The sequence below is a fragment of the Citrobacter sp. wls717 genome (assembly GCF_005280955.1).
Classification (GTDB): domain Bacteria; phylum Pseudomonadota; class Gammaproteobacteria; order Enterobacterales; family Enterobacteriaceae; genus Citrobacter; species Citrobacter werkmanii.
Map to the genome: position 1 here is coordinate 1 of NZ_SZWW01000006.1, position 230686 is coordinate 230686.

The following is a 230686-nucleotide window of genomic DNA, read 5'->3' on the forward strand; positions in this document are numbered from 1 at the left end:
GGGTGGCGGCTGCGCCTTACCCGGCCTACGAAAATCGTTCCTGCGAGCTTGCACTAAGTCGGGATTGTCGCTAAATTAAACGACTTGCCGATAAATTCAGCACTTAAACGAAAAAACAAGAAAATCGCTTTTAGGGGGGTTGCAGCTAAACGGATTTCTCGTATAATGCGCCTCCCGTAACGACAGAGAATTACGCGTTACGGCAGCAACAAAAGCAGTACAGATTTGCGGGAATAGCTCAGTTGGTAGAGCACGACCTTGCCAAGGTCGGGGTCGCGAGTTCGAGTCTCGTTTCCCGCTCCAAAATTTGAAAGTGCTTGTTAAGCACAGACGCACCCAAGCGGGAATAGCTCAGTTGGTAGAGCACGACCTTGCCAAGGTCGGGGTCGCGAGTTCGAGTCTCGTTTCCCGCTCCAAAATTTGAAAGTGCTTATTAAGCACAGACCACCAATCGCAGGATTTCGAATTGCGACAAGGCGGCAACTGAATGAGTCCTCAGGAGCTTACTGAAGTAAGTGACTAAGGCGAGTGAAGGCAGCCAACGCAGTAGCGGTTCGAAAGACGAAGATTATGCGGGAATAGCTCAGTTGGTAGAGCACGACCTTGCCAAGGTCGGGGTCGCGAGTTCGAGTCTCGTTTCCCGCTCCAAATTCTTACCTCAAAAAAAATATCCACAACGAAGAATCGCGTTGGGGACGTTTTGTTTCGTCGTTGACATACTCTTGTAAACAGACTTATCCACAGGTCCGGGTATTATTCCTGGAATGCAAAAAACTTCGCTTGGTTAATAGTATCATTTTAACACATTGAAATTACTGGATTAATTATCATTTCAAATTGTTAATGCGATCACTTGACGATTTTTTCCCTCTTGAATATCAATGTGTTTTTATTTTTATACACAAGCTGTGGATGACTTAAGCATCGCGCGGTAGACCCTTTTCGATGACCCTGACTAAACGTTGTTTCTTCGGCAACTGCACCTCAACTACGCAGGCGTTTCGCTTCTCAATTTGCTGAGCAACCGCCCACTCTATGTGTTCGTCGAGAAGTGGGTGCTCACCTCTACGGTTTTCCAGAGCGTTAATTACGGCTTCATCCCAGGGGGCATTGCCCAACGCAACAGCGATATTTCGCAGCCAGCGCAGATGACCGATACGACGAATGGCAGACCCCTCAGTGACTTTTAAAAACCACGCTTCGCTCCAGCTAAACAGCTCTATTAACTCCGGAGCATGAAGCTGCTTGCGTGGGCTAAAGTCATCCTCGACCGTCAACTGCGAATAGCGGTTCCAGGGACAAATGAGCTGACAATCATCGCAGCCGTAAATGCGATTCCCCAACAAGGGACGAAACGCTTCAGGGATAGCGCCTTCCAGTTCGATAGTGAGATAAGAGATACAACGGCGCGCATCTACGGTGTAGGGTTCAACGATGGCCCCGGTGGGACAGATGGTCATACAGGCGACACATTTCCCGCATCCTTCTTCTACTGGCTTATCGACCGGCAAGGGCAAGTCGATCAGTAATTCACCAAGGAAGAAAAATGAACCGGCTTCGCGATTAAGGATAAGTGAGTGCTTACCTGTCCAGCCAAGCCCGGCTTTTTCCGCCAGCGGACGCTCAAGAATGGGCGCGGAATCGACAAAAGGTCTAAAATTCAGCGAAACGCAGTGTTGTTGAATCATCTCGCCCAGCTTTTTTAAGCGGTTACGCAGCAGCTTATGGTAGTCGCGCCCAAGCGCGTAGCGACTGACGTAACCCAGAGAGGGGTTTTTCAACGTGCTGGCAAAGGCCGCCTTGGCAGGGAGATAGTTCATACGTACGCTGATGACACGTAGCGTACCGGGCAATAATTCGTGAGGTCGGGCGCGCATCATGCCGTGACGGGCCATCCAGTCCATCTCGCCGTGATAGTGTTGATCCAGCCAGGCCTGCAGTTTGGGCTCCGCTTCGCTGAGGTCGGTAACGGCAATACCGACCTGCTGAAAGCCAAGCTCCAGCCCCCACTGCTTAATATTTTGCGCTAACTGATTGAGATCGAGGGGCTCTGACATGACGGACCATACAATGAAGAAAAACCCCGCAAGTATACCACACTCCATCTGGTACGCCGATGACATCAGGCGGATGGAGCGAGAGGCGGCAGACAGCTTAGGGCTGACGTTGTACGAACTGATGCAACGGGCGGGAGAGGCCGCGTTTCAGGTCGCCCGCGAAGCCTATCCGCACGCTCAACACTGGCTGGTGCTGTGCGGTCATGGCAACAACGGCGGCGATGGCTACGTAGTGGCAAGGCTTGCTAAAGCGCAGGGGCTTGAGGTCACGCTGCTGGCGCAAGAGAGTGACAAACCACTTCCGGAGGAAGCACAGCAGGCGCGCGATGCCTGGCTTAACGCCGGTGGCGTCATTCATGCTGCGGATATCACCTGGCCTGGTAGCGTGGACGTCATCATCGACGCGCTGTCAGGGACTGGCTTAAAACACGCGCCGCGTGAGGCTCTCTCGGTATTGATTGAACGTGCCAATACTTACCCAGCCCCCATCGTGGCGATAGATATTCCTTCCGGCCTGCTGGCGCAAACAGGGGCGACACCGGGTGCGGTCATCAGTGCGGCGCATACCGTCACCTTTATTGCGCTCAAACCAGGCCTGTTAACCGGTAAAGCGCGCGATGTCACCGGACGCCTGCATGTTAACGCGCTTGGGCTGGACGACTGGCTGGCTGGGCAGAGTGCGCCAATTCAACGTTTTGATGCTCTACAGCTTACGCACTGGCTGACGCCACGCCGACCTACCTCGCACAAAGGTTCCCACGGTCGGCTGGTGATTATCGGCGGGGACCACGGGACGGCAGGCGCAATACGTATGGCCGGTGAAGCGGCGCTGCGTGCAGGAGCCGGGCTGGTCAAAGTGCTGACCCGCAGTGAAAACATCGCTCCGATTCTGACCGCCAGGCCGGAACTGATGGTTGATACGCTAACGCCGCAGACTCTGGATGAAAGCCTGGCGTGGGCGGATGTTGTCGTCATTGGTCCTGGGCTTGGTCAGCAGGAGTGGGGCAAAAAAGCGCTGCAAAAGGTCGAGAATTTTCGCAAACCGATGCTCTGGGATGCCGATGCGCTGAACCTGCTGGCAATCAACCCCGATAAACGTCACAATCGCGTGATCACGCCGCATCCGGGAGAAGCCGCGCGACTGCTGGGCTGTTCCATTGCAGAAATTGAAGACGATCGCTTACTTTGTGCACAACGTCTGGTAAAACGGTACGGAGGCGTGGTAGTGCTGAAAGGCGCGGGTACGGTTGTTGCTGCTGAACCGGCTGAGTTGGGTATTATTGATACCGGCAATGCAGGCATGGCCAGCGGCGGAATGGGTGATGTGCTTTCCGGTATTATTGGCGCATTGCTCGGACAGAAGCTTACCCCGTATGATGCAGCATGTGCGGGATGTGTTGCGCACGGTGCGGCGGCGGATGTGCTGGCGGCGCGTTTTGGTACGCGCGGCATGCTGGCGACCGATCTCTTTACTACGCTACAGCGTATTGTTAACCCTGATGTGATTGACGTTTATCATGATGAATCGAGTAATTCCACTACCTGATGAACAGGCGACTTTAGACCTGGGACTGCGGGTAGCCAAAGCCTGTGACGGCGCGACGGTAATTTATTTGTACGGCGACCTGGGAGCGGGCAAAACCACTTTTAGCCGTGGATTCCTGCAGGCGTTAGGTCATAAAGGTAATGTCAAAAGCCCGACTTACACGCTGGTTGAACCCTATTCGCTCGATAATTTGATGGTTTATCACTTCGATCTGTATCGACTTGCGGACCCGGAGGAGCTGGAATTTATGGGGATCCGCGATTATTTTGCCAATGATGCCATCTGCCTGGTGGAATGGCCGCAACAAGGTAAAGGTGTTCTGCCAGACCCGGACGTCGAAATACACATCGAATACCAGGCACAAGGTCGAGAGGCGCGCGTAAGCGCAGTCTCCTCATCGGGTGATTTATTGCTGGCGCGTTTAGCCGATTAACCTTAAGGGTGGCGGGATGATTTATCGCATCAGAAACTGGCTGATGGCAACCCTGGTCCTGCTGTGCGCGCAGGCAGGGGCCGCCAGCCTCTCCGATCTTCAGGTTTCCAACGGCGATCAACAGGCGCGGATTACGCTGAGTTTTATCGGCGATCCTGAATACGCCGTTTCGCAGGATGGGAAACGAACCGTCGCGCTGGATATTAAACAAACCGGTGTGATTCAGGGATTACCGTTGCTGTTTAGCGGTAATAATCTGGTCAAATCTATCCGTTCCGGTACGCCAAAAGACGCGCAGTCTCTGCGCCTGCTGGTGGATTTAACCGAGAACGGCAAAGCCGATGCCGTAAAACGCCAGAACGGCGGTAATTATACCGTCGTGTTTACCATCAAGGCCGATGCGCCACCGCCGCCTCCACCGCCTCCGGTGGTTGCGAAACGTGTCGAAGCGCCGGTTGTCGCCCCGCGCCCTGCCGAGCCTGCACGTAATCCGTTTAAAGCGGAAAACGATCGCACTACGGCGGTTACCAGCAGTAATACGTCCACGCGACCTGCGGCGCGCGCCAGCACCAATAGCGGCGACAAAGTGGTTATCGCCATTGATGCCGGGCATGGCGGACAGGATCCCGGCGCAATTGGTCCCGGTGGTACGCGTGAGAAAAATGTCACGATTGCCGTGGCGCGTAAACTACGCAGTTTGCTGAATGATGACCCGATGTTTAAAGGCGTCCTCACCCGCGATGGCGATTACTTCATCTCGGTCATGGGACGTTCCGACGTTGCGCGTAAACAAAACGCCAACTTCCTGGTTTCGATTCATGCTGACGCCGCGCCAAACCGGGATGCCACTGGCGCTTCCGTCTGGGTACTGTCAAACCGCCGGGCGAACAGTGAAATGGCTGGCTGGCTGGAACAGCATGAGAAGCAATCAGAATTGTTAGGTGGTGCGGGCGATGTGCTGGCCAACAGCCAGGCCGATCCTTACCTCAGCCAAGCCGTGCTGGATCTGCAGTTCGGTCATTCGCAACGCGTCGGGTATGATGTGGCGACCAGCATGATCGGTCAGTTAGAACGTATTGGCTCAATGCATAAACGTCGGCCGGAACATGCCAGCCTGGGCGTATTGCGTTCGCCGGATATCCCGTCAGTGCTGGTTGAAACTGGCTTTATCAGTAACAACAGCGAAGAGCGTCTGTTGGCGAGCGATGATTACCAGCAGCAACTGGCCGAGGCGATTTACAAAGGATTACGTAACTATTTCCAGGCGCACCCGATGCAAACCGGGCCACAGGGCGCACCGGCGCAAACCGCCAGCGCCGTGTCGCCTGGCAACACGTTAACAAATTAAGGATTAGCCATGCCGATTCAGGTTCTACCGCCACAGTTGGCGAACCAGATTGCCGCGGGCGAGGTGGTAGAACGGCCTGCGTCAGTGGTGAAAGAACTGGTGGAAAACAGTATCGATGCCGGCGCGACGCGTATTGATATTGATATCGAACGCGGCGGCGCGAAGCTTATTCGTATTCGTGACAACGGCTGCGGGATTAAAAAAGACGAGCTGGCGCTGGCGCTGGCGCGTCATGCCACCAGTAAAATTGCCTCGCTTGACGATCTTGAAGCCATCGTGAGCCTTGGGTTTCGCGGCGAAGCGTTAGCCAGTATTAGCTCGGTCTCTCGTTTAACCCTGACGTCGCGCACGCAAGAGCAGCCTGAAGCCTGGCAAGCCTATGCTGAAGGACGCGACATGGATGTCACGGTTAAACCCGCCGCGCATCCGGTGGGTACCACGCTGGAGGTGTTGGATCTGTTCTACAACACCCCGGCACGGCGCAAGTTTATGCGCACCGAGAAAACCGAATTTAATCATATCGATGAGATTATCCGCCGCATTGCGCTGGCGCGTTTTGATGTGACGATTAATTTGTCGCACAACGGCAAAGTGGTGCGTCAGTACCGTGCAGTGGCTGCGGATGGACAAAAAGAGCGCCGTCTGGGCGCGATTTGCGGTATGCCGTTTCTGGAACATGCGCTGGCGATTGAATGGCAGCATGGCGATTTGACGCTACGGGGCTGGGTAGCCGATCCTCACCACACAACGACGGCGCTGGCGGAAATCCAGTACTGTTACGTGAATGGCAGGATGATGCGTGACCGCCTGATCAACCACGCTATCCGCCAGGCCTGTGAAGATAAGCTGGGCGCCGATCAGCAGCCGGCATTTGTTTTATATCTGGAAATCGATCCGCATCAGGTGGATGTTAATGTGCATCCCGCCAAGCATGAAGTCCGTTTCCATCAGTCGCGTCTGGTGCATGATTTTATCTACCAGGGCGTATTGAGCGTTCTGCAACAGCAGCTTGAAACGCCGCTGCCGTTGGCTGATGACGACGAACCTGCCCCACGGCACATCCCGGAAAACCGCGTTGCAGCCGGACGTAACCATTTTGCCGAGCCCGCTCCGGCGCGTGAAGCTGCTGCACCTCGCTACTCTGCCCCCGCTGGCGGTGGTGGTCGTCAGGCGGGCGCCAGCTGGCCTCATGCCCAGCCTGGATATCAAAAGCAGCAGGGTGAGATTTATCAGCAACTGCTGCAGACGCCAGTTCCAACGCGTAAAGCGCCGGTATCTGAAGCGCCATCGGCTCCTCTGACCGGCAACAGTCAGGGGTTTGGTCGGGTGCTAACGATTGTCGGTGCGGACTGTGCATTACTCGAATGCGATGGTCATATTCGGTTACTGGCATTACCTGTGGCGGAACGTTGGCTGCGTCAGGCGCAATTAACGCCTGGACAGGGGGCTGTTTGCGCCCAACCATTACTGATTCCTTTACGTCTAAAAGTGACCGCCGATGAAAAAGCGGCGCTGCAGAAAGGGCAGAGCCAACTGGCCGATCTGGGCATTGAATTTCAACTGGATGCGCAGCATGTGACCATCCGGGCAGTGCCTTTACCCTTACGCCAACAAAATTTACAAATCTTGATTCCTGAACTGATAGGCTACCTGGCGCAGCAGTCCGTATTCGAGCCGGGCAATATTGCACAGTGGATTGCACGTAACCTGATTAGCGAGCATCCGCAGTGGAGCATGGCCCAGGCGATTACGCTGTTAGCGGATGTTGAGCGGCTTTGCCCACAACTCGTGAAGGCGCCGCCGGGTGGTCTGTTACAACCTGTTGATTTACATTCGGTAATGAATGCCCTGAAACATGAGTGATACCCGTAAGGCGAGCCTGCCAAAGGCGATTTTTTTAATGGGGCCAACGGCCTCCGGTAAAACAGCGCTCGCAATTGAATTGCGTAAAGTTTTGCCTGTAGAGTTGATAAGCGTTGATTCCGCCCTTATTTACAAAGGGATGGATATCGGTACAGCCAAGCCTGATGCAGATGAATTACAGGCCGCGCCGCACCGATTACTGGATATTCGCGATCCGTCGCAAGCGTACTCTGCTGCGGATTTTCGCCGCGATGCGTTAGCCGAGATGGCCGATATCACCGCCGCGGGGCGTATCCCGCTGCTGGTGGGCGGCACAATGTTATATTTCAAAGCCTTGCTTGAAGGGCTGTCGCCGTTACCGTCGGCGGACCCGGACGTCAGGGCCAGAATTGAGCAGCAGGCGGCAGAGCATGGGTGGGATGCGTTACACCGACAGCTTCAGGAGATCGATCCCGTAGCTGCCGCGCGTATTCATCCAAATGATCCGCAAAGACTTTCCCGGGCACTGGAAGTTTTTTTCATTTCGGGTAAAACTTTAACGGAGCTGACGCAAACGTCAGGAGATGCTTTGCCGTATGAGGTGCATCAGTTTGCAATCGCCCCGGCGAGCCGTGAACTGCTCCATCAGCGAATTGAGCAGCGTTTTCATCAGATGTTAGCTTCAGGTTTTGAAGCAGAAGTCCGGGCGCTTTTTGCCCGTGGAGATTTGCATACGGATTTGCCTTCCATTCGTTGTGTCGGATATCGCCAGATGTGGTCATACATTGAAGGCGAAATTTCATACGATGAAATGGTTTATAGAGGTGTTTGCGCCACGAGGCAGTTGGCGAAGCGGCAGGTGACCTGGTTGCGTGGTTGGGAAGGGGTGCACTGGCTTGACAGTGAAAAGCCTGACCAGGCGCGAAACGAAGTATTACAGGTTGTTGGTGCTATCGCGAACTGAATGTGTACAATTGAAACGTATCGTGCGCAATTTTTCAGAATCGAAAGGTTCAAAGTACAAATAAGCATATAAGGAAAAGAGAGAATGGCTAAGGGGCAATCTTTACAAGATCCGTTCCTGAACGCACTGCGTCGGGAACGTGTTCCAGTTTCTATTTATTTGGTGAATGGTATTAAGCTGCAAGGTCAAATCGAGTCTTTTGATCAGTTCGTGATCCTGTTGAAAAACACGGTCAGCCAGATGGTTTATAAGCACGCGATTTCTACTGTTGTCCCGTCTCGCCCGGTTTCCCATCACAGCAATAATGCCACCGGCGGCACTGGCAGCAACTACCATCACGGTAGCAACGCGCAAGGTTCATCTGCGCAACAGGACAGCGAAGAAACCGAATAAGGTTGATTGCTGTTTTACATACGGGGAGCCAGCGAACCTGCGTTCCCCGTTGATACATATTAAGGGGTTGACGCTTGTTTGACCGTTATGATGCCGGTGAGCAGGCGGTACTGGTACACATCTATTTTTCGCAAGACAAAGATATGGAAGACCTCCAGGAGTTTGAATCTCTGGTCTCTTCCGCCGGTGTCGAAGCAATGCAGGTGATTACCGGGAGCCGTAAAGCACCGCACCCGAAGTATTTTGTTGGTGAAGGCAAGGCAATCGAAATTGCCGAAGCCGTAAAAGCGACTGGCGCTGCGGTGGTGATTTTTGATCATGCTCTAAGCCCTGCCCAGGAACGTAACCTGGAACAATTGTGCCAGTGTCTGGTTATCGACAGGACTGGTCTTATTCTGGATATTTTTGCCCAGCGTGCGCGAACCCATGAGGGTAAGTTGCAGGTTGAGCTGGCGCAACTGCGCCATATGGCTACGCGTTTGGTCCGTGGCTGGACCCACCTTGAAAGGCAAAAGGGCGGGATTGGTTTGCGCGGTCCGGGTGAAACCCAGCTCGAAACCGACCGTCGTTTGCTGCGTAATCGCATTTTGCAGATACAGTCGCGCCTGGAAAAAGTTGAAAAGCAACGTGAGCAGGGGCGACAGTCGCGTAAGAAAGCGGATGTCCCGACCGTATCACTGGTGGGATATACCAACGCCGGAAAATCCACCCTGTTCAACCAGATAACTGAAGCCCGGGTCTACGCAGCGGATCAACTGTTTGCGACCCTGGACCCGACCCTGCGGCGGATCGACGTCGCGGATGTCGGTGAAACCGTGCTGGCGGATACCGTAGGGTTTATCCGTCACTTACCGCACGACCTGGTGGCGGCATTTAAAGCCACCTTGCAGGAAACACGTCAGGCGACATTGCTGCTGCACGTTATTGATGCAGCAGATTTTCGTGTGCAAGAAAACATCGAGGCCGTCGATACGGTGCTTGAGGAGATCGATGCGCATGAGATCCCGACCCTGCTGGTGATGAATAAAATCGATATGCTGGATGACTTTGAACCGCGTATCGACAGAGATGAAGAGAATAAACCCATTCGCGTTTGGGTTTCAGCGCAAACGGGAATAGGTATACCACAGCTTTTTCAGGCTTTGACTGAGCGGCTTTCCGGTGAGGTGGCGCAGCATACGTTGCGTTTGCCGCCGCAGGAAGGGCGTCTGAGAAGCCGGTTTTATCAACTTCAGGCAATAGAAAAAGAGTGGATGGAGGAGGACGGCAGCGTAGGTCTGCAGGTTCGTATGCCGATCGTAGACTGGCGTCGCCTCTGTAAACAAGAACCGGCACTGGAAGACTATGTTGTCTGATCTGACGGATATGGCCTGAAGATTTTTTCGCCTCTATACCTTGTGGATTTTGCGTAGCCAACGCATCGGCAGCACAAAAGACGCAGGTATAGCATCGCATAACAAATATGGAGCACAAAAATGGCGTGGAATCAGCCCGGTAATAACGGACAAGACCGCGACCCGTGGGGAAGCAGCAAACCTGGCGGCAACCCTGAGGGAAATGGAAACAAAGGTGGGCGCGATCAGGGACCTCCCGATCTGGATGATATCTTCCGCAAACTGAGCAAAAAGCTCGGTGGTCTGGGCGGCGGTAAAGGTACTGGTTCTGGCGGCGGTAGTTCATCGCAAGGTCCGCGTCCGCAACTGGGCGGTCGGGTCTTTACTATCGCTGCGGCCGCTATCGTCATAATCTGGGCGGCCAGCGGTTTCTACACCATTAAAGAAGCGGAACGCGGCGTGGTGACACGCTTCGGTAAATTCAGCCATTTGGTTGAGCCGGGTCTGAACTGGAAACCGACCTTTATCGACGAAGTGACCCCGGTCAACGTTGAAGCCGTGCGTGAACTTGCCGCATCTGGCGTCATGCTGACATCTGACGAAAACGTTGTGCGCGTTGAAATGAACGTGCAGTACCGTGTGACCGATCCGCAGCGTTACCTGTTTAGCGTAACCAGCGCGGATGACAGCCTGCGTCAGGCAACCGACAGCGCACTGCGTGGCGTTATCGGGAAGTACACTATGGACCGTATCCTGACCGAAGGGCGTACCGTTATTCGTAGCGATACCCAGCGTGAACTGGAAGAAACGATCCGTCCGTACAACATGGGTATCACCCTGCTGGACGTCAACTTCCAGGCCGCACGTCCGCCGGAAGAGGTAAAAGCCGCGTTTGACGATGCGATTGCCGCGCGCGAAAACGAACAGCAGTACATCCGTGAAGCGGAAGCGTACACCAACGAAGTTCAGCCGCGAGCGAACGGTCAGGCGCAGCGTATTCTGGAAGAAGCGCGTGCTTACAAAACGCAAACCATCCTGGAAGCTCAGGGTGAAGTGGCGCGCTTCGCGAAAATTCTGCCGGAATATAAAGCCGCGCCGCAAATTACTCGCGAGCGTCTGTATATCGAGACCATGGAAAAAGTGCTGAGCAATACCCGCAAAGTCCTGGTTAACGATAAAGGCAGCAATCTGATGGTTCTGCCGCTGGATCAAATGCTGAAAGGCGGTAGTGCGCCAGCAGCAAAGAGTGACAGCAGTTCAAACCTGCTGCGTCTGCCGCCAGCGACGACCTCCAGCACTGGAGCAAGTAACACCTCGTCCACCAGTCAGGGCGATATTATGGACCAACGCCGCGCGAACGCGCAGCGTAACGACTACCAGCGTCAGGGGGAATAACGATGCGTAAGTCAGTTATTGCGATTATCATCATCGTTCTGGTAGTTCTGTTCATGTCTGTCTTTGTGGTCAAAGAAGGCGAGCGCGGTATTACGCTGCGCTTTGGTAAAGTTCTGCGTGACGATGAAAACAAGCCGCTGGTCGTTGCACCTGGCCTGCACTTCAAGATTCCGTTTATTGAATCAGTGAAGATGCTGGATGCGCGTATTCAGACCATGGACAACCAGGCCGATCGCTTTGTCACCAAAGAGAAGAAAGACCTGATCGTTGACTCCTACATCAAGTGGCGCATCAGTGACTTTAGCCGTTACTACCTGGCAACGGGCGGTGGCGATGTTTCTCAGGCAGAAGTCCTGCTGAAACGTAAGTTCTCTGACCGTCTGCGTTCTGAAATCGGTCGTCTCGACGTGAAAGACATCGTTACCGATTCCCGTGGTCGTCTGACTCTGGAAGTCCGTGACGCGCTGAACTCCGGTTCTGCTGGTACGGAAGATGAAGTCGCGACGCCGGCGGCGGATAGTGCGATTGCCGAAGCGGCTGAGCGTGTTCAGGCTGAAACGAACGGTAAAGTACCGGTCATCAACCCGAACAGTATGGCAGCGTTGGGGATCGAAGTGGTTGACGTGCGTATTAAGCAAATCAACCTGCCTGCGGAAGTGTCTGAGGCTATCTATAACCGTATGCGCGCTGAGCGTGAAGCGGTAGCCCGTCGCCATCGTTCACAAGGTCAGGAAGAAGCGGAAAAACTGCGTGCAACGGCGGATTACGAAGTAACGAAAACGCTGGCAGAATCTGAGCGTCAGGGCCGCATTATGCGCGGTGAAGGCGATGCAGAAGCCGCTAAACTGTTTGCCGACGCGTTCAGCCAGGATCCTGACTTCTACGCCTTCATCCGTAGCCTGCGTGCTTATGAGAAGAGCTTCGAAGGTAACCAGGACGTGATGGTCATGAGCCCGGACAGCGATTTCTTCCGCTACATGAAGACACCGAATACCGCGACACGCTAAAATAGTTTCAGCGGTTTTAAACCAGCAAAACCACCGGCGTCCCCAGGGATGCGGTGGTTTTCTTTTTATATAAGGACGATGGATGAATTCCACAATTTTGTTGGCGCTCGCGCTGGTTTTGGTACTGGAAGGCCTGGGTCCGATGCTTTATCCCGGCGCATGGAAGAAAATGATCTCCGCGATGGCGCAACTCCCCGAAAATACTTTGCGTCGTTTTGGTGGAGGTCTTGTGGTTGCGGGCGTTGTGGTCTACTACATGTTGAGGAAAACGATTGGCTGATCAATAAGTAGCCTAATTTGCGGATTTTAGCATGCAAAAAGTGCTGTATATCTGAAAAAGCGGTGGTAGAATCCATTTTTAAGCAAACGGTGATTTTGAAAAATGGGTAACAACGTCGTCGTACTGGGCACCCAATGGGGTGACGAAGGTAAAGGGAAGATCGTCGATCTTCTGACTGAACGGGCTAAATATGTTGTGCGCTACCAGGGTGGACACAACGCAGGCCATACTCTCGTAATCAACGGTGAAAAAACCGTCCTCCATCTTATTCCATCAGGTATTCTTCGCGAGAATGTCATCAGCATCATCGGTAACGGTGTTGTACTGTCTCCGTCCGCGCTGATGAAAGAAATGAAAGGGCTGGAAGATCGTGGTATCCCGGTTCGCGAGCGCCTGCTGCTGTCTGAAGCTTGTCCGCTGATCCTTGATTATCACGTTGCGTTGGATAACGCTCGTGAGAAAGCGCGTGGCGAGAAAGCAATCGGTACTACCGGTCGCGGTATCGGCCCGGCTTATGAAGATAAAGTGGCTCGTCGCGGTCTGCGCGTTGGCGATCTGTTTGATAAAGCAACCTTCGCTGAAAAACTGAAAGAAGTGATGGAATATCACAACTTCCAGTTGGTGAATTTCTATAAAGTCGAAGCGGTTGACTACCAGAAAGTGCTGGATGATGTGATGGCGATTGCCGACATCCTGACTTCTATGGTTGTTGATGTTTCCGATCTGCTGGACCAGGCGCGTAAGCGTGGCGATTTCGTCATGTTCGAAGGCGCGCAGGGTACGCTGCTGGATATCGACCACGGTACTTATCCGTACGTAACCTCCTCCAACACCACCGCGGGTGGCGTGGCGACTGGCTCCGGCCTGGGCCCACGTTATGTGGATTACGTGCTGGGTATCATCAAAGCTTACTCTACTCGTGTTGGCGCGGGTCCGTTCCCGACAGAGCTGTTTGATGACGTTGGCGAGTTCCTGTGCAAACAAGGTAACGAGTATGGCGCAACCACTGGTCGTCGTCGTCGTACCGGTTGGCTGGACTCCGTTGCCGTGCGTCGTGCAGTACAGATTAACTCCCTGTCTGGCTTCTGCCTGACCAAACTGGACGTACTGGACGGTTTGAAAGAGGTGAAAATCTGTGTCGCTTACCGTATGCCGGATGGCCGTGAAGTTACGACTACCCCGCTGGCTGCTGACGACTGGAAAGGTATCGAGCCGATTTACGAAACCATGCCAGGCTGGTCTGAATCCACCTTTGGCGTGAAGGAACGTAGTGGTCTGCCGCAGGCGGCGCTGAACTACATCAAGCGTATTGAAGAACTGACCGGTGTGCCGATTGATATTATCTCAACTGGCCCAGACCGTACTGAAACCATGATCCTGCGCGACCCGTTCGACGCATAATTCTGGTTATGGCGTAGCGTCGAATGGCGCTGCGCTTGCACTATCTTAGGCCGGATGATGCGTTTTGCATTAGAATCCGGCTTAAAATCACGTAAGTTCCTCGCTTTTTTCCTTCCCGAACTGAAATAAATTAGCGACCTGGCTGGTGGCTGGTTTATCATCAATATAATTAATACCACCAGGTTTATCCGTTTTATCCCTTTTCCTGAGGTTGATGTGCAGTTAACAAGTTTCACCGATTACGGATTACGTGCGCTAATCTACATGGCGTCACTTCCCGAAGGACGTATGACCAGTATTTCTGAGGTGACAGAAGTCTACGGCGTGTCCCGTAATCATATGGTCAAAATAATCAATCAACTTAGCCGGGCGGGCTTTGTTACTGCTATTCGAGGAAAAAATGGCGGTATCCGCCTGGGTAAACCCGCTAAGGATATTTGTATTGGTGATGTGGTTCGCGAGCTGGAACCCTTATCGCTGGTCAACTGTAGCAGCGAGTTTTGCCACATAACCCCTGCCTGCCGACTCAAACAGGCGCTTTCTAAAGCAGTGCAAAGTTTTCTCACGGAACTGGACAACTACACACTTGCTGATTTGGTTGAAGAAAATCAACCGCTTTATAAATTATTGCTGGTGGAGTGACGAAAATCTTCATCAGAGATGACAACGGAGGAACCGAGATGTCACAAGATCCTTTCCAGGAACGCGAAGCTGAAAAATACGCGAACCCTATCCCGAGCCGGGAATTTATCCTCGAACATTTAACTAAACGTGAAAAACCGGCCAACCGCGATGAGTTGGCCGCTGAACTCAACATTGAAGGTGAAGAACAGCAAGAAGCGCTGCGTCGTCGCCTGCGCGCGATGGAGCGTGACGGGCAACTGGTCTTCACTCGTCGTCAGTGCTACGCGCTGCCGGAACGTCTCGACCTGCTGAAAGGTACCGTTATTGGCCACCGTGATGGCTACGGCTTTCTGCGCGTTGAAGGCCGCAAAGATGACCTGTACCTGTCCAGCGAGCAGATGAAAACCTGCATTCATGGCGATCAGGTGCTGGCGCAGCCGCTGGGCGCGGACCGTAAAGGTCGTCGCGAAGCGCGTATTGTGCGCGTACTGGTGCCGAAAACCAGCCAGATTGTCGGCCGCTACTTCACCGACGCTGGGGTCGGGTTTGTCGTCCCGGACGATAGCCGCCTGAGCTTCGATATCCTTATTCCGCCGGAAGAGGTGATGGGGGCGCGTATGGGCTTTGTGGTCGTGGTTGAGCTGACCCAGCGTCCAACCCGTCGCACCAAAGCTGTGGGTAAAATCGTTGAAGTATTGGGCGACAACATGGGCACCAGCATGGCTGTTGATATGGCCCTGCGTACCCATGAAATCCCGTATATCTGGCCGCAGGCAGTCGAAAAACAGGTTGCCGGGCTGAAAGAAGAAGTGCCGGAAGAGGCGAAAGTTGGACGTGTTGATCTACGCGATCTCCCGCTGGTCACTATTGATGGCGAAGATGCGCGTGACTTCGATGATGCGGTTTACTGCGAGAAGAAACGCGGCGGCGGCTGGCGTTTATGGGTGGCGATTGCTGACGTAAGCTATTACGTCCGCCCGCCGACTCCGTTGGATCAGGAAGCGCGCAGCCGTGGCACGTCTGTCTACTTCCCGTCGCAGGTTGTCCCGATGCTGCCGGAAGTGCTGTCTAACGGATTGTGTTCGCTGAACCCGCAGGTAGACCGTCTGTGTATGGTGTGCGAAATGACCATTTCGTCGAAAGGACGGTTAACCGGCTTTAAATTCTACGAAGCGGTAATGAGTTCCCATGCGCGTCTGACCTACACCAAAGTCTGGCACATGCTGCAGGGCGATCAGGAACTGCGCGAGCAGTATGCGCCGTTAGTGAAACATATTGAAGAGCTGCATAATCTCTACAAAGTGCTGGATAAAGCCCGGGAAGAACGCGGCGGTATCTCGTTTGAAAGTGAAGAAGCGAAGTTTATTTTCAACGCTGAACGTCGTATTGAACGTATCGAACAGACGCAACGTAACGACGCGCACAAGCTGATTGAAGAGTGCATGATCATGGCGAACATCTCAGCGGCGCGATTCGTTGAGAAAGCCAAAGAGCCAGCCTTATTCCGTATTCACGATAAGCCGACGACCGAAGCGATTACCTCCTTCCGTTCCGTACTGGCCGAACTGGGTCTGGAACTGCCTGGCGGCAATAAACCCGAGCCGCGCGATTACGCTGAATTGCTGGAGTCGATTGCCGACCGTCCTGACGCGGAAATGCTGCAAACTATGCTGCTGCGCTCGATGAAGCAGGCGATTTACGATCCAGAAAACCGGGGTCACTTTGGTCTGGCGCTGCAATCTTATGCGCACTTTACCTCGCCGATTCGTCGTTACCCGGATCTCTCTTTGCACCGTGCAATTAAATATTTGCTGGCGCAGGAGCAGGGCCATAAAGGCAACACCACGGAAACCGGTGGCTATCATTATTCAATGGAAGAGATGCTGCAACTGGGCCAGCACTGTTCGATGGCCGAACGCCGTGCTGACGAAGCTACGCGCGACGTCTCTGACTGGCTGAAGTGTGACTTCATGCTGGATCAGGTGGGTAACGTCTTTAAAGGCGTAATTGCCAGCGTGACCGGGTTTGGCTTCTTTGTCCGTCTTGACGAACTGTTTATCGACGGTCTGGTGCATGTCTCCTCCCTGGATAACGACTACTATCGCTTTGACCAGGTTGGGCAGCGCCTGACGGGGGAGTCAAGCGGTCAGATGTATCGCCTGGGCGATCGTGTGGAAGTTCGCGTGGAAGCGGTCAACATGGACGAGCGTAAAATCGATTTCAGTTTGATCTCCAGCGAACGTGCGCCGCGCAATGAGGGCAAAACCGCACGCGAAAAAGCTAAAAAAGGCGATGCAGGTAAAACTACCGGTAAACGTCGTCAAATGGGCAAAAAGGTGAATTTCGAGCCGGACAGCGCATTCCGCGGCGAGAAGAAAGGCAGAGCCAAACCTCTGGCGGATAAAAAAACGGCTGAGAAGAAAAGCGATAAAAAAGCGAAAAAGCCATCGGCAAAAACGCGTAAAATCGCTGCCGCCACCAAAGCTAAACGTGCGGCGAAAAAGAACGTCGCACAATAACAGCCATAAACTGTAAGTCGGGCAACTATTATGTTGCCCGGCGTTACGCACAAACTATTAACGAGTACATTCATGAGTGAAATGATTTACGGCATCCACGCGGTGCAGGCTCTGCTGGAACGTGCGCCTGAGCGCTTCCAGGACGTCTTTATTCTCAAAGGCCGTGAAGATAAACGCCTGCTGCCGTTGATCCATGCACTGGAAGCGCAGGGCGTTGTCATTCAGTTGGCTAACCGTCAGTTCCTGGATGAGAAAAGCGAGGGTGCGGTACATCAGGGGATTATTGCGCGCGTGAAGCCGGGTCGTCAGTATCAGGAGAACGATCTACCGGATCTGATTGCTGCGCTCGATCAGCCGTTCTTTTTGATCCTCGATGGCGTCACCGATCCGCATAACCTGGGCGCATGCCTGCGTAGCGCGGATGCTGCTGGTGTACATGCGGTTATCGTACCGAAGGATCGTTCCGCACAGTTGAATGCGACGGCGAAAAAAGTGGCCTGTGGCGCGGCTGAAAGCGTACCGCTGATCCGCGTAACTAACCTGGCGCGCACGATGCGTATGCTGCAGGAAGAGAATATCTGGATTGTGGGCACCGCTGGCGAAGCCGACCATACTCTCTATCAGAGCAAAATGACCGGACGTATGGCGCTGGTCATGGGGGCTGAAGGCGAAGGAATGCGTCGTCTGACCCGCGAACATTGTGACGAACTGATCAGTATCCCGATGGCAGGGAGCGTTTCGTCGCTAAACGTTTCAGTCGCGACCGGCATCTGCCTGTTTGAGGCCGTTCGTCAGCGCGGCTAATTCATTCTCAATTTCTCTCAAGCCATCCCCTGGGATGGCTTTTTTGTGACCTTCATCCCAGGCACTCTCTTGTCTGGCTGGCCATACTTAAGGCCACGGCCATTGACGGAGGGAAACACAATGCACTGGCAAACGCATACCGTTTTTAACCAACCTGTACCGCTCAATAACAGCAACTTATACCTGTCCGATGGCGCCCTGTGCGAAGCGGTTATCCGCGAAGGGGCGGGCTGGGACAGCGATCTGTTGGCGAGTATTGGCCAGCAGCTAGGTACCGCGGAGTCGCTCGAACTGGGTCGCCTGGCTAATGCTTTTCCACCCGAGCTTTTGCGCTACGATCCGCAGGGGCAGCGACTGGACGATGTGCGTTTTCATCCTGCCTGGCATTTGCTGATGCAGGGGCTGTGCGCCAACCGCGTGCATAACCTTGCCTGGGAAGACGAAGCGCGGCAGGGAACATTTGTTGCCCGCGCGGCGCGTTTCATGCTGCATGCGCAGGTGGAAGCAGGCACGTTGTGTCCGGTAACCATGACTTTTGCCGCCACGCCGCTGTTACTGCAGATGCTACCTTCACAATTTCACGACTGGTTTACGCCGCTGCTAAGTGACCGTTATGACTCGCATTTATTGCCGGGTGGGCAAAAGCGTGGGCTGCTGATCGGTATGGGAATGACCGAGAAACAGGGGGGCTCAGATGTGTTGAGCAATACCACCCAGGCGGAACGCCTCGCAGACGGCTCGTATCGGTTGGTGGGACATAAGTGGTTTTTCTCTGTGCCACAAAGCGATGCCCATTTGGTGCTGGCGCAGGCAAAGGGGGGATTATCCTGCTTTTTTGTACCGCGATTTTTACCCGATGGTCAACGTAATGCTATCCGTCTCGAGAGGCTGAAAGATAAGTTAGGCAACCGCTCCAATGCCAGCTGCGAAGTCGAATTCCACGATGCTATTGGCTGGCTGCTGGGCGAAGAAGGAGAAGGTATACGCCATATCCTGAAAATGGGTGGTATGACGCGTTTTGACTGTGCGCTCGGTAGCCATAGCATGATGCGACGTGCCTTTTCCGTGGCGATTTATCATGCGCACCAACGACAGGTATTTGGCAAGCCATTGATTGAACAGCCGATGATGCGTCAGGTCTTAAGCCGAATGGCGCTCCAGTTGGAAGGCCAGACCGCGTTACTGTTTAGGCTGGCACGGGCCTGGGACCGCCGCGCTGATGCCAAAGAAGCGCTGTGGGCTCGGTTGTTTACGCCAGCGGCGAAATATTCTGTCTGCAAAAGCGGGATGCCGTTTGTCGCTGAGGCGATGGAAGTATTGGGTGGGGTTGGCTACTGCGAGGAGAGTGAGCTGCCACGTCTGTACCGTGAGATGCCGGTAAACAGTATCTGGGAAGGCTCCGGCAATATTATGTGTCTTGATGTATTGCGGGTGCTGGCAAAACAACCCGGTATCTACGATATGCTCAGCGAAGCCTTTGCCGAGGTCAAAGGGCAGGATCGTCATTACGATCGGATGGTTCGTCAGTTGCAGCAACACCTGCGTAAACCCATTGAAGAATTGGGACGGGAGATTACGCAGCAGCTTTTCCTGCTCGGTTGCGGGGCGCAAATGTTGCGCTATGCCTCTCCGCCAGTGGCGCAGGCCTGGTGTCAGATGATGTTGGATACGCGTGGTGGACGACGGTTGTCTGAACAGGTACAGAATGATCTGCTGCTACGGGCAACGGGAGGATTACGGTAATAATATGCCTGATGGCGACGCTGGCGCGTCTTATCATAATGCCTACGTTAAAGCAGGCCGGATAAGTTTACCCCATCCGGCAATCTGTTACGCATAGAGTATGGCCTGGACGCGCCAGTTATCGGGGTGCTGATCTTCATACATTTGAATGATCCGATACCATGAAGCACCTTGTTCATCCGCTTTTAACGCAACGACACGTTCTACATCCTGCGGATTTCCTGCAATGTTACTGACGGATATCAGCCCTATTTCGTTCAGGCCGGTAACACAGTCAGCACTGGCGAACTCGGCAGACTGCGCCGTAGTACCTACCAGTCCGGTAGAAAGCAGCAGTGAGGATAAGGCAAGTGATTGTTTCATCGTCAGCTCCATTATTCGTACCCCTACACACGGCAGGGCATTCCATCGCGATAATAAACCTCAAGCTTCCTGCTGTTGGTTTATTGTGCACAGGTAAACGCATAGGGGCGCAAAGCAATGTAAAGCTGACTAAATTTCAAACCAATGTTATTTACGATACAAAATCGCTTGTGAATACCATTGGCCTGTCACAATGGTCTCATCGACTAATAAGACCACATAATAATCAGCTTTTGCCGCGACGGCTTTGTCGCGGATTTCAGCCAGCGCATCATCCGGTGAGCCTCTTACCAGCGCGCTAACCGTCCCTATTCGCTGTAACCCATTACTCTGGTTACGGCGGATCTCCTGCGGGTGGTCGGCAACGGGCGGTGCGGGTTGCGGCGTTCCCTGTAGCACGCTACAGGCGCTTAAAAATAAAACCAGCAACAAAGAGGCAAACCGACGCATAACTCTATCTCGTTTCCTGATAGCCATAGTGTAGTGCCTTATTAATTTCCCTTTAGGGGAATGTTCCCGAATTGTTATCTCTCACGCGATTTTCGAATGAAAATGTTGCGAAAGCGTAACCCAGTTCTCAACATTATGAATCATTGTCGAACACATTCGCTTGCGTTAAGTATTGCTGCGTGGCATACCAGAAAGAAAGAGGCGACAAATGATCGAAATTGAAACACGACAGTTGGCGGGTATCCCTGTCCTGCACGCCGTTCCGGCTGGCAAACGCGCATGTTCACTCCCCTGTATTATTTTCTATCACGGATTTACATCTTCCAGTCTGGTCTACAGCTATTTTGCCGTTGCTCTGGCTCAGGCTGGATTCCGGGTAGTGATGCCAGATGCGCCAGACCATGGTGCCCGCTTCAAGGGTGACGCACAGGGGCGGATATACCGCTTTTGGCACATATTGCAGCAAAACATGCAGGAATTTTCGACGTTACGTGCGGCGCTGGTGGCAGAAAATTGGCTGTCAGATGAACGGCTTGCCGTAGGCGGAGCGTCAATGGGGGGAATGACGGCCCTGGGCATTATGGCTCGTCACCCCGAGGTGAAATGTGTAGCCAGCCTGATGGGTTCGGGCTACTTTACCCGGCTTGCGCAGACGCTTTTTCCGCCTTTATTGGTCCAGACGCCAGAACAGCAGGCTGCGTTTGATGCCCTCATCGCGCCGCTGGCCGAATGGGAAGTGACGCACCAGTTGCCACGCCTGGCCGACAGACCGTTGCTACTATGGCATGGGCAGGAAGATGATGTGGTACCGGCTATTGAAACTTTTCGCTTACAGCAGGCGCTGATTCAGGCTGGTCTGGACAATAACCTGACCTGTCTGTGGGAAGCAGGCGTACGCCACCGCATTACGCCAGAAGCGCTGGCTGCGACGGTGACGTTTTTCCGCCAGCACCTTTAAACGCGCATAATGCTTACACCCTGAGCTTCGAGCTGTTGCAGGATCTCAGGGTCCGCATTTTTGCCGGTGATCAGCATATCGATTTGATCGGCGCGGCTGAACAGCATCCCCGCGCGTTCACCGACCTTACTGCTATCGACCAACACCACCAGTTTGCCCACCACGTTAAGCATCTTCTGCTCCGCCATCGCGGTCAGCATATCGGTTTTATACAGTCCATCTGCGGTCAACCCTTTGCCGCTGGTGAACATCCAGTGCCCGGCATACAGGCTATTTTCACTACCTTGTGGGCTAAGCGTGATAGATTGGCTTTTGTTGTATTGTCCTCCCATGATGATCACGCTCTCATGCTCCTGGTCGATCAAATAGTTCGCCAGCGGCAGATAATTAGTGATGATCTGCACTGGCTTGCCGCACATTTCACGTCCGAGCAGGAAGGCGGTCGATCCGCAGTTGATCACCACGCTTTCACCGGCATTCACCAGTTGAGAGGCCGCTTTGGCAATGCGAACCTTTTCATCGTGGTTCTGCGCCTGATGCAGATTCATTGGCGTCCAGCGCGGGCGCTGCTGCGTGATGGCTTCTGCGCCGTTACGAACTTTCTTGAGTTTGCCGCTTTCGTCGAGTTTGTTGATATCCCGGCGGGCTGTGGCGGGGGAAATTCCCAGGCGCTCAATTACGTTCTCAACGGTAACAAAGCCCAACTGCGCCAGCATATCCAGCAATATTTGATGTCTTTGTGCTTCAGTCATGAGCTATTCCGATACAAATTGATTTGAAAAGATGATATTTGAAATAGCCTGGAAATACTAAAGTAAATGGGGAAAAAATGCCGGGTTATGCCCGGCATTTGGTGTGAATCACAAGAAGGATTTAAACGGTAGATCCGGTTCAATCGTGAAACAGTCATCAAAGCCGCGTGGATAGTGATATTCAAAGTTATCTTTATCCAGCGGCCAGGTGAATTTGCCACCTACCTGCCAGATGAATGGCTTAAAGCCATACTTCAGCCGATCTTTTTTCATCTCCCACAGCACACGAATCTCCTGAGGATCGGCCTGGAAATTAGACCAGATGTCATGATGGAAGGGGATGACGACTTTTGTATTCAACGCTTCGGCCATACGCAGCATGTCGGAGCTGGTCATCTTGTCGGTAATGCCACGCGGGTTTTCGCCATAGGATCCGAGCGCGACGTCAATCTGATGCTCATTGCCGTGTTTGGCATAATAGTTGGAGTAGTGTGAGTCGCCGCTGTGATACAGCGTGCCGCCCGGTGTTTTGAACAGATAGTTAACGGCGCGCGCGTCCATACCGTCCGGCAGCACGCCCGCCGCTTTCTGATCGGCGGGAAGAGTAATCAACGCGGTACGATCAAAAGCATCAAGCGCATGAATTTCAATATCTTTCACTTTAACCACATCGCCGGGTTTTACCACGATGCAGCGATCTTTCGGCACGCCCCAGCCGACCCACAGATCCACACAGGTTTGTGGCCCAATAAACGGCACGTCGTCCGCGCAGTTCTGCATGACCGCAGCCGCGACATTGACGTCGATGTGATCGTTATGATCGTGCGTAGCCAGCACTGCATCGATCTGGCGAATCGCAAACGGATCAAGTACAAACGGCGTAGTACGCAGGTTTGGCTGCAGTTTCTTCACGCCCGCCATGCGTTGCATCTGGTGACCGGTTTTCATCAGCGGATTACCGTGACTTTGCTTACCTGTTCCGCACCAGAAATCGACGCAGACGTTAGTCCCGCCTTCCGACTTTAGCCAAATTCCGGTACAGCCAAGCCACCACATAGCAAAGGTGCCAGGTGCGACCTGTTCCTGTTCGATCTCTTCATTCAGCCAGCTTCCCCACTCCGGGAATGTGCTCAGAATCCATGATTCGCGCGTGATGCTTTTTACTTTACTCATCGCATTTACCTTCATGTTGGTTCAAGTTGAATCAAATTATGATTTATTTTGATTGATACTGACATCAATTTATCAAGAAGGCAATGCGTGGATTTTTCTGATTCCGTCGTAAAGCGTCTATTACTCACAACGTAACGGGATGCTTTGTAGCAATCTATTTTTGTATTTTATTGTTTTTATGAGTTTTATTTTTTGCTCTATGAATGTTCCATAAAACCCTGGCTCGGGTAAGAGATTTATTTGCGTACTCCATCACATTTAATCAAATTCAATCTTGTTGTGATTACTTTTGAAAATTAGAGTGGGGGCACAACATCCTGAACATCTGTAATGAATGTTCAGCAACTTTGTCTACTGGAGATCGTTATGGAGATCCTCTACAACATCTTTACCGTCTTTTTTAATCAGGTCATGACCAACGCGCCGTTGCTGTTGGGTATTGTGACCTGCCTCGGCTACATCCTGTTGCGCAAAAGCGTCAGCGTCATTATCAAAGGCACGATCAAAACGATTATCGGTTTTATGCTGCTGCAGGCGGGATCGGGCATTCTGACCAGCACGTTTAAACCGGTGGTGGCGAAGATGTCCGAGGTTTACGGTATCAATGGTGCGATTTCCGATACGTATGCCTCCATGATGGCAACCATTGAACGTATGGGAGACGCTTATAGCTGGGTAGGTTATGCCGTGCTGTTGGCGCTGGCGCTGAACATTTGTTACGTCTTGCTGCGACGTATTACCGGCATTCGCACCATCATGCTCACCGGGCACATCATGTTCCAGCAGGCGGGCTTAATTGCGGTCTCTTTCTATATCTTCGGCTATTCCATGTGGACCACCATTATCTGCACGGCGGTGCTGGTGTCGCTCTACTGGGGGATTACCTCCAATATGATGTACAAGCCGACGCAGGAAGTGACCGACGGCTGCGGTTTTTCCATCGGCCACCAGCAGCAGTTCGCTTCATGGATTGCCTACAAGGTCGCGCCTTATCTGGGTAAAAAAGAGGAGAGCGTAGAAGATCTGAAACTGCCTGGCTGGCTGAATATCTTCCATGACAACATCGTTTCGACCGCGATTGTCATGACCATTTTCTTCGGGGCGATCCTGCTTTCTTTCGGCATTGATGTGGTTCAGGCGATGGCGGGGAAAACGCACTGGACGGTGTACATCCTGCAGACTGGTTTTTCGTTTGCCGTGGCGATCTTCATCATCACCCAGGGCGTACGTATGTTCGTCGCCGAACTTTCAGAAGCGTTCAACGGTATCTCGCAGCGTCTGATTCCCGGTGCGGTATTGGCGATTGACTGTGCGGCGATATACAGCTTTGCTCCCAATGCGGTGGTGTGGGGCTTTATGTGGGGCACCATCGGCCAACTGATTGCGGTCGGCATCCTCGTGGGTTGCGGCTCTTCCATCCTGATTATTCCTGGTTTTATCCCAATGTTTTTCTCCAACGCCACCATTGGCGTGTTCGCGAACCACTTTGGCGGCTGGCGCGCGGCGCTCAAGATTTGTCTGGTGATGGGGATGATTGAAATCTTTGGCTGCGTCTGGGCGGTGAAACTCACCGGTATGAGCGCGTGGATGGGGATGGCGGACTGGTCAATTCTGGCGCCGCCGATGATGCAGGGCTTTGCCTCCATCGGCATCGCGTTTATGGCCGTCATTATTCTGATTGCACTGGCTTATATGTTTTTCGCAGGACGCACGTTGCGCGCTGAGGAAGACGCAGAAAAACAACTGGCAGAACACTCTGCTTAATAAGGAGTTCCGATTATGACCGTACGTATTCTGGCTGTGTGTGGCAATGGGCAGGGCAGTTCCATGATCATGAAGATGAAAGTGGACCAGTTTTTAACCCAGTCAAATATTGACCATACAGTGAACAGCTGCGCAGTGGGTGAGTACAAAAGTGAACTGAACGGCGCGGATATCATCATCGCCTCTACCCATATTGCCGGTGAAATTACCGTAACTGGCAATAAATATGTTGTTGGCGTACGCAACATGCTATCGCCCGCCGATTTTGGACCAAAACTGCTGGAAGTGATCAAAGCGCATTTCCCACAGGACGTGAAGTAAGGATACGGCATATGAAATTACGTGATTCGCTGGCAGACAATAACGCCATCCTGCTACAGGCCGAGGCCAACACCTGGCAGGAAGCGGTAAAGTTGGGCGTGGATCTGCTGGTTAAGGCCGACGTGGTTGAACCGCGCTACTACCAGGCCATTCTTGATGGGGTTGAACAGTTTGGTCCGTACTTTGTGATTGCGCCAGGACTGGCGATGCCGCACGGGCGCCCGGAAGAAGGCGTTAAGAAGACCGGCTTTGCGCTGGTGACGCTGAAAACACCGTTGGTGTTTAACCACGAAGATAACGACCCGGTGGATATTCTGATCACGATGGCGGCGGTCGACGCCAACACGCATCAGGAAGTGGGCATTATGCAGATCGTGAATCTGTTTGATGATGAAGCCAATTTCGACCGTCTACGTGCCTGCCGCACCGCGCAGGAAGTGCTGGATTTAATTGATAACGCCACTGCGGCGGCTGTTTAAAAGGATACCGAAATGTCATTACCTATGTTGCAGGTTGCGCTGGATAACCAATCAATGTCTTCTGCGTATGAAACGACGCGTCTGATCGCCGAAGAGGTCGATATCATTGAGGTGGGCACCATTCTTTGTGTTGCTGAGGGCGTACGTGCCGTACGTGACCTGAAGGCGCTCTACCCACATAAAATTGTGCTGGCGGACGCCAAAATCGCCGATGCGGGTAAAATTCTCTCTCGCATGTGTTTCGAGGCCAACGCTGATTGGGTCACTGTTATCTGCTGTGCGGATATCAATACCACCAAAGGTGCGCTCGAGGTGGCGAAAGAATTTAACGGCGACGTACAGATTGAACTGACCGGTTACTGGACCTGGGAACAGGCTCAGGAGTGGCGTGACGCGGGTATCGGGCAGGTTGTCTATCATCGCAGTCGTGATGCGCAGGCCGCAGGTGTGGCGTGGGGAGAGGCGGATATCAGTGCCATCAAACGCCTGTCTGATATGGGCTTTAAAGTCACCGTCACCGGCGGTCTGGCGCTGGAGGATCTGCCGCTGTTCCAGGGGATTCCTATTCACGTCTTTATCGCTGGCCGCAGCATTCGTGATGCCGCGTCTCCGGTTGAGGCGGCGCGTCAGTTTAAACGTTCCATCGCCCAGTTGTGGGGCTAAGGAGCGACTATGTTGTCGAAACAGGTCCCGCTCGGTATTTATGAAAAAGCGCTCCCCGGAGGGGAGTGCTGGCTGGAGCGCTTGCGGCTGGCGAAAGAGTTAGGTTTTGACTTTGTCGAAATGTCGGTTGATGAAACCGATGCCCGCCTCGCGCGCCTTGACTGGAGCCGCGAGCAGCGTCTGGCGCTGGTGGCCGCCATCGCCGAAACGGGAGTACGTGTACCTTCTATGTGCCTGAGCGCTCACCGCCGTTTCCCGCTGGGGAGCGAAGATGATGCGGTGCGCGATCAGGGACTGGCGATCATGCGGAAAGCCATTCAGTTTGCGCAGGATATTGGTATTCGCGTGATTCAACTGGCGGGTTACGACGTCTATTACCAGCAGGCTAATAACGAAACGCGTCGTCGATTTCGCGAGGGGCTAAAAGAGAGCGTTGAGATGGCAAGTCGCGCGCAGGTGACGCTGGCGATGGAGATCATGGATTATCCGCTGATGAATTCGATCAGTAAGGCGCTGGGTTATGCCCACTATCTCAATAATCCGTGGTTCCAGCTGTATCCCGATATCGGCAATTTGTCGGCGTGGGATAACGACGTGCAGATGGAGTTGCAGGCAGGAATAGGCCATATCGTGGCCGTTCACGTGAAGGACACCAGACCCGGCGTGTTCAAAAATGTGCCGTTTGGTGAAGGTGTTGTCGATTTCGAACGTTGTTTTGCAACGCTCAAGCAGAGTGGGTATTGCGGGCCATACCTGATTGAGATGTGGAGTGAAACAACGGACGATCCGGCGCGTGAAGTGGCGAAGGCGCGCGATTGGGTGAAAGCGCGGATGGCCAGCGCAGGTCTGGTGGAGACGGTGTAATGCAAAAACTTAAACAGCAGGTTTTTGAGGCCAACATGGATCTGCCGCGTTATGGGCTGGTGACGTTTACCTGGGGTAACGTCAGCGCCATCGACCGCGAACGGGGGCTGGTGGTGATTAAGCCCAGCGGCGTCGACTACCAAACAATGACAGTGGATGACATGGTGGTTGTGGATCTGTATGGCAACGTGGTGGAAGGACGCTATCGTCCTTCTTCCGATACCGCCACCCATCTGGCGCTGTATCGCCGCTATTTATCTCTTGGCGGCGTGGTGCACACCCACTCAACCCACGCGACGGCATGGGCGCAGGCGGGTCTGGCAATACCTGCACTCGGCACGACGCATGCGGATTACTTCTTTGGTGATATCCCCTGCACGCGGGCATTAACTGAAGCAGAGGTTCAGGAGGAGTATGAGCTGAATACCGGCAAGGTGATTATCGAAACGCTGGGGAACGTGGAGCCTCTGCATACGCCCGGCGTAGTCGTGTATCAGCATGGTCCGTTTGCCTGGGGTAAAGATGCGCACGACGCGGTACACAACGCTGTGGTGATGGAAGAGGTCGCAAAAATGGCATGGATTGCGCGTGACATTAATCCGGCCCTCAGCCCCATCGACAGTTATCTGATGAATAAACACTTCATGCGTAAGCACGGCCCAAACGCCTACTACGGGCAGAAGTAACGTCTTTGCCCCGGACAACGTGCATCTACGGATGTGCGTCACCGATCTGTTCGGGGCAATCTTCAGCGTTGCTGGTAAGCCGCTGGCGTAAATCGCATTCCTGCTAAAACTATCGCACAAATGACAGCACCAGCGTAAAACGTCGAGGCTGCGCCCATCGTTTCCCACAGAATGCCCGCGCCGGTACTGGCTAACAGCAGGGCGATGCCACTGATCAGATTAAACATACCGAAGGCCGTACCGCGTAGTTCTGCTGGCGCGGTATGCGCAATCATGGCAGCCAGCAACCCTTGCGTCATGCCCATATGAATCCCCCACAGTCCCACGCCTATCAGTAACGTGCTCCAGTGGTGACTCAGCGCCAGAGTGATATCCGCCGCGATCAGGACCAGCAGGCCCGCCTGTAACATGCGGGAGTGGTTCATACTGTCAGACATTTTTCCAAAAGGATAAGCCGACAGACTGTAGACCAGATTCATGGCGACCATCACCAGCGGAATGGCAAACAGCGGGATATCCATTTGATATGCGCGCAACACGAGAAACGCTTCGCTAAAGCGGGCGAGCGTGAAGAGCGCGCCCAGTCCCACGACCCACCAGTAGGCTGCACTCAACTTTTTCAGGTTTTCCCGTCGTAACGGATTGGTGCGTTTATCAGTGACGGGGGTTTTCGGTTCACTCAGGCCAAACCATAGCAGGGCGATAGAGAGCACCCCAGGGAAGACGGCAACCCAGAAGATAGTGTGAAAATCGTTGTTCCATAGCAGCATTAGCCCGACGGCGAGCAGGGGGCCCAGAAATGCGCCAATGGTATCCAAAGACTGGCGCAGACCATAAGCGGCGCCGCGGATTTCGGACGGGGTGACATCCGCGACTAACGCATCCCTGGGAGCGCCGCGAATACCTTTACCCACACGATCAATCATGCGAGCGCTGAGTACCATGCCTGATGAGCCCGCCATCGCGAACAGGGGCTTACTCAGCGCCCCCAAACCATAACCGAGCATCGCCAGCCCTTTGCGCTTTCCCAGATAATCACTGAGAACGCCGGAAAAAACCTTAATGATCAGCGCGGTGGCTTCAGCTAATCCTTCAATCAGGCCAATGATAATGACGCTGGCTCCCAGCGTGGTTGCCATAAACAACGGCAGCAGGCTATGGATCATTTCGGAGGAGACATCCATAAGCAGACTCACGCCGCCCAGCACCCAAACGCCTTTTGGTATGCGATTCAGCGTCGCATAGCGTGCAAACATGGTTTCGCCCCAGAGTATCAGTTCGGTAATGCTTTATTTAATCAGTAAATGATGACCAGGATAAGATACAAAGAAAAATAATTCTCATTTACCTGATGTGCAAAAAAAAGCCCCCGGTGAGGGGGGCAAGTCAAACGGTGGCAATGTTCTCGTTGGTTGTTTCTGGTGCTAGCGATAAATATCCGCACTGGCGTGCATATTTCCGTTACTGCCGGGTTCCCTGGTGAGGATCACGTGGTAGTAGTTTGCGCCTTGCGCATCGGTCTCTTCATTCAGGGCCTGAGTGGCTTCACTTTCAGTGGCGAAGTTATGATTTATGTAAATGACGCCTAAGCTCTGCACATCATCCATATTCCTGGCCTGATGATTGTCAATTTGGATGGCTGCCGTTGCATTTGCACTGAGCAAAAGCACAGCCAGAAGGGTTAAAACACGGGCTCGCATATGTACCTCCTCGACTGCGGTCTCTGGTTGCTTCTCTCCTGTGAGTGATGAGCTTCTGATGTAATTTTAACCGCTACCGGCGCAGGCGTTAGCGACCATTTCTGATGCAGTTGTTCAAAAAATTACCGCATACCCGCCTTTTCTTTTATTTACAGGTAACTGATAGATACCGCTGCGTTAAAAAATACCTGTCTTTCGCGCACAAGCTCATACCAAATAGTCAATTTAAACGGATGGATACCCTGTTTATAGTGAGCCGTATAATTAATATAACTTTATGATAATAAGGCAAAAACTTATGGATACTTCATTCATGGATTTCAGCTACTTCGTGATTATGTTTATGGTCGCGCTGGTGGCTGGCTTTATTAACGTGGTGTCGGGCGGAGGTGGGTTTCTCTCTATTGGCGCACTGTTAATTTCTGGTTTACCTCCGGCGAACGCGCTGGCAACCAACAAAATTCAGGCGCTGGGCAGTTCGCTAACCTCCGGGATTTACTTTTTACGCCGGGGACATATCAACGTGCAGGAGCACAAGTATGTATTCCTGTCTGCTTTTATCGGCTCAGCGTTAGGCACGACGCTCATTCAGTTCATTGAACCGGAGGTGTTGAAAAAACTGCTTCCGGTACTGATTATCGCCGTCGCCATCTACTTTATTTCCGCTCCCAACCTCAGCGAACCGAAAAGAAAGCCGCAGGTATCCCTGTTTTTCTTTTCTCTGATCTGCGGCGGCTGTATTGGCTTTTATGATGGATTTCTTGGCGCTGGTGCGGGTTCCTTTTATACGCTCTGCTATATCCTGTTGTGGGGATACAGCATCGATAAGGCACAAATTCACTCGAATTTTATTAACCTTGCATCGAACATCGCCTCGATTTTGTTCTTCATTTTCGGCGGCAAAATGATCTGGTCGCTGGGGCTGGTGATGTTTGCCGGACAATCGCTCGGCGCGCGCCTGGGCGCAACGGTGGTACTGACGCGCGGAAAGAAAGTTATCCGGCCGATGATTGTCATTGTCTCCATTTGCATTAGCGTCAAAATGCTGCTGGATATGTATTAATGGCGACATGGTAAATAATCGTACAAGCACCTTGAGTTTACCGGCTGACCCCAGTATTATGACGCGTCATTTTTCAGCCGACCTTTAACACGTTCCTTGCCTCCATGGGCCTCGGCTGACCCAGACAGGAGGCTGAATAATCCGTAAGGAGCAATTCGATGCGTCATTACGAAATCGTTTTTATGGTCCATCCTGACCAGAGCGAACAGGTTCCGGGTATGATCGAACGCTACACTGCTGCCATCACTGGCGCAGAAGGCACGATCCACCGTCTGGAAGACTGGGGCCGCCGTCAGCTGGCTTACCCGATCAACAAACTGCACAAAGCTCACTACGTTCTGATGAACGTTGAAGCGCCGCAGGAAGTGATCGATGAGCTGGAAACTACCTTCCGCTTCAACGATGCCGTTATCCGCAGCATGGTTATGCGTACTAAACACGCTGTTACCGAAGCATCTCCGATGGTTAAAGCGAAAGACGAGCGCCGTGAGCGTCGCGATGATTTCGCAAACGAAACCGCAGATGATGCTGAAGCTGGGGATTCTGAAGAGTAATTTCTGATGACCAACCGTCTGGCGTTGTCCGGCACCGTGTGCAGGGCCCCCCTTCGAAAGGTCAGTCCATCAGGAATTCCTCATTGCCAGTTCGTGCTTGAGCATCGTTCTGTGCAGGAGGAAGCCGGGTTTCACCGGCAGGCGTGGTGCCAAATGCCCGTTATTGTTAGCGGACACGAAAACCAGGCCATTACTCACAGTATAACGGTCGGTAGCGCAGTAACCGTTCAGGGGTTCATCTCTTGCCATAAGGCAAAGAACGGCCTGAGCAAAATGGTTCTGCATGCCGAGCAGATTGAATTGATAGATTCTGGAGACTAGCCATATGGCACGTTATTTCCGTCGTCGCAAGTTCTGCCGTTTCACCGCGGAAGGCGTTCAAGAGATCGACTATAAAGATATCGCTACGCTGAAAAACTACATCACCGAAAGCGGTAAGATTGTCCCAAGCCGTATCACCGGTACCCGTGCAAAATACCAGCGTCAGCTGGCTCGCGCTATCAAACGCGCTCGCTACCTGTCCCTGCTGCCGTACACTGATCGTCATCAGTAATCGGTCACGGTCCATTAATACGACTTTGAGAGGATAAGGTAATGCAAGTTATTCTGCTTGATAAAGTAGCAAACCTGGGTAGCCTGGGTGATCAGGTTAACGTTAAAGCGGGCTATGCTCGTAACTTCCTGGTACCACAGGGTAAAGCTGTTCCTGCTACCAAGAAAAACGTTGAATTTTTCGAAGCGCGTCGCGCTGAGCTGGAAGCTAAACTGGCTGACGTTCTGTCCGCTGCTGAAGCTCGTGCTGAGAAAATCAACGCACTGGAAACCGTAACCATCGCGTCTAAAGCAGGCGACGAAGGTAAACTGTTCGGTTCCATCGGTACTCGCGACATCGCTGACGCTGTAACTGCAGCTGGCGTTGAAGTAGCTAAGAGCGAAGTTCGTCTGCCGAACGGCGTTCTGCGTACCACTGGCGAGCACGAAGTGAGCTTCCAGGTTCACAGCGAAGTGTTTGCTAAGCTGACTGTAAACGTAGTTGCGGAATAAGTTTTTATTCTGCTAACCGCGTAAAAGCGCCGGCCCTGTGCCGGCGTTTTGCTTTTCTGTTCCCCGTCTTTCTCTCTGGCTATTCTTTGTCCTTTTCGGGATAATCACAAAAATAAAACATTATTTCAAAGTGGTGATGGAATGGAACCAACGCACCAACCTCTGTTTGCGCGTAAAAATGTTGTCTATCTGAGCGCGGCATTCTGCTGCTTGCTGTGGGGGAGCGCCTACCCGGCGATCAAAAGTGGATACGAGATCTTCCAGATTGCCACGGATGACATTCCCTCGAAAATTGTCTTTGCCGGCTATCGCTTCCTGTTTGCGGGATTATTGCTGCTCCTGCTGGCGGTGGCGCAGCGTAAACCGATTGGCCGGTTAAGCCCGCGTCAATATGGTCAGCTCACGCTGTTGGGGCTGACGCAGACTTCGCTGCAATATATTTTCTTTTATATTGGCCTGGCGTTCACCACGGGGGTGAAAGGGTCCATCATGAACGCGACTGGCACGTTCTTCAGCGTGCTGCTGGCGCATTTTATCTATCAGAACGATAAACTCAGCTACAACAAGGCGCTGGGTTGTATCCTGGGCTTTCTCGGCGTGATGGTGGTGAACTTTAACAGCGGACTGGATTTTAGCTTCAGCCTGTTAGGGGACGGCTCGGTAGTGATGGCAGCCTTTATTCTCTCCGCCGCTACGTTATACGGCAAACGCATTTCTCAGACGGTCGACCCGACGGTAATGACGGGGTATCAACTGGGCGGTGGCGGTCTGGCGCTGGTGATCGGCGGTTACGCTTTTGGTGGCACGCTGACCGTACACGGCGCGTCTTCGTTGGCGATTCTGGGCTACCTGACGTTGCTCTCTTCGGTGGCATTTGCCTTGTGGAGTATTTTGCTTAAACACAACCGCGTGGGGATGATTGCACCGTTTAACTTCCTGATCCCGGTTTCAGGCGCGGTACTGTCGGCCATTTTCCTCGGCGAAAATATTCTCGAATGGAAATATGCAGTAGCGTTGGTGCTGGTCTGTTCGGGGATCTGGTGGGTGAACAAGGTGAAACGCTAACGCTTCACCTTGCTGCCTGATGGCACTGCGCTTATCAGGTGTGCTGGCTATCGGGCGCGAATAAAACTGCCGTTAGGCTGGCGGGTAAACAGGACCTGCTGGCCATTACCCGTATCGATGGTTAACCCTGTCACTACGCCACTGGCATTCTGCCTGATCTGCACCATCTGTCCGTCTTTCAAATTGCTCAGCGGTTTTCCGGCCCCTTCTACCTGCGCCATGGCGTACACATCGGTTGGCGGGAGATTGTGGTCACGGAATACCTGGGCCAGCGTTTTACCCGAATCTACGCGGTAGGAACGCCACTGCTGGTCAATTCCACTATCCGGCTGGAAAGGTTGCGTCTGTGGCTGAGATTGCTGGGCCTGCGGTTGTGCGTCTGGTTCCCCTTCCTGGATGGGTTCCGGCGCAACCGGCGCGACCTGGCCAGGGTCGTTTTGCGGGGCGACCAGTTGTGCCTGAAGCTGGGCCTCCGTCGGCGGCTGTGACTGCGACTGCAAATCCAACTGGGCAGTACGCGCGACCACTGGTGCATCGCTGTTGTCGCTGGAAGGGAGCAGGAAACCGATCACCAGCACGATAGCAGCAGCAATAATGCCGCGGCGGTGCATCGGCGGCAGCGGGTCCATAATGCGAAAATTGTCCGGTGCATGCCAGATTTTCGCCAGGGTTGGTTTTAATTCAAAGCGCCCGGGCATGGCTTTCCTCCTGCTCCGCGTCTCGTTCCTCAGTCATAGAGTATAGATCGCTAACTCTATGATACTTGTTCGGGTACCCGCTTTCGTGACATTCATGCGGACAATAGTCATTGTTTCTTTTTCCTCGCGATTTGTCATCAGTTCCCGAGACAAAGTTTTACCGGATGCGGCATGGCTGATATGCTGCCCGCTACTTTACATCCGATGAAAGGAAATATGATGGCTACCCCGACTTTTGACACTATCGAAGCGCAAGCAAGCTACGGCATTGGTTTGCAGGTAGGACAGCAGCTGAGCGAATCCGGTCTGGAAGGGCTGTTGCCTGAAGCGCTGGTAGCGGGTATCGCTGACGCGCTGGAAGGCAAGCATCCGGCAGTGCCGGTTGATGTTGTGCATCGCGCACTGCGTGAAATCCACGAGCGTGCTGATGCAGTTCGTCGCGAGCGTTTCCAGGCTATGGCCGCTGATGGCGTTAAATATCTGGAAGAAAACCGTGAGAAAGAGGGTGTGAACAGCACTGAATCCGGTTTGCAGTTCCGTGTTCTGACCCAGGGCGAAGGTGCTATCCCGGCACGCACCGACCGCGTTCGCGTGCATTACACCGGTAAACTGATCGACGGTACCGTGTTCGACAGTTCTGTCGCACGTGGCGAACCGGCTGAATTCCCAGTTAACGGCGTCATCCCTGGCTGGATTGAAGCGCTGACTCTGATGCCGGTGGGTTCCAAATGGGAACTGACTATTCCTCAGGAACTGGCTTACGGCGAGCGTGGCGCTGGCGCGTCCATTCCTCCGTTCAGCACGCTGGTATTCGACGTTGAACTGCTTGAGATTCTGTAAGCAGTGACTTCTGTTCCCCCCGAGGCCGGGGGGAGCAAAGAAATAGCGTGAAAAGCTATAGTTACGCCGTTGTCGATATTTTATCTTGCAAATGCCTCACCAGCGTGTATTTTTGTGAGCTGATTCGCGCTATCAGAGTGATATGACACTCACTTTAAACATTAAATTAACATTATATCTAAATCTTAGTATTCATCCCGCCAATTCTTACCTAATATCGATGAGTCCTGCTAACAGGATCGTCGTATCATAGACACACTAAAGGCCGTAGAGCCTGAACAACACAGACAGGTACAGGAAGAAAAAACATGGTAGATCAGGTCAAAGTCGAAGCCGCAGAAGAGGCTTCGTCTGAACAGTCGCTACGGCGCAATCTCACAAACCGTCATATTCAACTTATTGCCATTGGCGGCGCAATCGGTACCGGCCTGTTTATGGGCTCCGGTAAAACTATTAGTCTTGCCGGACCGTCGATCATCTTTGTGTATATGATCATCGGTTTCATGCTGTTTTTCGTGATGCGGGCAATGGGAGAGTTGCTGCTCTCGAATCTGGAGTACAAATCATTTAGTGATTTTGCCTCCGACCTGCTTGGGCCATGGGCCGGGTATTTTACCGGTTGGACTTACTGGTTCTGCTGGGTTGTTACCGGGATGGCCGACGTTGTCGCCATTACGGCGTATGCGCAATTCTGGTTCCCTGAACTCTCAGACTGGGTCGCCTCGCTGGCGGTGATCGTGCTGCTGCTGAGCCTTAACCTCGCCACGGTAAAAATGTTCGGTGAGATGGAGTTCTGGTTTGCGATGATCAAAATCGTTGCCATTATCGGTCTGATTGTCGTCGGCCTGGTGATGGTGCTGACGCACTTCCAGTCGCCAACTGGCGTTCAGGCATCGTTCACGCATCTGTGGAATGACGGTGGCTGGTTCCCGAAAGGGCTGAGCGGCTTCTTTGCCGGCTTCCAGATTGCGGTGTTCGCGTTTGTGGGCATTGAGCTGGTGGGGACAACCGCTGCGGAAACCAAAGACCCGGAGAAATCTCTGCCGCGCGCCATTAACTCGATCCCGATCCGTATCATCATGTTCTACGTTTTCGCGCTGATTGTGATTATGTCCGTCACGCCGTGGAGCTCGGTGGTGCCATCCAAGAGCCCATTCGTTGAACTGTTTGTCCTGGTCGGTCTGCCCGCGGCGGCGAGCCTGATCAACTTTGTGGTGCTAACTTCTGCGGCCTCTTCCGCAAACAGCGGCGTGTTCTCTACCAGCCGTATGCTGTTTGGTCTGGCGCAGGAAGGCGTGGCACCTAAAGCGTTTGCCAAGCTGTCTAAACGCGCGGTTCCGGCGAAAGGTTTAACCTTCTCCTGTATCTGCCTGTTGGGCGGCGTGGTGATGCTGTATGTGAATCCGAGCGTGATTGGCGCGTTCACCATGATCACCACCGTGTCGGCGATTCTGTTCATGTTCGTATGGACCATCATTCTTTGCTCGTACCTGGTGTACCGCAAGCAGCGTCCGCACCTGCATGAAAAATCAATCTACAAGATGCCGCTCGGTAAGCTGATGTGCTGGGTGTGTATGGCGTTCTTTGTTTTCGTACTGGTACTGCTGACGCTGGAAGAGGATACTCGCCAGGCGCTGATCGTGACGCCGCTGTGGTTCATCGCGCTGGGTCTGGGCTGGTTGTTTATCGGTAAGAAACGTATGGCAGGCGTGCGTTAGGCGTAGCCATATCGGACACAAAAAAGGCCACATAAGCAGTGGCCGAATTCGGACTTCAGGAAGGCGCTCTCGGGCGCCTTTTTTTATTCACCTGCGAGGGCACGCGGGAACAACACATTATTTTCCAGACTGATGTGTTCCATCAGGTCGTCGATCATCTCGTTAATGCCGTTATACATGGCTTTCCAGGTGGTGCAGGCTTCTGGCGGCGGCGTCACATTATGGGTGATGTGTTTGATCACTTCGACCAGTTCACCGGCATCGTCATGCTCGCTTTCCATCACGCTGATTGGTCCCATTGCCTGGCTACCCATGCCCTGTTTAATCATCGGGAACAGGATCTGCTCTTCCTTCATCATGTGGCTGGACAGCTCTTCATGCAGCATGCTCAGGTTTTTCGCCAGACCGCGCGGTACGTTCGGTTTGTCTGCGTGAACGCGTTCAACTTTCGTGGCCTGCAGGATCAGTTCCGGCAACTGTTCGCGATGTCTGTCGTGATAACGCACAATGATATGGTCGATGATTTCAGCCAGCGCCACGGTACGCCAGTCTTTCTCCAACGGCTGTTCAGCCAGCTGCGCGAGCTGCGCCTCAATAACGTCTAAATCCAGCTCTTTACGCGCGGCAGCGCGTGCCAGCGTTTGCTTACCGCCGCAGCAGTAATCCATATCGTATTTACGAAACAGGGCCGAAGCGCGAGGAATAGAGAGCGCCAGTTCACCTAAAGGTTGATCGCGATAAGACATTGCCGTTACCTCATTCTCAATAATATAAGGTGTATTTTAAATGCAACTTATAAAGAAGGCTATAACCCTTTCGGGGTGGGGTGTTTTGTGATGAGCGTCACGAAAATTTCTTATCTTGTTAAGGTGCTGAATCTTATTGAAAAGGGGAAAAATGGCGAAAAAAGCTGCGCCAGAGAATTAAATAAGCGCACGCCGCTGCCGATAGTTAGACCTCAGACAATACCTGCATAATAAAAGGCAACAGATGTTCAAACGAATCAAAGTGATAACCTTACTTATCACCGTGTTACTCGCGCTGGGCGCAATGCAGCTCATCTCCGCAGGCGTCTTTATTGGCGCACTCAATAACGATAAACAGAACTTTAATGTCTCTCAGCTTTCCAGCCAGAACGTGGCTGAATTTACCGATGCGTGGATTAGCCTGAACCAGGCTCGCGTCACGCTCAACCGGGGGATGCTGCGTTTACAGGGAACGATGGCCAGCGAGATCAACGGTGGTCAGTTGAAAGAACTGGTGAACACGGCAAATCGTCTGCTGGCCGAGTCGAAAGAGCATTACGATAAATACTACGCCCTGCCAGAAACGCCGGGGCTGGATGAGCGTCTGGCCGATCGACTGGAAGAACAGTACGGCATCTATTCTGCGACGCTGGCTAAAATGAACGCGCTGCTGGCTGAAGGTAAGCTGGAAGAGATGTTCAAGCAGAATGCTGAGCAGAAGCAGACGGCCATGCAGGAAGTATATCGGGAATGGCGTGCCGCGCAAACGGCACTGGCCACTGCCGGCGTGCAGGACAATGAGAGTGATTACCGCAAGATAATCTGGCTGTTGTCTGCCGTGATGCTGGCTGTTGTCACTGTGATTGTCGCCAGTTGGCTGGCGATGCAGCGCGTGTTGCTCAAGCCGCTCCACGAGGTGATGGGACATATTCGCCACATCGCTGCGGGTGACCTGACGCATAGCATCAACGCCGATGGCAGCAATGAAATGGCGCTGCTGGCAAGTAATGTGCGTGACATGCAGCAGGCGCTGGCGAATACGGTCAGCGTGGTGCGTGACGGGGCTGACACTATCTACACCGGCGCGGGTGAAATTGCCGCAGGCAGTAACGATCTCTCTTCACGTACCGAGCAGCAAGCTGCCTCTCTGGAAGAGACCGCTGCCAGCATGGAACAACTCACCGCCACCGTGAAGCAGAACGCGGATAACGCGCGTCAGGCGACCAGTCTGGCAAAAAACGCCTCACAGACGGCGCTGAAAGGTGGAACCGTGGTTGATGGTGTAGTGCGTACGATGGACGAAATTGCCACCAGTTCCAGCAAAATCGCGCAAATTACCTCTGTTATCGACGGTATTGCCTTCCAGACCAATATTCTGGCGCTGAACGCGGCGGTAGAAGCGGCGCGTGCGGGCGAACAGGGCCGTGGTTTTGCCGTGGTCGCTGGCGAAGTTCGTACTCTGGCGCAGCGTAGCGCTCAGGCGGCAAAAGAGATTAAGGCGCTGATTGATGACTCGGGCAATCGGGTCAATGCCGGTACGGCGCTGGTGCATGAAGCAGGCGAAACGATGGCGGAGATTGTCAGCGCCGTGACCCGCGTGACCGACATTATGGGCGAAATTGCCTCGGCTTCTGATGAACAGAGCCGGGGTATCGATCAGGTAGGCCAGGCCGTTGCCGAGATGGATCGCGTGACGCAGCAAAATGCTTCGCTGGTGGAGGAGTCCGCTTCCGCTGCCGCCGCGCTTGAAGAGCAGGCAGCACGACTGAACCAGACCGTGGCGGTATTTAAAGTGTCGCGCCGGATGGCGGCGTAAACGCCTTATCCGGCCTACATGAGATCGTACAGTCCTTGTAGGTCTGATAAGCGCAGCGCCATCAGGCATCCCCTGAAACCGGCACTACCGCCGGTTTCTGCGGTTTTGACCGCACCGCAATTACCACGCCTATTACCAGCAGCGCAATACCGCTTAGCGTCAGCAGCGGCGGAAAAGCCTGGCGCAGCATAAAGGTATACAGCAGGCCAGCCAGCGTTTCGAAGACAATCAGCGGGCCGAGGATCACCGTCGGCAGCTTCTGGCTGGCGACGTTCCAGCACAGCGCGCCAACCCACGAACACAATACCGCAATGGCTATCATCAGGCCGATAAACACATCCGGACGCGGGCCGAAGGGCAGGGCGAAACCTGGCGTTTGCCCATGCAGCCACAGACATGCTGCAATGTACCCCAGCAGAGAAACGGGCAGCGTCACCAGCGCCTGAGCCGTCGCCCACATCATCGGATGCTTATCTGGATTCTCGCGCAGCCAGCGGGCATTACGCAGTGCATACCACGCCCAGCACACCACTGAGACAAGCGCCAGCACGATACCAGAGCCATAACGCCAGCCGCTGAAATCGGGTAATCCCTGGTTCAGCTCCGAGATATTCACGCACAGCAGGCCAATAGCAATCAATATCAGCGCAGGTGACAGACGCCACCAGGATAATTTACCGTCACGCTGACTATAGAGCAGGTTGGCGAAGACCGGGATCACCACCGGTAATGTACCAATAATCATCGTTGATACTGGCGCGCCGGTACGCTGGATGGCGCTGGCCAGGCAAACGTAATAAATCAGGTTACCCATCATCGTTAGCGCCAGCGCCGTTATCCAGTCTTTACCCGTCAGTTGGCGCAGACGCGCGCGTCCCAGCCAGGCGATCGGCACAGCGATCAGCCCCAGCGCCAGATAGCGTCCCATCGACTGTAATACTGCCGGGTATTCCGGCACGATCAGCGGCCCGACAAAAATTAATCCCCACATCAGCCCTGCCAGCAGGGCGTACAGCACGCCGCTAATCATTGTTAACATCCACATCATTAAACATTGCGTTGAGTGTAGGCAGGGAGAGTGCAGCCGTATTGTATGAGATTGCGCATTAGCGCGAATAAACCTGCTTCTGATAACGTACCGGCGTAATGCCGTAACGATGAGTAAATGCGCGGGTGAGATGCGACTGGTCGGTCAAACCGGTTGCGGCGGCGACCTCTGCGGCGGGCATTCCGTGAGTGAGAAAACCTTTGGCTCGCCACAGGCGAATGGCCATCAGCATTTGGTGCGGCGTAACGTGGAAATGAGATTTAAACTGGCGTTGAAAATGCCAGGGACTCAGTGAGGCAACCCGCGCCAGTTCGTCGAGCGTTATCGGGTGCATGTAATTATCATGCAGATACTCGCGTACCCGCTCAAAGCGATGCGCCCCCTCTGCAGATGTTGGCGCATGGCGGGCCAGCGGCTGGAAGGTGTCGATCAGATCGAGCAATAACCCTTTTTGCGCCAGCGCATCCTCCGTGTTCCACAGGCCGTGGATCAGTGAGCAGATCTGGCGCGAGCGCAGCGGATCGTGACGCGTTACGTCATGAAACCACCAGTGGCGGATCCCGGTGACCTCTTCCAGAAGATCGGGCTCAAGATAGATCATCCGATAGCGCCAGCCGTCGGCGGTTTCGGCTTCGCCGGTATGCAGCTCATCGGGATTCATGGTGACGACAGAATGGGCGGGCGCGACGTACTGCGTACCGCGATAGCGAAAACGTTCGGCTCCGGCTTCTATCGCGCCAATGCCAAACGCTTCATGGGTATGTGGTTCAAAGGCGTAACGTGAGATGTGTGCATGATACAGCTCAACGCCCGGCACCTGCGCCAGATGGCGAAAGCGGGCGCTGTCTTTTTCATCAATAAACTGCTCAGGTACACCTTGCACGTTTTCTCTCCCCACGCATCATCCTGTCATTATCAGAGAGGATGCGCGGGGATGCCACCACAATTAACTAATTTTTAACACTTATACGATGCCTTTGACGCTGTCAGCCAATGATGTGGTTGGGCGGCCAATCAGTTTGCTCAACGTATGGCTGTCATCGAACAGACCGCCTTTAGAGGCGCCAACGTCAGAATCAGCCAGCATCTCCGCCAGCCCGGCAGGCAGACCAAAGCCTTTCAGCGCTGCGGCAAAATCAGCTTCGCTCAGGTTCTGATACACCACTTTTTTACCGCTCTGCTTTGCCAGTTCGGCAGCCAACTGGCTCAGGGTCCAGCCTGCATCGCCCGCCAGTTCGTAGGTTTTACCGGCGTGCCCCTCTTCACTGATGACGCGCGCGGCGGCAGCGGCATAGTCGGCGCGGGTTGCCGAGGCGATTTTGCCTTCTCCCGCCGCCCCGATAAAGACGCCGTGTTCCAGTGCAGCTGGCGCGCTGGCGAGATAGTTTTCGGTGTACCAGCCGTTGCGCAGTAGCGCATAAGCGATACCGGATTCAGCCAGCATCTTCTCGGTGGCGACGTGTTCATCGGCCAGCCCCAGCGGGGAGGTGTCGGCGTGCAGCAGGCTGGTGTAGGCGATAAATTTCACGTGGGCAGCCTTTGCTGCATTAATCACGTTGCGATGCTGTGGGGCACGTTGTCCCACTTCGCTGGAGGAGATCAGCAGTAGCTTGTCGATACCCTGTAAGGCAGTCGTAAAGGCGGCTTCGTCGCTGTAATCCGCCTGGCGAACGGTAATGCCCTGCTGGCTAAGCGCCGTCGCTTTAGCGGGGTTACGCACGATAGCCACAATCTGGCTGGCAGGAACGGTTTTCAGTAGCGATTCAATAACTTGTTGGCCCAGTTGGCCGGTGGCACCGGTAATTGCGATCATGGGGTAACTCCTTGGTATTGGTCTTGTGTTTAATCACGCTAACACTTAAACTAACTTTTAGTAAGTACGCACAAAAAGGTTAGTATGAAAATGACAGCGTCGACCCTCTCCCAGCAATTACGCGATGGCAATTTGTTTGCCGAACAGTGCCCTTCACGCGAGGTGTTAAAACACGTCACCAGCCGCTGGGGCGTGTTAATTCTGGTGGCGCTGCGCGACGGTACGCACCGCTTTAGCGATTTGCGCCGGAAGATGGGCGGCGTCAGCGAAAAGATGTTGGCGCAATCCCTGCAGGCACTGGAGCAGGACGGGTTTATCAATCGGGTGTCCTATCCGGTGGTGCCGCCGCACGTGGAATATAGTCTGACGCCGTTGGGTGAGCAGGTGAGCGATAAAGTCGCCGCGCTGGCGGACTGGATAGAACTGAATTTGCCGCAGGTTTTGGCGCAACGGGAAGAGCGGGTTGCGTGATAGGTTGGCAGTGTGTTTTTAGGCCGGATAAGACGCTGTTGCGTCGCATCCGGCACGAGAGTTACTTACTCAAATCCAGATGATAAATCGCAAAGCCGATATCATCGGTAGCGACTTTTTTCAGCGGATATTGCCCTTTCTCTTTGATAAACGCTGCGGCTTTCTCAGACGGTGACGTTTCAAAACGAATATCCAGTGGCGTATCACTGTGAATCGGCGCCAGACGCCAGTTGTTATCTGCCGCCGGATGAATTTCACCGGCACGCTTCGTCTCAGCACCAATCCATGCGGCCAGCACCGAGCGGTTTTCATCTGGTGACGCAAACGCGATGTGGTTGTCTCCTGTTCCGGCAAACTTACCGCCATAGGCGCGATAGTTGTTGGTCGCGACGAGGAAGGTGGCGTTAGGGTCGACAGGCTTACCGTTAAAGGTCAGATTCTTAATCCGCTCTGCTTTTGGGTTGATGGTCTGGCACTCGCCGTCGTAGCGGGCGGGCTGTGACACATCGATCTGATAATTCACGCCGTCGATCACGTCAAAGTTATAAGTACGGAACCCATCCCAGTTGATCAGCGACTGCGGCTTGCTGCTGTGAATATCAATTTGATTAAACTGCCCGGCGGAACATTCCAGCCACTCTTTCACCTCTTTGCCGCTGGCTTTCACGACCACCAGGGTATTGGGATAGAGATACAAATCAGCGGCATTACGGAAGGTTAACTGGCCTTTTTCGACTTCGACAAAGCTGGCCGGATCGTTCTTGCGTCCACCGACCTTAAACGGCGCGGCCGCGGAAAGTACCGGCAATTTTGCCAGGTCCGGATCGCCCTGAATAAAATGTTCCACATAGGCTTTCTGGGCGTTATTCACCACCTGCACGGTCGGGTCATCCTGAACCAACGCCAGGTAGCTGTACATGTTGTCGGCGGATTTACCAATTGGTTTGCTGACGAATTCACGAGTGGCGTCGTGATCGGCTTTCAGGATCTCAACGATTTTTTTGTCTTCTGCTGCCAGTGATTTTTTCGCCGCGGCGTCATAAATGGGGCGTGCCTCTGCTTTCGCCTGGCTGACCTGCCATTTACCGCTGTCGTTATTCAGTACCAAATCCACGACGCCCAGATGATCGCCCCACATGCCCGGCATCACCGCCGGTACGCCATTGAGCGTGCCTTTCGCGGTATCCGCGCCTTTAATATTGGCAAAATCTTTACCCGGGAAAACGGCGTGAGCATGACCAAACATAATGGCATCCACTCCCGGTACTTCACTGAGATAATAAACGGAGTTTTCCGCCATCGTCTGATACGGGTCGGCAGAAAGGCCGGAGTGAGCAATCACCACCACGACATCAGCGCCTTTTTTCCGCATTTCCGGCACATACTTACGCGCGGTTTCGGTGATGTCATTTACCGTCACTTTGCCGCTAAGGTTAGCTTTATCCCAGGTCATGATTTGTGGTGGCACAAAGCCGATATAGCCAATCTTCAGCGTCTGCTTGTTACCTTGCTGGTCGACCACTTCAGTTTCTTTGATCAAATAAGGCGTAAATAGCGGCTTTTTGGTCTTAACATCGATGATATTGGCGTTAACGTAGGGGAACTTCGCTCCGGCCAGCGCGTTATGCAAATACGCCAGACCATAGTTGAATTCATGATTGCCGAGGTTGCCCACCGCGTAATCCAGCGTATTGAGCGCCTTATATACCGGGTGAGTTTCGCCCGCTTTCAGCCCTTTGGCCGCCATGTAATCCCCGAGCGGGCTGCCCTGAATCAGATCGCCGTTATCAACCAGCACGCTGTTTTTGACTTCACTACGCGCGGCGTTGATCAGACTTGCCGTGCGCACCAGGCCAAATTTTTCAGTCGGCGTGTCTTTGTAATAATCGAAATCCATCATATTGCTATGTAAATCAGTGGTTTCCATTATTCGCAGATCGACGGTCGCGGCATTCACGCTGGCTGCAATCAGCGTTGCCAGAAGCGTTGCACTAAACTTAATCATCAGGGGCATCCTTTTAAGATCTAAGCCACAAAAGAAAATGTATATAAATCTTCTTGCTTACAGAACTGTGAATCATGACATGAATATAGCGTTTAAAACCGCAGACGCTATCACAGTTGGCGGATCCCCTGACGATCGGGTATAAGTAAAACAACGAGTTAACACCACTGACAAACGAGGTGGAGAATGTTAGAACATGTATGCCAGCTTGCACGGAACGCGGGCGATGCCATTATGCAGGTCTACGATGGAATCAAACCGATGGAGATTACCAGCAAGCAGGATGATTCTCCGGTCACGGCGGCGGATATCGCTGCGCACACGGTGATCCTCGAAGGATTACAGGCGTTGACGCCGGATATTCCGGTTCTGTCTGAAGAAGCTCCTCCTGGCTGGGATGTTCGCCAGCACTGGCAGCGCTACTGGCTGGTGGACCCGCTGGACGGTACCAAAGAGTTTATTAAACGTAACGGTGAATTTACCGTCAATATTGCGCTGATTGAACAGGGAAAGCCGGTGCTTGGCGTGGTTTACGCGCCAGTAATGAAGGTCATGTACAGCGCGGCAGAAGGTAAAGCGTGGAAAGAAGAGTGCGGTGTGCGCAAACAGATCCTGGTACGTGACGCGCGTCCACCGCTGGTGGTAATTAGCCGCTCGCATGCCGACAATGAGTTAAAAGAGTATCTGCAACAACTGGGCGAACACCAGACCACGTCGATTGGCTCGTCGCTGAAATTCTGCCTGGTGGCGGAAGGGCACGCGCAGCTGTATCCGCGTTTTGGACCAACTAACGTCTGGGACACCGCCGCTGGCCACGCCGTTGCCGCCGCAGCCGGAGCGCACGTTCACGACTGGCAGGGGAAACCGCTGGACTACACCCCACGTGAATCGTTCCTCAACCCCGGCTTCCGGGTCTCTATTTACTGAGCAATTTATGCAGCAGGGCAATCACCTGCTGCACCTCTTCCTGCGTTAATGCACCATCTTTTGCCCACTGTACGCGTCCGTCCTTATCGAGTACCGCAATAGCGGAGCTTTCTTCATCCAGTTGCCAGGCTTTACGCGCAATGCCGTTGCTGTCGACAATAAATTGTGACCATGGATAGAGCTTCTTGTTGCTCTCCAGACTGCTGCGCACAAACATACCGGAGCCGGGAATGGCGTCATCCGTGTTGACGATAGTGGTGGTCTGGTATTTGTCGTGCGGCAGGTTCGCTGCTTTGATGGCTTCAATCAGGTTCGCGTTTTTCTCTTTAGCGGAGGTGCGCCCGGCGATGTGTTGCACAATCCGTACTTTGCCGGGCAGTTGCGCGCTATTCCAGCTTTTGTAGCTAAACTTATCGTTATCAAGAATTAGTTCGCCGCGATCGGCGATCCCTACCGGTGGTACGCGCTGGTTAGTCTCAAACTTATGGGCGGAGGCAATCATCGGCAGCAGCAGGCACGACAGCGCCAGCAGTTTTCGTAAGGTCATAGGTTTTCCTTCTTTCTTTATTTTGCAGGTGATCCGACCACTTGGGTCTGGAATTTAATCATATGTGCGATTGATGCTTTTTCCCGCAAGCGCGATGCCAGTTTGCGGACGGGCGCACAAATCCTGCGAAAATCGAAGGCTTATACTGAAGACAGCGAAGCGTTGAAAAGATAATTCTGAATAATTGTAACTTGAAGGTAAATAAACTTATACACGCTGGAAACATCAACGAGATAGTCTATAGTCATAGGGCATTAAAATTTGCGCCTGAGGATTGTCGGACCGATTGTGGTACCGCAAAGGCGTAATGCTCAGCAGGAGACAACAATGAAAATTTTCCAACGATACAACCCGCTGCAGGTGGCGAAGTACGTGAAGATCCTGTTTCGTGGACGGTTATATATCAAGGACGTAGGCGCTTTTGAATTTGATAAGGGTAAGATTCTTATCCCAAAAGTGAAGGACAAGCTGCATTTTTCCGTGATGTCCGAAGTTAACCGTCAGGTCTTGCGTCTGCAAACTGAGATGGCTTGATCAAAGTGCTATGCGGTAGTTAAAAAAACGGCTCCAGGACTGGAGCCGTTGATGTTTCTGCAAGGCGCTATGACGCCTTCGCCTCTTCCTTCGCATCCGGCAGTTTTGGGACCAGAACGGTAGGTTTACTGTCCAGACGCGTCACCAGCAGCTGATCGATCTTGTAATTATCGATATCCACCACTTCAAATTTGTAGCCTGAATATTTCACCGAGTCGGTGCGTTTCGGGATTTTACGCAACATGAACATCATAAAGCCGCCGATGGTCTCATAGTTGCCGGACTGCGGGAATTCGTCGATATCCAGGACGCGCATGACGTCATCAATCGGCGTACCGCCGTCGACTAACCATGAGTTTTCATCACGCGCCACGATCTGCTCTTCCAGGCCCTGACCAACTAAATCGCCCATCAGCGTCGTCATCACATCGTTGAGCGTGATAATCCCCACCACCAATGCATACTCGTTCATGATGACGGCAAAATCTTCGCCTGCGGTTTTGAAGCTTTCCAGCGCTTCAGAGAGCGTCAGCGTATCCGGGACAATCAGCGTATTGCGGATCTGCACGCCGCTGTTCAGCGCCATGCTCTGGTTGGCCAGCACGCGGTTGAGGAGATCCTTTGAATCGACATAGCCAATGATGTGGTCGATATCTTCGTTACACACCAGGAATTTGGAGTGCGGGTGTTCCGCCACTTTGTTCTTCAGGCTCTGCTCGTCTTCGTGAAGATCGAACCAGATAATGTTCTCACGCGAGGTCATTGAAGACGGTACGGTACGGGATTCCAGTTCGAACACATTTTCAATCAGCTCATGTTCCTGCTTGCGCAGAACACCCGCCAGCGCACCGGCTTCGACCACGGCGTAAATGTCGTCTGACGTGATGTCATCTTTACGCACCATCGGGATTTTAAACAGGCGGAAAATGTTATTTGCCAGACCGTTAAAGAACCACACCAGCGGGCGGAAGACCAGCAGACAGAAGCGCATCGGGTTGATGATACGCAAAGCCACAGCTTCTGGCGCAATCATACCGATGCGTTTCGGGGTTAAATCCGCGAACAGGATGAACAGGCCAGTAACCAGTGAGAAGGACAGAATAAAACTTAACTGTTCGGACAGCTCTGGAGCGAAGTACTTTGAGAACAGACTGTAAAACGCCGGGGAAAAGGCCGCATCACCAACGATACCGCCGAGAATGGCGACCGCGTTAAGGCCAATCTGCACCACGGTAAAAAACATGCCGGGGTTTTCCTGCATCTTCAAAACACGCTGTGCGTTTACATTGCCTTCATCGGCAAGCAGTTTAAGTTTGATTTTGCGTGATGCGGCAAGCGAGATCTCGGATATCGAGAAAAACGCACTCACGGCGATCAGGCAGAGAATGACTAAAATACTGTTTAACATATCTTATCCGACCGTTCGGGTCAGATCCTCGGAAGGGAGAAGTTGATAAATCCGTGTGAAATACACATTGAAAACCGGCTCGTGGAAGTGAGCCGGTAAATTCAGAAGCTAGTATAGCGTAAGGTACTGTAACGTCGCCAGAGGGGGAAATTTAACCTTGTGGTGGCAAACACACGCCAATCCCGCCAATTCCACAGTATCCATAAGGGTTTTTGTGCAGATATTGTTGGTGATCGTCTTCGGCATAATAGAACGGGGTTGCCGTACTGATTTCCGTTGTAATGGTCCGCTCGTCGCCAGCGGCGGTCATCGCCGCCTGAAAACGCTCAAGGCTGGCCTGTGCTGCGGCGGTTTGCTCTGGCGTTAAGGGATAAATAGCGGAACGATACTGCGTACCCTGGTCGTTCCCCTGGCGCATACCTTGCGCCGGGTCGTGATTTTCCCAGAACACCTGCAGCAATTGCTCGTAGCTGATAACATGCGGGTCATAGACGACGCGTACCGCCTCGGCATGCCCGGTATCGCCAGAGCAAACTTCCCGATAGGTCGGGTTAGGGGTATAGCCGCCGGTGTATCCGGCTGCGGTGCTGTACACGCCGGGTAATGACCAGAATAAACGCTCCACGCCCCAGAAACATCCCATGGCGAAAAGGGCGATTTCCATACCGTCGGGCACGTTGGTCATCGAATGTTGGTTAACCGCATGCAGCGTTGCCACTGGCATCGGGGTGTTGCGTCCAGGTAGCGCATCTGCTTGAGTAACGAGATGCTTTCTATCAAATAAACTCATGGCCGTTCTCCCGAAATCAGTCATTTGGGTTAAGGTTGTAACGAGACGCGTCTTTGCCCACAATAAACGGCATGAATACGTCTAGAGTTAAACATAAGAAATATTTGGGTTGCCGTCTGTTTTTCAACTCTTATTGTTGATTTTTTGTTAAGCCGAGGAACGGCATAGTATTTTTTTCCAGGGGTGGGAAAAAAGGATATTCAGGAGAAAATGTGCCACATATCCGTCAGTTATGTTGGGTGGGATTACTGTGCTTAAGTGGCTCCGCCGCCGCCGCGAATGTTCGCTTACAGGTCGAAGGATTATCAGGAGCGCTGGAGAAAAACGTCCGTGCGCAGCTGTCCACGATTCAAAGTGATGAAGTCACGCCAGACCGACGCTTTCGTGCGCGCGTTGATGATGCCATCCGCGAAGGGCTAAAAGCGCTGGGCTACTTTGAGCCGACCATCGATTTTGAGCTGCGCCCGCCACCGGCGAAAGGACGCCAGGTGCTGATTGCCAAAGTAACCCCCGGCGAGCCGGTGCTGATTGGCGGCACCGAAGTGATTCTGCGCGGTGGCGCGCGTACGGATAAAGATTACCTGGATCTGCTGAAAACGCGCCCGGCAATCGGCACCGTGTTGAATCAGGGAGACTATGACAACTTCAAAAAATCCCTCACCAGCGTGGCGCTGCGCAAAGGTTATTTCGACAGTGAATTTAATAAAAGTCAGCTTGGAATAGCGCTTGAGCGCCGTCAGGCGTTCTGGGATATCGATTACAACAGCGGCGAACGCTATCGCTTTGGGCATGTCACCTTTGAAGGCTCGCAAATTCGTGATGAGTACCTGCAAAACCTGGTGCCATTTAAAGAAGGTGAAGAGTACGAGTCGAAAGATCTGGGGGAACTGAACCGTCGTCTGTCGGCGACCGGATGGTTTAATTCTGTGGTTGTCGCGCCGGAATTTGATAAAGCCCGCAAAACCAAAGTGCTGCCGCTAAAAGGCGTGGTCTCGCCGCGTACCGAAAACACCATCGAAACCGGGGTTGGTTATTCAACTGACGTCGGGCCACGGGTAAAGACCTCGTGGAAAAAGCCGTGGATGAACTCCTATGGCCACAGCCTGACCACCAGCGCCAGTATTTCTGCGCCAGAGCAGGTCCTTGATTTTAGTTATAAAATGCCGCTGTTAAAGAACCCGCTGGAGCAGTATTACCTGGTGCAGGGCGGCTTTAAGCGTACCGATTTAAACGACACCGAGCAGGACTCCACGACGCTTGCGGTTTCCCGCTACTGGGATCTCTCCAGTGGCTGGCAGCGCGCGATTAGCCTGCGCTGGAGCCTCGACCACTTTACGCAGGGTAACGTCACCAATACCACCATGCTGCTCTATCCGGGCGTGATGATTAGCCGGACACGTTCGCGCGGCGGTCTGATGCCCGTCTGGGGCGATTCACAGCGTTATTCCATTGATTACTCCAATACGGCCTGGGGCTCAGACGTTGATTTCTCCGTCTTCCAGGCGCAAAACGTCTGGATCCGCACGCTGTACGACAGGCATCGCTTTGTGATGCGCGGTAACCTCGGCTGGATTGAAACCGGGGACTTCGACAAAGTGCCGCCGGATCTGCGTTTCTTCGCCGGGGGCGATCGCAGTATTCGCGGCTATAAATACAAATCTATTTCGCCTGAAGGCAGCGACGGTAAGCTGAAAGGGGCCTCGAAGCTGGCAACTGGCTCGCTGGAATATCAGTACAACGTGACCGGGAAATGGTGGGGTGCGATGTTTGTCGATAGCGGCGAAGCGGTCAGCGATATCCGCAAAAGCGATTTCAAAACCGGCGCCGGGGTCGGCGTACGCTGGCAATCGCCGGTCGGTCCCATCAAGCTCGACTTTGCCGTTCCTGTCGGCGACAAAGATGAACATGGTTTACAGTTTTACATCGGTCTGGGGCCTGAATTATGAGTTTATGGAAGAAGATAAGCCTCGGCGTGCTGATTTTTATCCTGCTGTTGTTAGGCACGGTGGCGTTTCTTGTCGGCACCACCTCGGGCCTGCACCTGATCTTCAAAGCAGCTAATCGCTGGGTTCCGGGGCTGGAAATTGGTCAGGTCACCGGCGGCTGGCGGGATTTATCGCTCAAAAATATTCGTTATGACCAGCCTGGCGTGGCGGTGAATGCCGGCGAAGTGCATCTGGCCGTCGGGCTGGAGTGTCTTTGGGATAGCAGCCTGTGCGTCAACGATCTGTCGCTGAAAAATATCAACGTGGCGATCGACAGCAAGAAGATGCCGCCTTCAGCTCCGGTTGAGGAAGAGGATAGCGGCCCGCTTAACCTTTCCACACCTTATCCGATTACGCTTTCACGCGTGGCGCTCAACAACATCAATATCAAAATCGATGACACCACGGTTTCAGTGCTCGATTTTACCTCCGGCCTGAACTGGCAGGAAAAAACGCTGACCCTGAAGCCAACGTCATTACAGGGCCTGCTGATTGCCCTGCCTAAAGTGGCGGAAGTGGCGCAGGAAGAGGTCGTTGAACCGAAGATTCAAAACCCGCAGCCGGATGAAAAACCGCTCGGCGAAACGCTAAAAGATCTGTTCTCAAAGCCGGTGCTACCGGAAATGACCGATGTCCATCTGCCGCTCAACCTCAATATTGAAGAGTTTCGCGGCGAGCAACTGCGCGTGACCGGGGATACGGATTTAACGGTGCATAACATGCTGCTCAAAGTGAGCAGTATTGACGGCAACATGAAGCTCGACGCGCTGGATATCGACTCTAATCAGGGCACGGTAAACGCCAGCGGTACGGCGCAGCTCACCGACGCATGGCCGGTAGATATTACCCTCAATAGCACGCTGAACGTCGATCCACTAAAAGGCGAAAAGGTGAAGCTGAAGGTCGGCGGCGCGCTGCGTGACCAGCTGGAAGTCGGCGTCAATCTGTCTGGCCCGGTTGATATGGACCTGCGTGCGCAAACGCGTCTGGCAGAAGCCGGATTACCGCTCAATCTGGAAGTGGTGAGTAAGCAGGTTTACTGGCCGTTTACCGGCGACAAGCAATTCCAGGCCGATGACATTAAGCTCAAGCTGACCGGCAAAATGACCGACTATACGTTGTCGATGCGTACCGCGGTGAAAGGGCAGGATATTCCTCCGGCTACCATTACGCTGGACGCCAAAGGCAACGAACAGCAGATTAATCTCGACAAACTGAGCATTGCGGCGCTGGAAGGGAAAACCGAACTGAAAGCGCTGGTGGACTGGCAGCAGGCGATCAGTTGGCGCGGGGAGTTAACGCTGGATGGTATCAACACCGCGAAAACAATCCCGGACTGGCCGTCAAAGCTGAATGGTCTGGTGAAAACGCGCGGCAGTCTGTACGGCGGAAGCTGGCAGATGGAGATTCCTGAGCTGAAGCTGACCGGTAACGTGAAGCAGAACAAGGTTAATGTAAACGGCTCGCTGAAGGGGAACAGCTACCTGCAGTGGACGATCCCGGGTCTGCATCTGGAACTGGGGCGCAACAGTGCGGACGTGAAAGGGGAACTGGGGGTTAAGGACCTCAATCTCGACGCGACGATTGATGCCCCGAGCCTGGATAACGCGCTGCCGGGATTAGGCGGCACGGCGAAAGGGCTGGTAAAAGTTCGCGGTACGGTAGAAGCGCCACAACTACTGGCGGACATCACCGCCCGCGGCCTGCGCTGGCAGGAACTTTCCGTTGCTCAGGTTCGCGTCGAAGGCGACGTAAAATCGGCGGAGCAAATCGCCGGTAATCTCAACGTTCGCGTAGAACGGATTGTACAACCGGACGTGAATATCGGCCTGGTGACGCTCGATGCCAAAGGCAGTGAGAAGCAGCATGAGCTACAACTGCGCATCCAGGGCGAGCCGGTCTCCGGGCAGCTCTCCCTGGCAGGCAGCTTTGATCGCAAAGAGCAGCGCTGGAAAGGGGAATTAAGCAATACCCGTTTCCAGACGCCGGTTGGTCCGTGGGCGCTCAATCGTGCGATCGCGTTGGATTATCGCAATCAGGAACAAAAAATCAGCATTGGACCGCATTGCTGGAACAACCCGAATGCGGAGCTGTGCGTACCACAAACCATTGATGCTGGTGCAGAAGGACGCGCGGTGGTGAATCTCAACCGTTTCGACCTGGCGATGCTGAAACCGTTTATGCCGGATACGACTCAGGCCAGCGGGGTGTTCACCGGCAAAGCCGATGTCAGTTGGGACACGACCAAAGAGGGGCTGCCGCAGGGGCAGGTCACGCTTTCCGGGCGTAACGTGAAGGTCACGCAAAGCGTGAACGATGCGCCGCTGCCTGTGGCATTTGAAACGTTGAATCTGACCGCCGACCTGCACGACAACCGTGCCGAGCTGGGCTGGCTGATTCGCCTGACTAATAACGGGCAGTTTGACGGAAAGGTGCAGGTGACGGATCCACAAGGGCGCCGTAACCTGGGCGGCAACGTCAATATCCGCAACTTCAATCTGGCGATGGTGAACCCTATCTTCTCACGTGGTGAAAAGGCCGCGGGGACGATCAACGCCAACCTGCGTCTGGGCGGCGATGTGCAAAGCCCGCAACTGCTTGGACAACTGCAACTGAGCGGACTGGATATCGACGGTAACTTTATGCCGTTTGACATGCAGCCAAGCCAGTTAGCCGTTAACTTCACCGGAACACGCTCAACGTTGGCGGGTGTGGTGCGTACGCAGCAGGGGGAAATCAACCTGAGCGGCGACGCAGACTGGAGTCAAATAGACAATTGGCGGGCGCGCGTTGCGGCGAAAGGCAGCCGGGTGCGGATCACCGTGCCGCCGATGGTGCGTCTGGATGTCTCGCCGGATGTGGAATTTGAAGCGACACCGAGCCTGTTTACCCTGAACGGCAATGTCGATGTGCCGTGGGCGCGTATCGTGGTCCACGATCTGCCGGAAAGCGCGGTAGGGGTGTCCAGCGATATGGTGATGCTTAATAACGATCTGCAGCCCGAGAAACCACAGACCGCCGGGATCCCGATCAACAGCAACCTGAATATCCACGTCGGTAATAACGTGCGTCTTGATGCCTTTGGTCTGAAAGCGCGTCTGACGGGCGATCTGAAGGTGGTGCAGGATAAACAGGGGCTGGGGCTTAACGGGCAGATTAATATCCCGAGCGGTCGCTTCCATGCCTATGGTCAGGATCTGATTGTGCGTAAGGGCGAGCTGTTATTCTCCGGTCCGCCGGATCAGCCGTTGCTCAATATTGAAGCGATTCGTAACCCGGATGCTACAGAAGATGACGTGATCGCCGGCGTTCGCGTCACGGGCACGGCTGATGAACCGAAAGCGGAGATCTTCTCCGACCCGGCGATGTCGCAGCAAATGGCGCTGTCCTACCTGCTTCGTGGGCAAGGACTGGATAGTGAACAGAGCGACAGCGCGGCGATGACTTCAATGCTTATTGGCCTGGGGGTTGCACAAAGTGGTCAGGTTGTGGGTAAAATCGGGGAGACATTTGGCGTAAGTAATCTGGCACTGGACACGCAAGGGGTGGGTGACTCATCTCAGGTCGTTGTCAGCGGATACGTACTGCCAGGTCTGCAGGTGAAATATGGTGTGGGTATATTTGACTCCTTAGCGACACTCACGCTACGTTATCGTCTGATGCCTAAGCTATATCTGGAAGCAGTGTCTGGCGTAGATCAGGCACTTGATTTGCTCTATCAGTTCGAGTTTTAGCAATGCGAATATTTGTCTATGGCAGTTTACGAACCAAACAAGGCAACAGCCACTGGATGACCAATGCCCTGTTGCTGGGAAATTTCAGTATCGACAACTACCAGTTGTACAGCCTGGGCCACTATCCAGGCGCCGTTCCGGGAAATGGAACAGTACACGGGGAAGTTTATCGTATTGATAACGCCACGCTGGCAGAGCTTGACGCTCTGCGTACCCGTGGTGGTGAATACGCACGCCAGCTAATTCAAACGCCGTACGGAAGTGCATGGATGTACGTGTACCAACGTCCGGTTGATGGCTTAACGCTGATTGAAAGCGGTAACTGGTTAGACAGAGACCAGTACTGATATATACCCGATGGATTTCGAGTTGCATCAAGGCGACGACGCAGAGAATCCCCAGGAGCGTACATCAGTACGTGACTGGGGTGAGCGAGTAAAGCCAACGCAGAGGCAGTTTGAAAGCCGACAGGTAAAACGCGCCACCTTCGGGTGGCGTTGTTTTATGCGCCTGCCGCACTCGCATCAGGACACAAAAAAGCCCCGACATGCGGGGCTTAGCATCAAAAGTAAGAATTACTTCTTCGCGCGCTCGAAGGAAGCAACGATTTCAGCTTTAGCAGCTTCAGCGTTGTCCCAACCGTCAACTTTCACCCATTTGCCCGCTTCGAGGTCTTTATAATGCTCGAAGAAGTGGGTGATCTGCGCTTTCAGCAGTTCCGGCAGGTCGGACACATCTTTGATGTGATCGTATTCTTTGCTCAGCTTGGTGTGCGGTACCGCAACCAGTTTCGCATCTTCACCGGATTCGTCGGTCATTTTCAGAACGCCAACCGGACGGCAGCGGATCACTGAACCAGGCTCCAGCGGGTACGGAGTCGGGACCAGAACGTCAACCGGATCGCCATCCAGAGACAGAGTGTGGTTGATGTAACCGTAGTTGCACGGATAGAACATCGCGGTGGACATGAAGCGGTCAACGAACAGGGCGCCGCTCTCTTTGTCAACTTCGTATTTGATCGGATCTGCGTTGGCAGGGATCTCGATAACAACGTAGATATCTTCCGGCAGGTCTTTACCGGCAGGGACGTTGAGTAAGCTCATGTCTGTTTCCTTTAAATAAGCTATGGCAAACAAGTGGCGGGTATTATAGCCAACTCGCGCGGAATGTCTCCGCTTGTTTTCGCTTTCTCTACTCCCATTTTCTTCTTTTTGCTTCTCTCTGGTGACAGAAAAATCCATATCTTCAGCCGCATTTTTCATAGTGATATGAAAGCGATTACAAACTTGTGATTAACGTTTTATTTACTTTTTTGAAGTGTGATGTAACGCAATCCGTTACATGCTCAATTGTCTATAGTTTTTTCGCGACGGTTTATTAACCAACAATAATCACCCTACGAGGACGCACTTATGTGGAAGCGCTTACTTTTAGTCACAGCAGTTTCGGCAGCCATGTCGTCTATGGCAATGGCAGCCCCATTAACCGTAGGATTTTCGCAGGTTGGCTCTGAATCCGGCTGGCGCGCCGCAGAAACCAACGTGGCGAAAAGCGAGGCCGAAAAGCGCGGAATTACGCTGAAAATCGCTGACGGCCAGCAAAAGCAGGAAAACCAGATTAAAGCAGTCCGTTCATTTGTTGCCCAGGGCGTCGATGCCATCTTTATTGCACCGGTCGTGGCAACAGGTTGGGAGCCGGTGTTAAAAGAGGCCAAAGATGCCGACATTCCGGTCTTTTTGCTCGATCGTTCCATCGATGTAAAAGACAAATCTCTCTATATGACTACCGTCACCGCCGATAACGTGCTGGAAGGCAAATTAATCGGCGACTGGCTGATTAAAGAAGTGAACGGCAAGCCGTGTAACGTCGTTGAGCTACAAGGAACCGTTGGCGCCAGCGTGGCGATCGATCGTAAGAAAGGGTTCGCTGAAGCCATCGCTAACGCGCCAAACATCAAAATTATCCGCTCTCAGTCCGGCGACTTCACCCGCAGTAAAGGGAAAGAAGTGATGGAGAGCTTTATTAAAGCGGAAAACAACGGCAAGAACATCTGCATGGTTTACGCCCACAACGATGACATGGCGATCGGCGCTATTCAGGCGATCAAAGAGGCGGGCCTGAAACCAGGCAAAGACATTCTGACGGGGTCAATCGACGGCGTACCGGATATCTACAAAGCGATGATTGATGGTGAAGCCAACGCCAGCGTCGAGCTGACGCCGAACATGGCAGGCCCGGCATTTGACGCGCTGGAGAAATTCAAAAAAGACGGCACGATGCCTGAGAAGCTGACCATTACCAAATCGATCCTCTATCTGCCAGATACCGCGAAAGAAGAGTTAGAGAAGAAGAAAAACATGGGCTACTAGTTTTCCCAGAGTATACCCGTAGGCCTGATAAGCGCAGCACCATCAGGCGTTGAGATGCCGGATGTCGACGCAAATGCGTCTTATCCGGCCTATATCCAGGCCGGTTAAAACGATGCCGGAGGAATGCCATGACCACCGACCAACACCAGGAAATCCTCCGTACAGAGGGCTTAAGTAAATTCTTTCCCGGCGTCAAAGCGCTGGATAACGTGGATTTCAGCCTGCGACGCGGCGAGATCATGGCATTGCTCGGCGAAAACGGGGCGGGGAAATCGACGCTGATCAAAGCGTTGACCGGTGTATATCATGCCGATCGCGGCACGATCTGGCTCGAAGGCCAGCCTGTCTCCCCCAAAAATACCGCCCATGCCCAGCAACTGGGGATTGGCACCGTGTACCAGGAAGTGAACCTGCTGCCCAATATGTCGGTAGCGGATAACTTGTTTATTGGCCGAGAACCGCGGCGCTTTGGCCTGTTGCAGCGCAAACAGATGGAAAAGCGCGCGACGGAACTGATGGCGTCGTACGGTTTTTCCCTTGATGTGCGCGAGCCGCTGAACCGCTTTTCCGTGGCAATGCAGCAGATCGTCGCCATTTGTCGGGCGATCGATCTCTCTGCGAAGGTGCTGATCCTCGATGAACCTACCGCCAGCCTCGATACCCAGGAAGTTGAAATGCTGTTCGGCCTGATGCGGCATCTGCGCGATCGCGGCGTCAGTCTGATCTTCGTCACCCACTTCCTCGATCAGGTTTATCAGGTCAGCGATCGCATCACCGTCCTGCGTAACGGCGGCTTTGTGGGCTGCCGTGAAACCCATGCGCTGCCGCAGATCGAACTGGTCAAAATGATGCTGGGCCGCGAACTGGATACCCACGCGTTACAGCGTGCGGGCCGCACGTTGCTGAGCGATAAACCGGTGGCGGCGTTTAGTGATTTTGGTAAGAAAGGCACTATCGCCCCGTTCGATCTGCAAGTGCGTCCCGGTGAGATCGTCGGTCTTGCCGGACTGCTGGGATCCGGGCGAACGGAAACGGCGGAGGTGATCTTCGGCATCAAACCCGCCGACAGCGGCAGCGCACTGATCAAAGGTAAACCGCAGACCTTGCGATCGCCGCATCAGGCTTCGTGCCTGGGGATCGGTTTTTGCCCGGAGGATCGGAAAACGGATGGCATTATTGCCGCCGCCTCGGTGCGGGAAAATATCATTCTGGCGTTGCAGGCGCAGCGCGGTTGGTTGCGCCCCATTCCCCGCAAAGAACAAAACGAGATTGCCGAGCGCTTTATTCGCCAGCTTGGTATTCGCACCCCTAACGCTGAACAACCGATCGAATTTCTCTCCGGCGGCAATCAGCAAAAAGTCTTGCTGTCGCGCTGGTTACTGACCAAACCGCAATTCCTGATCCTCGATGAACCCACGCGCGGGATCGACGTCGGCGCGCATGCCGAGATCATCCGCCTGATCGAAACGCTGTGCGCCGATGGTTTGGCCCTGCTGGTTATCTCATCGGAACTGGAAGAACTGGTGGGTTATGCCGATCGGGTCATTATTATGCGCGATCGCAAACAGGTGGCCGAGATCCCACTGGCTGAATTGTCCGTCCCGGCGATCATGAACGCCATTGCGGCCTAAGGAGACTATGGTGATGCCTCAATCTCTCCCTCAATCCAATCCGCCTGAACGACGGTTTCATTGGCCCAAGGGAATGCCACAGCTGGTGGCGCTACTGCTGGTGCTGCTGGTGGACAGTCTGGTCGCGCCGCACTTCTATCAGGTGATTTTGCAGGATGGTCGTCTGTTCGGTAGCCCGATTGATATTCTCAACCGCGCCGCACCCGTGGCGCTGTTGGCGATTGGTATGACGCTGGTGATTGCCACTGGCGGCATTGATCTTTCCGTTGGCGCTGTGATGGCCATTGCCGGGGCGACGACCGCGGCGATGACGGTGGCCGGGCACAGCCTGCCGGTAGTGCTGCTTGCCGCCTTAGGCTCCGGCATTCTGGCGGGATTGTGGAACGGAGTTCTGGTGGCCATCCTCAAGATCCAACCGTTCGTCGCCACGCTGATCCTGATGGTTGCCGGGCGCGGCGTCGCGCAGTTGATCACCTCCGGGCAGATCGTCACCTTCAACTCGCCTGAGCTTTCCTGGCTTGGCAGCGGCTCACTGTTACTGTTCCCCACGCCGGTGATTATTGCGCTACTGACGCTGGTGGTGTTCTGGCTGCTGACGCGGAAAACGGCGCTGGGCATGTTTATTGAAGCGGTGGGTATCAACATTCGCGCGGCGAAAAACGCCGGGGTCAACACCCGCATTATTGTGATGCTTACCTATGTCTTGAGCGGCCTGTGTGCCGCTATCGCCGGGATCATTGTTACCGCGGATATTCGCGGCGCGGATGCGAATAACGCCGGATTATGGCTGGAGCTGGACGCTATTCTGGCGGTGGTCATTGGCGGCGGTTCGCTGATGGGCGGGCGCTTTAACCTGCTGCTGTCGGTGATAGGCGCGTTAATTATTCAGGGGATGAACACCGGGATTTTACTGTCGGGCTTCCAGCCGGAACTGAATCAGGTGGTCAAAGCCGTCGTGGTGTTGTGTGTGCTGGTTGTGCAGTCACAACGCTTTATCAGCCTGATAAAAGGAGTGCGTGGTCATGATAAAACGTAATTTACCGCTGATGATCACCCTCGGCGTGTTTGTGCTGGGCTACCTCTACTGCTTGACGCAATTTCCGGCTTTTGCTTCCACCCGGGTGATTTGCAATATCCTGACCGATAACGCTTTTTTAGGGATTATCGCCGTCGGCATGACCTTCGTGATTCTCTCTGGCGGGATCGACCTTTCCGTTGGCTCGGTGATTGCCTTTACCGGCGTATTTCTGGCAAAGGCGATTGGCTACTGGGGGATTTCTCCGTTACTGGCCTTCCCCCTGATTCTGCTGATGGGCTGTGCGTTTGGCGCGTTTATGGGATTACTGATTGATGCGCTGAAGATCCCGGCGTTTATCATTACCCTGGCGGGAATGTTCTTTTTGCGCGGCGTTAGCTATCTGGTTTCTGAAGAGTCGATCCCGATTAACCATCCGGTTTATGACACGCTCTCCAGTCTGGCATGGAAAATTCCCGGAGGCGGTCGTCTGAGTGCGATGGGTTTGCTGATGCTGGCGGTGGTGGTGATTGGCATCTTCCTCGCGCACCGTACACGGTTTGGCAATCAGGTATATGCGATTGGCGGCAACGCCACCTCTGCTAACCTGATGGGGATCTCCACCCGCAGCACCACCATCCGTATTTATATGTTGTCTACCGGCCTGGCCACGCTTGCCGGCATTGTTTTTTCAATTTACACCCAGGCCGGTTATGCGCTGGCGGGCGTCGGTGTCGAGCTGGATGCGATTGCCTCAGTCGTGATTGGCGGTACGCTGTTGAGCGGCGGAGTGGGTACGGTTTTAGGCACCTTGTTTGGCGTGGCTATTCAGGGCCTGATCCAGACCTACATTAATTTTGACGGCACATTAAGTTCCTGGTGGACCAAGATCGCGATTGGTATTTTATTGTTTATTTTTATTGCCTTACAACGCGGTCTCACGGTGCTTTGGGAAAATCGTCAAAGCTCGCCGGTCAGCCGCGTAAGCACGGCGGCGACACCAAAGTAACGTCCTGATTTTTCAAGAGACATTTAAATACCTAAACTTTTTCCGGTTGTAGTCGATAGGTTCTGTACAGGTTTGTTTTCACCCTACAACCGGAAATATAACAATGCCAAAATCCCTTTCAATTCGATCAAGTTTGTTGGTGTTATTGTCTCTGCTGGCGTTTCTGCTGTTGCTGACCGGCGGGATGGGGCTATACGCCTCTACCCGCATTATTACTTCATTGATTTATCACGGTATTATGAGTGCAGCAATGCTGGCGGCCATCGCCTTGCTGGCGGTTATTTGGTTTATGCTGCGAAATAAGTTTCTCAAACCGCTGGATAACATTGTTGAACAGCTGGAACGTCTGGCGACAGGCGATTTGTCGCCAGTTAGCGCGCCGTCGGCCAGCGCTGAATTCAACCGTCTCAATGCGGCAATGGATGAAATGCGCCATGCGCTTGGCGACTCGGTGCAACGCGTGCGTGACGCCAGCTCGCAAATTGATATCGGTAGCCGTGAACTGACGGCCGGAAACCAGCATCTGGCGCAGCGTACTGAATCGACAGCCACGTCGCTGGAACAGACCGCCGCCAGCATGGAAGAGTTAACGGCGACCGTGAAACAGAATGCGGACAACGCCGAACAGGCGCACCAGTTGGCAAAATCGGTATCGGATACCGCCGATCGCGGCAGCGAGATGGTGTGCTATGTGATCGAGAAAATGCGCGATATTGCCGGCAGTTCCAGTCGTATTGCCGACATCCTTAGTGTGATAGACGGCATCGCATTCCAGACCAATATTCTGGCGCTCAATGCCTCCGTTGAAGCGGCGCGGGCCGGTGAGCAAGGACGGGGTTTTGCGGTTGTCGCAGGTGAAGTACGTAATCTGGCCAGCCGCAGCGCCGAAGCGGCAAAAGAGATCCGCGCGTTAATCAGCGATTCGCACACTCACGTCGGTGAAGGTAGCGAGCTGGCGCAACAGGCGGGCGAAACCATGGATGAGATTGCCACTGAGGTGATGCGCATGACTAAGCTGATGCGTGAAATCGCCAGCGCGTCCCAGGAGCAGAGTCGCGGCATAGAGCAGGTGAATATCGCGGTGATTCAGATGGATGAAACGGCGCAGCAAAATGCGGCACTGGTACAGCAGTCTTCAGCGGCTACCCGCTCGTTGGAAGAGCAGTCACATGCGCTGCTGGAGGCGATGGCGGCGTTTAAGCTACAGACAACGTAACCGAACGTAGGCCTGATAATGCGCAGTCGCCATCAGGCAATGTCACTGCATCATGCCGGATGGCGACTGCGCATTATCCGGCCTACTGTTCGTTGTAGGCCGGGATAGGGCGTTTACGCGTCCGGAAACTCGCGGATAAAGCGTTCTACATCTTCAACCATATGGTCATTGCCCACGAAGAAGGAACGGCGCTGGTGCAGGCTTTCCGGAATGATATCCAGAATACGTTCTTTACCATCGCTGGCTTTGCCGCCCGCCTGCTCGGCCAGGAAGGCCATCGGGTTGCATTCGTACAGCAGACGCAGTTTCCCTTGCGGGTGGCTGGCGGTGCTTGGGTACAGGTAGATCCCGCCCTTCAGCAGATTGCGATGGAAATCCGCAACCAGAGAGCCAATGTAGCGCGAGGTGTACGGGCGCTGGGTTGACTTATCTTCTTCCTGACAGAATTTAATGTACTTCTTCACGCCATTCGGGAATTTGATGTAGTTGCCTTCGTTAATGGAGTACGTGCTGCCTTTTACCGGGAAGCGCATACGTTCCTGGCTGAGGCAGAATACGCCCAGAGAAGGATCGTAGGTAAAGGCGTGTACGCCACAGCCGGTGGTATATACCAGCATGGTGGAAGAACCATAAACCACGTAGCCCGCAGCAACCTGCTTGTTGCCCGGCTGCAGGAAATCCTCTTCCGTAACCGGTGTGCCGACTGGGGTTACGCGGCGGTAAATAGAGAAAATCGTACCGACAGAGACGTTAACATCGATGTTGGATGAGCCATCCAGCGGATCCATTAGCACAACATATTTTGCGTGTTCGCAGCCTTCGAAGACGACGATTTCATCTTCTTCTTCCGAGGCAATGCCCGCCACAATGTCGCGCGCCTTAAGTGCAGCTTTCAGTTTTTCGTTCGCGAACAGATCGAGTTTCTGCTGAACCTCTCCCTGCACGTTCTCAGCACCGCTGGCACCCAGGATATCGACCAGACCGGCCTTGTTGATATCGCGGTGGATGATCTTGGCGCCCAGCTTTATTGCCGACAACAAAGCAGTGAGTTCACCGGTAGCATGAGAAAACTCGTGCTGCTTTTCGACAATAAATTCACCTAACGTTTTCATAACACTTTCCCTGCAATTTATGTGGAGTAAAGCGACCGCAACAATATTAACAAATATTTCCATTGTTGCGCTTAGGTGAATCGCGCCAGCAAACTACGGAATATCCTGAAATGCGTTTCTCACTTGCCGGACATGTGCGTAAAATGGCCCCCAGATTAAAAAAGGATAGTGACGTATGCGCATTCATATTTTGGGAATTTGTGGCACTTTCATGGGCGGTCTGGCGATGCTGGCGCGCTCGCTTGGTCATGAAGTAACCGGTTCGGACGCCAATGTGTATCCGCCGATGAGTACCTTACTTGAGAAGCAAGGCATTGATTTAATTCAGGGTTACGATGCCAGCCAGCTCGACCCGCAGCCGGACCTGGTGATCATCGGCAACGCCATGACCCGTGGTAATCCCTGCGTGGAAGCGGTGCTTGAGAAGAACATTCCATACATGTCCGGCCCGCAATGGCTACATGACTTTGTGCTGCGCGATCGCTGGGTACTGGCGGTTGCGGGGACGCACGGTAAAACCACTACTGCCGGAATGGCGACCTGGATCCTTGAAGCCTGCGGCTATAAGCCTGGCTTTGTGATCGGCGGCGTACCGGGCAACTTTGAGGTTTCTGCGCGTCTGGGCGAAAGCGACTTCTTCGTGATTGAGGCGGATGAGTACGACTGCGCCTTCTTCGATAAGCGTTCTAAATTTGTGCATTACTGCCCGCGTACGCTGATCCTCAATAACCTTGAGTTCGATCACGCGGACATCTTTGACGATCTGAAAGCTATTCAGAAACAGTTCCATCACCTGGTACGTATCGTGCCGGGCCAGGGACGCATCATCTACCCGGAAAACGACATCAATCTGAAACAGACGATGGCGATGGGCTGCTGGAGCGAACAAGAGCTGGTGGGTGAACAGGGTCACTGGCAGGCGAAAAAGCTGACCACCGATGCATCCGTTTGGGAAGTGTGGCTGGACGGTGAAAAAGTGGGCGAGGTGAAGTGGGGCCTGGTCGGCGAACATAACATGCACAACGGTCTGATGGCGATTGCGGCTGCCCGTCATGTTGGCGTAGCGCCTGCCGACGCGGCGAATGCGCTGGGCTCGTTCATCAACGCCCGTCGTCGTCTTGAACTGCGCGGCGAAGCAAACGGCGTGACGGTGTATGACGATTTTGCTCACCACCCGACGGCGATTCTGGCAACGCTTGCCGCACTGCGCGGTAAAGTGGGCGGCACCGCGCGCATTATCGCGGTACTGGAACCTCGGTCGAACACCATGAAAATGGGCCTGAGCAAAGACGATCTGGCGCCGTCGTTAGGACGCGCGGATGAAGTGTTCCTGCTGCAACCGCCGCATATTCCGTGGCAAGTGGCGGAAGTCGCTGAGGCCTGCGTACAGCCTGCGCACTGGAGCGGCGATGTCGATGCGCTGGCAGATATGGTGGTGAAAACCGCACAGCCTGGCGATCACATCCTGGTGATGAGCAACGGCGGGTTTGGCGGCATCCATCAGAAACTGCTGGATAGCCTGGCGAAGAAAGCTCAGGCAGAAGAAGAGTAAAAAATGCCCGGTGGCGCTACGCTTACCGGGCCTACGATGCGTTGTAGGCCGGATAAGGTATTTGCACCGCCATCCGGCACTTTCGGCAGACGAAGAGGTTACGCCTCGTTTTCTGCCAGTTCACGCAGGTACTGGAAAATCTGACGCGCTGATTTCGGCGGCTTGTTGCCCGCTTTTTCTTTCCTGGCATTACGCACCAGAGAACGCAGTTGCTGACGGTCGGCGTCAGGCCACAGGTTCATCACTTCTTCGATGGCTTCATCGCTGCCATCAACCATACGGTCACGCAGTTGCTCCAGCTTATGGAAGACAACAACCTGCTGGTTGTGACGGTTTTTCAGCTTGTCCAGCGCCTGACGGATAGGATCAACATCGCGCTGGCGCAACATTTTGCCAATCAGCTGCAGCTGGCGGCGGCGACCTTCCATCTTAATGCGCTGGGCCAGCTCAATGGCGGCACGTAAATCCGCGTCGAGCGGGATTTTATCCAGCGCGTTTTTCCCCAGTTCTACCAGTTCCACACCCAGGCGTTTTAACTCCTCGGCGTCACGTTTTATTTCACTTTTACTGACCCAGATAATTTCATCGTCTTCGTCTTCGATGTCATCACCGGGAACGTCGTCGAGCCAGTCTTCGGGCTGCTTAGTCATGTCAGGCTCCTTAAAAAAAGAGGCTAATGTTACCAGTTAAGATGCGCACTGAAAAACGGTTCTCTGTTAGACTTCAGAGAAACTCTCTCTACATTATGGCATTTGCGATGAAAGTAATCTCACAAGTTGAAGCGCAGCGTAAGATTCTGGAAGAAGCGGTCTCGACGGCTCTGGAATTAGCGTCAGGTAAGTCGGATGGCGCGGAAGTCGCTGTTAGCAAGACCACGGGTATTAGCGTCAGCACCCGTTATGGTGAAGTGGAGAACGTAGAATTCAATAGCGATGGCGCGCTGGGGATTACGGTTTATCACCAGAACCGTAAGGGCAGCGCATCCTCCACCGATTTAAGCCCGCAGGCGATTGCCCGTACCGTGCAGGCCGCGCTGGACATTGCACGTTACACCTCGCCGGACCCATGCGCGGGCGTGGCAGATAAAGAACTGCTGGCCTTTGATGCGCCCGATTTGGACCTGTTCCACCCCGCGGACGTTTCCCCTGACGAAGCCATCGAACTGGCTGCTCGTGCTGAACAGGCAGCGCTGCAGGCTGATAAGCGTATCACCAATACCGAAGGCGGCAGCTTTAACAGCCACTATGGCATCAAAGTGTTTGGTAACAGCCACGGCATGCTGCAGGGCTACTGCTCCACGCGTCATTCCCTTTCCAACTGCGTGATCGCGGAAGAAAATGGCGATATGGAGCGTGATTACGCTTACACCATTGGCCGGGCGATGGGCGATCTGCAAACGCCGGAATGGGTAGGGGCAGACTGTGCGCGCCGTACCTTATCGCGCCTGTCTCCGCGTAAGCTTTCCACCATGAAAGCGCCGGTTATTTTCGCCAATGAAGTGGCGACCGGACTGTTCGGACACCTGGTCGGCGCGATTGCTGGTGGCTCTGTATATCGCAAATCCACCTTCCTGCTGGACTCGCTGGGCAAACAAATTCTGCCGGAATGGTTGACCATTGAAGAGCATCCCCATCTGCTGAAAGGGCTGGCCTCCTCGCCATTTGACAGCGAAGGCGTACGCACAGAGCGTCGTGACATTATTAAAGAGGGCATTTTGACCCAGTGGCTGCTGACCAACTACTCTGCCCGTAAGCTGGGGCTGAAGAGCACCGGTCATGCGGGCGGTATTCACAACTGGCGTATTCCCGGACAAGGTCTAAGCTTCGAGCAGATGCTCAAAGAGATGGGCACGGGCCTGGTGGTGACTGAGCTGATGGGGCAGGGCGTAAGCGGCATTACCGGCGATTACTCGCGCGGTGCGGCGGGCTTCTGGGTCGAAAACGGCGAAATTCAGTATCCGGTGAGTGAAATTACCATCGCCGGTAACTTAAAAGAGATGTGGCGTAATATCGTCACCGTCGGCAACGATATTGAAACGCGCAGTAATATTCAGTGTGGTTCAGTCCTGTTGCCGGAGATGAAGATCGCCGGGCAATAATACCCGTCATACTTCAAGCTGTGGCGTGAATTATTGAGGGCATCTGGCGTTTGTTTATTTTTGAATAATAAAAAAGGAAGTGAGCAATGCGTAAACACCTGTTAGCGATCGTCGCAGCTTCAACGCTGATTCTTGGTTCTTCTGCGTTTGCAGCCGATCTTGAAGACGATATGGGGATCCTCAACGACAACCTGAAAATCGTCGAAAAAACGGATAATGCGACTGAGCTGAAAGACGCGTTAACCAAAATGCGTGCAGCCGCGCTGGACGCGCAAAAGGGAACGCCGCCGAAGCTGGAAAACAAATCCCCGGACAGCCCGGAGATGAAGGATTTCCGCCACGGCTTTGACACGCTGATCGGTCAGATCGACGGCGCATTGAAGCTGGCGAACGAAGGTAAAGTCAAAGAGGCGAAAGCCGTTGCGGAAGACCTGAAAAAAACACGCAACGAAAACCACAAGAAGTTCCGTTAATTTGCTCTATCCGGCCTGCAAATCGTAGGCCGGATAAGACGCCAAAGGCTATCCCCGTCACATTTTTTCAACTTTAGAGTTAGAGAAATCATTCGCCGAACTGGTTTTTTCTGCTCATCTCTTGCGATGCCCGTCACAGTTTCCCGCCACTAAAGCGCAAATATCGCCTTTTCTGCGGCATAGATCACTATCGCTGCGCCTCTTTCCACTTCGAAGTGGAAAACAACTCGCTACAAACTTTTAACCCCCACCGCTAATTTACCCTCAGAGCCATTAGTGGGGTAAGACGAGTGAATAACGGAGCTGTAATGAATGACATGGGGGAATCGGTTGAACTGGCCGACCGCATGCTGGCGCAGGTGTATGCCTTGCTGCGTGAACGCCACATTATTCCCAACGCCGTACAGGAACAGATGCTGACATCGCATGTTCGCGCCATGGCGCACCGCTCGGTAACGGGTGAACCCTTACCAGAAGTCGATGCCAGCTTGTTTGATGAAATATCTGCCGAATCAATGGCGCTTGCCCGCGACGTGGTCGCTGAGTTTGGCAATCTTCCTGAGGAAGAGGCCTGGCTGCTGTCGGTGCACTTCGAAGTCGCGAAAGACAACCTTTAAGGAGCAAAAGATGGATCAAATTACCGTAGTGATTGGCGATCGCCTGGGTAAAGGCCAGAAAGTGGCGGCAGGCGTTGAGAAAGCGGGTGGCCGCGCGGTCGTGGTGCCGGGTGTCGCGGCAGATATGAAGCTGGGCGATGTGATGAAAGCGGAAAACGCCACCTTTGGGATCTCGTTTTGCGGCAGCGGCGGGGCGGGCGCGATTACCGCGCAAACCAAATATGGCTACAAGGCGAAATATGGCATGCGCTCGGTCGATGAAGGGGTAACCGCCATCAACGAAGGCTGCAACGTGTTGGGGTTCGGTTTTATGGACAAAGAAGAACTCGGCGAGCGCCTGGTACAGGCGTGGCAAAAGAAATACGGCGCTTAAGCATGAAAGAGCAATTCACCACCACGGTGAGAGTCACGGGTAAGGGGGAGGCTAAAGCGCGCGCCTTTGCCGACGCCCTGAACCACGTTCAGGCTGCGGTGATGAAAGCGTCCCCGCATATCTTACTGCGTATTGAGCCACAGGATGTGCAGGTTGTTCAAGCGCGTGAAACGGTGCGCAAAGAGGCGTTTTTGTTCCTCTTCCTGCGCCGGGAAAGACGCACCTTCAGCGTGGAGCTGGACGTGACCGTCAACGTGACTGCCATCAATCTCGACAAGGTGGATTTCGTTACGCAACGCTGATCTTTTATTAAAAGGCATAATTATGTTCCTGATAATATTAATAAAATCGCTCATCATCGGCGGCCTGGTTGGCGTCGGTGTCGGCGCTGGGGCTGCACGCATGTTTCATGCGCCGACCACTCAAGGGATGGGCGCGTTTCGTACTCTGGGAGAACTGAATTCCTGTGAAGGGGATCCGGCTTCTCACTTCTCATTCGGTCTGGGCTTTTTCTTTAACGCCTGGGCTTCTTCCGTTGCCGCAGGGGCGTTCACGCAGGACGTCGACCATCGCATCATCCCCAACTGGGGTGCCGCCGCGCTGATGATCAAAAATCGCAACGTTGGTGAAACGCTGCACGATCCTAAGCGCATGGCGATCGCCTGCGGTGTTATCGGCATGATTGTCGTGACCTTCCTGAACCTCACCGCGTCATCCGTACCGGAAGCGCTACAGGTTACTGCCGTTAAGGTGCTGGTGCCCGCGGCAAACCTGCTGGTCAACACCGTGATGCCAGTGATCTTCTGGCTGGCGGCGATTGATGCCGGCAAGAAATCCGGCTTCTGGGCTACCGTTTTTGGCGGCGCGGCGCAGTTAATTATGGGTAACGCCGTCCCGGGTCTGGTTCTGGGCATTTTGATCGGCAAAGGTGTTGAAGAGAGCGGCTGGAACCACGTGACGAAAGTGATGATGGTGGCTATCGTCGCGCTGTTCGTCCTGAGCGGCTTCTTCCGCGGCTTCGACATGAAGATGATCGAATCCTTCCATCTGACCGTGCCTGACTGGTTGGAACTTATCCATAACTCGCTCAGCGGTAAATAACGGAGGCCATCATGGAACAGAATAAAGGTTTTTGGTTCGCTGACTGGTCATTCCCGATCTTTGTTGGCCTGCTCTCATCCGGCGTGTTTGCCGGAACGCACATGTACTACCTGTACGGTATCGGCGCATTCAACGAAGTGGCGTTCGTGGCGATGTTGAAAGCGGGAATGGACACTGGCTCCTACGGGGCGGTAGCGGCATTTGGCGCCAGCTTCCTGTTTGCCCGCATCATTGAAGGTTCGCTGGTGGGGATTCTGGATATCGGCGGGGCGATCCAGACCGGGGTCGGGTTAGGCGTTCCGGCGCTGCTGTTGGGCGCGGGAATTATCTTCCCGGTCGCCAACTTCGCTGCCTCGCTGGTCACCGGTCTGGTGATTGGTCTGGCGATTGGCTACATCATCATTCTGGCGCGTAAGTTCACCATCAATCAGAGCGACTCAACCTACGGAGCGGACGTGATGATGGGGGCCGGTAACGCTTCTGGCCGCTTCCTCGGTCCCTTGATTATCCTCAGTGCGATGACGGCCTCTATTCCGATTGGCGTGGGTTCGCTGCTGGGTGCGCTGCTGTTTTATATCTGGCAAAAACCGATCACCGGCGGGGCGATTCTCGGCGCGATGATCCTCGGTTCCATCTTCCCGATTGCGATTAGCTAACTGTTGATTTGTAGGCCGGATAAGGCGGTTACGCCACCATCCGGCAAAGGAGAGAACGATGTTTGATTTACTCCTGCGCCATGCGCGTCTGGTCGATGACACGCTGACTAATATTGCCCTTCAGGATGGCAAAATCGCGGCGTTGGGTGACGTTGATGGTCCGGCGCTGAAAACCATTGACCTGCGCGGCGAATGTTACGTTAGCGCGGGTTGGATTGATTCTCACGTTCACTGCTACCCGAAATCGCCGATTTACCACGACGAACCGGACAGCGTGGGTATTGCCACTGGCGTAACCACCGTAGTGGATGCCGGGAGCACTGGCGCTGATGATATTGACGATTTTTACACGCTGACCCGTGACGCGGCCACTGAGGTTTATGCGCTGCTGAATGTTTCACGCGTTGGGCTTATTGCCCAAAACGAGCTGGCTGACATGGCCAATATTGACGCCGATGCGGTGCGGCTGGCGGTGAAACGTCACCCGGACTTTATCGTCGGCCTGAAGGCGCGCATGAGCAGCAGCGTGGTAGGGGTTAACGGCATCACGCCGCTGGATCGCGCCAAAGCGATGCAGGCGCAAAACGGCGACCTGCCGCTGATGGTACACATCGGCAACAACCCGCCAGATCTGGATGAGATCGCCGAACGCCTCACCGCGGGCGACATTATTACCCACTGCTATAACGGTAAGCCGAACCGCATTCTGACGCCGCAAGGTGAGTTGCGGGCGTCAGTGACGCGGGCGATTTCACGCGGCGTGCGTCTGGATGTTGGGCATGGCACCGCCAGCCTGAGCTTTGCGGTGGCAAAACGCGCTATCGGCCTGGGTATTTTGCCGCACACCATCAGCTCCGATATTTACTGTCGCAACCGTATCAGCGGCCCGGTGCATTCCCTGGCGAATGTAATGTCGAAATTCCTCGCCATTGGCATGTCGCTTCCGCAGGTCATTGAATGCGTTACCGCCCATGCTGCCGATGGTCTGCGCCTGAAACAGAAGGGGCGACTGCAGGTCGGTCTGGATGCCGATTTAACCCTCTTTACGCTTAAGCGCCAGCCAACCGTGCTGGTAGATGCAGAAAACGACAGCCTGCAGGCTGAACAACTGCTGGTGCCGCTTGCCGCAATACGTGCGGGTAAGGGCTATATGACCGAACAAGGGAGCGCGGAACATGCCTTCGATTTTTGAGAAATACAAATTAAAACAGGTGATTAACACATCAGGCCGCATGACGGCGCTCGGTGTCTCTACGCCGCGACCCGAAGTGGTTGAGGCCGCGATGGCGGGGATGAACCAATACTTTGAGATGAAAGACCTGGTGAATAAAACCGGTGACTACATCGCGAAATTGCTGGAAGTGGAAGGGGCAACCGTTGTCTCCTGCGCTTCGGCCGGGATCGCCCAGTCGGTCGCGGCTGTGCTGGTTAAAGACAGCGACTGGTTGCTGGAGAACCTGCACGTCATGCCCATCGACAACAACGAAATCGTGTTGCCCAGAGGCCACAACGTCAACTTTGGCGCGCCGGTGGGCACCATGGTAGCGCTTGGCGGCGGCAAGGTCGTAGAAGCCGGTTATGCCAACGAATGTTCCGCGGCGCAACTGGCTGCGGCCATCACACCGCGCACCGCGGCCATTCTGTATATCAAATCTCACCACTGCGTACAGAAAAGTATGCTCAGCGTGGAGCAGGCTGCGGTGGTGGCGCGCACGCATAATCTACCGCTGATTGTGGACGCGGCGGCGGAAGAAGATTTGCAGTGCTACTACCGCGTGGGCGCAGATCTCGTTATCTACAGCGGCGCGAAGGCGATTGAGGGGCCAACCAGCGGTCTGGTGATCGGTAAAACTCAATACGTTGAGTGGGTAAAACGTCAAACGGCGGGTATTGGCCGGGCAATGAAGGTGGGTAAAGAGGGAATACTTGGCCTGACCTGCGCTATTGAACTGTACCTCAACGCGCAGAAAGAGAGCGGTGCGGAAATGGTCGAGAAAATGACGCCGTTTATTAATAACTTGAATCAGCTTCACGGCGTGAGCGCCCGCGTGGTGTGGGACAGCGCAGGGCGCGATATCGCACGCACGGAAATTAAATTTGACGAAGCGGTAACCGGGATCGCCACTGGCGAACTGGTCGACGCGCTGAAGCAAGGGGAGTACGCGATTTACTTCCGCGGTTACAAAGCCAACGAAGGCATTATCGAAGCCGATGTACGCAGCGTTGATCGCGCGCAACTGGAGATTGTGGCCCGTCGAATTGGTGAAGTGATTTCGCAGGAGAAAAAAGCATGAAACTGATCCCTAATTTTTATCGCGACCGCGTCTGCCTGAACGTACTGGCAGGCTCCAAAGAAAACGCCCGGGAGATTTACGCGGCGGCGGAAGGGCATGTGCTGGTTGGCGTACTGTCAAAAAATTACCCGGATGTCGCAAGCGCGGTAACGGATATGCGTGAATACGCGGCGCTGATCGACAATGCGCTCTCCGTGGGGCTGGGGGCGGGCGATCCTAACCAGTCGGCGATGGTCAGTGAAATTTCCCGTCAGGTGCAGCCACAGCATGTTAATCAGGTCTTTACCGGCGTAGCGACCAGTCGTGCGCTGCTGGGCCAGCAGGACACGGTGGTCAACGGTCTGGTTTCACCAACCGGTACGCCGGGACTGGTAAAGATATCCACCGGTCCGCTAAGCAGCAAAGCGCCGGACGGCATTGTGCCGGTAGAAACCGCCATTGCGCTGCTCAAAGATATGGGCGGTAGCTCAATTAAATACTTTCCAATGGGCGGCCTGCAATGCCGTGACGAGTACATCGCGGTCGCCCAGGCCTGCGCGCGTCATGACTTCTGGCTGGAGCCAACGGGCGGGATCGATCTGGATAATTTCAGTGAAATCCTGCAGATCGCCCTCGATGCCGGCGTGAGCAAAATCATTCCTCACATCTATAGTTCGATTATTGATAAGGTGAGTGGTAACACCCGTCCGGACGACGTACGCCAACTGATGGCGATGACCCGGGCCTGCGTAGGCTAATTGACAGATGAGGAAACTGACGTGCGATTCCCCAACCAACGTTTAGCGCAGCTATTTGGCATGTTGCAAAACGAAGCGCTTCCACAGGACGAGCTGGCGCAGCGGTTGTCGGTTTCCACACGCACCGTACGGGCGGACATCACCGCGCTAAACGCGCTGCTCTCCCAGTATGGCGCGCAGTTTGTCCTCAGCCGGGGTAACGGTTATCAGCTCAAAATTGACGATCCGGCAAGTTTTCATACCCTGCAGACGCAGCAGCCCGACTCGTTGCTGCGTATCCCACGCACCAGCCTGGAACGGGTTCACTGGCTGGTGGTTCGCTTTCTGACTTCGGCCTTTTCGCTGAAGCTGGAAGATTTGGCTGATGAATGGTTTATCAGTCGCGCGACGCTGCAAAACGATATGGCAGAGGTGCGCGAGCATCTGCAACGTTATCATCTGACGCTGGAAACGCGCCCGCGACACGGCATGAAGCTGTTCGGCAGCGAGATGGCGATCCGCGCCTGTTTGACCGATCTGCTGTGGATGCTGGCACAGCAGGATCCGCAGCACCCATTGGTGACGGAAGAAGCATTGAATGCCGGGCTTCCTGAGCGGCTGCAACCCGTTTTGCAGGACATTTTCGCCCGTTTTCATATCCGCCTGACCGATGAGGGCGAGCTGTTTTTGCGCTTGTACTGCGCGGTGGCGGTACGGCGGATTAGCGAAGGGTATCCGCTACCGGAATTTGCCGCAGAAGAAGCCGAGCAATCTGTATGCCTGGCCACGCGGGAAATCGCGGCGGTATTGCATCGGTTGGCGGATAAACCGCTCTCCATTTCTGAAGAGAACTGGCTGCAGGTGCATATTGCTGCTCGCCAGGTTCAGGAGATCGCTCCCAGTGCCATCAATGCGGATGATGATGAAGCGCTGGTCAATTACATCCTGCGGTTTATCAACAGCCAGTACAACTACAACCTGTTGAATGACAAGCAGTTACATGCCGACCTGCTGACGCATATTAAAACGATGATCACCCGGGTGCGTTACCAGATAATGATCCCCAATCCGCTACTGGAAAATATTAAACAACACTATCCGATGGCATGGGATATGACGCTGGCCGCCGTCTCGGGATGGGGCAAATATACGCCGTACACCATCAGTGAAAATGAGATTGGTTTCCTTGTCCTGCATATCGGCGTTGGGCTGGAACGTAGTTACAACATTGGTTATCAAAGGCAACCGAAAGTTCTGCTGGTATGCGATGCCGGAAATGCGATGGCACGGATGATTGAAGCGGTGTTGGCGCGTAAGTATCCGCAGATAGAAATCGTCGATACCGTGACGCTACGCGACTACGAACAGCGGGAAAGCATCAGCGAAGACTTCGTGATTTCGACCGCGCGGCTCGGAGAAAAAGATAAGCCTGTGGTGATGATTGCGCCGTTCCCTACCGATTATCAACTGGAGCAGATTGGCAAACTGGTGCTGGTCGACAGAACCCGTCCGTGGATGCTGAACAAATTTTTCGATGCCGCCCATTTCCGCGTTATCGATGGCCCAATGGATCAACAAACGTTGTTCAATACACTATGCCGTCAGTTGCAGGATGAAGGCTTTGTTGATGCGGAGTTTCTTGATTCGGTTGTCGAGCGTGAGGCCATCGTCAGCACTATGCTGGGTGACGGCATCGCCCTGCCGCACTCCCTCGGTCTGTTGGCAAAGAAAACGGTGGTCTACACCATTCTCGCCCCGCAGGGTATTGCCTGGGGCGATGAAACGGCGCACGTGATCTTCCTGCTCGCCATCAGTAAAAGCGAGTATGAAGAAGCAATGGCTATCTACGATATTTTCGTCACTTTCCTGCGCGAGCGGGCCATGACGCGACTCTGCGCGTGCCGGAATTTCACCGAGTTCAAAACGGTCGCCATGGAGTGCGTGAGTCGCTTTTAAAGACGCTGCGATTATCCTGCAGCGTCGTCTCCTGCAATCGTTCCCCCCTTAATTTCAAGGGCATCACATCACGGCACAACGGTCATTACCTGGCCGGGGAAGCTAATCTGGATCACGCCGCCCCACATGCAGATCAGCTTTGACTGGGCGGTGAGTGCGGGCATATTTCCCACTAATACCGTGGGTGAGCCCGGCGCCCAGGGGGCCGGTGTGGCGGGGATACACGGCATTGGCGTCAGCACGCCGAGCGCCGCCGCGGTTGCGGCTGCAACGGTCGGGTTAGCGATGCTGTTGCACATCCCGAACGGCAGAATGTTTACAAACGGTTTGTTATCCATAATATTCGCCATCGGCAGGTTGTTGACGATGGTTCGGCTGGTGGGCAACACGTTCAGCGTAGCTGGCGCTATACCAAACGAGCATTGCAGCATCGCGCCAGTACATACGGCAGGACAACTCATGGCAGTACCCCCAATTGTTTCCACAGTCGGCGAGCGGACTCATCGCCGCTAATCAGTTCATTGAGCAATTCAGGTAGCGGCGTATTCCCCCAGGCAAAGGCGCGATAGAGCAGATAAGGCACCGGGCTGTGTGGTTCAGTACGCGCCAGGTAATCCGCGACCTCTTTAATCATCCGATACGCTTCCCCGCGGTGGGCAAATGCAACGGGATTACCGGGCACTGGTGCCGCTTCTTGTACGACAGGCTGTGAGGGGGCTGGCAAGTTAGCCCCCAATGCTTGCAGGCAGGTTTTAATTTTTTGTTCCAGCGGATTGAAAGACGGTGCGGATGCTGCGGGCCAGCCCTGACAAACGGTATTAAGCCGCGTAAGCCATTCAAGACTTGCTGTTAGCGCCGTAACGATCGACTCTTCCGCCCCAGGTAGGGGAACGTCTGATAATTTTCCCTGCTGCCACTGTGATAAGGAGATATGCTCTCCATTCGCTATAAATAGCGGAGCTTCGGCGACCAGAACGGCGTAATGCTGCGCCATCCAGCAAAGTGGGGCGGCGCGATAATCATAGTCGCCCTCTTTGATTTTTGGGTGCAATTCCTCTGGATAACGCTCCAGCGCCAGCGTGGCCAATGCCAGAGCATCGGGCAAAGACGTTAAGCCTTGTGACCGAATCCATGCCTCACCCAGCCAGCTCATAATCACCAGATCCTTGCTGAGCGTTTTTGTCAGCGACGTGGCGATCTGTGCGACGGCGTCCCAGTCAGCGCGTCGCGGCGTGCTTTGCCAGACGCCCGTGGGCAGCGTTTCGTCATCCTGCTGGCGAGCGGCGACCAGTCGGTCGAACTCCGGTGAATAGCGGATCGCGTCTCCGCACGGTTTATCCGCCTGAATAGGCGTCAGTAATGCCTGAATATGTTCCATCATTTTCCTTGTGATAATCCCTGTTCGGTAAGCGGTACCCACGGTAGCGGCGCTTTGCCCTGTGCATCCAACAGCGCGATCTGCCAAAAGACGGTGGTTTGTAACTGTTGCTGACCATCTCCCACAGGAAGCGAAAAGCGCAATGGCAGCGGTTGCGCCAGCGCGCCGCCGACGCGCTGTTGTTTGATCATCCTCAGCAGTGACCATGCCCCCTGCCAACGCCAGCGACCAGTATCACCGCTTACCGTTACACCTGTCTGTGACAGACCTGGCATTGGTCGCCAGGCGGAGTTAGTTGCCCAGCGTAGACTAAAGTTCAGGCTGTCTCCGCTACGCCAGTGCAGATCCGTCGTGCCGCCGGGGTAGCTTATTGCCTGTTGATTGCCGGTAAGCCGCCAGTCGGCAATTTGGTCAGCGCCGACCTCGCGGTGACGAGAGGTGCGCCAGATAACGCGTAACGTAACCCCTTCCGGACTGACCAGCGCGGAAAGTAATGGCTGCGCCGCCGCCAGTTGTTGAATCAATGGCGGCTGCGCAGAGAGCGTTTCTGGAGGGAGCTGCGCGAGTAAAGTCGTGAGTTCGCGAACCCGATCGACATCGGCATCCGGTGCCTGTGGCGCGGCGGTAAAGGGGAAATGCCCCGCCAGCCAGACGTTGTACAGTGTGAAGATTTGCCCCACCGCGCCTATGCTCGCCTGCTGGCGTAGCTGCTGGCATGTTTGCTGCGATGCGTTTACCAGCGCGTTCAGCGATTGGCTGTAAAAATCGTTACCGCCGGAAGTGGTGAACTGCGCCAGCTCGCTCTGACAATTCTGAGCGGAAAGCGTGGGCAGCGCGGCGGCAAGCGTGGTCATTTGTATCGGCGGGCTGCCAGGATCCTGTTGTTGCAGCCGCTGCATTGTGGCCAGTGAACTGCTCCAGCGGACGATAAGCTGGTTTTCCGTCGTGGTAAGCCATGGACGCTGTTTGTCGAGCCAGTCGATATCCTGCTGATAGCGGGTCAATGCGCCGGAGATTTGCGCGGCTTGCGCGTTGGCCCAACCGGCAATCTTCTGCCCGCTGATCTGCGCCTGCTCTGCCGTGGCGTAATTCACGGCGGGAGGGGCGATCGCCGGCAGTAACGCGCCGCCGTCCTGGCGCACGCGGGCAATCACCTGGGCTGCGGCCTGCTGACGTAATGCGATGGCAAACTGAGGACGATTAAGCTGGTTGAACGCGTCAATGAGTTGATCCGCGCTAGCCGTACTGAGATTGCTATGGTCAGGTGACTCGGCAGCCCCCGTGTACAGTGCCTGAAGCATGGCGTTTTCAACTGCTTGCCGGGCCAGCATAGTGAGTTTGGGACGCCAGATACTGTCCGGAAGTTGTTGTATAAAACGCTCATATCCGCCAAATAGCGCCAGTGCCTGCTGGAGTTGTAGATTCCCGGGATAACCTGCTGTTCTGTCGGTCGGCAGGCTCGCCCCACGCTGCCAAAACGGTTGATTGAGCAGATCGCGCAGGCTTTTTTGCAGCGCGACAACATCCGGTGACACGCTGAACTCGCCTTCCGGCGACTGCTCGGTTAGTGAGGAGAAATGCAGACGGGAACCATCGACCTGTGCCAGAAAGCGTTGGCGCAATAAGGCTTCATGACGTAAAACGTCTTGAATCACATCATTGTCGATCAGTCTGAGCGTGCGTGCCTGGGTGAGGAGCTCATCCAACGGCAGCCGAATAGGTGAGTGAGTCGCATCGCGGCTAAGATTATTAATCGTAGTTAGCGTGGCCTGTAAACGGCTGACCTGACGGATTAAGGAACGCACAAATAGCGGAGTAACCCGTGAGTCATTGCTGAATAACGTCAGTAACTGTTCGAGCTGCTCTTCGTTGTTATCCAGACTGGTGTTGCCATAATTCTGCTCCAGCCAGCGCATCGTTTCGCGAGAAAAATACTCGCTGTTTCGCTGCGTTAATTCACTGGCGTCAGGCAACTTGAGGCGTGAAAGGTTGAGGGTGGCAATCATCCCATTCAGACGATCCTGCGACGGTAGCGATTCTGTATCTACGGTCACGCCCCAGATGCTGGCGCTGACGTTTGCCAGCGTCTGTATAGTGGGTTGCTTCACCTGCATTAATTGCAGTAATGGTAAATAACGCGACTCCATTTGCTTTGCCTGGCTAAGCAGGTGCTGAATCTGGCGGTAACGCTCCTCGGGCAGTAGCTCCTCCTGCTCTGACATCTTCTCACTTTGACTTTGCAGACAGATGCTGTTGGTCGCAGGTAATAACAGGCTGGCTAACGTGGCGTTATTAAAGGTGTCCCGTAATTTTGTGTCGGTATGGCTGAACAAGGAACCGGGCCAGACAACAGATCGAAACTGCCACTGCGGAATACCGTTAAGCACTCGCCAGTACAGTGCGGTGGATCGTTCGCCTGCGTTATTGGCGCGCAGGGTTTGTGTGGCCAGCACTTGCAGACGATCGTGTAGTAAAACGGCGTTGGTATGTTGGTATTGCCAGCTCCAGATCATTGCCGCCAGCCAGATAACACAAAGACAGCTATAACAGGCGAGGGTAATGAAATGGCGGCGCAGATTCAGGCGCAGCAGGCGGCGGACCGGGAGCGCCAGACCACGCTCGGCGGCAATTTTGCCGCTCAGTAGCGTCTGGCAAAACTGCATCCGTGGTTTATCATAGGTCAGCGTACGGGCGACAAACCAGATCCCACGCAATAGTGGAGGTTCATCGCGGGCGTTGCTGTTAAACAGAGAATCGAAATAATCATGCAGCGGGGCGGCTAGCGGCAGGAGGTTTTCCGGCAGACGAAACAGATCTTCTGGCGTATTTCCCCGCAGCGCGCCGAGTTCCGTGATGAGCATGCGCAGTGAGCTTCGGGTATTGTCCAGCGCGCTGTCTATCCACTGTGGCTTCCAGATGGCCTCTCTGGCGACCGGGATGGCACTCCCGATGGGGCTGCGACGAGCCTCCTCCGGCAACATGGCTAACAAAGACGAAGCCCCTTCCAGTGCTTCTACACCGCTTATCAGCAGGTAGACCGGTAAACTCAACCCACATACTTGCTGTAGCTGTTGGCAGTTGTTCAGTAGGCTGGCGCGAGCGGCCTCATCGCCCTGCAGCACATCCAGCGACAGGGTGATAATCAGCGCGTCCAGTGGACGCTGCGGACGACTTTTCACCAATGCCGCGAGCATTTTTTGCCAGTCATTCTGGCGAATAAGCCGTTTTTTCGCGGCAGTTTGCAACGTTTGCGGCAGGCACAAAACACTACACTGAGGGTTAAACCACCATTGCCCGAACCAATACTCCTGGCCGTCGGTGAGTGACCAACTGCGACAAAGCAGACGGTTATCCTCTTCGTCGCCCAGCATCAGTATGCGCATACTGTCGTAAGGATCCTGACCGCCGCAGGCGCGCTGGATCTCTTTTTGCGCACGGATGAACGTATCGTTGCGGTATTCCCACTGCCACCAGACGCACCAGAGGGTAATCGCCAGCAGCACCAGCACAATAATCAGCAGAGTCAGCCAGTGTTGCATCACCTGGAATCTCCCTGGCAGGACTGGGTCACCGGGAAATCAGGCAACGTATTCACGCCGATAGCATCTTCAATACTTAGCCACAATCGTTGGCTTAACAGCAGCAGAGCGAGCAGTATGATGAGGGCAATCAGGTGCAGACGTGAGTTGTCAGGCAGGCGACGGTGCGCCGGAAGCTGTAATGGCGTTCCCAGTGCTGCAGATTCCATTCGCTGGGCAATATCGCTGAACCTGGCGTCATGCTGGAAAGCAAAATGCCATAGCAGTTGACAGGTTTCCTGGTGGGCCTGTGGATCAAAATCGTCACGCCGGGAACCGAACCCCAGCGTCAGGCAACGTAAATAAAGCGCGGCTAAATCGCGCTGTCCGGGGCTGCGCTCATTGAGTAACGCGGTGATCTTATGAGGGATCAGATCGCCGGCGCTATGGGTCTGCCACAAATGGTACTCCAGCGGGCAACTCTGCCAGAGTGAGAGGGCTGGCCAGTCGCCATAGAGTACAGATTCATCAATCAGCGCGACCAGGGCGTAAACCGCGTCATCAATCTGCTGCTGAAAGGGGGTACCCAATTCACGGATTAGACGTCGGTTATACTCTGCCACCGCCTGACTGGCGTACTCAAAAGCCTCAGTGTGCAATTCATCAGGCGGCAGCGTGGTGCTTTTCCAGCGTTCAAACTGCGCCAGCCAGCGAGAGAAGACGTCATCAAACAGACGGCAGGCAGGCATATCAGGATTCGTAGGCGTCATGGCGATCCTCCTGACGGTAAAGCATGATCCGCTGCGGCATGTCATCGGTTTCATGCAGCGGAGCAATGACCAGCGGCGTCTCTTTTTCAAACCACTGGGTGGTAAGCGTTAACGTGAACAGAGCGATACTGCTGTCGACTTCCCAGTCGCCGTGCTGTTCGGCGGACAGCGGAGCGAGTGTCATCCCATGCATTCGCTGACGACGCAAAACGGCCAAAAACGGTTGGCTGGCGATAAGGCTCTTTTGTAACCAGCTTTCTGCTCTGGAGGTGCTGCCAGCAGGCATCAGCAGACCAATCACCACCTGTTCTCCGGCATGGATATTCGCGGGGAGCTGAAGCGAAAACATGTTATCCAGTTTGCTGAAGTTGATCCGTTGATAGCGGCGATGAATATGCGCCAATTGATTTTTCAACATGGTGAAAAGGGAGGCGAATGCCGGCTGCATGTTTTGATAATCGAAGGTCGGCAGCAAGGGCAGGGTTTTATCCTGGGTCAGAATTGCCGTCTGCCCGAGAAATAAACACAGCGCGCGGTAAAGATCCTCAGGGTGTGGACGCCCACCGTTAATCAGGCTTTCCAGCAGCGGTAAAGCCCCTTGAATACTTTGTAACGACAACGTTAGCCACAGCCAGTCATGGGTGCGTTGGCTCTGTTGCGCCAACTGCATTTCCCGGCTTAAAAACAGAATTTTTTCTCTTGCCTGTAAGCAGAGTTGTCGCGTGTTGCGGGAAAGATAGCTCTCTTCACTGACGCTGGGCGAGGGCGGAAACCAGTCGCTCTGACGAAATCCTGCTTCGGTATACACTATCTGAAGTAGCGGCAGACAGATTAAATCGGCGCGTTCATGCTGACAAACCAGGCGTGGTGCGGGCTGCCACAGCGAAATACTTTCAGGAAATTCTCCGCTGCTCAGATCCGGCATTGGGGCGCTGTTCGTTGAGCGATAGCGGTCATTCATCAACTGCCACTGTCCGGCGCGGTTTAGCGGCGGCAGCGCCAGCCAGAGAATATGTTCACTGTCCGGCGCGGCGGGGAGCAGATGTTGGCAGTCGAACTCCAGCGGCGAGTCGCGGCTGATATCGTACTCAACCGGCGTGCCGTCGGGCATGATTGCCTCAAGACGCAGGATACGCAGCATACCGGCACACAGTGCGGCTTCGTCGATATGTAGGTGGTTAACGCCCCAGAATCCGGGATTGGCGCACCGCGCCAGCATGGCGGGAAGCATTTCATTGCGCAGCGCCTGTAACTGGAAATGTTGCGGCAACATCGCCATCCCTTCGTACCAGCAGACCATTGCCGGAATCGTGCTCATAGTATCTTCCTTGTTCAGGGCGCCAGAATTGCCTCATCCGTCATCAGTAGCAGATGCAGTGAACTGACTTTATCCAGCCGGAGCCGGTGATCGCCTTCACTGCGATAACGCGCAAACAGTAGTGTTGCTTCTGTCGTAACGCCCTGCAGGGGATTTTCTTGCGCAACAAAACGTGAACCTGGCACCAGTTCCAGAGACCAGACGCGAAATCCGTCAGGGTTATCACGCAATAATTGTGATTTGGCATTAAACCACTGTGTCGCGGAGAGTGACTGGACGGTGGGTAACAGCGCGCTATCGGTAATAGCGACAATATCTACTGCTACCGGTGCGTTATCATTGGCATCCGGAACTGTTTCAATAATTACATCATTAAATGCCACACGGTTTTGCCACAATGAACAGCCGCTATTCAGTAACGTTAAGGTACTGAATAATATTAATATGGCCGAATGGCATATGCCGCTTTTCATATAAAGTCCTTTTATATTGTTATAAGAACGGTAATTAATGGTTGAGGTTTGTTTTTTGATTTAAATCATTATTCAGCGCGGATTATAAAATAAAAAACGTTTTACTTGATTTATTCACATGGTGAATTAGTTTTGTTGAAAATATCATTTCAGTGATTATTTATTTGTATCTTATTGATTTTAATTGGTTGTTTAATTGCTTTTGATTTTTATCAAAGCGGCGATCCTGGTGTAAAAACTGAAAAATTAAGTTGATATTTATTTTTTGTTGTGTTTTTTATATTGCATGTAGTTATTCAGAAAAATCTATTTTCGAATAATGGTGCGGCAAAAATAGCACCAGGGATACTATTGCAATAAAAAGGATTAAATATGGCAGAGAGCATTCAGCATAAACTCAACCGTATTAGGCCGCCGCGCGTGCAAATAACCTATGACGTGGAAACTGGTGGCGCGATTGAGAAAAAAGAACTTCCTTTGGTTGTTGGTATTTTAGCGGATCTATCCGGGCATCCAGCATCTCCACCGACCAAATTACGTGAGCGCCGTTTTGTTGAAATCGATCGTGATAATTTCGACGATGTACTCTCTTCTGCCTCGCCTCGTCTGGCGATACAGGTTGAAAATCGTCTGGCTAATGATGGCAGTAAACTGAACGTAGAACTCCACTTCAACGAATTCGACGACTTTTCTCCTTTCAATATCATTAATCAGGTTAAACCCCTCCAACGTCTTTTTCTTGCCCGTCAACGCTTACGCGACCTGCTGACCAAACTGGATGGTAACGACGATCTGGATACGTTGTTGCAGCAGGTAGTCAATGACAACGCTGAGCTTCAGGCGTTAAGACCCATTGCTGAAGAAAAACCGACTGACAACGCGTAACTAAAAAGGGGAAGAACAATGGACAATGTTCAGGAACAAGCTGAAACCGGTGGGCAAACCGTTACGCTGAGCGTGCTGGACCGCATTATTCAGGAAGGGCGGATGGCGCGCGATGAGCTACAGCAGACCTACGCGCGTGACATGCTGGAAGAACTGGCTACGCAGATTCTTGATGAAGGGATGGTGATTGAAAGCGATACCGTAGCGATGATCAACCACCGCATCGCGCAGATTGACGCGCTCATCAGCGACCAGTTGAATGAAGTATTACATCACCCGGAGATGCAGAAACTGGAAGCCTCCTGGCGTGGCCTGCATCAATTTGTGATGAATACCGAAACCAGCACCCGGCTGAAATTGCGTCTGCTGAATGTGTCACGTAAGGAGTTGCAGGACGATCTGGAAAAAGCGGTCGAGTTTGACCAGAGCACGTTGTTCAAAAAACTGTATGAAGATGAATACGGGACTTTCGGCGGCAACCCTTACAGCGTGTTGGTGGGCGATTTTGAGTTTGGTCGACATCCGCAGGACGTGGCGCTGCTGGAGAAAATCTCCCAGGTGGCGGCAGCGGCCCATGCGCCATTTATTGCTGCCGCCAGTCCGCGCTTATTTGATATGGGATCGTTCGCTGAGCTGGGCGTCCCGCGCGATCTGGCGAAGATCTTCGAAAGCACCGAATTGATTAAATGGCGAGCCTTCCGCGATAGCGATGACTCCCGCTATGTCTCGCTGGTGTTACCGCATGTGTTGCAGCGTCTGCCGTACGGACCGGATACGGTGCCGGTAGAAGGGGTGAACTTCGTTGAAGATGTTAACGGCATGGACGCGAGTAAATACCTGTGGGGCAACGCCGCATGGGTGCTGGCTAACCGCATTACCGAGGCATTTGCCTTGTATGGCTGGTGCGCGGCGATTCGTGGCGCTGAAGGCGGTGGACTGGTGGAAGATCTTCCAGCGCATACCTTCTCTACGCCATCCGGCGATATCAGTCTGCGCTGTCCAACGGAGATAGCCATCACCGATCGCCGTGAGAAAGAGTTGAACGATCTCGGGTTTATCGCGCTGTGCCATAAAAAGAATACTAACACCGCCGCGTTCTTTGGTGGACAAACGACTAATCAGGCAAAAATCTACAACACGCCGGAAGCCAACGCCAACGCGCGCATTTCAGCGATGCTACCGTACATCCTGGCCGCCTCGCGCTTTGCGCACTACCTGAAGGTTATTATGCGCGACAAGATTGGCAGCTTTATGAGCCGTGACGAGATCGAAAGCTACCTCAACAACTGGATTGCCGATTATGTCCTGCTCACCGACAGCGCCCCACAGGAGATCAAAGCGCGTTATCCGCTGCGCGAAGCGCGGGTGGACGTAAGTGCTGTGCCTGGCAAGCCGGGGGTCTATCGCGCGGTTGTATTCCTGCGTCCGCACTTCCAGTTAGAAGAGTTAACCACCTCTATCCGTCTGGTCGCCGAACTGCCGCCACCGGCAGCCGCTTGATCATTAAGGAGATAAACCATGGATGCAATTTTTTTAAAGCTCGACGATATCAAAGGCGAAAGTCAGGTTGATGGATTTAAAGATCAGATAGAGATCATGTCCTACAGCCATAACGTCGCAATGCAGGTCACCAACGACGTCAGTAACACCGAACGCACCTCCGGACGGGCGCACGTGGGGGAAATGTCGCTGACCAAGTTTGTCGACCTTTCCACGCCGAAGCTTAACGAGTACTGCTGTAGTGGGAAGATGATTAAAGAGGCTGTACTGACGTTATGTCGGAATGATGACGGCAAAATGCTGCCATTTATCGTGTATACCCTGGATAACGTGGTTATCTCGCATCTGAGCGTGAGCGGCGGTTCCGGTGGCAAACCGGTGGAAACGATGTCGCTGAACTTCACCAAAATTAAATGGGAAATCACCGCTCAGAAACTGGGAGGTCAGAAAGAGGGTAACGTCTCTTCCGTCTGGGATATGGCGATGAATAAGAAACCGTAACTTGAGGTAATGCCCATGTCACTACCCGTCGCGCTGCTCGACAGACTGATGGATGAGGACATTACGCCGCGTGAGTCGGTTTGCCGGGAGTTGAGAAGACTGTTCAACTCCCGTGCGGCAGAAGATGCTGACACATTGCCGGTGCTGCTTGCCTGGGGCGTCCCGGAATGGCACGGGCTGAACGCAGGCGATGAACGGGTGCTGCGTTGGTATTGCCGTCAGCTGCGCGCTGTTATTTTGCGCCATGAGCCCCGGATTCAGGCGCTGATCGTGAGCGTAAAAGATGCCCATCATCAGACGCTGGCGCTGCAACTTGACGCGATGCTGTGGAACGACGACGAACCGCTAACGCTGGAGCTGGCGTACCAAAATGGCGGTTGGCGATAACCCGTATCAGGGGAGATCAATGGACGATCGATTGCTTGATGATTATCTGCAAGAGCTACGATGGCTGCGAACCGCCAGCGGTGAATTCGCTCGTCGGCATCCGCATGTTGCTTCCCGACTGCGGCTGAGTGAATTCGATTGCCCGGATCCCCATGTTGAGCGACTTCTGGAAGGCTTTGCGTTGCAAAGCGCCAGGCTGCATCAGCGTCTTGATGACGGCTTTGGTGAGCTATGCGACTCGCTACTGGAACAGCTCTCTCCCCATTTGTTACGCCCTTTTCCTTCTTGCGCAACCGCTTGTTTTACCGCCGATCCGCTGGCGGGCGATCTGAGTCAGGGCTACATGCTTCCTGCCGGAACGCCGTTATACGCGCAAACGGAAAGTGGAGAAACGGTCTGGTGGCGCACGGCATTGGCGCAAACGCTATGGCCTATCGAGATTGAAAATGTTGACTGGTGTGATGCCGCACAGGCCCGGCAGTTGAGCGGAATGGCGCAGGCGCGTGGCGCATTGCGTATTCAGCTACGTTGCCTGCCGCCGCATCAGTTCTCAACGTTGGCGGTAACACAGTTGCGCATTCATCTCAGCGGTTCGCCGCAAATCAATGCCACGCTGTTTGATTTGTTATACGCCCATGTCATTGGGCCGCTGCGCCCACATCCCATTGGCCTGCTGAATGCCGAAAAGATTTTGCCCAGCGAACCGGGCGTAGAGTCCAGCGTGCTGGCGCTCAGTGCCTGGATGAACTGTCCGCAGACGCTGATGTATTTTGATTTACCGCTGCCGTCGACGGGCGAGGGCGACAGTATCACGGTGTGTATCCCTTTCGACAATGCTCCACAGGCAGCACAGCATATTAAACCTGGCGATATTCGTCTGGGCTGCGTGCCGGTAATAAACCTTTTCACTCGCACCTCAGAGCCGCTGTTTGTCGAACATACCCAGAGCGAACATCGGCTGGTCGCCGATCATCATGACAAAAATGTGCACATCTACCGCGTACAGGCGCTGTGGATGAGTCGCCGTGAGAAAGCCTGGCGCGTTCCTGCGTACTACTCAGCCCAGGGGCATAGCGAGGCCCGCTGGTTCTGGTATGCACGGCGTCACCGCCACCAGGGGAATGCGCTGTGGCTAACGCTGGTGGACAGCCGTTTTGACCCGTATGTGGCGGATGAAGAAACCAGTCTGACGGCAACGCTCTGGTGCAGCAACGGTGAGCAAGCCGCACAACTTACAGCGGGAACGCCATTGACCTTCGAAGTGCCGGGCCCGGTTGCGCAAGTACATTTACTGGGTACGCCGACCACGCCTTCTGAGCCAGCATTACAGCGGGACACGCGCTGGAAGTTGCTTTCCTCGCTGGCGCTCAATCACCTGTCGCTGGTGGAAGGCGAGATGGCGCTGGCGTCGCTGAAAGAGCTGCTGGCGCTGTACGCCCCTTCCGCCGCGTCACCCGCCGTCTGGCAACAGATTAATGGTATTCGCGAGATGCGTTGCCAACGGGTCAGTGAGCATCGGGGTGGTGATGCCTGGCGCGGCTGGCATAACGGCATTCGGGTGACGTTAACTCTTGAACAACAATCATTTACTGGCAATAGCCGACTGCTATTTGCCGGCATCATCGCCCGTTTTCTGGCTCGCAATGCCACCGCGAACTGCTTTGTTCGTACGGTATTGCAGGAAGATGGAGAGGAACTGTCGCTATGGACAGAAGCCGAACAGACCGCGCTGATAGCGTAATCGCCCAATTGCGGCGCGAGCCGTGGCGCTTTTCGCTCGAGCAGTGTATCCGCATCTTACGGGCGAGCGGTGAAACGCCCGCGCTGCGGGGGGAACTGGGGCTGGCGTTCACGCCTGCGGAGGTGTCGCTGCGCGACGGTACCCTTCAGGTCCACAGCCTGGGGCCGGGCGGAGCCGATGGGGTGCTTCCCTACGGCTGGCTGGAATGGCTGCAACAGGCGGCGCAGGATAAAAACAGCGCGTCGCAGGACTTTATTCATCTGTTTCAACAGCGCTTGATTCAACATCACTGCCATAGCCTGAGCCTGTATCGGCTGGCAACGCCTTACGCCAGGCGAGAAGATGCGCCGGGGTTTACGTTGATGCGGGTGCTGTGTGGTTTTGCTCTGGATGCCGTAAAAAAGCCTCAGTCTGGGCAGCTACAGCGTCTGCTGTCGCAAAGCAGCGGGCTGGCGAATCGTCGGCGTTCAACGGCGGGATTTGTGGCGCTGGTGGCGGCATCGCTCGGTATCACCGTCCATATTGAGGAGTTTATCGGGCGCTGGCAATCCTTGCCGCTGGCGTCTCAAAGCCGGACCGGGTGTCGGCTGGGGCGCAATAGCGTCGCCGGTCGGCGAATATGGAATCAGCATGCGGCGCTACGGGTGCATCTGCGTGCGGAAAATGCCGCGCAGTGGCGAACATTTTTACCTGGCGGACGGGGTATTCAACTGAGCAAATTAGCGGAAATCTGGTTTGGCGCGGGAATAACGCTGGAATTGATGATGCGCGCAACCCTGACTCTGGATCATCGCTTAACCCGCGCTGCACCGCCGCGTCTGGGTTATACCGCGCAACTGGCAGGGCGCAAGCCCGCCATGTTCCATTGCCAACAGCATCTTGAGGAGAACAGTAAATGGATTTGAAAGCGCTGGTAAAACGACTGAACCCAATTTGTTTTCGTGCGCTGGAACAGGCCGCCGAACGCAGCCGGGCGCAGGGACACTGGTTCGTTGAGCCGGAGCATATGCTGCTGGCTTTACTGGATGATGAACACTGTGATTTAGCGTATTGCCTGAGCAACGCGGCGATCTCCACCGATACGTTACGTGAAGAGATCCAGCGTGCTCAGGCGCAGTTCAAAACGGGCTGTACGCGGATGCCGGTGTTTTCCGTACACCTGATAGAGCTACTGGAAGGGGCGATTTTGCAGGCGACGTTCCAGCGTATTCCTCTGGTTCGTTCGGCCTTATTGCTCCTGACCTTACTCACCCGAGAACGGCTGCGTACCCAGTTGGCGCAGGGAATGCCACTATTGTTACAGCTTCCGGCTGCGGAGCTGGAAAGCCAGTGGCAGAACTGGTGTCGCAACTCCGTTGAGGAGGCTGCAGACCCTGACAAGGGCGAATCCCCGAAGCGTGAAGGCGGGGTTCTGGATCAATATACGCACGATCTGACGCGTGACGCGCGGGAAGGGCGGATCGATCCGATCATCGGGCGCGACGCGGAGATCCGCCAGTGTATCGACATCCTGCTGCGTCGCAGGCAGAACAACCCGATCCTGGTGGGTGCGCCAGGTGTGGGCAAAACCGCCGTCGCCGAAGGGCTGGCGCTGCGCATCGCCGAAGCCAGCGTGCCTCCGCCGTTGCGTGATGTCGCTCTACTGGCGCTCGATCTTGGCTTGTTGCAGGCGGGAGCGGGCGTGAAAGGTGAATTTGAGCAGCGACTAAAAGGCGTCATTGACGCCGTTAAAAAATCCCCGCAGCCGATCATTTTATTTATCGACGAAGCCCACACGCTGATTGGCGCGGGCGGCGCCGAGGGGGGGAATGATGCCGCCAACCTGCTGAAACCGGCGCTGGCACGTGGTGAACTGCGTACCATCGCCGCCACCACCTGGCAGGAGTACAAAAAATATTTCGAGAAAGATCCGGCGCTGGACCGGCGTTTTCAGCGTATCCAGATCGAGGAACCGGACGAGAACAGCGCGGTAATCATGCTGCGGGCGGTGGCCGATAAACTGGAGGCGCATCACGGCGTGCAAATTCTGGATACGGCGATCCGCGAGGCGGTGCGCCTCTCGCAGCGCTATATCTCTGGTCGCCAGTTGCCGGACAAAGCGATCAGCGTGCTCGACACCGCCTGCGCGCGGGTGGCGCTGGCGCAGCATGACGTGCCGCCTCAGCTTGAGGAGATCCGTCAGCATCTGGCGGCCATTGAAGAAGAGAGCGAACGTCTGAATCGTGAGCTGCTGGTGGGCGTCGATCATCACGACAGGCTGTGTGAACTGGAAGCGCAGGCGGAAAAACTCCACCAGCAGGCGCGGGAGGTGGAGGAGCGCTGGCAGGACGAGCGCCAGCGGGTCGGCGAGCTACAGGCCGCCCGTCAGCGAATGCTGGATCTCAGCGTGCGGCTGGAAGAGGATGATGAACTGGAAGAGGAACTGGTGGAGTGCGCCGCGCTGATCGGCAAACTGGAAACCGCCGCTGCCCAGCTACGTGACGAAGTGCCGCTGGTGCCGGACTGCGTCGATCCCGCCACGGTGGCTTCGGTGATCAGCGGCTGGACCGGGATCCCAATCGGCCAGATGCAGACCGATGAAGCCCACGCCCTGCGTACGCTGGTTGCACGCATGAGCGAGCGGGTAATGGGTCAGCAGGCGGCGCTGGAGACCATTGCCCAACGTCTGCGCGCCTATCGCAGCGGTCTGACCGACCCGCAAAAACCGGTCGGCGTGTTTCTGCTGGTGGGGCCAACCGGCGTGGGTAAAACCGAAACCGCCTATGCGCTGGCCGATGCTTTGTACGGCGGCGAACGCAATCTGATCACCATTAACCTGTCGGAATATCAGGAGGCGCATACCGTCAGCCAGCTCAAAGGCGCGCCGCCGGGCTACGTCGGTTATGGCAGCGGCGGGGCGTTAACCGAAGCCGTGCGCCGTCGGCCTTATTCGGTGGTGCTGCTCGACGAAATCGAAAAAGCGCACCCGGACGTGCTGGAGGCGTTTTATAACGTTTTCGACAAAGGGGTAATGGAAGACGGCACCGGGCTGATTGTCGATTTTAAAAATACGGTAATGCTGGCAACCAGCAACGTCGGCGCGGAGTTAATTCTCGACACGCCGGTTAGTGAATTAAAGAGCGAACACTTTAACGAGGCATTGCGTGAGGAGTTATTAAAACATTTCCGCCCGGCGTTTTTAGCGCGGATGACCACGGTGGTCTATCGGGCATTGGATGAAAAAATATTAAAAGGCATTGTGCTGGCGAAGCTGGAGAAATTAGCTCAGCGGTATTTTGTGGCGACGGGGGAGAAATTAAATATGGAGGATGGGTTGGTAGAAAGGGTTATGGAGAAATGTAAGGGCGCCGGAGCCAGGGATGTTGAGAATCTGGTGGTTGGGGAAGTGATGGGTAAAAATGAATAGGAGCTATTATGCCTTTAACACCAACATATACATCAACAAATATTCGAGGGATGGATCTGCCTTATACTGCTGAAGCTATTTTAGCTTATAATAATATGGATAAAGGTTCTACAGCTGATCAAAAAATAAAACCACCTGGTTTTATTAATGGTGGATGCCCTTATCATCACCAGAGAGGCCATATGATAGGCATGAAATTAGGTGGTGACGGGGGGGATGCAAGAAACCTTGTTACGCTTATTGACGGTACTAATCATCCTTTTATGTATGATTTTGAAGAGAGAGTATTTAAACATGTTAAAGCAAATCCCGGGATGAAATTCCTTTATAAGGTAACTGCAAATTATGACGCTTCAAAATATGTACCTGTGCCGACAAGCTTAACCCATTATGGTTCTCCATTAGGAGCAATGGGAAATCCATATTGCCCATTTCCATGCCCTGAATCTTTATCTATTGAATTTTTTCAAATAAACACATCTGTAATGATCCTCGATGTACCTTCTTTGAGTAGACTTGGTGACGCAGTTATTATCCCTAATGGGATATATAAACATCATGAAGGTAGTGCTGCACATATAAGTAAAGGGTGTTTTGCTGCATAGTTTAATGAGGAATTAATATAATCAGCTACTTTAACTGTAGTGAATGACTTCATTGTGTTCTCTAAAACCAACAGCAAACAAAATATACAGATTGGGCGAGGGTAATTCTTAATACTATTAAGATGCCTTTAATGGTACTTTTAAAGGATCTTTTATGGCCTATACTAAAACCTCACTAAAGAGGAAAAAACCATGCCATTTTATATCCTGACCAAAACCGCTGCCAGCATTACCGATCTGAAACGTAACCCAATGGGAACGGTAAACGCCGGGGAGGGTGAAGCGGTGGCGATTTTGAACCGCAATGAGCCTGCGTTCTACTGCGTGCCGCCTGCGGTTTATGCCTATCTTCTGGAGCTGGCAGAAGACGCCGAACTTACCCGCATTGCCGACGAGCGTGAAGGTGGAAAGCGAATAAAGGTGTCTTTAAATGATCTGTAATCACGTTATTTTGAATGCAGAACCGCCGGATGGTGGCTTCGCCTTATCCGGCCTACAAAGGCTGCATATTCAGTAGGCCCGCGTAAGCGTAGCGCCACCGGGCATTACGTACTCTACAAATATAAAAGGAATTTCCCATGTCAGATTCCACCATCATCAAACTCACCGCCCCGGCGCTAACCGGTCTTACCGCCGCCACCGCGTACAACGAATCACAGCTTAACGGCCTGACCACCGCCACCGTTGCTGCGGCTACCACCGCGCCGTTAACCCTCGACAGCACGCTGGCAACTCATCTGACAACGACGATCAACAACGCCGACTACGACGGGCTGATTGCCGAGGCGCACCAGCTCCCCGCCACCGCTAACGCCGATCGCTACCAGTTTGTGCTGCGCCCGTGGCTGTGGTGGCTGACGCTTGCCAGTAACAACCGCGTGTTTCAGAACCTCAGCGCGCAGGAAATTGTCGAGAAGGTGTTTAAAGACGGCGGTTTTAGCGACTATAAATTCCAGCTCAAAACCAAACCGGCAAAACGCGAATATTGCCTGCAATATAACGAAAGTGATTTTAATTTTATTTCGCGATTGCTGGAGCAGGAGGGAATTTTCTGGTTCTTCACTCATGCGCAGGGTAAGCACACGCTGATGTTGGTGGATGATAACAGCGCCTTCCCACCCATTCCCGGCGAGAAAAAGGTCAAGTATCAGGCCGCAGCAAGCGGCGAGCGGGAAACCGGCATGATTCGTTCGGCACAGTTGCACTTGCAGGCCACCGCCCAAGGGTTCCAGAGCAGCGACTATAACTACGAGCAGCCAAAAGCGGCGCTGTTTGCCCAGGCCGGTGAGAAGAAGGGCGGTATGCAGTATCAGCATCCGGGGCGTTTTAGCGTTAAAGCCGAAGGCGACGCGCTGACGGCGTGGAAGGTTAACGCCCTGAAAGCGCAGGCGAAACAGCTGGTCGGTGAAAGCGACTGCGCGGCGTTGATGGCCGGGCACTGGTTTACGCTAACCGATCATGACGACAAATCTCTGAACATCGACTGGCTAATCACCGCCGTTAGCCACGAGTACGACGGTGAACGCTATCGCAACCGCTTCACTGCTATACCAAAGGCCACGCCGTATCGCCCCCTCGCCGTGACGCCACAGCCCTTTATGCATACGCAAACGGCGACGGTGGTGGGTAAAAGCGGCGAGGAGATCTGGACCGACAAACTTGGTCGGGTGAAGGTGCAGTTCCCATGGGACAGAGAGGGCAAAAGCGACGAAACCAGCTCCTGCTGGCTGCGGGTGGCGACGGCGTGGAGCGGCAACGGCTTCGGCGCGCAGTTTATCCCGCGCATCGGTCAGGAAGTGGTGGTGAGCTTTATCGACGGCGACCCGGATAAACCGCTGATTACCGGCTGCGTCTACAACGGCGCGAATGCGCTGCCGTACGCACTTCCGGCGAACCAGACCCAGTCGGGCATTAAAACCAAAAGTGAAAAAGGCTTCAACGAACTACGCTTCGACGACAAAAAAGATGCCGAGCTGCTGGCGATGCAGGCGCAAAAAGACTTCCAGCTTACCGTTCTTAACGACAGCAAAACGACTATCAGCCATGACGACATTCAGAACGTCAAAAACGACCGCACGCGTACCGTTGAAGAGGGCAACGAAACCGTCACCCTAAAAAAAGCAATCGTGCGGTGAAAATCGAAAAAGGCAGCGACACACTGGAGGTAAAAGAGAAGCGCAGCGTGACGGTGAAAGGCGATCAGGAGCACGTCATCGACGGCAACGAGACGCATAAGGTAAAGGGCAACTACACGCTGAACGTCGATGGCAACCTGACGATTAAGGTCAGCGGTACGCTAACTCTCGAGAGCGGTAAAACGTTGGACATCAAGAGCGGGTCGAGTCTTAACGCCAGCGCGTCGGGCAGCATGAAGCTGGATGCCACCAGCATAGTCAGTGAAGCGAAAGCCTCGCTGACCCAGAAAGCCGCAACCATCAGCCACGAAGCAAAAGCCACGCTCACCAGCAAAGCCAGCGCGACCCAAACGGTGGATGGTGGCGGGATGCTGATGATTAAAGGTGGCCTGGTGAAGATTAACTGATGAGCGATACGCAGGAATATCACCTGGATAACACCCTGCTACGGGCAAATCTTGCGAACGACCAGCTAAACGGTGAGACGCGAATTGAAGAGAACGGACGCCTGCTGGCAGTTTTGCGATATCAACAGGGGGCGCTGCATGGGGTAATGGAGCGCTGGCATCCTAACGGTCAGCTAGCTATGCAGCAGGCGTATCGTGAGGGCAGGCCGGACGGTATTGCTCGTTACTTCTCGGAAAACGGCGAGCTACTGCGAGAAGAGCAGTGGCTTGACGGCCTGCTGCACGGCGAATGCCGCAGCTTTTATCCTTCCGGGCAGCTACAGCAGCGTGAGCAGTGGAGTCAGGGGTTGCGTCACCAACTCAGCGAACAGTTCTATCCGGACGGCTCGCTTGCCCAGCGTCTCTGTTACGAAAAGGGGATACTGAAAGGGGAAGCGGAGCGCTGGCTGCCGGATGGGCGTGCCATTGATGCCCGTGGTAAAGCGCAATCGCGAATGAGTAAATGGACGGAGAGGCTGTGAACACGCCTCTCCTGAGTGATTTTATCGCAAATGATGCACGACCTGGTTGCTGCTACCGCGCCAGATCAGCGCCGGGTCTTTGAGGTCCTGCACAAATTTGCCATCAACCAGCACGTTGATGAGATCCACCACCTGCATCTGTGCGGCGTTGAGTTCATCGAGCTTGTAGCCGGTCCACACCCAGATATCTTTCCCCGGACACTCAGCGCGAATACGTTGTACCAGTTGCAGAATATCCGGCACGTTTTGCGGATGCAGCGGATCGCCGCCCGACAGCGAAATTCCCTGACGGTGAATACGCGTGTCGTTCAGATCGGCAATGATCTTATCTTCCATCTCTTTGGTAAACGGCTCGCCGGAATTGAGCCGCCAGGTGCTTTTGTTATAGCAACCGGGGCATTCGTGTACGCACCCTGACACAAACAGGGTGCATCGGGTTCCTGGGCCGTTGACGATATCGACAGGATAGTATTGATGGTAGCGCATAGAGGATGTCCAGAAAGCATGTAGGCCGGATAAGGTGCTTGCACCGCATCCGGCAACATTGTGATGCCTGATGGCGACGCGATTGCGTCTTATCAGGCCTACGGCCTTTGCAAACGGATATTAACCTATCTGCCCATTGCCTAAATGCTTAACGCGGCGCTTCACTTCTTCCTGCTTACCGGCGTTAAACGGACGTGCGTCCGGACTGCCTAAATAACCGCACACGCGGCGGGTGACCGACACGCGCGCGGCGTCGTGGTTACCACATTTCGGGCAGGTGAAGCCTTTACTGGTGCACTCGAACTCACCGGTAAAGCCGCACTCGTAGCATTCATCGATTGGCGTGTTGGTACCGTAATACGGCACGTGCTGATAGCTGTAATCCCAAACGTCTTCCAGCGCTTTCAGGTTGTGCTGAATATTCGGGTACTCGCCGTAGCAAATGAAGCCCCCGCTCGCCAGCGGCGGGTATGGCGCTTCGAAATCGATCTTGTCGTACGGGTTCACCTTTTTCTCCACGTCGAGGTGGAAGCTGTTGGTGTAGTAACCTTTGTCGGTTACGCCCGGCACCACGCCAAACTCGGCGGTATCCAGACGGCAGAAGCGGTCACACAGGTTTTCACTCGGCGTGCTGTACAGGCTAAAGCCATAGCCGGTCTCGTCTTTCCACTGATCGACCGCCTGACGCAGACGTTCCACAATGGCGATACCTTTGGCGCGCAGTTGCTCGCTGTCATAGACATGTTTGTCGCCAAACAGCGCGTTGATGGTCTCATGAATGCCGATGTAGCCCAGAGAGATAGAGGCGCGACCATTTTTAAAGATCTCAGACACGTCATCGTCCGCTTTCAGACGCACGCCGCAGGCACCTTCCATGTACAGAATGGGCGCAACGCGGGCTTTTACGCCTTCCAGACGCGCGATACGTGTCATTAGCGCTTTACGCGCCAGCACCAGACGGTCGTCGAGCAGTTTCCAGAAGGTGGCTTCATCGCCATGGGCTTCCAGCGCGATACGCGGCAGGTTGAGGCTGATAACGCCGAGGTTGTTGCGACCATCGTGAACCTGTTCGCCGTTCTCGTTTTCCCACACGCCGAGGAAGCTGCGGCAGCCCATTGGCGTTTTGAACGAACCGGTGACTTTGACCACCTGATCGTAGTTCAGGATGTCCGGGTACATACGCTTGCTCGCGCATTCCAGCGCCAACTGCTTGATGTCGTAGTTCGGATCGCCAAACTTGTGGTTCAGACCATCGCGAATCGCGAACACCAGTTTCGGGAACACGGCGGTTTTACGGTTTTTACCGAGGCCAGCAATGCGGTTACGCAGAATAGACTGCTGGATCAAACGCGATTCCCAACTGGTGCCCAGGCCAAAACCAAAGGTGACGAACGGCGTCTGACCGTTGGCGGTATGCAGGGTGTTCACTTCATACTCAAGGGACTGGAATGCGTCGTAGCACTCTTTTTCGGTACGGGAATGGGCATAACCGTCAGCGTCCGGGATCTGCCATTCTTCAGCGGTCTTGCGATGTTTATTAAAGCTCTCGGTCACGAACGGCGCGAGAACTTCATCAATACGGTTAATGGTAGTACCGCCATAAATATGGCTGGCAACCTGCGCGATAATCTGCGCGGTCACGGCGGTCGCGGTAGAGATGGATTTTGGCGGCTCAATCTCCGCGTTACCCATCTTAAAGCCCTGCGTCAGCATGCCTTTCAGGTCGATCAGCATGCAGTTAAACATCGGGAAGAACGGCGAGTAGTCGAGATCGTGATAGTGAATATCACCACGCTCGTGCGCCTGAACGACATCACGCGGCAGCAGGTGTTGGCGCGCATAGTGTTTGGCGACGATACCGGCCAGCAGATCGCGCTGGGTCGGGATCACTTTGCTGTCTTTGTTGGCGTTTTCGTTCAGCAGAGCAGAGTTGGTTTGCTCAACCAGACCACGAATTTCCTGGTTCAGACGGCCACGTTTTTCACGCTGGATATCACGGTCGTGGCGATATTCGATGTACGCACGGGCGAGTTGTTTGTACGGGCCAGACATCAGCTGGTTTTCTACCGCTGTCTGGATCTCGTTGATATCGACCTGGCTGCGCTCATTCATCAGGCTACTAACGACTTCTGCGACGGTGGCACAGTAATCTGCGTCATCGACTCCCGCTGCTTTAGCTGCACGCAGAATGGCTTCTTTGATGCGCTCTGATTTAAACGGCACTTTACAGCCATCTCGTTTCATCACATGCGGTGTCATGATCACTCCATATTTATAAGAACAGGTTATCCACAGAGGTTGGGGAAGCGACCATGGCTTTATTCATCTCTATTGCCAATGACTTCCCGCAATCCTGACCCACGTTATCCACAATTCCACCGTGAAGTGGTGCATTGTAGTTGTAGCAATTATAGGCGATTAATACAACATATTGGGTCGGCGTGCATTTTAAGTTCTATATGTAGTGATTTGCATCAAGGATGTTTACGATTTTTTTGATGTAGCGCAAAGTAAAAATCGGAGCGTACAGATGACGGGCGCTACAGCCGATTGTAAATTACCCCTGGAAAATTCTGATTAATTATTCAGCAAAAACAGGAAGGTAAGCTGAGCGTAGGCGACAACGCCCGGCAGCGCTATGCGTACCGGGCCTGAACATCATTGCAAGCTATTTTTGCACCCACCAGACGGCTTCAAAAGGACGCAGCGTCATGTCAACGGGTTGGCTGGCGACCTCGGCATAGTTGTGCATCAGCACCTGCCAGTTTCCGTCGGCATGCGTCGGTTGCCAGTTCTGGAAGGTATCGCTCAGGTTGGCAATGACCAGCAGCCGCCGTCCTTGCCATTCGCGCTGATAACACCATACGTGTGGGCTGTCTGGTAACAGATCCTGGTAATCGCCCCAGGTGATAACCGGCTCCGTTTTACGCAGGGCGATCAGCTTCTGATAGGTGTAAAACACAGAATCAGCATCATCAAGCGCCGCTGCAACGTTGATCTTGGCTGCGTTGTCACACAGATTGATCCACGGTTCGCCCGCGGTGAAACCCGCGTGCTGGCTGGCATCCCACTGCATTGGCGTGCGGCTATTATCGCGGGATTTACTGGCGAGGATTGCCAGCAACTCTTCGGCATCGCGTCCCTGCCCGTTCAGTTCGGCGAACATGTTATGGCTTTCTACATCGCGGTAATCAGTAATCTGGCGGAAGTGCGGGTTGGTCATGCCAATCTCTTCCCCCTGGTAGATATAGGGCGTGCCCTGCATACCGTGTAGCACCATCGCCAGCATTTTGGCGGCGGGCACACGGTATTTCCCTTCATCGCCAAAACGCGACACGATGCGCGGCTGATCGTGGTTACACCAGAACAGCGCATTCCATGCGACGTTATGCATGCCCTGCTGCCAGTGGCGGAACAGAGTTTTGAGCGCCACGTAGTCCGGTTTGGCTAACGTCCATTTTTCACCGTTGGGGTAATCCACCTTCAGGTGGTGGAAATTAAAAGTCATCGACAGTTCGCTACCGTCCAGCGCGGCGTATTGCTGACAGTTTTCCAGCGTGGTGGAAGACATTTCGCCGACCGTCATCAGGCTACGTGGGGTGAAAACGTCGCGGTTCATCTCGCGTAAAAACGCATGCGCGCGCGGACCGTCGGTATAAAAACGGCGGCCATCGCCGTCGGGATCGTTCGGGAAGTCCTGATCTTTGGAGATAAGATTGACTACGTCGAGGCGCAGGCCGTCCACGCCGCGATCGGCCCAGAACTCGCACACTTTTTTCAGCTCGGCGCGTACCGCCGGGTTTTGCCAGTTCAGGTCGGCCTGCTCAGGGGCAAAGAGATGCAGATAATACTGCTCGCTTTCGGCGTGCCAGCCCCAGGCGCTGCCGCCAAATTTTGACTGCCAGTTGTTCGGCGGGGTGGTCGGTTCGCCGTCGCGCCAGAGATAAAACTGACGATACGGGCTGTCTTTATCCAGCGCCTCACGAAACCAGGCGTGCTGGGTTGAGGTGTGGTTAAACACCATATCCAGAATAATGCGTATGCCGCGCGCTTTCGCCGCTGCTACCAGTTCGTCAAAGTCTGCAAGCGTGCCGTAAGCCGGGTCAACTGACATGTAGTCGGCGACATCGTAACCGTTATCAACCTGCGGCGAAATGTAGAACGGCGTCAGCCAGATAGCGTCCACGCCCAGCTTTTGCAGATAGCCGAGGCGCTGCGTTACGCCGCGCAAATCACCCGTGCCGCTGCCGGTGGTGTCCTGAAAACTCTTGGGATACACCTGATAGATAACGCCGTTTTGCCACCAGTGTGGAATATTCATTGCTGTTTCCTGGAGATACGATGGGGCGCAACTGCGCCCCGAAGAAAAGTTACACAATCTGTAATGTGCCCTGACGGTATTTACGCTGGTAGACGAATGAGGTCAGTACCATCGGGATAACGATCGCGATGACCATCGCCATGCCAAACACCTGCCAGTAAGTCGGCTGAATGGAGAGGATACCCGGCAGGCCGCCGACGCCAATGCCGTTCGCCATCACGCCGTTCAGGCCGCACAGCAGACCGGCGAGACCGGAGCCGATCATCGCGCACAGCATCGGGAAGCGGTATTTCAGGTTGATCCCGTACATCGCCGGTTCCGTTACCCCGAGATAAGCCGAGATCGCCGCAGGTACTGATATTTCGCGTTCATTGTGTTTGCGGCTGGAGATAATGATGCCGACCACCGCAGAAGCCTGAGCGATGTTTGACAGCGCAATCAGCGGCCATACCGGCGTACCGCCCATGCTCTGGATCATCTGCATGTCGATAGCCAGCGTGGTCTGGTGTACGCCGGTGATCACCAGCGGCGCATACAGGAAGCCGAACAGCGCCGCGCCAATCGGCGCAAAGCTGCCGGTCATCAGATGACGAACCGCGAACGCCACGCCGTCGCCGATCATGCGGCCAAACGGACCGATAAACGCGTGCGCAAGGAACACCGCGAGGATCAGCGAGCACACCGGGACGATCACCAGATACAGATAATCCGGGACGATGCGTTTCATGCGCGTTTCAATAAATCCAAGCGCCAGGCCAGCCAGCAGGGCCGGGATAACCTGCGCCTGGTAGCCCACCTTCTCGATACTGAACAGGCCGAAGTTCCACACTTCCGGCACCTGTTGACCGAGCAGATAGGCGTTCATCAGCTGCGGCGAAACCAGGGTCACACCCAGCACAATACCGAGGATCGGCGTACCGCCCATTTTCTTCACCGCTGACCAGCAGATCCCGACAGGCAGATAGAAGAAGATCGCTTCGCCAATCAGCCACAGGAAGTCGTAGAGGGTTTTCAGCGACGGATGCATCTGCGCCAGCGTCTGCCCGTTACTCATTGGCAGATCGCCGATCACATTGCGAAAACCTAAGATCAAGCCGCCGCTAATCAGCGCTGGCAGCAGAGGGAAGAAGATCTCTGCAAAATGAGAAATGAGCTGTTCATGCCACTTCATGTTCTGCCGCGCGGCTTTTTTCGCCTGCTCTTTGTCGGCGCTGGCCTGGCCGGTGGTCGCCAGCAGCGCTTTGTAGTAATCGCCCACCTCGGTGCCAATCACCACCTGAAACTGCCCGGCGTTGGTGAAGCAGCCTTTGACCATCGGCAACTGCTCTATCTCTTTTGGCCTGGCATTCGCAGGCTGATTCAGCACAAAACGCAGGCGAGTGATGCAGTGGCTCACCGTAGCGATATTGTCGCGCCCGCCTACCAGCTCAATCAGCCGGTCGATGTCTGCTTGTTTTATTTTGCTCATGATGACGTGTATTCCCCGTAGGCCGGATAAGACGCGTTAGGTCGCCATCCGGCAACTCCCGCGTTGTTGGCGCAAGAGTATATCTTCGATGAATATTTAAAAACGGGAACGTTCCCGAAACGCAGCGAAGATCACAAATTAGCGCTCAGAAAGCGATCAGGCGAGGGTGGAGGGAATAACGATTTGTCGCGGTTCGCTACGGCCGTTGATCTGCTCGATCAGCTGCGAGGCCGCTTGTCGTCCGGCTTCGGCGTAACCGGGATCGACGGTGATAATTTCCGGATGGAGGAATTTCATTAGCGGTGTGTTGCCCACACTCGCCAACTGCAGATTATCAATCCGCTGCTCCTGCAGATATTTGCTGACCCCAAGGGCAAGGGTATCCGTCGCGCAGACTAAGGCGGTGGTTTCCGGGGTGATGACATTGGCGGCCTGCTCATAACCCTGCTTCATGGCCAGGCCCGGTAGCGCGGCAACCGGATGCAGTTTGTGTTTCTTACAGAATGCCAGGTAGGCTTCATGACGGCGCTTACCGGTGGTCACGTCGCTATGGGGGACGCCAAGAAAGCTAATATGGCGGTGGTCGCGATCGTATAAACGCTGCATCAGGGTATGAATAGCGCCCTCATCGTCATAGCAGACGGAGGCAAAGCCTTTGGCATCTCTGGCCAGCAGCACCAGAGAATCCTGCCAGGAGGTGAGCATCGTTTCGGTAATGCCGGTAAAACCAAACAGCACCACACCGTCAATATTACGGCGTCTGAGCATGCCCAGATGTTCTTCGACCAGTTCAGGCGAGAACTGGCTTTCCATCATGATCGGATCGTAACCCTGTTCATAAAAAGCGGGCAGCATGGTCTGCACGGCGAGATTTTCTGAAAGAGAATCCAGGCGCGTGACGATAATCGCCACCACCTTGTCGCTTTGCCCACGCATGGCGCGTGCAGAGCGGGAAGGGGAAAAACCGTGCTGATTCATCACCGCTTCGACGCGTTCACGGGTACGTTCGCTGACGCCGCTTTCGTTGTTGAGAACGCGGGAAACCGTGGATTTCCCCACACCGCTTAAGCGGGCGATGTCTTTAATGGTCAGCCGATTTTGCATCCTGTTTTCCCGTGTCGCGTGTGAAGTTATGCCAAAAGAGAATAACTTTACTCAAGCACAGTGCAATGGGCAAAGTCTGGTATACGTTTGGTTTAGTTTCTATGCTTTATCATACCGCCATAATTGCCACAAACCTTATGGTTTTCTGCGTATAATCCGCGGCGCTTATCATTCACTTACCGGAGGCTATATGGATCCCGATCCCACCCCTCTCCCGAGACGGAGAAACAACATTTTCCGGTAAGCCTGTCTTTCACTGTCTTACCGGATGCGTAAGACAGTGACGTTCTGACGTCCCTGTTGTGATTTTAAAATTGCCATCAGGCAAGGCTTTGCCACGCCTGAAAGATTTACTGCGCCTGTTAAGACTGGCGCAGGGGGACTGCCTATGTTCAAAAATATTACTCGCCAGCTGTTTGCCCGGCCTAACCGCCATTTACCACATCGTCTGGTGCATCGCGACCCGTTGCCCAATGCGCAGACCGTTGCCAGCACACCGATCCCGCCCTCGCTGAGCGAACATTGCCTGAAAATGGCGCTGATGGACGAAGCCGCGCTGTGGAAAACGTTTGGCGCACATCCGGAAGGATTAAACGCCGCAGAGGTCGAGAGCGCCCGCGAAATCCATGGCGAAAACCAGTTGCCGGCGCAGAAGCCGTCGCCGTGGTGGGTGCATCTGTGGGTCTGCTACCGCAATCCGTTTAATATTCTGCTGACCATTCTTGGCGCCATTTCCTATGCCACTGAGGATCTGTTTGCTGCTGGCGTAATCGCGCTGATGGTCGCCATCTCGACGCTGCTGAATTTTGTGCAGGAGGCGCGTTCCACCAAAGCGGCAGATGCGCTGAAAGCGATGGTCAGCAACACCGCCACGGTGCTGCGCGTTATCAACGAAAAAGGCGAGAACGGTTGGGTTGAACTGCCAATTGACCAGTTGGTACCCGGTGATGTCATCAAGCTGGCGGCAGGGGATATGATCCCGGCGGATTTACGTATCGTCCAGGCGCGCGATCTGTTTGTGGCGCAGGCTTCGCTGACCGGTGAATCGCTGCCCGTGGAGAAAGTCGCAACCAGCCGCGACCCGCAGCAAAGCAACCCGCTGGAGTGCGATACTCTGTGCTTTATGGGGACCAATGTGGTGAGCGGCACGGCGCAGGCTATCGTGATTTCGACCGGAGCCAATACCTGGTTCGGGCAACTGGCGGGGCGCGTCAGCGAGCAGGAAAGCGAGCAGAATGCCTTCCAGAAAGGGATCAGCCGCGTCAGCATGTTGCTGATCCGCTTTATGCTGGTGATGGCGCCCATTGTGCTCATCATTAACGGCTATACCAAAGGCGACTGGTGGGAGGCGGCGCTGTTTGCGCTGTCTGTGGCGGTGGGGCTGACCCCGGAAATGCTGCCGATGATCGTCACCTCGACGCTGGCGCGCGGGGCGGTAAAGCTGTCTAAACAGAAAGTCATCGTCAAGCACCTTGATGCCATCCAGAACTTTGGCGCGATGGATATCCTGTGCACCGATAAAACCGGGACCCTGACGCAGGATAAAATTGTGCTGGAGAATCATACTGATATCTCTGGAAAACCCAGCGAGCACGTTCTGCATTCCGCGTGGCTGAACAGCCATTACCAGACCGGGCTGAAGAATCTGCTGGATACGGCGGTACTGGAAGGCGTGGATGAGGAATCTGCCCGCCAGCTTTCTACCCGTTGGCAGAAAATCGATGAGATCCCGTTTGATTTTGAACGTCGCCGCATGTCGGTGGTGGTGGCGGAAGAAACGGATGTGCACCACCTGGTGTGCAAAGGCGCGCTGCAGGAGATCCTCAGCGTCTGCACCCAGGTGCGTCACAACGGCGAGATTGTCCCCCTGGATGAGGGCATGCTGCGTCGGGTGAAACGCGTTACCGATACGCTGAACCGTCAGGGGCTGCGCGTAGTGGCGGTGGCCACCAAGTACCTGCCCGCGCGTGAAGGTGATTACCAGCGTATTGATGAGTCGGATCTGATCCTCGAAGGCTATATCGCGTTCCTCGATCCGCCGAAAGAGACCACCGCGCCGGCGCTGAAGGCGCTGAAAGCCAGCGGTATTACGGTGAAAATTCTCACCGGCGATAGCGAGCTGGTGGCGGCAAAAGTGTGCCATGAAGTGGGGCTGGATGCGGGCGATGTGGTGATTGGCAGCAGCATTGAAGGATTAAGCGATGACGAACTGGCAACGCTTGCTCAGCGCACCACGTTGTTTGCCCGCCTGACGCCAATGCACAAAGAGCGCATTGTCACGCTGCTCAAACGTGAAGGCCACGTGGTTGGCTTTATGGGCGATGGCATCAACGACGCTCCGGCGCTGCGCGCGGCGGACATCGGTATCTCTGTTGATGGCGCGGTCGATATTGCGCGTGAAGCGGCGGATATTATCCTGCTGGAAAAGAGCCTGATGGTGCTGGAAGAAGGGGTGATCGAAGGACGCCGTACTTTTTCTAACATGTTGAAGTACATCAAAATGACGGCCAGTTCTAACTTCGGTAACGTGTTTAGCGTGCTGGTGGCGAGCGCCTTTTTACCGTTCCTGCCGATGTTGCCGCTGCACTTACTGATTCAGAACCTGCTGTATGATGTATCCCAGGTGGCGATTCCGTTTGATAACGTCGACGAAGAGCAGATCAAAAAGCCCCAGCGTTGGAATCCCGCCGAACTGGGCCGCTTTATGATCTTCTTTGGGCCGATCAGCTCGATCTTTGACATTCTGACCTTTTGCCTGATGTGGTTTGTCTTCCATGCCAATACGCCAGAGCATCAGACGTTGTTCCAGTCGGGCTGGTTCGTGGTGGGCCTGCTGTCGCAAACGCTGATTGTGCATATGATCCGTACCCGTCGCGTGCCGTTTATCCAAAGTTGCGCCGCATGGCCGCTGATGCTAATGACGCTGGTCGTGATGGTGGTGGGCATTGCCTTACCGTTTTCGCCGCTGGCCAGCTATCTGCAATTGCAGGCGCTGCCGCTGAGCTACTTCCCGTGGCTGATTGCGATTCTGGCGGGCTACATGACATTGACCCAATTAGTGAAAGGTTTTTATAGCCGTCGCTACGGTTGGCAGTAAACATCAAACTTCTCAGCAGGATGGTGTAAATACCATCCTGCATTTCTCTTTTTCATTCGAAAGATATTCTCGCGAAATAGTAGTGTTTTATTTTTATTGAAATGCTAGCTGAGGGAATTAGTATCAAATCGCCTTCTTTGCGTTGTTTTTTTATCAATAAAACGATCTGTGTTGCAAAAATGAAACACTGTGCTAAAAATTATTAGCATCTGCGATTTTTTGTGAACGCAGTCATCGAAATAAATTGTTACACCAGCTAGTCTGCGCAGGTAACGTCGTTAAGAAAGTTTCTCGCTGCCCGTTTTAATTCCGGCAGTCATTTGCTCTGCAAGCTATTCCTGTTAATGGATATTATGAACTTCTGGAGAAGGACAAATGAAACTGACAAAAAACCTGTTAAGTCTGTGTATTGGCGCGTCCGTATTACTGGCGAGTCATGCAACGCTGGCACAAACTTTTCGCGCCGCGGATGTGCATCCGGCTGATTACCCGAACGTCGTCGCAGTGAAACATATGGGGGAGAAACTCAGCGCCGCGACCGATGGTCGTCTGGAGATTAAAACATTTCCAGGTGGCGTGTTAGGTGATGAAAAACAGATGATTGAGCAGGCGCAATTAGGCGCTATCGATATTATTCGCGTCTCAATGACGCCTGTTGCCGCCATTCTTCCTGAAATTAACGTATTTACCCTGCCGTATATCTTTCGCGATGAAGACCATATGCATAAGGTCCTTGACGGCATGATCGGTCAGGAGATTGGCGACCGCCTGACGGCCAATACGAAATCGCGGCTGGTATTCCTGGGTTGGATGGACGCCGGGACGCGCAACCTGATTACCAAAAATCCGGTGGTGAAACCGGAAGATTTACACGGTATGAAAATCCGCGTTCAGGCGAGTCCGATAGCGCTGGATACCTTAAAGGCGATGGGCGCTAACTCTATCGTGATGGGCGTCAGCGAAGTGTTTAGCGGTATGCAGACCGGCGTTATTGATGGTACGGAAAATAACCCGCCAACATTTGTTGCGCACAACTATTTACCGGTCGTTAAAAACTATACCTGGAGCAAACACTTTATTATTCCTGAGCTTTTTCTGTTTTCCAAAGCCAAATGGGATAAATTGAAAAAAGAAGACCAGGAACTCATTATTAAGCTCGCCAAAGAAGCGCAGGTTGAACAACGCAAACTTTGGCAAGAATATAATGCGAAATCTCTGGAAACTATGAAAGCCAATGGCGTTCAGTTCCACGATATTGATACGGACTATTTCTATAAAGCCACGCAGTCAGTGCGGGATAATTACGGTAAAGACCACCAGGATTTGATCAAACGTATTCAGGATGTGAAGTAATTCATCAGGCGGAGGGGAGCAATCCTCTGCCTGAGTCTTTTGATTAATTCGAGGTGATAATTATGGGTGAATGTTATTCATCGGTAATGGATTTTCTTTATCGGGTCTCTATGTGGATTGCTGGTGTCGCATTATTGGTTATGGTCGCCATTATCCCTATTGGCATATTTGCACGCTATGTCCTGAACAATGCCCTGTCATGGCCTGAACCGGTCGCCATTCTTTGTATGGTGACGTTCACCTTTATTGGCGCGGCGGTGAGCTATCGCGCAGGTTCGCATATCGCGGTGAGCATGGTGATTGACCGTCTGGGGGAGTCCGCCCGTCGTTACTGCTCGATTGTCGCAGATATCATGTTGGTGGCGATCAGCCTGTTTATTCTCTGGTATGGAATCAATCTGTGTCTTGAGCTGTGGGACCAGCCTGTCGCGGAATTCCCGCTTTTAAGCGCCGGGCAAAACTATCTGCCGTTACCGATTGGCTCCGCTATCACGCTGCTGTTTATCGCAGAAAAGATTTTCCGCGGCCCGCAATATCAACGTCCCGTTGTCATGCTGGGTTCAACCAGCTAGTTACCGCCCCCATTTCATTAAGGAAAGCAGATGGATGCATTTATTCTCGTCTTTACGCTTGGCATTATGCTGGCGATTGGGGTACCGGTAGCGTACGCGGTTGGCATTAGCGCCATCATTGGAGCCTGGTATATTGATATTCCGCTGGAAGCCGTGATGATCCAACTGACCAGCGGAGTAAACAAGTTTTCGCTGCTGGCGATCCCATTCTTTATTCTGGCCGGGGCAATCATGGCGGAAGGGGGGATCGCGCGCCGACTGGTGAATTTTGCCTATATTTTCGTTGGCTTTATCCGCGGCGGGCTGTCGCTGGTAAATATCGTCGCCTCGACCTTTTTTGGCGCAATTTCAGGATCGTCGGTGGCCGATACCGCTTCTATCGGTTCAGTGATGATCCCGGAGATGGACAAGAAAGGCTACCCGCGCGACTTTGCCGCTGCGGTAACCGCCAGCGGCTCGGTGCAGGCGATCCTCACGCCGCCCAGCCATAACTCGGTTATCTACTCGCTGGCAACGGGCGGGACGGTGTCGATTGCCGCGCTGTTCATCGCCGGGATCCTGCCGGGCCTGTTGCTGAGCTTTAGCCTGATGGTGATGTGCGTGGCTTTTGCCCATAAACGCGGTTATCCAAAAGGGGAGCGCGTACCGTTTCGCCAGGCGCTGAAGATTTTCGTCGATACGCTGTGGGGATTAATGACGGTGGTGATCATCATGGGCGGGATCCTGTCAGGTATCTTTACCGCAACGGAATCCGCGGCGATTGCCTGTCTTTGGGCCTTCTTTGTCACCATGTTTATCTATCGTGACTATAAATGGTCTGAACTGCCGAAGCTGATGTTCCGCACGGTGAAAACGGTCACTATCGTCATGATCCTGATAGGTTTTGCCGCCGCGTTTGGGGCCGTCATGACCTATATGCAGTTGCCGATGCGGATTACCGAAGCCTTCACCAGCATCTCGGATAACAAATATGTCATCCTGATGTGCATTAACATCATGCTGCTGCTGATCGGTACGCTGATGGACATGGCGCCGCTGATCCTGATCCTGACGCCGGTGCTACTACCGGTGACCAACGCGCTCGGCATTGATCCGGTCCATTTTGGCATGATCATGCTGGTGAACTTAGGGATCGGCCTGATTACGCCGCCGGTGGGGTCGGTGCTGTTTGTGGCCAGTGCGGTGAGTAAGCAGAAAATCGAGCAGGTGGTGAAGGCGATGCTGCCATTCTACCTCGTGCTGTTCCTGGTGCTGATGCTGGTGACATACATTCCGGCGATTTCGCTATTCCTGCCGAAACTGTTTGGCGTGATGTGATAAATGCCCGGTGGCGCTCGCGCTTACCGGGCCTACAAACTACGCTTGCATAGGCCGGATTACGCGAAGCCGCCATCCGGCACAAGGTGGTTTAGCGACGAACGGCGATCGCTTCAATCTCGATTTTCACGTCTTTCGGCAGACGAGCAACTTCCACGCAAGAACGCGCCGGGAAGGTCGCGTTGTGCTCGGTGAAGAACGCTTCGTAGGTGGCGTTGACGGTAGCGAAATCGTTCAGGTCTTTCACGAAGACGGTCGTTTTAACGATGTCGCCCACTTTCAGACCTGCTGCTTCAACGATAGCTTTTACGTTTTCCAGCGACTGACGCGCCTGAGCGGATACGTCTTCCGCTACGGCGCCGGTTTTCGGATCGACCGGGATCTGACCGGAAGTGATTACCATGCTACCCAGGTCAACACCCTGTACGTATGGGCCGATTGCTGCTGGTGCATTTTCCGTCGCGATAGTCTTGCTCATGATTTCTCCTGAATTACAGCGGTAATAGAATGTTCCCGCTCATTATAGGGAGCAGGGATCTCATAACCAACCCCAATTAGTTGGCCAGCACCACATAATGCGAAAACTCTTTTTCACAGTATTTGCATTTGAGTGCGATGTCATCAGCACGCTTTTTCACTGCAAAACTGGAAGAAACCGGCTCAGCATGACTGATGCAGTTGCTGTTCGGACACACCAGCACGTTGTCGATGCGCTCTGGCAGACTCGGACGTGATTTACCCACCACGTCGTAATTATCAATGCGGTTCACCGTTGCCTGCGGCGCGTACAGAGAGAGCTGGTTGACCTGCTCGTCGGTCAGGAAGGTATTTTCAATTTTAATCAGGTCCTTACGACCCATCTCACCGGACGGCAGATTCAGACCGATGGTGATTCGCTGGTCGGTTTCTGTCAGCTTGAACAGCGTCAGCAATTTAAAACCAACCTGTGCGGGAATATGGTCAATCACGGTGCCACGTTTGATGGCTTCAACCTGCAGTTTGTTATCGTGTGTCATCTCTTTTTCTCCCTTACAGTGCCAGTTCGCTATTCAGTACCAGTGCCAGTAACGCCTGGCGGGCGAAGATGCCGTTGCCAGCCTGCTGGAAATACCAGGCGTGCGGCGTCTTATCGACGTCGGTGGTGATTTCATCAATACGCGGCAGCGGATGTAGTACCTTCATATTGGCTCTGGCGCCGTTCAGGTCGCTGGCGCGCAGGACAAACTGTGCTTTCACGTTGGCGTATTCGGATGGGTCCAGACGCTCTTTTTGTACGCGGGTCATGTAGAGGATATCGACTTCCGCCATCACCTCTTCGATAGTGCCATGCAGGCTCCAGGCGATGCCCTTTTCAGTCAGCATATCCAGAATGTACTGCGGCATGGCCAGCGCATCCGGGGCGATGAAGTAGAAGCGGTTGCCTTCAAACTTCGCCAGCGCCTGGGTTAAGGAGTGGACGGTGCGGCCATATTTCAGATCACCCACCATGGCGATTTGCAGATTGTCCAGGCGGCCCTGTGTCTCCTGAATGGTAAACAGATCCAGCAGCGTTTGGGTTGGATGCTGGTTAGAGCCGTCGCCCGCGTTAAGAACCGGGACGTTACCAGAGAATTCTGTTGCCAGACGCGCGGCGCCTTCCTGCGGATGACGCATGACGATGGCGTCGACATAGGTGCTGATGACGGAAATGGTGTCAGCCAGCGTTTCGCCTTTTTTGCCCAGAGACGTGTTGCTGCTGTCAGAGAAACCTACCACGCTGGCGCCCAGACGGTGCATAGAAGTTTCAAAGGATAGACGGGTGCGGGTGGACGCCTCAAAGAAGCAACTGGCGATGACCTTATGCTTTAACAGCTCTGGTTGTGGGTTCGCTTTTAATTTCGCCGCCGTTGCGAGGACCAGATTGAGGTCATCGCGGCTGAGGTCGTTTATGGAAATGATGTGTTTTTGATAGAGCGGGTTAGCCATGTTTATCTCCTGACGCCTGGGCAAAAAAAAAGCCCCTCAATTGAGGGGCTCGGAATGGGTGATCAACGGAAAGAAAAACGGCAGGCCAGCGTCCTTTTTCAGACGCGGTAAGACAAAATGTCGTACACACTGAACCATACATCCTCCCGGCAAATTGTCCGCGATTATACTCAGCTACGTTATGGGATCAAGCGAAAAATGCACGATTTATTCATCGCAAACGGTTCTTCTGAATTTTAATTCATTTTAAAGAGATAATTAATCTGCTTGTGAACCAGGCCCGTTCGCTGCACGACGCGCGGCGCGACCCAGACGATACTGCTGCCGGCAATGACGCCCAGAATTTCCGGCAAGGCGTGATAATCGAGGATTCTGGCAACCGCGCGACCATATCCTGCAGCGGTGTGAATGAGGATAAACTCGCTATTGTGTTCTATGCTGACCACCATTTCAGCGATCGATCGCGCCGCATCAGGAGCGGGTCGTGACTGAGGATTGACAGAATAAATTTTTTGCCCTTTTGTATTTCTTATTTTTATGGCCCCAAGCAACTTCAGCAAACGAGACACCGTCGACTGACTAATACTGGTAAAGCCGTGGCTTTGCAGATCGCGGCGCAGCGCTTCCTGTGACAGGTAGCTTTTTTCGCTAATCAGGCGCTGACACATCGCCAGCTGTTTTTGCTCTTTGGCAGAGTAATCATCGAATTCCTTCATAAAATCACCTTATATTTCTTATCTGTATCAATGCGATGGCGAAATTCACCACATTTGCAGTATCAATAACGGCTCAAACGGGCGGTTGTGCAGAAAAACGAGAGAACGATCAAAAAAGCCGTCGGATACCGACGGCTAAAAGAGCTACAGCATCGCGCCGATACTCAGGACGACCATGTTCAGTAACGTCAAAATAAGCAGTAACGGAGCGACCCATTTCAGGTAACGCACATAGGGAACGCGCGCGATGGCCAGTCCCCCCATCACAACCGCAGAGGTGGGCGTAATCAGATTCACAATGCCGGAAGCGGATTGATACGCGGTGACGACCAGATCCCTCTGTACATGCGCGAAGTCGGCCAGCGGGGCCATAATGGGCATGGTGAGGACCGCCAGCCCAGAGGACGATGGGACCAGGAAGGAGAGCAACACTTCCAGCCAATAGGTCACATTGATGAAAATGGTGGTGGAAAGGCCGGAGACTATATTTTCGGCGCTGTGCAGAATGGTGTGAGTGATCATGCCGTTATCCATCACCACGACGATGCCGCGCGCAATACCGATAATCAGCGCCACGCCAAGCAGATCCCGCGCACCGTCAATGAACGTACTGGTAAATGCCTCTTCACTCATGCGGGCGATTACGCCGACGATAATCGCAGCAGCCAGAAAGACTGCGGATATTTCTGCCATCCACCATCCGAGTACCGCCACCCCATAGATCATTACCGCAAAGGCGGCGGCGAAAATCAGCAGGATCCATTTCCGCGTTGCCGTGAATTCCAGATTGGTATTGGCGCGACTACCGAGAAAATGGGCGCGGTTTTCCTCCATTTTATCCGCCACGATAGACAGCTCAGGATGGCTGCGAACTTTCCGGGCATAGCGCATGACCCACACCACGCAGATCACATAGCCGACGACCAGCAGCAGAATGCGCATCAGCATTCCCTGGGTGAAGGGGATCCCGGCCGCGTTGGCAGCGATAACCGTTGCGAACGGGTTAATGGTCGAACCGAGTGTGCCGATACCTGCGCCGAGCAAAACGGTCGCAGCAGCGACCAGTGGATCAAAGCGGGCCGCCATCATTACCGGGACGAGCAGCGTGTAAAAAGGTAGCGACTCTTCCGCCATCCCGTAAATCGTACCGCCGGCGGCGAAAAGTCCCATCAGGATGGGGATCATCCACTCTTCTTTGCCGTTAAGCCTGACCGTCACGCGTTCGATACCGGCGTCGATGGCCCCCGTTTTATTTACCACGCCGAGAAAACCGCCGATGATCAGGACAAACAGCGCCACATCAATGGCGCCGGCGGTGTAGGTCTCGTGATTATAAAGACCGTCAATTGGCGCCAGCAGTACAGCGGTAATACCTTGTGGATGCGCCTCTGTGGGGGCATAAGTCCCGGCAACCGGCACTTCTTTACCCAGGGTCGCATTCATCGCCATCTGGTATTTCCCTGCCGGGACAATCCAGGTCATAACAGCGACGAGTGCAATAAGAATAAACAGGATGGTATACGCGCTGGGAAATTTGAATTTGCCCATGATGTTCTCCGGATAGCTCGGGCATATGCCGTCAGGCGACATATGCCCGCAGGGGTTAGTCGCCGAGTGTCGCTACCATGACCGCTTTGATGGTATGCATCCGGTTTTCTGCTTCGTCGAAGACGATGGAGTGTGCTGACTCGAACACCTCTTCCGTGACCTCAAGCCCTTTCAGGCCGTAAGCCGCTTCGATTTCACGCCCAACTTTGGTGTGTTCGTTATGGAAGGCGGGCAGACAGTGCATAAATTTCACATTGGGGTTGCCGGTTGCGTTGATGACTCGCTGGTTAATCTGGTAAGGCGTCATCAGGCTTACGCGTTCTGCCCATGCCTCTTTGGGTTCGCCCATGGAGACCCAGACATCGGTATAGAGGAAATCCACGTCGTAAACGCCTTCCTCAACGTCCTCTGTGAGCGTAATGCGCGCGCCTGTCACGCTGGCGATTTCACGGCATTCGGCAACCAGCGTCTCATCCGGCCAGAAGGATTTAGGGGCGACGAGGCGGATGTCCATCCCCATTTTCGCCGCGCCAACCATCAGCGAATTACCCATGTTATTGCGGGCGTCACCGAGGTAGGCGAAGCTCAGTTCAGGTAAGGTTTTGCCCGGCGCGTGTTCCAGCATGGTCATCAGATCCGCAAGGATCTGCGTAGGGTGAAATTCGTTGGTCAGTCCGTTCCATACCGGAACACCGGCGAACTGCCCCAGTTCTTCGACGATCTCCTGGCCATATCCGCGATATTCGATGCCGTCGTACATGCGGCCTAACACGCGGGCGGTATCTTTCATCGATTCTTTGTGACCAATCTGCGAGCCGCTTGGGCCGAGATAGGTCACCTGCGCGCCCTGATCAAAAGCGCCAACCTCAAAGGCGCAGCGGGTGCGGGTTGAGGTTTTTTCGAAGATGAGCGCGATATTTTTACCGACCAGCGTCTGTCTTTCGCGTCCGGCCTTTTTCGCCGTTTTTAATTCGATAGCCAGATCGATCAGGTACTGGATCTCTGCCGGGGTGTAGTCGAGCAATTTAAGAAAATTGCGATTTTTTAAGTTAACAGTCATCAGAATGTCCTTATGTAGGCCGGATAAGGCGCAGTCGCCCATCCGGCAAAAATGGGTCACGCGTCGTAAGCAATGGTTTCGGGCCGAATCAATGTGCCTTTCTCTCCCGAGAGAATGGCCGGGCCGTCGGCCAGGGAGCCGATGCCTGCTATCCCCTGGCATTGAGAGACAAAATTCGCGCAGGCGGTAACTTTCGGCCCCATAGAACCGGCGTCGAACTGCATCTCGCTGAGTATTTCGGGGGTGACCTGAGCCAGAGGGCGCTGGGTGGGTTTGCCCCAGTCGAGGTACACCGCGTCGGCATCGGTCAGGATGAGCAACGCATCAGCATGAAGCTGGCTGGCGAGCAGGGCGGCGGAGAGATCTTTGTCGATTACGGCTTCAATGCCGTGGTAGCCATCGGCTTTTTCCACGACCGGCACACCGCCGCCGCCATTGCAGATGACCAGATGATCGCGGGCGATCAACGCCTGGATCGCGTCACTTTCAACAATACGTTTGGGCTGCGGAGAGGGCACAACGCGACGGAACGCTTTACCATCGGCTTTGAAAACCCAGCCTTTTTCCACCTGTAATGCACTGGCCTGGGTTTGGTCGTAAATGGGGCCGATATATTTGGTGGGATTGCTGAAGGCTGGATCGTGGGCATCGACTTCAACCTGCGTCAGCAGGACGCTAATTTCTCGCTGTGGAAGCTGGTTTTTCAGCGCCTGTTGCAACATATAGCCAATCATTCCCTGACTTTCCGCGCCGAGAATGTCGAGCGGATAGGGGGTGACGCTGGCGTAAGCGCTGTTTTGTAACGCCAGCAGTCCAACCTGTGGGCCATTGCCGTGTACCAGAATCACACGCCACTGTTGCGTAAGCCGGGCGATGGTTTTTGCCGCCAGCTCAATATTCTTACGTTGGATGTCTGCTTCCAGCGGCTCGCCGCGTTTGAGCAGCGCGTTGCCGCCCAGAGCCACAACCAGGGTTGGTTTATTTTCCATGACGTCTCCTTAAATACCGTCGCGTTCCAGCGGGCAGCTCATGCAGCGCGCGCCGCCGCGTCCGCGTCCAAGTTCGTCGCCAGGAATGGGTAAAACGGTGATGCCGGCTTTGTCGTATTTCTCGTTGGTCCAGATATTGCGCTCGTAACCCACAACAACGCCGGGGCGTAGCGTCAGGACGTTGTTGGCGTCATTCCACTGTTCACGTTCGGCTTCGAAGGCGTCACCTCCGGTAGTAATCAGGCGAATTTGATCGAGCCCCAGCGCTTTTTCCAGGGCATGGATCAGCGTACTTTCCTGCGTCCGTTTCAGGCCGCCGCGCCCGTCTGGCGTCAGAGTCCAGCACTGCACGTCCGGGCGCACCACTTCCGGGTAGACAGAGAAGGTATCGATATCGATGTGGGTCATCACGGTGTCGAGATGCATACAGGAACGATGCTTAGGCAGTTCGACCGCGATGACGCGCTCTGCCTGGCGATGCTTGAAGAGTGACTGGGCAAGGAACTCGATTCCCTGTGGCGTGGTGCGCTCAGACATGCCAATAAGTACCGCACCGCGACCAATGACCAGCACATCTCCACCTTCTAATGTGGCGTGGTCGTAATTAATATTTTCATCACCGAAATATTTAATAAATTCACCATCGGCGAATTGCGGGTGCCAACGGTAAATCGCCCGCAGATTATTAGTTTCTCGTTGCCGGGCAGTTTTAGCCATCGGATTAATCGACACGCCGTTATATATCCAGCATGAGGTGTCGCGGGTAAATAAATGGTTGGGCAATGGCTTCATAATAAAATCATTAATATCATGAGTATCCACCACCATATTTTTTATAGAGGCAGGGATTTCGCCATAGGTCAGGCCGCCGCTTAAATGCCGTGCCAGTTCCCGGTGCTGCATGTCCGCAAGCCAGGCGCGGACATCGGCGGCGAAAGTGGGTCCAAGGCGATAATCAGAAATTTGCGTATCCAGCAGCCAGCTTTTAGCGTCGGGAATATCCAGGGTTTGTGTTAATAAATCAGTGAGTAACAGAACCTCAATTCCCTCCTGGCGCAGCGTGTTGGCGAAAATGTCGTGCTCTTCACCTGCACGTTCTACCGAAAGCACATCATCAAAAAGCAGCTCCTGACAGTTGGATGGCGTCAGCCTTTTTAAGCTGAGATTAGGGCGATGCAGCATCACGCTACGTAATTGACCGATTTCAGAACCGACATAATGCTTTTCCATCATTATTCCTTTAATACGATTTTAAAAAATAAAGAGGAGATGGCTGCAAATGCAATTTATTGCAGTCATGATTTTTCAGCTGATTTCAGAATCTATATTTAGATCTTATTTGATACGGAAACGTGATTTGTTTCACAGTCGGTTCGATATTTGAATTTGCTTTCCTAATATATGAGATGGCTCTGAGATTTTAAAAAATAATAAATACAATAACTGAATTGCTACGCATGAATATGTCTTGTTATTTATCTATGTTAATTTTATGTACATTTTTAAAAATATATGCATTTAATAATTAATTGATTTTTATGTGTTTTTTATTATGAGGTGAATGTTTATGCGGTTCTGTGATTCTATTATTTGTACGGGACAGTTTATTGCCAAATAAATATGGTGGCGAACAAAGCGAGTGGGGGAGGTGTGAATTGTGATCGACGGCTGGGTTTTATCATAACACTTTCAAAACCAGTAAGTTACCAGCAAAGAGAAAAATGAGAGGGTAAGAGTTATGCAGTGTTTATGCATAACCTGATGCGTTAGGTTAACAACTATCTAACATCATCAGCGATAAACATGCGTTGCCGCAAAATATCGGTAATTAGGAGTGGTATGACAGGCCGTTTTTTCGTATAACAACAAAAATGAAACGATGTTTTAATTAAGGGGTTTGAGATGATTGTCGGCAATATTCACAACCTGGGTGCCTGGCTGCCGGAAGAGCTGCGTCAGGCGATTGAGCACATTAAAACGCATGTTACGGATGCGACGGAAAAGGGTAAGCATGACATCGATGGCGATCGCCTATTTTATCTGATTGCCGAAGATATGACGGAGCCGTTTGCACAGCGCCGTGCCGAGTATCATGCCCGCTATCTGGATATTCAGATCCTGCTCAAAGGGCAGGAAGGCATGACCTTCAGTACGCAGCCTGCGGGCGCGCCGGAAACTGACTGGCTGGCGGATAAAGACATTGCCTTCCTGCCGGAAGGGGCACAGGAGAAAACGGTAGTTCTGAACGAAGGTGACTTTGTGGTGTTCTATCCGGGGGAAGTGCATAAACCGCTGTGCGCAGTCGGCGCTCCGGCGCTGGTACGCAAAGCGGTGGTGAAATTGCTGGTGGAGTAAGCGTGTTTGCCGGAGGGCGGCTTCGCCTTGCCCGGCCTACGGTAGCGCGGTTGTAGGCCGGATAAGATGCTGAACATCGCCATCCGGCAAATCAATCACGCAACACTATCATTTGGAAAGCGTCGCCACCATTACCGCTTTAATGGTGTGCATCCGGTTTTCCGCCTGATCAAATACGATGCTGGCGGGTGACTCAAAGACGTCGTCGGTCACTTCCATCCCGCCGTGCAAACCGTACTGTTGCGCCATTTGTTTGCCAAGCGTGGTTTGATCGTCATGGAACGCGGGCAGGCAGTGCAGAAATTTAACCTGCGGATTGCCGGTGAGCGCCATCATCGCGCTGTTTACCTGATATTTGCGCAGCAGCGCAATACGCTCGGCCCACTTCTCTTTCGCTTCGCCCATTGACACCCATACGTCGGTGTAGATGAAGTCCGCACCTTTTACGCCCGTGGCGACATCTTCCGTCAGCGTAATATTGCCACCGTTTTTCTGTGCCAGCGCTTTGCATTCTGCCACCAGACTCTCATCCGGCCAGCAGGCCTGCGGTGCAACCAGACGCAGATCTAACCCAGTTAACGCGGCGGCTTCCAGCATCGAATTGCCCATATTGTTACGGGCATCGCCGGTGTAGACCAACGCCATCTCATTAAATGCTTTACCCGGCAGGTGTTCCTGCATAGTTAACAGATCCGCCAGTAACTGGGTGGGATGAAACTCGTTAGTTAATCCATTCCATACCGGCACCCCGGCATATTCCGCCAGCGTTTCCACCACTTCCTGACCGTGACCCCGATACTGAATACCGTCGTACATGCGGCCGAGTACGCGGGCGGTATCTTTAATCGACTCTTTATGCCCAATCTGGCTGCCGCTTGGCCCGAGATACGTTACGCGAGCGCCCTGATCGTATGCGGCAACTTCGAAAGAGCAACGAGTACGAGTCGAGTCTTTTTCGAAGATGAGCGCGATATTTTTACCGGTGAGTTGAGCGACCTCGGTGCCGTTTTTCTTATCTGCCTTGAGCTGCGCGGCGAGCTTGAGCAGTGACGTGAGTTCAGCAGAGGTGAAATCAAGCAGTTTCAAAAAGTGCTTCTGATAAAACGTAGACATGGTTTCCTCACATGGCTTAAGCCATTTATTGAATTAAAATTCAATTTATATGGATGTTTATTCATTTGCAACCTTGTTTAACAAATCTTTCCTGGAAAGGTGGAGGCAATGACAGCGGTATGTGACAATAAGAGTATCGGCAGGACATTATGAGGAACGAGCCATGGCAAACCCGGAACTACTGGAAGAGCAGCGTGAAGAAACACGCTTGATTATTGAAGAGTTACTCGAAGATGGCAGCGATCCAGACGCGCTGTACACTATCGAGCATCACCTTTCCGCGGACGACTTTGAAACCCTGGAAAAAGCGGCAGTAGAAGCCTTCAAGCTGGGTTATGAAGTGACCGAGCCGGAAGAGCTTGAAGTCGAAGAAGGCGACACGGTTATTTGTTGTGACATCCTCAGCGAATGCGCCCTGAATGCCGAGCTGATTGACGCTCAGGTTGAGCAACTGATGAACCTGGCTGAAAAATTTGAAGTGGAATACGACGGTTGGGGCACCTATTTTGAAGACCCGAACGGCGAAGAAGGCGAAGATGGCGACGATGAAGACTTCGTCGACGAAGATGATGACGGCGTGCGTCACTAAGTCATCTGCTGACCTGCGGTAGCCCAGGCTGCCGCAGGCCAAGGACAACGTATGGATTACCCGCAAATATTCTCCCCGATCCACAACTTCCTGCAATGTAAAACGCCTCAGGCCTGGCTTGATAAAGCGCGAGACCCGGCGAATCTGCCGCTGTTACTGACCGATCACCTCGTCTGCGAACTGAAAGCGGCGCAAACGGCAATGCTGCTGGTGCGTAAGTATGCCGCGGATAAACAGGGATCGCAGGCGCTGCTGGACTGGCTAAAACCCTATGAAGCCTTTGCTTTCAGGGAAGGGGATGAGCCGGATTTTATCGCACTGAATAAACAGATAAGCAAAAGCGTTATGCCGCAAACCGACGACCCGTGGGGACGAAAGCTTATCGACAGCATGGTGTTGCTGATCAAAGAAGAGCTGCATCACTTCTCGCAGGTACGCGAGGCGATGACGATCCGCAATATCCCTTACATCAAAATGACCGCCAGTCGTTACGCCAAAGGTATGCTCAAAGAGGTTCGCACCCACGAGCCGCTGACGCTGATCGACAAGCTGATTTGCGGGGCGTATATCGAAGCCCGTTCCTGTGAACGGTTTGCCGCGCTGGCGCCGTATCTGGAGGCGGATTTGCAGGCGTTTTACCTGTCGCTGCTGCGATCCGAGGCTCGGCACTATCAGGATTATCTGGCGCTGGCGCAGCAGGTTTCTGCTGACGATATCAGCGACCGGGTGCGGTTTTTTGGCGAAGTCGAAGCCGCGTTGATTACCTCTCCTGACGACGAGTTCCGCTTTCACAGCGGCATACCGGCTTGATTCCTTCTGTGACGCGCGCTGTTCAATCATCGCGCGTTTTACCTCTTCTCCATTTCCGCTAGCAAAATCTGGTGGCTGGAAATCGCCCGCCGCTGCCGTAATAATCAAAACACACGAAGGGGGAAATATATCTCCTTACTTGAGATTGTTTTGCATAAGGATGGTTAATGAACTGGGCTCACGTATTGTTAGCAGGCTATATCGGGGTGGTGATTGCCATCGTCGTTGGCATGTTCCGTAAAAAAGGGTGGCTGGGCAAGATCTCTGGCGCGGTGGTCTTTGTGGTGGCGATTATTGCGTGGAATCTGTTTGATGTGCACTACCTGATCCCACGTGAAAACCCGGATTATGGTCTGACCGAAGAGCAGCAGTTTGAAAAGGCGATGCTCTCTAATCCGGCGTTTCAGGTGATTAAGGAACAGGAGCCTGCGCTGACGCAAAAAATAATCAGCCAGGCAGCGCAGATGAAAAAAGCAGGGAGCAGTGAACAGCAGGTTATCGACGCGATACAGCCGCAGATTCTTCAGTTGCAAATGGCACGATTGCAGCAAGCTCCTGATGCCAATGTCATTGAATATATGAAAATTAATCTTGAGCAGATCGCCGCTGTGGCCAAAATAGGTGATGATGAATGCTTCCGCTTCCTGTTTCCGGCGGTAAAAGGTGGGATTAACCCGGCACGTCTTGTTCCGCGTGAGATCATGGATCGTCGTATGGCGAGTGACATGAGCATGATGTACGCCTCTCACGGACCGAAAAAACATACGGTTACGGCAGAGGAAAAGCAACTGGCGCTTCAGGACCTGCAAAGCATCAGCCCTGGCCTGGTACAGCGCTATGGACCGGATATTCAAATCATGGCCGATCCGACTAAAGCTGTCGGCAAAGAGAAGATTGCCTGTGAGATAGTGCAGGATCTCTGGTCACAGGTGTTGAAGCTGCCGACCGCGCGTTCGGCCGGCGTGATTCGTCTGATGCTTTCGGCTGAGATGCAGTAAGGTCAATATGGCCCCTCGGCGTAAGGTCAGAGGGGCTTCAACATCCGCACTTCACAATCCACGTGCCCGGTACAGCCCAGCGCTTCGCTGATGTGCTCAAAGCCTAAATGTTCATACAGGCGAATAGCCTCAGTCAGAAACGCGGTCGTTTCCAGATAGCACTGCTTAAAACCCTGCTCACGGGCGTGATCCAGCGCCATCAGCGCCAGCTTTTTCGCCAGCCCCTGGCCGCGTACGCTCGACAGGAAATACATCTTCTGCAGCTCGCAAATGTCCGGCTCGCTACAGCCTAACGGCGCGACGCCGCCGCCGCCCACCACCTGACCATTCTGCTCAACGACCCAATAGGCTGCGCCCGGCTGGCTGTAAACCTGGAACAGTTCATCCAGATTTGGGTCGGCCACGGTATAGCCTTTATCAGCGGTAAGCCCGTATTCGGCGGAAACCTGGCGGATAACGCGGGCGATGGCGGCGTTATCGTCGGCGGTAAGACGACGCAGCGTCGCAAAGACAGGGGTAGTAACACTCATAGCGAACTCATGACAGAAACGTGGAACATATGCAGTTAATAACACTGCGGGGAGGGGAAGTGCAAGCGATGATAATTCAATAAAAAGCCTCTGATGCACACGCTCAGAGGCTTTTTATTCGTCAGTGGTGTCGGATGCGCTACGCTTATCCGACCTACGTTGACGCTGCCCGTTGGCCGGATAAGCGCAGCGCCATCCGGCAAATATACGGGCACGATGATTACAGCGCGGCGATAACCGCCTGCTGCTCAATCAGCTTCGCTTTGGCTTCCGCGTAACCGTCCAGCTTCTCACGCTCTTTGGCGATCACCGCTTCCGGCGCACGAGCGACGAAACCTTCGTTGGAAAGTTTGCCTTCGATACGGGCAATCTCACCTTCGATTTTCGCCACTTCTTTCGCCAGACGCGCCAGCTCATCTTCTTTGTTGATGAGGCCAGCCATCGGGATCAGCAGTTCGGCGCCGTCGATGATTTTGGTCACGGAAACCGGACCTTTGTCATCGGCAGGCAGCACGGTGATGCTTTCCAGACGCGCCAGGTTAAGCAGGAAGCTACGGTTGTCGTTCACACGACGCATCGCGTCAGCGCTGCAACCACGCAGCAGCAGCTCCAGCGGTTTGCCCGGCGCGATGTTCATTTCCGCACGGATATTACGTACGGCGACGATCGCCTGCTTCAGCCATTCGGTATCGGCCAACGCGGCTTCATCAACCTGCGCGGCGTTATATTCCGGGAACGGCTGCAGCATGATGGTGTCAGCGGTAATACCGCAAATGACCTTCACGCGCTGCCAGATGGTTTCGGTGATGAACGGGATGATCGGATGCGCCAGGCGCAGCAGACCTTCCAGCACGGTGACCAGCGTATTGCGGGTGCCGCGCAGTTCAGACTCGGAACCTCCGGTCATCACCGGTTTGGTCAGCTCCAGATACCAGTCACAGAACTGGTTCCAGGTGAATTCGTACAGAATGCCCGCGGCGATGTCGAAGCGGAAGTTATCCAGCGCTTCGCGGTACGCTTTAACGGTCTGGTTGAATTCAGCCAGGATCCAGCGGTCTGCCAGCGACAGGGTCATTTCGCCGCCGTTGAAGCCGCAATCCTGACCTTCAGTGTTCATCAGCACAAAGCGGCTGGCGTTCCACAGCTTGTTACAGAAGTTACGGTAACCTTCCAGGCGCTTCATATCCCAGTTGATGTCGCGGCCGGTCGAGGCCAGCGCCGCCAGGGTAAAGCGCAGGGCGTCGGTACCGTGCGGCTCAATGCCGTTCGGGAACTGCTTCTCGGTACGTTTGGCAATCTTCTCAGCCAGCTGCGGCTGCATCATGTTGCCGGTACGTTTTTCCAGCAGTTCCGGCAGGGAGATGCCGTCGACCATATCCAGCGGGTCAATGACGTTACCCTTGGATTTGGACATCTTCTGGCCTTCGTCGTCACGGATCAGACCGGTCATGTAGACGGTATGGAACGGCACCTGCGGCTTGCCGTTTTCATCTTTGATGAAGTGCATGGTCATCATGATCATGCGGGCAATCCAGAAGAAGATGATGTCGAAGCCGGAAACCATCACGCTGGTTGGGTGGAACTGACGCAGCGCGTCGGTGTTTTCCGGCCAGCCGAGGGTGGAGAAAGTCCACAGCGCGGAGGAGAACCAGGTGTCGAGAACGTCTTCGTCCTGACGAAGCGCAACGTCGGCGCCGAGGTTGTTTTCCTGGCGGACTTCGTCTTCGGTACGGCCTACATAAACGTTGCCGTCGTTGTCGTACCATGCCGGGATACGGTGACCCCACCACAGCTGACGAGAGATACACCAGTCCTGAATATCACGCATCCAGGAGAAGTACATGTTTTCGTACTGCTTCGGCACGAACTGAATGCTGCCGTTTTCAACGGCTTCAACCGCTGGTTTCGCCAGCACGTCGGCACGGACGTACCACTGGTCGGTCAGCATCGGTTCGATAACCACGCCGCCACGGTCGCCGTAAGGGACGGTCAGGTCGTGCGGTTTAATTTCTTCCAGCAGGCCCAGGGCGTCAACGGCTGCGACGATGGCCTTACGGGCTGCAAAGCGTTCCAGCTTCTGGAACTCAGCCGGGATCGCATTGGAGTAAACGTCGGACTCTTCGCCTTTGGTGTCGTACACTTCCGCGGTTTCACGGATGTCGCCGTCAAAGGTCAGAATGTTGATCATCGGCAGGCCGTGACGTTTCCCGACTTCGTAGTCATTAAAGTCGTGCGCCGGGGTGATCTTCACGCAGCCGGTGCCTTTTTCCATGTCGGCGTGTTCGTCGCCCACGATCGGAATACGGCGGTTAACCAGCGGCAGGACAACGAATTTACCGATCAGATCTTTGTAGCGCGGATCTTCCGGGTTAACGGCCACGCCGGTATCCCCGAGAATAGTTTCCGGACGGGTGGTAGCGACGACCAGGTAATCTTTACCGTCTGCGGTCTTCACGCCGTCGGCCAGCGGATAGCGGATGTGCCACATCGAGCCTTTGGACTCGCGGTTTTCCACTTCCAGGTCAGAGATGGCGGTGCGCAGTTTCGGGTCCCAGTTCACCAGGCGTTTGCCACGGTAAATCAGGTCTTCTTTGTACAGGCGAACAAAGACTTCTTTCACGGCATTGGAAAGACCTTCGTCCATGGTGAAGCGCTCGCGCTCCCAGTCAACGGAGTTGCCGAGACGGCGCATCTGACGGGTAATGGTGCCGCCAGATTCCGCTTTCCACTGCCAGATTTTGTCGATAAACGCTTCGCGACCGTAGTCGTGACGAGTTTTACCTTCTTCAGCGGCAATCTTACGCTCAACCACCATCTGGGTCGCGATACCCGCGTGGTCGGTACCGGCCTGCCACAGGGTGTTTTTGCCCTGCATGCGCTGGTAGCGGATCATGGTGTCCATGATGGTTTGCTGGAAAGCATGACCCATATGCAAACTGCCGGTGACGTTCGGCGGCGGGATCATGATGCAGAAGGACTCTTTGCTTTCATCGCCGTTAGGTTTGAAATAGCCCTGCTTTTCCCAGTGCTCGTAAAGCGGCTGTTCGATATCTTGTGGGTTATATGTCTTTTCCATTATTTCCAGGTTGCCGTATTCAGGTTAAAACCAGCCACGCGGTATGCTTTGTAGCGATCGCGTGCCGATTGTTTCAAAGAATCTTCGTAAGGGACGAAGTCTATCACTTCTGTGAAAGCGGTGGCAAAATCTGCAAAGCCAACGCGCAAACTGATCAGCAGGTCGCGCGGGCTGCTGTTGCGTTTTTCCGGCCAGGCAATCTCTACCGGCGAGCCGCCTCTGGGACCTTCACCCGCCAGATTATGCGGCACGAAGCTTTCTGCCGGTCTTGCCCACAGGGCCTCATCAAGGCGAAAGGCCTGCTTTTCGTTTTCGCAGGCGATCAGCACACGCTTGCCAGCACGCCAACGTTCTGCGGCAATTTCACACACAAGTTGCTCGACGGCGCTTAAGCCATCAACGGTAGTGTCATTATCCAGAAGATAGAACGTCGCATTCTTCATATATGGGGCTTCTTGTGGTGGATTTAAATACAAGGCCGGGTGACCCGGCCTTTTCGCCTGATGGCGACGCTCGCGCGTCTTATCAGGCTTACAGCTTGCTGCTTTGTAGGCCGGATAAGCGTAGCGCCATCCGGCATTTACACATTACTCGTCGCCGTTAAATCCGGCGCGATTGAGCAGGAACTGCGACAGCAGCGCTACCGGACGACCGGTGGCGCCTTTGGCTTTACCGGAACGCCATGCGGTACCCGCGATGTCCAGGTGCGCCCAGTTATATTTACGGGTAAAGCGCGACAGGAAGCAGCCTGCGGTGATAGCGCCGCCAGGACGGCCGCCGATGTTGGCCATATCCGCAAAGTTGGACTCCAGCTGTTCCTGGAATTCATCACCCAACGGCAGACGCCACGCGCGGTCGCCCGCCTGCTCGGAAGCACCGATCAGCTCGTGCGCGAGCGGATTGTGGTTCGACATCAGGCCGGTGATGTGATGGCCCAATGCAATCACGCACGCGCCGGTCAGCGTTGCCACATCAATGACCGCTTCCGGTTCAAAACGCTCGACGTAGGTTAACACGTCGCACAGTACCAGACGGCCTTCAGCATCGGTGTTCAGTACTTCAACGGTTTGACCAGACATGGTCGTCAGCACATCGCCTGGGCGATACGCGCGGCCGCCCGGCATGTTTTCGCAGCCCGCCAGTACGCCGACGACGTTGATTGGCAACTGTAGCTCCGCCACCATGCGCATCACGCCGTAAACCGCTGCCGCGCCGCACATGTCGTATTTCATCTCATCCATACCTTCGGCAGGTTTGATGGAGATACCGCCGGAGTCAAAGGTTAACCCTTTACCCACCAACACGATCGGGCGTACGTCTTCGGATTCGACACCTTTATACTCAATCACCGACATCAGCGATTCATTTTGCGAACCATTGCCGACCGCAAGATAGGAGTGCATGCCCAGCTCTTTCATCTGCTGCTCACCGATGACGCGAGTGACAACATTTTTGCTATAGCTGTCAGCCAACTGACGCGCCTGAGAAGCCAGGTAGGCGGCGTTACAGATATTCGGCGGCATATTGCCGAGATCTTTTGCCGCTTTGATCCCGGCGGCAATCGCCAGGCCGTGCTGAATGGCACGTTCACCGCTGGTCAGTTCGCGGCGGGTCGGTACGTTGAAGACCATTTTACGCAGCGGACGACGTGGTTCGCTTTTGTTAGTCTTCAACTGATCAAAGCTGTACAGCGTTTCCTGGGCCGTCTCAACGGCCTGACGTACTTTCCAGTAGTTATTGCGGCCTTTGACGTGCAGCTCAGTCAGGAAACAGACGGCTTCCATCGAGCCTGTATCATTCAGGGTATTTATAGTTTTCTGAATGACCTGCTTATACTGACGTTCATCAAGCTCACGCTCTTTACCACAACCGATGAGGAGAATTCGCTCAGACAGGACATTAGGAACATGGTGCAGCAACAGGGTTTGACCCGGTTTGCCTTCCAGTTCGCCACGACGCAGCAGTGCGCTGATGTACCCGTCGCTGATCTTGTCGAGCTGTTCTGCAATCGGAGAGAGGCGGCGTGGTTCAAAGACGCCCACAACGATGCAGGCACTCCGCTGTTTCTCCGGGCTACCGCTTTTTACACTGAACTCCATGCACTACGCTCCTGAATCTTAAAGACAACGGCGGTGGCTACGGATAGAATTGCAAGCTTTCGTAACTCATTCCCGCTGTTGCGGTGACTTCGTGTTAATCTTAACGTTATTACGGCATTGGCACGTCAGAACAATTTCTGAGAGGTGGATCCGTTGAGTATAATGATCTTAGCGACGATTTCGACGACTCAAGAGAATAAATGACGTTTAAGCCATGAAACAAGCTAAATTCCGGCAAAAGACGGGTTTTTACGGGCGTATTTAAAGTGATAATCATAAGATATCTGGTTCGGGAAACGCTCAAAAGCCAACTTGCGATCCTTTTCATCCTGCTTTTGATCTTCTTTTGTCAAAAGTTAGTCAGGATCCTTGGTGCGGCGGTTGACGGTGATATCCCGGCGAATCTGGTACTCTCGCTGCTGGGGCTGGGCGTGCCAGAAATGGCGCAACTTATCTTGCCCTTAAGCCTGTTCCTCGGGCTGCTGATGACGCTGGGCAAACTGTATACCGAAAGTGAAATTACGGTCATGCACGCCTGTGGGCTGAGCAAGGCTGTGCTCGTGAAAGCGGCGATGGTGCTGGCGTTGTTTACCAGTATTATTGCGGCGGTTAACGTGATGTGGGCCGGACCGTGGTCCTCCAGGCATCAGGACGAAGTGCTGGCGGAAGCGAAAGCTAACCCCGGCATGGCTGCGCTTGCTCAGGGGCAATTCCAGCAGGCGACTAACGGCGGTTCGGTGCTGTTTATCGAAAGCGTTGACGGCAGCAACTTCAAAGATGTATTCCTCGCGCAAATCCGCCCGAAAGGTAATGCCCGTCCTTCGGTGGTGGTGGCTGATTCCGGACATCTTACCCAGATGCGCGATGGCTCCCAGGTCGTGACGCTGAACCAGGGCACGCGCTTTGAAGGGACCGCGCTGCTGCGTGATTTCCGCATCACTGACTTCCAGGATTATCAGGCGATTATTGGCCATCAGGCTGTGGCGCTGGATCCAAACGATACCGACCAGATGGATATGCGTACGCTGTGGACGACCGACAACGATCGTGCTCGCGCGGAGCTGACCTGGCGTATCACGTTAGTATTCACCGTATTTATGATGGCGCTGATGGTCGTACCGCTGAGCGTGGTGAACCCGCGTCAGGGGCGCGTACTGTCGATGCTGCCCGCCATGCTGCTCTATTTGCTGTTCTTCCTGGTCCAGACATCCCTGAAGTCGAACGGCGGCAAAGGTAAGCTGGATCCGGTGTTCTGGATGTGGACGGTTAACCTGGTGTATCTGGCGCTGGCGATTGTACTTAACCTCTGGGATACGGTGCCTATGCGCCGCTTGCGTGCCCGTTTTATGCGTAAAGGAGCGGTATAATGCAGCCCTTTGGTGTACTTGACCGCTATATCGGTAAAACCATTTTCACCACCATCATGATGACGTTGTTCATGCTGGTGTCGCTCTCCGGGATCATCAAGTTCGTCGACCAGCTGAAAAAAGCCGGGCAGGGGAGCTACGATGCGATGGGCGCCGGGCTGTATACCCTACTCAGCGCACCAAAAGATATCCAGATTTTCTTCCCGATGGCGGCGCTGCTCGGCGCGTTGTTGGGGCTGGGCATGTTGGCTCAGCGCAGTGAACTGGTGGTAATGCAGGCTTCCGGCTTTACCCGTATGCAGGTGGCGCTGTCGGTGATGAAAACCGCGATTCCGCTGGTGCTGTTGACGATGGCCATCGGTGAATGGGTGGCGCCGCAGGGCGAACAGATGGCGCGTAACTACCGTGCGCAGCAGATGTACGGTGGCTCGCTGCTCTCTACCCAGCAGGGTCTGTGGGCGAAAGATGGTGACAGCTTTGTCTACATCGAGCGGGTGAAAGGCGACGCCGAATTAGGCGGAATTAGTATCTACTCCTTTAACGATAAGCGTCGTTTGCAGTCCGTTCGCTATGCTGCGAGCGCGACGTTTGACCCGGAGCAGAAGGTGTGGCGTCTGTCGCAGGTGGATGAATCTAACCTGACCGATCCAAAGCAAATCACTGGTTCGCAGATGGTGAGCGGGACCTGGAAAACCAACCTTACGCCGGACAAGCTCGGCGTCGTCGCGCTGGATCCTGATGCGCTCTCGATTAGCGGTCTGCATAACTACGTGAAGTATCTGAAGTCGAGCGGCCAGGACGCCGGACGTTACCAGCTCAATATGTGGAGCAAAGTCTTCCAGCCGTTGTCAGTGGCGGTCATGATGCTGATGGCGCTGTCGTTTATCTTTGGCCCGCTGCGTAGCGTCCCGATGGGCGTGCGCGTGGTGACAGGGATTAGCTTCGGTTTTGTGTTCTATGTGCTGGACCAAATCTTTGGCCCATTAACGCTGGTGTACGGCATTCCGCCGATTATCGGCGCGTTGCTGCCTAGCGCCAGCTTCTTCCTGATAAGCCTGTGGTTGATGCTGCGTAAGTCGTAATATCCGCCCCTCCCGTAGTGCGGGAGGGGCGTTTCACTGCTAGCGTTTTCTGCCGCCCATCAAACTTCCCAACATGCCGCGAATTATCTGATTAGTGACCTGTCGCGCCGCGCTTTTCGCCACGCTCTGTACTACGCCATCGCGCTTACCGCCGCGTGGTCCGGTGCTGCCAAACAGAATATCTTTCAACCCCCCGAGAATACCGCCATCCACGTCGATCGCTTTACCGTTGGCGGGAGGCGTATTTTGCTGCTCGGTGCTGGCCTGTACGCCTTGCTGTAAACGCTCATAAGCGGACTCACGGTCGACCTCTTCCTCATATTTTCCGTACAATGAGGAGTGATTAATCAGCCCGTTGCGCTCGTCGTCGGTTACCGGTCCCATGCGCGAGCACGGCGCAATTACCATCGCCCGTTCCACCACTGAGGGGCTACCTTTGGCATCGAGGAAGGAAATTAGCGCTTCGCCGGTACCCAACTCCTGAATGGCTTTTTCGGTATCAAATGCCGGATTGGCGCGCATAGTTTGCGCCGCGGTTTTCACCGCTTTCTGATCTTTTGGCGTGAAGGCGCGCAGGGCATGTTGCACGCGGTTTCCCAACTGCCCGAGTACGTTGTCCGGAATATCGGACGGGTTTTGTGAAACGAACCACACGCCGACCCCTTTCGAGCGGATCAGGCGGATTACCTGTTCAATTTTATCCAGCAATACCTGCGGGGCGTCGTTGAACAACAAATGGGCTTCGTCGAAGAAGAACACCAGTTTTGGCTTCTCCAGATCGCCGGCTTCCGGCAGTTGTTCATACAGTTCGGAGAGCATCCACAGCAGGCTGGCGGCGTACAGTTTGGGCATCTGGTACAGCTTCTCGGCGCTGAGGATGTTGATTACCCCTTTACCGCTGGCGTCAGTGCGCATCCAGTCTTTGATATCCAGCATCGGCTCGCCAAAGAAGTGCGCCGCTCCCTGTTGTTCCAGTGACAACAGTCCGCGCTGGATAGCGCCCACCGAGGCGCTGCTGATGTTGCCGTACTGGTTCTGGAACGATTTAGCGTTATCGCCGATGTACTGCGTAATGGCCCGCAGATCTTTGAAATCGAGCAGCAACAGACCCTGGTCATCGGCAATACGGAAGATAATATCCAGCACGCCGGACTGCACATCGTTGAGATTCAGCAGACGCGCCAGCAGCAGCGGCCCGAGGTCAGAGACCGTGGCCCGCACCGGGTGGCCTTTTTCGCCGAAGATATCCCACACCGTGACCGGATTCGCATGCGGTTGCCAGTCGGTAATGCCGATGTTTTTCAGGCGGGCGAGCAGCTTTTCAGAGGCTTGTCCTTCCTGCGCTACGCCGGTTAAGTCACCTTTTACGTCGGCCATAAATACCGGCACGCCAATCTCAGACAGCGATTCGGCAAGTTTCTGTAGCGTGACGGTTTTACCGGTCCCGGTCGCGCCGGTAATCAGCCCGTGACGGTTGGCCATGCCTGGGAGTAAAAACAGTTCGGTGTCCGGCGTGCGGGCGATTAGCAGGGGTGCGCTCATTGAGATTTCCTCCATTTATCCTGCCTGGAGTATAGGCAATATGAATGAAAGAAAGTATGAGCAAGGGAGATAAAAAATCTTAAAGCGTATGGCCGTGATAAATCTGATACCCCAAATCCACGGTGTTGTGGTTATGGTCGTTGTTCTTGATTTTGCTCAGCAACATCTGCGCCGCCATACGGCCAATGTCGAAACGCGGGGTGATCACGCTGGCGAGGCTTGGGATCATCTGCCGCCCCATTTCCAGTCCGTGAAAACCAGCAATCGAGATCTGTTCCGGAACGGCCAGCTCGCGTTCGCGGCACAGCAGCAGCGCGCCCATCGCAATATCGTCGTTGGTGCAAAAGACGCCGTCTAAATCCGGATGTGCGGCGAGCGCGTCCCGCATCATCTGGGTGCCGAGATGAATGGACGAAATAGAACGCGGATTAACGCGCAGTGGCGACAGACACCGCCGCGTCATGGCATCGCAATAACCGCGATAGCGCTGTTCATCGCGCACGTCGTCTTTCGAACCCAGATAGAGGATTTTGCGGCGCGGGCGTTTATCCAGCATGGTGCTGACCATATCAAACGCCGCCTGACGGTTATCAAAGCCCACCTCCATGTCCAGACGGTCACCTTGAATATCCATCAGCTCGACCACCGGAATATTGGCTGAACGCAGAAATTTAACCGTGCGCAGAGTGTGATATTTCTCGGACAGAATAATGCCGTCGATATTGTACGACAGCAGGTTGATCACCGACTCTTCCTCGGATTCCCGGTCATAATTGTAGTTGGCGATCAGCGTCTGATAGTTATGGTCCGAGGTGACCGACTCAATACCGGCCAGAATGTCAGCGAACAGCTGGTTTTGAAACGAGGGGATCAGCACGCCGAGCGTATAGCTTTGCGCATTCAGCAGCATCGCGGGCGCGCGGTTGGGGATGTAATTAATCTCCTCCATAATCTGCGCAATGCGTTCACCGGTTTCCTTTGCGACCTTTTTCGGCGAGCGAATGTAGCGGCTCACCGTCATTTTGGTCACGCCCGCCAGTGTGGCGATATCTTGCAAAGAAATTCTGTGGTTCCTCATTTTCTCTCCCGTGCCGGGGAGCGCTGAACTGTGCTCCCCGGTGATGACCGTCTTAATGCAGGATGGCGTTCAGCGCCAGTACGCCCAGCAGACCCATAATGGAAATCAGCGTCTCCATCACCGTCCAGGTACGCAATGTTTCCCCAACGCTGAGATTAAAATAGCCTTTAAACAGCCAGAATCCCGGATCGTTAACGTGGGAGGCAATCACGCTGCCCGCGCCGGTAGCCAGCACCATCAGCGCCGGGTCGGCGTGAGTAACGTTAATAATCGGCAGCACCACGCCTGCGGTGGTGATCGCCGCCACGGTCGCAGAACCGAGCGCGATACGCAGCAACGCGGCGACCGTCCAGCACATCAGCAGCGGAGAGAGCGACGTGCCGGTCATCAGGTGCGAGATATACTGCCCCACGCCGCTGTCGACCAGTACCTGCTTAAACGCACCGCCCCCGGCGATGATGAACACAATCATCGCGATTGCGCCGATAGAGTCGCCAATGATATCCATAATTTGCTCGATCGTCCGTCCGTTACGTCGACCAAGGGTAAAAATGGCCAGCACGATGGCGATAAACAAGGCGACCGCAGGGTTGCCGATAAACTCAAAGAATACCCGCACGCTGTTGGACTTCGGCAGCGTAATTTCACATACCGCCGCCACCGCCATCAGTATGACCGGGATAACCGCCGCAAAGATACTGTTCCAGAACGACGGCATCTCTTCTTCGGTGAACAGATGCGGGTTGAATAACCCTTCCGGCGGCGCTTTCTCAAAGCGGGTCAGCAGCCTAGAGAACAGCGGCCCGGCGACAATTACCGTCGGGATGGTAATAATAAAGCCGTACAGCAGGGTGGTGCCGAGATTGGCCTCGAAAATGGTGGCAATCGCGGTGGGGCCCGGATGCGGCGGCAGGAAACAGTGGGTTACGGACAGCGCCGCCACCATCGGCACGCCGACATACAGCAGCGGCAGACCGGAAGAGGCCACCACCGTAAATACCAGCGGCAGCAGCAGAACAAAGCCGACTTCGAAGAACATCGCCAGACCGACGACCAGACCGGTGATCACCAGCGCCCACTGCACACGTTTCTTACCGAACGTGTCAATCAGCGTGGTGGCGATGCGCTGGGCTGCGCCGGTATCGGAGATCAGCTTGCCGAGCATCGCGCCAAACCCGAGGATCATCGCCAGCCCGCCGAGCGTACCGCCGATCCCATTTTGTATAGAGTGCAGAACGGCCTGGGCATCCATCCCTTCGGCAAAACCGACGACCGCCGCCACCAGGACCAGCGCAATAAAGCCGTTAACTTTAAAGCCAATCATCAGGACCAGAAGCAGCGCGACGCCTGCCGCAATTATTATTAATGGCATAATCGTTTCTCTTATATCCCCGTCATACTTCAAGTTGCAGGAGTGTTGGCTGCGCTCACTCACCCGAATCACTTACTCAAGTAAGCTCATCGGGTTCATTCACTTGCCGCGTTACTCGACCTGCGGCCTCGCCCCTTCAGGGTCAGCACAAGCGCTGTTCAAAATGCTTTTGGCATTTTGTCCTGCAACTCGAATGATTTCGGGTGGGTGCCAGTAAGGCAGCGCCTGGGCGCTGCGTGATGTTGCGTTGTGTTGTATCAGACGGCGACCAGCATGCCGCCATCGACGAACAACAGGTGCCCGTTAACAAAATCGGATGCTTTGGAAGAGAGAAATACCGCCGCGCCAATCAGCTCCTGCGGATCGCCCCAGCGCGCGGCAGGCGTACGTTTACACAGCCAGGAGGTAAAGGCTTCATCCTCGACCAACGCTTTGGTCATCTCGGTTTTGAAGTAGCCCGGCGCGATACCGTTGACCTGGATATTGTGGCGCGCCAGCTCAACGCACATCCCACGGGTGAGCATTTTTACCGCGCCTTTGGAGGCGGCGTACGGCGTAATGGTGTCGCGGCCCAGTTCGCTCTGCATGGAACAGATGTTGATGACCTTCCCGGCCTGGCGCTCCACCATGCGGCGAGTGACCGCCTGCGAGACCAGGAACACCGCCGTCTGGTTAACGGCAATCACATCGTTCCAGTCCTGTTCCGGGAACTCGGTAAAGGGATGGCGGCGCTGGATACCGGCGTTATTCACCAGCACATCAATTTGGCCAATGTCTTTTTCGATATGCTCGATGGCGGCATCAATGTCCTGTTTCTGCGTAACATTGAATGGCGCGGCAACGGCGCGGATCCCTTCCTGCTGCAGTTTGGCGACGGCGGCCTCCGCGCGCTCTGGCGTAATATCATTGACGATAATCTGCGCGCCATATTTACCCAAGCCGGTCGCCAGTAAATAACCAATACCCTGAGCCGAACCGGTGATCAGAATGTTTTTGCCGTCCAGTGAAAAAAGATCGTTCATCATGTTATTCCTTATTTTGTTTCTGCAAAAACGAGCTGGACCTTTGCCGCCTGGGTTTTGTCCCCGGCGAAGATCAGCGCTTGTTCAAGCTCGGTAAATGGATATTCGGCGCTGAGTAACGGCAGCGGATCGATAACGTTATTCGCCAGCCACGACACCGCGGTGTTGAACTCGGTGGTAAAGCGGAACGAACCTTTGAGCGCGATTTCTTTGCCGATCAGCATCATCATCGGGAAGTCCGGCACCGCGCCGCCCATGCCGACCTGCACCATCACGCCTTTTGCGCGGGTCACTTCCAGACAGGTGGTGATTGAGGACGGATGACCGGAGACTTCGAAGCTAACGTCGAAGTAGCCTTTCTCTTTTTTCCACTCCTCGAGCGAGTCCTGCTGCGGGTTAATCAGCGTGTCGGCCCCCATCTGCTGGGCCAGCGACAGCGAACGCGGGCTGATATCAGCACAGACAATCTCTGCCGCACCGAGCGTTTTTACCGCGCTGACGATCAGGCAGCCGATAGGACCGACGCCGGAGATAAACACGCGCTTGCCCTGCAGGTCGCCCGCTTCATGCGCGGCGTGGATCGCGACCGCTAACGGTTCGGCAAAGGCCATGACTTTTTCATCGGCCTCTTGGGGGTAGGGAATACACTGCGTGGTATCGACGGTTTTAAACCGGGTAAAACCGCCGTCGACATGGGGAAAATACATGGCGCTACCAAAAAAGCGCATTTCCGTGCACTGGTTTTCTTCATGTTGCAGACAATATTTACAGTGGCCGCACGGCTTCGACGGATTAATCGCCACTGACTGACCTTCATGTAATTCTTTGGAGTCGCTGTGCACCACTTTACCAATAACTTCATGGCCTAAAATCATCGGCGCTTTAACAGTGAAATTACCGACTTTCCCTTCCTGATAATAATGTAAATCGGAACCGCAAATACCACCGCGGGTAATTTTTACTAGTGTCCCTTTATTATCCCATTCAATATTTTGGTCGGTAATGGCAACAGTTTTCTTACCCGCGACAACGCAGGATTGGGTTTTGACTTGCATAAATGCCTCACTGGTCAGGTAGTAACCTCGACAGCATTAAAACGGTTTTAATTATTATTATTTGTGAAGTAAGTCACGCTGGAAAATTGTTACACTACAATGTTACGCATAACGTGATGCGCCTTGTAAATCTGTGCGGTCGCGCCGAAAAAAGGTGAATTCTGCAATGTGCAAGGCGTAGTATCGCGTCATGGAATATAAATCTGGAGTTTTTTGATGGCCGGGGAAAGTTATATTTTAATGGGCGTTTCGGGGAGCGGTAAATCTTTAATTGGCAGCAAAATTGCCGCTGTATTATCGGCTAAATTCATTGATGGCGACGATCTTCATCCAGCCAAAAATATTGATAAAATGTCTGAGGGTATTCCATTAACCGATGAGGACAGGCTTCCCTGGTTAGCGCGATTAAATGATGCCTCATACAGTTTATATAAAAAGAATGAGACCGGATTTATTGTCTGCTCATCATTAAAAAAACAGTACCGCGATATATTGCGGCAGGGCAGCCCGAATGTGCATTTTCTGTGGCTGGACGGTGATTACGAGACCATTCTGGCACGTATGCAGCGTCGGGCAGGGCATTTTATGCCGGTGGGCTTGTTAAAAAGCCAGTTCGACGCGCTGGAGTGTCCGCAGGAAGATGAACGCGATATTGCCCGCATCGATGTGAACCATGACATCGAGCATGTGACGGAACAGTGCCGCAAGGCGGTGCTTGCGTTTCGTAGTGGGCAATAGGCCCAGCCCCTTGCGGGACTGAGCCCTGCATCAGAAGTCGGCTTTCAGCACCACGCGGTAGCGGGCTTTGCCGTCGCGCACGTGCTGGATAGCTTTGTTAATTTGCGACATCGGGTACAGTTCGGTGGTCGGCGACACCTTGCTGCGCCCGGCAAACTTCATCAGCTTACGCAGCTCGAAGGGCGTACCGGTCGCCGAACCGGAGATGCTACGATCGCCGGCAATTAAGGTAAATGCCGGCACCGGCAGCGGTTTCAGCACCGCACCGACGGTATGGAAGTTACCGCCGTAAGCCAGCGCTTCAAAATAGGGCTGCCAGTCGAGGTCGACGTTAACCGTGTTAATGATGAGATCGAACTGGCCCGCCAGCGCTTTTAGCGCATCCGGATCGCGGCTGTTGACCACCTTATCCGCTCCCATCGCCAGTACCTCCTGCTCTTTCGCCGGATTGGAGCTGAACGCGGTCACCTCGCAGCCCATCGCGTGTAACAGTTTAATGGCGATATGCCCCAGGCCGCCGATGCCGATCACCCCGACGCGACTGGTGGCAGTGATGTGGTGCATCAGTAGCGGTTTGAACACCGTGATACCGCCGCACAGCAATGGGCCAGCCGCCGCCAGGTCGATGCTATCCGGCAGCGGGATCACCCACTGCCAGTCGGCCCGCAGCTTCTCGGCAAAGCCACCGCGATTGAGAATCGTGGGAACGGAACCTTGCAGGCAGTTAATCTGATTACCGCTGATACAGGCGTCGCAATGCCCGCAGCTGCGCGCCGTCCAGCCAACGCCGACGCGCTGGCCAACTTTCAGACCCTTATCCTGCGCCGCGCTGCCCAGCGCGGCCACGCGACCAATCACCTCATGCCCGGCAACCAGCGGATACTGAGAGAACCCCCATTCGTTGTCGATCATCGACAAATCGGAATGGCAGATACCGCAGTAATCGACCTGTACCTCGACATCTTCCGGCTTAAGCTCGCCCGCATCATATTCATAGAGTTCGAGTTCGCTGCCCGCCGATTTTGCGGCGTAGCTTTTTATCATCGACATCGTGTTTCCCTCAGTGTGGTGTTGAATTGGAAGTGTAGAGCATGGGGAAACGGGACGCTTCGCAGAACGGGGGCTTAAGGAGGTTATTGCGGGGACTAAACCGTGATGTTGATTGCAGCTCCGAAAGGTAATGCTGAAATTTTCAACACTTAGCGATCCATACGCACGCTGACGCTTGCATGGTGGCGCATGACAGGTATAATCCACAACGTTTTCCGCATCCCTTCCGTGCCGGAGTGGCGAAATCGGTAGACGCAGTTGATTCAAAATCAACCGTAGAAATACGTGCCGGTTCGAGTCCGGCCTTCGGCACCATCGGAACATCAATAGACGTCAACGGACGTCTTTTTTTGTGCCTGAAATCCAGTATCCGCAAGGCTTTCCTCGCTTTTTCACTCAACCTAAGTCAACCTGATTCAATCTACATCAACTTACTGATGCGGGTACAACTGCGGGTATATCCCGGTTCGATAATGTTTGTACCCACACAGAACCCTTGAAAGGATACTCATCATGGCTCTGAGTGATGTGAAGGTTCGTTCGGCTAAGCCTGAAGCAAAAGCCTATAAACTGACTGACGGCGACGGTATGGTTTTGCTTGTTCATCCGAACGGCTCAAAATACTGGCGGCTTCGTTATCGCTTTGGCGGTAAAGAGAAGATGCTGGCACTGGGAAAATACCCCGAAGTCTCGCTGGCGGATGCCAGGGCACGTAGGGATGAGGCCCGTAAGCTATTAGCTAACGGCGTGGATCCCAGTGAAAACAAGAAAGCCGTTAAAGTAGAGCAGGAGCAGGAGGCAATAACGTTTGAAGTGGTTGCCAGAGACTGGCATGCCAGCAATCAGAAGTGGTCGGCATCGCATAGTGCTCGTGTATTGAAAAGCCTGGAAGATAATCTCTTTGCTGCTATTGGTAAGCGGAACATTGCTGAATTGAAGACGCGAGATCTGCTCGTACCTATCAAAGCAGTTGAGTTATCAGGACGGCTTGAAGTCGCAGCCCGTTTACAACAGCGTACTACCGCGATTATGCGGTTTGCCGTTCAGAGCGGCTTAATCGACTACAACCCTGCGCAAGAGATTGCCGGTGCGGTGGCTACGGCGAAAAGACAGCATCGTGCTGCTCTCGAACTTAATCGCATTCCTGAATTGCTTCACCGCATTGATCACTACTCTGGCAGAACCTTAACTCGATTAGCTGTTGAACTCACTTTGTTGGTCTTCATTCGTTCGAGTGAACTGCGTTTTGCTCGCTGGTCAGAAGTGGATTTTGAAACGGCTATGTGGACGATTCCGGGCGAGCGTGAGCCACTGGAAGGAGTCAAGCATTCTCAGCGTGGTTCAAAGATGCGGACACCTCATCTTGTTCCCTTATCGCGTCAGGCCTTAGCTATTCTGGAAAAGATCAAATGCATGAACGGGAACCGAGAGCTGATTTTCGTGGGCGATCACGATCCACGTAAGCCGATGAGTGAGAATACGGTTAACAAGGCTCTGCGAGTGATGGGTTATGACACGAAAACGGAAGTATGTGGACATGGCTTCAGGACTATGGCGTGTAGTTCTTTGATTGAATCGGGATTGTGGTCGAGGGATGCGGTAGAGCGGCAGATGAGCCATCAGGAACGTAGCTCTGTTCGGGCTGCTTACATCCATAAGGCGGAGCATCTCGGGGAGCGTAGATTAATGTTGCAGTGGTGGGCTGATTATCTGGATGCGAATAAAATGGCTGCTATCACTCCATTTGACTATGCAAAGATTAATAGTCCTTTTCGATAATACTAACTAAATGTATGAATATTCAGTTTTTGTTAATTAAATATTTATAGCTGAGAAGCCTCCCCCTAATGGGGAGAGGCTTTTGTCTTAACTCAAGCAAGAAAGAAATCGTTATGTAAAACTTTATTTTTGTCCGGTACTTGAACGGAAGTGTTAAATATCCAAGGTATCTTGTTCGCCTAATGGCCATCTTTTCAATCAAATAACCCCAAGCTTTGCATACAATTCTTTTTTCTCTTTCATGCTGTTATCCAATGGTGCAACTCGTAATGCTGCTTTCAAATAAGCTGCAGCACCAGAGTAATCACGCATTTGCTCGCAAACTAAAATGAGTTGGCTTAACACATGGAACTTCATTGGAGTTGTTTGGTTTACTTTCTCCAATAGTGCTCTTGCTTCAGGATATTTTGCTTCAAGGCCAAGGATGGATGATTCTAAATACATGGTAGTCGCGTTTTCTGCTTCAACTTGCTTTCGTTGCAACAGCCAGGATTTTGCTTGACTGATATTGCGCAACTGTAGGTTTGTCTTAACTATCAGCTCGAACAAAGCCGCTGGTTGAGTCAATTTACCCTCGAGCAAGATCGCTTTATTATCTTCTACAACTTTTTCAAAGTCGAATAAGCGATTGGCGCGGTACAAGGCAATAAGTTGCTGATGTAAAGCTTGTAGATCTTTACTGCGGCCATACTCCTGCGACGCTAACTGGGCAGCCTTTTGGTAAGATTGATTGGACATTGCTTCAAGTACCGCACTTGACCAGTCCTGATCAAGTTTAGTCTGAAAAACTGGAGCAATAGCACTAACTTTTAGTTGTTTAGTGGTAGCTGCATCAAATGCATGAATTAAGTCGGAAATAGTTGAAAAGCGATCCTCCGCTCGTTTTTGTAAGCAGGTAAGAACCACTTGCTCCAGGTCCGTATGAATAGAGCTATTAATCTCTGTCGGAAGCTTGAAAGGTGCGTGGCGCTGAACTTGTGCTGGCGTATCATGGGGGAGCTTTCCTGTCAGCAGCTGGTATAGCAAAACACCTAAGCTGTAGATGTCGCCCAATAGTAGCTCTTCCAGACTGCCTCTACGGCTATCGACGTTGGAGAACTCTGGGGCCGAATACAACACAGTCCCGCCATTTTCTCGGGTACGAACGTAAATTTCTTCTGGTAAAGCTGAGCTGCCAAAGTCCGTCAACTTCACCAGGTCCCGTTCGCCAACCAAAATGTTATGTGGCTTAATATCTCCATGGGATATTGGCACTGGTAGCTCGGCCAAATAATGTACAGCACAGAGCACTTGACGATATATTCTGAATAAACGTTCATAGGTCTGGCCAAAATTACGCTGCCTGTCATCGAGCTTTTGCGCTAGGGTTTGGCTTGGGAAATATTCCATTTCAATATAGAACCATTCATTATCTATACGGCCCATATCAAAAATTTGCACAATATTTTCGTGCGGCTCGACGTCTAAAAGCTCTTTACCTTCGGCAAGCTGGCGGTCTTCCCGAGTAATATCCTTAGGGATTTTTACTGCGACAATTTTTCCATCTTGCAGGCGCTCCGCCCGCCATACCCAACCATGGCTGCCATCACCAAGGCATTCAAGTAACAGGTATTTGTCACCAAGGCGTTTATTCGTTCCTGGCAAAAAATGTGCTGATTTTATATTCACATCAACACCTCATAGTGAATTCTGTCCAAAACAATCATGCTCAGATTTTTGATAAATAAAAAGCGACTAAACACCACCTCAACATCAGGAGAGGCGCTTACTTGGGTACCAGTGGACGAAGTGAAACCCATGCGGCAAATGTCTTTCAGTTTTCGGGTATCAGGTGCACTTACTAAGCCTTGGCTCCAGGCACTGAGGACCAGGGTTTTGGGGCAATGATTCCAGCGCTGCGCTGCTTCCAGTAAGTTTTTTAATTTTTCTTCTAGCTTTTGCTGCCCCTTCGCTGAACCATCAAAGCGTTCAAACTCGATTAAACACATAGGTGATGCAGATGATTTATGAAACCAGCCCGAGTCTGAGCGAATATCAGCACCAAATGTACCTGGAGCCGGACATTCCACTACCGCCATAAATGACTGTTCATGCCCGAATGTATTCCAAACGCTACAGCCTAAGCTGTGGACCAATACATCCTGGTCCAATAGCTTACCGCTTGCTAAAAGTGGAAACGTCTCATTTACCCAAGCTACTTCAGGCATAGGCACCTTAGCCATTGAAAGAGCCCCAAACACGCAATACCTCCGGTGATTCACCACCGTGAATTAATGCCTTACTTCCAACTTTAACAAGCAGTGGTGCAGGGATTGAACGACCACACACCAGAGCTTCACCGGTTGATAAACTCGGAAGTTCCTCCAGGTCAGCTTTGCTCACCATATCTGATGCTTTAGCTATAAATCGTTGATCGTCTGGGTTCTTTAAGCGCATCGTAATTAGCGTATTGCACTGAGAGGTCACATCTGAATCTAATTTCGATGGACGCTGGCTCACAATGCCAAATCCAACACCAAATTTACGACCTTCACCGGCGATCTTTTTAATAATGCGGTGACTGACTGCATTGCCACCGGCCGGAGCAAAATTATGGCCTTCTTCGTAAATGATAAAGCATGGGCGCAGCGGGTCCGTTTTGCTCGAGGCCGCCTTTAATATTTCACTAGATAACAGTGCACAAATGACTTGCTTAGCGGTATCACTCAAACCTTGTAAGTCAACAACGACTAAACGCCCTTGTTGATTGCTCGGGCGTCCCACCATTTTGTAAATATCAGTTGGCTCAGCCATCGTTGCACTGTAAAAACTTTTGGCTTCATTAAGCACGCGTGAAAGCTTCATTGAGGCGACGGCGGCACTACGGCCTGATAACGCCTTCGCCTCAGCTTCAGAAAGGTCGTCCCACTCTTTTAACTCTTCAATGCCATCACCTAATAAGAAGCGTAGGCGGTTAATATCTCGTGGCTCGGTCTTATCTGCAGAGCGCCAATAACGAATTGCAACATCGAGTACCCGTTGTTGCGGTTCCGTTAAACCAGGTAATATTTCAGCAATATCGTCCATTTCAAAATGGTCAAACTGAAGCGCTAATGGTGTATTCTTACTAGCGTATTTATGTTTAAAAGATTCGTGCTGCGGCGAGTAAACTTGAATACCTGCACCGGCGGCTTGCAGTTTTTCAAAGGTCTGTTTTATCAGTGGTAGTGCTTCTTGATCACGCTTATCGTCAGTGGCTTCTAAGAAGCTTGAGAATTGCAGATTACCGCCAGCGAGGGCTTTACCATATTCACCATGTGGGTCAAATACTACTACAGTACCGTTATTAACCGCGACTAAACGCTCAATAATGCGGCCAACAGTATAAGACTTACCTGAACCCGTCATTGCCAGAACTGCCAGATGCTCAGTGACCAACTTGTTCACGTCAATAAAAACAGGAACTGTATTCTCGCCTTTGTCGTAGCCTACCAGGTTGCCCAAGTGCAAACTGGAGTGTTCATTAAATTCGTAAAAATCACTCAAAAACTGGAAATCGACGGTTTCAACAGCGGTACCAGGGTTAAGTGGGCGACGTGGAATTTTGATTTGACGAGTAACAGGATCGCGGTAACCAACCAGCTCGACCTGAGCAAACATATTCTCACCAGTTACATTCGCACCGGGCAAAAGCTCAAGCTCAGTCACACCATCGCCAAAGCCGGCGTTGTAGAGCATATTGGTACGACTGATCTTGGTCACTCGCCCCAGTACGGCGACTTGCCCCTCATCTTTGCGTTCCTGGTGCATAATGCGTACAAACTCACCACGGCGTACTGAAAACGAGTCTTGCACAACCATAGTTAACTGGCTGGCATCACCAGTGTTACCGACTAATTTACCTAAAACTTTATAAGCCATTATTCAATCCCTCATCGAGGCCTGCCAACCACCCTGCCTCAATATCATTATTCTTTAGAGCCTGGTGTAAACCCTGGCGATAAAACGTAGCAAATTTAGGTAAAATGCCAAGCTGTTGATAGCCAAGTAATTGTGGCAACGGCATTGCATTACCTTTGTTTTGCATATCCAGCACTATCAGGCGAGAGGCAACTAAATCGAGATCAGTACTTTTCCATGCTGGTTCGTCACCCGCTAATTGCACCATTTTTATCTGTCCACCTCGGGCACTACGGAAGTGAAAACCAATTAACCCTTGCTTAGCTTCAATGTTGGGTTCAATGCGGTTTTCTTGCTCAGACAAACGAAATGCGATGGTGCGCGAATAGTTGCCTAAAATGCCATTGATAAATCGCAAATCCCCCACGCCCACCAAACTTTCATCCAGCCCTGCCAGATTTTGCATCAACTCTTTAGAAAACCCATCAGATGCTAAAATTTGTTTGCGGCCTTGTTCGGTACGTAAATCTTGTTTGGCGATACTTACAATTGCACTAAAGCGCTCAGCCAAAATGCTCGCAAGCATTACACCATTTTGATTCCAGGGAAAAATTTTAGAGCGATGGTTTTGCCAAAAAGTTTCTATCACTTGCCTGGTTTTTTCGTACTCTTGTTTATGACGGACATTGCGCTCCAGCGGAGCCATATCCCGTGCTAAAAACAACGGCGTATCCAGCAAAATTAAATCACCCGGCTCATAACTTAAAAGTTTTTTCTCAACTAACTGATAAGAATGACGAATTTCAATTAAATCAAGCCGTTTACGCTGCGCTTCAAAATCAATATCATCCAGTTCTGATACCGAGTCGCTACCCGCCGTGCTGACTTTATTGTCATCTATTAGCAAATCTGTGCGCACTGCCGCACTGGCATAAATAAAACCACCCAATACCTTGTCTAAGCACGATTTAGTCGCAATACCAGCTACGCGTAAATTAACGATTGTGGGCTTCGGGACCGCCTTCACTAAGCCAGCATCACGGAACAGCGGCGCCACTTGCTCAATATCACGGACCTGTTTAAGCAAGCGTCCTGCGCTTCCCGGTAAGCGAAGCTGACTATCGATGGCGAGAGATTGCGCTAAATTCATCGTTTTGTTCTCATTCATGCTTATAGCGCTCCTGTGTGTAGCTGCTCGTTAAGTAACGGGGCATAAGCCCAATATTGCGAGGCTTGTAGGCATGTTTTACCGGTGGCTGTTATGCCCGCTTCGTCGATAAAATCGTGCTGCCGCAACATCTCCCCCCGCTTGACAATATCAAGGCTGTTAACATCAAACATCAGCTTAACCGCGTTATGCTCAGACAACGCTTGTAAGCTCATGCCACTTCCAGCGTAGAGTAGTAGCAATACAACCAGATCGTGCTTATCTGGTGTGTAGTCGGTTGATGGCGCGTTAGGTTCGATGATTCGTTCAGCAATGCCTGCGTGGTCCACAAACCAATTCAACCATCTCACCAAGATCTCACTATGATCGAGTAAAGTCAGCGACCACAAAGGTAACGTGGTAAAGGCTAATAGCCCACTGTTGCTGTGTTTTCGTATGTAGCGGGTATGCACCACATCGCCGGCCTGGTGTTGGTGGCGATCTGCACTGCCAGAAAAGCCAGCAATAGCCTGGTCTGTTTCACTGGCTAGCAAAGCGGTTAGCCCTGGCTCTTGCACCCTCAAGACCGCTGGTACTAACTGCCAATCTAGTGGGGAGGACAAGTGCGCTAATAAGGTAAATTGTTCAGCTTTCAGGTTTATCACCAAAGCGGCACAACCTGCCTGCATAGCCCAGTGATACAGGCGTTGCATAGTATTAGCGTCAGTCAACTCTTCTGCTTGTACTAACAACAAACCGCTGGCTGGCGGCGAGCTAATCCAATCCTTCGTTAAGGGGGGGGCCCCCGCAACAGTTTGCAAAAACCGACCTTTACGATTACTGGCCAGTGCCGCAGATAAGTAAAGACTCATCGCGTCACCTCTATAAACCAGTGGCAAAGGTTAGGCGCATTTTTACAATACCTTTGTCTACAAGTCCTTTCTGTTGCTCAGGTGTTAACGCGGGTTCTTGGTTTTGGCTCAAAGCCTGATAAATCGGTTGCCAATCCGCCAGTGTTAAGCCTGTATCTTTTAATATTTGCTCACCCTGGCTCTGCCATTTGGCCTGGGTGCTTTCACACACCAGTTGAAGTTCACTGACCCCCAAATTGCTCACATCCCCCAGAGTCAACGCTGCTGGTTCCGCTTGCTTTTGAGAAGCCAATAGCGGTTTTAATAACGGCAGCCAGCTGTTTACCTGCTCGATGGAGCTGCGTCTGAATTGGTTAAGACGCTCTTCAATTTTAAGTAGCTGGCCTTGAATCGGTGTAAGTTGACCGCGTGCCGGTTTTAAGAGCTCTTCTGGTAAATCCCGTAACGATGAAAACTGCCCATTGCGCAAACTGATTTGCAGACTTTGACGCTTGCTCTCGGCATCGTTGGGGAGATCGGCAATAGCGTCTTCAATGAGCTGTAATTTCATTACCAGTTTTGGTAGCTCTGCAATGTCATCAGCGTACTCATACTCAGCCGTTGCGCTATTAAGCCATTTTTGCAGCTGTTGGGCGCGTTGGTTTTGCTCTGTAAGGTTATTAACCAGCTTCCCAAATCGTTCTTTGCAGTTGCGGTAGCTAGACAAAATATGTCCCTGGATCTCCGCTATCGGCAGCTGTTGGTCACTGTACAGGTTTAAACCCACTTCTTGCGCTAAGGCTGAAAGCTTGTCTTGCGCTTTGCCTAAGTCGAGTTTACGCAGGTAATGCAGTAAGGTATCACTGTCTGCTTGCTGCTCTTTTTGGCCAGTGGCACTGCTGGTATCGTCTTTTAACGCGCCGTCTAAAATATGACCTATGGTGCGCAGCGTGTTGGTGTACAGACGTTTCGGGAAATTCGTCAGTGGGGCACACTCTGTTTCAACATCTATGATTAAATCAGCGAGTCGGTTGTTGATACGCTCAGCGCTGCGCTCAACAAATTCGGCAAATAAACAGGCCTGTTCAATCCGTTGATAAAGCGAGGTCGTTTTGTCTTCTAAGCTAAGAATATGGGCATCTTTTAGCATGGGCTTGGAACTATTAAGCGGTTTCACCTTTGCTACTAGCTCCAGCACTTCAGCACGCTTGTGGATAAGCTCAGCCAGTACTTGCGTGTCGTTGGCCTCGGCAATATCAGCCAGTTGTTCTTCTTGCTGTTTGAGCACGTTAAATAGTGATTGTGCTTTTCCCAGCTGTTCTTTAGCTTCCACGGTGACAAAACCTAGCTTATTTGTACCCAGAGGCGCGAACATTTCATTAATGCGTGCATAACCATACACGCGGCTCATGACTTCCACATTGGCTGCGTAGCTGCCCATATCGTTACCGCTGAACCAGTTTTGTGCTTCTCTAATGGCATTTTCTAAGCGGGAGCGCGGGTAGTGCTCCCAAATTGCCTGTTTTTCTGTTGGATTGGTTAAAGTGAGTAAGTTCAGCTCTCCACACCACCACATCCAGTCATTAAACACGCCTTTGGCGGTAATACTCGTTTCAGCCACATAGGCGAAATAAAACTGCTGCTTAAAGCCTTCGAATTGCCACTTGTGCTTTTTATTAGGGTGAGCAATACGGGCTAAAAATAATGGGATCTGCGCCTGGCTTCGCTGCACATTATTAAGTTCAGTAAATAGCCCGGCATGTTCATCGGCCGTGTAGCCTTTGGCAATATAGCTGCCCGGCACTTTAAGTTTATCCAACAAGCTGCTTAGCTCATTCACTGGCACGCCGTGTTGCTGCTGTAAATCGAGAATGCCGTTTAACTCAGGGTGAGCAATGGCCAACTGATACCAGCCTTTAAACAACAGGTCGCGGTCATTCGGTGATAACTTACCATCTACCTTTAACGGCCATGCAATTAAACCGCGCTTCTGCAAGCGCTGGCGCCACTTGTGAATGGCATTCGTGGCAAAGGTAGTCAGAGCATGCAGCTTGTTTTTGAATTTCGCGGTAAAGCTGTCGGCAGTTAAATTCACGCCGTGCAACTGGCATGCTGCCAGACTTAGGCCAATACGCTCTAACTGGTCTGCTTCGCTTGGGTTGACATAATGCAGCAGCATCGCATCACGTAACTCATTTCTTTCATCCAGTCGGCTGTATTGCTCCATGAGATGTGCAGATGCGGTTAACGCTAATACTGGCGTGCGACCATTTTGGTGGCTGTGGTTTGCCGCAAAGGTGTGAAGATTGTTCAGTTCAATTAGGTTACTGACCCAGGCAAACAAGGCTTTACCTTCTGGGTGAAGCTTAAATCCATCCAGGGTAAGTAAACCACCCTGGCGGCCACGTGGCTCGGTTAAAATGGCCAGAGGTGCATCGTCGCTACCCGCTTTATTACTCAGCAAGTTTTCATCATAGGTCCAGTTGTTGTCCAGTAATCTCACAAAGCCCGTTACACGGGCTAATGCCTTGATGAGTGGCTTCTGGCTACTTTGTTTGCTTAGTTCACTCATCGCCTGTTCATGAGCATCGCCCATGGCGGGATCTTTAAAAATCAGTGAGTTTTGCTGGGCACTGCGATAGCGCAAATCCAGGCGCAGTAACATCGCCACACTGGGGCCAATATGCGTTGCTTCGCTGGCGTCCAGTTCGGTAGTTTCACCCACTAGCTTGTGCCATAAGGCATCGGCAGCAAATTCAATTGCTGGGTGGTCATACAGCAAGCTGAGTAAGTATTTAAACTCACCTTTTGACAGAGGTAGCAATACTGCGCCTTTATCGCCGCTTGCGGCTTGTTCTTTAATCGAAAAAGTACGCAGGTTATCCAGCAAAGTATCTAAGCTCAGCGCTTGATCTACTGCAGGGTAGTACCATTCATCTTTATCGCGGCGGAATTTGGCTTGCTCCAAGGCTTGTCGGCACTGTAGCCGGTCAATGCTCAGTTTGCGGTAATGAGCGGCTATGGGTTCCAGATCTTCGTTTTTCAGCGCCAGCAATTCAGTGGCATAGCCCATTTCAGTTAAGCGCACGGGTAATTGGCCGTAGAGCAAACTACGGCATTCGGTCAATAGTGCCTGGTCGCGGGTTTGAATGCCTTCTATCGCACCTTTATCCAGCACATGCCTGGCCACGCGGCCAGAACCTGCCAGCACAGCTTCAAATAAATCGCCCACATCCTTGATACTGTGGCCTGCTTGTTGGTATTGACTCAGCACTGCATCCACATTAGCCATGACCACGTTAAACCAACCGAAGTTGGCACCACTCATGGCGTAAGCGGCTTCCACTAAACCCGCAGGGTAATTAAAACCCAGCTTGCCGTCTTTTAAGAGGCTTGCCACATAGTCTGATACATCGGCAAAGGCATTATGCTCAAGTTCTACTAACTCAAAGCGGCGTGCGACCGATTGAATTTCGCGCAATTGCTGGCCAAGCAGTGGTGAACACAGTGCAACATAGCGCAACCATGGAAGTTTACGGCGAGGGTCTTCCTCTTTAATTGCTTTACCAATCAGGCGTATGGCCTGGCCATCAAGGCGTTTATCTTGTTCATCTTCCAGGCCAAAAGTAGCGGCTTCTGCAACGGTTTCCAGTTCATCCAGCACCACCAACATATACTGCACGCCAAAGCTCTTTAATACTTTATAGGCGGCTTGCACCAAACTGACTACCAGCGTTTGGTCAGTATAGAGGTCTTCTTCGCTGTGGTTGGCGTTCAGTTGTAGGGCATCTGCTAACAGTTCAGATTTAAAGCCAAATGGCATTAAGCGTTCATAGGCTTGTTTGGCAATTTCACTTTGAATCGAACCATCAAAGGTTTGGGTGGCCAGTGGTAATAGCGCCTGATATAAACCAAAAGCAAACCAGTTATCCGAGTTTTGATAATCTGATGCCACTTGCGAGTAGCGAATGTAGAGCGCCAGGTATTTATCTTGCGTGTCGCGATTAAACAGCTGCTTATCGTGTAGTTGGCCTTGTTCGTCGCGGACAAACCAGCCTCTGGAGCAGTCGTTAATTTGTGCGACCAATTCATGGCCTAAACGCGATTTACCCCGGCCCCATTCGGCTTCGACGGCAAACACATGGGCAAAGCGATCATCGTCGTGATCCACCGTATGCAAAAAGGTTTGAAAGCGTTTAAAAAAGCGGCTCTGGCCCACTAACGGGTCGCGAGGTGGATAATCTGATACGCCCGTCGCCGCCCAGCGATGTTGTTTTGCCAGGCTATCAACCATCTGTTCGTTTAATTCAAAACTCATAACGACGATCCTTGAAGGTTTATTCTATTGGCGGCGCGTTTTTTATTGGCATAGCAGTTTTGCGCCAGTTGCTTAATAGCCCGTTGTAACGTTTGGCTTTTGTAGCCAAATAGCGGTGCTAACGGCAGGCTATAACAGGCATCGCTGAAGCTTGTGTGAATTCGATATTGGCCGGACTCGCCACGACCCGCCTCGGTAAATTGCCAGATTTTTTGTGTCAGCAATTCGGTGATGAATGAGCTTAGGGCGCGGTTTAGGCGGTTGATGCTTTCTGTGTTCGCATTGAGTGCCGGGTAGAGGGTGATATTGAGCTCACCGAGCAGAAGCACAAGAAACTCAGCCAAACTGCCCAAGCTCACCTCATCACCTTCAATACCTTGTACCGCCACATTTATTTGACCGGGGGCAAAGGCATTTTGCCCGGCAGCTAAGGTGAGCAACAAACCACCACGTTGCTCGGCAGCCCAGGCATCTTGCACAAAGATAATGAGACTGAGTAAAAATAACCAGTGCTGTTGGGCGAATAGCTCGGTAAGCGGCACGCTGTCATGACCCGAGCGGGACACCAATAACCAATCGGCATTGGGTTTAAGGTCGTGTTCATCAAGCAAGGTATTAGGGAGTGCTAACAACCGCCCACTACACCAGTTATTTGTCAGTTGTTTTGCGGTGACATCCACCGCTTGTATAGGTGCTGGTGGTTCATTTTGTTCACTTACAGTAAACAAGGTATGGCTGGTGTGCAAAATACGGCATAGAGCGGGAATGGCTGCATTGTCGTTTAGGCTATGACCGAGCAAATCGCGTTCGGTTTTTGCCAGAGGGCCGGCAATGATTTGCGGCGTGGTGGCCGTGCTTTCCAGTTGGGCTAAGACCCATTCACTGGCATTACCCAGTTGCTGAATGAGTTTAACCAATACCATTGTGTCATTCATCGCGCCTGCTTCCTGGCAGCGAGCGGCGGCTAAATTTATCCAATGTTGGCGAACGTCTGGGTTTAAGCCCAACAACGCTAATTGCCATTCACCTGACTGGCTTAAATCGTTAAAGGCATCAAGCAATGGTGCAGTGAGGCTAAAGGCGCTAACGATATCAGTTTCAGCGTCGTTCTTTTTCGGCTGTATGATTGGTTGTAGCAGTGACCTAAGGGCAGGCGCAGCCGCCAATAACAATGCTGCTTTGTTGACGTTCAAACCACCTTGTTGCCAAAGCTGCAGGCAGAGGTTAAGTGCCGCTTCGCTATTTACGGGGTCGTTATTTTGCCTGGTTGTACTGCTGTCCATGCCCCTTGTCTCCATTTTTACTCTTCAGCCTCCGCTTGCGCCGCCTCTTCCAGCAAACTGTATAACTCATCCACATCGCTAAATAGCGGTGTGGCACCTTCAATGGCATAACCCTCAGCACTTAGTTTGCTTAAAATCGCTTGATCTAAGCTGTTGTCGCCATCTTCCAGGGCTTGTTGGGCTTCGATCAATTGCTGCTCGGTCAGCTGGCCTTCGATTAGGGATTCGATGAGCGTTTTGGCTGTGTCAGTTAGTAGTTCTGCATTCTTTTTAGCTTCATATCTATTCTTGTGAATAGAATTAAATTGCTGAATATCACAATCTGAAAAATCTGGAATAAGGATGTTTTGTAGATTTTCTTGATTAATTCCTGGCATTGTTGTTCCAGTTGAAAACTGCCAGAATTGCATATTCCCAGCCTCTGAGTTTAAAAACCAAGAAAGTATTGGCATGAATTCAGGCTTTGACGGTTTGCATGAGAAAACTTCGCTGGAGCAAAGAAAGCTTGCTGATTCCATCACTACAGCAGCTATTCCAAAGCTTCCTTTCCTAGTTAAAAGTAAATCACCTTTCTTCGGCTTTTGTTTTTCGCTGGCATTTGTTAACGCAGACACCCTTACTCTGGGACTATTTTTTAAATCTATGTAACCAGCTCTTACATCAGCAACTTTGATGTAAGGGAGTCCACTTTCTATCTCATTTCTCTCATCAAACCCATTTGTAACGCTTGTTAGAAAATAAGAAATTGGCTGAGTGCACGAGCTATCTTTTAAGTTTTTCTGATTAGAAATATATCGCTCTCTGTACGTCGTTGCTGTCAACATATTTGTGAGAAGGTGGTTTGGAACACGTGAGAAAAGTTTTTTATATTCTTTTTTCTCAGGTTGAAAGTGATCAATAAATGCATCCAAGGAGCGTTCAAGACGCTTCGCCCAAGCGCGCAGCTGTTCGGCTTGGCGAACTTTATTTCCAATGTATTTTTGGGCTTTTTCATCAGGTCTAAATAGCGGAATAGACTTAATGTGTTCATTGGAAAGATTTAATTGCCCGGTAGACCCGGATACCCCAGCTTCCAATAAACGTTGACCATGGAAGCTATTTAAAAATGAGCAAATGTAGTGACTATCAGCCTTGTCAGGGCGAACAACAAAAAGATGGTCATTCGTATACGCTTCTTCGCTATAGCAATAAATCGATGCCCGACCAATTGTTCCTGAGCCTGAACGTGTAATGACAATATCACCATATCCGAGTTTCTGTTTTTGAATTTGATCTTTTGTTGACGAGTCAATCCAATCAATATCATCAATCGAAACTAACATATCATTAGTATTTTTAGGTTTAATGCACTTTAAGCCTTTTTCTGCATACTTAGGCGACTTTCCTTGTTGAATTGGTTTTGTGCATACCGCCTGCAGTGAGCAATTTTTCAAGCTAAGAATATGATTTTTTGCTTGTGTAATTTCTGGTCTGTAAGTTTGCGCAGTCAAGAAGTCCTGCAAATCGGAAGTGCTAATGCGGTTTATATGAAATGTTTCGCGTAAGGTATCTACAGACATTACTCACCCCGCTTATAAGCCGATACAATCTTATCCAAATCGTTGGTAACACCAGCGTTGTAGTCTTCAATATTATTTTTCACCACGTAGCCCAGAGTTTCGGCCACCGCCATAAATACATCGGTTTGTGGCTCGGGTAAAAATTGCTCTGGTTGGTTGGGGTTAGCATGGCGTTTTTGTAAATATAAAATCGAGGTTTTGGCGCCTGTGCCGGAGAGCTTAAAGCAGTCACTTGGCAGAGAAATCACCGCTTTGACTATGGCTTTACCACCAACAAATTCGCCGGTTTTTTCGTCTTTTTTCCCCATGATGTACTCACGTACATAACGGTCACCGGAGTTACATAAAATGCCATCAGGCAGCACGATCATCAGTCGACCACCGGGTTTGAGCAGTTGCAGGCAGCGGTCTATAAACAGCACAGCTGGGTCGATGGTGGCACTCACTGGTTGCCAATTGCCTTTGCTGTCGGGTTTACTGCCCAGTGCCAGTCCTCCGGTTGTTGGCTGCAGGCTGTAAAACGGCTTTTTATCTGTACCGCCCGTTTTACGTAAATCGGTACGATAGCCCGCCCATTTAGGTTCGCCGTTGTCATCCAGCTCTAAATCGCCGGTATCTTGCCACTTCATTTTTACATGGTCGTACCAGGCATTGTAGCTATCCATAACTTTTACGGCAGGGCGGAAGCCACCGAGGATTTGTTCCATTTCCTCTTCATATTTTAGTTTTGACTCTTGGCTATTCTTATCTTTAGCAAATTTTGGCGTACCAAAAGGTGGGTTCGTACAAATCAAATCGAAGCTGTTAGGCTTTAGTGCTGGCGTACTTAATGAGTTATATGCGTGAATAATTTTTGCCTTAGGTGCATTTTGTAGTGCCATATTCACACGGGCTAGCATGATCATATCAGTAGAGTTATCAGCACCAGTGAATGAATTATCTCTGAGGTCTTGCTTTAATTTTTCTTTTTCATTATCACTCAAACCGCCCAATTTAGAGTCAACTAGTCTATCTATTTGACTCAAGGCTACGGAACCAAATCCAAATGAGCCGCACGTTGGATCACAAAACTTAAAATCACCATTTGTTAGTTTCGCCATGACTTCATCGTCATCTGCAATATCATAAATTGCCATTTCCAGCATGGCTTGTTTCACTGGGTTAGGAGTTAGATAGACTCCAAGACCCCCTTTAGATTCGAACTTAGCGCGTAGAAATACGTCAAACACTCGTCCTAATAAATCACCTGATACATCGGCAAGTGACCCAGAGTTTTTGACAATCTTTCCATCATTCGAAATTACTGGACCAAGGTTTTGAATAGCTTCAAGTAAATCAACATAGTTTTCTGGAACGGACAGCTTAAGGTATTCATCCTCATCAAAAATACCATTTGGGGTTCCATCATCAGCTATGACTATGTAGTCAGGATGTGACTTAAGTGCTTTAAACGCCGCTTTTATCTGTGAAACGGCTTTTTCTCCATTTCTTCTAACGTATTCATAGTTAAATACTTCATTAAAGACGCAAGTATTTCCCTCATGGTCAACGAAAGTTAGCTCTTTTGAGTGGTGGACTCGAAAGCTTTCTAAAAACAGAAGCTTAGCTACCTCATAAATGATACTGTTTTTGTTCGTGACTTTATCACGGCGTACCCTGTAAACACTCTCATGGAAGGCATCAAATCGCTGCATTAAGCGTGTATAAACACGCATCGACCAGCGAAAGGTTGGATCACGCTCCATGCGATCAAAGCTACGTAATTCTTCCAGACTTGGCAGGGTATCTGCACCGTGGGTACCGTCAGATCCATCGGCACCGAACAAGGCCAAAATACGTTGGTTCATGCCATCGTCCACAACGGCAAATACTGGCCAGTCACCTTCGATATCGCTTAACAGCTGGTAGGCTAAATCATCAAACTTTGCAGTGTCAGCGGCGTATTCCCAATGGCCTTCTGCCAGCGCAATCAACATGACCGGTGGCGTTAAGTTGCCTTCAACCAAGCCTTGAATGAGACCCGCCTTGGCGAATTCATGTTCGGGTAATTCGACCAATGGCTGAGTAAACTCGGAGTGCTGTTTGACCAGTTTATTGAACAGTGCTTCTAGCTGCTGTTGTGGGTCTTGTTTTTTTGCTTCTTTTGCCATTATGTTTTCTAAAATCCTTTATACAGCCGACGGTTACTACAAGTGCCGGCTAATTTATCAATACCAGCAAGGGGCCTTTAATCTCTAACTGCGCATGCTTCCGAGCTAGTTTGTGTATCTGCTGTTCACTGGTCGTAATACCTGCTGGGAGCTTTTTCAGTACTTGTGCCAGGGGCATGCGCCCACCAGCTTGTTGTAACAATGATACCAAATGTGCCGCAACATCAGGTGTAACCTGGTACGTTGCCGTTGTGGACTCTTTTAGATGATTACTTTGAGGCAATGAGGCAAGCCATAGCGAAACTTGAGACTGGCTAAAGCCAAGGGTTTGCCAGAGAGTTTGGTTCTCGTTAAATACAGCGGCAGCGCTTCTGGGCGCTGCTGTTTGCTGAGTAATTAGTTGTTCCAGGCTTTGCCGCTGGTATTCATGGGTCATCTCATGCCTCCACTATAGGATACTGAAGCAGCCATCCGATCTGGGTTGGGTCTCATTGTACAGGACTCGTCACTCGGCCACATCATCCTCTCACCGCGTTTTGCCATTATCCGGTATGGCACAACCCATAATTTTAAAGTCTCTGAAAAAGCAAAGTGCTGGCGTATCGGTTGGCTAAAGTCATCATGCGCAGGGTAAATCAGATACATTTCGCCGCGGCCATCAAGATATTTTTGGCCGTAGGCAAACATTTGATAAAAGTCGGATTGCGCAAGTCCATATAGTGATTTTTTTTGCTCGTTGCTGTTCACCAGCTTCCATTTTGTATCCATCACCATTTTGGTTTGAACCGGTTGGCGTGATTGAATCAGCAGGTCTGGGCGAAGTTTAAAGCAGTCATAAGCCCCATGTTTTACTAAGGAATAAGTGGCGGCTTGCGATTTAACTTTGAAGTGAGGAGGGAGTTCGTCGGAAAAGGTTTGTGCAACGAAGGATTCAAACACTGCTTCCATAGGGAACAAGAGGGATATCGCTTTGGTATTTCCCTGCAAGGCACTCGGGCTCATTCCTCTCAAGAACAATTGCGCCCACGCCATTGGCTCGTTGTAATGAGCCATACCGCGCTCAAGGCGTAAGCTGTTTATATCACTTTCTATATCCCGGCTAAGTGGAATCCCGTCAAACGCAAAGCGCAGTTCGTAAAGCCAGCGTTGATTCTCTGATGACAGCTGCAGACTAAGTAACTTATCCAGTGCGGAGTGTAAGAGCCGATTGGCAGCACAATCAGGCATATACTCATCATAATCGACACAAAACTTATGGCGATTTACCGCGTTATGTCGCAGCTGTGCAGAAAGCATCAGCTTGCCCTTCATAAAAGCCAGATTACCGTGCTCACTCACATAGTCGGAGCGTAAACCTTGTCTAAGCAATTGGCTGACGCTAAGCAAAAACTGACTGATAAAAATCTCAAGCAAAGGCATGCGCTGAGCCTGCAGAGTTGCCTGTTGGGTTTGAATATGTCGAAACCCAGGCAGATGGCTTAGCATCGTCAGCAATGTTTGACGTGCATTAGCCGCTGTGAGGTTTTTACCAACCTTGGGCAGTATCTCAAGCTGGAAACCATGAGGTGTTGAAAGCATCCCCGCGTAGTTTTGAACCTGAAGCAATTTGAAGCCTGAGCGAGAGGTGAGTTTGAGGAACTGGCCCCCTTGATTACTTGCCAGGCTAAGCGCTTCTAAATAATTAAAGACCAGTGGAGGCAACGGTTTTGCGCCAACTGAAGCCGCTTTGTCACTCCCCAGTAGGTCATATTCAAAAACGGAGATAACTTCACCCATGATTTACAACCTGCTCATCAAGGGGTGTCTGCTGGGGCTGATAAATTGAACGATAAGCCTGTGGAATATTCCAGATCTCTTGATCGAAATCTTTGAGCTCGTAAGCTGTTGATTGCTGATCATGGCGTCGTAAACCATGGTTGTTACCAAAAAGCGTATCGAGATCGTCGATTTTCTCAATCACGAATTGCAGGTTGTCGTCTTGCTTTTGATTGTCTGCCAGCACCAACCGGATCTTGTTCCAGTCATCGAAAAAGTATTCCTGTAAAAGCGGAATGATCTTTTTCTGGAATGCGATCTTCAATTGTTTAAACGCAGCTTCTTCATCACCGGCATCGAGTGCATTTTTTACCGGCATAAAGAACGCATGCCCCAGTGTATGTTCGCGATCGTAAAGTGCTTCGATGCGGCTGTTGAGTTTCTCTAACAACGACTCGAGCTCTATGCCTTTCACCTTAGCTCCACTCAGTAAAGAGAGATCTGGCATCATTTCGACAAAGTCAAAGCGACGGCGCAAAGCCGTGTCCATCAGAGCTAAAGAACGGTCCGCTGTATTCATTGCTCCGATGATGTCGACATTGGCGGGGACGCTGAAGTGATTACCGCTATAAGACAGTTGCAGGCTCATCGCATTAGACATACCCGCACGCTTGTCTACTTCAATGAGTGAGATCAGTTCCCCAAAGATCTTGGAGATGTTGCCGCGATTGATCTCATCAATGAAAATGGCGTAGCGATGTGCTGGATCGGCATTGGCACGCTGACACAGCCGCATAAAGATACCCGGCTCAATAGGGTAAGAGATGTTGCCACTTTCGTCAGAGCGAGCGCGGATACCCTCAATAAATTCTTCGTAGCCGTATGATTGGTGGAACGTAACCACCGAAAATCGTTGAATGGCTTCGGCAGATTTTGGACCACGTTTAAGTTCGGCGTAGAGCTCTACCAAATCCTCCACTTGCTCAAGCTGTGAATCAACTAGAAACCATTCGCTGTTATCTGTTTTGTTAAATACGGCAGGCTCACGCCGATTCTTATAATCAACAGTTAACGATTCGGGAATTGTATACGATTGCAAAGCCGCCCAGGCAGTATTCGATAGGTTGCCATTACGACCGTTTAATAATGCTTTACGTTGAAACCACATATGTTCAATAAGTTGGCGAACTTTGGCTCGTTTCCCAAGATCGAGCAGCACCAGCGTTATAACCTGCATCCAGTTCAACGATTCAAGGCGAGAATCCAGCCAGGCATCACGATCAGCAGGAACTGCATGAGAAGTGTACTCTTTCATTTTTTGCTGCAACGTGAAGGTCTTGCCAGTGCCTGGGGGGCCTAAGAAGATCACGTTAGTTGGTGAATGTGGAATGGTCTTGTTCTCGATGGGCTCACTGCTGGTTATGGATGTCGTGCTAGCTACTTTCTCCTGCTTTTGTTCATTATCGCGTTCACGGAGCAATTCATAGAGATGCCAGATGGCCATATTCACGTAATAAGGATCTTTGTTAGGAGATTGGGCGTGTATGGCTTGTTTCAATTCATAGTTTTTCTGTAACCAATTTCCGGTCAGTACCAAACCGAGATGGAAGTGTTGATTTAGGAATTCTGCTGCTTTATTAAAAGCATTCTCATCCACAGTGCTGGTGAAGTTATCTGGCGAGAACGCGGCAAAGACACGATTTCTTAAACTCCAATACATGCGCTTAAGCTGGCCGGTCTCTTTGGCCTGCTGTAGCGCACTGCCTACATATTGGTAGGTAGCTTCATTCGGTTGCTGACGAACACGTTCAGTGAGTTCTCTAAGCAATGGGAGGCTTTGCTGATATTCTGCTAATGATGGAACGCCCTGACGAATACTGGCAATACCGTTATCACGTTCATACCAGAGCCTCTTAACTAAATCATCCGTTTCAGGCTCAGCAAAAGTTGAGGTTTGTTGTAGCAAAGTCGTAAATTCACGGTATCGCTGATCCCACTTAGAAGCTGCGTAATTTTTATCTTTCGCCAAGGTTTCAATCAATTCACTGATCGTCAGCTTGCCTGCTTCAATACTATCAACAAGATCCATCGTAATTTTTCCTTTGATGCCACATTTCTTACAAGGTAGCCAATGAGCTGTTTTATGATCTATCTTACCAAGCATGAGTTTGCAGCCAAGTGCCATGAGTAAGATTTTCAATGGAAAGTACAGTTTTGACATGTCATTGAATTGATTGCTCTCAAACGAGTTTTTGGCATCTTCACCTTAAGTCGCGATTATCAAGTTACTTTGTTGTGCTGAAGCGCTGTTGGTATCAATAGAGTATGGGCTGTGCGGATACTAATGCAGGGCATGCTCCCTTCTTGGGTCAGCAAGGTGCGATGATTTTGAGTTGGAAGAGGAAAGTACGGGGAGTTGTGTTCGCACCTAAGAAAAGGCCTGAACAATTTAGTCAGAAAGCGTGAAATTACGCTGTGCGCAGGTGTCGTGTAGCAACGCACAGCTTATCAGAATAGCTTGCCCAGCAGCTTAATAAAGAAAAACACATCGCTAAAACTGCTGATACCTCTGAATAAATGGGCTGCGAATATGTTCGCTTTGAAGTAGTCCTTCATGCCCGATTTATCCCCAACGCGATTGCGGTAAAGCCCCAAAAAGTGACGAGCCTCCACCAGCGCATGCCGGTACAAAAATACCTTTATTTTTTTGTTTTGTTCCGCTAACTGGATGATTTCCGCGATCACTTCAACATAGCTTATAGCACGAATATCATAGTAATCCGGTCGGTGTGTGATAGAGGTCTTAGTACTGATATAGATATAGTCCTTAACATCCAACACGCAGAACCGGCCATTGCTCGTTGCAAGATGAACCGTCCAAAGAATGTCTTTATGGCTCCTACCAGGCTGGAAGCGCAGTGAATGCTGCCTGACATAGGATGACCTGACCATTTGCAGCCACAGGTAATGTGGCCATTCACGGCGTGTTACACAGTGTCTTATCCACTCATGCCCTGACAGAATCGCCCCATATGGTTGCTTTCGGTGGACTGCTCTTCGATAGTGGTGGTCAGCATCAGAATGCCAGCCATAAAAGATCATGACGTCGGCCTGCAACGCACTAGCTGCTTGCCATCTTTTTTCAATGAACCCATCTGCTATATCGTCGTCCGCATCAAGGAATATAACCCACTCTCCCTGGTGCAAGGCTAGAGCAGTATTTCGGGCAGCATAGACACCTTGATTGGCCTGCTCGATCAGAATGAGCCGGTCATCGTGGATTTGTCGGATAATGCTGCCGGTACCATCGGTAGAACCGTCGTCAACAACGATAAGTTCAATAGCTACGTGGTTTCCGCTAAGGATTTTATTAACCAGACAACCAATGGTCGCAGCGGCGTTGTAAACAAGGATAATGATGCTAATGTCGATTTTATTTTTCATGCTGAATTACGACCTCCTTTCGTTACCGTCGTTCTGACGTCTGATCGGGATAATTCGTCTTTCCCTGATTTCCTGGTCGATATCAAATAAGCACTCATCGCAAAATTCTTTATCGAGTGAGAGCCATCGCTCAAGGACACCTCTTTTTTTGTTGCAACGTGCACATCTCTTCATCTTTCTGCGCCCTGGAGATCTCATTCTGTGGGTTACATGGAAAATGGACGTAGCAAGCCTCAGCTAGATAACTAACCGTAATTAAAGACTTTTCTGCGAGCAATGTATGATAAGGATAACCAGGCAGGGCGCATGAAAGATAATCGTTTTGATAGATCAGTTTCTCGATATTGATCGTTCGTGCCGATCGATATGGTGTGTGGCTAAGTTAAAAGGGAAAGGTGGAACGTGGCCTAGAAGCGCTTAGCCCGGAGTTCGCTCAATGCTATAGATTCCAGAATGGCAATTTATACAATGCTTATTGCCAACGTAATCCTCGCTACAGAGTACGCAATGCCAGTGAGTAGGCGGTTTGCTGGATGTATCGATAGCATAAGTGACCTGCCGTAGTTTTCTGATGCGGGCAGCTTCTTTCTCCAGCGGGTCGACCCAGGCGCACATCATCAGTTCGTGGTGAGATATTGAGTGCTGGATATGTTCAAACCAGGGGCCTTCTTTCTCATCCTCTTTATGTAAGATAAGCCTGCAGCCGCAGCTGGCGCAGGTCCAATGGCCTCCTGTTTCGTCAGAGGCCTCTTTTGCATTAACAAATTTGTTCCGGGCATTGTTGGCCAAGTAGCATTTTAAAATCCGCATGAGTTTTTCCTTTGAGCCGTGCTTTAGGCCGACGGATGACACGCATGGGCAAGCCGCCCCTAAATGGGTAATGCTAGTCAGGCTATCGGCGGAGTTAAATCTGGGAGGGAGAGGTTATTGGCGGGATTGGTCGATACGCTGCTGTAACCAAGCTTCTACTTCGCTTTGCAACCAACGAGAGCTTCTGCCCAGCTTAATGGGTTTCGGGAATTCGCCGTTTTTTATAAGGAAATAAAACCATTTATCCGTCAGGCCTGTGAGCCGGGTGATAAACGCCATCGTCACCAGTTGGTCGTTAAGAACGCTGTAGTCTGTGGTCATCGTCTTTCTCCTTGAGTGAATGGGAGAAGGAGTCGGGTCAGGGAAACGCAGACTCCTTCAAACGATGAGGCACTGGCGTATTTTTTAACTGACCTTCCGCCGTCTGCCCGCTGCCGATGGAGCAGGGATGTCACTTAACTGGCAGATAACGCCCAAAGTCTTCTGCTCCTGCTTGCTGAGATAGCTCAAGATGTACTGCATACTCTTGCGGCCCTTAATGTCGTCGTAGGGCGTTACCCATTCACCCCGTGCTCTGTACTCCTCCCTGGGCTCGCACCGGTGTGTATGTCCTTCTCCCCATGTCACGTATTTCCAGGTATCCCTGAGCGTTTCATAGACGGTCCATGCACGGCGGTGTTTCTGACCATTGAGGTAAAACGCCGCGTGGATGTGAAAACCATGTCGCTCGGTATGCTCCAGTACCCATGCGTAGCCCACCAGCCCCTTAATATCTTGGCTACGTTGAATCAGTAAGGTGATATCGGCCACTGTAGAGTGAATATCGCCCTCACCATGGGAATCACTGTCCTGCAGATACGAGAAGTCCACCCGTAGCATCAGCAGCTTGGAATAACGCTCAAATAATTGATCCTGATGACGTCGCAGCTTTCGGTTCAGGGTCGGGTGCTGAACATAGCTAAGATTGATATCGTTAATGTCGCGGTATGACATGTCTGGTTCTCCATGTGAGTGTAATCGTCATGGGAATGGACATTGGCGTCAGTTTTGAAATGGGATGCAGGTGAGCGGCATTGTAATCTCAGTACAGTACTGGTTACTTAACTCGTGGTGTTGGTCCGGTGAGAAGGGGGAATAGTTATGAAAGTGCTTCTCTATAAAATATCATTTTATTCCTTAATTAAACGCTCGCCCTTCAGGCTGATGAACCCGCCGAAAAGGTAAATCCATCGTTGTTTAAGGCCCCCAATGGAGGTAGAGAACCTCCCCGCCGATAGCCACCTTGCTGTATAAATTTTGTGCAAAAACTGCTAAGGGCTAATGCATTGACTTATAATGATTTAGCTATAACATGTATGTTAATTTACATAACTTGTATGTTTTAAAAATGAACAGCTACTACTCAGCTCGCCAGGCCAAAAGCATCGGTAAATCCTTTACGACATTATTCCAGAATCTTTCTGCTGACGGCTCGGTCAAGGCCCTGAAATTCTCTTTTGTGATAACACCGCTGGATGGGAAGACTGCTTATCATGACGACAGAGGTGCTGAGCATTCAAAGAAGGTTCATCTTGCTCTGAAGCTGTTTTTGAACCACATGCGGGTGCTTAAATATGGGAAGTGCGTTACCGGGTATTCATGGCTAATGTGCAACGAAAAGCGTGTAAACCGACCCTATATTTATATGCTGTTTTACATAACCGGGAGCACTGGCGCCGATAAAGTTGCGGAATGCCTGCGCGATTTATGGATACGTTCGGTTGAAAAGGCGAGCCTGAAAGAAGGCTGGTACGGTTACCCGGTGGTGTTCAACTATAATCTTGAATTGGGCAACAAGGTTTTTTGCAAGGGTAATCATGCACTACTGGATGGTAATGTCGAGTGTCAGAGCGGATCATTCATTTTCGATGACCTTTGTGGCGGTACGGCTAATTTTAAAATTAGCTCGGATAATCCGAAATTGTTCCTGAGTTACCTGGGTTCACTCAGATTGAGCATGCGCTCAATTTCCGGTGTGAGAGCATGGGGCTGTTCGCAGCTAAAAGATAAAAACTAAAAAAATTACAGTTATATATCATCTTACTGAATTCCCTTCCGTATCACTTCAACAGGCCATCCACCCGGATGGCCTTTTTGCTATCTGGAATCTGCCATGAAAAAACCTTCAGGTTATGCCCTGATCCGCCGTCACCTGCGGCGCTATCCACGTTCTTTACGCCAGTCCTTAATCCATGAGCTGGACCAGCTTGTTACCTGCGAACCGGTGATTGGCATCATGGGCAAAACTGGCGTCGGCAAATCGTCGCTTTGTAACGCGCTGTTTCGCAGTGAAGTCTGTGCTGTTAACGCGGTTGAAGCCTGTACCCGCGAGCCTCAACGGGTTCGTCTGCGCTTTGGCTCTCACTATTTGACGCTGATTGACCTGCCCGGCGTGGGAGAAAGTCTGCAACGTGATGACGAGTACCGCGAACTCTACCGGGAACTGATGCCTCAGCTTGATATGGTGCTGTGGGTGTTAAAGGCGGATGACCGCGCCTTCACGATAGAGGAGCAGTTTTATCAGGCGGTCTTTGTCGGGTACAACGGGCCGCAGCCTCCATTGATATGGGTACTGAATCAGGCGGACAAGACCGAACCGGCAGAGCAATGGAACTGGTCTTCCGCGCAACCCTCAGTGCTGCAGGCTGAACATATTACTCAGAAACAACAGGCTGTCGCCCGCCAACTGGGAATTGCAGAGCGTGATTTGCTGGTCATCTCCGTCAGGGGGCGTTACCGGCTGTCGCGCCTGGTGGAGGCCATGATTACCCGTCTCCCAAAGCAGACCCGCAGCCCGCTGGTGCCGCACCTGCAAACCGGCTATCGCACTGAAGTCGTGATTAGCAGCGCCCGCACCGGCTTTGGCGAGGCGGTCGTGGAGGTGATTGACCGCATCATTGATTTGGCCCCGCTACCGCAGGTTGCCCGCTCGGCCCTTCAGGCCGTGACGCATACCGTGGCCCGCGCCGCCCGCACGGTCTGGTCCTTCTTCTTCGGTTGACTTTCTCCGTGCATCCCACATTTCGATAAGTTTTTTCGTTCATACACGATCGAAATTCTCGATCGACCCGATCGGATATCTTCATTATCCAGGCGAAAAACCCACTTATAAAATCCCCGGGCACACATTCACTGAGTCAGCGCGACAGCGCACCTGTCGCATCACAAGGAGCCAATATGAACATGTTCTCTGCCGCCGCCGCCGTAATGGCGTTGCTGGCAGGCCTCGTCTCATCTGCGGTAAGCGCAGAAAATGACGTCATCAAAGTCGATATCCAGAAAAGTGGCTGGGAGTGCAATGACTGTGTCTACGTCACTGTGACTGCCCGCACGGAGCGGATTCAGATAAAAAAGATCGATGTAAACCGGGGCAAATGCCCGCAGCTGAAGCAGGGCGTGACCACCATTCAGGGTCAGAAGATGGAGGGGTGGTGGCCCAATAAAGACCCGTTCACGCCCCGTACGATGCAGTTTGCTGACAGTCTGACCTGGCGATTTGGCAACACGCTCTGGCAGAAGGGTATTACCTGCAATGTTATTGAAGCCCGGATATTCACTGACCTGGGCGTATTCACTTACAGCTGAAACCATGATGAAAATAAAACAAACAACCCAAAAAATTGTCTCCCTGTTGATAATGGTCAGTCTGGCAATGAGCGTCGGAGTATCTGCGGCACCCGCCGGGAATGAGTCCCGACTGATCACAGATGAGGCCGGATATCTGGTCTGCCAACGGTGTGGCCCGGACCACAAGGACATCTACCTGATGGCAGAGTATCCGGCGGGCTCGCGGGAGAAATCCGTGAATTATCACCTGGTCCGGGATATGAGTCGCTACACCTTTCTGATGTCTTCGGATGCCCCGGCGACTGCGGCGAATCAGACGCCGGATTTCTGGTACATCGATAAGCAATCATCCACCCCGGCGCTGAACAGCATTGTCTTTGACGACGATAATTCGGCACTGTCATCCGCAGAGCACATCACCGTGACAGAGGCTGGTGGCAAGACCCGGCTCAACGTTATCTGGGCGAATGGGAAGCGCAACATCTTCATCCTCGATAATCCTTAACCCTTACCCAGTCAGTACCCCCCCAGCGCCCTGCTCATTCGAGCGGGGCGTTTTCTTTTGTGCCTTCAGATAAGGAAACAACCATGAAATTAGCCAGCCGTTTTGGCGCGGTGAACCTTGTTCGCCGTGACCGCCCGCTCACCCACGAGGAGCTGGCGCACTATGTGCCGAGCGTGTTCAGTGAAGACAAGCATGAATCCCGCTCAGAACGTTATTCATATATTCCGACCATCACCCTGCTTGAAAACCTGCAGCGTGAAGGGTTCCAGCCCTCCTTTGCCTGTCAGACCCGCGTGCGGGACCCCGGCAAACGTGAACACACCAAACACATGCTGCGCCTGCGCCGTGAAGGGCAAATCACCGGTAAGCAGGTGCCGGAAATTATTCTGCTGAACAGTCATGATGGGTCCAGTTCCTATCAGATGCTGCCGGGACTGTTTCGTGCTGTTTGTCAGAATGGGCTGATATGCGGGGAGAGTTTTGGAGAAGTACGTGTGCCGCATAAAGGCAACGTGGTGGAGAAAGTCATTGATGGGGCATACGAAGTGCTGGGGATATTTGACCGGGTGGAGGAGAAGCGCGATGCGATGAATTCACTCCTGCTACCGCCACCTGCTCAGCAGGCGATGGCGAAAGCGGCACTGACTTACCGTTTCGGGGAAGAGCATCAGCCGGTCGCAGAGTCACAAATTCTTGCGCCACGCCGCTGGCAGGATGAGAGCAATGACCTGTGGACCACGTACCAGCGCATTCAGGAAAACCTGATTAAAGGCGGTCTGTCCGGTAGAACGACCAAAGGCAAACGGGCCCATACCCGCGCAGTGAAAGGCATCGATGGGGATGTGAAGCTCAATCGTGCCCTTTGGGTCTTGGCTGAAAACATGCTGGAGCTCGCATCATGACCGCGCAGAAAGAAAAGGGCCATAGCCTGCTTCCGGCCGGACCTTTTACCCGCCAGCAGGCGGAGTACGTCACCGCGGCATACCAAAACATCTTCATCGAGGATGACCAGGGAAGCCATTTTCGGCTGGTCCTGCGCGATGCGGATGGCCGGATGCTGTGGCGGGACTGGAACTTTGAACCGGAGGCCGGGACCGGGCTTAATGCGTACATCCGGGACTACGGCATCCTGCAGGGCCCTCTCAGCCGCCTGCCTTATTAACCACATTGCCACGCATTCATTTTTCCCCTGACCCGCCAGCCTGAACCGCTGGCTTTTCATTACCGGAGAAACCCATGACTGACACCAAAAATGAACTCATCATTTCCGCCGCTGTTGTTGCCGACGAGCAGCGTATCCACTTCTGGCCGCAGCACTTTGGCAGCATCCCGCAATGGATAACACTTGAGCCCCAAATCTTCGCCTGGATGGACGGTCTGTGTTCCGATTATCACGGCGGCATCTGGACCTTTTATACGCTTAACAACGGGGGCGCGTTTATGGCCCCGGAGGCTGATGAAGACAACGAAGATAAATGGACGCTGTTTAACAGAATGAACGGTAACGGGGCTGGACTCACCCGCGAAGCTGCAGGGATAGTCGTTTGCCTGATGGCATACAGCCACCATGCCTGTCGTACCGAATGTGACGCGATGACTGAGCACTATTATCGCTTACGCGACTACGCGCTGAACCATCCGGAATGCAGCGCCATTATGTATCTCATTGACTGAGGAATGCCTGACATGAATACCGTATTATCCCCGGTGTCATCGCAGCCTGAACTCTTTCCGCTGACGGTTATGGCCCAGCATGGTTGTCTGCTCCCCGCGACATCTGGATTGACGCCCTATGCCCAACGGACCATCCGCCGCGCTATCAACCTGCTGGATAAATATCTTCGTCAGCCAGGCATATCATTTACCTCAAGTACGGCAGCCCGTGACTGGCTTCGGTTACAGCTGGCAGGACAAGAACGGGAAGTGTTTATGGTGCTCTATCTCGATAACCAGCATCGTTTACTGGAGAGTGAAACGCTATTTGCCGGTTCGATTAACCATGTCGAGGTCCATCCTCGAGAGGTAGTGAAGTCAGCGCTTCGCTTCAATGCAGCAGCTGTCGTGCTGGCGCATAACCATCCATCCGGCGACCCGGAGCCCAGCCAATGCGATCGCAACATTACCGGTAGGCTTAAAGAATCCCTGGCACTGGTTGATGTGAACACGCTTGATCATTTGGTCGTCGGTTCAGATGGCATTGTGTCGTTTGCGGAGCGAGGGTGGATATGAAAATCATCAGTAAACGCCAGGCAATGGCTTTGTACCGACAGCATCCAGGCTCCCGGCTGTTTCACTTCTGTACCGGCAAATATAAATGGTCTGGAAGTATCTGCCATTATGCTGGCCGGGAAGTTCAGGACATACGCGGTGTTCTGGCCGTGTTTGCTGAACGCCGTCAGGACCGCAATGGTCCCTATGTCATTCTTAGAAGTGTCACTCTCAATTAATCCTTCCCTTTAATCAGGAACAATAATGAACAATCACTCAGACCCCGGTACCAAACCGGAGAATCCCACCTGTCAGCAGTGGGGGCTTAAACGCGCTATTACACCCTGTTTTGGCGCTCGTCTGGTACAGGAAGGCAGTCGAGTGCATTTTCTCGCTGACCGAGCCGGGTTTAACGGTGCTTTCAGCGATGATGACGCGCTGCACCTGGATCAAGCCTTTACGTTGATACTCAAGCAACTGGAGCTGATGCTCACCAGCGGAGAACTCTCTTCACGGCATCAGCACTGTGTCACGCTTTACCACAACGGACTCACCTGCGAAGCCGATACGCTTGGTAGTTGCGGCTACGTATACATCGCTGTTTATCCCACTCAACTTTAATTTCTTTCACGGGAGCCATCAATGAAGTTTCTACCTGCAACAACTCTGCGTGCAGCGAAGTCATGCCCGCCACCTGTCGCTATCTGGCAAATGTTACTTACTCATCTGCTATCGGCATAGTCTTTACCAAGTTGACTTTAAACGGAGACTTAGTGTCCGCTTTGTGCCAGGAGCGGACGTAACTATAATTATTAGGCACAATTGATAATGATCATATTATCTACTAACTTACTTTATTTACATATTCCAACCAGCTACCCCGCCTAAAGTAAGCTGGGTAGCTGTTTAAAATTAATTCATCAAATAGATGACAGTTGTGGCTTATTTTCCAACTACGTAAACAGGAATCCAGTTTTGTGGGAACTTATTTTCGTTCCATACATTCCTGAATTTCTCCAGTCCCCAGAAGTCGGTTGTGACATAAAAAACTGCATAAAATATGTTGTAATCATTATCTCCGGTGTAACCCTTGACATCAGCAGCAATCTGTTCAATTGTCGACTTTAGTTTTTCTTCTGTAGACGCATATTTGTACTCTACTGCAGTGAATAGTTCTGGTATCAAAATATCAGGCTTGTATTCTTTGAAACTTTTAAGAAAATTACTTTTCGGGGTAATACTATTGTTAAAAATAACACTTAAAGTATCTTTGACTGCGTTATAAACTTCAGTTTCGGTTTTAGGGGGCGTTTCCATTCTCGCGGTAATCAAATGAGTATTTCTTAAAATCCTCTTAAGATATATTTGGCCTGCATTTCTTTTACGTTTCTCCCATGCTGACTCAGTAAACTCGAAAGATGAAAGAAAAACATTTAGTTTTGCCAAAAATACATTCTGAGGTTCTCTGAAATCCTCGCCGGTTACAAACTCACCGGAATGCTTAAGACAAGTAATATCTTCACCAAACATCTTTAGAAAAATACCAATGCAATGATTAAGATTTCTTTCATCAAGGTAAGCTAGGGTGCTAAGGTATAATGATTCTAAATTCCATGTAAAAGATTGTTTTAATTCATTAATTTCCTCTTGGAATTCAAATGAGACATCTACGTCAGGGTGGTTAGCTATCCATTCATCATACTGTTGTTCAGCTACACCTAGTTTTGCTTCTAAAGCTGCCGCATCTGCCAGCAGACTGTTTATTCTTTTCTCAATGTAATCCATTATATATCCTCTAGCACTTGATGTTGAAAATCCATATATCTAACTAATTAAGGAAGCCCCTCCTAACTCAAACGCTCATTATAAAAGGCGTAACCTGCTTATAATATTGTCTGAGCTTAAACTTTACAGCAACCTGTCAAATTATGTAAGACTTAACCGTACAAAATAATAATACCCATAATTAACCTGTTCTGTAATGTTTACGCACAATATATCAATTAATTTCGCCCCCCTAAGAGCGTTTTTTGCTAAGGAGCATCTCTAAGAACGTCTCGGTTTTGACGTCTGCCTAGCATACTAAAATATGACATTAATGGTTGATCAATTTACTATGTCATGTCGATTCGCTAAACACATCAGCAAAATCAGAGAACATTCATATATAGTTTAGCTTAGGTCTGAGTGACAAACTTCTGCTTTTCGCTCATTAGGGACAACCATACTCAAATCTCCCACATTGCAGGAGATTTGAGTATGAACACGTCATCGTGGAACAAAGACCGTATCATCGGCCAAAAAAGACCACTTCAGATATCTCACATCTGGGGGATACGAATCCGACTTGAACTAGAAGGTAAAACGCGCGATTTAGCTCTGTTCAATATGGCCTTGGACAGTAAGCTACGAGGCTGTGATCTGGTCAAACTCAAAGTATCTGATGTTGCATATGGTAGCTCTGTTTCAAGCAGAGCTACGGTGTTGCAACAGAAAACCGGTAGCCCTGTGCAATTTGAGATAACCAAAGGGACAAGAGAAGCTGTTGCTGCATTGATAAAGCTTGGCAATTTGCATAGTAAAGACTTCTTGTTTCGGTCTCGAGTCGGAACTAACCAGCCCATATCAACCCGGCAATACAACCGAATTTTTCATGGGTGGGTAGAAAAGCTTGGTCTCGAAGATTCGCTTTATAGCACTCATTCCATGAGAAGAACAAAACCTTATCTAATCTACAAGAAATCCAAGAATCTCCGGGTGATCCAACTTCTGTTGGGCCATAAGAAACTGGAAAGCACAGTCCGTTATTTGGGCATTGAAGTCGATGATGCATTAGAGATCTCTGAATCGATCGAAGTCTAAGGTTGTCAGGGCTGCAACAGCAGCCCTGTGCCAGAAGTGGACATATCTTCAGATATTCTTATGGTGAAAACACACAGCCATCAATTATTGTTCAATATAAATAATCAGAGTATGTTAGATTTTCATTCGTAAGTAACATCTCATCAGAAAAGTGCTTTATCACGGTGCCAAAAGTGGATAATCTACCACCTATTCATCTAGAATTCGTTAGGTTTCTTTATCATTCTATTCAGTGTTCTTATACAAGGAGTAGTTAGTCTCTATGAGTGTTATAAAAGATTTCTTAGAACAATATAGCAAGCAGTATGATTACTATTCAGAGTTGGCAAAAATTGGCTCAAACTTGCTTGAGCAGGAATTGGAAAAGAGAGGAATTAAAGCCATAGTTTCATTCAGAGCTAAGCGACCAGACCGCTTAGAACAAAAACTTAATCAAAGAAATGAAAAGTCAGCATATGCAGATGTTGCTAATATATATGAAGATATAGTCGATCTGGCCGGTGTTCGAGTGGCTTTATATTTCCCAAAAGACAGGGAAGTAGTTGATGAAACTATTAATTTTTTATTTAATGTCCGAAAAAAGAAAAATTTCCCAGAAGCATCCCACAAACCTAAATTTGAAAAAAGATTTTCTGGTTACTGGGCATCTCATTACCGTGTTAATTTGAAAAACTCTAACCAAAATAAGAAACGTTACGAAAGTGCATTATTTGAGGTTCAGGTAGCATCAGTTCTCATGCATGCCTGGTCCGAAGTCGAACACGACCTCGTTTACAAACCTCTAGCAGGCGATTTGTCCGAAGAGGAACTTGCAATCCTGGATGAGATTAATGGATTGGTGCTTACTGGCGAAATAGCTCTTGAAAGACTTCAAAAAGCCATAACAAAAAGAACCAAAGAAAAAGATAATATTTCAAGTAGATATGAATTGACGAGCTTTATAACTAATTCACTTAATAAGAATTATATAAACAAACTTAAATTAGGTGATACTAAAATTTTATTTAATTATCTCAAAGATAATTCTAGTATAAGCGTTAGTGAACTTTCTGAATATTTGCGTAAAATTAATCAAAGTGAAAAAGAAACGATCACAGATCAATTGCTTCTAATGATTATTAATGATTCATATAAGAGCGTTGGAAGTAATTTAAATCTTTCAAATTATTTCAAACATGCTCTTGGGGAACATAAGGACGTATCAGGGTTTGAGTCATTTGTTAAAACATGGATTTTACTAGAAAAAGCAGTGTCTTTAATTCACAATCAAAACAATCGTCAGCACAAAAAATTCTTCACAGCAAAATTTGAGCCATTAGTTTCTGACGGAGTGCTGACACGGGAAGAGTCAATTGAACTAAACCATTTCAAAAGAATTAGAAATAACTTACTTCATGGTATAGAAACACCTAACGATAAAGATCTAAACGAAATGTTCGTAAGATTGTTAGCATTAACCGAGAAGATTATCTCATCTATTAAAAATGATGATGATAAAGCTAAGTTGCTCAAAGAAATAAAGACATTGAGTGATTGAAATATGAGGTAAAAATTATGTTCATAGAGTAATTATTGTTTTGTATTCAGAGCCTGAATTTAAGCAAAATGATCTGTCCGCTCCTAGCTCTTAGCTGATCTTACGGCTCTTTAGCAGGTCGGTGTGGTGTCAGGTGCGGACGGTTTGTAATAATTCATGCTATTTAAAATAGTTTTGCTTATCATTGGACACTTAACAATCTTTTCTAACCTTGAGAGCTGAGGATAGGATTGAAATACGATTAAGCGTTTAATAAGCCACTGAAGGGAGGTTCGGATGAACTCATTACCACACCAAAAGATTGTATTTAAGCAGCCTGATTTGTGTCATCACTGCCAATCTCACTATGTAAGTGACGTTAAGGTTATAACTATTGAAAAGAATTTGAGTTACGGTTGGAGGATCCACGGTAAAGGAACTCTACATGTAGAATGCAGATGCCCAATGTGTGGCATGATGTATACCTCTACTGAAAAAATGATACCAATTGAATGTGATAGCTATCTTTGCCCAAGTTGTAATGATGCAGAAAACCTTGAATATAAAGTTTGTAAAATAGAAAGAGACGAAAATGACTTTACATTTGAGGCCGAAATTTCTTGCAGGAAATGTCATAAGACAAATAAGTTTAGCCAAGCATTGAAGCGATGTTTAAATATAAAGAAAGTAGAAATAAAAACGACTGGGGTTACCATCGAGCGATTTGACGAATAGAAATCAACATATGGTTGCTGGTTCTCAATACATTTCAACAATGAAACGTATTGAGAACGATAAAACAGTATCACTTGTAATGATTAAAACCATCCATAAAAAATGCAAGTGCAATTTCATCATGGAAATATAAATCTATGTTCCATGGTATAATATCGACTTACCGCTCATAGCTGTCGGTTAATAGTCTCGTATTCAGCATCAGAGGAGACAGTTCAATAGCTGCTGGACTGAATTGACCGCATGCCTAGGGGAGAACTGCCGAGCTTGGCCGTCTCCAGTGTGTCAAAAGCGGCAATATCTAATAGCAGATTGCATGGAACAACGGAAATCAGATCAAATAGCCGTTATTGACGTATGAGGCAAATCCTCCGCAAAGGCGGGGTTTGAACGGAGCTACAATCTTTTAATCAGATTCTCAATATTGGCTGGTTCAAAGTAATGCTGATTAACTTCGCCATTTATGAGGAAACCTTCTTTTAGTAGGCCTTCAAGCTCACTCTCTGCCTCTTTATTGAAGATGCCAGGATATATTCTCTTGTATGACTGAAAGGTACCTCTCATATTCCTGTAAGCATTCTCCGCGATTTCGAATGAGATCTCGTTGCCTGCGTTGAAGACCGGTATGAAGATCTCAAGAATATCATTCTTTAACTTCTGTTTAAGTTTCTTTTTTTCAATAATATTTGAATAACAGATACCTAAAATGAAGGTGAAGATACCTGGAACCCAATTGTTAATGAAAACTTCAAAAATCCCTTTAATAGACAAAGTGTCCACTAATTTACTCCTGAATTAAGATTGCGGTTCATAAAGCATAAACTCCGTAAAAGGCAGGAATTAGACTGTAGGTTACCTGCCCACCGTTGATTAAGATACCCCGATTTTGTATTGCCTTCATCAGGATCGTGAGCACGAATATGTTCTCTTCATAATCGGGTATGAGACAGCCTCGAACTTCCGTTCCTCACTCATAGCTGACTACAAGTGCTTAGATTCTGCCCACCTTGTACCAGAAGCTGTCAATGTTAGTATTGTGATGTATCGATCAACGAGTGAAGGTTAGGAGAAATGATTGTAACCAGGGAAAGCATGAAAAAATGGATCATCGAGTGTCTTCAGGAACGGGGTGGTAGTGCTTGGCCACGTGAAGTCTCAAAGTATGTATGGGACAGCTACGAGGCTGAGCTAAGGGATTCCGGCGATATGTTGTATACGTGGCAATATGACATTCGTTGGGCCGCCCAACAATTGAGAAACGAGGGTACTCTAAAACCAGTAAATAGACGCAGAGATTTGCCTTGGGAACTAGCATAGCAAAGCAAGCATTAACATTCATTTCGCGGTCATATCTGACTTTGTTCTGTGTGGATGGGAATTGATACCGCTGAAGAAAACTTTCCTGCTTGCCTGAATCTTGCTTTGATAGCCATATCAGTGTTCTACTGGTATGGCTTTATACCCACTAGTAATGTCTATTTTTTGTACGGATTTTAACTTGTGGGTACAAGTGCGGGTATAAATGTTCATGCCTACTTATAAACTACATTGATATCAGTCTATTAGGTTTTTAATTCGAGTCCGGCCTTCGCACCATCGGAACATCAATAGACATCAACGGACGTCTTTTTTTGTGCCTGAAATCCAGTATCTGCAAGGCTTTCCGCTTTCGTTTTGATGGTAAGCAGCACCTGATGGCTTTTGGGGTTTACCCTGAAACTTCACTGGCTGCTGCTCGTCAAAAGAGAGAAGAGGCCAGAAAGTTGGTTGCTGCTGGAATCGATCCTCGCGAGCATAAGCGTACTGTAAAAGAGGAGCAGACAAAAGAAGCCATTACCTTTGAGTCTGTTGCCTGAGACTAGCATGCAACTAACAAGAAATGGCCAGAGGAACATAGTCGGAGGGTACTTAAGAGCTTGGAGGACAATCTGTTCCCTGCAATCGGTAAGCGTAGTATTGAAGAGCTAAAAACTCGTGACTTGCTTGCTCCCATTAAAATTGTTGAGTCGACGGGACGCTTTGAAGTTGCCTCTCGTCTTCAGCAGCGAACCACGGCAATAATGCGCTATGCAGTAACAAAGTGGTTTGATTGATTACAATCCAGCCCAGGAGATGGCAGGTGCTGTTGCATCTAGCAATCGTGTCCATCGTCCAGCGCTTGAGCTGAAACGCCTGCCTGAACAGCTCCACCGAATTGACGGTTACACGGGACGCTCTTTGACCCGTTTGGCTGTTGAGCTCACCTTGTTAATCTTCATTCGATCCAGTGAATTGCGCTTTGCCTGTTGGTCCGAGATCGATTTTGATACGGCAATGTGGACGATACCATCTGAACGAGATGCTATTGAAGGAGTAAAACATTCACAGCGTGGCTCGAAAATGCGTACGCCTCATTTAGTACCACTGTCTCGCCAGGCATTAGAAATCCTTAAACAGGTCACAAGCTTAGTGGCGAGCGTGATTTTGTTTTCGTTGTCGATCATAACCCTCGTAAACCGATGAGTGAAAACACGGTGAACAAGGCGTTGCGTGTTATGGGGTATGACACCCAAGTGGAGGTTTGTGGGCATGGATTCAGGACCATGGCATGTAGTTCGTTGATTGAATCGGGATTGTGGTCGAAGGATGCAGTAGAGCGGCTGATGAGCCATATGGAACGTAACTCTGTGCTTGCTGCTTACATTCCTAAGGCGGAGCATTTGGATGAACGCAAACTGATGCTCCAATGGTGGGCCATTTTTCTGGATGCTAATCGGGAGTGTGGGATTACGCCGTTTGACTATGCGAAGATTAATCGGGGGTAATAGTTTGTGAGTTATGTACAAATGTACATTTAGGTCTAATTTAAAAGCTGCAGAATAGTATAAGCATGATGGGGGTAGTAGTCTTCTCACCGAGTCAATGCTTTGCATTGAGCCGTATCAACGGGAACTCCGCCCCAGGTCAATCAATAAGTAATGCCTTAATCAGGTTGTTGCGCTGCTGAGCGTAAAATATGATGCGCTGATATGTGACTTAAATTGATGATTGGGGAAAATATAGGTCTGTGGTGAGGGGACGAGGAGATACTAGTAAATAGCCATCCAGCGGTAAATCTGGATGGCTATTTATTATCAGTGTTCAGTGCGTTTTTTACAGTAATATATTTCATCGCAGCCAGTAAATAGGAGGCTTTAAAAGTCACGTCCTGGTAGTCTTTAGCTAAAAAACTTTCATTTTCTTCAAACCGCTCAACAAATGCTGCAACTTCTTTGGGATCGATACGGCTGGTATTATCTTTTCCGTTTCGAACGAACAGCTTTTGTTCTTCAGTATAGAGAGTAAAAGGGACATTCCTTGACCCAGTGAACAGCTTAACAGGTTGGGAAAATGACTCCAACAGTAAATGGTAGAAATCCTTATAGGCCATTATTACCTCTCCCTCATCTTTCTAACACTCAAGAAATGCGTGGCTTTTTTTTTGTTCGTCATAAGCTCTTGTAGGATCATCATCAGTGAAGCAACGGAACGAATCCTGCCACTCGCCTTTTACCAACTCACCCGATTCAAGGTCAAAGGGCACACACCATAGAGATAAATCTTCGTCGAAGCGGAATACCGGCAAAGGTGTTGCAAAGTACTGATGACGCGGATAAATCAGCATCATATTGCCTTTCCCATGGAGATACTTTTGCCCATAGGCGAACATCTGATATAAGTCCGACTGGCTGATTTCATACTTCCTCAGACTGTCATCGGCTCTGCTATCTAATAGTTTCCATTTAGCATCAAGAACCAATGTCTGCCCGCCGGTTATAATAAAATCTGGCTTAAGCATGAACCATCGTTGAGATGACTTTTCACCAACAGGAACATGCTCTAACAAGTGCTGACTCCTGGTCTGTCTTATGAGCTGATAATCGTGATGTAACGCACCAGCCAGGCCGCAGCCAACCCATCCCTCATATAACTTCTCCATAGGGAACAGCAGGGAAATACCCTGATGCGACCCATGTTGAAAATCTGGATTCATCTGTTCAAGAATGAGCTGGCACCACGGCTTTATAGCGCGATAGCCGAAGAGATATTTGCCGTCACTCCATTGCCTCATTGATTGCGTTGTGCTGCCACAAATTGACTCTATGTCATCCAGTTGATGGCTTAGAGAATTTGCCTGCCTCCAGCTTTGCCCTTGCCTGGTCATTTTAAGCGCCCAATCCAAAGCCGTCCGTAGCAGACGGTTCTCTATACGCTGAGGGGAAAACTCGGCATAGCGCACATGAAAATGTGTACCTCTGCCCGGAGGCATTCTCATTTGTGCAGTGACATTCAGTTGACCACGGATAAACGCGCTATGTTCATCCTCGATGAGGTGATAATCGAAACGCAGTCCTTTACGCACTAAATCAGCAAGATGCCGCAAAAACTCACTGATTATCCATTCATGTAGAGGCTGGCCACTACGTTGCAATGCCGCCTGGTTCGCCTCACGGGGTGTAATCCCTAAAGAGGCGCTTAGCATTCGGCGCAAAAGCTGACGTAGAGGGACTACCTCAGTTGGCGCTTCAAATGTGGTTTTTGGCAGAATTTCAATTGACTCGCCATTCGGGGATTGTAGATAACCGATATAGCTTCCCAAACGCAAAAACCGCTTTCCTTCCCGACTGAGAATTTGCGAGGAACCACGCCACTTTTGTTGCAATTGCTCAAGCCAGGAAAAGGTTGCCTCAGAGACAATCCCCAAATCCATACTGGCTGGTTGAGAGTTATCACAGGTAAGCAGGGCATATTCCCGGACCTGGATCATCATGCGACAATACCCTGATAAGCTTCTGCCGACGCGAAAGCTTGTTCATTGATACGAAAACGCCTATCAGACAAACTATCCGCAATATCTTTCGGGAATAGTACAGAAAGTGATGGTAGTTGTGCTGACTGTTGCAACAGGATAAAACGATATTCTTTCGCTTTCACCGAATCATTAAGCACCCATCCAATGCGTTCATAATCATCAAAGAAATACTCTCTCAGTAATGGAATTATTTTGTTCTGGAAGATGCTGGCAAGACAGGCTTCGCGGTCGGCGGAATTTTCTAATTTCTTTAGCGGCATAAAGTAAGCATGGCCAATCATATGCTCACTATCTAGCAGCGCTTCTATACGCTGATTAATACGCGTTAGCAACTGCGCGGCATCAATGCCAAACGCAGTGACCCCAGCTAACAACTCTGGTTGTGCAGGCATTTCGGTAAAGCTAAAGCGGCGTCTTAACGCCAGATCCATTTGAATTAACGACTTATCAGCCGTATTCATAGTGCCAATCACATAGACATTCCTGGGCACGGAAAACAGCTGTTTAGAATACGGTAACACTAAGGTACGGGCATCTTCGGCACCCGATCGTTTATCGGGTTCCAACAGAGTAATTAATTCACCGAAGATGCGGGCAATATTACCACGATTTATTTCATCGATGATGAGTACGTGCGGCAATGCTTGATTGTCAGTTGTTTCAACCGGGGCCAGTAGTTGGGACAGTTTTTCCCGATCAATTGAGGTGTCCCTCAATTCATATAATGTCATCTGTGAAAGTGCTTTTAAAAACAGCTGTTCTTTCGGTAAGCTCGGCGAGTAGGTTCGTAGCCAGTTGACCTTACGCATTTGATGATAGCCTACGCGTTCATCATTGGGCAGATATTGATAATCGCCAGCGATCTCGGCAATGGCCCTAAATTTATGATTTCCATCGGAAATAATAACTAAATCACCATTCTTCATGATGTTTTTAAACATATTGACCGCAGTCAGCATGTATTCGCTTCGCTCAACCAGACTATCACTCGCTCCATCTATGCGCAGTCGGACATCAGCCGCTGTCGTGCAGCCACTAAAATCAAGATTATCCCCCCAACCTAATAGAATATAATTATTTACAAGGCACTCATCGAAAATATAATCTTCACCGTCAAGCGTATTTCCAAGAGACATTTTCCAAATCCGTCTCCCATTCAAGGACAATGACTGGGTTGAACTACCACGCGTTTTAACTTCAGCATTCAGGCACAGCTGTTTAAAAATACCATCGACCACTTCGTAGCGAAGCGTGCCCGATTTGTCATCAGTAGTCGCGCGGATCCCTTCGATAAAGTCTTCATAGGAGAAGCTCTGGTGGAAGGTGGTAAACATAATGCGCTGTTTTTCTACCAACGCCTTATAACGTTCTTTTACCAACTCCCGTAAGTCATTGCCATGATGTTCGCGCGTCGCCTGTTGGTACCATGCATTATCGGTAATTTTGACCGCCATTTCGGTGGTACTGTAGGTTTTACCCGTACCGGGTGGTCCGAAGAGAATCTGGTTTAAGGGATACATTGACGAATGTTCCTTGTTTTCTTTGTCTCTTTTTAGCCCGGGTTGGGTAGTTATAGATGGTTGACCACCCAGCAAAGCTACCAGTTCCTGCAACGCTTCAACTGACTCAACATCAGCCGCGAAACCATATTGGGATGTACCATTATCTTTCGGGTAACGGCGGTAGCTGGTGCTTTTTACTTTTTCCCAAAGGCAGTGGATACCCGCAATACGGTCAATTTCCGCCTTTAAGGCAAGGGTTTCTGGTGCAAGAACCAAGGGACTCTTTTTAACCACGCCGTCCCGACTGCGTTTGATATACAGATACTTTCCATTCCCGAGCGCGTGCTCGGATGCATAGCTTGGCTCGAAGTTACCAGCCTCAAGCCGGTACCCCAATTCATTCAACGCCTGGTATATCTCAAACGAATTCAGCATTTTTACACCACTCCTTGATGAAAAAGCGTTAAGCCCCTTTCAACATATCAAACACCACGCGGGCAAAGCCCTTCGCCAGTTCAGGGTTAGAGAGGTATTGCACCATCATCTCCTGCTGAGCGTCGTTGCTGTCCATGACGGCATCATCAATCGCCTTCGGGAAATCACCCAGCATCGCTTGTTCGCGAGTATTGTTGGCAATCTGGGTCATCACCGCCTGGTTTTCTGACAGCTTGTCACGCACCGCGAAGGCATAATTGATCATGTCTTTATCGGTCAGATTATCGGTGACAAAAAGCTCATTCAGACGAGCCAGGATATTTGAAAGAAACTCCTCTTTCTTATCCTTCGGCTTCGCCGTACCGACATCATTCCCCGGCGTGATTTTGTACTCTGCCGCATCTTCCTGCAGCTTCAGATGCTGTTCGTGAAGCTTCGACAGGCGGTAATGGCTCATCTCGACGTTGCTTAAATCAATCTCATCTTCTTCAATGCGCTGCTCATGCAGCAACGGACGCAGATGGCGGGCAAACAGGCTCAGCTTTTCCAGGTTCTTGTCATCGTAATCGACGATTTGCGACATAAACTCGTAAAAGCGGACAAAGCTGCCGAGATCTTTCTTGAAGATATCCAGCTTACTTTTTTCTTTTTCGCACTCTTTGAAGGTGTTTTCCGCATTGGTGATCAGCACAATATCACCGGTCTTTTTGGTGCGTTCAAACATCTCTTTAGCCAGCACATACGCATCAATCGCGGAGGTATAACGATGTTTCCAACGCTCCACCGCAGGTTTGCAAATATTACTAATGGCCGCGTTGGATTTGTTTTTGCTGAAGAACGCCTCGCAGAACTGCTCTACCTCGTTCCACAGGAAAATACCGCTGGTACGCAGCTTTTCAAACAGTTCAAAGACGAGCTGTGGATCGCTGACATCCGTCAGTTCCGCTGTCTGGTAGTACGGCTGGAAAGCACCCAAAATATCTTCGGGTTCGTTGTAGAAATCGAGCACAAACGTGCCAGACTGCGCCTTCCCTGGATAGGTACGATTCAGGCGAGACAGGGTCTGCACACACTCCACGCCGCCCAGCTTTTTATCCACATACATGGCACACAGCTTAGGCTGGTCAAAACCGGTCTGGAATTTGTTGGCCACCAGCATCACCTGGTAGTCATCGGTATCAAACGCTTTACGCATATCCCGGCCTTTCAGGCCAGGGTTCATATTGATTTCGGTGAACTTCTGGTTAAGCAGTGCAAGGCTGTTGTGGTCATCTTCGTTGAATTCCACTTCCCCGGAGAACGCCACCATTGCGCTTATCTTGTCGTACTTTTGCTCGGCGATGTATTTATCGAACGCCAGCTTGTAGCGCACCGCCGCTTTACGCGAGCTGGTCACCACCATCGCTTTTGCCTGACCGGCTAGTAGATGCATCACATGCTTGCGGAAGTGCTCAACAATCACCTTCACTTTCTGCGAGACGTTATGATCGTGTAGCGAGACCCATTGGTTCAGTTTGATCTTCGCTTTCTTGCTGTCCACTTCCCGGTCAGGATCGTCGAGTTTTTGCAGCAGCTTGTACGCCACCTTGTAGTTGGTGTAGTTCTTCAGCACATCAAGAATAAAGCCTTCTTCGATGGCCTGACGCATGGAGTAAACGTGGAATGCTTCCGGTTTGTTCGTTTTCGACGCTGGTTCCTGCGGATTAGGACGACGACCAAACAGCTCCAGGGTTTTGGCTTTCGGTGTAGCGGTAAAGGCGTAATAGTTGAGGTTGTTGCTGCCTTTACGCGCGGCTACGGTGGCATCCAGAATATCTTCTGAAGACATTTCCACATCGTCATCTACTTCTTCGGTCATCAGCACTTCTTTCAACTGACGCGCCGTAGAACCGCTCTGCGAGGAGTGCGCTTCATCGGCAATCACCGCGTATTTACGCTGCTTGAGGCTGACGCTGTTTTCAATCGCCTTCAGGACGAACGGGAAGGTCTGAATGGTGACGATGATAATCGGCTGCGAGTTTTCCAGCGCGCTGGCCAGCTTCTCCGATTTCGAACCGTCGCCTTCTTTGTTATTGATCCGCCCGACCACGCCATCCTGATGCTCAAACTGATAGATGGTGTCCTGCAGCTGATCGTCAAGCACGGTGCGGTCCGTCACCACAATCACCGAATGGAACTGCTTCTCGCCATTTTCATCATACAGGCGGGAAAGCTGATGCGCCGTCCAGGCGATAGAGTTAGATTTGCCCGACCCGGCACTGTGCTGAATCAGGTATTTATTGCCGGTGCCTTCCACTGTGGCGGCGGTGATCAGTTTATTCACCACATCCCACTGGTGATAGCGTGGGAAAATCAGGCTCTCACTTTTGTACTTCAGGCCAATGGCATCTTCTTTTTCGACGATTTGCAGATGCACAAAACTGGCGAGGATTTTCAGCAGATTGTCCGGCAGTAGCACTTCATTCCACAGGTAGCTGGTGGCGTAGTCGTTGGCATCTTCCGGGATATCGTTCCCCGCACCGCCGTCATGGGTGCCTTTGTTAAACGGCAGGAAGAAGGTTTTATCGCCGTTGAGTTTAGTCGCCATAAATACTTCGTACTGGCTGACGGCAAAGTGCACCAGCGCCCCGCGTTTAAAGGTCAGCAGCGGCTCGGGTTTGTTGGTGCCTGGGTCCTTCGGCAGACGCGTTTTCTTATATTGCGTAATGGCGTTTTGCACCGTCTGCTTAAATTCGGACTTCAGTTCAAGGGTCGCTACTGGCAGGCCATTAACGAACAGTACCAGGTCGATACGCCATTTCTTTGCCTTGGTACCCGTTTCTTCAAATGCGGCGTTCGACGCATGTGGGCTGTAAACCAGCTCCGGCACGATGCGGCAGATATTCTGTTTGTAGCGCGTCAGGGTTTCCGGATTGAGGTTATGTTCCGGCTTAAACTGGCACAGGGAAAAACGTGCATTATGGCTTTTGATGCCGTGACGCAGTACGCCGAGCGTGCCGTAAGTACGCGAAAGCATATCAGTAGCGTTGATATCCGCTTTTTTCAGCTGTGCCACTAGCGCATCGAGGAAATGACGCCCGGTATCGGTAGGATAAATTTTGGCAAACTTCTCCCACTCCTGCGGCTGCGTGGTCTGCACAAAGGTCAGAGCATCCTGCGAGTACAGCGCACGTTCGCGATCGTAGTCGTCCGTTTTGCCACGAATCCAGCCTCGATCGATCATCTGAGCGATCATTTCATCCTGGAAAATTAGCTCTTTGGTGCTGTCCATGCTCATGCCGTGGCCTCCTGTGGCTCCTCAATGCTCTGCGTATCCGGGGCAATCCAGTCGCGAACGTCAATTTTTCCGGTGACGGCGGCGGAGATCAGGGCGGTGCGGCGTTCCTGGAGAAGATCAATTTGATGAGAAGCAATATTTTCAAGTTGAGAATATTGGTATTCTATTTTTTCAATCTCTTCAACAATCACATCCTGCTCTTCTCTGGGCGGTACAGGCATGATGATCCTTCCTAACTCTTCAAAATACAGACGAAGTCTCATTTCCATAATGCCCCTAGACCATCGTTTGAATTCTCGCTGTGTCAACTCTAATCTGAAGAGGTAATGATAGAACTTGGGGTTTATATCTTTCACTTTTCTTAAAATATCATATGCAGGGCTAGTCACCCCATCGTAATTAGAAAAGCCCACAGCTCCCATCCAGGCAAGCAATTTATTAACGATAATATCACCCTGTCTAACCTTCCAATATCCATCAGTAGTTGATGCTTTATTACCTTTCGGTTCCAAATCTTTTCTAGGGGCAACACCGATAGCTGTATAAACTGATAAAAGCTCGTAGTCGTTATTTATTTCAGCTGGTTCTGCAACAAGTCTGAAAAGACGTTTAGTCGGTAGTGCTTGCCAATGAGCCGGCACATCCCCCAACCACTCAACACCAGAATCTTTCATCGGCACATCAGGGTTTAGCCCTTTGGTGACGGCATGGCTAATCACTGCCTGACGTTTTTCTTTCAGCAGTTCAATCAGTTGCTGTTGCTTCTCGATCAGGTTATCGATTTTTGCGGTTTCGTGATCCAAAAATTGAGCAACTTTCTTTGCTTCACTATGTGAAGGTGCAAGTAAAAATGAGTTTTTTATAAGCTCTTGGTTTAATATCTTTGCACCATAGATATTAGTTGATGCATTTTCAATAATAAATATCGGGAGTGCATAGTACAAATATGATAGAGGCAGTTGAGCTTGGTCCAAAAATGATGCGATAGCTTCATTTGTATAAAGATCACATCCTGCAAATGAAACTGCGCCAACCGATAGTTTAAAACTATACAGCAGAGAACCCCTAGGAGTGATATCCATTGATGCTTCTTTTGCAGCTTTATCAGAGATACATTTTGCTGTAGATGAAATAAATTTATCTTTTAAGTCAGAAATATTGACCCACAGATTATCACCAATGAAATTGGCATCATTCTTAGTTGGCGGGGTCCAACCAACCTGAAATGGGGCTAGATACTTTACTTTACTGATAGTCCAGCCCTTAGGAATTACCCCCAACCACTCAACCCCTGAATCCTTATACTCCGGATACGCCTTATACTTAGCCATCAGGAATGTACCTCCTGCAGCAGCTTCATAATCTCGGCGCTGACCGCATCCAGATCGGCATCAATCTCGGATAGCGGGCGCGGTGGCTGATAGACGTAGAAATGGCGGTTAAACGGAATCTCGTAGCCGACAATCCCCACCTCATTATCTTTGGCATCACGCTTATCAGCGTTGATCCACGCGTCATTCACATGCGGCAGAACTTCTGCTTTGAAGTAATTTTCAATCAGGTCGCTGGTGGAGACTGCCGGATTTAGCGGCACGTTCTCGTTATCGCGCAGGTCGCCGTCCTGCTCAAACTCGACCACTTTACCTTTGTACTCAAACGCGCCGTACAGCGGCTGAGCGGCTTCTTTCAGCACTTTCTTCACCACTGGCTCGGCATCCGGATTTTTGGTAGTGATGGCATCGATAAATTGCTTATTCTCTTTCGCATCCAGCTTCACGCCAGCCGTTTTGATTGCCCCTTTCAGGGTCAACTGGAACTGGTTGAAGTCATTGCTCACCAGCGTTTTTCCACCCGCCTGCGCACCCAGAGCTGCCTGAATCTGCTGCGCTTTTTCCATTAACCCGTGTTGGGAAAGCCACAGTTTGCTGTCGAGCAGGTCTTTAATCTGTTTCTCTTTCAGCTCGGCAAATTCAGCTTTGATGATGGCGCGCGCTTCTGTTTCCAGTTCGGAGAAATCACCGTAGTTATCCGCCTGCCATTGGGCCGCGAACTCGTCATACAGACGTTCCATCGGCGCGTTAAACGGCTTCGGCGCAAAGCGCAGAGTCGCAATCGCCTCATCCGTCACCTGAGCAGATAAACGCAGCGGGCGTTCAATGGTCAGGCGGCGATAGCCAAAGTCGGTGCTGTTAAAGATTTTGCTGGCAAAGGTTTTCGGCGCTTCGGTTTTGGCAGTGGCAGGCTGACGGCCACGGTTGGATTTTTGCTCGGCGGCTTTTTCCAGATCCAGTTCGTCCAGTGTTATGGCATCCACTACCTCAAAATCACCGAAGGTCTGGGTGATCAGTTTGATGTCGTCATCGCCCATCAGGTTACGCTTGGAACCCAGCGATTTACGCATTTTGCCGCACAGGTTGGTGCCATCAATCAGCTGCACTTTGCCTTTACGCTCAGGCGCTTTCTTGTTGGAGAGGATCCAGACGTAGGTAGCAATGCCGGTGTTATAGAACATATCAGTTGGCAGCGCGACGATGCCTTCCAGCAGGTCGGCTTCCAGAATATAGCGACGGATTTCACTCTCACCGCTGCCCGCACCACCGGTAAACAGTGGCGAACCGTTAAGGATAATCCCGATACGCCCACCGTTGCTCACGGTGCCATCCACGTTGTGGCTGTCGCGCATTTTGCTGATCAGGTGCATCAGGAACAACAGCGAGCCGTCGGAAACACGCGGCAGGCCCGGGCCAAAGCGACCGTTAAAACCTTTCTGCGTATGTTCGTCGTTAATCTCGCCCTCAATCTTCTTCCAGTCCACACCAAACGGCGGGTTAGAGAGCATGTAGTCGAACTGGTCCAGCGGCAGTTGGTCGTTAGAGAGGGTGTTGCCCAGCTTAATACGGCTGACGTCCTGACCTTTGATCAGCATATCGGCTTTACAGATTGCGTAGGATTCCGGGTTCAGCTCCTGGCCAAAGGCGCGCATCACCGCGTTAGGGTTCAGCTCGTGCACATATTCCATACCTGAAGAGAGGAAGCCGCCGGTCCCGGCCGTTGGGTCGTAAATGGTGCGGATGATACCGGGCTGCGTCAGGGCTTCATCATCTTCCATAAATACCAGTGAAGTGGTCAGGCGCACGATATCGCGTGGGGTAAAGTGTTCACCGGCGGTCTCGTTAGAGCTCTCCGCGAAACGGCGGATAAGTTCTTCAAACACCAGGCCCATTTCATAGTTGGAAATCGCTTTCGGGCTGAGATCGGTGGTGGCGAATTTCTTCACCACTTTAAACAGCAGGTTGGCGTCTTCCAGCAAGCCGACAAATTCGCTGAATTTGAAGTGTTCGAAGATTTCACGCGCATCGGGCGAGAACGACTGGACGTAACTCTCCAGGTTGGCTTTGATGTCGTTCTGCCCCATCTTGCCAAGATCCATCTTCGAGGTGTTGAAGAAGGAAAGCCCGCTGGCGCGCAGCAAAAACTTCTCTTTGGCGTCTTCCGGCAGTGGGCTGGTTTTTAGTTCATCATACTTCGCCACCACCGCATCTTTGGTCTCCGCCAACACGCACTCAAGACGACGCAGCAGCGTAAAGGGCAGGATCACGCGTCCGTACTGAGACTGCTTGAAATCACCGCGCAGCAGGTCGGCCACCGACCAGATAAACGCAGCCGTTTGAGAAAAGTTAGTGTTAGTCATGAAGCCCTCGGAAGAGATCGCAGCCCAGGAGCAAAATGCTCGGGCAAAAATTCAGTTTTGGAATGCAATGCGCAAAATAATACCTGCTACAGGGAGTATCGCAACCGATATGGGACAAAGAAATGCTCAGTCTCAGGAGGTCAATGCAATATCATCAACGGCTCAGAAGTGTTTAGATTATCTGTGGCGATTCAATTGCTGATGCTCACACTCGCTCCCTTCCACAATAAGTGACCACGCGGCTTTATTAAGAGTATTCAGGCGTAGTTTAGCGCTTCGCCGTATTAGCTGAGGTGGCCTGACGAATGTTATGACTAACGATCTGCTCTTGCCTGGTTTGTTCATCAGGGTCGGTAAGCATAAGTTCAGCAATGATTCGACTTTCTCTGCTCCTCAGCGGCCCGCCTAACAGGTCTCCCATCCATGCCTTGTCGTTTTTCATCGTCATATCTACCCTCTGAAGACTGCTATGTAGCTCACAAAAAAACGATGATTGTATGGGGAAGGGACCGGATGCCATGAGAAAAGTCAATTTGTGAGAAGGCGAGGATTGGAACACAGATAGCCTCATCACCTTGATTTACTGCCAGCAGTGTGGAAAGTAAACTATTGACACTGAAAGTATAATTTTCTAGTGTATAGCTAAGGTTCGCGCAGACCGGTCAGCCTGTAGACAAATTTGCCATCGCGCATATCAAAAACATCGCTATATCAGAGCACTCTTTCTTTTCCGCTCTGTGTTTACAGGTCGCAGAGTATTTTATAAAGGAAATGACATGCTCTCAGAATTAGCATTCAATGATGATTTTATTGATCTCCCGCCTCCCGCGAAAGAACAGCTTCGTAAACATGCTCGTTTTCTCCGAAATCATTGTGGTGTTCCTCTCGGACATGCGCAGGAAATGGTTGCATGGTTTTTCCATTTCAAAAACTGGGGTGACTTGACTGCCCGACAACCCCAAAAGACAGATGAAGCAGCCAGGATTAAATTGGCAGAAATACAAGAGTTATTACAGCTGCACAGGAATAATATTCCTCATACTGAATTAGCTGAACTCTCTGCACTTAATGCGTTGGCCGGAACTTTGACAGAAGCGGTAGTGAGTAACCGCATCTCGCAACTCAACCAACATGATATCGTCCTGCTTCATCGTTATCTCTACGATCACGAGTATTGGGGGAGGGCTGTTCCTGTATCGTGGTCTAATGCATTACAAAGAGCGGATCGGTGTCCTATTTTGTTGGCGAAAAGGATGTCGGCAGAAGATAGGATTAGAAGAATTAATCCCCATCTCTATTTCCCTTGGTTTGGCCTACGTATGTATGGTTATTTAGAAGTTAAAGGTGCTGAGCTGAACTATGATTGCACGGAGCTGGACAGTTATCTATTTCCCACTGTGAATCGACTTGATGCTTTATTCCGCAGAGAGTGGTTTGCGCCCTATTTTGTCGGATTTGTTAGCTATCTTTTACAGACGTTGGCTCAGTCTGGCTATTCAGGACGTTTGTCATTCGGTAGGGTTCATAATGAAGGCTTGATTGAGAAAGCGGTCAGTGGTGTTCTTGATAAGAAATTCCAATATAAAAGATATAGCCTTAATGGTAATTACTTAACTGACGGACCAATTGAGAAATTGGTTACAGCTTTGATTGCCATTGGAGGGGGTATCAATCCAACCAGACAACGGATTGAATTTAGCTTTGGTAAGGAAGGGGCAACGGAATGAATTTCAATCTATTGACCCAATTAAAAGATCTCACCCCTTCAGTTTCTGGTGTACTACTTATCGCGTTAATTCTCTGTACTCTTGCCCGGCAAGGGTGCTTGTCTCGGTTATCTTCGCAACAGTCCTTTTATTTGTTGATGACGGCGATTAGCCTGATTGGAGTTAAATCATTTTTAATATGACTCTTTGGACTCATGAGTAAATAAAGAGAAAGGATGTGGTGAATCTGATGCTTAAGGGTGGGCATGAGACATTACTATGCTAGTAAAGGCACTCCGCAGGCGCCTCAAGGACAATCACACGCTCACCCCTTTGACGCTTTCCCCGCAATCACTCCGATAAACTCCAGCACCTGCTTTTGCTTGCGCGCGGAGAGTTTTTCCACGGCGCTCAGGGACTTCATCAGTTCTGACTCTTCGGGTTCGGCGGTGCGTGCGGCATGCACTTCTGGATCAAATGAAACTGCAATACAATGCGTATCAGTCATGGTGACTATTCCCTTTAATAGTTACTGTGATTAGCGATGCGCAGGTGTTGGCGCACCTTCGCATCGCGCTAATAAAACCCCTGTAAATTACCCCAGTATCTTGGGCGAAGTCCAGATGTAAATAAGATGAAATAAGCGCGAATAGCACGCTTTCGGAATAAATAGAAAACGCCTTCATCCCAATAAATCCGGTATTATTCATCGTACTTATTCATTATCTTTCACACGCCTGAATATCCCCGCGCTCCAGAAAACAACGCCTGTCGATATCTGCCAAAAATGCGATCTAACTCACTGAAGCAAATAGCAAACTCTGAAACAACACCAATTTGTACACTTTGCTTTACACTTTTAGTGATGTGTATCACAAATAGTAACCCGTGAAGTGATCCGACTCTCACAAAATGGGGTGTACTCATTCACCAATACAAAATGAGAACAGCCTGGAAAGTAAAGTTTTCAGTATTTCCCGTCGCAGGTAACGCTCAACAGCGAACGACAAAACAACACGCAAAAAAAACTTGTTGAATATGAATAGGTAAAAAAATGACGTGTGATTTGCATCACTCACATTTACAGATTTTGGAATTATTGCCAGTGATTAATGTTGCTCGAGCTATTTCCATAACCAATTAAATCTTGCATAGTGCCTCCACATTATTTCTCCCCCTGGCTCAGGAGGCGAATAGTTATATTTCATCAGACTTTATTGATGAACCAGGTATGCTTTACTTCACATTAATACGTACATGACCACTGTTACTGGAGAAACAAAATGAATTATCCGGCAGAACCCTTCCGTATTAAAAGCGTTGAAACTGTATCTATGATCCCGCGTGATGAACGCCTTAAGAAAATGCAGGAAGCGGGTTACAATACTTTCCTGTTAAATTCGAAAGATATTTATATTGACCTGCTGACCGACAGTGGCACCAACGCAATGAGCGACAAGCAGTGGGCCGGAATGATGATGGGTGATGAAGCGTACGCGGGCAGCGAAAACTTCTACCATCTGGAAAGAACGGTTCAGGAACTGTTTGGCTTTAAACATATTGTTCCGACTCACCAGGGCCGCGGCGCTGAAAACCTGTTATCGCAGCTGGCTATTAAACCTGGGCAATATGTTGCCGGGAATATGTATTTCACCACTACCCGTTATCACCAGGAAAAAAATGGCGCGGTGTTTGTCGATATCGTTCGTGACGAAGCGCACGATGCCGGTCTGAATATTGCATTTAAAGGTGATATCGATCTTAAAAAATTACAAAAGCTGATTGATGAAAAAGGCGCCGAGAATATTGCCTATATCTGCCTGGCGGTGACGGTTAACCTCGCGGGCGGGCAGCCGGTATCGATGGCTAACATGCGTGCGGTACGTGAACTGACAAAAGCACACGGCATTAAAGTGTTCTACGACGCCACCCGCTGCGTAGAAAACGCCTACTTTATCAAAGAGCAAGAGCAGGGCTTTGAGAACAAGAGCATTGCAGAGATCGTGCATGAGATGTTCAGCTACGCCGACGGTTGTACCATGAGTGGTAAAAAAGACTGTCTGGTGAATATCGGCGGCTTCCTGTGCATGAATGATGACGAAATGTTCTCTGCTGCCAAAGAGTTAGTCGTGGTGTACGAAGGGATGCCATCCTACGGCGGCCTGGCCGGACGCGACATGGAAGCCATGGCGATTGGTCTGCGCGAAGCCATGCAGTATGAGTACATTGAGCACCGCGTGAAGCAGGTTCGCTACCTGGGCGACAAGCTGAAAGCTGCTGGCGTACCGATTGTTGAACCGGTGGGTGGTCATGCGGTATTCCTCGATGCGCGCCGCTTCTGCGAGCATCTGACGCAGGACGAGTTCCCGGCGCAAAGCCTGGCTGCCAGCATCTATGTAGAAACTGGTGTACGTAGTATGGAGCGCGGAATTATCTCTGCGGGTCGTAATAACGTGACCGGCGAACACCACAGACCGAAACTGGAAACCGTGCGTCTGACGATTCCACGTCGCGTTTATACCTACGCACATATGGATGTGGTGGCCGACGGTATTATTAAACTTTACCAGCACAAAGAAGATATTCGCGGGCTGAAGTTTATATACGAGCCGAAGCAGTTGCGTTTCTTTACCGCACGCTTTGATTATATCTAAATAATCATTATGGCCCCATCTGGCGATGGGGCTTTTTTGTCTTCTTTTTCCATGAACAGGAAGCCTTTGCGGTGTCCGTTACCGTGACAGAACTATAAAAAGTAAACCCTGACTCCGACATTTTTATTATCCGCATGATGTACAAATGACAGCTGTAATTATAACGAATAGTCTACAGGAACATTTATCATGGATATTAATGCCATTGAGCGACAGAGTAGTACCCCCGGACTGATTAGCGGAACCATGTTGGTTATCGCGACCGTAGTGGGTGGCGGAATGTTTTCCCTGCCGATTGCGATGGCTGGCGTATGGTTCCCCGGTGCGTCGGTTATTCTTCTCTTTATTGCCATCATGATGTTATTAACCGGCCTGATGCTGGTTGAAGTTAACCTGCATTATGGCGCTGGTGCCAGTTTTAATACCTTTACCCAGGATTTATTAGGCCGTAAGTGGAATATTGTGGTGGGTATCGCTTTCGGCTTTGTGCTGTATATTCTGACCTATGCCTATATCTCCGGTTCATCGGCGGTGATGGCGCAAACCGTATTCAAATACAGCGGCGTACGTTTTCCGGCAAATATCTCGGTGATTATCGTCAGTATGCTGGTTGGGGCAATTGCCTGGTACAGTTCCTTGCTGGTTGGACGCATCACTACCGTGCTGATTATCGGTAAATTTGTGGCGTTCTTTGCCACCTTCTCCGGGCTAGTGGGCCATATCGAAGTGGCAAAACTCGTCGACAGCGTGGCGGTGGCGCTGCCCAATTCGCAGTATCTGCCGTATATCCTGATGACGCTGCCGTTCTGCATTATCTCATTTGGTTTTCACGGTAACGTGCCGAGCCTGGTCAAGCTGTATGGCACGAGCGGGATTTCGAATATTACGCGCTCTATTATCATCGGCACGCTGTTTGCCCTGTTGCTGTATATCTTCTGGTTAGCCGTTACGATGGGCAACATTAGCCGTTCCTCGTTCCCGCCAATTATCGCCAAAGGCGGCAATATCGACGTGTTTGTCGAGGCCATCAGCGGGCTGTTCACCAGCCGTTATATGGATCTGATCCTGACCTTCTTCGGCAACTTCGCGGTCGCCAGTTCCCTGCTGGCGGCGACGCTTGGCCTGTTTGATTACATCGCCGATCTGTTTCATTTCCCGGATGACGGCATGGGCCGCCTGAAAACCGCGCTGGTGACCTACTTCCCGCCAGCCGCCGTGTGCTTCTTCTTCCCGAACGGTTTTGTGCACGCGATTGGTTACGCCGGTCTGGCCTTTACCATCTGGAGCGTGATCCTGCCGCCGTTCCTGGTGAAAGCGGCGCGGAAACGTTTTCCGACCGCCAGCTATACCGCGCCGTGTAATAACACCGTGCTCAATCTGGTGATTGTCTGTGGGGCGATTGTTTATCTGACGGTTGTTCTCGACGTATTTGGTCTACTGCCAACGTTTCGTTAGACGGAGTCAAAATGAAAAACGTGTTGTCTGTTCAGTCGTCAGTCGTTTATGGCTATGCCGGAAATAAAGCCGCCGTGTTGCCGATGCAGCTTTCGGGGATCGATGTCTGGCCGTTTTACACCGTGCAGTTTTCCAACCACACCCAGTACGGGATGTGGCAGGGCATGGCGATGCCGCACGGCGAGTTGAGCGCCATCATCAGCGGGCTGGATGACCTGCAAAAGCTGGCGCAATGTGATGCCGTATTGTCAGGGTATCTTGGAGATAAACGCCATTGCGAAGAGGTCAAGCACGCGGTCACCACCATTCACCAGCGTAATCCGCAGGCGCTCTATTTTTGCGATCCAGTAATGGGCGACCCGCAAAAAGGCTGCATTGTCGCGCAGGGCGTGGAGTCCTTTTTTGTCGATGACGCCATTCAACTGGCCGACATAATGGGGCCGAATCTCTATGAGCTGGGCGTGCTGACGGGCAGACAACTGCGTAGTTTTGACGAGGTGGTGGAAGCGGCGCAGCAGCTGGTGGCATGGGGAGTGAAGAAGGTACTGGTGAAGCATCTCGGCGACTGCTCGCGTGACAAACAGGCGTTTGAAATGCTGCTGGTGACGGCGGAACAGACGTTACACATCGCCCGGCCGCTGTATAGCTTTGCCAAAATGCCGGTGGGCGTTGGGGATCTGATTTGCAGCGTGATGCTGGCCTCACTGCTCAATGGTTATGATGACAAGCTGGCGCTGGAGCGGACCACCAGTGTTGTTGACGCGGTGATGCGACTAACGAAAGAGCGCGACTCGTATGAACTGCGGCTGATAGACGCGCGTCACCAGATAATGGAGCCGCAGATTCGCTATCAGGCAACGGTACTGTAGCGCCGCAAGGAGGCTCTATGTTTCTGACATTGCTACGATTTCAGCATCCGCTGGTCTACCGTTTTGCGTGGCTTCGTCTGTGGGTCAGGGTGTTAAGAGCGTGCGGGCTGCGCAAGTGAAAGGGGGGCCAGTTGCCGGATGCGGCGCTTGCGCCTTATCCGGCCGACAAATGAGCGTGAAACGCAGACATTACACGCGGAAGTAGCGTGGTGGGATCAACGCAGAAAAGGCGTCGAACTTCTTCACCATCTTTTTCCAGAACAACATAACAACAATCCTCGATTTGAAACATCGGCGCTATTTTAGTCAGCGCCGACAAATCGTAAAGCCTGTCACCTCGTTCCGATCCCGGGGCGGTGTAAACCTTTATGGTCACTGCATCGTCAAATACGATTGCCGCGAATTTGGCGGGGTTGACAACGGGTTACGCCATAAACCAGTAATAAAAGAGACCGACTTTCAGGCCGAGGATCACAATGTAGGCGCAGCAGTATTTCATGGTGCCAGACATTATCTGGTTGGCCTGACCGTCCATTTTGGTGGCAGAAACTGCGATGGCGATGCTCTGCGGCGAAATCATTTTTCCGCCCGTTGCGCCGGAGGTATTGGCCGCCGCCAGCCAGTTGGGATCGATATGCAGCTTACTGGCGGCAATAGTTTGCAGCTTACCGAACAGAATGTTCGAGTTGGTATCGCTGCCGGTCACAAACGTGCCCAGCGCGCCAATCACCGGGGCGAGGAAGACGTATGAGCTGCCGGTCAGATCGACAATCGACTGGGCCAGCGTGGAAATAATTCCGCTGAGATCCATCACCGTGGCCAGCGCGACGATCGCCATAATCGCCACAATGGAGTTTTTAAGCTGGAAAATGGTTTTGATAAACACTTCCAGCATCCCACGTGCCGAAGCCCCCTGAATAAAACCGCCGATAATGGTCGCAAAGATGATCAGCATCCCCGGCGTGGTCACCCATTCCACTTTCAGCGCCAGGGTTTTGCCGTCGGCGAGCGTGAAATGCAGTACTGAGGCCAGTTGGGACGCCGCGGCTTTTATCGTCGGGAACAGCGGTGAACACAGCAGGATAAAGACAAAAATAAACAGATAGATAGAGCCCACGCGGAACAACACTTTTGCCGAGCGCGGCGTGGTTTCGCGGGTATGACTGACCTCAATGCGCCATTCGGGATCGGTTTTTCCTTTGCGCTGGCGGCTGACTATCGCGACGGCAAACAGGCTGACCAGGCTCCCGGCAAAGGCAGGCAATTCCGCGCCAAGATGGATAGCAACAAAATATTGCGGAACCAGCGTGGTGATGCCGCACATCAGCGTGATCAGAAATACGCCGCGAATGGCTTTCAGGCCACCGCCAATTATGCAGACAATGACAAACGGCAGCAGGATATTAAACAGCGCCAGTTGCAGAATAATAGTTCCGCCTAAGGTATAAACCGGCAGATTAACCTGTTCTGCCAGAATAGAAACCGGGATCCCGACCGCGCCGAATGCGGTGGGAACGGTATTTGCAACCAGAGAGGCGATCGCCGCCTTCAGCGGGTTGAATCCGAGCGCAATAAGAATGCCGATTGGAATGGCGACCGCCGTACCATAACCCGCCGCAGCTTCAAGGAATCCGCCAAAGCACCATGAAATCAGCAGCACCTGAATACGCTTATCTTCGCTAATGCTGGCGAGAATATCACGCAGAATATCCAGCGCTTTGGTCGCCTGCATGACGTTATAACTGAAGATAGCGCCGAGGATCACTATCACGATCGGCCATAATCCCTTCAGTGCGCCATAGCCTATTGCGGCTTTCAGATTCTGTACGGGCATTCCCCAGAATAGTGCTGATAACGCGGCGGTGAAAACTAAAGAGATTAGCACGGAATAATGGATGGCCATTTTTAGTTTTAATATTAAAAATACCATCAGTAGTAACGGAGAGAGTGCCAGGGCAAACATAAAATATTCGTTCATTGCTATTCCCGATTGGTTTATTAAACCTGATTTATATTTATGGCGGGGAGGCTACATTGCTGGATTAATAAAAGCTGTAAACTGAATCGCTTCAGTGGATAAAGTAATTATGATTTGTGGTTTTGTAACTATTGTAATCTTTTAATTAAAATTTAATGTCGAGTAAATATACTTAAGAGTAAGCGAAATACCTATAAGTAGTTATTTAACAACATGTTTGATAATGGTAGTTACGAGAATAGTTATCTCCTGAAACTATTCTTAAGGTGTTAATAATGCTGCGGTTTTAAATATAAAAATGTGAGCGATGCCGAAATAAATAAACCTGGGTATTGCATGTCCGAGTCGATTAGGGGATTATTTTGTTTTGTCATACAAATTAAAATACAGACATTTGCGATTGTCCTGATATAAGAAACGGAGAATCGCCATCAAAGGAAAACGATCTGAGCATCATTATGAACCCAGGCATTAGTAAAACGAGCAAACCGAAAAACTGGGTGTGAAACACGATTGAACCTTTGCTTGATATAGCAATATCAAGCGCAATAAACAGAAATGAAGCAATGGAGTGGTTATTGTGAATGTAAATTTCTTTGTTACCTGCATTGGTGACGCACTGAAATCACGGATGGCACGAGACTCCGTATTGCTGCTGGAAAAACTGGGTTGTCGCGTGAATTTCCCCGAGAAGCAAGGGTGTTGCGGTCAGCCAGCCATCAACAGCGGTTACATCAAAGAAGCGATCCCCGGGATGAAAAACCTGATCGCCGCGCTGGAAGACAACGACGATCCGATTATCTCTCCGGCAGGCTCCTGCACCTATGCGGTAAAAAGCTACCCGACCTATCTGGCCGATGAACCTGAGTGGGCGATCCGTGCTGAGAACGTTGCCGCGCGTATGCAGGATCTCACTTCCTTTATCGTCAACAAACTGGGCGTGGTGGATGTCGGCGCCAGTCTGCATGGCCGCGCCGTATATCACCCCTCCTGTAGCCTGACCCGCAAGCTGGGTGTGAAGGAAGAGCCGCTCACACTGCTGAAAAACGTGCGCGGATTGGAGCTGCTGACGTTTGCCGATCAGGACACCTGCTGCGGCTTTGGCGGAACATTCTCGGTCAAAATGGCTGAAATATCCGGCGAGATGGTGAAAGAGAAAGTTTTTCATCTGATGGATGCGAAGCCGGAATACTTGATTGGCGCAGATGTCAGCTGCCTGCTGAACATTGGCGGTCGACTGCAACGGGAAGGTCAGCCGGTCAAAGTGATGCATATTGCTGAAGTGCTGATGAGCCGCTGAGGGGAAAGAAATGTCGATAAAAACCAGCGATGTAGAATTTAAACTGCGCATTCGTCAGCAGATTGAAGACCCAATCATGCGCAAAGCCGTGGCCAATGCGCAGGAGCGTATCGGCGCGAATCGACAGAAAATGGTCGAGGAGTTAGGCCACTGGGAAGACTGGCGCGATCGTGCCAGCCAGATCCGCGATCACGTTCTGAGCAATCTCGACGCTTACCTGTATCAACTCTCCGAGAAAGTGACGCAAAACGGCGGGCACGTCTATTTCGCCAAAACCAAAGAAGAGGCTACCCGCTACATTCTGCAGGTCGCACAGAATAAAAATGCGAAGAAGGTGGTGAAGTCCAAGTCGATGGTGACCGAAGAGATCGGCGTCAATCATGTGCTGCAGGATGCCGGAATTCAGGTGATCGAAACCGATCTCGGCGAATACATCCTGCAACTGGATCAGGATCCGCCTTCGCACGTCGTGGTCCCGGCCATTCATAAAGATCGCTATCAGATTCGCCGTGTGCTGAACGAACGTCTGGGTTACGACGGCCCGGAAACGCCGGAAGCCATGACCTTATTCATTCGCCAGAAGATCCGCGAAGATTTCCTGAGTGCCGAAATCGGCATTACCGGCTGCAACTTTGCCGTGGCGGAAACCGGCTCGGTGTGTCTGGTGACCAACGAAGGCAACGCGCGCATGTGCACCACGCTGCCGAAAACGCACATTGCGGTGATGGGTATGGAGCGTATCGCCCCGACGTTTGCCGATGTGGATGTGCTGATCACTATGCTGGCGCGTAGCGCCGTGGGCGCACGCCTGACGGGCTACAACACCTGGCTGACCGGCCCGCGTGAGGCGGATAACGTTGACGGACCGGAAGAATTTCATCTGGTGATTGTCGATAACGGGCGCTCGCAGGTGCTGGGCTCAGCGTTTCGTGATGTGCTGCGCTGCATCCGCTGCGGAGCCTGTATGAACACCTGTCCGGCGTATCGTCATATCGGCGGGCATGGCTATGGCTCCATCTATCCAGGTCCCATCGGCGCAGTGATCTCTCCGCTGCTCGGCGGCTATAAAGATTTTAAAGACCTGCCGTATGCCTGTTCACTGTGCACGGCCTGTGACAGCGTCTGTCCGGTGCGGATCCCGCTGTCAAAACTGATCCTGCGGCATCGCCGGGTGATGGCCGAGGAGGGCATTACCCCGAAAGCCGAGCGACGGGCGATCAAAATGTTCGCTTATGCTAACAGCCATCCAGGGCTGTGGAAGGTCGGCATGATGGCCGGGGCCCACGCGGCGAGCTGGTTTATCAATGGCGGTAAAACGCCGCTTAAGGTTGGCGCGATTGGAGACTGGATGGAGGCGCGCGATCTGCCTGATGCTGACGGCGAGAGTTTCCGCAGTTGGTTTAAGAAACATCAGGCGCAGGAGAAAAAAAATGGATAACCGTACCGCATTTTTAAACACCGTCGCCCAGGCGTTGGGTCGCCCGCTGCGTTTCGAACCGCACGCGGATGCCGCGCCGGTTAACAACTATGCCAACGAGCGCCTGACCGAACTGAGCCCCGGGCAGCGCTGCGAGGCGTTTATCCAGTTTGCCAGCGAGGTGATGCTGGCCCGCTGCGAACTGACCCGCGAGGATCAGGCCGCAGACGCGGCGCTCCGCCTGTGTGAGGAACTGGGGCCACAACCGGTGGTACTGAGCGGCGACAGTCGGCTGGTGGAACTGGGCATTACCGAACGCTTACAGCAGGCATGCAACGCTGTGGTCTGGGACCCGGCGCGCGGTAGCGAAAATATTACCCAGGCCGAGCAGGCGAAAGTCGGCGTGGTCTATGCCGAGTATGGCCTGACCGAGTCCGGCGGTGTGGTGCTGTTTTCCGCGCCGGAGCGCGGGCGTTCCCTGAGCCTGTTGCCGGAGTCGTCGATTTTCGTGCTGCGTAAAAGCACCATCCTGCCGCGCGTAGCGCAGCTGGCGGAAAAACTGCATCAGAAAGCGCAGGCCGGTGAGCGGATGCCGTCGTGCATTAACATTATCAGTGGACCCAGTTCGACGGCGGATATTGAGCTTATCAAGGTGGTTGGGGTGCATGGCCCGGTGAAGGCAGTGTATCTGATTATTGAGGATTGCTAAGACAGGATGGAAAACCGCTCTGGCGCTACTGGCCAGAGCGGGACAGACGTTATGCAATCATGCTGATGATCAACACGATTATCAAACCCACCACGGAGTTTACCAGTTCCAGCAGACCCCAGGTTTTCAGCGTATCCTTCACCGACAGGTCAAAGTAGCCTTTGAACAGCCAGAACGAGGCATCGTTGATGTGGGTCAGGGTGTTGGAGCCTGCCGCCGTTGCCAGCACCAGTAACGCCGGATCGACGCCCACCAGTTGACCGGTTGCCGGGTCGAGGATGGCTGCGCTGATAATTCCCGCCGCCGTCATGGCTGAGACCACGCCCTGACCGGTTGCCAGACGAATTAATACGGTTATCAACCACGCCATGATGTACGGGGAAATATTGCCGTGCGACATCAACATACCGATGGTATCGCCAATGCCGGTGTCGATGATGGTCTGCTTCAGTACGCCGCCCGCGCCGATGATCAGGATCACCATCGCGATACTTTTCACCGCGTTTTCAAAGGCGTTCATGACCCATTGCATATCATGACCACGCGCGGTACCAAACAGCACGAAGGCAACAATCATGGCGATGAACATTGCAATCGGTGAAGAGCCGAGGAAGTTGACCACTTCCCATGCTTGTGTCCCTTTTACCAGCCAGATGTTGGCGATGGTGGTGGAGATCATGATGATCGCCGGGATCAGCGGCACCAGAATAGACACGCCGAATGACGGCAGATTGTTCTGGTCAACCGGGACGTCGGCTTTCATGAATGACGGCGTCGGACGATCGAGGTTGCCGAGGAATTTCGGCAGGATAAGTCCGGCGCAGATTACGCTCGGAATGGTTACCAGAATACCGTAGATGTAGACCATGCCCATGTCAGCGCCGTAGGCATTAACCAGCGCCACCGGGCCAGGCTGCGGCGGGAACAGGGAGTGCGCGGTGGTGGCGGCGGCAACGGCGGGGATCGCCAGCTTGAGGAACGGGATCTTCGCTTCCGCAGCAATAACGATCACCAGCGGCGCCAGCATAATAAACGCTACTTCATAGAACATCGCCAGGCCGAAGATCAGACCAATAATGATCACCGACAACTGCACATAGCGCAGGCCGAGGCGCGCCAGGAGCGTATGGGCAATCTGATGCGCCGCCCCGGAATCAACCATCAGCTTACCGATGACCGCCCCGAATACCACGATAATCGCCAGCTCTCCCAGCGTGCTGCCGAAACCGGATTTCATGGTGTGCAGCAGCTCCATTAAATCCATACCCGCCAGCATGCCGACTGAGAGCGCCGCCAGCAGCAGGGCGACCATCGAGTTTATTTTGAATCTTAGATTAAGTACCAGCATCAGACCGATGCCGAATACGACCCACAGAATATTGAGAACGTGCATAAAACGTCTACCTTCTTTTGGTTGAACCATTATGATTTTGGTTGAGATGTTACATATATTGGTTAACCATTGATGCGATAGATGTCACATTGCGTTACATGTTTACATATTCACCGTGTATTTTTGCGCCGTTCATAGGATCAAAACGGCTTTCATTGTGATTTGGTTAACCAATTTTGCCATTGAGGTTGACATGTAATACCAAAAGGAGGAATTTATGCGCCATATCGTCGAGTCCATAATGTAAACGAGGAACAAAACATGGAACAGACATGGCGCTGGTATGGCCCTAACGATCCGGTCACCTTAGCGGATGTGCGTCAGGCGGGTGCCACGGGCGTTGTCACCGCTTTGCACCATATCCCGAACGGGGAAGTGTGGACGGTTGATGAGATCCTAAAGCGCAAAGCGATTATTGAGCAGGCGGGCCTGGTCTGGTCGGTCGTCGAAAGCGTGCCGATCCACGAAGACATTAAAACTCGTTCTGGCAACTATCAGCAGTGGATCGCCAATTACCAGCAGAGCCTGCGTAACCTGGCCCAGTGCGGCATTCGTACCGTGTGCTATAACTTTATGCCGGTTCTCGACTGGACCCGTACCGATCTGGAATACGTCCTGCCGGACGGCTCCAAAGCGTTGCGTTTTGACCAGATTGAATTTGCCGCCTTTGAGCTGCATATCCTCAAACGTCCGGGCGCGGAAGCAGACTACACCGCCGAAGAGATTGCTCAGGCCAATGAACGCTTCGCAACCATGAGCGATGAAGACAAAGCGCGTTTGACCCGCAATATCATCGCCGGTCTGCCGGGTGCGGAAGAAGGCTATACCCTCGATCAGTTCCGTCAGCATCTTGAGCGTTACAAAGATATCGATAAAGCCGCGCTGCGCGAGAATTTTGCCGTCTTCCTGAAAGCGATCATTCCGGTGGCAGAAGAAGCTGGTGTGCGTATGGCGGTACACCCGGACGATCCGCCGCGCCCGATCCTCGGCCTGCCGCGTATTGTTTCCACCGTGGAAGATATGCAGTGGATGGTGGATACGGTCAGCAGCATGGCGAACGGTTTTACCATGTGCACCGGCTCCTACGGTGTTCGTGCGGACAACGACCTGGTTGACATGATCAAACAGTTTGGTCCGCGCATTTACTTCACCCATCTGCGCTCCACGCTGCGTGAAGATAACCCGAAAACCTTCCATGAAGCGGCGCATCTTAACGGCGACGTTGACATGTACGAAGTGGTGAAAGCGATCGTCGAAGAAGAGCAACGTCGTAAAGCTGAGGGCAAAGAGGATCTGATCCCCATGCGACCGGATCACGGTCATCAGATGCTTGACGATCTGAAAAAGAAAACCAACCCCGGTTACTCCGCGATTGGTCGCCTGAAAGGGCTGGCGGAAGTGCGTGGTGTTGAAATGGCTATCCAGCGCGCTTTCTTCAGCCGTTAAAGCAGATTTGCCGGTCACCTGTCTGGCCGGCTTTTTCCTTTTCTCTTCCGTTGGTATTCCAACGGCTTCTGGAGTTCACGATGACAACGACAATTGCCAGTAGCAACCTGCCGGTTGCGCGTCCGGCGTGGGACAGTTCTCGCCTGCAATCCCGTATTGTTCACCTGGGATGCGGTGCTTTTCACCGCGCACATCAGGCGCTGTACACCCACCATCTCTTAGAAACCACCGACAGCGACTGGGGTATCTGTGAAGTTAACCTGATGCCGGGTAACGACTGCGTACTGATTGAAAATCTGCGCAAGCAGCAACTGCTGTATACCGTGGCGGAAAAGGGCGCGGACAACACCGTGCTGAAAGTGATTGGCTCGATGAAAGAAGCGCTGCACCCGGATCTTGACGGTTGCGACGGTATTTTACAGGCCATGGCGCGCCCGCAGACGGCGATTGTCTCGCTGACGGTCACGGAAAAAGGGTACTGCACCGACGCTGCCAGCGGCCAGTTAGATCTCAATAACCCACTGATTAAGCACGATCTGGCGAACCCGACCGCGCCGAAATCGGCGATTGGGTACATCGTACAGGCGTTGCATCTGCGTCGCGAGCAGGGGCTGGCGGCCTTTACCGTGATGTCCTGCGATAACGTGCGTGAAAATGGTCATGTGGCGAAAGTCGCGGTGCTGGGCCTGGCGCAGGCGCGCGACCCGCAGTTAGCGGAGTGGATTGCAGCTAACGCCACCTTCCCATGCACCATGGTAGACCGCATTGTTCCGGCAGCGACGCCAGAAACGTTGCAGGAAATTGCCGACCAGTTGGGCGTTTACGATCCATGTGCTATCGCCTGTGAGCCGTTCCGTCAGTGGGTGATTGAAGACAACTTCGTCAACGGTCGCCCGGACTGGGATAAAGTCGGCGCGCAGTTCGTTGCCGATGTAGTGCCGTTTGAAATGATGAAATTGCGCATGCTTAACGGCAGCCACTCTTTCCTCGCGTATCTGGGCTATCTTGGCGGGTATGAAACTATCGCCGATACCATGACCAATCCCGCGTATCGCAAAGCGGCGTTTGCGCTGATGATGCAGGAACAGGCGCCGACGCTGGCTATGCCGGAAGGCACCGATCTCAACGCCTATGCGACGCTGCTGATCGAACGTTTTAGCAACCCGTCTCTGCGCCACCGCACCTGGCAGATTGCGATGGATGGCAGCCAGAAACTGCCGCAGCGCCTGCTGGATCCGGTGCGTCTGCACCTGCAAAACGGCAGCGACTGGCGTCACCTGGCGCTTGGCGTCGCGGGCTGGATGCGTTATACCCACGGCGTGGATGAGCAGGGGCAGGCCATTGATGTTGTTGACCCAATGCTGGCTGAATTCCAGCGTATTAACCAACAGTACCAGGGGGCTGAACGTGTGACGGCGCTGCTGGGGCTGAGCGGGATTTTTGGCCATGATTTAGCGGAAAACGCCGACTTTGTTGAGACGGTTATCGCCATGTATCAACAACTGTGCGAGCTGGGCGCGCGTGAGTGTGTTGCCGCGCTAAGCGCTGACGCGTAATTCCCCGAACTATGACGGGTCAATCAAAATACTGATTTGGTTGACCCGTTTTCTGTTTTTGACTTGCCGCAAATGCTATAGTTCGATACCTATTCACCGTATCTGATTACACGCTTCTGACGGACATAACACGATGAAATCGAACACTTCTCAACAAAGACCCTACCAGGAAGTGGGTGCCATGATCCGCGATCTGATTGTCCAGACGCCGTACCAGCCCGGTGAGCGTTTGCCGCCGGAGCGTGAAATTGCTGAAATGCTTAATGTCACTCGTACGGTGGTGCGCGAAGCATTAATCATGCTGGAAATTAAAGGACTGGTGGACGTGCGTCGTGGCGCCGGAATCTACGTGCTCGACAATGCGGATGCGCAGAGTATCGACAGTACGGATGTAAATCACTGCAACGATGCCGGTCCGTTTGAACTGCTGCAGGCGCGCCAGTTGCTGGAAAGCAACATCGCTGAATTTGCCGCGCTGCAGGCCACTCGCGAAGACATCGTCAAAATGCGTCAGGCGTTGCAACTGGAAGAGCGTGAGCTGGCCTCCAGCGAACCGAATGGATCAGAAAGCGGTGACATGCAGTTTCATCTGGCGATTGCTGAAGCCACGCATAACAGCATGCTGGTGGAGTTATTTCGCCAGTCATGGCAGTGGCGTGAGAACAACCCGATGTGGATCCAGCTTCATAGCCACCTCGATGATACTCATTACCGTAAGGAGTGGATGGTCGACCACAAGCAGATCCTGGCGGCGTTAATTAAAAAGGACGCCCGCGCGGCGAAGCTGGCAATGTGGCAGCATCTGGAAAACGTCAAACAACGGCTGTTGGAATTTTCAAATGTCGATGATATCGACTTTGATGGCTATCTGTTCGAGTCCTGGCCGCTGGATAAAGTTAACGCCTGATTTCGCTTCTTCAGCCACACGGACAGCTTCGGTCCGTGTGGTACTTTCCCTCGTGATTATTCCCCTTTTATCGTGCTGAATTGGACATAAAAAATTTTGTCTGGCGCCTCAGCCGGGTTTTTTTCGCCGTCTTTACACGGCGTAAATTGATTTATATCAATTAAAAACAACTTAATTTTGCATGCGAAAAAATGGGTTATTTACCTTATTTTTACCTTTTCGTGCTTATTTTTAGACAAAACAGGTCAGCATTAAGTGAGAATCAAAGTGATTCCGGCAGTGGTTTGGGTAGAACCGCTTTGCATAACAGTACATAAAAACAAGCAGTTCGCATAAAAGTAGACATTAATAACGGTATGTAACTTATTGGCTGTAATGATGTTTTGATTGAGTGCGATAATTCGTGTCAATGCTTCATGCGTTTTTAATCAAATGAATAAAAATGAATATATGTAAAGTTAAAATTACACATTATTCTATAAACAAGTTATCTTTCACTTGAAATATCGTTCCATTTTACCTCGCTTTATTAACAGTTTTATTACGATTGTGAATGTTTTTTACCGTTGACATGTTTTTACACTGACTGCATATTTCATCGCCATAAGCGTCTTATTGCGTTCAGGAGATGATGACGATGCCTTCTCGAGATTATCCCGATATCCGAAAAGCCAGGGGTACCCGATCAAAAGATATGGTTCTTTTAAGTGCCCGTGTTGATAATTCTCTATGGGAATATGTCCGAACGCTGGCATTTGAAACGCGAAAAAGTAAACAAGATATTATCGCTGAGGCGTTAATGCTACATCGCTCTATTAACCAGGGTGAGAATCAAGAGTAAACCTGGCTGACCTTATTCCGGATTTTGAATGAAATCTGAGTAGTGAATTATTTATTGCCACTTCATTATTGCCTTTATTGGTGTGTTTTTGATTTCTCCCCTTGGTATTCAGGGGGCTTTTTTATGAGGACTTTCTGCCTTCATAACAAAGTTGATAGCAAAATTCACAATTAAAAGTGAGTAAAAATATGAAAAAGTCAGCAGTGGTATTAGCAGTGATGGCATTAGGCATCACTTCCGCTCATGCAGCGGAAATTTATAATAAAGATGGCAACAAACTTGATTTGTACGGCAAAGTAAAAGCGGTCCACTCCTGGACTGACGGCACCGATGCTGACGGCACCTACGCACGTCTGGGTTTTCGCGGTGAGACTCAAATCAACGATCAACTGACTGGCTATGGTCAGTTTGAAAGTCAGTTTGATGCCGCTAAAGCAGAAGGTTCTCAGAATGGTGTTAATACACGTCTGGCGTTTGCTGGTCTGGATTATGGCCATGACGTTAGCTTTGACTACGGTCGTAACTACGGTATCGCTTACGACGTGGGAGCTTACACTGACACTCTTTCAGAGTTCGGCGGTGACTCCTATGAAAATACTGACCGCTTCCTTACTACACGCACTTCTGGCGTTGCAACACTCCGCACCAAAAATCTGTTTGGTGCCGTTGATGGCCTGAGCCTTGGCGCGCAATATCAGGGTCAGGATGATACCGATAAGGATCCAACGAAACAGCATGGCAATGGCTACGGCTTCTCCCTGGGCTACGATAATATCGCCGATTCCGGCGTGTCTGCGATTGCGGCCTACACCACCAGTTCAGTGACTGCTCAGCAGAAACAGAATGGTTGGGATGGCGAAAACGCAGAGTTCTGGGGTGCTGGCCTGAAGTATGATGCTAACGCCATCTACGTAGCGACGATGTATGGTGAGTCCCACAACCTGATTCAGGATGCGGACAAAGCTGAGCACTTTGAAGCAATGGCTGCGTATGTGTTTGATTTTGGTCTGCGTCCGAACGTGGCTTATGTCCATACGCGTGACAACAATAATAATGATCTGACCGAATATGTGGCGCTGGGTACGGACTACTACTTCAACAAAAATATGGTTGCTGATGTAGGTTATAAAATTAACCTGCTTGATGGCGCTGACGGCGACAACCAGGTTGTTGCGGGTCTGACCTATCAGTTCTAATTTGTTGTGATAATATGTAAAAGGCGTCTTTTGTAAGACGCCTTTTTTACATCTGCCTGCTTTTAATGGATCAAATTAAACCGATCAGGATTATTAAAGCGGGCGATTTTTTTAAACCAGAATATATGTGTTTTCTGAAGATGGTGTTGATGTTGAATTAACATGTCCATTTTTACGCATTTTAAAGTGAGTTTATAAATTTCCTGATGAGTATTTTGTTGGTTATTTATACATTTATTAAATGTTGACATTAAATAACGGACTGGTTTGAATAGACCTGGTAATGAATTTATACCCTTTTAGGGTTAGCGAATCGCTGTTTATATCATTGCGTGAGGCTGATAATCGCAGCAATAAACAACGCAACGGCACCACGCAGCGTGGCGTTAATGATGGCCTGAGCGCCGCTTCCCAGCAGATTAATATTGCGCGGCACGCTAAGTTGACGGGCGAGCGGCATCACCAGCAAGGTGGTCCCCTTAAAGATTCGCCAGCGTCAGCAGGGAAGGTATTTGCGACAGCAGATATAACAGCAGCCCAATAGAACCGCCGACCAGCGTGCCGTTGACGCGGATAAACTGCAAATCTTTGCCAATGTTTAGCTCAATTTGCTGTGACATATCGCGCGCATCCCAGCTTTTCACCGTGTCGCTAATGTGGCGCGTCAGGAAGGCGGCGAACTCCGGCGCAACCTTATGCGCGGCCTGCTCCAGATGCCCATTCAATGAAGCGCGCAGGGCGCTGTCGGCAACCAGCGTTTCACCGAACCACTGCCCGGCATTGGCAATGCGCTGCTTCACGCGAGAATCATCGGCGTTGATATCGGTTTTCAGCCACTGACGCAGGTCTGCCCACAGCTCGCCGAGATAACGGTTGAAGGCTTCGTCTTCTTTCAGATAGCTTTTGAGGCTTTCCGCTCGCACGGCCATTTCCGGATCGTGTTTGAGCTTATCGATGAGCTTAAACGTCGCGCGATCGAAGGCGTGGCGGATCTGATGGGCGCGATCGTGGCTGATGTCATCCAGCAAAGAGTTTACGGCGTCAGAAACCAGTTCGGCGCTGTGCTCGCCCAGCCATTCGGTCGGCAGGATCTTCGCTTTCAGCGGATGTTCGGTCTCCAGCCAGTGCACGATCTGCCGGGCGATAAATGCCCGCGAGCTATCGCGTTGCAGCAGGGCGATCAGTTGGGCGATCAGCGTGTCGAGCAGCACCTGATGGCGATTGTTTTTGGTCATGCTTTCCAGCATCAATGCGCTGGTTTCAGAGAGATCAACTTTATCGATGGCCTTGTGCACTGCCCGCTTGATCAGCCGTTGAATGCGGGCGTCGTCGGTCAGTTCGAGAAAACCGCTCATAATTTGCAGCAGGTGCTGGCCGATACGCCGGGCGTTTTCCGGCTGGCTGAACCAGTTCCCGATCAACAGCGCCGGTTCATGGCGGCGGATCAGCGCGACCAGGGACTGAGTGTCGAGAAATTTTTCCTGCACAAACTGACCGAGATTTTCCCCGATCCGATCCTTATTGCGCGGGATAATCGCCGTATGTTGCGAGATAAAAGGGATCGGCACCCGGCGAAAAAGCGCCACCACGGCAAACCAGTCCGCCAGTGCGCCGACCATCGCCGCTTCGGCGATCGCTTTGATTCCGAGCACCCAGAAGTTAGGCGGCAGAAACAGCGTGATAACGAAAGTGGCGGCGGCAATCAGCAGCAATGAGAGCGCCAGTCGTTTGGCGCGTTTGAGTTCAGCAATTTTATTCATAGGCTTAAGAATAGAGCCAGACGACAGGATCGTGCAAAAAATGTGGTGCGGCCCTCGTTTTTAGGCGACCAGATCTTACTCCGGGATCCAGTTGTCCCAGGCAGGTAAGGGACCGAGTTCCGCTACCAGAAAATCGATAAACGATCGTACCTTGGGGTTGCTGTACTTACTGGGAAAATAGAGCGCATACAGGGCATGAGTTTCACAGGTAATCGTGCCGTCGAGCATCAACGGCGTTATCTCTTCTTTTTGAATATGATCGCCAATCAGGTAAGTCGGCAAGTACGCCACGCCCTGATCTTCCAGTACCGACTTCAGTAATACCAGGCTGCTATTGGCCTGGATCGGCATATGCAGTTTGAGTTGATGCAGACGATCATGTTCATCAGCCACTTTCAGCACTGGCGTGAGACCCGGATACACCAGGCAATCATGGTTGACCAGATCGCTGCGGCGCTGGGGCATGCCTTTTTTGGCAAGGTAGCCGGGTGAGGCGCAGTACGCCCAGCGGACAGGCACCAGCTTGCGCATGGCATAGTTCTGCGGCGGCGCGGTAGAAATGCGCAGAGCGATGTCGAAATCCGTTTCGTTCAGATTCACGAAGTTATCGTTGAGATCGATATATAAATTCACATCCGGGAACTGAGCGCGATATTTATCCACCAGGTTCACCAGTCGGGAATAACCAAACGCAATTGAGCAGGTTATACGTAATTCACCCTGTGGACTGTGGTAATAACCGGAAGTGGTATTCAGCGTTTCATCGAATTCTTTCAAAAGCTTATTAGCGCGGTTGAAGAGATATTGCCCGGCGTCGGTCAGGGTAATACTGCGGGTGGTGCGTTTAATTAACGTCGTCCCCAGCGTGTCTTCCATCGCGGCCAGGCTTTTACTGACCGCAGACGGCGAGACATTGAGCTGCGTCGCGGCTTCCGACAGCCCCCCGCAATCGACGATTTTCGTAAAAAATTCCAGATGCTTGAGTGAAATCGGCGTACTCATAGTTTCCTTTAATTCACAAGTGATTTGCAAAAACGGTACGAATAGGCCGTTACATTCGGCTTTTAAACATGCAACTATTGAATCACAGGAAACAACTTACTGGCAAAATGAAAAAATAACAACTTAGGTGAGTTACGTCACAAAATAACAGGAGGCGCAACGGCAACTCATCACATTGTGAATTTAATCTCATTAATTATTATTCTAAAGGTACCGATTATGTGGTCACGACTCGAACCCTACAGATCGTCGATTATTTTATTAGTTGCTCTGGTGATTGGCGGCTTATTAGGTATTTATGCCCCATCGTTAGCAGGTAAACTCCAGCCAATAGGTCAGATATTCTTAAACCTGTTATTTATGATTATTGTGCCGCTGGTGGGGATCAGCGTTATGTCTTCGATCGCCAGTATGACCGACCTGAAAAGGCTGGGACGCATTATGGCGATTATCTTTATTGTTTCGATCGCGATGGCCTTTATTCCGGCGGCCGGGATCGTCGCGCTGGCGCTCTGGTATAACCCGGCGCAGGGCGTCACTATCGATCTCTCGCAGTCCGTGCAGGCGGGCAGCGGCAAGATGGATTTTGTGAGCATGATTACCACCAGCGATTTTATTGGACTGTTTTCTAAGTCCAATATCCTGGCGCTGATCGTGATGGCGATCATTGCGGGTGTGGCGATTGGCCAATCGGATCAGGCTGGGAAACGCATTGCCTCACTGCTGGAAGATGCCAACACGGTGATCATGAAGATCGTCTCAATCATCATGAAGGTTGCGCCGATTGGTCTGGGCTGCTACTTCGCCGCCACCATGGCCAGCCAGGACTCTGCTCTGCTGCTAACCTTTGCCCGCGCCATTGGCCTGTTTATGGTTGCTACGCTGGTCTACTTTGTTTTTGGCTCTATTCTCTATTCGTACATTGGCGGCGGTATTCCGGCGGTGAAAGCCTTTTGGCGTAACGCGATTGAACCCTCTGCAACCGCGCTGGGGACCTGTTCTTCGCTGGGTACGCTCCCGGTGACGCTGCGCGCCGGTAAAGCGATGGGGATCAACCCGGAAATCGTTGATGTCTCTATTCCGCTGCTGGTGAACCTGAATAAAGGCGGCGTGGCGATGATAGCCGCACTGAAAATTGTCTTTATCTATTCCGTGCTGGGTATGGAGTTCACCACCGAAACCTTCTTCCTGACGATGCTGATTGCGGTGCTCTCCGCCATTATCGTCGGCGGCGTACCCGGTGGGGCGTTCCTTGGCGAGATCTTTATCGTCACCACGTTGGGTCTGCCGATGGAAGCGATCCCGATGCTGGTGGTACTGGGCACCATTACCGATGCGCCAGCTACATTGATTAACGTCATCCATGATTTGAATGCGGCACAGATTGTCGAACGGTTCGCTGGAAAAAAGCAGACCAACACTGAAATAAACTCTACTGCTGCGGTGGTATAGGTTTTCACACGGATTAAGAACAGGAGAAGTTATGAAAGACGCTATGAAGCTTGAAACGCATCTGGTCGTTGCTGGTCGCGACAAACGCTATACCCAGGGAGCGGTGAATCCGGTGATCCAACGCGCCTCTTCGCTGGTGTTCGATACCGTGAAGGATAAGAAATTTGCCACCGCCAACCGTGCTAACGGCGAACTGTTTTACGGTCGTCGCGGAACCTATACGCATTTTGCCTTCCAGAAAGCCATGAGTGAGCTGGAAGGCGGTGTCGGCTGCGCGCTGTATCCGTGTGGAGCCGCAGCGGTGACCAATGCGATTCTGGCGTTCGTCCAAAGCGGCGATCATATTTTGATGACGGGCGCAGCCTACGAGCCAACTCAGGATTTTTGCAATAAGATCCTGAGTAAATTTAACGTAGAAACAACGTATTACGATCCGTTGATTGGGGCTGGGATCGTTGATCTTCTGCGTCCGGAAACGAAGGTGGTGTTCCTCGAATCACCAAGTTCTATCACGATGGAAGTCCAGGATGTACCGGGAATGGTGAAGGCTATTCGCGCGGTGAATCCGGAGATTGTCATTATGATCGACAATACCTGGGCGGCGGGTGTTCTCTTCAAAGCACTGGATTTCGGGGTGGATATTTCCATTCAGGCAGGAACCAAGTACACCATAGGCCATTCGGATGGCATGCTGGGAACGGCGGTGTCTAACGCCCGCTGTTGGGACCGTTTGCGAGAGAACTCCTATCTGATGGGGCAAACGCTGGATGCCGACACAGCCTACAACGGTAGCCGCGGATTACGTACGCTGGCGGTACGTCTGAAGCAGCATCAGGAGAGCAGTATTCACATTGCTCGCTGGCTGTCGGCAAGGCCGGAAGTGGCGCGGGTGAATCATCCTGCATTAGCGGAATGTCCGGGACACGAGTATTTTCAACGTGACTTTGCCGGAAGCTCAGGCCTGTTCTCGTTTGTGCTGAAAAAGAGACTGACCGACGAGCAGATGGCGAATTTCCTCGATAATTTCTCGCTGTTCCATATGGCCTATTCTTGGGGCGGTTTTGAGTCACTCATTCTGGCGAATCAACCGGAAGAGCTGAACAGCATTCGCCCGGCCGGAGAGGTTGATTTCAGCGGCACGCTGGTCAGGGTGCATATTGGTCTGGAAGATGTTGACGATCTGATTGCCGATCTGGAAGCGGGGTTTGCGCGCATCGCGTGAGGTGACAGACTCGCTGCCGGATGGCGTTGATCCTTATCCGGCCTACGTAAGCCAGTAGGCCGGATAAAACGCCTGCATGACATACGCGGTGACGTTATATTTACAATCAAATTAACTCATAATTAGTCATTTTAGATCATTTTTTATCAAAGATAATCTTAATCACAATTTTTATCATCCCTCCTGGATAGCATAGTTACTGATTTTTAGGGTTACTGGCACAGAGGGGATGATGAGTTATGAAGCTGAAAGATTTATTCACGAGGACACCAACTGAACGCCGCCATTATGGCGTTGCCGTGTTAGTCGGCATCGTGTCTGGCGTACTTTCTGCATTTGTTAAGTGGGGGGCCGAAGTTCCTCTTCCACCCAGGACATTTTCTCTGGGAAGAAATGAGTTTAATCCTCCGTACCTTTTTCTCAGAGACTATTTGGGGATTGATCCCACGCAAACGGTCTATACCTTTTCTGAACATGTGATTAATCCGGTTATGGTTACGCACATCATATTTTCATTAGTGTTTGCAGTCGGGTATTGCGTTGCAGCTGAAATTTTTCCAAAAGTTAAACTTTGGCAGGGGGTACTGGCAGGTTTAATCGTGACGGTGGCAGTTCATGGCATGTTCATTCCCGCACTACATCTTTCGCCGCCCTTGTCTCAGCTGCCATTTGATGAATATGTGTCGGAAATTATTGGGCATATTTTCTGGTTTTGGGTCATTGAAATGATTCGCCGCGACCTGCGTAATCGGATCACGCATGAACCCGATGCGGAAGTTCCGTTATCTCTCGTCAGATGATTAAAAGTAGATGCACTATGATGGATTGCCCCCGACCGCTAAACACAATATCAGTGTTCACGAATGGGGGCAGTTCGTAGAAGGTTAACTCTCTGCGGCTAATGCGGTTGCCTCATGCTGACGTACGCGCTTCAGTAAGCCTGCCAGCGTGAACACGACGGCAATACCTGCCACCACCGCCAGCAGATGAAACGAAATCCTGCCGCCGTTGAACCATAACCAACGCCCAATTTCGACAGAAACCGCCATCACCGTCAGGATCACCATATTCAACGACGCCGAAACCGTACCCTTCGGTAAGTTGTTGGAAAATAGTGTAAAGCGGAATAACGTTGGGAAGATCATTCCAATGCCAAACGCATACAGGCTGGTCCCCAGTACTGACCACAACCACACGTGCGGCCACAGTAAATTGCCAGCAATCAATACCGCCAGCCCGCTCAACTGAATGGGAACCGCTCGCCAGATAAAGCGTGGCCGGGTCGGATCCTTCACGAAGCGGACGACCACCATATTGGCGACGATCACCGCGCCAAACACCGGCGCCTGCGCCCAGGCAAACTGGGATGTGGTCATGCCGCCAGCATCAATGAGGATCACCGGTGAGACTGCCACCCAACTCATCATCGGGATATAGCTCAACGACAGCGTGGCTGCGCCAAACAGGAACACCCGGTTGCGGAAAACGTCGCGAAAATCACGTAAGACGCTGCGCGCACTGAACGGCACCGCGCCACGCTGGACGGTTTCTGGCATTGCTAACGTGAGTCCAATGAGTGCGATAAGCCCCATGACGGCGATAATGGCAAACAAGATCTTCCAGTGTACAAAATGCATCAGCGCTGCTCCGGAAAGCGGGCCGATAACCGGCGCCACCAGCACAATGGAGGTGATTACCGCCATCAGCTTAATAGCCTTTGTTTGCCCAAATGCCTCCTGCACCGTGACATAGCCGACGGTGGCGATAAAACAGATGCTGGTGCCCTGCACAAAACGGGCGACCAGAAATTGCGTCATCGAGGTGGTGAACAATGTGGCAGCGCAGGCGAGCGTAAAAATTAGCGCTCCCGCAATCAGTACCGGACGGCGGCCAATCCGATCGGAAAGCGGTCCTAACAACCATTGCAGCGCCATACCACCAGCCAGATAGAGACTGACCGCCGCGGGCGCCAGACTGACATCGGCGTTGAAATCGCGTACGACATTAATGATGCCGGGCTGGATCAAGTCCGTCGACAGATAGGCGGCGAAATCATACAAAATCAACGCAATAGGAAAAAATAGCGTCGTAGCGCGTTGGGAGAAAAACGCGAGAATCCGTTGCATAAAACAGCTCCTTGTCGGGAGAAAACCCTCAACGGGAATAGCGAAATTCAATACCGTCTTTGAGACGTCAGGCCGATGACAGAATAAAAGCAGACTGCAAATGTACTGAATTTCATGTAATCAAAAACGCTGTCGGCGTGAAGCGCAAACAGGAGAAACGCTCACTAACGCAGGGTCAGAAAGCGTAACGATTACAGGTAACAATCAGCACATCGCACCTCAAGAAGAGTAAGTTGAACGGGTAGCAACCATTTGCAGTGTAATGTGGATTGGATATTAATTAAACGAGTTTATCCGGTTTATTTGCAGATAATCGCCACGTTTATCAGAGTAAGATGTTTTGCAAAAAACGCAGCGCGATGGCACAACCGAAGATGATCAGCACGCCGCCGGCGATACGCTCTACCCACAATATTCCTCTGGTTAAGCGTCGCTGGATCTGCGGTAAACCGATGAACATGACGATCAACAGATCCCAGAACAGCACCACGCTGGTCATCCATATCCCGCTCATGCTTTGTTGCAGCAACGTCACCGACGGGCCGAGCAGGGCGGTCATTAGCGCCAGATAAAACAACGCATTTTTAGGGTTGAGTAGTGACGAAGCTAACCCCAGCAGCAGCTGTTTGCCAAATCCTGGGCAGGTCGACTGGGCGTCTGCTCCGGTCAGAGTTTGTGGGCGGCTGCGTATCAGCAGACTGCCAATCCACAATAAATAGAGTGCGCCCAATAGCTCAATAACTGTAAACAGCAGAGGAAGCTGACGCAGGATCCCCCAACCGATAATCGCCAGCAGGATATACAGCCCGTTGCCGATGGCGATCCCCACGCACAGCCCGGCGCTGCCGCGCATCCGGTAACGTACGGCATAGCCGACCAGTAAAAAGAAGTCCGGACCCGGGCTGAGGAGTGCGACAAAATGCGCCAGCGCCAGCGCGGGAAACGCAGACGGAAAAAGTTCAGCAAGCAGTGACATAGTGACCTCAGAGCAGGAATCCGAGTTCACCCTACGCCTGATGCCGCGCTAATTATTGTCTGATATTGATCGTCCTAATGCATACTGACGCGGTGTAGCCGCGGTGTAGCGCACAAAGGTGCGATGGAAATGGCTTTGGTCGGCAAACCCGCTCTGGTAGCCGACATCCGCAATTTCGTCCCCGGCCCGCAGCCGCTGGCGGGCATAGTTAACTCTCAGGATATTCAGATAACTCCCCGGCGTCAGGCCGGTGTCCTGCTTAAAGTTACGGATCAGCGTCTCTTTACGCATGTGGCATTCATAAGCCAGATCGTCCAGCGAGGGGGGTGCAAACAAACAGGACTGCAACCGTTCACGCAGATACGCGCTGGCAGCGCTAAGGTTTTCCGCTTTTACCGATTGCAAGGGCAGCGAGCGCAGCAGTGCCTGCGCGGCATCGGTTATCTGTGTCGTTTGTTGCCGCTGCATGAGCGCCACGAGGCGCAAATAGCGCTGGAATAATTGCGGATCGCGGATAACGGGATTACGTGGGTAAAGCTGCTGATTGCTGCTCAGCGCAGGCAGATGGGCCAGGCACCACCGGGCATCAAGATAGAGCATATGGTAACTGCGAAACCGCCCATTAACGGGGTTACAGCTGTGAGGTGCCAGCGATGGGATCACAATGAGGTCGCCTGAGCTCAGGAGGTATTCTTTGCCATCACACTGGCAGCACGTCTCACCTTCAAGAATTGCTCCAACCGAGAGCTGAGAATGATGATGACGTTTATAGGCTTGATGACTACGCCAGGTGCTGCGCAGCTCCAGCCACGGCAACTGCGCGTCACGCCAGAACGATTGTGGAATATCCCGGGTATGCGTCACATCTCGCCCTCCATGAAAGTGATGATTTGTTATAGCACAGGGCGTGCGATGAAAAAGCGGGAATGTGCATTGAGGTCGTGATTCTGCGTGATACGTTCCAGATAAATGCGGACGTTACAAAGGGACGTTTTTATCTCTGAAATCGCCTCGCAAAGAAAGAAAGTTGCAGGTGATGGTGTGGTTTACCAGCGCTACATTCACGGCATCTTATTCCCAGGTGACGGATCGCCATGAGTAAAGCAACGACTTCTACCCCGCATGATGCGGTCTTTAAAACGTTTTTACGTCACCCAGAGACCGCACGGGATTTTCTGCAAATACATCTTCCTGTTTCGCTATGCGAACTTTGTGACCTTCAGACGCTGAAACTCGAGTCCGATAGTTTCATTGAAGAGAATTTACGCGCGTCTTATTCCGACGTGCTTTGGTCGGTGAAAACGACGGAAGGGGATGGATATATTTATGTAGTGATCGAACACCAGAGCACACCGGATGCACATATGGCATTCCGGTTGATGCGCTATGCGGTTGCGGCCATGCAGAAACACTTAGATGCCGGGCACCAGCAATTGCCGCTGGTGGTGCCGATGCTGTTTTATCACGGAGCTAAAAGTCCATACCCCTGGACGCTGTGCTGGCTGGACGAGTTTGCGAACCCGAAGTTGGCGCGTCAGCTGTATACTGCGGCGTTTCCACTGGTGGATATTACAGTCATACCGGATGATGAAATTGTACAGCATCGGCGTATGGCACTGCTGGAGTTAATTCAAAAACACATCCGTCAGCGCGATCTTATGGGGCTTGTTGAACAAATTGTTTCCCTGCTACTTACTGGACTGACTAATGACAGCCAGATAAAGACACTGTTTAATTATATTTTGCAAACTGGCGATGCACCTCGATTCAGTGAGTTTATTCGTGGGGTCGCTGAACGTTCACCGCAGCATAAGGAGCATTTGATGACGATCGCGGACAGATTGCATGAGGCAGGTTTTCAAAAAGGATGGCTAAAAGGTCTGCAGGAAGGTAAACAAGAAGGTAAACAGGAAGGTAAACAAGAAGGGCTGATAGAGGGGCAGCGAACTGAGGCGCTCCGTATTGCTTGCACCATGCTGGCAGATGGCATCGATATCAGCACGGTACAAAAAATTACCCGACTTTCTGCTGAGGATATCAAGGGTTTAAGCCATTAGAGATGACTTAAACCGTGCATTCGCCTGTTCAGCAGCATCGGGTATACTGATTTACTCTATCGCCACCTTTACCGCCTCGCCGAGTTTTTGCATGACTTCCCGATGCTTCTCGTCTGGCGGCAACGCACAATTGATGCGTACGCAGTTGCGGTATTTACCGGATGCGGAGAATAGCGAGCCAGGCGCGACCTGGATTTTCAGGCGACAGAGCTGTTTGGCGACGCAGACCATATCGACCTGCTGTGGTAATTCAACCCACAGCATAAAGCCACCTTTCGGCCGGGTGACGCAGATCCCACAGGGGAAATATTCCCGTACCCAGCAGGTATAGATCTCCATATTCCGCTGGTAGATCTGACGCATACGGCGAACATGACGATGATAATGCCCCTCGCGCACGAAGGTGGCGGCCGCCAGCTGTGTAGCAGGAACGTTAGTGCCGATGACGGCATATTTCATATGCAGAAATTTATCGTGATAGCGACCGGGAATAACCCAACCGACGCGCAATCCCGGCGCCACGGATTTGGTAAATGAGCTGCACAGTAGCACCCGACCGTCGCTGTCCCAGGAATGGATTGTACGCGGACGTGGATATTCCGTGGCCAGTTCTCCGTACACATCATCTTCAAAAATAACAATATCGTGCTGCTGGGCGAGGGCGAGCACAGCGCGTTTACGCGCATCCGGCATAATAAAGCCGAGCGGGTTGTTGCAGTTAGGAACCAGGATCACCCCTTTAATCGGCCACTGATCCAGCGCCAGTTCCAGCGCTTCAATGCTGATCCCGGCATCTGGATCGGTCGGGATCTCAATAACTTTGATCCCTAATCCGCGCAGCAGCTGCATTGTGCCGTAGTAGGCGGGAGATTCAACGGCGACAATATCTCCAGGCTGGCAGACCGTTAGCAGCGCCAGCGACATTCCGCTCTGGCTGCCATTAGTGATCACAATATCATCCGCATTGACGATCGAACCGCCGTCCAGCATGAGCCGGGCAATCTGTTGACGCAATTCCCGACAACCAGGTAATTCATCGTAGCCCAGAACTGCCTTGAGATTATGCTGCGCCACGCGGCTGAGTTCGCGCCACAGTGGCTTCAGGCTGGGTTGATTGATATCGGGCACGCCACTGCTAAAAGGGATTATCGATTTGTCCGCATGACCTGCCAGCATGTCCAGCACCTGATCCCACTGGGTTATCTCGACCGGACGCTGCACCGGACGCGACATCGGCGGCACCGGCGGTTGTGCTTTTTGTGGCGCGACAAAATAACCGGAACGCGGCTGCGGCGTGATCAGCTGTAGTTGTTCCAGCGTCTGATAGGCCTGCTGGACGGTACTGATACTGACCCCATGCTCCTGACTCAGGCTGCGCACCGAAGGCAATTTTTCGCCATGGCGATACAGCCCCTGCTCAATGCGTTCGGCCAGCAGATTGGCCAGATGTTGGTAACGCGTCATGCTGTATCCCTCATGGGTACCATACAGATAAAAAAACCAGTACAGATTGGCGTGAAAAAAGCGATGCAGAACTCTTTTTAACCAATCTGTATGTTAAATAAAAGTACTTTGTGAGTCTGTATTGTTCAGACCCAAATCCGTGAAGATAAAGCCTCTGGCAAGGCGGGAGGCAAGGTATGGAATTTCATGAGAATAAAGCAAAGCAGCCGTTCATTGGGTTTGTACTGATCTGGCGGGCATACAAAGCATGGCGGCTACGGGCGCAAACTCGGTGTCTGTTGCAACAGATGAGCGATGAGCGGCTGCGTGACGTCGGGCTGCGACGCGATCAGGTGGAGTAATTATTTTCTATCGACAGAGGCCGGGTGTTAGCGCATTCGGCCTCTTTTATATTCACGGTGTTTATCAATTTATGCTTGTTGATAGTCTGTTTCTTGATACTTACCCTGATAAGTATTATTTTCTTCTCAGCAATGAGGAAAAAGAAACATGACTGAAGATGAACTGTTTGCCCGCCGTCCGATGGGGATGCGCATGGCGATGGTGGTACGCCAGTGGCGGGCCATTATTGATGCTGCCATCACCGATACAGGCCTGACGCAATCAAGCTGGACGGTATTGATGCAGCTGTATCAACTGGGAGACAACGTCTCGGTCAGTGAACTGGCCCAGGTGCAGGGCATTGAACTGCCGCCGCTGATGCGTACCCTCACGCTACTAGAAAAGCAGGGCTACCTGCTGCGTTCCACATCGCCTTATGACAAACGCATCCGACTGTTAACGCTGACCGCGCAGGGCCGCACAAGGCTTGAAGTACTTAACCGGGTGATTGAGACATACCAGCATCGCGTCACCTGTACCATTCCTGAAGCGGAGCTTGCCGCCTTCAGCGCGACGTTAAATCAAATCGCCTGCAATTTGCGGACAATCCGCGAAGAAGACAATCAACACTAAAAAACTATGATGACCCCAGAACAAAAATTTGCCCGTTGGGTAAGGGTGAGTATTGCCGCTTTCCTGGTAATATTCGCCTGGTTTATCGTTGCCGATATCTGGATCCCGCTGACGCCGGACTCCACGGTGATGCGCGTGGTAACCCCCGTTTCCTCACGCGTTTCCGGCTATGTCTCGCAGGTGCATGTACATAACAATAGCCAGGTGAAGAAGGGCGATTTGCTGTACGAACTGGATCCGACGCCGTTTATCAATAAGGTCGAGGCGGCGCAAATCGCCCTTGAGCAGGCGAAGCTGAGCAACCAACAACTGGATGCCCAGATCGCTTCTGCGCGCGCTAATCTGCGCACCGCGCAATTCAACGCCCGCAACGATAAGACCACCTTTGACCGCTATCAACGCCTGAGCGCCATGCAGAATGTGTCGCAATCCGATCTCGACAAGGTGCGCACTGCCTGGCAGACCAGCGAGCAGTCGGTGGCGGCGCTCAACGCCAGTATTCAGAACCTGCTTATCCAGCGTGGCGAGCGCGATGACAAGCGCAACGTGACGCTGCAAAAATACCGTAACGCGCTGGAAGAGGCGCAACTGAACCTTGGCTGGAGCAAAGTGTATGCAGAAACTGATGGCACGGTAAGCAATCTCCAGCTTAGCCCCGGACTGTACGCCACCGCCGCCACGCCGCTGCTGGCGCTGGTCAGCCATCAGACCGATATCGTGGCCGACTTTCGCGAGAAAAGCCTGCGCCACACTCGCGTGGATACCGATGCCGCCGTGGTGTTCGACGCCATGCCGGGCAAGGTTTTCTCTGCCCGTGTTACCAGCAGCGATGCCGGTATTCTGGCGGGCCAGGAGCAGGTTAACGGCCAGCTGTCGCAGCCGGAACAGTCCACCCGTTGGGTGCGTGATGCCCAGCGTATGCGTATTCATGTGGCGCTGAACGAACCGCTCGACACGCCGTTACCGACCGGGGCGCGCGCCACGGTACAGCTGTATAACAGCGAGGGGATGTTCGCCCGTACCTTTGCCGGGGCGCAAATCCACCTCGTTAGCTGGCTGCATTATGTCTATTAACACGCTGGCCCATGTCTTTACGCCGCACGGGAATATTGTCTACACCGCCAATGATTTTCGCCAGACCCTGCGTATCTCCGTTGCCGGGACAATCGCGCTGAGCATCTCAACCTTCTACAACGTGCAGTACGGCGTGTTCTTTGTGGTTTATCCGCTGATGCTGCTGTCGCTGGTGCCGGTATTCAACCGCCATGTGGCAAAACAGTTTGTGTTCAGCGCGGCAGTAAACTGTGTTGAAATGGTGCTGATCGTCGGCTATCTCTCACAGTGGCCGCTGATCATGACGCTGGTGGTGTTCGGCCTGTACGTGATGCGTTTTCGTTTTATGAGCAAAGGGCCGCTGTTTCTGCTCGGCTCAATGGGCGTGGTGTGCCAGAGCACGATGCTCAACTTTATGAGCTATCCCACCACCAACTGGCATACGCTGATGTTCTCCAATATGGAAGCCTGCGTCATGGCGGTGGCGCTGAGCGCGCTGCTGCATTATCTGATCCCGGACGTGGAACCCCGCCAGCCGCCGCCGCGAATTGAAAAAGATGCCGCCCGGGTGCGCCACGAGTCGCTGCTTTCCGGCACGGTGGCGACGATGATTTTTGTTGTCTTTCAGATCTGTGACTTAAGTGATTCGCTGTCGGCGCTGATGGCGGGCATTTTGATCCTGTTTCCGATGCACTATCGCGGGGCGGTGATCAGCTCGATCTGGCGTGTGGTTGGCGTGGTGCTGGCCTGTCTGTATATTCTGCTGGTGCAGTTGCTTATCTATGATTTCAGCAACCACATGGTGCTGATGATGCCGCTGATCGGTCTCGGGCTGGCGTTCAGCGCCCGCCTGCACGTAATGGAAAAAGTCGGCGCGGGCGTGGGGTTTGCCAGTATCACCACTATCGGCATTATGTTCGGCCAGAACCTGCACCCGGATCAGGACCTGGTATTCAGCGATCTGTACCGCATCACCTCCGTCACCGTCGCGCTGGTGGCAACGCTAACCATGGTATTTCTGGTGCACCGGGTGTTGAACTGCTTTGCTGCGACACGGTTTGTAATTACCGAGTGAGCGGGGGGCCAGTGCCGGATGGCGGCTGCGCCTTATCCGGCCTACAAGGAGCGGGATTTCCAGGCCCGGTCACATCGCGTCACCGGGCAATTCAGCAGGGGATTATTTCTTCAATCCCGCAAACGCGGCTCTGATCTCATCTTCCGGCAACTGAATGCCAATAAATACCAGCAGGCTGTGCGGTTGTTCGTCGCCCCACGGGCGGTCCCAGTCGGCGCTGTACAGGCGCTGGACGCCCTGGAACAGCAGGCGGTTGGGCTCGCCGTCAATCCACAGCATACCTTTATAGCGCAGCAGCTTCTCGGCGGATTCCAGCAGCAGGTTTTCCATTACGCGCGATACGTCGCTGATGTTCACCGGGTAATCCAGTTCGACGACGATCGAGGAAATATCGTTTTGCTTGTCAGCGATAAAGTGGAAGCGCGGTTTGGCGCTGACCACGTTCTCTTCCAGCATAAAACCGTTGGTGTCGAACAGCAGCGAAAGATCGATGTCGCCATGCGTCACGGTGTAAATCGGCGCACGGGCGTTGATGCGCGCCAGGCGCTCACGCAGTTTCTCGCTTTCACCTGCGACGTCGGTTTTGGTCAGCAGGATGCGGTCAGCATAGCCGACCTGCGACTGGGCGATGGTGAACTGGTTCATCTGTTCATCAGCATGCACCGCGTCAACCAGCGCAATCACGCCGTCCAGCAGGTAGCGTTCGCAAATCACTTCATGGGAGAAAAAGGTCTGGATAATCGGGCCGGGGTCGGCCATGCCGGTGCACTCGATCACCAGACGGTCAAAATTGATAGTGCCTTTGTCGAGGTTGTCGAGCAGGTCTAACAAGGCATCTTCCAGCTCACTGGAGCGGGTACAGCAAATGCAGCCGTTGGTCAGGGTCTTAATCTGCGTGGCGCGGTCGCCGATCAGCTGATCGTCCACTGAGACTTCGCCGAATTCATTTTCGATAACGGCAATCTTGTAACCGTGCTGCTCGTTGAGAATATGGCGTAGCAGGGTGGTTTTACCCGCGCCAAGAAAACCGGTGAGTAGGGTAACTGCAATCGGGGTCATTCACTTCTCCTTCTAACAGCAACTGCTTCCGCCGCTACCGTAGCGGGCTTCCTGGCGCTCGCGGAAGAATTCTTCGTAGGTCATGTACGGCTTATCGGGATGGTTGGTCTTCATGTGCTCGACGTAGTTGTCGTAGTCCGGAATGCCAATCAGCATCTTCGCCGCCTGACCGAGATATTTTTTAGCTTGCCCTAAAGTACCAAACATAAAACGCCCCGGATATATGTTGAGCTCGTAGATGCAGGCTATTTCACTTGCCACTTTGACCGCGGGCAGTGCTCGCAATCCTCACGTACTGCGTGTACGCTCCGGTTGCTGCGCGCTGTCCGCAGTCAAACTGACTGCGCCAATTACGCCTGCGGCACTAAGTGATCCCGGCCGGGAGCGCAGTGCGCCACCCGGCTTCAGTTTAGTGGTGTGACGAGGTCTTCACGCCGCCTTCCGGCACCGGTACATACGGCGTCTCTTTATCAGAGCGACCATTGATGGCGCGGGCTTTCTGCCAGGTACGGAACCCGTAGAAAATGATGCTGTACACCACCACCAGGAACAGAATACTCAGACCTGCGTTGGTGTAGTTGTTGACGACGATATGGTTCATATTGGCAATCTGCTGAGCGGTCAGTTCGCCGCCGTTAGCAATCTTCTCTTTGTACTGATTCGCCATAAAGAAGAAGCCTTCCATCTGCGGGTTGGTGCTGAACAGTTTCAGACCCAGCGCCCAGGTGGTGCAGATCAGCAGCCAGACTGCCGGAACCACGGTAACCCAGATGTATTTGGTGCGCTGCATTTTAACCAGCACCACAGTGCCGAGAACCAGCGCCACGGCAGCCAGCATCTGGTTAGAGATACCAAACAGCGGCCACAGGCTCTTAACGCCGCCCAGCGGGTCAACAACGCCTTGATACAGCAGGTAACCCCACAGGCCTACGCAGCCCGCAGTACCGATGATGCCCGCCACCAGAGAGTCGGTTTTCTTCAGGAACGGCACGAAGTTACCCAGTAAATCCTGCAGCATAAAGCGGCCAGAACGGGTACCGGCATCCAGTGCGGTCAGGATGAACAGTGCTTCGAACAGAATACCGAAGTGGTACCAGAAGCCCATATCAGCCATCGGCAGCACTTTGTGGAATACGTGAGCGATACCCACAGCCAGCGTTGGTGCGCCACCTGCGCGGTTCAGAACGGATGGTTCACCGATGTCTTTCGCGGTCTGCAGGATCTGCTCAGGCGAAATCACGAAGCCCCAGGAGCTGACGGTTGCCGCCGCATGTGCGGTAACATCTTTCAGCTGCGCCATAATCAGCGGTGCATTCTCGCCGCTCATTTCATGCAGGTTCGGCATGGTGATGCCAAGGCCCGCAGGCGGGGTGTTCATTGCGAAGTACAGACCCGGTTCGATGATGGAGGCTGCAACCAGCGCCATAATCGCCACGAAGGATTCCATCAGCATTGCGCCATAGCCAATGAAACGCGCGTCGGTTTCACAAGCCAGCAGCTTCGGCGTGGTACCGGAAGCAATCAGCGCGTGGAAGCCAGATACCGCACCACAGGCGATGGTGATGAACAGGAACGGGAACAGTGCGCCTTTCCACAGTGGGCCAGTACCATCAACGTACTGCGTCATCGCCGGCATTTTCAGTTCCGGGTTGAGGATAACAATCCCCACCGCCAGGCCGACGATAACGCCGATTTTCAGGAAGGTCGCCAGATAGTCGCGCGGGGCGAGGATCAGCCATACCGGCAGCAGCGCAGAGATAAACGCGTAACCGATCAGGGTAAAGGTGATGGTGGTGTCTTTAAAGGTTAGCGCCGGACCCCAGAACGGGTCATGCGCAATCACGCCGCCGAAGTAGATGGAGGCGACCAACAGCACAATACCAATTACCGACACTTCGCCCACACGGCCTGGGCGCAGGAATCGCATGTAGATCCCCATAAACAGCGCAATCGGTACGGTTGAGCAGACGGTGAAGACACCCCACGGGCTTTCCGCCAGCGCTTTCACCACGATCAGCGCCAGTACCGCCAGGATGATGATCATGATTAAGAAGCAGCCGAACAGAGCAATGGTTCCCGGGATCGGGCCCATCTCTTCTTTGATCATCTCACCCAGAGATGCGCCGTTACGGCGGGAAGAGATAAACAGCACCATGAAGTCCTGTACCGCACCGGCCAGCACCACGCCTGCCAGCAGCCATAGCGTACCGGGCAGGTAGCCCATCTGCGCAGCCAGTACCGGTCCGACCAGCGGACCTGCACCGGCGATAGCGGCAAAGTGGTGCCCAAACAATACGTTACGGTTAGTAGGAACGTAGTTCAGACCATCATTGTTGATGACCGCCGGCGTAGCGCGCGTCGGGTCAAGTTTCATCACTTTCTGGGCGATGTACAGACTGTAGTAACGATAGGCCACCAGATAAACAGAAACTGAGGCCACCACGATCCACAGGGCACTAATGTGCTCACCCCGACGTAATGCCACTACCGAGAGGCAGAATGCACCGATGATTCCGAGAATCACCCAGGGTATGTGCTTGAATATCTTTTTCGTATCCATAGTAAAACCTGGTATCTAATTAATAATTGGCCGAAGCCGCGTGGGTTTGATCTTGTGTTTGAGGAGGTAAATTGACTGCAATGTTGGAGGGATCTTGCCAGAGAATTACGCGCGTAAAGTAAGGTAAATAAGTGAGCGGTTGTATGTCAGCTTAAGCGGTCTCAAATGTCAGTGAGCGGTTAGCAATGAGGGTGAATGGGGGAGTTTATGTGATTGAGATCACGGCATTATAGTGTTCGCTTGCCTAAATGCCGTGTTTCCCCACTGACACAGTATCTGACTGAGATACTTAGATGACGATATAACAGTAAGGCGTTTGTTCGATGTCTCTTAACAACACATGTTTCTTACGTGATTTAGTCAGGTAATATTTTTCATCCAGATAGTGGTCAATAAGTTCATCGAGGCGCTCTTTGTCTATGCGGGGTGTTACCCCGAGCGTCCAGAAGCTACGCAGCTCTAATTCTGAACGTTTGATTTTGGCGCTTTTAACCAAATCCGCAATCATATTTCTGACGCAACTTGTCGGATCCTGGTTCTGCTTGAGTTCAAGTGCAATGTAGCTGTCCTGAGTCCAGCCTTTTTTCCGCAACAAGAAATCTGCACGTACAGACAAACGCTGTGGATTTTTCCGCAGATCGCAGGCGAGAGTTTGTTCACGCCACCATTCATGACCCGTCGAAGCCAAAAGATTGGCAAATTCTATCTGCATCCAGACTTCCCAACCGGAGATGTTGTACTGATCGATGATATTAAGTTTTTGGCGAATATCTTCACGTTCAAAAAAGTGGTGCGCGAGGGTGGATAGGTGATCAAAATCGCGATTCAACATACAAGCATCCTTTCCTTAAAAACGGGAATCCTACACCTAAGACGCAATGGAACGAGTAATTTTTTGAGTAATTTGTCATAGGGAACGAAATTTAATGCGGAAACGATAATTATGTAGCAATTGCTGGCACCATAAAGTTTTCTCTTTCCAGGCCGAAAACCAGAGTATCTGTCTAGCGGAAAGAGAAAACATGTTAAAACGAATGAAGATTGTTACCAGCTTACTGCTGGTATTGGCGCTATTTGGCCTTTTACAGCTCGCCTCAGGCGGCTTGTTTTTTAACTCACTGAAGAATGACAAAGAGAACTTTACCGTTCTGCAAACCATTCGCCAGCAGCAGTCTGCGCTGAACGCTACCTGGGTTGAGCTACTGCAAACGCGTAATACCCTGAACCGGGCGGGGATTCGCTACATGATGGATCAGAGCAACATCGGCAGCGGCGCGACCGTTGCAGAACTGATGCAGGTGGCGAGCAATGCCCTGAAGCTGACCGAAAAAAACTGGGCGATTTACGAGTCGCTTCCGCGCGATCCGCGTCAAAGCGAAGCCGCGTTCCAGGAGATCAACCGCACCTATGACATCTATCACGGCGCGCTGGCGGAGCTGATCCAGTTACTGGGTGAAGGCAAGATCAACGCGTTTTTTGATCAACCGACTCAGAGCTATCAGGACGGTTTTGAGAAGCAGTACATGAGTTACATGCAGCAGAACGATCGCCTGTATGACATCGCGGTTGAGGACAATAACGCTTCCTATAGCCAGGCGATGTGGGTGCTGGTGTGTGTACTGATTACCGTGCTGGCCGCTATCGTTGCGGTGTGGTTTGGTATCAAACTGACGCTGATCTCTCCGATGAACCGCCTGATTGAAAGCATTCGTCATATCGCCAGCGGCGATTTGGTGAAGCGTATTGAGGTGGAAGGTTCCAACGAGATTGGACAACTGGCGGAAAGCCTGCGCCACATGCAGGGTGAACTGATGAACACCGTGGGTGACGTGCGTAACGGCGCTAACGCGATTTACAGCGGCGCCAGCGAGATTGCGATGGGCAACAACGATCTCTCCTCACGTACCGAGCAGCAGGCGGCTTCTCTGGAAGAAACGGCGGCCAGCATGGAACAACTGACGGCGACCGTGAAGCAGAACGCCGAAAACGCGCGTCAGGCCAGCCATCTGGCGCTGAGCGCTTCAGAAACCGCGCAGAAAGGCGGTAAAGTGGTTGATAACGTGGTGCAAACCATGCGCGACATCGCTTCCAGTTCGCAGAAAATCGCCGATATTATCAGCGTTATTGATGGCATTGCCTTCCAGACCAATATTCTGGCGCTCAACGCCGCGGTAGAAGCCGCACGTGCGGGCGAGCAGGGGCGTGGTTTTGCGGTGGTTGCGGGTGAAGTGCGTAACCTGGCCCAGCGTAGTGCGCAGGCCGCGCGCGAGATCAAGAGCCTGATTGAAGACTCGGTCAGCCGTGTGGATGTGGGGTCAACGCTGGTGGAAAGCGCCGGTGAAACCATGGATGAGATCGTCAATGCGGTGACCCGCGTGACTGATATCATGGGGGAAATTGCCTCCGCCTCTGATGAGCAGAGCCGCGGTATCGACCAGGTGGGTCTGGCCGTTGCAGAGATGGATCGCGTGACGCAGCAGAACGCCTCGCTGGTGGAAGAATCCGCCGCTGCCGCTGCGGCGCTGGAAGAGCAGGCCAGCCGTCTGACCCAGGCCGTAGCCGTGTTCCGTATTCAGCATGACCAGCAGCGCGCGCGCGACGTTGCCGCCGCTAAACCGGTTTCAACGGTCCAGCCGCGTAAAGCAGCGGTAACTGATACCGGGGATAACTGGGAAACGTTCTAAGCCTGTGATGCCCGATAAGGCGTAGCCGCCATCGGGCAATCAGCGCAGCATCAGGCGCATGGCGCAGCGTCGTTCGTACGTCTGCCCGTGCGCCACCTCTTCAGCTCTTTTTTCGCGCAATTCCGGCGAAAGCGTCTCGTCAGCCAGCATTTCAAAACCCAGTCGCGCATACAATGGCGCATTCCACGGCACATCGCGGAAAGTGGTCAGCGTCAGTGACGTATAACCTTTCTCGCGAGCCTGCTCGGCAACATAGCCAATCAATCTGCGGCCAATTCCTTTTCCCTGCCACTCCAGATGCAGCGACAGTTCAGCAATAAACAGCGATGACCCCAGCGTTTCGGCTACCAAAAAACCGACCGGACGCTCATCGACCTGCGCCAGCCAGCTCATGCCTGCGGCGGCAAATGCCCGATGCTGAGCAGCCGATATAATCTGGTCGTCAGCAATCCACGCCAGGTCGGGGATGAGTAAAAAACGTTGCCCCGCAGATCGTTCGATGGCGGGAAGAGCGGCAGTTTCTGCCAGAGTCGTGGCGCGCAAGATAATGTTCATACGTGGAGCATAACATGCCCGATAAGCGCGGTGTTATCGGGCATCTGGAGGATTAATCTTTACGCGGATCGCTAATGGGCTGGCGCACCAGGATGATGTAGGCGAGGGCGCCCACCATGGTGACGCAACCGCAGATAATCAGCGCCAGGCGGAAAGAGTTAGTGGTATCCACAATAAAGCCGGTAACGATCGGCGCGAAGGACGCGCAGATAAAACTGGCAAAGTTCTGGATACTGCCTACGGAGGCGGTCATACGTGAGGCGACGGCAACGTGGATCAAGCCCCAGCAGGAGGTTCCGGCGAAGTGGATACAGAACAGCGCCATACCGATCAGTAACACCGCGGCCATTGACGTTGTCGCCTGCGGTACCACGAAGGTGAAGGCTGCAGAGCAGAACATCCCGGCGATAATACAAATCTTCCGGCTCTTAATCGGTGCCATACCGCCTTTCACCAGCCAGTCGGTGACAAAACCGTTAATCAGCATGCCAGCTGCGCCAAACAGGAACGGAATGGCCGCCATTAAGCCGGTGCTTTTTAAATCCAGGTTGTAGGAGGTCTGCAGGTAGCCCGGCAGCCAGGCCAGGTATAACCATGCGGTGTAGTTGATGCCGCTAAAGCCCAGCATCATGCCCCACATGGTACGGTTGCGGAACAGGCTGCGCCATTCGGCAAAGCTCAGCGGATCGCGGCGGGCATTGACGCTGCCGGCGTTCAGGTAAGCCTGTTCTGTGGCGCTCAGATCAATCTGCTCGCGGTTGCGATACAACATGTACCAGCCGATGGCGAGGAAAATGCCCAGCACGCCGATGGTAATAAACATCCAGCGCCAGCCCATAACCAGCATCATTGCAGCCAGAATCGGCGGGCTAATGGCGACGCCGATGGTGGAGGCGGCGTTAAATAAACCCATGGGGCGGCCGCGCTCTTTGATGTTAAACCAGTCGTTGATGACTTTTACGCCGCACGGGTTCATGGGCGCTTCGCCGATCCCCATGCCAATACGCACCAGCACAAACTGAGTGAAGCTGTGTACCATCCCGGACAGCGCCTGAAACAGCGACCAGAAGAACATCCCGAGTCCTAACATAATGCGCGGACCCTTGCGATCCAGCAGCGGGCCGCAGGGCAGTTGTGCAATACCGTAAGCGAGAGAGAAGACCGACAGCAGGACACCGATTTGCGTGGCGCTCAGCCCCAGTTCTTCCCGAATTGTTAAGTTGGCGACTGATAATGAACTACGGTCGAGGTAATTAATCACCGCAGCAAAAAATAATAAAATCATTGCGGTGGTCTGAATACGTTTAATTCGGCTACTGCGTTGTACCATGCCCTCAGGCGGAACATTAATATCCGCTGATGACGACGTGTCAAACGAAGAACTCGGGTCGAGGGTAATATTATTTTTTTCCACGCCGGACTCCTGAACCTCAATAATTTATTTTCACACAGCAGTGGGCTGTGCAGTATTGAAAAAATACCAGTGATGAATCAATTTACTCATCACCGCTCACAAAAGTTTTTAATGCAGTCGACTTAGCGTGAGCATAGGCAAGAGGTATTTTTCAGGGGTTTATATTTTTATAAAATCGTGCTCCCGGTAATGGTTTGCTGTTTTTTATCGGTACTTAATGCGCGGCAGCGCTACTTTGATTGATGGAGCGGATCATCGATTGTTTGGCTGTATTCAAATGGTTACATAGCGCCAGGGTGGCATCCAGGTCGCTGCGGCAGATCAGCGCGCTGAGGATAGTCATATGCTCATCGATGGCAATGATATTGCGCTGTTTAAGATCGCTTTCATCCCACTGATAGTGGAAGTGGAAAATCACGGAGATGATTTCAAGTGATTGATTAAAAAATATATTGTCGGCAGCAGAGAGCAGTAAAGCATGAAACTCACGGTCTAACTGCGAGAACATACGAAAGCTGCTGCCGATGCTGTCGCGCAGGATGCGATGGCGCTCCAACAGCGTTTTGGCCTGCAGCCAGCGCGGGTCATCATCGGGCAGATTGAGGAAATGCTGTAAAGAATGGGTCTCAAGCATTTCTCTGAGTTCAAACAGCTGTTCCGCATAGGCCTGATCGAACTGCTTCATGCTCCACTGACCGCGTTTTTCGTTTTTAATCAGGTTGTAACGTTCGAATTTTAAAAGATATTCCCGCACAACTACCGGACTGACGCCTGCGGCTCTGGCAAGCTGCAGTTCGGAGAAACTCTCGCCTGCGCGCAGTTGGCGCTGGTTGATCATAGTGAAAAAAGCCTGCTCGAAGATCCGGTTTTGCTCGGTCATGGAGGCGGTGGTGCAGGCAAAACCGTCGTCATGGTCAGGTTTACGCACGATGACATAATGGCTGCCGACCTGCGTCAGTACGCCGCATTCGCTTAAATGGCTCAGCATATGGCGCACGGTGGTGCGACTGATGTTGTACATCTCGGCCAGCGCGCTTTGCGACGGAAGTGGGGAAGGGATATGACCACGCGCCATATCATCGATTATTTGGTTAATCACATTGTGGCGTAAGTTCTGTGAACGGCTCATGGTGTCTCCTTTTTCGCTATTAAAACCCGATTTAAAACATTTTTATGCGCTGAGATTCACAGATTACGTTTCCGCTTTCTCCGGTTTTTTTATTTTCGTCGATATCTGAGGCAACAAAAAAACAGGAGAGCAGAATCATGTCTACGATGAATACGTTGATTTGCCAGGAACCTAAAAAATTAGTCTGGAAAGAGCGTGAAATACCTGTTCCGGGTGAAGGTGAGGCATTAATAAAAATTAAGTCGGTGGGGATTTGTGGCACCGATATTCATGCCTGGGGCGGCAATCAACCTTTTTTCAGCTATCCACGTGTATTAGGCCATGAAATATGTGGGGAAATTGTCGGGCTGGGTAAAAATATACAAAATCTGAAAAATGGCCAGCAGGTGGCGGTTATTCCTTACGTGGCCTGTCAGCAGTGTCCGGCGTGCCTGAGCGGGCGCACCAACTGCTGCGAGAATATTTCAGTGATTGGCGTGCACCAGGATGGCGGCTTCAGCGAATACTTGTCCGTGCCGGTGACCAACCTGCTGGATGCGCAGGGCATTGACCCGCAGGCGGCGGCGTTGATTGAGCCTTATGCCATCAGCGCACATGCGGTACGTCGGGCGGCGGTAGCGCCGGGTGAGCAGGTGCTGGTGGTCGGTGCCGGTCCGATTGGTCTGGGCGCGGCGGCGATTGCCAAAGCCGATGGCGCGCAAGTGGTGGTGGCGGATACCAGCCCCGCGCGCCGGGAGCATGTGGTTTCCCGACTGGATCTTCCGGTTATCGATCCGTCTGCTGAAGATTTTGATGCGCAATTGCGCGCTCAGTTTGGCGGCTCGCTGGCGCAAAAGGTCATTGATGCCACGGGGAATCAGCATGCGATGAACAACACGGTGAATTTGATTCGCCATGGGGGCAGCATCGTTTTCGTTGGGCTGTTTAAAGGCGATTTACAGTTCTCCGATCCTGAGTTCCACAAGAAAGAGACCACCATGATGGGCAGTCGCAACGCGACACCGGAAGATTTTGCCAAGGTTGGCCGCCTGATGTCGGCAGGCAAACTGACCGCCGACATGATGCTCACGCACCGTTACGCGTTTGCCCAACTTGCAGAGATCTACGAGCGGGACGTGATTAACAACCGGGAACTGATTAAAGGCGTGATCACGTTCTGAGAGGATAAGTGTGATGAAAACATTGAATCGACGTGATTTTCCGGGTGTCAGCTACCCTACGCGCGTGATCCAGTTTGGTGAAGGTAATTTTCTGCGGGCGTTTGTCGACTGGCAACTGGATATCCTTAATGAGAAAACGGATCTCAATGCTGGCGTGACCATCGTTCGCCCGATTAATACCGATTTTCCGCCGTCGCTGAATGCTCAGGATGGGTTATATACCACGCTTATTCGTGGGTTGAACGAGCAGGGCGAGGCGGTAAGCGAGGCGCGGCTGATTCGTTCGGTAAATAACGAAATCAACCCGTACAAGGATTTCGCGGCGTATCTGACGCTGGCGCACAATGCGGACATCCGCTTTGTGTTTTCGAACACCACTGAAGCCGGGATTAGCTATCACGCGGCGGACCGTGTGGATGATGCCCCGCCGGTGAGTTTTCCGGCCAAACTGACGCGACTGCTGCTGGAGCGCTTTAACCATTTTGCGGGGGCGGTGGATAAGGGCTGGGTGATTATTCCTTGCGAACTGATCGACTATAACGGCGATGCGCTTAAAACGCTGGTGCTGCAGTATGCGCAGGACTGGCAGCTTCCTGCGGCGTTTGCCGATTGGGTGGAAACGGCGAATACCTTCTGTTCCACGCTGGTTGACCGCATTGTTACCGGCTACCCGCGCGAAGAAGCCGCCGCGCTGGAAGCTACGCTTGGCTATCACGATGCATTTCTCGATACCGCGGAACACTTTTATCTGTTCGTGATTCAGGGACCTGCATGGCTGGCTGAAGAGTTAAAGCTGGCGCAATGCCCTCTGAATATCCGAGTAGTAAACGATATTAAGCCGTACAAGGAACGTAAGGTCGCGATTCTGAACGGCGCGCATACGGCGCTGGTGCCGGTTGCCTGGCTGTGCGGGCTGGATACCGTTGGCGAAGCGATGCAGGATGCCGATGTCCGCCGTTTTGTCGAGCGGGCGATTAGCGAGGAAATTATACCGGTATTGGATCTCGACGCCGATGAACTGCGCGAATTTGCCGGTGCGGTGAGCGGGCGTTTTCAGAACCCCTACATTCGCCATCAGTTACTTTCCATCGCGCTTAACGGCATGACCAAATTCCGCACCCGTATATTGCCGCAGCTGCT

General features: G+C 52.1%; 203 protein-coding genes, 4 tRNA genes and 6 pseudogenes (1 of these 213 cut by a window edge). 121 read left to right on the forward strand and 92 right to left on the reverse strand.

Annotated features, from left to right (window positions below):
• The first annotated feature begins 227 nt into the window (after positions 1–227).
• From FDX09_RS02395 to FDX09_RS02405, 3 genes are all read left to right on the forward strand, one after another.
• Positions 228–303, forward strand: a tRNA-Gly gene (locus FDX09_RS02395).
• A gap of 37 nt (positions 304–340) precedes the next feature.
• A tRNA-Gly gene (locus FDX09_RS02400) sits at positions 341–416 on the forward strand.
• A 156-nt stretch (positions 417–572) separates the two neighbouring features.
• Positions 573–648: transfer RNA gene (locus FDX09_RS02405), tRNA-Gly, on the forward strand.
• Between the two features lie 269 nt (positions 649–917).
• Here the strand turns inward: FDX09_RS02405 and queG are convergent.
• Positions 918–2057, reverse strand: coding sequence for a tRNA epoxyqueuosine(34) reductase QueG (queG, locus tag FDX09_RS02410; RefSeq protein ID WP_137346739.1), 1140 nt, complete (start codon positions 2055–2057; stop codon positions 918–920).
• On the opposite strand from queG, the gene nnr reads away from it, so the two are divergent.
• The 15 genes from nnr (at position 2056) to FDX09_RS02485 (ending at position 19690) form a co-directional block, all read left to right on the forward strand.
• On the forward strand, positions 2056–3603 hold the full coding sequence (nnr, locus tag FDX09_RS02415) for a bifunctional ADP-dependent NAD(P)H-hydrate dehydratase/NAD(P)H-hydrate epimerase (protein WP_137346740.1): 1548 nt from the start codon (positions 2056–2058) through the stop codon (positions 3601–3603). The genes queG and nnr overlap by 2 nt on opposite strands.
• Complete coding sequence (gene tsaE, locus FDX09_RS02420; RefSeq protein WP_008786002.1) at positions 3575–4036, forward strand: tRNA (adenosine(37)-N6)-threonylcarbamoyltransferase complex ATPase subunit type 1 TsaE; 462 nt, start codon at positions 3575–3577, stop codon at positions 4034–4036. Before nnr ends, tsaE begins: the two co-directional genes overlap by 29 nt.
• Before the next feature lie 16 nt (positions 4037–4052).
• Complete coding sequence (gene amiB / locus FDX09_RS02425) at positions 4053–5384, forward strand: N-acetylmuramoyl-L-alanine amidase AmiB (RefSeq protein WP_038636515.1); 1332 nt, start codon at positions 4053–4055, stop codon at positions 5382–5384.
• A gap of 9 nt (positions 5385–5393) precedes the next feature.
• A complete protein-coding gene (gene mutL / locus FDX09_RS02430; RefSeq protein WP_137346741.1) occupies positions 5394–7247 on the forward strand; it encodes a DNA mismatch repair endonuclease MutL in 1854 nt (617 codons plus the stop codon).
• A complete protein-coding gene (gene miaA, locus FDX09_RS02435) occupies positions 7240–8190 on the forward strand; it encodes a tRNA (adenosine(37)-N6)-dimethylallyltransferase MiaA (RefSeq protein WP_038636521.1) in 951 nt (316 codons plus the stop codon). The genes mutL and miaA overlap by 8 nt, the downstream gene beginning before the upstream one ends.
• Before the next feature lie 84 nt (positions 8191–8274).
• The gene (hfq, locus tag FDX09_RS02440; RefSeq protein WP_003025584.1) at positions 8275–8583 is read left to right on the forward strand and encodes an RNA chaperone Hfq; all 309 of its coding nucleotides are present in this window, start codon (positions 8275–8277) and stop codon (positions 8581–8583) included.
• Positions 8584–8657: 74 nt separating this feature from the next.
• A complete protein-coding gene (gene hflX / locus FDX09_RS02445) occupies positions 8658–9938 on the forward strand; it encodes a ribosome rescue GTPase HflX (protein ID WP_003025589.1) in 1281 nt (426 codons plus the stop codon).
• Positions 9939–10058: 120 nt separating this feature from the next.
• Positions 10059–11312, forward strand: coding sequence for an FtsH protease activity modulator HflK (hflK, locus tag FDX09_RS02450; protein WP_069324734.1), 1254 nt, complete (start codon positions 10059–10061; stop codon positions 11310–11312).
• 2 nt (positions 11313–11314) lie between these two features.
• Positions 11315–12319, forward strand: a complete 1005-nt coding sequence (gene hflC, locus FDX09_RS02455; RefSeq protein ID WP_003830491.1) for a protease modulator HflC — start codon at positions 11315–11317, stop codon at positions 12317–12319.
• An 82-nt stretch (positions 12320–12401) separates the two neighbouring features.
• Positions 12402–12599, forward strand: coding sequence for a DUF2065 family protein (locus FDX09_RS02460; RefSeq protein ID WP_006686310.1), 198 nt, complete (start codon positions 12402–12404; stop codon positions 12597–12599).
• 102 nt (positions 12600–12701) lie between these two features.
• Positions 12702–14000 (forward strand): adenylosuccinate synthase, encoded by a 1299-nt coding sequence (purA, locus tag FDX09_RS02465; protein ID WP_003025606.1) that lies wholly within the window; start codon positions 12702–12704, stop codon positions 13998–14000.
• 216 nt (positions 14001–14216) lie between these two features.
• Positions 14217–14642 carry a nitric oxide-sensing transcriptional repressor NsrR gene (nsrR, locus tag FDX09_RS02470; protein ID WP_038636528.1) on the forward strand — a complete coding sequence of 142 codons (426 nt, stop codon included), beginning with the start codon at positions 14217–14219 and terminating at the stop codon, positions 14640–14642.
• A 38-nt stretch (positions 14643–14680) separates the two neighbouring features.
• A complete protein-coding gene (gene rnr, locus FDX09_RS02475; protein ID WP_137346742.1) occupies positions 14681–17143 on the forward strand; it encodes a ribonuclease R in 2463 nt (820 codons plus the stop codon).
• A gap of 72 nt (positions 17144–17215) precedes the next feature.
• Entirely contained in the window at positions 17216–17947 is a 732-nt protein-coding gene (rlmB, locus tag FDX09_RS02480) for a 23S rRNA (guanosine(2251)-2'-O)-methyltransferase RlmB (protein ID WP_038636534.1), read from the forward strand.
• A gap of 120 nt (positions 17948–18067) precedes the next feature.
• The gene (locus tag FDX09_RS02485) at positions 18068–19690 is read left to right on the forward strand and encodes an isovaleryl-CoA dehydrogenase (protein ID WP_137346743.1); all 1623 of its coding nucleotides are present in this window, start codon (positions 18068–18070) and stop codon (positions 19688–19690) included.
• A gap of 87 nt (positions 19691–19777) precedes the next feature.
• Here the strand turns inward: FDX09_RS02485 and yjfN are convergent, their stop codons facing one another.
• Both yjfN and bsmA read right to left on the reverse strand, forming a co-directional pair.
• Positions 19778–20053, reverse strand: a complete 276-nt coding sequence (yjfN, locus tag FDX09_RS02490; protein WP_077223936.1) for a DUF1471 family protease activator YjfN — start codon at positions 20051–20053, stop codon at positions 19778–19780.
• Between the two features lie 147 nt (positions 20054–20200).
• Positions 20201–20530: a biofilm peroxide resistance protein BsmA gene (gene bsmA, locus FDX09_RS02495; RefSeq protein ID WP_038636544.1), complete on the reverse strand. Its 330-nt coding sequence runs from the start codon at positions 20528–20530 to the stop codon at positions 20201–20203.
• Positions 20531–20711: 181 nt separating this feature from the next.
• Here bsmA and yjfP point away from each other — a divergent pair, with 181 nt between their 5' ends.
• Positions 20712–21461 carry an esterase gene (gene yjfP, locus FDX09_RS02500; protein WP_085048467.1) on the forward strand — a complete coding sequence of 250 codons (750 nt, stop codon included), beginning with the start codon at positions 20712–20714 and terminating at the stop codon, positions 21459–21461.
• Here yjfP and ulaR read toward each other — a convergent pair.
• The gene (gene ulaR, locus FDX09_RS02505; protein WP_006686325.1) at positions 21458–22213 is read right to left on the reverse strand and encodes an HTH-type transcriptional regulator UlaR; all 756 of its coding nucleotides are present in this window, start codon (positions 22211–22213) and stop codon (positions 21458–21460) included. The genes yjfP and ulaR overlap by 4 nt on opposite strands.
• A gap of 108 nt (positions 22214–22321) precedes the next feature.
• Positions 22322–23386, reverse strand: a complete 1065-nt coding sequence (gene ulaG, locus FDX09_RS02510) for an L-ascorbate 6-phosphate lactonase (RefSeq protein WP_038636551.1) — start codon at positions 23384–23386, stop codon at positions 22322–22324.
• A 366-nt stretch (positions 23387–23752) separates the two neighbouring features.
• Here ulaG and ulaA point away from each other — a divergent pair, with 366 nt between their 5' ends.
• The 6 genes from ulaA to FDX09_RS02540 are packed head-to-tail and all read left to right on the forward strand — an operon-like array spanning position 23753 to position 28163.
• The gene (gene ulaA, locus FDX09_RS02515; RefSeq protein ID WP_038636554.1) at positions 23753–25150 is read left to right on the forward strand and encodes a PTS ascorbate transporter subunit IIC; all 1398 of its coding nucleotides are present in this window, start codon (positions 23753–23755) and stop codon (positions 25148–25150) included.
• Between the two features lie 15 nt (positions 25151–25165).
• Positions 25166–25471, forward strand: coding sequence for a PTS ascorbate transporter subunit IIB (gene ulaB, locus FDX09_RS02520; RefSeq protein ID WP_001577590.1), 306 nt, complete (start codon positions 25166–25168; stop codon positions 25469–25471).
• An 11-nt stretch (positions 25472–25482) separates the two neighbouring features.
• Positions 25483–25950 carry a PTS ascorbate transporter subunit IIA gene (ulaC, locus tag FDX09_RS02525; RefSeq protein WP_038636563.1) on the forward strand — a complete coding sequence of 156 codons (468 nt, stop codon included), beginning with the start codon at positions 25483–25485 and terminating at the stop codon, positions 25948–25950.
• A 12-nt stretch (positions 25951–25962) separates the two neighbouring features.
• Positions 25963–26613: a 3-keto-L-gulonate-6-phosphate decarboxylase UlaD gene (ulaD, locus tag FDX09_RS02530; RefSeq protein ID WP_032940270.1), complete on the forward strand. Its 651-nt coding sequence runs from the start codon at positions 25963–25965 to the stop codon at positions 26611–26613.
• Between the two features lie 9 nt (positions 26614–26622).
• Positions 26623–27477: an L-ribulose-5-phosphate 3-epimerase gene (locus FDX09_RS02535; RefSeq protein WP_038636566.1), complete on the forward strand. Its 855-nt coding sequence runs from the start codon at positions 26623–26625 to the stop codon at positions 27475–27477.
• Positions 27477–28163 carry an L-ribulose-5-phosphate 4-epimerase gene (locus FDX09_RS02540; protein WP_137346744.1) on the forward strand — a complete coding sequence of 229 codons (687 nt, stop codon included), beginning with the start codon at positions 27477–27479 and terminating at the stop codon, positions 28161–28163. Before FDX09_RS02535 ends, FDX09_RS02540 begins: the two co-directional genes overlap by 1 nt.
• Before the next feature lie 62 nt (positions 28164–28225).
• Here FDX09_RS02540 and FDX09_RS02545 read toward each other — a convergent pair whose 3' ends face one another.
• Positions 28226–29419 (reverse strand): MFS transporter, encoded by a 1194-nt coding sequence (locus FDX09_RS02545; protein WP_137346745.1) that lies wholly within the window; start codon positions 29417–29419, stop codon positions 28226–28228.
• Between the two features lie 168 nt (positions 29420–29587).
• On the reverse strand, positions 29588–29863 hold the full coding sequence (gene yjfY / locus FDX09_RS02550; protein ID WP_038636575.1) for a DUF1471 family protein YjfY: 276 nt from the start codon (positions 29861–29863) through the stop codon (positions 29588–29590).
• Between the two features lie 298 nt (positions 29864–30161).
• On the opposite strand from yjfY, the gene FDX09_RS02555 reads away from it, so the two are divergent.
• From FDX09_RS02555 to FDX09_RS02580, 6 genes are all read left to right on the forward strand, one after another.
• Positions 30162–30926 carry a TSUP family transporter gene (locus FDX09_RS02555; RefSeq protein WP_038636579.1) on the forward strand — a complete coding sequence of 255 codons (765 nt, stop codon included), beginning with the start codon at positions 30162–30164 and terminating at the stop codon, positions 30924–30926.
• Positions 30927–31084: 158 nt separating this feature from the next.
• Positions 31085–31480 (forward strand): 30S ribosomal protein S6, encoded by a 396-nt coding sequence (gene rpsF, locus FDX09_RS02560; protein WP_003025672.1) that lies wholly within the window; start codon positions 31085–31087, stop codon positions 31478–31480.
• A 6-nt stretch (positions 31481–31486) separates the two neighbouring features.
• Complete coding sequence (gene priB, locus FDX09_RS02565) at positions 31487–31801, forward strand: primosomal replication protein N (RefSeq protein WP_006686338.1); 315 nt, start codon at positions 31487–31489, stop codon at positions 31799–31801.
• 4 nt (positions 31802–31805) lie between these two features.
• Positions 31806–32033, forward strand: a complete 228-nt coding sequence (gene rpsR / locus FDX09_RS02570) for a 30S ribosomal protein S18 (RefSeq protein ID WP_000135199.1) — start codon at positions 31806–31808, stop codon at positions 32031–32033.
• 41 nt (positions 32034–32074) lie between these two features.
• Complete coding sequence (rplI, locus tag FDX09_RS02575) at positions 32075–32524, forward strand: 50S ribosomal protein L9 (protein WP_003025676.1); 450 nt, start codon at positions 32075–32077, stop codon at positions 32522–32524.
• 141 nt (positions 32525–32665) lie between these two features.
• A complete protein-coding gene (locus FDX09_RS02580) occupies positions 32666–33589 on the forward strand; it encodes a DMT family transporter (RefSeq protein ID WP_085048461.1) in 924 nt (307 codons plus the stop codon).
• Positions 33590–33636: 47 nt separating this feature from the next.
• Here FDX09_RS02580 and FDX09_RS02585 read toward each other — a convergent pair whose 3' ends face one another.
• Positions 33637–34287: an OapA family protein gene (locus FDX09_RS02585; RefSeq protein WP_069324743.1), complete on the reverse strand. Its 651-nt coding sequence runs from the start codon at positions 34285–34287 to the stop codon at positions 33637–33639.
• A gap of 219 nt (positions 34288–34506) precedes the next feature.
• On the opposite strand from FDX09_RS02585, the gene fklB reads away from it, so the two are divergent.
• Both fklB and cycA read left to right on the forward strand, forming a co-directional pair.
• On the forward strand, positions 34507–35127 hold the full coding sequence (gene fklB, locus FDX09_RS02590) for an FKBP-type peptidyl-prolyl cis-trans isomerase (RefSeq protein ID WP_038642968.1): 621 nt from the start codon (positions 34507–34509) through the stop codon (positions 35125–35127).
• A gap of 308 nt (positions 35128–35435) precedes the next feature.
• Positions 35436–36845 (forward strand): D-serine/D-alanine/glycine transporter, encoded by a 1410-nt coding sequence (gene cycA / locus FDX09_RS02595; RefSeq protein WP_038636591.1) that lies wholly within the window; start codon positions 35436–35438, stop codon positions 36843–36845.
• Positions 36846–36928: 83 nt separating this feature from the next.
• Here cycA and ytfE read toward each other — a convergent pair whose 3' ends face one another.
• The gene (gene ytfE, locus FDX09_RS02600) at positions 36929–37591 is read right to left on the reverse strand and encodes an iron-sulfur cluster repair protein YtfE (protein ID WP_079225626.1); all 663 of its coding nucleotides are present in this window, start codon (positions 37589–37591) and stop codon (positions 36929–36931) included.
• A 244-nt stretch (positions 37592–37835) separates the two neighbouring features.
• Here ytfE and FDX09_RS02605 point away from each other — a divergent pair, with 244 nt between their 5' ends.
• Positions 37836–39407 carry a methyl-accepting chemotaxis protein gene (locus tag FDX09_RS02605; protein WP_069324745.1) on the forward strand — a complete coding sequence of 524 codons (1572 nt, stop codon included), beginning with the start codon at positions 37836–37838 and terminating at the stop codon, positions 39405–39407.
• 61 nt (positions 39408–39468) lie between these two features.
• On the opposite strand, the gene FDX09_RS02610 is transcribed toward FDX09_RS02605, so the two are convergent.
• The 3 genes from FDX09_RS02610 to FDX09_RS02620 all read right to left on the reverse strand — a co-directional run bounded on the left by FDX09_RS02610 (position 39469) and on the right by FDX09_RS02620 (position 42268).
• The gene (locus tag FDX09_RS02610; protein WP_110496170.1) at positions 39469–40437 is read right to left on the reverse strand and encodes a DMT family transporter; all 969 of its coding nucleotides are present in this window, start codon (positions 40435–40437) and stop codon (positions 39469–39471) included.
• Between the two features lie 76 nt (positions 40438–40513).
• On the reverse strand, positions 40514–41338 hold the full coding sequence (locus FDX09_RS02615; protein ID WP_038642970.1) for an AraC family transcriptional regulator: 825 nt from the start codon (positions 41336–41338) through the stop codon (positions 40514–40516).
• Between the two features lie 81 nt (positions 41339–41419).
• On the reverse strand, positions 41420–42268 hold the full coding sequence (locus FDX09_RS02620; protein WP_137346746.1) for an SDR family oxidoreductase: 849 nt from the start codon (positions 42266–42268) through the stop codon (positions 41420–41422).
• 90 nt (positions 42269–42358) lie between these two features.
• Between FDX09_RS02620 and FDX09_RS02625 the strand changes: the two genes are divergently transcribed.
• Positions 42359–42739 (forward strand): helix-turn-helix domain-containing protein, encoded by a 381-nt coding sequence (locus tag FDX09_RS02625; protein WP_038642973.1) that lies wholly within the window; start codon positions 42359–42361, stop codon positions 42737–42739.
• A 61-nt stretch (positions 42740–42800) separates the two neighbouring features.
• Here the strand turns inward: FDX09_RS02625 and FDX09_RS02630 are convergent, their stop codons facing one another.
• On the reverse strand, positions 42801–44744 hold the full coding sequence (locus tag FDX09_RS02630) for a bifunctional 2',3'-cyclic-nucleotide 2'-phosphodiesterase/3'-nucleotidase (RefSeq protein ID WP_137346747.1): 1944 nt from the start codon (positions 44742–44744) through the stop codon (positions 42801–42803).
• Between the two features lie 186 nt (positions 44745–44930).
• Between FDX09_RS02630 and cysQ the strand changes: the two genes are divergently transcribed.
• Complete coding sequence (gene cysQ / locus FDX09_RS02635) at positions 44931–45671, forward strand: 3'(2'),5'-bisphosphate nucleotidase CysQ (protein ID WP_038636607.1); 741 nt, start codon at positions 44931–44933, stop codon at positions 45669–45671.
• Here cysQ and FDX09_RS02640 read toward each other — a convergent pair.
• On the reverse strand, positions 45661–46218 hold the full coding sequence (locus FDX09_RS02640) for a YtfJ family protein (RefSeq protein WP_038636612.1): 558 nt from the start codon (positions 46216–46218) through the stop codon (positions 45661–45663). The two genes, cysQ and FDX09_RS02640, sit on opposite strands and share 11 nt — an antisense overlap.
• Positions 46219–46545: 327 nt before the next feature.
• On the opposite strand from FDX09_RS02640, the gene FDX09_RS02645 reads away from it, so the two are divergent.
• Positions 46546–46752, forward strand: coding sequence for a DUF1107 domain-containing protein (locus tag FDX09_RS02645; RefSeq protein ID WP_003025710.1), 207 nt, complete (start codon positions 46546–46548; stop codon positions 46750–46752).
• Between the two features lie 67 nt (positions 46753–46819).
• Here the strand turns inward: FDX09_RS02645 and FDX09_RS02650 are convergent, their stop codons facing one another.
• Both FDX09_RS02650 and msrA read right to left on the reverse strand, forming a co-directional pair.
• On the reverse strand, positions 46820–48160 hold the full coding sequence (locus FDX09_RS02650; RefSeq protein ID WP_003025713.1) for a hemolysin family protein: 1341 nt from the start codon (positions 48158–48160) through the stop codon (positions 46820–46822).
• A 151-nt stretch (positions 48161–48311) separates the two neighbouring features.
• Complete coding sequence (gene msrA / locus FDX09_RS02655) at positions 48312–48950, reverse strand: peptide-methionine (S)-S-oxide reductase MsrA (RefSeq protein WP_032940276.1); 639 nt, start codon at positions 48948–48950, stop codon at positions 48312–48314.
• Between the two features lie 212 nt (positions 48951–49162).
• Here msrA and tamA point away from each other — a divergent pair, with 212 nt between their 5' ends.
• From tamA to FDX09_RS02670, 3 genes are read left to right on the forward strand one after another with little or no spacing between them, the layout of a single operon-like run.
• Complete coding sequence (tamA, locus tag FDX09_RS02660; protein ID WP_137346748.1) at positions 49163–50896, forward strand: autotransporter assembly complex protein TamA; 1734 nt, start codon at positions 49163–49165, stop codon at positions 50894–50896.
• Positions 50893–54669 (forward strand): autotransporter assembly complex protein TamB, encoded by a 3777-nt coding sequence (gene tamB, locus FDX09_RS02665; RefSeq protein WP_137346749.1) that lies wholly within the window; start codon positions 50893–50895, stop codon positions 54667–54669. The genes tamA and tamB overlap by 4 nt, the downstream gene beginning before the upstream one ends.
• Positions 54670–54671: 2 nt before the next feature.
• The gene (locus tag FDX09_RS02670; protein WP_003025723.1) at positions 54672–55016 is read left to right on the forward strand and encodes a gamma-glutamylcyclotransferase; all 345 of its coding nucleotides are present in this window, start codon (positions 54672–54674) and stop codon (positions 55014–55016) included.
• A gap of 228 nt (positions 55017–55244) precedes the next feature.
• Here FDX09_RS02670 and ppa read toward each other — a convergent pair whose 3' ends face one another.
• A complete protein-coding gene (gene ppa / locus FDX09_RS02675) occupies positions 55245–55772 on the reverse strand; it encodes an inorganic diphosphatase (RefSeq protein WP_038636623.1) in 528 nt (175 codons plus the stop codon).
• Positions 55773–56081: 309 nt separating this feature from the next.
• Between ppa and ytfQ the strand changes: the two genes are divergently transcribed.
• From ytfQ to FDX09_RS02700, 5 genes are all read left to right on the forward strand, one after another.
• Positions 56082–57038 carry a galactofuranose ABC transporter substrate-binding protein YtfQ gene (ytfQ, locus tag FDX09_RS02680; protein WP_006686362.1) on the forward strand — a complete coding sequence of 319 codons (957 nt, stop codon included), beginning with the start codon at positions 56082–56084 and terminating at the stop codon, positions 57036–57038.
• A gap of 128 nt (positions 57039–57166) precedes the next feature.
• Entirely contained in the window at positions 57167–58669 is a 1503-nt protein-coding gene (gene ytfR, locus FDX09_RS02685) for a galactofuranose ABC transporter, ATP-binding protein YtfR (RefSeq protein ID WP_038636628.1), read from the forward strand.
• A 13-nt stretch (positions 58670–58682) separates the two neighbouring features.
• A complete protein-coding gene (gene ytfT, locus FDX09_RS02690; protein WP_038642975.1) occupies positions 58683–59705 on the forward strand; it encodes a galactofuranose ABC transporter, ATP-binding protein YtfT in 1023 nt (340 codons plus the stop codon).
• Entirely contained in the window at positions 59692–60693 is a 1002-nt protein-coding gene (yjfF, locus tag FDX09_RS02695) for a galactofuranose ABC transporter, permease protein YjfF (protein ID WP_085048453.1), read from the forward strand. Before ytfT ends, yjfF begins: the two co-directional genes overlap by 14 nt.
• A 103-nt stretch (positions 60694–60796) precedes the next feature.
• Positions 60797–61909, forward strand: a complete 1113-nt coding sequence (locus FDX09_RS02700; RefSeq protein ID WP_074458528.1) for a methyl-accepting chemotaxis protein — start codon at positions 60797–60799, stop codon at positions 61907–61909.
• 113 nt (positions 61910–62022) lie between these two features.
• Here the strand turns inward: FDX09_RS02700 and fbp are convergent, their stop codons facing one another.
• Complete coding sequence (gene fbp / locus FDX09_RS02705; protein WP_032940279.1) at positions 62023–63021, reverse strand: class 1 fructose-bisphosphatase; 999 nt, start codon at positions 63019–63021, stop codon at positions 62023–62025.
• 175 nt (positions 63022–63196) lie between these two features.
• On the opposite strand from fbp, the gene mpl reads away from it, so the two are divergent.
• Positions 63197–64573, forward strand: a complete 1377-nt coding sequence (gene mpl, locus FDX09_RS02710) for a UDP-N-acetylmuramate:L-alanyl-gamma-D-glutamyl-meso-diaminopimelate ligase (protein ID WP_121529876.1) — start codon at positions 63197–63199, stop codon at positions 64571–64573.
• Between the two features lie 98 nt (positions 64574–64671).
• Here the strand turns inward: mpl and yjgA are convergent, their stop codons facing one another.
• Positions 64672–65223, reverse strand: coding sequence for a ribosome biogenesis factor YjgA (gene yjgA / locus FDX09_RS02715; RefSeq protein WP_038636638.1), 552 nt, complete (start codon positions 65221–65223; stop codon positions 64672–64674).
• Between the two features lie 95 nt (positions 65224–65318).
• Between yjgA and pmbA the strand changes: the two genes are divergently transcribed.
• The 11 genes from pmbA to FDX09_RS02770 all read left to right on the forward strand — a co-directional run bounded on the left by pmbA (position 65319) and on the right by FDX09_RS02770 (position 74857).
• Positions 65319–66671, forward strand: coding sequence for a metalloprotease PmbA (gene pmbA, locus FDX09_RS02720; RefSeq protein WP_137346750.1), 1353 nt, complete (start codon positions 65319–65321; stop codon positions 66669–66671).
• Between the two features lie 86 nt (positions 66672–66757).
• Positions 66758–67144 (forward strand): cytochrome b562, encoded by a 387-nt coding sequence (gene cybC, locus FDX09_RS02725; protein WP_038636643.1) that lies wholly within the window; start codon positions 66758–66760, stop codon positions 67142–67144.
• Positions 67145–67452: 308 nt separating this feature from the next.
• The gene (locus FDX09_RS02730; protein WP_016151467.1) at positions 67453–67761 is read left to right on the forward strand and encodes a PRD domain-containing protein; all 309 of its coding nucleotides are present in this window, start codon (positions 67453–67455) and stop codon (positions 67759–67761) included.
• A gap of 10 nt (positions 67762–67771) precedes the next feature.
• Complete coding sequence (locus FDX09_RS02735) at positions 67772–68134, forward strand: SFCGS family glycine-rich protein (protein ID WP_038636646.1); 363 nt, start codon at positions 67772–67774, stop codon at positions 68132–68134.
• 2 nt (positions 68135–68136) lie between these two features.
• The gene (locus tag FDX09_RS02740) at positions 68137–68436 is read left to right on the forward strand and encodes a DUF4312 family protein (protein ID WP_038636649.1); all 300 of its coding nucleotides are present in this window, start codon (positions 68137–68139) and stop codon (positions 68434–68436) included.
• A 22-nt stretch (positions 68437–68458) separates the two neighbouring features.
• Positions 68459–69235 (forward strand): DUF4311 domain-containing protein, encoded by a 777-nt coding sequence (locus tag FDX09_RS02745; RefSeq protein WP_006686375.1) that lies wholly within the window; start codon positions 68459–68461, stop codon positions 69233–69235.
• Between the two features lie 11 nt (positions 69236–69246).
• The gene (locus FDX09_RS02750; RefSeq protein WP_038636652.1) at positions 69247–69891 is read left to right on the forward strand and encodes a DUF4310 family protein; all 645 of its coding nucleotides are present in this window, start codon (positions 69247–69249) and stop codon (positions 69889–69891) included.
• 58 nt (positions 69892–69949) lie between these two features.
• Positions 69950–71083, forward strand: a complete 1134-nt coding sequence (locus FDX09_RS02755; protein ID WP_121529877.1) for an amidohydrolase/deacetylase family metallohydrolase — start codon at positions 69950–69952, stop codon at positions 71081–71083.
• Positions 71067–72185 carry a DgaE family pyridoxal phosphate-dependent ammonia lyase gene (locus FDX09_RS02760; RefSeq protein WP_087857479.1) on the forward strand — a complete coding sequence of 373 codons (1119 nt, stop codon included), beginning with the start codon at positions 71067–71069 and terminating at the stop codon, positions 72183–72185. Before FDX09_RS02755 ends, FDX09_RS02760 begins: the two co-directional genes overlap by 17 nt.
• Positions 72182–72922 carry a KDGP aldolase family protein gene (locus tag FDX09_RS02765; protein ID WP_137346751.1) on the forward strand — a complete coding sequence of 247 codons (741 nt, stop codon included), beginning with the start codon at positions 72182–72184 and terminating at the stop codon, positions 72920–72922. Before FDX09_RS02760 ends, FDX09_RS02765 begins: the two co-directional genes overlap by 4 nt.
• A gap of 21 nt (positions 72923–72943) precedes the next feature.
• Positions 72944–74857, forward strand: coding sequence for a BglG family transcription antiterminator (locus FDX09_RS02770; protein WP_137346752.1), 1914 nt, complete (start codon positions 72944–72946; stop codon positions 74855–74857).
• A gap of 68 nt (positions 74858–74925) precedes the next feature.
• On the opposite strand, the gene FDX09_RS02775 is transcribed toward FDX09_RS02770, so the two are convergent.
• Genes FDX09_RS02775 through FDX09_RS02800 form a run of 6 tightly spaced genes read right to left on the reverse strand, consistent with a single transcriptional unit; the run spans position 74926 to position 82314 of the window.
• Positions 74926–75318, reverse strand: a complete 393-nt coding sequence (locus tag FDX09_RS02775) for a DUF4280 domain-containing protein (protein WP_085048426.1) — start codon at positions 75316–75318, stop codon at positions 74926–74928.
• Complete coding sequence (locus FDX09_RS02780) at positions 75315–76238, reverse strand: type VI secretion system ImpA family N-terminal domain-containing protein (protein ID WP_233593810.1); 924 nt, start codon at positions 76236–76238, stop codon at positions 75315–75317. Before FDX09_RS02780 ends, FDX09_RS02775 begins: the two co-directional genes overlap by 4 nt.
• Entirely contained in the window at positions 76235–79774 is a 3540-nt protein-coding gene (locus FDX09_RS02785; protein ID WP_249359968.1) for a type VI secretion system protein, read from the reverse strand. Before FDX09_RS02785 ends, FDX09_RS02780 begins: the two co-directional genes overlap by 4 nt.
• The gene (locus FDX09_RS02790) at positions 79774–80523 is read right to left on the reverse strand and encodes a DotU family type IV/VI secretion system protein (RefSeq protein ID WP_038636678.1); all 750 of its coding nucleotides are present in this window, start codon (positions 80521–80523) and stop codon (positions 79774–79776) included. Before FDX09_RS02790 ends, FDX09_RS02785 begins: the two co-directional genes overlap by 1 nt.
• Entirely contained in the window at positions 80504–81841 is a 1338-nt protein-coding gene (gene tssK / locus FDX09_RS02795; protein WP_137346754.1) for a type VI secretion system baseplate subunit TssK, read from the reverse strand. Before tssK ends, FDX09_RS02790 begins: the two co-directional genes overlap by 20 nt.
• A 14-nt stretch (positions 81842–81855) precedes the next feature.
• Positions 81856–82314: a hypothetical protein gene (locus FDX09_RS02800; RefSeq protein ID WP_038636684.1), complete on the reverse strand. Its 459-nt coding sequence runs from the start codon at positions 82312–82314 to the stop codon at positions 81856–81858.
• A gap of 372 nt (positions 82315–82686) precedes the next feature.
• On the opposite strand from FDX09_RS02800, the gene tssB reads away from it, so the two are divergent.
• From tssB to FDX09_RS02855, 11 genes and pseudogenes are all read left to right on the forward strand, one after another.
• Positions 82687–83199: a type VI secretion system contractile sheath small subunit gene (gene tssB, locus FDX09_RS02805; RefSeq protein WP_137346755.1), complete on the forward strand. Its 513-nt coding sequence runs from the start codon at positions 82687–82689 to the stop codon at positions 83197–83199.
• Positions 83200–83217: 18 nt separating this feature from the next.
• Positions 83218–84699 (forward strand): type VI secretion system contractile sheath large subunit, encoded by a 1482-nt coding sequence (tssC, locus tag FDX09_RS02810; protein ID WP_069324762.1) that lies wholly within the window; start codon positions 83218–83220, stop codon positions 84697–84699.
• An 18-nt stretch (positions 84700–84717) separates the two neighbouring features.
• The gene (locus FDX09_RS02815; RefSeq protein WP_137346756.1) at positions 84718–85200 is read left to right on the forward strand and encodes an Hcp family type VI secretion system effector; all 483 of its coding nucleotides are present in this window, start codon (positions 84718–84720) and stop codon (positions 85198–85200) included.
• A 9-nt stretch (positions 85201–85209) separates the two neighbouring features.
• On the forward strand, positions 85210–85587 hold the full coding sequence (gene tssE / locus FDX09_RS02820) for a type VI secretion system baseplate subunit TssE (protein ID WP_085048419.1): 378 nt from the start codon (positions 85210–85212) through the stop codon (positions 85585–85587).
• A gap of 19 nt (positions 85588–85606) precedes the next feature.
• On the forward strand, positions 85607–87328 hold the full coding sequence (gene tssF, locus FDX09_RS02825) for a type VI secretion system baseplate subunit TssF (RefSeq protein WP_137346757.1): 1722 nt from the start codon (positions 85607–85609) through the stop codon (positions 87326–87328).
• The gene (locus FDX09_RS02830) at positions 87292–88233 is read left to right on the forward strand and encodes a type VI secretion system baseplate subunit TssG (protein ID WP_137346758.1); all 942 of its coding nucleotides are present in this window, start codon (positions 87292–87294) and stop codon (positions 88231–88233) included. Before tssF ends, FDX09_RS02830 begins: the two co-directional genes overlap by 37 nt.
• Positions 88224–90734: a type VI secretion system ATPase TssH gene (gene tssH, locus FDX09_RS02835; protein WP_087857468.1), complete on the forward strand. Its 2511-nt coding sequence runs from the start codon at positions 88224–88226 to the stop codon at positions 90732–90734. The genes FDX09_RS02830 and tssH overlap by 10 nt, the downstream gene beginning before the upstream one ends.
• Positions 90735–90742: 8 nt before the next feature.
• Positions 90743–91339, forward strand: a complete 597-nt coding sequence (locus tag FDX09_RS02840) for a DNA/RNA non-specific endonuclease (protein WP_137346759.1) — start codon at positions 90743–90745, stop codon at positions 91337–91339.
• A gap of 192 nt (positions 91340–91531) precedes the next feature.
• A complete protein-coding gene (locus tag FDX09_RS02845; protein WP_087857466.1) occupies positions 91532–91780 on the forward strand; it encodes a plasmid stabilization protein in 249 nt (82 codons plus the stop codon).
• 137 nt (positions 91781–91917) lie between these two features.
• A pseudogene (gene tssI, locus FDX09_RS02850) lies at positions 91918–93881 on the forward strand (type VI secretion system tip protein TssI/VgrG).
• On the forward strand, positions 93881–94402 hold the full coding sequence (locus FDX09_RS02855; RefSeq protein ID WP_085048414.1) for a toxin-antitoxin system YwqK family antitoxin: 522 nt from the start codon (positions 93881–93883) through the stop codon (positions 94400–94402). Before tssI ends, FDX09_RS02855 begins: the two are co-directional and overlap by 1 nt.
• A 21-nt stretch (positions 94403–94423) precedes the next feature.
• On the opposite strand, the gene nrdG is transcribed toward FDX09_RS02855, so the two are convergent.
• The 5 genes from nrdG to treR all read right to left on the reverse strand — a co-directional run bounded on the left by nrdG (position 94424) and on the right by treR (position 101781).
• Complete coding sequence (nrdG, locus tag FDX09_RS02860) at positions 94424–94888, reverse strand: anaerobic ribonucleoside-triphosphate reductase-activating protein (protein WP_069324767.1); 465 nt, start codon at positions 94886–94888, stop codon at positions 94424–94426.
• A gap of 120 nt (positions 94889–95008) precedes the next feature.
• Entirely contained in the window at positions 95009–97147 is a 2139-nt protein-coding gene (gene nrdD / locus FDX09_RS02865) for an anaerobic ribonucleoside-triphosphate reductase (protein WP_038636715.1), read from the reverse strand.
• Between the two features lie 409 nt (positions 97148–97556).
• Positions 97557–99209, reverse strand: a complete 1653-nt coding sequence (gene treC / locus FDX09_RS02870; RefSeq protein WP_137346760.1) for an alpha,alpha-phosphotrehalase — start codon at positions 99207–99209, stop codon at positions 97557–97559.
• Positions 99210–99258: 49 nt separating this feature from the next.
• Positions 99259–100677: a PTS trehalose transporter subunit IIBC gene (gene treB, locus FDX09_RS02875; protein WP_038636721.1), complete on the reverse strand. Its 1419-nt coding sequence runs from the start codon at positions 100675–100677 to the stop codon at positions 99259–99261.
• Positions 100678–100833: 156 nt separating this feature from the next.
• Positions 100834–101781, reverse strand: coding sequence for a trehalose operon repressor TreR (treR, locus tag FDX09_RS02880; RefSeq protein WP_038636723.1), 948 nt, complete (start codon positions 101779–101781; stop codon positions 100834–100836).
• Between the two features lie 388 nt (positions 101782–102169).
• On the opposite strand from treR, the gene mgtA reads away from it, so the two are divergent.
• From mgtA to FDX09_RS02905, 4 genes are all read left to right on the forward strand, one after another.
• Positions 102170–104878, forward strand: a complete 2709-nt coding sequence (gene mgtA / locus FDX09_RS02890) for a magnesium-translocating P-type ATPase (protein WP_137346761.1) — start codon at positions 102170–102172, stop codon at positions 104876–104878.
• Positions 104879–105253: 375 nt separating this feature from the next.
• Positions 105254–106231 carry a TRAP transporter substrate-binding protein gene (locus FDX09_RS02895; RefSeq protein WP_087857461.1) on the forward strand — a complete coding sequence of 326 codons (978 nt, stop codon included), beginning with the start codon at positions 105254–105256 and terminating at the stop codon, positions 106229–106231.
• Between the two features lie 62 nt (positions 106232–106293).
• A complete protein-coding gene (locus FDX09_RS02900) occupies positions 106294–106803 on the forward strand; it encodes a TRAP transporter small permease (RefSeq protein ID WP_038636733.1) in 510 nt (169 codons plus the stop codon).
• Between the two features lie 30 nt (positions 106804–106833).
• Positions 106834–108120, forward strand: a complete 1287-nt coding sequence (locus tag FDX09_RS02905; RefSeq protein WP_003839607.1) for a TRAP transporter large permease — start codon at positions 106834–106836, stop codon at positions 108118–108120.
• A gap of 91 nt (positions 108121–108211) precedes the next feature.
• Here FDX09_RS02905 and ridA read toward each other — a convergent pair whose 3' ends face one another.
• The 4 genes from ridA to pyrL all read right to left on the reverse strand — a co-directional run bounded on the left by ridA (position 108212) and on the right by pyrL (position 110223).
• The gene (gene ridA / locus FDX09_RS02910) at positions 108212–108598 is read right to left on the reverse strand and encodes a 2-iminobutanoate/2-iminopropanoate deaminase (RefSeq protein WP_000047544.1); all 387 of its coding nucleotides are present in this window, start codon (positions 108596–108598) and stop codon (positions 108212–108214) included.
• 76 nt (positions 108599–108674) lie between these two features.
• The gene (pyrI, locus tag FDX09_RS02915; protein ID WP_069324772.1) at positions 108675–109136 is read right to left on the reverse strand and encodes an aspartate carbamoyltransferase regulatory subunit; all 462 of its coding nucleotides are present in this window, start codon (positions 109134–109136) and stop codon (positions 108675–108677) included.
• Positions 109137–109149: 13 nt separating this feature from the next.
• Positions 109150–110085 carry an aspartate carbamoyltransferase gene (pyrB, locus tag FDX09_RS02920; RefSeq protein ID WP_038636743.1) on the reverse strand — a complete coding sequence of 312 codons (936 nt, stop codon included), beginning with the start codon at positions 110083–110085 and terminating at the stop codon, positions 109150–109152.
• 36 nt (positions 110086–110121) lie between these two features.
• Complete coding sequence (pyrL, locus tag FDX09_RS02930) at positions 110122–110223, reverse strand: pyr operon leader peptide (protein WP_003025819.1); 102 nt, start codon at positions 110221–110223, stop codon at positions 110122–110124.
• On the opposite strand from pyrL, the gene FDX09_RS02935 reads away from it, so the two are divergent.
• Positions 110203–110325 carry a hypothetical protein gene (locus tag FDX09_RS02935; RefSeq protein WP_087857458.1) on the forward strand — a complete coding sequence of 41 codons (123 nt, stop codon included), beginning with the start codon at positions 110203–110205 and terminating at the stop codon, positions 110323–110325. The genes pyrL and FDX09_RS02935 overlap by 21 nt on opposite strands.
• Here FDX09_RS02935 and FDX09_RS02940 read toward each other — a convergent pair.
• The 5 genes from FDX09_RS02940 to arcA all read right to left on the reverse strand — a co-directional run bounded on the left by FDX09_RS02940 (position 110322) and on the right by arcA (position 115628).
• Complete coding sequence (locus FDX09_RS02940; RefSeq protein WP_038636746.1) at positions 110322–110801, reverse strand: arginine repressor; 480 nt, start codon at positions 110799–110801, stop codon at positions 110322–110324. The two genes, FDX09_RS02935 and FDX09_RS02940, sit on opposite strands and share 4 nt — an antisense overlap.
• 144 nt (positions 110802–110945) lie before the next feature.
• Positions 110946–112349, reverse strand: coding sequence for a YfcC family protein (locus tag FDX09_RS02945; RefSeq protein WP_038636748.1), 1404 nt, complete (start codon positions 112347–112349; stop codon positions 110946–110948).
• Between the two features lie 55 nt (positions 112350–112404).
• Entirely contained in the window at positions 112405–113409 is a 1005-nt protein-coding gene (gene argF / locus FDX09_RS02950) for an ornithine carbamoyltransferase (RefSeq protein WP_085048409.1), read from the reverse strand.
• Between the two features lie 56 nt (positions 113410–113465).
• Entirely contained in the window at positions 113466–114398 is a 933-nt protein-coding gene (gene arcC, locus FDX09_RS02955) for a carbamate kinase (protein ID WP_121529890.1), read from the reverse strand.
• Positions 114399–114407: 9 nt separating this feature from the next.
• Positions 114408–115628 carry an arginine deiminase gene (gene arcA / locus FDX09_RS02960; protein ID WP_085048408.1) on the reverse strand — a complete coding sequence of 407 codons (1221 nt, stop codon included), beginning with the start codon at positions 115626–115628 and terminating at the stop codon, positions 114408–114410.
• Between the two features lie 672 nt (positions 115629–116300).
• Here arcA and FDX09_RS02965 point away from each other — a divergent pair.
• Positions 116301–116753 carry a YhcH/YjgK/YiaL family protein gene (locus FDX09_RS02965; protein WP_121529891.1) on the forward strand — a complete coding sequence of 151 codons (453 nt, stop codon included), beginning with the start codon at positions 116301–116303 and terminating at the stop codon, positions 116751–116753.
• A gap of 108 nt (positions 116754–116861) precedes the next feature.
• On the opposite strand, the gene argF (FDX09_RS02970) is transcribed toward FDX09_RS02965, so the two are convergent.
• Complete coding sequence (argF, locus tag FDX09_RS02970; RefSeq protein WP_069324775.1) at positions 116862–117866, reverse strand: ornithine carbamoyltransferase; 1005 nt, start codon at positions 117864–117866, stop codon at positions 116862–116864.
• Positions 117867–118029: 163 nt separating this feature from the next.
• Between argF (FDX09_RS02970) and rraB the strand changes: the two genes are divergently transcribed.
• The 3 genes from rraB to FDX09_RS02985 all read left to right on the forward strand — a co-directional run bounded on the left by rraB (position 118030) and on the right by FDX09_RS02985 (position 120263).
• The gene (rraB, locus tag FDX09_RS02975; protein ID WP_005134179.1) at positions 118030–118455 is read left to right on the forward strand and encodes a ribonuclease E inhibitor RraB; all 426 of its coding nucleotides are present in this window, start codon (positions 118030–118032) and stop codon (positions 118453–118455) included.
• 51 nt (positions 118456–118506) lie between these two features.
• A complete protein-coding gene (miaE, locus tag FDX09_RS02980) occupies positions 118507–119265 on the forward strand; it encodes a tRNA isopentenyl-2-thiomethyl-A-37 hydroxylase MiaE (RefSeq protein WP_121529893.1) in 759 nt (252 codons plus the stop codon).
• A 167-nt stretch (positions 119266–119432) separates the two neighbouring features.
• Positions 119433–120263: a hypothetical protein gene (locus FDX09_RS02985; RefSeq protein WP_038636769.1), complete on the forward strand. Its 831-nt coding sequence runs from the start codon at positions 119433–119435 to the stop codon at positions 120261–120263.
• Between the two features lie 26 nt (positions 120264–120289).
• On the opposite strand, the gene FDX09_RS02990 is transcribed toward FDX09_RS02985, so the two are convergent.
• From FDX09_RS02990 to pepA, 4 genes are all read right to left on the reverse strand, one after another.
• A complete protein-coding gene (locus tag FDX09_RS02990; RefSeq protein WP_038636772.1) occupies positions 120290–120793 on the reverse strand; it encodes a GNAT family N-acetyltransferase in 504 nt (167 codons plus the stop codon).
• A 220-nt stretch (positions 120794–121013) separates the two neighbouring features.
• Positions 121014–123869: a valine--tRNA ligase gene (locus tag FDX09_RS02995; protein WP_121529894.1), complete on the reverse strand. Its 2856-nt coding sequence runs from the start codon at positions 123867–123869 to the stop codon at positions 121014–121016.
• Complete coding sequence (holC, locus tag FDX09_RS03000) at positions 123869–124312, reverse strand: DNA polymerase III subunit chi (RefSeq protein ID WP_038636780.1); 444 nt, start codon at positions 124310–124312, stop codon at positions 123869–123871. The genes FDX09_RS02995 and holC overlap by 1 nt, the downstream gene beginning before the upstream one ends.
• A gap of 144 nt (positions 124313–124456) precedes the next feature.
• Positions 124457–125968 carry a leucyl aminopeptidase gene (pepA, locus tag FDX09_RS03005; protein WP_038636783.1) on the reverse strand — a complete coding sequence of 504 codons (1512 nt, stop codon included), beginning with the start codon at positions 125966–125968 and terminating at the stop codon, positions 124457–124459.
• Between the two features lie 153 nt (positions 125969–126121).
• Here pepA and FDX09_RS23755 point away from each other — a divergent pair, with 153 nt between their 5' ends.
• From FDX09_RS23755 to lptG, 3 genes are all read left to right on the forward strand, one after another.
• On the forward strand, positions 126122–126172 hold the full coding sequence (locus FDX09_RS23755) for a hypothetical protein (protein ID WP_212723231.1): 51 nt from the start codon (positions 126122–126124) through the stop codon (positions 126170–126172).
• 62 nt (positions 126173–126234) lie between these two features.
• The gene (gene lptF, locus FDX09_RS03010; RefSeq protein WP_137346762.1) at positions 126235–127335 is read left to right on the forward strand and encodes an LPS export ABC transporter permease LptF; all 1101 of its coding nucleotides are present in this window, start codon (positions 126235–126237) and stop codon (positions 127333–127335) included.
• Complete coding sequence (lptG, locus tag FDX09_RS03015; protein ID WP_038636788.1) at positions 127335–128417, forward strand: LPS export ABC transporter permease LptG; 1083 nt, start codon at positions 127335–127337, stop codon at positions 128415–128417. Before lptF ends, lptG begins: the two co-directional genes overlap by 1 nt.
• A 39-nt stretch (positions 128418–128456) precedes the next feature.
• On the opposite strand, the gene FDX09_RS03020 is transcribed toward lptG, so the two are convergent.
• From FDX09_RS03020 to idnD, 5 genes are all read right to left on the reverse strand, one after another.
• Positions 128457–129959 (reverse strand): helicase HerA-like C-terminal domain-containing protein, encoded by a 1503-nt coding sequence (locus tag FDX09_RS03020; RefSeq protein ID WP_085048488.1) that lies wholly within the window; start codon positions 129957–129959, stop codon positions 128457–128459.
• Positions 129960–130038: 79 nt separating this feature from the next.
• Entirely contained in the window at positions 130039–131037 is a 999-nt protein-coding gene (locus FDX09_RS03025) for a LacI family DNA-binding transcriptional regulator (protein WP_085048403.1), read from the reverse strand.
• 52 nt (positions 131038–131089) lie between these two features.
• On the reverse strand, positions 131090–132409 hold the full coding sequence (gene idnT, locus FDX09_RS03030; protein WP_137346763.1) for a gnt-II system L-idonate transporter: 1320 nt from the start codon (positions 132407–132409) through the stop codon (positions 131090–131092).
• Positions 132410–132666: 257 nt separating this feature from the next.
• Entirely contained in the window at positions 132667–133431 is a 765-nt protein-coding gene (gene idnO, locus FDX09_RS03035) for a gluconate 5-dehydrogenase (protein ID WP_038636797.1), read from the reverse strand.
• Between the two features lie 11 nt (positions 133432–133442).
• Entirely contained in the window at positions 133443–134486 is a 1044-nt protein-coding gene (gene idnD / locus FDX09_RS03040; protein WP_137346764.1) for an L-idonate 5-dehydrogenase, read from the reverse strand.
• A 216-nt stretch (positions 134487–134702) separates the two neighbouring features.
• Between idnD and idnK the strand changes: the two genes are divergently transcribed.
• The gene (idnK, locus tag FDX09_RS03045) at positions 134703–135224 is read left to right on the forward strand and encodes a gluconokinase (RefSeq protein ID WP_087857450.1); all 522 of its coding nucleotides are present in this window, start codon (positions 134703–134705) and stop codon (positions 135222–135224) included.
• 30 nt (positions 135225–135254) lie between these two features.
• On the opposite strand, the gene FDX09_RS03050 is transcribed toward idnK, so the two are convergent.
• Complete coding sequence (locus FDX09_RS03050) at positions 135255–136274, reverse strand: NAD(P)-dependent alcohol dehydrogenase (protein WP_137346765.1); 1020 nt, start codon at positions 136272–136274, stop codon at positions 135255–135257.
• A 230-nt stretch (positions 136275–136504) separates the two neighbouring features.
• Here FDX09_RS03050 and FDX09_RS03055 point away from each other — a divergent pair.
• Together FDX09_RS03055 and FDX09_RS03065 are read left to right on the forward strand one after the other, a co-directional pair.
• Positions 136505–136589 (forward strand) — tRNA-Leu (locus FDX09_RS03055).
• Positions 136590–136787: 198 nt separating this feature from the next.
• Positions 136788–138053, forward strand: coding sequence for an integrase arm-type DNA-binding domain-containing protein (locus tag FDX09_RS03065; RefSeq protein WP_137346766.1), 1266 nt, complete (start codon positions 136788–136790; stop codon positions 138051–138053).
• 198 nt (positions 138054–138251) lie between these two features.
• Here the strand turns inward: FDX09_RS03065 and FDX09_RS03070 are convergent, their stop codons facing one another.
• From FDX09_RS03070 to FDX09_RS03145, 16 genes are all read right to left on the reverse strand, one after another.
• Complete coding sequence (locus tag FDX09_RS03070) at positions 138252–139721, reverse strand: serine/threonine-protein kinase (protein WP_058776593.1); 1470 nt, start codon at positions 139719–139721, stop codon at positions 138252–138254.
• Complete coding sequence (locus FDX09_RS03075; RefSeq protein WP_249359969.1) at positions 139718–140275, reverse strand: hypothetical protein; 558 nt, start codon at positions 140273–140275, stop codon at positions 139718–139720. The genes FDX09_RS03070 and FDX09_RS03075 overlap by 4 nt, the downstream gene beginning before the upstream one ends.
• The gene (locus FDX09_RS03080; RefSeq protein ID WP_019106735.1) at positions 140268–141953 is read right to left on the reverse strand and encodes an ATP-binding protein; all 1686 of its coding nucleotides are present in this window, start codon (positions 141951–141953) and stop codon (positions 140268–140270) included. Before FDX09_RS03080 ends, FDX09_RS03075 begins: the two co-directional genes overlap by 8 nt.
• Positions 141943–143100 carry a hypothetical protein gene (locus tag FDX09_RS03085; RefSeq protein WP_137346767.1) on the reverse strand — a complete coding sequence of 386 codons (1158 nt, stop codon included), beginning with the start codon at positions 143098–143100 and terminating at the stop codon, positions 141943–141945. The genes FDX09_RS03080 and FDX09_RS03085 overlap by 11 nt, the downstream gene beginning before the upstream one ends.
• 2 nt (positions 143101–143102) lie before the next feature.
• Positions 143103–143951 carry a hypothetical protein gene (locus FDX09_RS03090; RefSeq protein ID WP_137346768.1) on the reverse strand — a complete coding sequence of 283 codons (849 nt, stop codon included), beginning with the start codon at positions 143949–143951 and terminating at the stop codon, positions 143103–143105.
• Positions 143952–143961: 10 nt separating this feature from the next.
• Entirely contained in the window at positions 143962–148248 is a 4287-nt protein-coding gene (locus FDX09_RS03095; protein WP_137346769.1) for a hypothetical protein, read from the reverse strand.
• A complete protein-coding gene (locus tag FDX09_RS03100) occupies positions 148245–149531 on the reverse strand; it encodes a hypothetical protein (RefSeq protein ID WP_137346770.1) in 1287 nt (428 codons plus the stop codon). The genes FDX09_RS03095 and FDX09_RS03100 overlap by 4 nt, the downstream gene beginning before the upstream one ends.
• Before the next feature lie 17 nt (positions 149532–149548).
• Entirely contained in the window at positions 149549–151090 is a 1542-nt protein-coding gene (locus tag FDX09_RS03105; RefSeq protein WP_137346771.1) for a restriction endonuclease subunit S, read from the reverse strand.
• Complete coding sequence (locus FDX09_RS03110) at positions 151090–153240, reverse strand: N-6 DNA methylase (RefSeq protein ID WP_137346772.1); 2151 nt, start codon at positions 153238–153240, stop codon at positions 151090–151092. The genes FDX09_RS03105 and FDX09_RS03110 overlap by 1 nt, the downstream gene beginning before the upstream one ends.
• A gap of 49 nt (positions 153241–153289) precedes the next feature.
• Positions 153290–153676 (reverse strand): hypothetical protein, encoded by a 387-nt coding sequence (locus tag FDX09_RS03115; RefSeq protein ID WP_137346773.1) that lies wholly within the window; start codon positions 153674–153676, stop codon positions 153290–153292.
• Positions 153673–155016, reverse strand: a complete 1344-nt coding sequence (locus tag FDX09_RS03120; RefSeq protein WP_137346774.1) for an McrC family protein — start codon at positions 155014–155016, stop codon at positions 153673–153675. Before FDX09_RS03120 ends, FDX09_RS03115 begins: the two co-directional genes overlap by 4 nt.
• Entirely contained in the window at positions 155009–157084 is a 2076-nt protein-coding gene (locus tag FDX09_RS03125) for an AAA family ATPase (protein ID WP_137346775.1), read from the reverse strand. Before FDX09_RS03125 ends, FDX09_RS03120 begins: the two co-directional genes overlap by 8 nt.
• 419 nt (positions 157085–157503) lie before the next feature.
• A complete protein-coding gene (locus tag FDX09_RS03130; RefSeq protein WP_137346776.1) occupies positions 157504–158439 on the reverse strand; it encodes a glycosyltransferase in 936 nt (311 codons plus the stop codon).
• A gap of 417 nt (positions 158440–158856) precedes the next feature.
• Complete coding sequence (locus tag FDX09_RS03135) at positions 158857–159249, reverse strand: putative zinc ribbon protein (RefSeq protein ID WP_019106746.1); 393 nt, start codon at positions 159247–159249, stop codon at positions 158857–158859.
• A gap of 114 nt (positions 159250–159363) precedes the next feature.
• Positions 159364–159570, reverse strand: coding sequence for an AlpA family transcriptional regulator (locus tag FDX09_RS03140; RefSeq protein ID WP_019106747.1), 207 nt, complete (start codon positions 159568–159570; stop codon positions 159364–159366).
• A gap of 84 nt (positions 159571–159654) precedes the next feature.
• Entirely contained in the window at positions 159655–160242 is a 588-nt protein-coding gene (locus FDX09_RS03145; protein ID WP_045902469.1) for an inovirus-type Gp2 protein, read from the reverse strand.
• 394 nt (positions 160243–160636) lie between these two features.
• Between FDX09_RS03145 and FDX09_RS03150 the strand changes: the two genes are divergently transcribed.
• From FDX09_RS03150 to FDX09_RS03200, 11 genes and pseudogenes are all read left to right on the forward strand, one after another.
• Complete coding sequence (locus tag FDX09_RS03150) at positions 160637–161305, forward strand: hypothetical protein (RefSeq protein ID WP_235937440.1); 669 nt, start codon at positions 160637–160639, stop codon at positions 161303–161305.
• Between the two features lie 96 nt (positions 161306–161401).
• On the forward strand, positions 161402–162289 hold the full coding sequence (locus tag FDX09_RS03155; protein WP_137346778.1) for a GTPase: 888 nt from the start codon (positions 161402–161404) through the stop codon (positions 162287–162289).
• Positions 162290–162465: 176 nt separating this feature from the next.
• The gene (locus tag FDX09_RS03160) at positions 162466–162873 is read left to right on the forward strand and encodes a hypothetical protein (protein ID WP_137346779.1); all 408 of its coding nucleotides are present in this window, start codon (positions 162466–162468) and stop codon (positions 162871–162873) included.
• Positions 162874–162877: 4 nt separating this feature from the next.
• Complete coding sequence (locus FDX09_RS03165; protein WP_226375877.1) at positions 162878–163360, forward strand: hypothetical protein; 483 nt, start codon at positions 162878–162880, stop codon at positions 163358–163360.
• 83 nt (positions 163361–163443) lie between these two features.
• A complete protein-coding gene (locus FDX09_RS03170; protein WP_137346780.1) occupies positions 163444–164262 on the forward strand; it encodes a DUF932 domain-containing protein in 819 nt (272 codons plus the stop codon).
• The gene (locus FDX09_RS03175) at positions 164259–164522 is read left to right on the forward strand and encodes a DUF905 domain-containing protein (RefSeq protein ID WP_137346781.1); all 264 of its coding nucleotides are present in this window, start codon (positions 164259–164261) and stop codon (positions 164520–164522) included. Before FDX09_RS03170 ends, FDX09_RS03175 begins: the two co-directional genes overlap by 4 nt.
• 74 nt (positions 164523–164596) lie before the next feature.
• Positions 164597–165034: an antirestriction protein gene (locus FDX09_RS03180; RefSeq protein ID WP_137346782.1), complete on the forward strand. Its 438-nt coding sequence runs from the start codon at positions 164597–164599 to the stop codon at positions 165032–165034.
• A gap of 12 nt (positions 165035–165046) precedes the next feature.
• Positions 165047–165589, forward strand: a complete 543-nt coding sequence (radC, locus tag FDX09_RS03185; protein WP_017900962.1) for a DNA repair protein RadC — start codon at positions 165047–165049, stop codon at positions 165587–165589.
• Positions 165586–165807: a DUF987 domain-containing protein gene (locus FDX09_RS03190; protein ID WP_071600415.1), complete on the forward strand. Its 222-nt coding sequence runs from the start codon at positions 165586–165588 to the stop codon at positions 165805–165807. Before radC ends, FDX09_RS03190 begins: the two co-directional genes overlap by 4 nt.
• Before the next feature lie 25 nt (positions 165808–165832).
• Positions 165833–166189 carry a type IV toxin-antitoxin system YeeU family antitoxin gene (locus tag FDX09_RS03195; protein ID WP_137346783.1) on the forward strand — a complete coding sequence of 119 codons (357 nt, stop codon included), beginning with the start codon at positions 165833–165835 and terminating at the stop codon, positions 166187–166189.
• 21 nt (positions 166190–166210) lie between these two features.
• A pseudogene (locus tag FDX09_RS03200) lies at positions 166211–166300 on the forward strand (TA system toxin CbtA family protein); the annotation flags it as partial.
• Between the two features lie 210 nt (positions 166301–166510).
• Here FDX09_RS03200 and FDX09_RS03205 read toward each other — a convergent pair.
• Positions 166511–167353 carry a hypothetical protein gene (locus FDX09_RS03205; RefSeq protein ID WP_137346784.1) on the reverse strand — a complete coding sequence of 281 codons (843 nt, stop codon included), beginning with the start codon at positions 167351–167353 and terminating at the stop codon, positions 166511–166513.
• Between the two features lie 474 nt (positions 167354–167827).
• On the opposite strand from FDX09_RS03205, the gene FDX09_RS03210 reads away from it, so the two are divergent.
• The 3 genes from FDX09_RS03210 to FDX09_RS03220 all read left to right on the forward strand — a co-directional run bounded on the left by FDX09_RS03210 (position 167828) and on the right by FDX09_RS03220 (position 170681).
• Positions 167828–168430, forward strand: a complete 603-nt coding sequence (locus tag FDX09_RS03210) for a site-specific integrase (protein WP_137346785.1) — start codon at positions 167828–167830, stop codon at positions 168428–168430.
• A 262-nt stretch (positions 168431–168692) separates the two neighbouring features.
• Positions 168693–169967, forward strand: a complete 1275-nt coding sequence (locus FDX09_RS03215; RefSeq protein ID WP_137346786.1) for a RelA/SpoT domain-containing protein — start codon at positions 168693–168695, stop codon at positions 169965–169967.
• Between the two features lie 276 nt (positions 169968–170243).
• A complete protein-coding gene (locus FDX09_RS03220) occupies positions 170244–170681 on the forward strand; it encodes a hypothetical protein (protein WP_137346787.1) in 438 nt (145 codons plus the stop codon).
• A 396-nt stretch (positions 170682–171077) separates the two neighbouring features.
• Here the strand turns inward: FDX09_RS03220 and FDX09_RS03225 are convergent, their stop codons facing one another.
• Positions 171078–171461, reverse strand: a complete 384-nt coding sequence (locus tag FDX09_RS03225; RefSeq protein WP_137346788.1) for a hypothetical protein — start codon at positions 171459–171461, stop codon at positions 171078–171080.
• Between the two features lie 827 nt (positions 171462–172288).
• Between FDX09_RS03225 and FDX09_RS03240 the strand changes: the two are divergent.
• Positions 172289–173485 (forward strand): annotated as a pseudogene (locus FDX09_RS03240) (tyrosine-type recombinase/integrase).
• Between the two features lie 299 nt (positions 173486–173784).
• Here FDX09_RS03240 and FDX09_RS03245 read toward each other — a convergent pair.
• From FDX09_RS03245 to FDX09_RS03275, 7 genes and pseudogenes are all read right to left on the reverse strand, one after another.
• On the reverse strand, positions 173785–174090 hold the full coding sequence (locus tag FDX09_RS03245) for a hypothetical protein (RefSeq protein ID WP_137346789.1): 306 nt from the start codon (positions 174088–174090) through the stop codon (positions 173785–173787).
• 21 nt (positions 174091–174111) lie between these two features.
• Positions 174112–175470, reverse strand: coding sequence for an McrC family protein (locus tag FDX09_RS03250; RefSeq protein ID WP_137346790.1), 1359 nt, complete (start codon positions 175468–175470; stop codon positions 174112–174114).
• A complete protein-coding gene (locus tag FDX09_RS03255) occupies positions 175467–177449 on the reverse strand; it encodes an AAA family ATPase (RefSeq protein WP_137346791.1) in 1983 nt (660 codons plus the stop codon). Before FDX09_RS03255 ends, FDX09_RS03250 begins: the two co-directional genes overlap by 4 nt.
• A gap of 28 nt (positions 177450–177477) precedes the next feature.
• On the reverse strand, positions 177478–180726 hold the full coding sequence (locus FDX09_RS03260) for a DEAD/DEAH box helicase family protein (protein WP_137346792.1): 3249 nt from the start codon (positions 180724–180726) through the stop codon (positions 177478–177480).
• Positions 180723–182057, reverse strand: coding sequence for a restriction endonuclease subunit S (locus FDX09_RS03265; protein ID WP_137346793.1), 1335 nt, complete (start codon positions 182055–182057; stop codon positions 180723–180725). The genes FDX09_RS03260 and FDX09_RS03265 overlap by 4 nt, the downstream gene beginning before the upstream one ends.
• Positions 182057–184417, reverse strand: coding sequence for a class I SAM-dependent DNA methyltransferase (locus tag FDX09_RS03270; protein ID WP_137346794.1), 2361 nt, complete (start codon positions 184415–184417; stop codon positions 182057–182059). The genes FDX09_RS03265 and FDX09_RS03270 overlap by 1 nt, the downstream gene beginning before the upstream one ends.
• Positions 184418–184609: 192 nt before the next feature.
• Positions 184610–184859: pseudogene (locus FDX09_RS03275) on the reverse strand (BrxA family protein); the annotation flags it as partial.
• Between the two features lie 334 nt (positions 184860–185193).
• On the opposite strand from FDX09_RS03275, the gene FDX09_RS03280 reads away from it, so the two are divergent.
• Positions 185194–186144 carry a hypothetical protein gene (locus FDX09_RS03280; RefSeq protein ID WP_137346795.1) on the forward strand — a complete coding sequence of 317 codons (951 nt, stop codon included), beginning with the start codon at positions 185194–185196 and terminating at the stop codon, positions 186142–186144.
• A 304-nt stretch (positions 186145–186448) separates the two neighbouring features.
• Here the strand turns inward: FDX09_RS03280 and FDX09_RS03285 are convergent.
• Positions 186449–186574, reverse strand: a pseudogene (locus FDX09_RS03285) (hypothetical protein); the annotation flags it as partial.
• A gap of 832 nt (positions 186575–187406) precedes the next feature.
• Between FDX09_RS03285 and FDX09_RS03290 the strand changes: the two are divergent.
• The 3 genes from FDX09_RS03290 to pdxY all read left to right on the forward strand — a co-directional run bounded on the left by FDX09_RS03290 (position 187407) and on the right by pdxY (position 191101).
• The gene (locus tag FDX09_RS03290) at positions 187407–188777 is read left to right on the forward strand and encodes a tyrosine phenol-lyase (protein ID WP_038636869.1); all 1371 of its coding nucleotides are present in this window, start codon (positions 187407–187409) and stop codon (positions 188775–188777) included.
• 189 nt (positions 188778–188966) lie between these two features.
• Complete coding sequence (locus FDX09_RS03295) at positions 188967–190232, forward strand: aromatic amino acid transporter (protein ID WP_038636871.1); 1266 nt, start codon at positions 188967–188969, stop codon at positions 190230–190232.
• 11 nt (positions 190233–190243) lie between these two features.
• Positions 190244–191101 (forward strand): pyridoxal kinase PdxY, encoded by an 858-nt coding sequence (gene pdxY, locus FDX09_RS03300; RefSeq protein WP_137346797.1) that lies wholly within the window; start codon positions 190244–190246, stop codon positions 191099–191101.
• Positions 191102–191525: 424 nt separating this feature from the next.
• Here the strand turns inward: pdxY and FDX09_RS03305 are convergent, their stop codons facing one another.
• Positions 191526–193079, reverse strand: a complete 1554-nt coding sequence (locus FDX09_RS03305) for an L-lactate permease (protein ID WP_137346798.1) — start codon at positions 193077–193079, stop codon at positions 191526–191528.
• Positions 193080–193659: 580 nt separating this feature from the next.
• Between FDX09_RS03305 and FDX09_RS03310 the strand changes: the two genes are divergently transcribed.
• Genes FDX09_RS03310 through FDX09_RS03320 form a run of 3 tightly spaced genes read left to right on the forward strand, consistent with a single transcriptional unit; the run spans position 193660 to position 196505 of the window.
• Positions 193660–194379, forward strand: coding sequence for a (Fe-S)-binding protein (locus FDX09_RS03310; RefSeq protein WP_042312620.1), 720 nt, complete (start codon positions 193660–193662; stop codon positions 194377–194379).
• 10 nt (positions 194380–194389) lie between these two features.
• Complete coding sequence (locus tag FDX09_RS03315; RefSeq protein WP_038636879.1) at positions 194390–195817, forward strand: LutB/LldF family L-lactate oxidation iron-sulfur protein; 1428 nt, start codon at positions 194390–194392, stop codon at positions 195815–195817.
• Positions 195810–196505 carry a lactate utilization protein C gene (locus FDX09_RS03320; RefSeq protein ID WP_087857437.1) on the forward strand — a complete coding sequence of 232 codons (696 nt, stop codon included), beginning with the start codon at positions 195810–195812 and terminating at the stop codon, positions 196503–196505. Before FDX09_RS03315 ends, FDX09_RS03320 begins: the two co-directional genes overlap by 8 nt.
• 49 nt (positions 196506–196554) lie before the next feature.
• Here the strand turns inward: FDX09_RS03320 and gntP are convergent, their stop codons facing one another.
• Positions 196555–197898, reverse strand: coding sequence for a gluconate permease GntP (gntP, locus tag FDX09_RS03325; RefSeq protein WP_038636883.1), 1344 nt, complete (start codon positions 197896–197898; stop codon positions 196555–196557).
• Between the two features lie 261 nt (positions 197899–198159).
• Between gntP and uxuA the strand changes: the two genes are divergently transcribed.
• The 5 genes from uxuA (at position 198160) to FDX09_RS03350 (ending at position 203844) form a co-directional block, all read left to right on the forward strand.
• The gene (gene uxuA, locus FDX09_RS03330; RefSeq protein WP_110496114.1) at positions 198160–199344 is read left to right on the forward strand and encodes a mannonate dehydratase; all 1185 of its coding nucleotides are present in this window, start codon (positions 198160–198162) and stop codon (positions 199342–199344) included.
• A gap of 80 nt (positions 199345–199424) precedes the next feature.
• Positions 199425–200900 (forward strand): fructuronate reductase, encoded by a 1476-nt coding sequence (locus FDX09_RS03335; protein WP_085048377.1) that lies wholly within the window; start codon positions 199425–199427, stop codon positions 200898–200900.
• A gap of 133 nt (positions 200901–201033) precedes the next feature.
• The gene (gene uxuR, locus FDX09_RS03340; protein WP_038636895.1) at positions 201034–201807 is read left to right on the forward strand and encodes a Uxu operon transcriptional regulator; all 774 of its coding nucleotides are present in this window, start codon (positions 201034–201036) and stop codon (positions 201805–201807) included.
• Between the two features lie 637 nt (positions 201808–202444).
• A complete protein-coding gene (locus FDX09_RS03345) occupies positions 202445–202648 on the forward strand; it encodes a hypothetical protein (protein ID WP_042312608.1) in 204 nt (67 codons plus the stop codon).
• Positions 202649–202836: 188 nt separating this feature from the next.
• The gene (locus FDX09_RS03350; protein ID WP_069324131.1) at positions 202837–203844 is read left to right on the forward strand and encodes a porin; all 1008 of its coding nucleotides are present in this window, start codon (positions 202837–202839) and stop codon (positions 203842–203844) included.
• A gap of 325 nt (positions 203845–204169) precedes the next feature.
• On the opposite strand, the pseudogene FDX09_RS03355 reads toward FDX09_RS03350, so the two are convergent.
• The 3 genes and pseudogenes from FDX09_RS03355 to FDX09_RS03365 form a co-directional block, all read right to left on the reverse strand.
• Positions 204170–204328, reverse strand: a pseudogene (locus tag FDX09_RS03355) (MFS transporter); the annotation flags it as partial.
• A complete protein-coding gene (locus FDX09_RS03360; RefSeq protein WP_110496113.1) occupies positions 204324–205604 on the reverse strand; it encodes a DUF445 domain-containing protein in 1281 nt (426 codons plus the stop codon). The gene FDX09_RS03360 and the pseudogene FDX09_RS03355, both read right to left, overlap by 5 nt.
• Before the next feature lie 75 nt (positions 205605–205679).
• Positions 205680–206606 carry a LysR family transcriptional regulator gene (locus FDX09_RS03365; protein ID WP_087857436.1) on the reverse strand — a complete coding sequence of 309 codons (927 nt, stop codon included), beginning with the start codon at positions 206604–206606 and terminating at the stop codon, positions 205680–205682.
• A gap of 219 nt (positions 206607–206825) precedes the next feature.
• Here FDX09_RS03365 and FDX09_RS03370 point away from each other — a divergent pair, with 219 nt between their 5' ends.
• From FDX09_RS03370 to FDX09_RS03380, 3 genes are all read left to right on the forward strand, one after another.
• Positions 206826–208058 (forward strand): dicarboxylate/amino acid:cation symporter, encoded by a 1233-nt coding sequence (locus tag FDX09_RS03370; RefSeq protein ID WP_038636908.1) that lies wholly within the window; start codon positions 206826–206828, stop codon positions 208056–208058.
• A 31-nt stretch (positions 208059–208089) separates the two neighbouring features.
• A complete protein-coding gene (metC, locus tag FDX09_RS03375) occupies positions 208090–209280 on the forward strand; it encodes a cystathionine beta-lyase (RefSeq protein ID WP_038636913.1) in 1191 nt (396 codons plus the stop codon).
• A gap of 239 nt (positions 209281–209519) precedes the next feature.
• Complete coding sequence (locus tag FDX09_RS03380; protein WP_085048373.1) at positions 209520–210080, forward strand: DUF1440 domain-containing protein; 561 nt, start codon at positions 209520–209522, stop codon at positions 210078–210080.
• Between the two features lie 84 nt (positions 210081–210164).
• Here the strand turns inward: FDX09_RS03380 and mdtM are convergent, their stop codons facing one another.
• The 3 genes from mdtM to FDX09_RS03395 all read right to left on the reverse strand — a co-directional run bounded on the left by mdtM (position 210165) and on the right by FDX09_RS03395 (position 213246).
• Entirely contained in the window at positions 210165–211406 is a 1242-nt protein-coding gene (gene mdtM / locus FDX09_RS03385) for a multidrug efflux MFS transporter MdtM (RefSeq protein WP_038636916.1), read from the reverse strand.
• A gap of 325 nt (positions 211407–211731) precedes the next feature.
• Positions 211732–212382: a LysE family translocator gene (locus tag FDX09_RS03390; protein WP_085048372.1), complete on the reverse strand. Its 651-nt coding sequence runs from the start codon at positions 212380–212382 to the stop codon at positions 211732–211734.
• Between the two features lie 48 nt (positions 212383–212430).
• A complete protein-coding gene (locus FDX09_RS03395; RefSeq protein WP_085048371.1) occupies positions 212431–213246 on the reverse strand; it encodes an AraC family transcriptional regulator in 816 nt (271 codons plus the stop codon).
• 230 nt (positions 213247–213476) lie between these two features.
• Between FDX09_RS03395 and FDX09_RS03400 the strand changes: the two genes are divergently transcribed.
• The gene (locus FDX09_RS03400; RefSeq protein ID WP_137346799.1) at positions 213477–214439 is read left to right on the forward strand and encodes an Rpn family recombination-promoting nuclease/putative transposase; all 963 of its coding nucleotides are present in this window, start codon (positions 213477–213479) and stop codon (positions 214437–214439) included.
• Between the two features lie 51 nt (positions 214440–214490).
• On the opposite strand, the gene FDX09_RS03405 is transcribed toward FDX09_RS03400, so the two are convergent.
• Positions 214491–215903 carry a PLP-dependent aminotransferase family protein gene (locus tag FDX09_RS03405; protein ID WP_069324124.1) on the reverse strand — a complete coding sequence of 471 codons (1413 nt, stop codon included), beginning with the start codon at positions 215901–215903 and terminating at the stop codon, positions 214491–214493.
• A 176-nt stretch (positions 215904–216079) separates the two neighbouring features.
• On the opposite strand from FDX09_RS03405, the gene FDX09_RS03410 reads away from it, so the two are divergent.
• The 4 genes from FDX09_RS03410 to FDX09_RS03425 all read left to right on the forward strand — a co-directional run bounded on the left by FDX09_RS03410 (position 216080) and on the right by FDX09_RS03425 (position 218985).
• A complete protein-coding gene (locus tag FDX09_RS03410; protein ID WP_069324123.1) occupies positions 216080–216244 on the forward strand; it encodes a DUF1127 domain-containing protein in 165 nt (54 codons plus the stop codon).
• 148 nt (positions 216245–216392) lie between these two features.
• Entirely contained in the window at positions 216393–216857 is a 465-nt protein-coding gene (locus tag FDX09_RS03415; RefSeq protein ID WP_137346800.1) for a MarR family transcriptional regulator, read from the forward strand.
• 6 nt (positions 216858–216863) lie between these two features.
• Positions 216864–217931, forward strand: coding sequence for an HlyD family secretion protein (locus FDX09_RS03420; protein WP_137346801.1), 1068 nt, complete (start codon positions 216864–216866; stop codon positions 217929–217931).
• Positions 217921–218985, forward strand: a complete 1065-nt coding sequence (locus FDX09_RS03425; protein WP_069324120.1) for a DUF2955 domain-containing protein — start codon at positions 217921–217923, stop codon at positions 218983–218985. The genes FDX09_RS03420 and FDX09_RS03425 overlap by 11 nt, the downstream gene beginning before the upstream one ends.
• Positions 218986–219087: 102 nt before the next feature.
• Here the strand turns inward: FDX09_RS03425 and yjiA are convergent, their stop codons facing one another.
• The 4 genes from yjiA to FDX09_RS03445 form a co-directional block, all read right to left on the reverse strand.
• Positions 219088–220044 carry a GTPase gene (yjiA, locus tag FDX09_RS03430; protein WP_137346802.1) on the reverse strand — a complete coding sequence of 319 codons (957 nt, stop codon included), beginning with the start codon at positions 220042–220044 and terminating at the stop codon, positions 219088–219090.
• Between the two features lie 12 nt (positions 220045–220056).
• The gene (locus tag FDX09_RS03435; protein WP_003830038.1) at positions 220057–220251 is read right to left on the reverse strand and encodes a YbdD/YjiX family protein; all 195 of its coding nucleotides are present in this window, start codon (positions 220249–220251) and stop codon (positions 220057–220059) included.
• Positions 220252–220453: 202 nt separating this feature from the next.
• Positions 220454–222604, reverse strand: coding sequence for a pyruvate/proton symporter BtsT (btsT, locus tag FDX09_RS03440; protein ID WP_137346803.1), 2151 nt, complete (start codon positions 222602–222604; stop codon positions 220454–220456).
• A gap of 289 nt (positions 222605–222893) precedes the next feature.
• Positions 222894–223436 (reverse strand): hypothetical protein, encoded by a 543-nt coding sequence (locus FDX09_RS03445; RefSeq protein ID WP_069324113.1) that lies wholly within the window; start codon positions 223434–223436, stop codon positions 222894–222896.
• Between the two features lie 190 nt (positions 223437–223626).
• On the opposite strand from FDX09_RS03445, the gene tsr reads away from it, so the two are divergent.
• Complete coding sequence (gene tsr, locus FDX09_RS03450; RefSeq protein WP_121529969.1) at positions 223627–225288, forward strand: methyl-accepting chemotaxis protein; 1662 nt, start codon at positions 223627–223629, stop codon at positions 225286–225288.
• Between the two features lie 39 nt (positions 225289–225327).
• Here the strand turns inward: tsr and FDX09_RS03455 are convergent, their stop codons facing one another.
• From FDX09_RS03455 to FDX09_RS03465, 3 genes are all read right to left on the reverse strand, one after another.
• Positions 225328–225843 (reverse strand): GNAT family N-acetyltransferase, encoded by a 516-nt coding sequence (locus tag FDX09_RS03455; protein ID WP_042312563.1) that lies wholly within the window; start codon positions 225841–225843, stop codon positions 225328–225330.
• Positions 225844–225895: 52 nt separating this feature from the next.
• A complete protein-coding gene (locus tag FDX09_RS03460) occupies positions 225896–227257 on the reverse strand; it encodes an MFS transporter (protein ID WP_087857417.1) in 1362 nt (453 codons plus the stop codon).
• Positions 227258–227471: 214 nt separating this feature from the next.
• Complete coding sequence (locus FDX09_RS03465) at positions 227472–228386, reverse strand: GntR family transcriptional regulator (RefSeq protein WP_038636960.1); 915 nt, start codon at positions 228384–228386, stop codon at positions 227472–227474.
• Positions 228387–228523: 137 nt separating this feature from the next.
• On the opposite strand from FDX09_RS03465, the gene FDX09_RS03470 reads away from it, so the two are divergent.
• Complete coding sequence (locus tag FDX09_RS03470) at positions 228524–229546, forward strand: zinc-binding alcohol dehydrogenase family protein (protein WP_121529971.1); 1023 nt, start codon at positions 228524–228526, stop codon at positions 229544–229546.
• A gap of 13 nt (positions 229547–229559) precedes the next feature.
• Positions 229560–230686: the 5' portion of a tagaturonate reductase gene (locus FDX09_RS03475; protein WP_137346804.1), read on the forward strand. It continues 319 nt past the right edge of the window; the window shows 1127 of its 1446 coding nt (coding positions 1–1127); the start codon lies at positions 229560–229562; its stop codon lies beyond the right edge, outside the window.

Excerpts from the sequence above, each read along its gene's own strand:
- FDX09_RS03095 (WP_137346769.1), bottom strand. The coding sequence starts at position 148,248 with ATGAGTTTTGAATTAAACGAACAGATGGTTGATAGCCTGGCAAAACAA.
- FDX09_RS02945 (WP_038636748.1), bottom strand. The coding sequence starts at position 112,349 with ATGGGCAAATTCAAATTTCCCAGCGCGTATACCATCCTGTTTATTCTT.
- miaA (WP_038636521.1), top strand. The coding sequence starts at position 7,240 with ATGAGTGATACCCGTAAGGCGAGCCTGCCAAAGGCGATTTTTTTAATG.
- ulaG (WP_038636551.1), bottom strand. The coding sequence starts at position 23,386 with ATGAGTAAAGTAAAAAGCATCACGCGCGAATCATGGATTCTGAGCACA.
- FDX09_RS02990 (WP_038636772.1), bottom strand. The coding sequence starts at position 120,793 with ATGAGTGTTACTACCCCTGTCTTTGCGACGCTGCGTCGTCTTACCGCC.
- FDX09_RS03335 (WP_085048377.1), top strand. The coding sequence starts at position 199,425 with ATGACAACGACAATTGCCAGTAGCAACCTGCCGGTTGCGCGTCCGGCG.
- FDX09_RS03380 (WP_085048373.1), top strand. The coding sequence starts at position 209,520 with ATGAAGCTGAAAGATTTATTCACGAGGACACCAACTGAACGCCGCCAT.
- nnr (WP_137346740.1), top strand. The coding sequence starts at position 2,056 with ATGACGGACCATACAATGAAGAAAAACCCCGCAAGTATACCACACTCC.
- FDX09_RS03140 (WP_019106747.1), bottom strand. The coding sequence starts at position 159,570 with ATGACCACAGACTACAGCGTTCTTAACGACCAACTGGTGACGATGGCG.
- FDX09_RS03260 (WP_137346792.1), bottom strand. The coding sequence starts at position 180,726 with ATGAGCATGGACAGCACCAAAGAGCTAATTTTCCAGGATGAAATGATC.
- hflC (WP_003830491.1), top strand. The coding sequence starts at position 11,315 with ATGCGTAAGTCAGTTATTGCGATTATCATCATCGTTCTGGTAGTTCTG.
- FDX09_RS02645 (WP_003025710.1), top strand. The coding sequence starts at position 46,546 with ATGAAAATTTTCCAACGATACAACCCGCTGCAGGTGGCGAAGTACGTG.
- FDX09_RS03390 (WP_085048372.1), bottom strand. The coding sequence starts at position 212,382 with ATGTCACTGCTTGCTGAACTTTTTCCGTCTGCGTTTCCCGCGCTGGCG.
- FDX09_RS02905 (WP_003839607.1), top strand. The coding sequence starts at position 106,834 with ATGGATGCATTTATTCTCGTCTTTACGCTTGGCATTATGCTGGCGATT.
- treB (WP_038636721.1), bottom strand. The coding sequence starts at position 100,677 with ATGAGCAAAATAAAACAAGCAGACATCGACCGGCTGATTGAGCTGGTA.
- FDX09_RS02765 (WP_137346751.1), top strand. The coding sequence starts at position 72,182 with ATGAAACTGATCCCTAATTTTTATCGCGACCGCGTCTGCCTGAACGTA.
- FDX09_RS03290 (WP_038636869.1), top strand. The coding sequence starts at position 187,407 with ATGAATTATCCGGCAGAACCCTTCCGTATTAAAAGCGTTGAAACTGTA.
- FDX09_RS03080 (WP_019106735.1), bottom strand. The coding sequence starts at position 141,953 with ATGGCTTATAAAGTTTTAGGTAAATTAGTCGGTAACACTGGTGATGCC.
- FDX09_RS02780 (WP_233593810.1), bottom strand. The coding sequence starts at position 76,238 with ATGATGGAACATATTCAGGCATTACTGACGCCTATTCAGGCGGATAAA.
- miaE (WP_121529893.1), top strand. The coding sequence starts at position 118,507 with ATGGATTACCCGCAAATATTCTCCCCGATCCACAACTTCCTGCAATGT.
- FDX09_RS03305 (WP_137346798.1), bottom strand. The coding sequence starts at position 193,079 with ATGAACGAATATTTTATGTTTGCCCTGGCACTCTCTCCGTTACTACTG.
- pdxY (WP_137346797.1), top strand. The coding sequence starts at position 190,244 with ATGAAAAACGTGTTGTCTGTTCAGTCGTCAGTCGTTTATGGCTATGCC.
- FDX09_RS02940 (WP_038636746.1), bottom strand. The coding sequence starts at position 110,801 with ATGAAGGAATTCGATGATTACTCTGCCAAAGAGCAAAAACAGCTGGCG.
- nrdG (WP_069324767.1), bottom strand. The coding sequence starts at position 94,888 with ATGCGCTACCATCAATACTATCCTGTCGATATCGTCAACGGCCCAGGA.
- rraB (WP_005134179.1), top strand. The coding sequence starts at position 118,030 with ATGGCAAACCCGGAACTACTGGAAGAGCAGCGTGAAGAAACACGCTTG.
- FDX09_RS03420 (WP_137346801.1), top strand. The coding sequence starts at position 216,864 with ATGATGACCCCAGAACAAAAATTTGCCCGTTGGGTAAGGGTGAGTATT.
- FDX09_RS03370 (WP_038636908.1), top strand. The coding sequence starts at position 206,826 with ATGTGGTCACGACTCGAACCCTACAGATCGTCGATTATTTTATTAGTT.
- FDX09_RS03365 (WP_087857436.1), bottom strand. The coding sequence starts at position 206,606 with ATGAGTACGCCGATTTCACTCAAGCATCTGGAATTTTTTACGAAAATC.
- cysQ (WP_038636607.1), top strand. The coding sequence starts at position 44,931 with ATGTTAGAACATGTATGCCAGCTTGCACGGAACGCGGGCGATGCCATT.
- tssF (WP_137346757.1), top strand. The coding sequence starts at position 85,607 with ATGGACGATCGATTGCTTGATGATTATCTGCAAGAGCTACGATGGCTG.
- FDX09_RS03295 (WP_038636871.1), top strand. The coding sequence starts at position 188,967 with ATGGATATTAATGCCATTGAGCGACAGAGTAGTACCCCCGGACTGATT.
- FDX09_RS03120 (WP_137346774.1), bottom strand. The coding sequence starts at position 155,016 with ATGGGTGAAGTTATCTCCGTTTTTGAATATGACCTACTGGGGAGTGAC.
- rpsF (WP_003025672.1), top strand. The coding sequence starts at position 31,085 with ATGCGTCATTACGAAATCGTTTTTATGGTCCATCCTGACCAGAGCGAA.
- cycA (WP_038636591.1), top strand. The coding sequence starts at position 35,436 with ATGGTAGATCAGGTCAAAGTCGAAGCCGCAGAAGAGGCTTCGTCTGAA.
- bsmA (WP_038636544.1), bottom strand. The coding sequence starts at position 20,530 with ATGGCTATCAGGAAACGAGATAGAGTTATGCGTCGGTTTGCCTCTTTG.
- radC (WP_017900962.1), top strand. The coding sequence starts at position 165,047 with ATGAATACCGTATTATCCCCGGTGTCATCGCAGCCTGAACTCTTTCCG.
- pyrB (WP_038636743.1), bottom strand. The coding sequence starts at position 110,085 with ATGGCTAACCCGCTCTATCAAAAACACATCATTTCCATAAACGACCTC.
- FDX09_RS03210 (WP_137346785.1), top strand. The coding sequence starts at position 167,828 with ATGAACACGTCATCGTGGAACAAAGACCGTATCATCGGCCAAAAAAGA.
- FDX09_RS02730 (WP_016151467.1), top strand. The coding sequence starts at position 67,453 with ATGAATGACATGGGGGAATCGGTTGAACTGGCCGACCGCATGCTGGCG.
- FDX09_RS03130 (WP_137346776.1), bottom strand. The coding sequence starts at position 158,439 with ATGAAAAATAAAATCGACATTAGCATCATTATCCTTGTTTACAACGCC.
- ulaC (WP_038636563.1), top strand. The coding sequence starts at position 25,483 with ATGAAATTACGTGATTCGCTGGCAGACAATAACGCCATCCTGCTACAG.
- tssK (WP_137346754.1), bottom strand. The coding sequence starts at position 81,841 with ATGAGCACGATTCCGGCAATGGTCTGCTGGTACGAAGGGATGGCGATG.
- arcC (WP_121529890.1), bottom strand. The coding sequence starts at position 114,398 with ATGGAAAATAAACCAACCCTGGTTGTGGCTCTGGGCGGCAACGCGCTG.
- FDX09_RS03250 (WP_137346790.1), bottom strand. The coding sequence starts at position 175,470 with ATGATGATCCAGGTCCGGGAATATGCCCTGCTTACCTGTGATAACTCT.
- FDX09_RS02485 (WP_137346743.1), top strand. The coding sequence starts at position 18,068 with ATGCACTGGCAAACGCATACCGTTTTTAACCAACCTGTACCGCTCAAT.
- tsr (WP_121529969.1), top strand. The coding sequence starts at position 223,627 with ATGTTAAAACGAATGAAGATTGTTACCAGCTTACTGCTGGTATTGGCG.
- hfq (WP_003025584.1), top strand. The coding sequence starts at position 8,275 with ATGGCTAAGGGGCAATCTTTACAAGATCCGTTCCTGAACGCACTGCGT.
- FDX09_RS03220 (WP_137346787.1), top strand. The coding sequence starts at position 170,244 with ATGAACTCATTACCACACCAAAAGATTGTATTTAAGCAGCCTGATTTG.
- FDX09_RS02585 (WP_069324743.1), bottom strand. The coding sequence starts at position 34,287 with ATGCCCGGGCGCTTTGAATTAAAACCAACCCTGGCGAAAATCTGGCAT.
- rlmB (WP_038636534.1), top strand. The coding sequence starts at position 17,216 with ATGAGTGAAATGATTTACGGCATCCACGCGGTGCAGGCTCTGCTGGAA.
- yjfY (WP_038636575.1), bottom strand. The coding sequence starts at position 29,863 with ATGCGAGCCCGTGTTTTAACCCTTCTGGCTGTGCTTTTGCTCAGTGCA.
- FDX09_RS03350 (WP_069324131.1), top strand. The coding sequence starts at position 202,837 with ATGAAAAAGTCAGCAGTGGTATTAGCAGTGATGGCATTAGGCATCACT.
- tamB (WP_137346749.1), top strand. The coding sequence starts at position 50,893 with ATGAGTTTATGGAAGAAGATAAGCCTCGGCGTGCTGATTTTTATCCTG.
- FDX09_RS03470 (WP_121529971.1), top strand. The coding sequence starts at position 228,524 with ATGTCTACGATGAATACGTTGATTTGCCAGGAACCTAAAAAATTAGTC.
- pmbA (WP_137346750.1), top strand. The coding sequence starts at position 65,319 with ATGGCATTTGCGATGAAAGTAATCTCACAAGTTGAAGCGCAGCGTAAG.
- FDX09_RS02985 (WP_038636769.1), top strand. The coding sequence starts at position 119,433 with ATGAACTGGGCTCACGTATTGTTAGCAGGCTATATCGGGGTGGTGATT.
- FDX09_RS03415 (WP_137346800.1), top strand. The coding sequence starts at position 216,393 with ATGACTGAAGATGAACTGTTTGCCCGCCGTCCGATGGGGATGCGCATG.
- ridA (WP_000047544.1), bottom strand. The coding sequence starts at position 108,598 with ATGAGCAAGACTATCGCGACGGAAAATGCACCAGCAGCAATCGGCCCA.
- rpsR (WP_000135199.1), top strand. The coding sequence starts at position 31,806 with ATGGCACGTTATTTCCGTCGTCGCAAGTTCTGCCGTTTCACCGCGGAA.
- argF (WP_085048409.1), bottom strand. The coding sequence starts at position 113,409 with ATGACTGTTAACTTAAAAAATCGCAATTTTCTTAAATTGCTCGACTAC.
- FDX09_RS03125 (WP_137346775.1), bottom strand. The coding sequence starts at position 157,084 with ATGGATCTTGTTGATAGTATTGAAGCAGGCAAGCTGACGATCAGTGAA.
- FDX09_RS02785 (WP_249359968.1), bottom strand. The coding sequence starts at position 79,774 with ATGCAACACTGGCTGACTCTGCTGATTATTGTGCTGGTGCTGCTGGCG.
- FDX09_RS03065 (WP_137346766.1), top strand. The coding sequence starts at position 136,788 with ATGGCTCTGAGTGATGTGAAGGTTCGTTCGGCTAAGCCTGAAGCAAAA.
- FDX09_RS03145 (WP_045902469.1), bottom strand. The coding sequence starts at position 160,242 with ATGTCATACCGCGACATTAACGATATCAATCTTAGCTATGTTCAGCAC.
- tssE (WP_085048419.1), top strand. The coding sequence starts at position 85,210 with ATGCCCATGTCACTACCCGTCGCGCTGCTCGACAGACTGATGGATGAG.
- FDX09_RS03105 (WP_137346771.1), bottom strand. The coding sequence starts at position 151,090 with ATGTCTGTAGATACCTTACGCGAAACATTTCATATAAACCGCATTAGC.
- pyrI (WP_069324772.1), bottom strand. The coding sequence starts at position 109,136 with ATGACACACGATAACAAACTGCAGGTTGAAGCCATCAAACGTGGCACC.
- rplI (WP_003025676.1), top strand. The coding sequence starts at position 32,075 with ATGCAAGTTATTCTGCTTGATAAAGTAGCAAACCTGGGTAGCCTGGGT.
- rnr (WP_137346742.1), top strand. The coding sequence starts at position 14,681 with ATGTCACAAGATCCTTTCCAGGAACGCGAAGCTGAAAAATACGCGAAC.
- ytfQ (WP_006686362.1), top strand. The coding sequence starts at position 56,082 with ATGTGGAAGCGCTTACTTTTAGTCACAGCAGTTTCGGCAGCCATGTCG.
- FDX09_RS03110 (WP_137346772.1), bottom strand. The coding sequence starts at position 153,240 with ATGGCAAAAGAAGCAAAAAAACAAGACCCACAACAGCAGCTAGAAGCA.
- FDX09_RS03320 (WP_087857437.1), top strand. The coding sequence starts at position 195,810 with ATGGATAACCGTACCGCATTTTTAAACACCGTCGCCCAGGCGTTGGGT.
- FDX09_RS03360 (WP_110496113.1), bottom strand. The coding sequence starts at position 205,604 with ATGAATAAAATTGCTGAACTCAAACGCGCCAAACGACTGGCGCTCTCA.
- arcA (WP_085048408.1), bottom strand. The coding sequence starts at position 115,628 with ATGGAAAAGCATTATGTCGGTTCTGAAATCGGTCAATTACGTAGCGTG.
- ytfE (WP_079225626.1), bottom strand. The coding sequence starts at position 37,591 with ATGTCTTATCGCGATCAACCTTTAGGTGAACTGGCGCTCTCTATTCCT.
- FDX09_RS03465 (WP_038636960.1), bottom strand. The coding sequence starts at position 228,386 with ATGAGCCGTTCACAGAACTTACGCCACAATGTGATTAACCAAATAATC.
- tssH (WP_087857468.1), top strand. The coding sequence starts at position 88,224 with ATGGATTTGAAAGCGCTGGTAAAACGACTGAACCCAATTTGTTTTCGT.
- uxuR (WP_038636895.1), top strand. The coding sequence starts at position 201,034 with ATGAAATCGAACACTTCTCAACAAAGACCCTACCAGGAAGTGGGTGCC.
- priB (WP_006686338.1), top strand. The coding sequence starts at position 31,487 with ATGACCAACCGTCTGGCGTTGTCCGGCACCGTGTGCAGGGCCCCCCTT.
- mgtA (WP_137346761.1), top strand. The coding sequence starts at position 102,170 with ATGTTCAAAAATATTACTCGCCAGCTGTTTGCCCGGCCTAACCGCCAT.
- gntP (WP_038636883.1), bottom strand. The coding sequence starts at position 197,898 with ATGCACGTTCTCAATATTCTGTGGGTCGTATTCGGCATCGGTCTGATG.
- FDX09_RS02800 (WP_038636684.1), bottom strand. The coding sequence starts at position 82,314 with ATGAAAAGCGGCATATGCCATTCGGCCATATTAATATTATTCAGTACC.
- FDX09_RS02630 (WP_137346747.1), bottom strand. The coding sequence starts at position 44,744 with ATGATTAAGTTTAGTGCAACGCTTCTGGCAACGCTGATTGCAGCCAGC.
- metC (WP_038636913.1), top strand. The coding sequence starts at position 208,090 with ATGAAAGACGCTATGAAGCTTGAAACGCATCTGGTCGTTGCTGGTCGC.
- FDX09_RS02735 (WP_038636646.1), top strand. The coding sequence starts at position 67,772 with ATGGATCAAATTACCGTAGTGATTGGCGATCGCCTGGGTAAAGGCCAG.
- FDX09_RS03075 (WP_249359969.1), bottom strand. The coding sequence starts at position 140,275 with ATGGCTAAGGTGCCTATGCCTGAAGTAGCTTGGGTAAATGAGACGTTT.
- FDX09_RS03435 (WP_003830038.1), bottom strand. The coding sequence starts at position 220,251 with ATGTTTGGTACTTTAGGGCAAGCTAAAAAATATCTCGGTCAGGCGGCG.
- FDX09_RS02670 (WP_003025723.1), top strand. The coding sequence starts at position 54,672 with ATGCGAATATTTGTCTATGGCAGTTTACGAACCAAACAAGGCAACAGC.
- FDX09_RS03280 (WP_137346795.1), top strand. The coding sequence starts at position 185,194 with ATGCTCTCAGAATTAGCATTCAATGATGATTTTATTGATCTCCCGCCT.
- FDX09_RS02840 (WP_137346759.1), top strand. The coding sequence starts at position 90,743 with ATGCCTTTAACACCAACATATACATCAACAAATATTCGAGGGATGGAT.
- FDX09_RS03400 (WP_137346799.1), top strand. The coding sequence starts at position 213,477 with ATGAGTAAAGCAACGACTTCTACCCCGCATGATGCGGTCTTTAAAACG.
- FDX09_RS03100 (WP_137346770.1), bottom strand. The coding sequence starts at position 149,531 with ATGGACAGCAGTACAACCAGGCAAAATAACGACCCCGTAAATAGCGAA.
- FDX09_RS02830 (WP_137346758.1), top strand. The coding sequence starts at position 87,292 with ATGGACAGAAGCCGAACAGACCGCGCTGATAGCGTAATCGCCCAATTG.
- FDX09_RS03170 (WP_137346780.1), top strand. The coding sequence starts at position 163,444 with ATGAAATTAGCCAGCCGTTTTGGCGCGGTGAACCTTGTTCGCCGTGAC.
- FDX09_RS03445 (WP_069324113.1), bottom strand. The coding sequence starts at position 223,436 with ATGTTGAATCGCGATTTTGATCACCTATCCACCCTCGCGCACCACTTT.
- idnT (WP_137346763.1), bottom strand. The coding sequence starts at position 132,409 with ATGCCATTAATAATAATTGCGGCAGGCGTCGCGCTGCTTCTGGTCCTG.
- yjfP (WP_085048467.1), top strand. The coding sequence starts at position 20,712 with ATGATCGAAATTGAAACACGACAGTTGGCGGGTATCCCTGTCCTGCAC.
- nrdD (WP_038636715.1), bottom strand. The coding sequence starts at position 97,147 with ATGACACCGCATGTGATGAAACGAGATGGCTGTAAAGTGCCGTTTAAA.
- FDX09_RS02965 (WP_121529891.1), top strand. The coding sequence starts at position 116,301 with ATGATTGTCGGCAATATTCACAACCTGGGTGCCTGGCTGCCGGAAGAG.
- FDX09_RS03175 (WP_137346781.1), top strand. The coding sequence starts at position 164,259 with ATGACCGCGCAGAAAGAAAAGGGCCATAGCCTGCTTCCGGCCGGACCT.
- hflK (WP_069324734.1), top strand. The coding sequence starts at position 10,059 with ATGGCGTGGAATCAGCCCGGTAATAACGGACAAGACCGCGACCCGTGG.
- FDX09_RS02620 (WP_137346746.1), bottom strand. The coding sequence starts at position 42,268 with ATGATCGCAATTACCGGTGCCACCGGCCAACTGGGCCAACAAGTTATT.
- FDX09_RS03315 (WP_038636879.1), top strand. The coding sequence starts at position 194,390 with ATGTCGATAAAAACCAGCGATGTAGAATTTAAACTGCGCATTCGTCAG.
- yjiA (WP_137346802.1), bottom strand. The coding sequence starts at position 220,044 with ATGACCCCGATTGCAGTTACCCTACTCACCGGTTTTCTTGGCGCGGGT.
- tssC (WP_069324762.1), top strand. The coding sequence starts at position 83,218 with ATGGACAATGTTCAGGAACAAGCTGAAACCGGTGGGCAAACCGTTACG.
- FDX09_RS03190 (WP_071600415.1), top strand. The coding sequence starts at position 165,586 with ATGAAAATCATCAGTAAACGCCAGGCAATGGCTTTGTACCGACAGCAT.
- argF (WP_069324775.1), bottom strand. The coding sequence starts at position 117,866 with ATGTCTACGTTTTATCAGAAGCACTTTTTGAAACTGCTTGATTTCACC.
- btsT (WP_137346803.1), bottom strand. The coding sequence starts at position 222,604 with ATGGATACGAAAAAGATATTCAAGCACATACCCTGGGTGATTCTCGGA.
- pepA (WP_038636783.1), bottom strand. The coding sequence starts at position 125,968 with ATGGAGTTCAGTGTAAAAAGCGGTAGCCCGGAGAAACAGCGGAGTGCC.
- lptG (WP_038636788.1), top strand. The coding sequence starts at position 127,335 with ATGCAGCCCTTTGGTGTACTTGACCGCTATATCGGTAAAACCATTTTC.
- FDX09_RS02900 (WP_038636733.1), top strand. The coding sequence starts at position 106,294 with ATGGGTGAATGTTATTCATCGGTAATGGATTTTCTTTATCGGGTCTCT.
- tsaE (WP_008786002.1), top strand. The coding sequence starts at position 3,575 with ATGATGAATCGAGTAATTCCACTACCTGATGAACAGGCGACTTTAGAC.
- idnD (WP_137346764.1), bottom strand. The coding sequence starts at position 134,486 with ATGCAAGTCAAAACCCAATCCTGCGTTGTCGCGGGTAAGAAAACTGTT.
- ytfT (WP_038642975.1), top strand. The coding sequence starts at position 58,683 with ATGCCTCAATCTCTCCCTCAATCCAATCCGCCTGAACGACGGTTTCAT.
- FDX09_RS03245 (WP_137346789.1), bottom strand. The coding sequence starts at position 174,090 with ATGGCCTATAAGGATTTCTACCATTTACTGTTGGAGTCATTTTCCCAA.
- FDX09_RS02640 (WP_038636612.1), bottom strand. The coding sequence starts at position 46,218 with ATGACCTTACGAAAACTGCTGGCGCTGTCGTGCCTGCTGCTGCCGATG.
- FDX09_RS03180 (WP_137346782.1), top strand. The coding sequence starts at position 164,597 with ATGACTGACACCAAAAATGAACTCATCATTTCCGCCGCTGTTGTTGCC.
- FDX09_RS03205 (WP_137346784.1), bottom strand. The coding sequence starts at position 167,353 with ATGGATTACATTGAGAAAAGAATAAACAGTCTGCTGGCAGATGCGGCA.
- cybC (WP_038636643.1), top strand. The coding sequence starts at position 66,758 with ATGCGTAAACACCTGTTAGCGATCGTCGCAGCTTCAACGCTGATTCTT.
- amiB (WP_038636515.1), top strand. The coding sequence starts at position 4,053 with ATGATTTATCGCATCAGAAACTGGCTGATGGCAACCCTGGTCCTGCTG.
- ppa (WP_038636623.1), bottom strand. The coding sequence starts at position 55,772 with ATGAGCTTACTCAACGTCCCTGCCGGTAAAGACCTGCCGGAAGATATC.
- FDX09_RS03195 (WP_137346783.1), top strand. The coding sequence starts at position 165,833 with ATGAACAATCACTCAGACCCCGGTACCAAACCGGAGAATCCCACCTGT.
- FDX09_RS02610 (WP_110496170.1), bottom strand. The coding sequence starts at position 40,437 with ATGATTAGCGGCGTGCTGTACGCCCTGCTGGCAGGGCTGATGTGGGGA.
- idnK (WP_087857450.1), top strand. The coding sequence starts at position 134,703 with ATGGCCGGGGAAAGTTATATTTTAATGGGCGTTTCGGGGAGCGGTAAA.
- ulaA (WP_038636554.1), top strand. The coding sequence starts at position 23,753 with ATGGAGATCCTCTACAACATCTTTACCGTCTTTTTTAATCAGGTCATG.
- FDX09_RS02750 (WP_038636652.1), top strand. The coding sequence starts at position 69,247 with ATGGAACAGAATAAAGGTTTTTGGTTCGCTGACTGGTCATTCCCGATC.
- FDX09_RS03425 (WP_069324120.1), top strand. The coding sequence starts at position 217,921 with ATGTCTATTAACACGCTGGCCCATGTCTTTACGCCGCACGGGAATATT.
- FDX09_RS02895 (WP_087857461.1), top strand. The coding sequence starts at position 105,254 with ATGAAACTGACAAAAAACCTGTTAAGTCTGTGTATTGGCGCGTCCGTA.
- FDX09_RS03255 (WP_137346791.1), bottom strand. The coding sequence starts at position 177,449 with ATGCTGAATTCGTTTGAGATATACCAGGCGTTGAATGAATTGGGGTAC.
- FDX09_RS02625 (WP_038642973.1), top strand. The coding sequence starts at position 42,359 with ATGACAGCGTCGACCCTCTCCCAGCAATTACGCGATGGCAATTTGTTT.
- msrA (WP_032940276.1), bottom strand. The coding sequence starts at position 48,950 with ATGAGTTTATTTGATAGAAAGCATCTCGTTACTCAAGCAGATGCGCTA.
- FDX09_RS02855 (WP_085048414.1), top strand. The coding sequence starts at position 93,881 with ATGAGCGATACGCAGGAATATCACCTGGATAACACCCTGCTACGGGCA.
- FDX09_RS03455 (WP_042312563.1), bottom strand. The coding sequence starts at position 225,843 with ATGAACATTATCTTGCGCGCCACGACTCTGGCAGAAACTGCCGCTCTT.
- FDX09_RS02790 (WP_038636678.1), bottom strand. The coding sequence starts at position 80,523 with ATGACGCCTACGAATCCTGATATGCCTGCCTGCCGTCTGTTTGATGAC.
- FDX09_RS02745 (WP_006686375.1), top strand. The coding sequence starts at position 68,459 with ATGTTCCTGATAATATTAATAAAATCGCTCATCATCGGCGGCCTGGTT.
- FDX09_RS02580 (WP_085048461.1), top strand. The coding sequence starts at position 32,666 with ATGGAACCAACGCACCAACCTCTGTTTGCGCGTAAAAATGTTGTCTAT.
- FDX09_RS02995 (WP_121529894.1), bottom strand. The coding sequence starts at position 123,869 with ATGGAAAAGACATATAACCCACAAGATATCGAACAGCCGCTTTACGAG.
- FDX09_RS02535 (WP_038636566.1), top strand. The coding sequence starts at position 26,623 with ATGTTGTCGAAACAGGTCCCGCTCGGTATTTATGAAAAAGCGCTCCCC.
- FDX09_RS02760 (WP_087857479.1), top strand. The coding sequence starts at position 71,067 with ATGCCTTCGATTTTTGAGAAATACAAATTAAAACAGGTGATTAACACA.
- FDX09_RS02650 (WP_003025713.1), bottom strand. The coding sequence starts at position 48,160 with ATGTTAAACAGTATTTTAGTCATTCTCTGCCTGATCGCCGTGAGTGCG.
- treR (WP_038636723.1), bottom strand. The coding sequence starts at position 101,781 with ATGCAAAATCGGCTGACCATTAAAGACATCGCCCGCTTAAGCGGTGTG.
- FDX09_RS03345 (WP_042312608.1), top strand. The coding sequence starts at position 202,445 with ATGCCTTCTCGAGATTATCCCGATATCCGAAAAGCCAGGGGTACCCGA.
- uxuA (WP_110496114.1), top strand. The coding sequence starts at position 198,160 with ATGGAACAGACATGGCGCTGGTATGGCCCTAACGATCCGGTCACCTTA.
- FDX09_RS03090 (WP_137346768.1), bottom strand. The coding sequence starts at position 143,951 with ATGAGTCTTTACTTATCTGCGGCACTGGCCAGTAATCGTAAAGGTCGG.
- treC (WP_137346760.1), bottom strand. The coding sequence starts at position 99,209 with ATGAATATTCCACACTGGTGGCAAAACGGCGTTATCTATCAGGTGTAT.
- holC (WP_038636780.1), bottom strand. The coding sequence starts at position 124,312 with ATGAAGAATGCGACGTTCTATCTTCTGGATAATGACACTACCGTTGAT.
- FDX09_RS03270 (WP_137346794.1), bottom strand. The coding sequence starts at position 184,417 with ATGACTAACACTAACTTTTCTCAAACGGCTGCGTTTATCTGGTCGGTG.
- ulaD (WP_032940270.1), top strand. The coding sequence starts at position 25,963 with ATGTCATTACCTATGTTGCAGGTTGCGCTGGATAACCAATCAATGTCT.
- FDX09_RS03165 (WP_226375877.1), top strand. The coding sequence starts at position 162,878 with ATGATGAAAATAAAACAAACAACCCAAAAAATTGTCTCCCTGTTGATA.
- FDX09_RS03085 (WP_137346767.1), bottom strand. The coding sequence starts at position 143,100 with ATGAATGAGAACAAAACGATGAATTTAGCGCAATCTCTCGCCATCGAT.
- fklB (WP_038642968.1), top strand. The coding sequence starts at position 34,507 with ATGGCTACCCCGACTTTTGACACTATCGAAGCGCAAGCAAGCTACGGC.
- FDX09_RS03155 (WP_137346778.1), top strand. The coding sequence starts at position 161,402 with ATGAAAAAACCTTCAGGTTATGCCCTGATCCGCCGTCACCTGCGGCGC.
- FDX09_RS03265 (WP_137346793.1), bottom strand. The coding sequence starts at position 182,057 with ATGGCTAAGTATAAGGCGTATCCGGAGTATAAGGATTCAGGGGTTGAG.
- FDX09_RS02700 (WP_074458528.1), top strand. The coding sequence starts at position 60,797 with ATGCCAAAATCCCTTTCAATTCGATCAAGTTTGTTGGTGTTATTGTCT.
- FDX09_RS02755 (WP_121529877.1), top strand. The coding sequence starts at position 69,950 with ATGTTTGATTTACTCCTGCGCCATGCGCGTCTGGTCGATGACACGCTG.
- mpl (WP_121529876.1), top strand. The coding sequence starts at position 63,197 with ATGCGCATTCATATTTTGGGAATTTGTGGCACTTTCATGGGCGGTCTG.
- FDX09_RS02460 (WP_006686310.1), top strand. The coding sequence starts at position 12,402 with ATGAATTCCACAATTTTGTTGGCGCTCGCGCTGGTTTTGGTACTGGAA.
- tssB (WP_137346755.1), top strand. The coding sequence starts at position 82,687 with ATGGCAGAGAGCATTCAGCATAAACTCAACCGTATTAGGCCGCCGCGC.
- purA (WP_003025606.1), top strand. The coding sequence starts at position 12,702 with ATGGGTAACAACGTCGTCGTACTGGGCACCCAATGGGGTGACGAAGGT.
- FDX09_RS02555 (WP_038636579.1), top strand. The coding sequence starts at position 30,162 with ATGGATACTTCATTCATGGATTTCAGCTACTTCGTGATTATGTTTATG.
- yjfF (WP_085048453.1), top strand. The coding sequence starts at position 59,692 with ATGATAAAACGTAATTTACCGCTGATGATCACCCTCGGCGTGTTTGTG.
- FDX09_RS02540 (WP_137346744.1), top strand. The coding sequence starts at position 27,477 with ATGCAAAAACTTAAACAGCAGGTTTTTGAGGCCAACATGGATCTGCCG.
- FDX09_RS03135 (WP_019106746.1), bottom strand. The coding sequence starts at position 159,249 with ATGCGGATTTTAAAATGCTACTTGGCCAACAATGCCCGGAACAAATTT.
- FDX09_RS03115 (WP_137346773.1), bottom strand. The coding sequence starts at position 153,676 with ATGACCCATGAATACCAGCGGCAAAGCCTGGAACAACTAATTACTCAG.
- fbp (WP_032940279.1), bottom strand. The coding sequence starts at position 63,021 with ATGAAAACGTTAGGTGAATTTATTGTCGAAAAGCAGCACGAGTTTTCT.
- yjgA (WP_038636638.1), bottom strand. The coding sequence starts at position 65,223 with ATGACTAAGCAGCCCGAAGACTGGCTCGACGACGTTCCCGGTGATGAC.
- FDX09_RS02815 (WP_137346756.1), top strand. The coding sequence starts at position 84,718 with ATGGATGCAATTTTTTTAAAGCTCGACGATATCAAAGGCGAAAGTCAG.
- FDX09_RS03020 (WP_085048488.1), bottom strand. The coding sequence starts at position 129,959 with ATGAGCGCACCCCTGCTAATCGCCCGCACGCCGGACACCGAACTGTTT.
- ytfR (WP_038636628.1), top strand. The coding sequence starts at position 57,167 with ATGACCACCGACCAACACCAGGAAATCCTCCGTACAGAGGGCTTAAGT.
- FDX09_RS03150 (WP_235937440.1), top strand. The coding sequence starts at position 160,637 with ATGAACAGCTACTACTCAGCTCGCCAGGCCAAAAGCATCGGTAAATCC.
- mutL (WP_137346741.1), top strand. The coding sequence starts at position 5,394 with ATGCCGATTCAGGTTCTACCGCCACAGTTGGCGAACCAGATTGCCGCG.
- ulaR (WP_006686325.1), bottom strand. The coding sequence starts at position 22,213 with ATGACTGAAGCACAAAGACATCAAATATTGCTGGATATGCTGGCGCAG.
- mdtM (WP_038636916.1), bottom strand. The coding sequence starts at position 211,406 with ATGCAACGGATTCTCGCGTTTTTCTCCCAACGCGCTACGACGCTATTT.
- idnO (WP_038636797.1), bottom strand. The coding sequence starts at position 133,431 with ATGAACGATCTTTTTTCACTGGACGGCAAAAACATTCTGATCACCGGT.
- queG (WP_137346739.1), bottom strand. The coding sequence starts at position 2,057 with ATGTCAGAGCCCCTCGATCTCAATCAGTTAGCGCAAAATATTAAGCAG.
- FDX09_RS03405 (WP_069324124.1), bottom strand. The coding sequence starts at position 215,903 with ATGACGCGTTACCAACATCTGGCCAATCTGCTGGCCGAACGCATTGAG.
- FDX09_RS02935 (WP_087857458.1), top strand. The coding sequence starts at position 110,203 with ATGTCGTACACACTGAACCATACATCCTCCCGGCAAATTGTCCGCGAT.
- FDX09_RS03410 (WP_069324123.1), top strand. The coding sequence starts at position 216,080 with ATGGAATTTCATGAGAATAAAGCAAAGCAGCCGTTCATTGGGTTTGTA.
- FDX09_RS02545 (WP_137346745.1), bottom strand. The coding sequence starts at position 29,419 with ATGTTTGCACGCTATGCGACGCTGAATCGCATACCAAAAGGCGTTTGG.
- FDX09_RS03050 (WP_137346765.1), bottom strand. The coding sequence starts at position 136,274 with ATGTCGATGATAAAAAGCTACGCCGCAAAATCGGCGGGCAGCGAACTC.
- FDX09_RS02845 (WP_087857466.1), top strand. The coding sequence starts at position 91,532 with ATGCCATTTTATATCCTGACCAAAACCGCTGCCAGCATTACCGATCTG.
- FDX09_RS02775 (WP_085048426.1), bottom strand. The coding sequence starts at position 75,318 with ATGAGTTGTCCTGCCGTATGTACTGGCGCGATGCTGCAATGCTCGTTT.
- FDX09_RS03160 (WP_137346779.1), top strand. The coding sequence starts at position 162,466 with ATGAACATGTTCTCTGCCGCCGCCGCCGTAATGGCGTTGCTGGCAGGC.
- FDX09_RS02605 (WP_069324745.1), top strand. The coding sequence starts at position 37,836 with ATGTTCAAACGAATCAAAGTGATAACCTTACTTATCACCGTGTTACTC.
- pyrL (WP_003025819.1), bottom strand. The coding sequence starts at position 110,223 with ATGGTTCAGTGTGTACGACATTTTGTCTTACCGCGTCTGAAAAAGGAC.
- FDX09_RS03025 (WP_085048403.1), bottom strand. The coding sequence starts at position 131,037 with ATGAGGAACCACAGAATTTCTTTGCAAGATATCGCCACACTGGCGGGC.
- ulaB (WP_001577590.1), top strand. The coding sequence starts at position 25,166 with ATGACCGTACGTATTCTGGCTGTGTGTGGCAATGGGCAGGGCAGTTCC.
- FDX09_RS03215 (WP_137346786.1), top strand. The coding sequence starts at position 168,693 with ATGAGTGTTATAAAAGATTTCTTAGAACAATATAGCAAGCAGTATGAT.
- yjfN (WP_077223936.1), bottom strand. The coding sequence starts at position 20,053 with ATGAAACAATCACTTGCCTTATCCTCACTGCTGCTTTCTACCGGACTG.
- FDX09_RS02740 (WP_038636649.1), top strand. The coding sequence starts at position 68,137 with ATGAAAGAGCAATTCACCACCACGGTGAGAGTCACGGGTAAGGGGGAG.